Source organism: Dyella jiangningensis (genome assembly GCF_003264855.1).
GTDB classification, from domain to species: Bacteria; Pseudomonadota; Gammaproteobacteria; order Xanthomonadales; family Rhodanobacteraceae; genus Dyella; species Dyella jiangningensis_C.
This window is the reverse complement of the sequence record NZ_NFZS01000003.1, coordinates 1-188503: the sequence shown is the minus strand read 5'-3', so window position 1 is coordinate 188503 and position 188503 is coordinate 1. Positions and strand designations below refer to the sequence as shown.

The window sequence follows — 188503 nt, the reverse complement described above, 5'->3', positions numbered from 1 at the left end:
AGACAGCGCTCGGCCACCTCCGTAACGGGGTAGCCACGCTCGCTAACCTGCTTAACCGCTTCAGCCTTAAACTCGTCAGTGAAACGCTTGCTGGTCATAGATCCTCCGATCCTCAATAGACACTATCAGGTGTCTACGGAATCGGGGGCGTACCACCTTTCAGGATGCTGGAAGCATCCGGGAGAAGCCATGAGCACCGTGCGATTCCTGGGCCCGTACGACCACCGTGTCGCGGCCGAACTTCCCGAAGGTTACGTCGTGGGTACGTGCGCGGGTGACTGCGTATTCGCGCAGGGGGCGGTGCTTGAAGGTGTCGCGAGGTCTGTTGGCGAGCAGCAGTGGTCGGATGGTCGCAGCGTCATGACCGTGAAGGTCGAGGATTTTGATCTCGACAGCGAAGGCCTCAGAAACTGGTCCACCGGTGTGGAATAAGCGGAAAGGCGAGCTTCGGTAAACCCTGTAAGGAAAAGTCATCCGCACGCGTAGGGTGCGATGGATGAAGTGTTTCCGAAGGAGCGTAAGCGCTTGCATAAAGCGATATCGCAGCCTATGTTCGCCCCATCAACCCAAGGAGGGTGTCTGGTGATCAAGGTAGTCTTGATTGACGACCACGAGCTGGTGCGCACGGGATTCAGGATGATCCTGCAGCAACAGCCTGATGTTCAAATTTTGGGCGAGGCAGGGTCCGCGGAGGAAGGGCTGCGGCTCATTCGTGCGAAGACGCCCAATATCGCGCTGGTCGACGTACACATGCCTGGCATGAGCGGCATTGAATTGACCGAGCGCGTATCGCGCTCCAAGTTGCCGACGCACGTCATCATCGTGACGGTGGTGGACGACGCGCGTTTTCCGAAGCGCCTGCTCGATGCGGGTGCGCTGGGCTACCTCACCAAAGGATGCACGGCGGACGAATTGATGGAAGCGGTGCGGCAGGTGGCCTTCGGCCGACGTTATCTGGCGCCGGCCGTGGCGCAGCAGCTGGCGCTTGCCACGCTCGACGGCGAAGGCTCGCCGTTCGACGTGCTGTCGAGCCGTGAGCTCGAAGTGGCGATGATGCTGGTACGCGGCAAGGCGCTCACCACCATTGGCGAGCAGCTCAACCTGAGCCCGAAGACGGTTTCCACGTACAAGCAGCGTTTGATGGAAAAGCTTCAGGTCGATCACGTGATCAGCCTGGCGCATCTGATGACCATCCACGGCCTGCTCGATACGCACAACAACCAGGTCGGCAACTAACCGTCGACCGCCCAAGCAGGGACACAAAAAAAGCCGGACCTGGTCCGGCTTTTTCTGTGGGCAAGCCTCGACGTCAGCCGTGCGAGGCGTCCTTCTTGTGGCCTTCCGCATCCGCCGGTTCCTCGCTCGGGGACTCGTCGTGCGGGACGGGCGTGGCCACGCCTGCATGGGCTAGCAGATCGCCCTGGGCAGGCGTCGGCGGCGTCACAGCCGGTTCGGCAGCCAGCGGCGGCTCCGGCGTATTCACTGCCTCGGCCGTGGATGTCTGCACGTGCTCGGCATGCGGGGCGATATCAAGATGCGAGCGGAAGTCGATGGTCGAGGTGGCGACGATCGGCTCGACCGGCTCCGCCTCGGCAGTGATCACGGTCGGTTCCGGCGCGTGCGTGGCGGAAGCCGTGATGTCGGCCGTCAGCGACGCCGCGGTTTCTTCGGCTGCGACGATGACCTCATGGGTCGTCACCGATTCGAGATGCGCGATCGGTTCGACGGGGGCCTCCACCTTGATGTCTTCCGCCGTGATCGGCTCCACCGGCTTCTCCGGAATCGGCGGAAGCGCGGGCAGGTTGAACGATGCGGGCGCAACCGCGCTCAGTACCTGTTCCGGCGCGGCTTCGATCTGAGCGGGAACCGGCGACGGGGCCACGAATTCCGGCACATGGGCTTCAGCCGCGTGCTCGATCGTCACGGCTTGCACGGCGACGCTGGCAGTCGCTGCGATAACGCCTGCGGCCACCGGCGGAGCCACGGGCTCAAGCGATGCGGCTTCCTCGGCACGATCTTCATCGTCCAGGTCGAGGTGCTCGTCGCCACCGGCCGTGTCCTGGGCACCGGCCGGTGCTCCGTCCTCATGACGACGACGGCGACGGCCGCCACGGCGACCGCGGCGGCGACGCGACTGGCTGCCTTCCGCCTGCGTGCCTTCGGCCGTTCCTGCGGCTTCTGCACCGGACTGGATGACGGGAAGCATGACGGTTTCCGTCAGCGCTTCCTTGTCCTTGCCGGGTTCGGCAACTGCGGAAGGAGCAGCTGCGGGGCGCTCGGTGGGTTGGGTCGGGGCAACAGGCGCTGCCTGTGCGGGCGCCGGAGCGGGGCGCGGCTGGCGCTGCTGGTCCTGGCGCTGCTGTTGCTTGCGTTCGTTCTGGCCCTGGCCGGCTTCAGCCTTGGCCTGCTGCGGCTGCTTCTGCTCCTGGCGACCGCCCTGGGCCTGCGGCTGGCGCTGCTGGGCCTGCTGCTCGTTGCCACGCTGGCGGTTGCCCTTGCCCTGCTGCTGACCCTTCTGGCCCTGCTGCTGGGACGGTTCGCGGCGCTGCTGCTGTTGCTGGCGGCCCGCCTGCTGCTGCGTCTGGCGGCCGCGGTCATCGCGACGGTTGCCGCGGGCGTTGGTGGGGGCTGCTTCGGTCTTTGCCGCGGGCACTGGCGTGGCCGGGGCTGCGCTGCCGCGGAACCAGCCGAGCAGACGGGAGATCACGCCGCCGCTCGGGGCGGGCGTGGCGGCCGCAGGCTGGCGGGCGGGCTGCGCCTGCGGGGCAGGGGCGGCCGCTTCTTCGCGCACGGGAGCAGGCGTGGCCGGAACGATGCCGCTCACGGCGGGCTGCTCGCTGCTGCCCAGGGTCTGGCCCATCTTCGGCAACGGCGAGGCCTCGACCGCGGTGAGACGCTCGTAGCTGGGCTTGCTGTGCTCGCCCATGTCGGCTTCGCGGATGCGCTGGATCTCGATGTGCGGCGTCTCGAGCTTGTCGTCGGCCACAATCACCACGTGCACCTTGTTGCGCAGTTCGATCTCGACCACGCTGGCACGCTTCTCGTTGAGCATGAAGTTGGCCACGCTCGGCGGGGCCTGCACCAGCACCTGGCCGGTGTTGTCCTTCATGGCGTGTTCTTCGATCAGGCGCAGCGTCGACAGCGCCAGCGATTCCACGCCGCGGACATGGCCATGGCCTTCGCAGCGCGGGCAGACGATCTGGGTGGCTTCGCCCAGGCTCGGGCGCAGGCGCTGGCGCGACATCTCCAGCAGGCCGAAGCGGCTGATGCGGCCGATCTGCACGCGGGCGCGATCCAGCTTCAGGGCGTCCTTGAGACGCTCTTCCACCTCACGCTGGTGCTTGGGGCTGTCCATGTCGATGAAGTCGATCACGATCAGGCCGCCGGCATCGCGGATGCGCAGCTGGCGGGCGATCTCGACGGCGGCTTCGAGGTTGGTGTTGAACGCCGTCTCTTCGATGTCGCTGCCCTTGGTGGCCTTCGACGAGTTGATGTCGATGGCGGTGAGGGCTTCGGTCTGGTCGATCACGATCGAGCCGCCGGAGGGCAGGCGGACCTGGCGGTCGAACGCGCTCTCGATCTGCGTTTCGATCTGGTAGCGCGAGAACAGCGGGGTGTCGTCGCGGTACAGCTTGAGCTTGCGCAGGGCCGTGGGCATGACCTGCTGCATGAACTCGCGCGCGTCGTTGTAGAGCGATTCCTCGTCGATGAGGATCTCGCCGATGTCGCTGCGCAGGTAGTCGCGCAGGGCGCGGATGAACAGCTTCGATTCCTGGTAGATCAGGAACGGCGCCTTCTGCGCCTGGGCGGCGCCGGAGATCGCCTTCCACAGCTGCAGCAGGTAGTCGAGGTCCCACTGGAGCTCTTCGGCGTCCCGGCCGAGGCCGGCGGTGCGCACGATGAGGCCGACGTCGTCAGGCACGGTGAGATGGTCGAGCGCTTCCTTCAGCGCCTGGCGGTCTTCGCCCTCGATGCGACGCGACACGCCACCCGCCTTCGGGTTGTTCGGCATCAGCACCATGTAGCGGCCGGCGAGACTGATGAAGGAGGTTAGCGCGGCGCCCTTGTTGCCGCGTTCTTCCTTCTCGACCTGCACGACCACTTCGTGACCTTCCTTGATCAGGTCACGGATGTTCGCCTTGTTGGGATCGAGGCCGGGGGTGAAATATTCCCGGGCGATTTCCTTCAGCGGAAGGAAGCCATGGCGTTCGGCGCCGTAGTCGACGAAACAGGCTTCGAGGGAGGGTTCGACACGAGTGATGCGGCCTTTGTAGATATTGGCCTTTTTCTGTTCGCGGGAAGGGATTTCGATGTCGAGATCGTAAAGGGTCTGGCCATCGACAATGGCCACACGCAACTCTTCACGCTGAGTTGCGTTGATCAACATACGTTTCATTGTAATTTTTCCTCGGCTTGCCGCGCGTCGCGTGCCGCGGTGGCGCCGTGTTTCGGCGGCCTGCCGGGGATCGCGCCGCTGCGGTTAAGCGGCAACATGACGGCATCGTTTCCGGTGCCGGGATGATTCGTGGCAATGCGCCTTTCGCCCCGGAACCCCTGGGGAACCGGACAACGAGCACCCGAACCGTTACGATGAAAGGGAGCAGCGACCGGCTGCCGAAGAAGGCGACCGGCGCTATCCTCGCCGACGTCACGGGGCGGGCGTCCCGACTCCACTCCGAACATCGGCAGGGCGGGACGTAGCGCCGGCCGAGTATCCTATTTCGCCAGGTTTTTTTCAATGCAGACGGCAACTTCCCCAGACGCACCTCACGGTGTGCGTCAAGTCGAGATCGGCCCCGAGCGGGACGGTCAGCGCATCGACAATGCGCTCATGACCCTGCTCAAGGGTGTGCCCAAGAGCATGATCTACCGCATTCTGCGGACGGGGCAGGTACGTGTGAACGGCAAGCGCGCGAAGCCGGATACGCGTCTCGCGGCCGGCGATATGCTGCGAATCCCGCCGGTCCGGGTGGCCGAAAAGGAGGTCACCAGGGGTCCGTCCGCGACCATGGTCTCAGCCATTACTGAGTCGATCATTTTCGAGGACAAGCATTTCTTGGCGATCGACAAGCCGGCCGGCATCGCCGCGCACGGCGGCTCCGGTGTCAGCCACGGTGCGATCGAACTGCTGCGGGCCGCCAGGCCGAACGAGCACATCGAGCTGGTTCATCGCCTCGATCGGGATACCAGCGGCGTGCTGGTGTTCGCCAAGACCCGGGCGGGGCTGACCGGCCTGCAGGCGGCGATCCGCGAGGGCACGGTGACCAAGCAGTACCTCTGCCTGATGGTCGGCCACCCCTCGAAAGCCAAGTTCAGCGTCAACGCGCCACTCCTGAAGTCGGTGCTGCAGGGCGGTGAGCGCATGGTAAGAGTGTCCGATAACGGCAAGCCATCGCTCACTTTTTTCCAGGAAATGGAGCAATACCCGGCTGCCCGCCTGATGCAGGCGACGCTCGGTACCGGTCGTACCCATCAGATCCGTGTCCATGCCGCCCACATCGATCACCCGCTAGCGGGCGATCCGAAGTACGGCGACAAGGAAATGAACAAGAAATTCAAGGACCTGGGGCTGCAGCGGATGTTCCTGCATGCCTCCCATATGAGCTTCGAGCTGGACGGAAGGGCTTACAGCTTTTCTGCCCCTCTGCCCGATGACTTGAAGGAATTCCTGGATGTGCTTGCGGTGAAAGGAAAAAGGATTCGTCGCCTGCAGGAACACCTACAGGAAAAATCGCGCACTGACCTCAAGTGACCGGAGAAGGTGGCCGGTGAGGCCGCTTTCGACGAGCAGGGCGGACGTCGCATGCGCGATGGCGATCGGTATCAGGCGTGGTGAGCGCACGAAGCACCAGGCCCACCACAGCTCGGCCAGCATGCACAGCTGCATCAGCGAGCCATTGGGCGTATGGAGCAGGCCGAACAGGCCCGCGGTGACGAGGATGACGACCGGCGTCGGCAGGGCGGTGAGCCGCAGGCGCCCCATCACGATCGCCAGCATCGCCCATTGCTGGAGCAGGGCCCAGCCGAAATAAGCGGCGATGTGCTTGGGGTCGAGATGGATCAGCCCATGTCCATCCGCAAGCATGAGGACGAACGCGACCGGCAGTGGCAGCAAGGGCCACAGCCAGTCCTGCCAGCTTCGGCCCAGCCAGGACCAGGAGACGGGACGGCGGCGCCATTCGCTTACACCGGCGAACACAATGGCGGCGAGAAAGGCGGCCACGCCGGGAATGGAAACATGCGGACCCCAGCGCAGGCCGGCAATCAGCCAGAGCGGGCCCGCGGCGATCGCGATGGCCTCGATCCATGGTCGCGCGACGCCTGGTGTTTGCCGCCAGGTCAGCGCGGTCAGCCATAGCAGATAGAGGCCACATGCGGCCCAGTCCCACCATGCGGGAGCGGGCCCGTAACGGCCAGCCGCGAGCGCTACGCCCGCGGGCAACACCAAGGCGGCAGGGCGCTGCGCGCGAATGGATTCGCGCAGGGCCACCATGGACTCGGCCGATGCTCCCGCTGGCAGTCGGACCAGCGGGGCGGCCAGGTCGGGAAGGGCAAGGCCACCCTGCGGCTGGGGAAGTTGGACATCGGCGGTATCGGCGGCGATGGTGGCGGGGAGCATCGGCAGCTTCGACGAAGCGAGCGCAACGTCGCCTATTCGCAGTTGGGTATCGGCCGGAACCTGCATCCGCACGCGCAGCATATACGCTACTACGCCGGGCGCGCTGCAGACTTGCCCCGCGCTGGTGCGCCAGATGGCAGCCTTCAGGTCGACCGACAACCGCGCCTGGCCACTCCTGATCGGCGCAACCTCATTGGCCGTACAGGCAGCGGTGGATTCGCTGGCCTGATAGACCAGACTGAGCATGCCCGCGGCGGTGCTGTGAAGCTGGAGTTCGAGAAGCGGCCAGTGCGCGGCATCGATCGGGGTTTCCAGCGGCAAGCCCAGTTCGAACGGTGTGCCGTCATGGCTGCTGATGCGCAGCGCATCGGCGCCGTGGGTCACGGTCGCGCTGCCGAAAACGCGGCTGGCTACGAGGTCGGTCGGGCCGCGCAGGCGCCATTTCCATAGTGGCTGGCCATCGCGCAAGGCAGTGAGTTCCTGCCGGGCGTCCTGCACCAGCCGGGCGCGCGTGATCCAGGCGGACAGCAGGGACATCAGCCAAAGGAGCGCCAGCATCGCCAGCGCGAGGCCGGCGATGCTGGCGAGGCGCCGAATGGCGGCCGTATCGCTCAATGTTCGAGCAGGGCTTCGACGCGTGCGGCGCAGATGACATCGTTGAGCGACAGGCCGCCGACGTCATGTGTCGACCACAGCACCTGGCAATGGCCGTAGCCGGCTTCGAGGTCGGGGTGGTGGTCTTCCTGGTTGGCCATGAAGCCGACCGCGTTGATGAAGCCGAGCGTGTGGTGGAAATCGCGGAACTTGAAGTCCTTCACGATGGCCTTACCGTCCTTGGTGACCTGCCAGCCGGGCAGCGTGGCGAGCAGTTCGGTGACCTTGGCTGCGTCCAGCGCGTGCTCCTTGCCCTTGCGCGGCGTGCAGTGCTGGCTGGCGAGTGGGCTGAGGCTCATGGCGATAGGTCCGTTGCAGAGGAAGGATGCGAAGCGTCGAAGCTCGCCGGGCAAAAGTCAAAAGTCGGCAGCGATATCGAAATAGGACTAAAATGGTGCTGTATTTTCCGGCAGCGCCGGAGTTTCAGCTGGAGTGGACATGATCGAGATTTCCGAACGCGCGCAGAAGCACTTCCTGCGGCTGCTTTCCCAGCAGGGCATCGACGGGTTGAGCATCCGCCTGCGCGTGACGTCGCCGGGCACGCCGGCGGCCAATTGCGAGCTGGAGTTTGCCGAACCCGAGGATCTCAACGGGCAGGAGTGGACCATCGTCTGCGATGGCTTCGATTTCAACGTGGAAGGGGACAGCGCGGCCTGGCTGGAAGGCGCGAGCATCGACTTCGAACCGAACGCGACCGGCGGCCAGTTGAATATCCGTGCGCCGCGTATCAAGGGCGAGATACCGGGTGAGAACGCCGGGCTGATCGAGCGCGTGCGCTTCGTGCTGGAGGCCGAGATCAATCCCAGGATCGCCTCGCACGGTGGTCGCGTGACCCTGCTGGAAGTGGATGCCGATGGCGTGGTGGTGCTGCAGTTTGGCGGTGGCTGCCACGGTTGCGCCTCGGTGGACGTCACGCTCAAGCATGGCGTGGAGAAGACGCTGCGCGAACGCGTGCCTGAAATCACCGCGGTGCGCGACGCCACCGACCATAGTGGCGGCAGCAACCCGTATTACCGCAAGACGGAAGGCCAGTCGGCGATGGGTTGAGCTCGACTGCGGTCCATAAAAAAGGCCCGCATCAAGCGGGCCTTTTCTCGCGTGTCGCGTGGCGCTTACTTGTCGCCCTGGATGTGGCCCTTCACCGTGTCCAGCTTGGTCGGCAGGCTGGAGAAGTACGCGGCGACATCCTCGATGTCCTGGTCGGACAGCGTGGCGACAAAGCCCTTCATGATGGCGTTGCCGCGCTGGCCGCTCTTGTACTCGTGCAGTGCCTGCTGGATGTACATGTTGTACTGGCCGGCCAGGCGCGGATACTGCGGGTCGACCGCATTGCCGTCGGCGCCGTGGCAGGCAAAGCACGTGGCGGCCTTCTGCTTGCCGTTCTCGATGTTGCCGGCAGCGAAGATCTGGGTGGAGGCGAACGCCAGGACGGCGCCGAATGAAAGCAGGGTCAGTGCACGTTTCATGCGGATCAGTGTCCTTGGCTTACTTGGCGAGGCTGGAAAGATAGGCGGCGATGTCTTCGATGTCCTTGTCGGACAGGCTCTGCGCCTGAGCCATCATCGTCGGGTGCTTGCGGTCGCCACTCTTGTACTCGTGCAGCGCGTTGACGATGTACTGCTCGTTCTGGCCCGCGATGCGCGGCACGGGATAATTCGGGTAGGCGTTGGCGTAGCCAGGCACGCCATGGCAGCCGTTGCAGGTGTAGATCAACTTGCGTCCGGCAGCCTTGTCACCCTCGGCATGCACGCTGGCAGTGGCGAAGATAGCTGCGGCCACGGTCAGGCCAAGCAGTTGCAGTCGAGTCATCAGAAACGTCCCCACGATTCCGGCTGGTACATGGTGAAAAGTCCCGGAAGTATAGTCGTTGCCTTCACGATGGGACAACATGTCGCAAGCCACTGATTCTTATCAGTGCGCGGCGGCACGATACGAGGACGAGGGCTTTGACCCTCCCTTCGACGCCAATCAACCAGGGAATTCCAGCATGACGAACAGGCCGGCTGTGCGCGCAGGCAGGCGCGGGTGGAAGATCGTGGTGATGCGATGCCTCGCGATGGCGCTTGCGTGGTCCGCCATGTCCGCCATGGCGGCGACGCCCGCGGCCGGCTACCGCATCGTGGGTTACGTCGTGGATGCATCGCCCCTGCCGCCGGTGAATGCACAGAAGCTCGATGTCATCAACTACGCCTTCGCCAAGCTCGATCCCGAGAGCAACGTGGTGTTCCCGAGCCCGGTGGCGGACAAGACGCTGGCTGCGTTCGTCGCGCTGCGCAAGGTCAATCCCAACCTCAAGGTGATCGTTTCCATCGGTGGCTGGGGCGCGGATTATTTTTCCGAAGCCGCGCTCACCGATGCCTCGCGCCAGCACATGGCCGACAGCGTGGTGGCGCTGGTGGAGAGGCACGATGTCGATGGCGTCGATCTCGATTGGGAATACCCCACGTTGCCAGGCCCGGGCATCAGCCATCGCCCGGAGGACAGGCGCCATTTCAGCCTGCTGCTGGAAACGCTGCGCGCGCGTCTCGACCAGTTCGGTGCGAAACACGGCGGCCGCCACTACCTGTTGACCATCGCCGCGGCGGACAGCGAGTTTGTCGCGGGCATCGAGCTGGAACGCGCCTCGCGTTCGCTCGACTGGTTCAACCTGATGACCTACGACTTCCATCAAAGCCTGACGCCGACGACGGGCCATCATGCCGGTCTGCATCTTTCCGCCTTGGCGCCGGCCGACGATCGCGCGGGCGACAAGGCCGTGGCGCAGTTCCTTGCGGCGGGCGTGCCGGCGAAGAAGCTCAATCTCGGCGTGGCGTTCTACGGCCGCGCCTTTACCGGCGTCGATCCGGCACACGACGGCCTGCAGCAGAAGTACGCCAAGTACGTGGGTGCCCCGTCATGGCGCGAACTGGTGGCCAGTTACATCGACAAGAACGGCTACGTGCGTCACTGGGATGCGCAGGCGCAGGCGCCCTATCTGTGGAACGCGGCCACGCGGACCTTCGTGAGCTACGAAGACCCGGAGTCGCTTCGCGCCAAGGCGGCCTTCGTCAAGGCGAAGGGATTGGGCGGCGTCATGTATTGGGAGCAGAGCCTCGATCGCAACGAAGCGTTGCTCGACGTGTTGGACCAGTCGTTGCGGATGCACTGATCTTTTGCCGTCATTCCGGCGCAGGCCGGAAGCGGTTTACAACAGCCAAAGGCTGGTCATGCAGTTGCCACAGTGCCTGGCTGACGCGAGAGCGCCGGGGAGCTGTTCGCGAAAACCGATGCATACTGAAACTGGATTCCGGCCTGCGCCGGAATGACGAATGGACGTTTTGGTCGGCGGCAGGTGCTGCGCCTTTGCGAAGCGCTAGAACAAGCTCTTGAAGATATGAATCCCGGCGGTGTACTCGCCGATGATCGTGCCCAGACTCACCAGGAAGAAGTTGAGCAGGGTGCGCGCGACGCGATTGCGCCACCAGCCGCGCCACTGGCCGATGTCGTCACGCAGCGTGTCGAAGTCGGCCACACGCGGGCGCCGTATCCAGGCTTCCGTCATGGCGCTAATGCCGCCGGAAGGAATGCCGGGACGGAACGGCTTGATCGGGCCGGCCACGAAGGCCGCCAGCGCGCTGAGTGGATGCGCGCCCGCAATGATGGCGCCCAACAGCGAAAAGCCGCCGGTGTAGACGACCCAGTCGCGCAGGGCCGCTGCACCCAGCGACGTGTTGCGATGGAAGGCGAAGGCGATCGCCGCGAACACCGCGAGCACCAGTCCGATCGCCACCCATTTCGGCCAGCGTGCCTTGGGCGGCGCGGCGGCGAGCGTGGATGCCTCGACGGACGGATCGCCCTGCTGCGTGCGTAGTTGTTCGCACAGGCCCTTGAGGTGCCCTGCACCAATCACCACCAGCACGCGCCGGCCTTCGCAGTAGCCCGATTGCGCGGCCTGCTCGCGCAGGCGGGCGGCCATGTAGATGTCGCGCTCGGCGATCAGGCTGCGGTACAACGGTGCCGATTGCGTGGCGAATTCGCTGAAGGCGCTCTCCAGCATGTCGCCTTGCTTGAGCTTTTCGATTTCGGTTTCCGCGATGTCCTGGCGCTCGAACACGCTGGCGATCAGGCCGCCCATCAGTCCGAAGCGCTGCCAGAAACCGACGCTGTGCCAGGCACGGCGCAACGTGATGCCCACTTCGCGATCGACCAGCCACACGGGCAGGCCACGCTGGTCGGCGCCGTCCATGCCGGCCTTCATTTCGGCGCCGGGCTGGATGCCGTATTGCTCCGCGAGGCGCTTCTGGAACGAAGACAGCACGAGGCTGGCGGCCACCATGCCGGCCTTGCCCTGGCGGATCACCTGGAACAGATCCATCTGCTTGAACGCATCGGGGTCGCGCATGCCCTGGGCACGGCTGTCGCACAGCTCCACCGCCACCGCGTCGAAATGCTCATGTGCGAGCAGGGCTTCCACCGCTTCCACGCTGGTGCGCGACACGTGGGCCGTGCCGAGCACGACGTATTCCACGCCGTCGCGGACAACGCGCTCGATGGGCTGATCACGCAGCACGGGCGGCAGGGAGTCGGCGATGTCGGTCTGGCTCATGCTTGGCGTCGCTGTGGCAGGGTCATACCCTGCATGGGGATGCTGCGGACGCGGCACAACCGGCGTCCGGATGCGGGTTCATCAATCGCGGAAGCGCTTGAGCAGGTCGCCATAGGCGTCGATGCGGCGATCACGCAGGAACGGCCAGATACGGCGCACATGCTCGCTGCGCGCCATGTCGACATCGACCACGAGCAATTCGCGCTGGTCGGTGCCTGCCTGCGCCAGGAATTCACCCTGCGGACCGGCCACGAAGCTGGTGCCCCAGAACTGGATGCCATTGCCCACGCCGGCCTTGTCGGCCTCGTAGCCCGTGCGGTTGCACGAAAGCAGAGGCAGGCCGTTGGCCACGGCGTGACCGCGTTGCACGGTGACCCAGGCTTCGCGCTGGCGATCTTTCTCGGCCTGTTCGTCCTTCGGATCCCAGCCGATGGCGGTGGGATAAAGCAGCAGCTCGGCGCCGGCCAGCGCCATCAGGCGCGCGGCTTCCGGATACCACTGGTCCCAGCACACCAGCACGCCCAGGCGGCCCACGGAAGTGTCGATCGGGTCGAAGCCCAGGTCGCCCGGCGTGAAGTAGAACTTCTCATAGAACGCCGGATCGTCGGGGATGTGCATCTTGCGGTACTTGCCGGCGATGACGGCCGAACGATCGAACACCACCGCGGTGTTGTGGTACAGGCCGGTGGCGCGCTTCTCGAAGATCGAGGCGACCACCACCAGCTTCAGGTCATGCGCGAGCCGACCGATGCGCTCGGTGCTGGGACCCGGGATGGTCTCGGCCAGGTCGAACTCGTCCACCGACTCGTGCTGGCAGAAGTACGGGCCGTTGTGCAGTTCCTGCAGCAGCACGAGCTCCGCGCCCTTGGCCGCGGCTTCGCGCAGGCCGGCTTCGATGGCGTCGAGGTTGGCGTCGCGGCTGCCGCGGTCGGTTTCCTGCAGCAGGGCGACTTTGAGGGTCTTGCGGGTCATCGGCGTCTTCTCGGTGGGGCTGCCGGTGAAGGCTGGCCGCCAAGTCTAATGGATACGGCGCGCCGGCCCGTGCAGGGACGGGCGGCCGAAACAGCTATATAGGGTGTCGCGTGCCTGTTTCCAGCGCGTTGCCGCTTCAGACGATCCCGGCGGGCAGTTGCATGGTGATGCAGTGCAGGCTGCCGTTCTGCCAGATCAGCGGCCGGCAGGGCACCTGCACGACCTCGCGGCCGGGATGGGCCTCGGCGATGATGCGCGCGGCTTCGTCGTCGGCGGTATCGCCATAGGCGGGCACGAGCACGGCGCCGTTCACGATCAGGTAATTCGCGTAGGACGCGGCGAGACGGCGGCCTTCGTCGAGGATCGGCTTGGCCCACGGCAGCGGATAAAGCTGGTATGGACGGCCATCCGGCGTGCGCAGCGCAGCCAGTTCCTCGCCCATGCGGCGCAGCTCGTCGTAGTGCGGGTCGTCCTTGTCGTCACAGGCCTGGTAGACGATGCGATCACCCGGCGCGAAGCGGGCCAGCGTATCGATATGCGCGTCGGTATCGTCGCCTTCGAGATAGCCGTAATCCAGCCACAGCACGCGCTGGGCGTGCAGGCTGTCGCTGAGGATGGCGCTCATGGCCTCGCGCGACTGTTCCGGGTGGCGCTGCGTAAGGCAACGCCAGGTGGTCAGCACGGTGCCTACGCCATCGCTTTCGATGCCGCCGCCTTCCAACGCCCAGTCGACGCGCTTGTGCGCGGCCTTGCCGAACACGCCTTCGCCCACCAGGCCGGCGACCAGCGCATCGTCCTGCTCGGCGCCGAACTTGCCGCCCCAGCCGGTGAAGCGGAAATCGGTGAGCTGGAAGTGGCCGTCGTCGGTCTTGAGGGTGATCGGGCCCGAGTCGCGCAGCCAGGTGTCGTCGTAGGGCAGCTCGACGAAGCGGATCTTGGACAGGTCCACGCCTTCGCCAGTCAGCAGGGCCTGCGCGCGCAGGCGCAGCTCGTTGCTCGCCACCACGATGATCAGTGGCTGGAAACGGGTAACTGCCGCGGCCAGGGCCACGTAGGTGGTCTCCACGTCGGCTAGGCGGTCGGCCCAATCGGTATCGGCGTGCGGCCAGGCGATCAGTACGGCCGATTGCGGCTCCCATTCCGCCGGCAGGCGCAGGTTATGGTCGGTCATCGTGAGCGAGTCTCTTGCAAGGGGAGGGCAGCGCTTGCGGGGCGGCAGGCTGCGAGAGGCGCGCATTGTAAACGATGCCGTGTGGAAGGCACGGAAACGAAAACGCGGCCCGTGTCGCCACGGGCCGCGCTGCAGGAGATGTGTTTCGATTCGTTAGTTGACCGAGGCGGGATTGGTGTTGTTGCCCGCTGGCGTGTTGAGCACGGCGTGGATCACGTGGCTCTTTTCGAAGTACACGATGAAATTGGAGTAGTCCCAGCGGTTGATCGTCGGGTGCTTGGCACTGTCGCCGCCGCGCGGGCTGAGCTTGCGCTGCGGGGCGCCGTATTTCTTTTCGACCTGGTCCATGCTCATGCCGCGCGTGGGCAGGTCCATGCCCTGTTCCTGCTGCACGCGGTTGACGAGCAGGTTGTCGGCGCGCACCGGCGTGCTCACGGCGGCCGCGGCCAGCAGCACGACCATGGACAGACTGATGCCGAACTTGTTGATGCCGTACATGTTCACGGGTCCCCTCTCCGCGCGTGGCGTTGCCGCGCTGTTGTAGCAGAACTGCCGGGGGCAATCCATGTGAATCTGCCGCGAATGCGATGGGGTGGGCATTCGCCGGGCGGGGCTCGCTATCATGGGCGGCTGCGGGCGGCCTGACGCCCGGTCCGGATAAGCTCTTTCTATGATCGCCTTTCGTCATTTCGCCCTGCGCCGCGGCAGCCGCCTCCTGCTCTCCGACATCGACCTGGTGATCCAGAGCGGTTGGAGGCTGGGCGTGATCGGCCGCAACGGTTGCGGCAAGTCCAGCCTGTTTGCCGCGTTGCAGGGCAAGGTCGAGGCCGATGCCGGCGACCTGGACCTTCCGGCCAAGCTGCGCATGGCCTCGGTGGCCCAGGAAACGCCGGCCCTGCCGGACCCGGCCATCGAATACGTGATGGGCGGCGATGAAGAACTCGCCGCCGCGCTGCGCGACGAAATGGACGCACAGGCGCGCGGCGATACCGAGGCCATGGCGCGCGCACATCACCGCATCGAGGAACTGCACGGTTACGACGCGCGTGCGCGCGCCGGCCGCCTGCTGCATGGCCTCGGTTTTGCGGCAGATACCCACGACACGCCGGTAAAGGAGTTTTCCGGTGGCTGGCGCGTTCGACTGAACCTGGCGCGCGCGCTGATGGCGCCGTCCGACCTGCTGCTGCTCGACGAGCCCACCAACCATCTCGACCTCGATGCCGTGCTGTGGCTGGAAGAGTGGCTGCGCCGCTACCAGGGCACGCTGCTGGTGATTTCGCACGACCGCGAATTCCTCGACGGCGTGATCAGCCACACGCTGCACTTGAGCGACGGCAAGGCCAAGCTCTACACCGGTAACTACAGCGCCTTCGAACGCCAGCGCGCCGAGCAGTTGCGCCAGCAGCAGATCGCGCACGAGCGCGAGCAGGCCGAGCGTGCGCATCTGCAGTCGTTCGTCGATCGCTTCAAGGCGAAGGCGAGCAAGGCCAAGCAGGCGCAGTCGCGCGTGAAGCGACTGGAAAAGCTCGCGGGCACTGAAGCCGTGCGTGCGGATCGTCCATTCCGCTTCCAGTTCGCCGTGCCCGATCGCCTGCCTGATTCGATGCTGCAGCTCGAAGAAGTCGATGCGGGCTACAGCGCGGCGTCGCCCACCGACGAGTTCCGCGAAGTGGCCCCGTCATTGGAGGCATCGGTGCAGGAAGGCGAGGGCGTCACCACGATTCTGCACCAGGTGCGCTTCCGGCTCGAGGCGGGTGAGCGCATCGGCCTGCTCGGCCCCAATGGCGCGGGTAAATCCACGCTGGTGAAGACCCTGGTCGGCGAGCTTGCGCCGCTGGCAGGTGAGCGCAAGGCACACAAGGACCTGAAGATCGGCTATTTCGCCCAGCACACCGTCGAGAGCCTGCGCGAAGGCGCATCGCCGTTCGATCACCTGCAGGACAAGGCGCCGGGTGTCGGCGCGCAGGCGATTCGCGATTTCCTCGGCACCTGGAATTTCGCGGGCGATCGCGCGTTCGAGTCGGTCGACGGTTTCTCCGGTGGCGAACGCGCGCGTCTCGCGCTCGCGCTGATCGCGTGGGACAAGCCGAACCTGCTGCTGCTCGACGAACCGACCAACCACCTGGACCTGGACATGCGCGAAGCGCTGGCCGACGCGCTGGCGGAGTTCGACGGTGCGTTGGTGCTCGTCTCGCATGATCGCCATCTGCTTGGGCTGGTATGCGACAGCTTCTGGCGCGTGGCCGATGGCGTGGCGGAGCCGTTCGATGGCGATCTTGACGATTATGCGCGCTGGCTGCGCAATCGCAGTTCAGCAGCCAAGAAGAACAAGAACAAGGAAGAGGCGGACGCAAAACCGGTGGTCCGCGAGGAGTCGCCGGAGGAACGCCGCCGCCGCGCCGCCGCGCAACGCGAGAACGAGAAGACCGCACGCCAGCGCGTGAAGAAGATCGAGACGCGCGTTGCCAGCATCGAAGGCGAACTCGCCGCGCTCGATGCCAAATTGGCCGATCCTGAAACCTACAACGGCCCCACGGCGGAAATGATGCGCCTGGGCCAGCGCCAGACGGAGCTGCGCAAGGAGAAGGAAACCCTGGAAGGCGAGTGGCTGGAACTGTACGAACAACTCGAGGCATGAGTCGGACCATGGATGCATCGCCTGCTGCGCCGCTGGAGATCTGGCTGCCGGACCTCGCGCGTTTCGACCCCGCGCATCCGTTGCGAACCCTGCTGCGCAAGGCGGATGCGCTTGCGCCGGGCGCCAAGGGATATCTCGCGGGGCTGGCCGCGTATTTCAGTGTGCCGGGCGGCCTGCCTGCCGGCGCCCTCACGCGCGAGCTGATCGCCGGCGATACCGACGGCGCGAGCTGGTTGTGCGCCGACCCAGCCTGGGTGCAGCCCGACCTCAACGGTGCGCGATTGCTTGCCTGCGGCCAGATGCAACTGGACATGGACGAAGCGCAGGCGTTCGCCAAGCCGCTGAAGCCGGTGTTCGGCGATGCCGGGATGATCCTTGAAGTGTCCTCACCCGATCATTGGCACGTGCGTTTACCCCCCGGCGCACCGACGCCGACGCTCGCCGCACCGGAGCAGGCGCTGGGCGAAGACCTCTACGAGCATCTGCCAGATGGTGCGGACGGTCGCCGCTGGCGCGTATTGCTCAACGAGGTGCAGGTGGTATTGCACCAGCATCCCCGCAACGCGGAGCGTCGCGCACTCGGTCTGCCGCCGATCAACAGCCTGTGGCTCTGGGGCGGCGGCACGCTGCCGAACCGGGTACGCACCACGCTGAAGGGCGTGATCGGCGACGACGTGCTGCTCGGCGCGCTGGCCAGGCGTGCCGGCGTCGCCGTCATCGAACGGACACCGAAAGCCGTCGAATCATCTTCGGCTGGCTGGCTGGTGGATCTGCAGGACTTGCCGGTCGACGAGATCGCCACGCAGTGGTGGCCGCTCATCCAGGCACTGGCGTTGAAACAACCCCTGCAGTTGAGTTTCGCCAGTGGCGAACGATGGCTGCATCGGCCGTGGCACCGCTGGCGTTTCTGGCGCGGGAGCCAGCGATGAAGGTGCTCAGCCTGCGTCGCCGCGTGCCGCAGGGCATGCCAGGTGGCTGGAGCAATGCCGTCCATCCAGTGGTGCAGCAGGTGTATGCGGCACGTGGCGTGTTGTCTCCCGAGCAGGCCGAGTATCGGCTCGCGCGTCTGCTGTCGCCGCAGCAGCTCGGCGGCATGCATGAAGCCGTGGCCTTGCTGATTGAGGCCATCCGCGGCGACTGGCACATCATGATCGCGGGCGATTACGACTGCGACGGCGCGACGGGAACGGCGGTCGCCGTGCGTGGATTGCGCATGCTGGGTGCAAAGCACGTCGATTACGCGGTGCCGAATCGCTTTATCCATGGTTATGGCCTGAGCCCCGCGCTGGTCGAGTCGCTGGAGCCCAGGCCGCAACTGATCGTCACCGTGGACAACGGTGTCGCGAGTGTCGCGGGTGTCGCGGCGGCGAAGGCGCAGGGCATCCGCGTGATCGTCACAGATCACCACCTGCCCGGCGAGCAGTTGCCGGAAGCCGACGCCATGGTCAATCCGAACCTGGCCGACGATGCCTTTCCCAGCAAGGCCCTGGCGGGCGTCGGCGTGATGTTCTACCTGCTGCTCGCCTTGCGCGGTGCGCTGCGCGAGCAAGGTGCGTTTGCGGATGGCGGCGAGCCGGACCTGTCCACGCTGCTCGATCTGGTCGCGGTAGGCACGGTGGCCGACCTCGTGCCGCTCGATTTCAACAATCGCGTGCTGGTCGAAGCCGGCTTGCGCCGCCTGCGCAGCGGACACGGTTGTGCAGGTGTCACGGCACTGGTGGAAGCCAGCTCGCGCAGTCTTGCCACACTGTGCGCGAGCGATCTGGGCTATGCCGTCGGCCCCCGCCTCAACGCGGCAGGCCGGTTGGAAGACATGCGCATCGGCGTGGAATGCCTGCTCACCGACGATATCGCGCAAGCGCGCCGATATGCCGAACTGCTGAGTTCGATCAACCAGGAACGCCGCGAACTGCAGGCCGCCATGGTGGCCGAGGCGGAGGTGATGCTGTCGCACACGATCGAGACCGATGCGATCGGCGTGGCGCTGTACGAACCCACATGGCACGCCGGCGTGGTGGGGCTGGTGGCGTCCAAGTTGAAGGAACGCCTGCATCGTCCCGTGATCGCCTTCGCTCCGGCCAGCGAAGAGATGACCGAGGAGTTGCGAGGCTCGGCGCGTTCCATCGCGGGCTTTCATATCCGCGATGCGCTGGCAATGATCGATGCCCGGCATCCCGGCCTCATTGCGCGCTTCGGCGGACACGCGATGGCGGCGGGGCTCAGCCTGAAGACGGAAGACTATGCGCGCTTCGCCGAAGCCTTCGATGCGATCGCGCGCGAATGGCTCGACGAGGATCACCTGCAGGCGGTGCAGCTCACCGATGGCGAACTTCCGGCGGGTGCTGCCACGCTGGATCTGGCGCGCCAATTGCGTGCGGCAGGGCCGTGGGGGCAGGCGTTCCCTGAGCCGCTGTTCGACAACCTGTTCGAGTGTGCGAGCTGGCGCGTGATGGGTGACAAGCACCTGCGCCTCCATCTGCGCGATCCGCGCGATGGCTCGGTCCATGACGCGGTGATGTTCAACGCGTACGAAGGCACGCCGCCACCGTCGGTGCTGCGCGCCGTCTACGAGCTGGTGATCAACGACTGGCAGGGGCGCGAGAGCGCTCGCCTGCTGCTGCGTTACATCGAACCCGCCTGAGCGGTCCAGGCAGGGCCTGCCTGCCAGGCCCGCTCAGGGTGGATGACGTGGTCCGTGCCCTTCAGAAGTTCCAGTTGACGCTGAACGTCGGGCCGCTCAGCGTCAGGTCCTTGATGAACTTGTCGTTGCCGCTGTGGCTGTAATTGATGTCGCGGTAGCTGAAGCCGATGTCGCCCCAATCGAAACCGTAGGCGACGCCGAAACTGAACTTGTACGTCGTGTCCGAGCTGCCCGCGCCGAAGTCCAGGTAATAGGGGAAGAACCAGCGCTTGTCCTCGAACGGTGACCAATTGCCGCGTATGCCGATGATGCCATCGGTGACATGCATCTGGTTGTTGAGATGGCCGCTGCGGGCGATGTTGACGTTGCCGGCGTTGCCGTTGAGCGAGAAGTTCCAGTCGAGGTTGCCCTTGACCCAGAGGTAGCGTACGCCGAACAACAGATCGATGAAGCCCTGTCCCGTATGGGCGATGGTGTAAAGGCCGGCCAGGTTCACCATGCCGCCCTTCAAGCCCCATCGCGTATCGAGGTTCGCGCCGGCGCCGATCCGGTCGCCGCCGATATCGGTGAAACGTCCCTTTTCACCGCTGAATTTCACCCAGTCGATGTCGCCGTACATGCCCCAGTCGCCCTTGCGCACGGTGCCGTCGAGCATGAAAGCGCCACTGAGGTAGGAGAAGATGTTGTTGTCCGTCTTCTGCTGCACCTCGCCACCGTTGTTGGGCAACTGGTAGCGCGTCTCTGCGCTGATGCCAGGCAGCCAGACATAGGGCTGGATGTTGCCGTGCCAGTTGCCGTCCCAGAAATCCGATGTGTCGGCCTTGGCGGCGGGCGCAGCAAGCGACGCTGCGATTGCCAGGCCGAGGGAGAGCACGAAATACCTGTGATGCAGGGTGATGAAACGGCGCATGACGAATGCTCCCCACGGAAATGGTGCGTTTATGGTGGAACGTTTCCCCGCCTGCACACAGCGAACTATTACGTATCCGCCCATGCGTATTTCTACGGAGGTCTGGAACACGGACACCTCGGGCGCCACGCCTAGGTAGTTTTACTTAGCGCAGCTACCGCATAAATGCAGTGGCAGACCGGGCGTCGGTGGAGTCAAGCTGATGCGGGCGCCAAAGGCGGCATGGGAGCGGCACCATGAAGACGACGATGCGTTGTGGGTTCCTGCGGACGTGCCTCTGGCGTTTTGCGTTGTTGCCGATCGTGCTTTCGGGCGCGGTCCATGCGCAGGCGAGCCAGCCGCAACCCCAGAACCAGGCCCAGAGCCAGAACCAGGCCCAGAGCCAGAAGATCTACAACAACCAGCAGCTTGATCAGATGCTGGCGCCGGTGGCGCTCTATCCGGATGCACTGCTCTCGCAGATATTCATGGCCACGACGTATCCGAGCGACGTCGCCGAAGCAGCAGCCTGGTCGGCGGCCAACCCGAAGGCGAAGGGCGACGACGCGGTCAAGCAGGTGAACACCAAGCCCTGGGATCCCAGCGTGCAATCGCTGGTGGCGTTTCCGCAGGTGCTCGCACAGATGAAGGAGCATCCCGACTGGGTGCAGAACGTGGGTGATGCGTTCCTGGCGCAGCCCGACGACGTGATGGCGTCGGTGCAGCGATTGCGTGCGCAGGCGAAGGCATCGGGCAATCTCAAGTCGAACGAGCAGCAGAAGGTGACCGAGCAGGCGGCGCCACCGGGATCGACCGAAGGCACCACCATCATCCAGATCGAACCCTCGAATCCGCAGGTGGTGTACGTGCCGCAATACAACCCGACGGTGGTTTACGGCGCATGGCCGTATCCCTCCTATCCGCCGACGTATTGGCCGCCGCCGTATGGCTACTACCCGGGCCAGGCCCTGGCCGCGGGCATGGCCTTCGGCGTGGGCATCGCGATCACCGGTGCGTTGTGGGGCGGTTTCAACTGGGGCCACGGCGACGTGAACGTCAACGTCAATCGCTACAACAGCGTCAACAACGTCAACAACCGCATCTCCGGCAACGGCAACCAGCGATGGAACCACAATCCCGACAATCGACGAGGCACGCCTTATCGCGACTCCGCCAGCCGCCAGCGCTTTGACCAGGGCCGAGGTGGTTCGCAACAGCGCGAAGCGTTCCGCGGTCGTGATTCGGCCCGCGATGCCAGTCGACAGAATTCGCTGCAGAGCTTCGACCGCGCCACGAACAATGGTTCCTCCATGGCTGCACGGCGTGGTGCAGGAGAGACCGGTGCGGCGCTCAACCGTCCGTCCGGCGGCAATCGCGGAGGGCAGGGCGCAGGGGATCGCGGCAACGTCAACGGGGGAAATCGCGGTGGTGGCCAGGTGGCCGACCGTGGCAATTTCAGTGGAGCAGATCGCGGTGGCTCACGCCAGGATTTCGGTGGCAACCGGCAGTCGGGTGGCGCTCGCAACAATGCATTCAGCGGCTCGCAATCGCCCGGATCGTCGCGCTCGCAGATGAATCGTGGACAGGCGAGCCAGCGTTCGATGTCCCAGTCACGTGGTGCCGGCGGCGGTGGTGGCCGGCAGATGTCACGCCCAGCGCCCAGTCGTGGCGGTGGTGGCGGACGCCGTCGCCTAGGAGTCTGACCATGAACCGCAATCCATGGACACTTCGCTTCGTGCTGGCCCTGACGCTGTGGTCGGGCTTCACCGCCGCTTCCTTCGTCATGGCGCAGGAAGCCAGCTACCCAACGGCGGATGCCGCAGTCACGGCCTTCGTCAAAGCCTTGCGCGATAGCGACAAGGTCGCTTTCGCCAAGGTGCTGGGTGCCGACTGGAAGGACTACATACCGACGGAAGGTATCGATCGCGATGACGTCGATCTGTTCCTCAAGCGTTATGACGAAAGCCATCGCATCGAGACCGCCGACGGCGTGGCGCATCTCAATGTCGGTTCCGAGAACTGGGTGCTGCCCTTGCCCATGGTGCAGGGCAAGGACGGTTGGCACTTCGATCTGAAGAAAGGTGCCGAAGAAATTCGTGTTCGCCGCATCGGCGCGAACGAACTGGCAGCCGAACAGGCGATGCTCGCGTACTACGACGCCCAGCGCGAGTATGCGGCGGAGGATCGCGATGGCGATCACGTGCTGCAATACGCACAGAAGCTCAGGAGCAGTCCCGGCAAGCACGATGGACTGTACTGGCCAGCGACGGGCGACGGACCCCAGAGTCCACTGGGCGAACGGTTCGTGGGCGAAGAGCCCACGGGGCCGGATTTCCACGGCTACCGCTACCGCATCCTCACCTCGCAAGGGCCGTCGGCACCGGGCGGCGCCTACAACTACGTCGTGGGCGGGCGTATGACCAGTGGCTTCGCGCTCATTGCATGGCCCTCGCAGTACGGCGAGACCGGCGTGATGAGTTTCATGGTGAGCCATGATGGCGAGGTCTTCGAGAAGGACCTGGGCAAGAACGGGGCGAGCATCGCCGAGGCGATGAAATCCTTCGATCCCGACAGCAGCTGGCAAGAGGTCAAGCCCGAGCAGTGAGCCGACGCTCCGTGCGACGGCGACGGACGACCGGGTAGATTTACCTAGCCGACTACCGAGTATTTGCGCTGTGCCGCCTGCGTGCCGTGCGGCAAGCTGACCTTGCGCGTCGTTGACGCGCACGCTTCCGCCCTCACGGGCAGGCCGCGCGCCGACGGCGCCTGCGGATGAGCGGACCCGACATCGAACTGCTTGCGAGGGCCGGGATGGCACGCAAACACAGCCTTGCTTGGTCGCTGATGGTATGGGCCGCTGCCGTGCAGCAGGTTCATGCCATGCCGGGAGAGGACACCAGGGAAGTCCCGGTGAACGAGGTCGCTTCGCATGCCGCGGTCGATCCAGGCTTGCCGTCTGCCATTGCGGCTGACACAGGCGATGCGCCGAAAGGCTCATGGTGGGACGCCTTCAAGGATCCCAAGGACGGCGATGTCGACATGTCGCGATGGCTGCTGCAGCACAAGGGTGCGCTGCTGGTGCCGATCATCATCACCGAACCGGCCGTGGGCACCGGCGGTGGATTGGCGGCCGTGTTTTTCCAGCGCCCGCCGCAGTCGGAAGCATCGAAGGAACGGGGCGACCGCATTCCGCCGAACATCTACGGTGTGGGCGCCTTCAAGACCGAGAATGGCACGTGGGGGTTCGGCGGCGGCGGCAGCTTCCACTTCAAGGACGACAGCTGGCGTTACGCGGCTCTCGCCGGCAAGGCCTCGGTGAACCTGGACTTCTATACGCAGGGACTGCTGCAGGAATCGCACAAGATCGGCTACAACCTCGATGGCATCTTCGCTTACCAGCAAGTGTCACGGCGCCTGGGGCGCAGCGACTGGTTCCTGTCGGGGCGATGGATCTACATGGATCTGGATAGCCGTCTCAACCTGCAAAGCGATCGCCCGTACTTCCAGCCCAAGGATTTTGCCAGCCGCGCGTCGGGGCTTGGCTTGGGGCTCAGCTACGATTCGCGCGACAACACGCTCACGCCATCGAGGGGTTGGCTGTGGCGCCTGGAAGGGACGGCGTATGCGCCGGCGTTCGGCAGCGACAACACCTTCCAGACCTATCGCACGCACGTCTACGGCTATCTACCCGTCGCGCAAAGCTGGGTGCTCGGCTTGCGCGCCGATGTCCGGGCCGCCCGGGGCGAGACGCCGTTCTACCAATTGCCATCGATCGACCTGCGCGGCATTTCCTACGGTCGTTACCAGGACGAGAACGTCGGCATGATCGAGGCGGAGCTGCGCTGGAATCTCACGCCGCGCTGGGCCCTGATCGGCTTCGGTGGTGCAGGCAAGGCATGGGGACGGCGCGTTGGTTTCGGGGATGCCAGCACGCACGCGACGGAGGGCGTCGGTTTTCGTTACCTGATCGCACGCGCGCTGGGCTTGTACGCAGGCCTCGACTGGGCACGCAGCCAGGACGACCACGCGTATTACATCCAGGTGGGTAGCGCGTGGCGCTGACACCGCGCCACGCCATCCCACAGAGGTTCGTCAGTTGACGGTATAACCCTTGCCCTGCATGCAGGCGCTGTACGCCTGGCCGACATTCGTGGCGTTGTTGCTTTGCACCTGGGCCGCTGCCGCGTTCTGCTCGCGCCGCTGTTGTCGCGCACGCATCCCGCCGGCCACCACGCCGGCGGTGGCGCCCACCTTGGCGCCGTGGCCGGCATCGTCATTGGCAACGCCGCCGATCACGGCGCCGGCCGCCGCGCCTCGTGCCGCGCCGGCGACACGCTGTCCTCCGCCAACGGCGGGGCCGGTCTGCTGCGCGGGCACCGGTTGCGTCGGCGCATTGGTCTGTGCCCACGACATGCAGGCGCTCTTGTCCGCCTGCTGCTGGGCCGCGTTCTGGCCTTGGGCCGGATAGGCCACCGGCATCGGCGGTGGTTGCTGGGCAAGGGCAGCGGTGGCGATGGCGCAACAGCCCAGGGTGATGAGACGGACGGCGAGGTTATTCATGTTGGCGCTCCGTGGGAAAGGAAAAGCGCAATGGCGGCGAAGACCACGCCGCCCTCGTTCCAGCTCAGCGAATCACACCGTCGCTCTTGAGCTTGGGGATAAGCGTGGACGCGAGCTGGCGCACGGCCTGCGGTATGTTGGTAGAACTGACGTTTTCGGTGGTGGTGGACCAGATGACCTTCTCGGTTTTCAGATCCCACACGCTGGTTTCCAAAGTGACCACATCGTATTGCGTGAGTTCGGGGGACATCGACCAGGCGTTGCCGTACCACGAATAGAAACGGCCATAGGCCGGCCCCGAGGTCATTTCGTTGGTCTTCTGCTCGACGCGCTGGACACGCGTCGCCAGCAAGGCCTGCGCCCCGCTGTTCTTCACCAGTTCGACGAGTTTTTCCTGGGACCCGCCACCCAACGGGATCACGGCGTAGCTCTCCTCGGCCGTGACGCCCGCGGCATGCAGCTGTTCGGCGAGCGTGTCTTCGAACAGGCGGCGATTGGTGTCGCTCTTGGCGATGCCGAGCACGAGCACGTTGGAAACCGGTGGGCCGGCCCAGGTCGGGTCCTTCCATTGGTTAGTGACGGTGACGGCGGAGCACGCCACGAGCAGCGAGGATGCAAGCAGTACGACGTAGCGGAGTGGCCTCATGACGTGGATCCTCCTCTTTCGATGCGGATAGCGTGGATGACAGGCGCAACGCGCATGCAGGGCGGGAACGAGCCGATCACGATCATGGTTCTTCTCCACCGTTGGCATGGGCGTCGTAGGGCGTGAGCGGGATCAACCCCAGGCGCTCGGCTTCGCGGATCAAAGCCACGCCGCTGTGCACGCCGAGCAGATCGAGCAACGCCTGCCGGTGGCTTTCCACCGTGCGAACCGAAATGCCGAGCGTGGCGGCGATCTCGCTGGTGCGCAGGCCCCTTGCCATGCAGCGGATCACGTCGTGTTGTCGTCTCGTGAGCCGGTGCGCCGCCTCGGGAGCCTGCAACAGCGACGCCATCAGCTCCGGGGAGACGTACTGGTTGCCGGCGGCGACTGCTTCGATGGCGCTGTAGAGCTCATCGCTGGTCGATTGCTTGAGGATGTAGCCATTGGCACCGGCCTGCATGGCTTCGCGCACGATCAGTGGTTCGCCATGCGTGGAAAGCACGATCACGGGCACCTCGCAGCCTTGCTTGCGCAATCGCCTCAATGCATGCAGGGCGCTGAAGGGTGCGAGCGCGATATCGGTGATCACCAGATCGGCCTCGCCGTTGAGTGCGGCCAGCAACAGCGCCTCGCCGTCATGCACGATGCGCACGGAGTCGGTGCGTTTGGCGAGCAGGCCCGCCAGCCCTTCGGCAACGCAGCGATGCTCGTCCGCGAGCAGGACGCGAAGCCGGCGAACCTTGCCTTGCTTGCCGCCGCGGCTGGCCATGGCTCAGCGCAGCCGTCGCCCGCCGCGGCGCGTGCTTGGCGGGCCGGCGTGGACGACGATGAGCGGTGGCGCGCAGTCAAGCCGCATCTGCCGGTTCCTCGATGTGTGGCCCCATGGCTTTGCATCAGCTTGGGCCGTCCGAAGTCCGGAGGTAAGCGAACTTTCACTCAAACCGGCTCAGTAAAAATACTGGGCCGGTGCTGCGGAAATGCCGATGACCGGCCAGCGCCGAGAATCGTCCGCCCCATTTCGACGGCGTGGGCCGGCACTTTCTTCCGCCACGGCCCCGTAGATCTACGCAAGTCATCACGAGGACGTGACGCGATCCATGGAGAAATTACGAACGCGACGGGTACCAGCGCGAGATGCGTCGTACCCGCTTCGGATGGGCGTCCATGCTTGGACGTCGCGGGGGACCCGGATGGGGGATGCATGGGCGAAAAGGCATGGACTGACGGTCTGTCTCATCTGGCGCGCGGCGTCGGCTTGTTCGTCGCCGCGGCAGCCTTGCAGTGGCTGTCGATTGCCATGTGGAATCACGAGAGCGACACGCAGGTGATCTGGTTGCCCGGCCCGTTGCTGCTGTCCGCGCTGCTCTGCGAGCCCTTTCGGTTTTGGATCGCCTACGACCTGGGCTGGCTGGTCGGCATGGGAAGCTTCGCCGTGGTGCTGGGGTTGCCGCTGCAGGGCATGTGGCTGGCCCACGTGGTCGTGCTGCTGCTGATCAATGCCGCCGCCTGGGTCATCAGCCGGTTTCGTGCCGACCAGTCCATCGACGACTTCACTCGGCTGCTGGGATTCCTGGTGGTCGCCGTCGCGCTGCTGCCGCTGGCGACGGCGGCGTTCATCGCCTGGCTGGCTTCCGTGATCTCCCTGGCGCCCTGGTTGTCGGGCCCGTGGTGGCACGTCGGCCTGGCCGATGCGCTTGGTTACGCCGTGTTGCCGCCGGCCATCGTCAGCCTGGCCAATCCTGCATCGTCGCTGCGCCGGGATGCATTGCCGCGCTGGAACATGCTGGTGATCACCATGGTCGCCCTGGTCATTCTCTGGCTGGGGTGGCGCGAGCTGGGAGACATCGCGGCGGTGCGTCCGCTGCTGTTGCTCGCGCCGGTTCCGCTGGCGATCTACGTCGCATTGCGCTCGCAGATTCCCGGAACCAGCGTGGTGAACCTCGTGATCGGCATCATCGCGATCCAGTTGAGCCTCTCGCAGGAAGGCCCCTTCGTGCAGGGCGGCGTGGACCATACCAACCTCGGCGTGCAGCTGTGGATGCTGGGCATGACGATCGCGTCGCTGTTCCTCGCAGCCATGGTCGAGCAGCGCCGGACGACGCAGCGCGCGCTGTCCGCCAGCAGCAGCGAAGTCCGCGAACTGGCCGGTCGCCTGATCGTGGCGCAGGAGCAGGAAAGGGCACGCATTGCGCGCGACCTCCATGACGACATCAACCAGCGTCTTGCCGTCGCGTCCATCCGGCTGAGTGCTCTCCGCAGGAAGGTGGACGAGAGCAATCGCAGCGACGTGAGCCAGCTGCAGAGCGAGCTGATCGCCTTGTCGGAGGACGTGCGCCATCTTTCACACGACCTTCATCCGAGCATGCTTACTCAGACAGGACTGACGGCAGCCTTGGCGACGCTCTGCCAGGCGCAGCGGCACCGCAGTGGTCCACACATCGAATTGAAGGTATCGCCACATGCGAAGGATCTGCCCGAGGATGTGGCGCTGTGTCTTTACCGGGTGACGCAGGAAGGCCTGGGCAATGCGGTACGACATGCCGAGGCGCAGCGAATCGAAGTAGCACTGCAGATCGGTGACGAGCGAGTGAATCTCACCATAAAGGACGACGGCAAGGGATTTGCCGCGGAGACCGAGGGGCAACGGGGACTTGGTTTGATGAGCATCGACGAGCGCACCAAGCTGCTTGGTGGCAGCTATGGCTTGCAATCGACTCTGGGGAAAGGGACCGAACTATGCATATGCATTCCGTTAGGACCGTACAAGCCGCTGCACGGCCAAGCCTGATCATCGCGGACGACCATCGCATGGTCGCCGAGGGCGTGCAGCACATCCTCGACGAAGATTTCGAACTGCTGGAGATCGTTTCGGATGGCGAGGCACTCGTCGATGCCGTGCGTCGCCTGCAGCCGGATCTGGTGGTGGCCGACATCAACATGCCGCGCTGCAACGGCATGGACGCGCTCAAGCGCATGCGCCAGGTAGGCATGGGAACCCGGCTCATCTTCCTCACCATGCACATGGAGCCGGCGCTGGCCGTGGCGGCGCTGCGTGCCGGGGCCAGCGGCTACATCCTGAAGTGTTCGGCCGGCGAGGACCTGCGCAATGCGGCACAGCAGGTGATGCTGGGCGGCACCTACGTGACGCCGGCGCTGGGCGCCCGCTACATCAGCGGGCAGCTGACCGACATGCGCAATCTCACCACCAAGCAATTGCAGGTGCTGCGGCTGGTAGGGGAGGGGCTGCGTTCCAAGCAGATCGCCCTGCAGCTCGGTCTTTCGGTGCGCACGGTGGAAGCACACAAGTACACGATGATGCAGGTGCTGGGCGTGCACTCCACGCTCGAGCTGGTGCGTCGCGCGGAGGATCTCGGCCTGTTGTTCTAGCCAACCGGTGAAAAGTTCACGGTTTCGCGAAATCGCGCGCCAGCCAAGGTAATTTTACGTAGCGGAAACTCGGTTCTCTTTCGGTGGCGGAAGTTTCCGCGATGGATAATGCTGCGTCGGTAGCCTTATCCGTTCTGGGGGCGAGCGTGACTCGACCGACGGTCGTTCTGGCCGAAGACCATCCTCCCGTCGCCGAACAGATCCGCGAAGTGCTTGGCGGAGATTTCGATGTGCTCGCGGTAGTCGGGCACGGCGAGGCGCTGGTGAAGGCGGTTCGCCGTCTTCGACCGGATGCGGTGGTCACCGACATCAGCATGCCCGGCATGGATGGCATGCAGGCAGCCCGCGAGCTGTTGACGGAGCTGCCCGGGCTGCCGGTGGTGTTCATCACCGTGCATGACGATCCGACACTGGCGCGCGCCGCGCTGACCATCGGCAAGGGGTATGTGCTGAAGGCCTCAGCGGGTGAGGATCTGGCCGATGCCGTGCGCTGCGTGCTCGACAACCGCTATTTCGTTTCGGCAGCGCTGGGGCGCATCGAGGCGCTGGTCGGAACGCTTCACTAGTCCGCTTCGGCGTAGGCGTGCAACGCCTGCTTCAGGTCCTGCCGCAGCGTGGTGAAGCCTTCCCACGGATCGCCGCGCAGCCTTGCCAGTCGTCGCGGTACCGTGTCTATCGTGAAATCACCTGGTCCCTTGCACTTGGCCAGATCCTGCCACCGCAGCGGCGTCGCCACCGTGGCGCCGGCACGCGCACGCAGCGAATAGGACGCCACGCTGGTGGCTCCGCGGCTGTTGCGCAGGTAGTCGATGAAGATCTTGCCGCCACGCTCGTCCATCGCGGCTTTCGCGATGAAACGATCCGGTTGTTCGTTGGCCAGCGTGCGGGCGAAACCTTGCACGAAATGCTTGGCGTCGTCCCAGGTGCACGCGGCATGCAATGGCAGCACGACGTGCAAACCTTTGCCGCCGGTGGTGCGCACGAAGCTATCCAGGCCGACCTTGCCAAGACGCCGCTTCATCTGGCGCGCCGCGTCGACGATGTCGCGCCAGCTCACGCCTTGGCCCGGGTCCAGGTCGAAGACGAGATAGTCCGGCTCCTCGAGCGAATTCGCGCGAGCGCCCCATGGGTGAAATTCGATCGTGCCGAACTGCACCAGGCCGATCACCGAAGAGGCATCGTTCGGGCACAGATACTCGGCCCACTTGCCGCTTTCCTCGCGCAGCCGCACGTGGCCCGCATGGCTCAGTCCGCGCATCGGGTGCTTCTGGAAAAAACCTTGCTCACCGATGCCGTCGGGAAAACGCAGCACCGATGTCGGGCGATCGACGACGCCGGGCAGGAACCACTCCATGACGGCGCGGTAATACTCGGCGACATCCCCCTTGGTGATGCCAAGCTCGGGATAGAGCACCCGCTCGGGATGTGTGACAACGATGTCCTCAGTGGCTTGCCTGCCCATCGGAGTGCCTCCGGAAAATGCACGGCATGGGACGCCGCTTGCCATGTGCCTGTGGCTACAAGACAACACCCTGCCGGACGACGGGACAAGCCGGCGTGTATCAGGTGTGAAACAGTTGCCTTGGCGGGAAAACAGGCCCACTGTATCCGTCCTACGAATGTAGTCGTATTCCTACGCAATACTCAGTGAGGAGCCGATAGGTTCCTCCGTAGATCGAGTGCACTCTTGGTCGGTCCAGAACGGACATGTTGGTGAGCTTCGCGCTCACGCGATCGAAGTGACGGGGCTCTCCCTCTTGCTACTGGGTTCGGAACACATGGTCACCTATTCGCTCAAGCAGTCCGCCGAAGGCCAATGGAACGTATGCCGCTCCGGTGCCTCGCTGTTCAGTCACCTGCAATTGCCTGCGGCCATCCGGCTCGCACGTGAAGTCGCGCGTGACGAGCACCTGCGTTCGGGGCGCTCCGTATGCGTCGAAATGCCAGGCACCGAGTCGACCATCCGCCTCGCGCAGTTCGCATCTTCCGCCCCTTTTCTCGGACGGGCGGCCTGACGGGCAACGAAGCGGACGGGCCCCGCATGCTGCAGGGCCGCTTGTCTGAATGACGCCGGCTGGGCAAAGTCGCAGGGTCTCATGGCCAGGACCCCATCATGCGTCTGTCGCTCCGCTGTTCGTCCATCGCCTTGCTCGCGCTGGCTGCCCTGCCATTGCAGGCCACCACGCTGCTGGTCAACGCCCACATCCACACCATGGACCCCTCGCGCCCGGAAGCCACGGCACTGGCATGGAAAGAAGATGGTCGCCTGCTCGACGTAGGTGACACGGCCGACCTGCAGAAGCGCTATCCGGATGCCACCAAGGTGGACGCCCAAGGGGCCACGGTCATTCCCGGCCTGATCGATGCGCACGGCCATATGCTCGGCCTGGGCATGACCCATATCCAGGTCGATCTGGTGGGCGCCTCGTCCAAGCAGGAAATCGTCGAGCGGTTGAAGGCGGGCGTCGCCAAGCTGCCGAAGGGTGCCTGGCTCATCGGTCGCGGCTGGGACCAGAATCGCTGGGCGGGCAAGCAGTTCCCGACCGCTGCGGACCTGGATGCGGCCTTTCCCGATCGGCCGGTCTATCTCGAGCGCATCGACGGCCACGCGGTGTGGGTCAACACCGCGGCGATGAATCACGCCACCAAGGCGCTGGACGGCGACTGGCAACCGCAGGGCGGCCGCATCGTGCGCGAGGGCAAGAAGGCCACCGGTGTGCTGGTGGACGGCGCGGTCGGCCTGGTTGCCGATGCCATCCCGCCGTTGAGCCACGAGCAGACGCGAGACGCCTACAAGGCCGCTTTCGCCGACGCCGTTGCCGTGGGACTCACCGGCGTCCACGACCCCGGCGTGAGCCTCGATGACTTCAAGGTGCTGCAGGAAATGGCGGCGGCGGGCGAGATCCCGCTGCGTCTCTACGAGATGGCCGACGGCAACCACGCCGCATTGGATTGGCTGTGCACGCAGGGCGGACACTGGGCCGACGCCAGCGGCCGCCTGCAGATGCGCACGGTAAAGCTCTATATGGACGGTGCGCTGGGCAGCCGCGGCGCGGCGTTGCTCACCGATTACAATGACGACCACGGCAATCGCGGCATCCTCGTGACGTCGCCGGACGCGTATCGCAGCGCCGTGGAAAAGGCCTATCGCTGCCACGTGCAGGTCGCCACGCACGCCATCGGCGACCGCGGCAACCGCATGGTGCTCGACACCTACCAGTCGGTGCTGGGCGATCACGCCGACAGCGATCACCGCTGGCGCGTGGAGCATGCGCAGATCCTCGCGCTCGATGACATCCCGCGTTTCGCCAAGCTGCGATTGATCGCCTCGATGCAGCCCACCCACGCGACCTCGGACATGCCGTGGGCCGAGCAGCGTCTGGGCGCGGAGCGGCTAAAGGGCGCCTACGCGTGGCAGCGCTTCATCCATGAAAAGGTGCCGCTCGCCTTCGGCTCGGATTTCCCGGTCGAGCACGTCAACCCGATGCTCGGCCTCTACGCCGCCGTCACCCGCCAGGATCTCAACGGCCAGCCGCCGGGCGGCTGGCTCCCCGACCAGCGCGTGAGCCGCATCCAGGCACTCGCCGGCTTCACCCGCGGCGCGGCCTACGCCGCCTTCATGGAAAACGAGGTCGGTACGCTGAAGACGGGCATGCGGGCGGACTTCGTGATCCTCGACGGCGACCTGATGACCGTCCCGCCGCGACAGATTGCCGATCTCAAGCCGTTGAGCACGTGGGTGGACGGGAAGGCGGTGTATCGCGCCGATAAGGCGAATGCCGCGCACTAGCGCGGCATTGGGTGTATCTGCCAGGGCAGGTCGAGGGGTGATGACGCCCCTTGACCACTGCGAAACACCTGTAGGAGCGCACCCAGTGCGCGACAGCCTTTCGCCCGGTCTGCATGGTCTCGCTCTGTGAGAACGGTTATTGCCTCCGGTAGCTTCGCTGCGAGGGCACAAGCTGGCGATATCGCAACAGCCGGTGTCTGGCGCTGCTGGGCCCAGCCTGCGCTGGGGCAACGGAACCGAAGACCGAGGCGAAAGGCTATCGCGCACTGGGTGCGCTCCTACAAAGAAGCCGTGCGCAACGGGTCAATATGCAAAAAGGGCGCTGCCAACGGCAGCGCCCTCCATCAACATCCTTCCCTCCGTCAGAGGTCAAGGGATGCTCATGCAGCCTTGCGCGTGACCACGCCAATCGACGCATGCGCCGTCTTCAGCGATTCCACCTTGTTGTCCTCGCCGAGATTCACACCCTCGGCGCGGATGAACTCGAGATCGGTGACGCCAAGGAAGCCGAACACCGCACGCAGGTAGGTCTCCTGGAAGTCCATCGGAGCCGCGGCACTGCCTTCGCTGTACACGCCACCGCGGGAGGAGGCGATGATGATGCGCTTGCCACCGGCGAGGCCCTCGGGGCCATTGGCGGTGTAGCGGAAGGTCTTGCCGGCGACGGCCACCCGATCGATCCATGCCTTCAGCTGGCTGGGGATCGAGAAGTTGTACATCGGGGCACCGATGACCACCACGTCCGCCGCCAGGAACTCTTCCAGCATCTGGCTGCTCAGTACGGCGGCCGGGTCGCTGGCGTCGGACACCGGGGTCCAGTGCGGCAGCGGGTTGGCCACCAGATCGTGGTAGATCACTTCCGCGGCGGGGGTGTTTCTGGTCAGTTCGGCTACGATGGCGGCGGTCAACGTACGCGAGACGGAGTGGCTACCCAGCGCGCTGGCGTCAAGATGCAGCAGTTTCATGGCAATTCCTCAGTATCGGGCCGGACCATCCGGCGACGGAATAAAGATACTCAGGATACAATCTGTCGATAAGACGGGTAAAATCGAACGTATTGTTCCATCAAGGAAACGACGATGACAGTCTTGGACGGCGCCCTGCAGGATCTGAACGACCTGTACTTCTTTGCGGCGGTGGTGGAGCACGGTGGCTTTTCATCCGCGGGACGGGCGCTGGGCATCCCCAAGTCGCGGCTCAGCAAGCGCATCGCTCAGTTGGAGGAACGCCTGGGCGTTCGCCTCCTGCAGCGGACCACCCGCCGCTTCGTGGTCACCGAAGTCGGCGAGCGGTTCTACGGCCATTGCCGCGCCGTACTGGAAGAAGCGCGCGCCGCACAGGAAGCGGTGGAAGAGGTGCGTTCCGAGCCGCGCGGCGTGGTGAGGGTGAGCTGCCCGGTCTCGCTCGTGCAAACGGTCGTGGGCCACATTCTTCCGGATTTCCTCGCCCAGCATCCGAAGATGCAGGTACGCCTCCACGCGACGGACCGCCGCGTCGATGTCATCGGCGAGGGTTTCGACGTCGCCATCCGTGTGCGCAGCAAGCTCGATACCGACGCCACTCTCGTCATGCGCACGTTCGGGCAATCGCGCGTGCTGCTGGTGGCCAGCCCGGAACTCCTCAAGCGCTATGGGCGTCCGCAGGAACCCGCCGACGTTTCGCAGCTGCCTGCACTTAGCAACTTCGAGCACGAGGGTGCGCAAAGCTGGGAGCTGCTGGATGCGCAGGGCGAGCGCGTGATCGTGGACATCCACCCGCGCCTGATCTGCGGCGATTTCGCTGCCTTGCTGCAGAGCTGCAAGCGTGGCATCGGCGTGGCGCTGCTGCCCGAATTCGTCTGCGGCCCGGGCATCGAGCGTGGCGAGCTCGAGGTCGTGCTGCCGGAGTGGAGCGTGCCGCAGGGCACCATGCATTTCGTCTATCCGAGCCGTCGCGGCCTCCTGCCCGGCGTGCGGGCCTTCGTGGATTTCCTCGCCGAACGTCTGCCCGACACGGTGCGTGAAAAGCATGCCCAGTGCAACAGATACGTCTGACCTCTGCACGACATGGAGCGCGTGCTAGCATCTTCGTTTAGCCTTCCAGACATCCGGACCATGTACATCGACACCAAGCTGCCGAAAGTCGGTACCACCATCTTCAGCGTCATGAGCCAGCTGGCGGTCGAGCACAAGGCCGTGAACCTGGGGCAGGGCTTTCCCGATTTCGAGCCGCCCGAAGCCTTGCGCGAAGCGGTGACGCGCGCGATGGCCGAAGGGCGCAACCAATACGCGCCCGGCATCGGCCTGCAGCCGCTGCGCGAGCAGATTGCGCTCAAGACGGAGCGCATGTACGGCCATAAGCTGAGCGCGGACACCGAGGTGACGGTGACCTCGGGCGCGACCGAGGCACTGTTCGCCGCCATCGCCGCCGTGGTGCGCGCAGGCGACGAAGTGATCGTGTTCGATCCGGCCTACGACAGCTACGAGCCGGCGATCGAGCTGCAAGGCGCGCGCGCCGTGCATATACCGCTGCAGGCGCCGACGTTCTCGGTCGACTGGCAGCGCGTGCGCGATGCGGTTACGCCGAAGACGCGCATGATCCTCATCAACAGCCCGCACAATCCCACCGGTGCCGTGCTGTCCTCCGCGGATCTCGACGAACTCGCCGCCATCGTGCGCGATACCGAGATCGTGGTGCTGTCGGATGAGGTGTACGAACACATCGTGTACGACGGCGCGCATCACCAGAGCGTGCTGCGCCATGCGGAACTCGCTGCGCGCAGCTTCGTGGTGTCCTCGTTCGGCAAGACCTATCACTGCACCGGCTGGAAGGTCGGTTACGCCGTGGCGCCGAAGGCGTTGTCGGCGGAATTCCGCAAGGTGCATCAGTACCTCACGTTCTGCACCTTTCATCCGGCGCAGGTGGCCTTCGCCGAATTCATGGCGAGCACGCCGGAGCATTACCTGGAACTGCCTGCGTTCTACCAGGCCAAGCGCGATCGCTTCCGCGAACTGATCAAGCCGTCGCGCTTCAAGCTGCTGGACGTGCCGGGCGGTTATTTCCAGCTGGTGGATTATTCCGCCATCAGCAACAAGGACGATGTGGCGTTCTGCGAATGGATGGTGAAGGAAGGTGGCGTCGCCGCGATTCCGCTCACGCCGTTCTACGAGACGGCGCCGGGCACGCACCTGCTGCGTCTCTGCTTCGCCAAGAGCGACGCCACCATGGAAGCCGCCGCGGAGCGCCTATGCAAGCTCTGAGAATTTCCCTCGTGCAGGGCGCCACGCGTTGGCACGACGCAGTGGCCAATCGCGAGTATTACGGTGAACTGGTGCGTCGCGTCAGCGGCCAGACCGATCTCGTCGTGCTGCCGGAGACCTTCCTTTCCGGCTTCAGCAACGACACGCGCGCCAGCGCCGATACGATGGACGGCGAGGGCGTGGCATGGATGCGCGCGCTCGCGCAGGAAGTGGGCGCGGTGTTGTGCGGCAGCCTCGCGATCCGCGAAGGCGACAAGGTGTTCAACCGCCTGATCTGGGCGCGCCCCGATGGCAGCTTTGCGCAATACGACAAGCGCCATCTGTTCCGCATGGCCGGCGAGCACACGCGCTACGGCGGCGGCAACGAACGCCTGATCGTCGAGCTCAAGGGTTGGCGCATTCTTCCGCAGGTCTGCTACGACCTGCGCTTCCCGGTATGGCTACGCAATGGTCGTCGCGAAGAAGCGGCCGGCGGCATGGATTACGACCTGGCGATCTTCGTGGCCAACTGGCCCGCGCCTCGTCGCCAGCCGTGGCGCACGCTGCTGCGAGCGCGTGCCATCGAAAACCTGAGCTATGTGATCGGGGTCAACCGCGTGGGCGTGGACGGCAACGACCTGCCGTACGCCGGTGATAGCGCCGTGCTCGATCCTGTCGGTGAACCGCTGGTCGAGCTGGGTCCGCAGGAACAGGTGGTGACGGTGACGGTCGATCCGGCACCGCTGCTCGCCCATCGCGAGCGCTTCCCTGCATGGATGGACGCCGATCGCTTCACGCTGGATCCGACCTGAGCCAACGCGACCCACGTGAAGCGTGGGTCGCGTCCGCGGTCAACGGGCAGGCGCTGCCTTGGCGGATGCCGCCTGCATCATCGGTGCACCGACATCGAGCTGCATGCGGCGGAAATCGATCGTCCATCCGTCGAACGCGCGAAGGATGTCGCCGCCGAGCACATTCGGTTCCTTGACGTTGCCGGCGTCGCTCAGCGACACGCTGATGCCGCTCATCAATGCTTGCTGATCGGCAATGTGGACGCGCACCTGCGGCCACGTCACCGAGGTCCTGTCGCGCGCACCACCGGCGCCTGCGACGTGGTCCTTCTGCGCCGCGAGGCCTTCGAGCAGGTCCGCGTGCTCGCGCGCGAATCGCGACGACAGCGCCGAATGCGAGCCGCCACTGTCGAGGTGCATCGCCACCGGAAGATCGTTCAAGCGCACATCGACATAGAGATCGCTGCCGGCCAGGCGGAGATTGCCGGCTTCGTGCTTGCCTGCCGTGCTGCGCGAAGGCACGAGATGTCCGTCCGAGGTGAACTGTATCCGTTCGAGTTCGCGCAGCACCGGAAAACCCACGATGGCGTCGATGCGATAACCACCCGGCACGGGCATGCTCAGCTGGTCGTCGTCGAGCACGAGGAAGGCGACGTGTTCGAGTTCGAGTCCGGCAAGAGCCAGGTGGTCCGCCACGCCGATGCGTGTCGCCACGGCCTGGCGGCTCGAACTGCCCACGCTCACGGCGCCATCCATGATGCGCAGCTTGAGTTTGCGGGCCGTGCTCAGGGAAACGACCGAGAGATTGGCGCCGGTGTCGAGCACCGACTCCTGGGATGCGCCGTTGATGGTTACGCGGGTTCGCGGCAGGCCGACCTTGTCGCGGGTGATCGTCACCGCGTGTGGCTCGTAGGCGGTGACCTGTTGCGACGGCGCACGGCTCAACTGATCCGAAAGCGTCGCCATCTGCAGTGCGTCGGCCTGCTGTTCGTCACTGATGTCGTCATCGGCCAATGCCTTCTGCCAGGCATGGGCCGCCTGCGCCGCGCGGGCGTAATCGCCTGCTGCAAAGCTGGCGTCCGCCGTGATGGGCCACGCCAGCGCGCATTCGGCAGGGCTGCGTTGCGCACTGGCGAGATAGCGGTCCACCAGACGACGGGCTTCTGGTGCATCCATGCGTCCAGCGGCGATCCGGGCGCGGGCGAGCAGGGCGAAGCCCGGGTCCCTGATCGCGGGCAGCTGGGCTTCCAGGCGAAACACCTCGCCCGCGGCGGCGTCCGCAAGGGCTGACGGCATGTCGCCGTCGGGCTTCAGCTCGACGGTGCGGCCATCGCCGGGATGGAGGGTGAGCATGAAGCCCAACAGCGAGAAGTATCCGAACCGGGCCAGGTGCCGATATTCCATGGTATGGTGTCCGTATGACGAATAAAAATTATCGTAATACAGAAAAAAATTATCATGCAACAGCCCGTCGACTGACGACTGCGGCGGCTGCGCTGCGCTGGGTGGCCTGGCTCGGCGCGGTGGCTTGGGTGCTGGTGACGGCCTGGGGTATCTGCGGCCCCGCCGAGGGTTCGGGTGGCATGGTCGCGGCCACGCTGTTCACCGATGGGTTGCCTCGCAGCTGGGCTGCCGGCATCGCTGGCGTGCTTGCCCTGGTGACAGGTGCCGCCTTGGTGGAACTGGCGCGCATGCTTGGCCATGTGCAGGCGGATGCGCTGTTCTCCACGGCGGTGACGCGCCACTTCCGTCGCTTCGCCTGCCTGCTGACGATCGCCGCCGTGTTGCGCCTGGTGCTGCCACCCGTGGCGACGCTGCTCAGCGCGTGGCGGCCAGGCGGCCATGTGTCCGTGCAATTGGTGTTCTCTGGCGACGATGTGTTCGCCGTGCTGCTGGCGGCAGTGTTCTTCTTCGTTGCGCGTCTGTTCGACGAGGCGGCACGCCTCGAAGACGACCAGCGCTCCATCGTGTGAGGCGCGCATGGCCATCGTGGTACGACTTGATGTGATGCTGGCCCTGCGCAAGGCGCGCTCGCGCGAACTCGCGCAATTCGTGGGCATTACCGAATCCAATCTCTCGCTGCTCAAGTCCGGCCGCGTGCGCGGCGTGCGTTTCGAAACGCTGAGCAAGATCTGCGAGTTCCTGCAGTGCCAGCCGGGCGACCTGTTGGCCTACGAGCCTGGCGACGAGGAAGAAGGCGCGTCAGGCGCCGAATGAAAAACGCCCTGTCGGTGACAGGGCGCTTCGATCACAGGATGGAGAGCACCGCTTCCGGCGGACGTCCGATCGCCGCCTTGCCATGGGCGACGACGATGGGACGTTCGATCAGGCGAGGGTGGCTCGCCATCGCAGCCACCAGCGTGGTGTCGTCGAGCGTGGGATCGTCCAATCCCAGCTCGGCGTATTCGGGTTCGTTCTTGCGCATCAGGTCGCGCGGCGTCATGCGGAGCATGTCCAGCAACTGCACCAGCTCGGTCGTGCTCGGCGGCGTCTCCAGATAGTTGACCACCTGGCAGACTTCACCGCGCGACTCGAGCAGTTCGAGCGTCGCGCGCGACTTCGAACAACGGCTGTTGTGGTAGATGCGGACCGTCATCAGTGGTTGCCGTGGCGATTGCCGCCGCGACCGCCACCACCGTGGGGACGTCCACCGCCCGTACCGCCACCGCCGTGGCCCTGCGGACGGTTGCCGCCGCGACCCTGCGGACGGCCGCCCTGGCCCTGGCCCGGACGACCGCCGGGCTTGCCGCCACGGCCGCCACCCGCACCGCCGCTGCGATTGCCGCCCGCACCGCCACCGAAACCACCGTAGGGGCTGCCGCCACGGCTTTCACCGGAACGACCGCCGCCGCCGAACGAGCGGCCACCTTCGGCCGAACGCGCACCGAACGGCTTGCCGCCGCCAGGGCCGCGACGATTGCCGCCACCGGTTGCGCCGCCACGGGCACCACCGCCTTCGCGGCTTTCACCGGCAAACCAGGTGCGCACCGACGGCAGCTCCTGGCCCGGCGCCACGCCGCGCTTGTTCTTGCGCTGCATGCCACCGGCCGGACGATCCGGACGGGCGACGTTGCCATTGACTTCGCGGCCGGGCTTGCGGCGCTGCTGCTTGCCGCGCGCCGGTTCCTCGCGGATGCGGTCATAGGCGCGCAGCTCGCGGGCCTCGTCCTGGTAAGCGGAGCTGTAGCCGCCGCTCGCGCCACGTTCGGGGCGGTACTCGGTGACGTTGCGCGGGGCGCGGCGCTGGTGCAGCACCGGGCTCAGCGTGAGCACCGGCTGCGGCGCGCCGAGGCCGGTGGTCTTGCGCAGATCCTTCACGGCTTCCTCGCCGAGCGCCTCGCAGTCGCCGCGGCGCAGGTTGCGCGGCAGTTCCACGCTGCCGTAGCGGATGCGCTTCAGGCGGCTGACCAGGAAGCCCTGCGAATCCCACAGGCGGCGGACTTCGCGGTTGCGGCCTTCGCGGATCACAACGCGGAACCAGCTGTGGCTGCCGCCGCGGCTGATCACGCCGATTTCGTCGAAGCGGGCAGGGCCGTCTTCCAGCTCCACGCCTGCCTTGAGCTTCTCGATGATCTCGTCGGGCACTTCACCGTGCACGCGGCACAGGTACTCGCGCTCGAGCCCGCTCTTGGGGTGCATCAGCGCGTTGGCGAGTTCACCGTCAGTGGTGAGCAGCAGCAGGCCGGTGGTATTGATGTCGAGGCGGCCCACGGCGACCCAGCGCGCGCCCTTCAGGCGCGGCAGCTGTTCGAACACGGTGGGACGGCCTTCGGGGTCTTCGCGCGTGGTCACCACGCCTTCGGGCTTGTGGTAGACCAGCACTTCGGTTTCGTCGCGGTTGTCGGTGGCGACGACGAACTGCTTGCCGTCGAGCACCACGCGATCGCCGGCATGCACGCTGGCGCCAATGGTGGCCGGCGTGCCGTTGAGTTCGACTTCACCCGCCTGGATGCGCTGCTCGAGCATGCGACGCGAGCCGAGGCCGGCGTTGGCCAGCACCTTGTGCAGGCGCTCCTCGATGGCGGGGGTGGTTTCGTCGCGCGGGGTGCGCTTGAGTGTCAAAACGGATTTCTGGGGCGCAGTCATGCGCGGTACTCCTCGGTGTCTTGCGTGGCGTCGCCTTCATCGGCGTCCGCGTGGGTCGCTGCCTCGTCGGCAGTGTCAGTCGGGGCATCGGCGTGCGGGGCAGCGCCGGGTTCGGAAGAGGCGACTTCCATCGCCTCGGGTTGTTCGTCGACGGGCGCGTCGGTGACGGCGGCGCCGGTGGTTTCGTCGTCGGCGGGCGCGGGCGCCTCGTCGTGGGTGTCTTCCACGGTGACGTCGGTTACTACGCCGGCCACCACCAGGGTTTCGTTCTCTTCGTCCGGATCGATCGGCAGGTCGCGCGCCACGGGAACCCGAAGCGGCTCGGGCGCGATGCTCATCTGCGGATCCTCCATGTCGCGGATTTCCGACAGCGGCGGCAGTTCATCCAGCGACTTGAGGTTGAAGTAATCGAGGAAGGCGCGGGTGGTGCCGAACAGCGCCGGCTTGCCGGGCACGTCGCGATAGCCCACCACGCGGATCCACTCGCGTTCTTCCATCGTCTTGATGATGTTGGATGAGACCACGACGCCGCGGATTTGTTCGATCTCCGGACGCGTGATCGGCTGGCGGTAAGCGATCAGCGCGAGGGTTTCCAGCAGGGCGCGCGAGTAGCGGCTAGGTTTTTCCGTCCACATCCGCGAAATCCACGGATGCACGTCCTGCTTCACCTGGTAGCGGAAGCCCGAAGCGACTTCGCGCAGCTCCACGCCGCGGTGGGCGCAGTCTTCGCCGAGCTGTTCCAGGGCCCTGGACACCTCCTCGCGACCGACTTCGTCCTCTTCGCCGAACAGTTCCAGCAATTGAGGGATCGTCATCGGCTGGCTGGACGCCAGCAATGCCGCCTCGATGATGGGTTTGAGTTGTTCGATCTGCATGGCCTCAGTTCAGGTGAGGATGAATGAATGGGCTTGTGCGGCGAACCGCGCTACTCGGCAGCCGCGGCCGGCTCGTCATCGGCGAACAGATCGCCGTGTTCCTCGGCCTGCGCCGTCTTCGAACGCACGTAGATCGCCGCCAGCGGTTCTTCCTGCACGATCTCCACCAGCATCTCCTTGGCCAGTTCCAGCATGGCCAGGAAGGTCACCACCACGCCCAGGCGTCCTTCGCTCACGTCGAACAGCGTCTCGAAGCGGTGGAAGCTGGTGTCGCTCAGGCGGCTGAGCAGTTCGCCCATGCGCTGGCGCACGCTGAGCGCCTCGCGCTTGATGGCGTGATGCCCGAACAGCTCGGCGCGGTGCAGCACGTCCTTGAGCGCCAGCAACAGCTCCTTCAGTTCCAGCGGCGGCGGCAGCTTGATCACCGTCCTCTCGCCCGTGTCCGCATGGGCCGGCGCGAAGTCGCGTTCCATGCGGGGCAGGGTGTCGATGTCTTCCGCCGCCTTCTTGAACCGCTCGTACTCCTGCAGGCGACGGACCAGCTCGGCGCGGGGGTCTTCTTCGAGACCTTCCTCGGCCGGCGGCCGCGGCAACAGCAGTCGCGACTTGATCTCGCCGAGGATCGCGGCCATCAGCAGGTACTCGGCCGCCAGCTCCAGGCGCATCACATCGCGCATCATCTCGATGTAATCCATGTACTGCCGGGTGATCTCGGCGACAGGGATGTCCAGGATGTCCAGGTTCTGCCGACGGATTAGGTACAGCAGCAGGTCGAGCGGGCCTTCGAATGCTTCGAGGATGACCTCGAGCGCATCCGGCGGGATGTACAGGTCCTGCGGCATCTGCAACATCGGTTCGCCGCGCACGATGGCCAGCGGCATTTCCTGCTGTTGCGGTACCGACGCAAACGCGTCCTGCGGTGCTGTGACCGGCTGAGGCTCGACTGGCTCAGTGCTCATCAATACATGTCGTTGGGCCGTCCACGACGGCTTGCGTTGCATTCAACACGTTAGGAAACGTTCGTTCCGCCGCATTCGCCTGGCGAATGCCCCCGCCCGGATCGCGGCCCTTGGCTGGCAATCCGTTGAACCTTTGTTGCGCGATGCCCAGCCAGTGCGTCTCGCGTCACCGTCGCGGGCATGCATGATGAAATCGCGCGTCTGGCGTTTCGATCAGGCTGGCCGTGAGCGACCCTTGAGCATCTCCGGATGGCCATGGGCCACAGCGAAGACGCAAGCCATAACGTGACGAAACCTGCGTCACTGGCTTCTCAATCGGTCGGCTGAGTGCATCGGGATGGGGTGCCGTAGCGGTCGATCCTGGCCGATCGTGCGCGCACCCTTATGACCCACGCGAGACCAAGATTAGCGGCTGCAAGCCGTCAAGTCCAGTACACCGGAGGCCCGGACTGACGGCAAAATAGCCGGGCATGCCGCCCGACGAACGCTCGATCATCCATGTCGACATGGACGCCTTCTACGCGTCCGTGGAGCAGCTCGACCATCCGGAGCTGCGCGGCCTGCCGGTGATCGTCGGCGGGCTGGGGCCGCGCGGCGTGGTATCCACCTGCAGCTACGAGGCACGCCCGTTCGGCGTGCGTTCGGCCATGCCGACGGCGCAGGCGCGGCGATTGTGTCCTGACGGCATTTACCTGTGGCCGCGCATGGCGCGTTATGAGGACGCGTCGGCCCAGGTATTCGAGGTGTTCCACGAAGTGACGCCGATGGTCGAGGGCCTGTCGCTGGACGAGGCCTTCCTGGATGTGACCGCCAGCCTGCGCCTGCTCGGCTCCATCGAGGCCATCGGCCGGCGCATCAAGGACGCGATCCTGGAACGCACGCAGCTGGTCGCTTCAGTCGGCATGGGGCCCAACAAGCTGCTGGCCAAGCTGGCCGGCGAACTGTCCAAGCCGGACGGGTTTCGCCGCATCACGGCGGCGCACGCGGCGCGGGAACTGGCGCCGCTGCCGGTGGGGCGGCTGTGGACGGTGGGCAAGGTGACCGAGGAGGCGCTGCATCGGATCGGCGTACGCACCATCGGCGAATTGGCAGCATGTGACACGGTGCGTCTGACCCGTGCGCTGGGGCGTCAGGCCAGCGTCATCCAGGCGCTGGCGCGCGGCGAGGACAACCGCGAGGTCGAGCCGGACCAGGCCGAGCAGTCCATCGGCGCGGAGCACACGTTCGATACCGACCTGGCCGAGCTCGCCATGGCCGAATCGTGGCTGCTGCGGCATTGCGAGCGCATTGCCGCACGCGCTCGCCAACGCGGCCTGACCGGCAGGACCGTTACGGTGAAACTGCGCGAGCCGCCCTTTGTCACCTATACACGCCAGGCCCGATTGCAGGTCCCCAGCGCGTCGGCCAGCGACATCTATGATGTGGCACGACGCTTGCTTCAGGGCTGGTGGAGGAGCCAGCGAAAGCCGCGACTGCGCCTGCTCGGTGCCAGCCTGTCGGGTTTCGAAGGACGCAGGCAGCAGGATTTGTTCGAGGCGACATCCTCGACGCCTGCATCAGACGACGTGCAGGACAGGATCAATTCGCGGTTCGGTTCGGGGAGTCTCGTGCGTGCGGGCGTGTTGCGCACTCGCGAGCGGGATTGACGTATCACCGGAGTACGCCATCATCGTTGCGATGGGGCGGCACTTTCAGGAAGAGCAGTCGGCGCGGTGCGCCTGGTTCGGGGAGAATCGGCAGGATGAGCAAGGCGGAAGACAATGCCCGGCACGGCTCCGACCAGGAGCAATTGCGTCCGGCGCGCATGCGGATCGAGACCACGGTGTTGATGAGCCGTGGCGATGAATCGCATCCCACCGAACTGGTGGATATTTCCGCGACGGGCGTGTTGCTGCGCCGTCCGCTGGGCTGGGAGGGCGAGCAGGGGCAGAGCTGGATCCTCGACATGATCTTCGGCCACGACCTGCATATCCATCTGGAGGCGCAGGTCATGCGCATCTCCGATCGCCATCTGGGCTTTGCCTATACGCGTATTCCGGAAGACAAGCAGGTCCCGCTGTGGAACCTGCTCGGCGGCTATGCCGACATCCTGGAGCTGTGGCACGACTGACCGCCGGTCACCGCAACGCAGAAAAAACGCCCGCCTTTCGGCGGGCGTTTTCGTTGGTGCGCCGTATGCCGCGTTCAGCCGTGCGCGGCGGCGGGCTTCTTCTCGTCGCGCAGTTCGCGGCGAAGGATCTTGCCCACGTTGCTCTTGGGCAGGCTGTCGCGGAACTCGATCAGCTTCGGGCGTTTGTAGCCGGTGAGATTGTCGTGGCAGAACTTCTTGAGTTCTTCCACGGTGAGATTCGGATCCTTGCGCACCACGAACAGCTTCACCACTTCGCCGGAATGCTCGTCGGGCACACCGACCGCGGCCACTTCGGCCACGCCCGGATGCTGCATGACGACGTCCTCGACCTCGTTCGGATACACGTTGAAGCCCGAGACGAGGATCATGTCCTTCTTGCGGTCGACGATGTAGACGTAGCCGTTTTCGTCCATGCGGGCAATGTCGCCCGTATGCAGCCAACCATCGGAGCCGAGCACCTTGGCGGTTTCCTCCGGACGCTGCCAATAGCCCTTCATCACCTGCGGGCCGCGCACCATCAGCTCGCCCACTTCGCCGATCGGCAGCGGCTGGTTTTCTTCGGACCAGATGGCGATGTCGGTGGAAGGGATCGGCAGGCCGATCGAGCTGTTGTAGTCCTTGAGATCCAGCGGATTGATGCAGGCGGCCGGCGAGGTCTCGGTCAGGCCGTAGGCTTCGACCAGGGTGCAACCGGTCACTTTCTTCCAGCGCTCGGCCACCGCGCGCTGCACGGCCATGCCGCCGCCCAGGCTCAGGTGCAGGCGCGAGAAATCGAGCTCGGCGAAACCTGGCGTGTTGAGCAGGCCGTTGAACAGCGTGTTGACGCCGGTGAGCGCGGTGAAGTTGGACTTCTTCAGTTCCTTGACGAAGCCGGGCATGTCGCGCGGATTGGTGATCAGCCAGTTGAGGCCACCCAGGCGCATGAACACCAGGCCGTTCGCGGTGAGCGAAAAGATGTGATACAGCGGCAGGGCGGTGATGATCACTTCCTCGCCGGGCTTGGCATTGGCACCGATCCAGGCACCGGCCTGCATCATGTTCGCGACCATGTTGCCGTGCGTGAGCATGGCGCCCTTGGCCACGCCGGTGGTGCCGCCGGTGTACTGCAGGAAGGCGATGTCGTCGTGGCCCAGCTGCACCTTCGGAAGCGGGTGTGAGGCGCCTTGCGACAGCGCATCGCGGAAGCGCACCGCATGCGGAATGCTGTACGGCGGCACCATCTTCTTGACGTTCTTGAGCACGAAGTTGATGGCGACGCCCTTGAGGCCGAGCAGGTCGCCGATGCCCGTGGTGATGACGTGCTTCACTTCGGTCTCGGCCACTACCTGCTGAAGCGTGGCGGCGAAGTTGTCCAGCACCACGATGGCCTTGGCGCCGGCGTCCTCGAGCTGGTGCTTGAGTTCGCGCGCGGTGTACATCGGGTTGGTGTTGACCACCACCATGCCTGCGCGCAAGGCGCCGAACAGGGCGATGGGGTACTGCAATACGTTGGGCATCATGATCGCGATGCGATCGCCCTTGCTGAGCTTGAGCACCCCGGTGAGGTAGCCGGCGAACTGGCGGCTCAACTCATCGATCTGACCGTAGCTGAGCTGCTTGCCGAAGCTGGCGAAGGCGGGGCGCTGGCGGAAGCGCTCGAAGGCTTCTTCCACGACGGCGGCCACGGAGGCGTACTGGTTGGTGTCGATCTGCGCGGGGACGCCTTCCGGATAGTGGGCCAGCCACGGACGCTCATTGCTCATGTGGAATCCAAAGCTCCTTCGTTGTTCGGCCCGTTGGTGATGGTGGCACGGCTGGGGCAAGATGGCGACGCGGCATTGGAGCATACGCTCGCGTATAGCGGCAAGCCGCGCCGCAGCGAGCTTCAAGGGGGACGATCGTGCGAAAACTGCTTATGAATCCACTGCTTTGCGCAGTGCTGGCGTTGGGTCTCGCAGCCTGTCATCGCACGCCCGACGAAAGTCGGGTGCGCCAGGGCATCGAAACCGCCCAGCACGCGGCCGAACAGGTGGACGCGTCGGCGCTCGGCGATGTCATCACCGACGATTTCTCCGGCAACAACGGCGAGCTGGAGCGACGCCAATTGCTCGGCATGCTGCGTGCGGCGGCATTCCGTGGTGAAACGATCCACGCGTTGACAGGACCGGTGAGCGTCGAGGCGCGAGGCGACCGCTACGTCGCGCGCTTCACCGTCACGCTGACCAGCGGCGGCAAACTGCTTCCCGCGCAGATCGGTGTCTACGAGGTGGAAACAGCGTGGCGAAAGGAAGGGCGCGCGTGGCGCTGCTATTCGGCCACCTGGAAGTCCGCCTAGACCGCGATCAAGCCCGGCCTTTTTTTTTTGGAAGCAGCCGAACTGTGCGCAGCAGCCCTCCTGTAGGAGCGCACCCAGTGCGCGAAAAACCTACGGAGCAGTGATGCCGTGAGGCTGCGGTCGCGCACAGGGTGCGCTCCTACATTTGGGAGGAGCGTCGAAACCGTGTGCACCAGCCCTCCTGTAGGAGCGCACCCAGTGCGCGAAAAGCCTATGGAGCGGTGACGCTGTGAGGCTGTGGTCGCGCACTGGGTGCGCTCCTACATTTGAGAAGAGAGTGGAACTGCGTGCACCAGCCCTCCTGTAGGAGCGCACCCAGTGCGCAAAAAGCCTACGGAGCGGTGATGCTGTGAGGCTGCGGTCGCGCACAGGGTGCGCTCCCACATTTGAGAGGAGCGTCGAAACCGTGTGCGCCAGCCCTCCTGTAGGAGCGCACCCAGTGCGCGAAAAACCTACGGAGCGGTGACGCTGTGAGGCTGTGGTCGCGCACTGGGTGCGCTCCTACAAAATAGAGAAAGGAAATGCGCGGTATCCCATCCAAAGAAAATGCCGCCCGTAGGCGGCATTTTCTTCTTACCCAAAACAGGCGGTGACTCAGGCCGCGGTCTTCTTCCCCGCCAGCTGGCGCAGCACATACTGCAGGATGCCGCCGTGGCGGAAGAACTCGCGTTCCTTCGGCGTGAGCAGCAGCACCTTCACCTTGAAGGTCTTCTGGCTGCCGCCGGGGCTGGTCGCGGTGACCTTCGCGGTCTTCGATTCGCCGCCTTCCAGGCCGACGATGTCGAACGTTTCCTTGCCGGTCAGGCCCAGCGACTGCGCGTTCTGTCCGTCTTCGAACTGCAGTGGCAGCACGCCCATGCCGACGAGGTTGGAGCGGTGGATGCGCTCGAAGCTCTCGGCAATCACCGCCTTCACACCCAGCAGCAAGGTGCCCTTGGCCGCCCAGTCGCGCGAGGAGCCGGTGCCGTATTCCTTGCCGGCGATGACCACCAGCGGCGTCTTGTCGGCCTTGTACTTCATGGCCGCGTCGTAGATGGCCATCTGCTCGCCCGACGGCACGTACTGCGTGTAGCCGCCTTCGACGCCATCCAGCATCAGGTTCTTGATGCGGATGTTGGCGAAGGTGCCGCGCACCATCACGTCGTCATTGCCGCGACGCGAGCCATAGGAGTTGAAGTCCTTCGGGTCCACGCCCTTGCTGATCAGGAAGCGGCCCGCCGGGCTGTCCTTCTTGATCGAACCGGCCGGGGAGATGTGGTCGGTGGTGATGGAGTCGCCGAACAGGCCCAGCACGCGCGCGCCGTGGATGTCTTCCACCGTGCCCGGTTCCTTGCTCATGCCTTCGAAGTAGGGCGGGTTCTTGATGTAGGTGGAATCGTCCCACTGGTAGACGTCGCCGTCCGGCGAGGCGATGTGGTTCCAGCGCGTGTCGCCCTTGAATACATCCGAGTAGCTCTTCTCGAACATTTCCGGATTGAGCGCACTGCCCACGATGTCCGAGATCTCCTGGTTGGACGGCCAGATGTCCTTGAGGTACACCGGCTGTCCATCGTTGCCCTTGCCCAGAGGCTCCTTCGTGAGGTCGATGTCCAGCGTACCCGCGAGCGCATAGGCAACCACCAGCGGCGGCGACGCGAGGTAGTTCATCTTCACTTCGGGATGCACGCGTCCTTCGAAGTTGCGGTTGCCCGACAGCACCGATGCCACCGCGAGGTCGCCTTCGGCGATGCCCCTGCTGATTTCAGCCGGCAGCGGGCCGGAGTTGCCGATGCAGGTGGTGCAACCGTAGCCGACGATGTAGAAGCCGACCTTTTCCAGCTCCTTCAGCAGGCCGGTCTTCTCCAGGTAATCGGTGACCACCTTTGAACCCGGGCCGATCGACGTCTTCACCCACGGCTGCGCCTTGAGGCCCTTGGCAGCCGCCTTCTTCGCCACGAGGCCGGCGCCGAGCATCACGCTGGGATTGGACGTGTTGGTGCACGAGGTGATGGCGGCAATGACCACGGCGCCATCGCCGAGCTTGAAGGATTCGCCATCCTTCTCCACGCGCACGCCGCTGTCGGTGATGTCGTTGGCCGGATTGCCGATCGCGGCCGAGCCGCCTTCAGCGATGAAATTCGCTGTTTCCGTATTGCGCGGGCGACGGTTGGCGGTAAGCGGGCCGACGGCATCCTGGAAGCTCTTCTGCACACCTTCCAGCAGTACGCGATCCTGCGGCCGCTTCGGGCCGGCCAGCGACGGCTTCACGTCGGCGAGGTCAAGTTCCAGCGTGGTCGTGAAGCGCGGTTCCACGGCGTTTTCGTCATGCCACATGCCCTGGGCCTTGGCATAGGCTTCGACCAGCTTGATCTGTTCCTCGTTGCGGCCGGACAGGCGCAGGTAGTTCAGCGCTTCCTGGTCGATCGGGAAGATGCCGCAGGTGGCGCCGTATTCCGGGGCCATGTTGCCGATGGTGGCGCGATCGGCCAGCGCCAGGTGCTTCAGGCCACTGCCGAAGAACTCCACGAACTTGCCCACCACACCGAGCTTGCGCAGCATCTGCGTGACGGTGAGCACGAGGTCGGTGGCGGTGACGCCTTCGGACAACTTGCCGGTGAGCTTGAAGCCCACCACCTGCGGAATCAGCATGGACGACGGCTGCCCCAGCATGGCCGCCTCGGCCTCGATGCCGCCCACGCCCCAGCCCAGCACGCCAATGCCGTTGATCATGGTGGTGTGCGAGTCGGTGCCGAACACCGTGTCCGGATAGGCCCACTGCTGGCCGTCCTTGTTCGCGGTGAACACCACGCGGGCCAGATGCTCCAGGTTCACCTGATGCACGATGCCGGTGCGCGGCGGCACCACCTTGAAATTGTCGAACGCCTTCTGTCCCCAGCGGAGGAACGAGTAGCGCTCCTGGTTGCGATGGAATTCGATCTCGACGTTTTTCTCCAGCGCCGATTCCGAACCGTACGCGTCGACCTGCACGGAGTGATCGATCACCAGTTCGGCCGGCGCCAGCGGATTGATCTGCTTGGCATCGCCGCCCAGTTTCACCACGGCGTCGCGCATCGCGGCAAGGTCCACCACGCAAGGCACGCCGGTGAAATCCTGCAGCACCACGCGCGCAGGCATGAAAGCGATTTCGGTGTCGGGTTCGGCCTTGGCGTCCCAGTTGGCCACGGCCTCGATTTCCTTGGCGGTGACGTTGAGGCCGTCCTCGTGACGCAACAGGTTTTCCAGCAGGATCTTCAGCGAGAAGGGGAGGGTCTTGAGATCGAATCGCTGGCCGAGCTTGGCGAGGCTGGCGATCTGGTAAGGGCTGCCGTTGACGGTGAGGGTGTCGCGGGTGGCGAATGAATCCAGCATGGGCTAACTCCTGTTGCTTGAATCTGGAGAACGCGCGTGGCGCAGCTAGTTGATCCTACGGCACGGAACGTGAGGGGAATGCAAGGTTGGCCTCGTTCTTCATGGCCGTCATTCCGGCGAAGGCCGGAGGCGCTCTACAACAGCCGCAGGCTGGTCATCCAGCAACGACCGTGGATGGCGTTGCGAAAGCCGGCCTGCGATGCCACCGGGTTACGGCCTTCGCCGGAATGACGCCTGTCGGATGGAAAGGCACGAATTCTCCCGAACCGAGTACACCAACCAGTTTGGGCCAAAACCGGGGTGGTGCAAGAGACCCGATCGGGGATTGCGCCCCGTTCGCATTGCAAGATTTCGAACGCTGGCGGAAGCGTTGTCTTGCGTTGCGGCGCTCGTGCCGCGGCTGGCAAAATAAGCGGCTGTCATGCCGCCAAAAACGGCTTGGCGACAAGGTTTGCGCCTTGTCGAGCGCCGGTAGCGGCCACGCGGAGCTTCCCTTGGGCGATCTCCGCCGCAGTGGCGCAAGCCGCTGCTCGCTGCCCCTTACGTTGTTCACCGGACGAGACCACATGCTTACCGCCTACCGCCAACACGTTGCCGAGCGCGCCGCGCTGGGTATCCCGCCGCTGCCGCTATCGGCCCAGCAGACCGCCGACCTGATCGAGCTGCTGAAGAACCCGCCCGCGGGCGAGGAAGCCTTCCTGGTCGACCTGATCACCAACCGCGTGCCGGCGGGCGTGGACGACGCGGCCAAGGTCAAGGCTTCGTACCTGGCGGCCGTGGCGTTCGGCACCGAGAAGAGCGCGCTGATCTCGCGCGAGAAGGCCACCGAACTGCTTGGCACCATGCTGGGTGGCTACAACATCCATCCGCTGATCGAGCTGCTCGACGACGCACAGGTCGGCACCGTCGCCGCCAATGCGCTCAAGCACACGCTGCTGATGTTCGACGCGTTCCATGACGTCAAGGAACTGGCCGACAAGGGCAACGCCAACGCCAAGGCCGTGCTGCAGAGCTGGGCCGACGCCGAATGGTTCACGAGCCGTCCGGAAGTGCCGGAAAGCCTGACCATCACCGTGTTCAAGGTGCCGGGCGAAACCAACACCGACGATCTGTCGCCGGCGCCGGATGCCACCACGCGCCCGGACATCCCGCTGCACGCGCTCGCCATGCTGAAGAACAAGCGCGACGGCGCGCCGTTCCAGCCGGAAGAAGACGGCAAGCGCGGCCCGGTCAAGTTCATCGAGGATCGCGCCAAGCAGGGCCATCTCGTGGCCTACGTGGGCGACGTGGTCGGTACCGGTTCCAGCCGCAAGTCCGCCACCAACTCCGTGCTGTGGTTCACCGGCGAAGACATCCCCTTCATCCCGAACAAGCGCTTCGGCGGCGTGTGCCTCGGCGGCAAGATCGCCCCGATCTTCTACAACACGATGGAAGACGCCGGCGCGCTGCCGATCGAACTCGACGTGTCCAGGATGGAAATGGGCGACGTGGTCGAACTGCGTCCGTACGAAGGCAAGGCGCTGAAGAACGGCGAAGTGATCGCCGAATTCCAGGTCAAGTCCGACGTGCTGTTCGACGAAGTGCGCGCCGGCGGCCGCATTCCGCTGATCATCGGCCGCGGCCTCACCGCCAAGGCGCGCGAAGCGCTGGGCCTGCCGCCGTCGACGCTGTTCCGTCTGCCGCAGCAGCCGGCCGACAGCGGCAAGGGCTTCACGCTCGCGCAGAAGATGGTCGGCCGCGCATGCGGTCTGCCGGAAGGCCAGGGCGTGCGCCCGGGCACGTACTGCGAACCGAAGATGACCTCGGTCGGCTCGCAGGACACCACCGGCCCGATGACCCGCGACGAACTGAAGGACCTGGCGTGCCTCGGCTTCTCGGCCGACCTCGTGATGCAGTCGTTCTGCCACACGGCCGCGTATCCGAAGCCGGTGGACGTGAAGACGCACCAGACGCTGCCGAACTTCATCAGCACCCGCGGCGGCATCTCGCTGCGCCCGGGCGACGGCGTGATCCACTCGTGGCTGAACCGCATGCTGCTGCCCGACACCGTCGGCACCGGCGGCGACTCGCACACGCGCTTCCCGATCGGCATCAGCTTCCCGGCCGGCTCGGGCCTGGTGGCCTTCGCGGCCGCCACCGGCGTGATGCCGCTGGACATGCCGGAATCGGTGCTGGTGCGCTTCAAGGGCAAGATGCAGCCGGGCGTGACGCTGCGCGACCTGGTCAACGCGATTCCGCTGTACGCGATCAAGCAGGGCATGCTGACGGTCGCCAAGCAGGGCAAGAAGAACATCTTCTCGGGCCGCATCCTCGAGATCGAAGGCCTGCCGGACCTGAAGGTGGAGCAGGCGTTCGAGCTCTCCGACGCCTCGGCGGAGCGCTCGGCCGCCGGTTGCACGGTGCACCTGAACAAGGAACCGATCATCGAGTACCTGAACAGCAACATCACGCTGCTGAAGTGGATGATCGCGCAGGGCTACCAGGATCCGCGCAGCCTGCAGCGCCGCATCAAGGCGATGGAAGCCTGGCTCGCCAACCCGCAGCTGCTGGAGCGCGATGCCGACGCCGAATACGCCGCCGTCATCGAAATCGACCTGGCCGACGTGCACGAGCCGATCGTGGCCTGCCCGAACGATCCGGACGACGTGAAGACGCTGTCCGACGTCGCCGGCGCGAAGATCGACGAAGTGTTCATCGGCTCGTGCATGACCAACATCGGTCACTTCCGTGCGGCGTCGAAGCTGCTCGAAGGCAAGCGCGACATTCCCGTCAAGCTGTGGGTCGCCCCGCCGACCAAGATGGACCAGAAGCAGCTGACCGAGGAAGGCCACTACGGCGTGTTCGGCACGGCCGGCGCGCGTACCGAAATGCCGGGCTGCTCGCTGTGCATGGGTAACCAGGCGCAGGTGCGCGAAGGCGCGACGGTCATGTCGACCTCCACCCGCAACTTCCCGAACCGCCTGGGCAAGAACTCCAACGTGTACCTGGGTTCGGCCGAGCTGGCCGCGATCTGCTCGCGCCTGGGCCGCATCCCGACCAAGCAGGAATACATGGCGGACATCGGCGTGATCAACGCGAACGGCGACAAGATCTACAAGTACATGAACTTCAACCAGATCGCCGACTATCAGGTCGTGGCCGATACGGTCACGGCGTAAGCTGGTTGGACTGTTGAAAGAAGCAGGGAAGGGCGGCGCAAGCCGCCCTTCTTTTTTGCTGCAGGGATCGCTTCTGCAGCGGACGATCGGGAGATTGTGTAATTGCGACCTGTAGGAGCCCACCCAGTGGGCGACCGCGGCGCGTCGGCGTCACCGCTCCGTAGGTTTTTCGCGCACTGGGCGCGCTCCTACAGGGAGACATCGTTCGAATGAGCGTTGCCTGCTTTTTTGTAGGAGCCCACCCAGTGGGCGACCGCGGCGCGTCGGCTTCACTGCTCCGTAGGCTTTTCGCGCACTGGGTGCGCTCCTACAGGGAGACTTCGTTCGAATGAGCGTTGCCTGCTTTTTTGTAGGAGCCCACCCAGTGGGCGACCGCGGCGCGTCGGCTTCACTGCTCCGTAGGCTTTTCGCGCACTGGGTGCGCTCCTACAGGGGAGACTTCGTTCGAATGAGCGTTGCCTGCTTTTTTGTAGGAGCCCACCCAGTGGGCGACCGCGGCGCGTCGGTTTCACCGCTCCGTAGGCTTTTCGCGCACTGGGTGCGCTCCTACAGGTAAACCAACCCGCGCTGCGCTCGGTCGTTTATGCTTTCGCCCGTCCCACGACTTGCAGGCGGCGCATGATCTCCAGTCATCTCTCGGTAGTTTCGTTGCGCGACCTCATGCTGGTGCAGGCTGTCCATCGCCACGGCAGTTTCAACAGCGCGGCGCGGGCGATGCATATCAGTCCCTCCGGTCTCTCGCACCAGGTACAGAAGGTGGAGCAGGCATTGGGCGCGCCGTTGTTCGAGCGTGGCGGTCGCCGCGTGGTTCCCACGGCTGGCGGTCAACGGCTGTTGGAGCAGATCGATGCGGTACTCGCCGCTGCCGAACATCTGCAGCAGGTGGCGCGTGCGGGCGAAGTGGCCTTTGGCGGCGAACTGCGGCTCGGCGTGCCCGCATCGCTCGGCCCGTATCTTCTGCCACATCTGATTGCTCCATTTCCCCAGCATTTTCCGGGCACGCGCCTCAGCCTTTCCGAAGGCAAGCCGCGTGGACTGCTGCGTCGCCTCAACGAAGGCGAACTCGATGCCGTGCTGGCGCCTCGCGTGACGCCGGTCAGCGGCGTGGCGATGCGGCCGTTGTTCTTCGAGCCGTGGGAAGTGATGTTCCGCGCCGACCATGCACTTGCCGGCAAGCGCAGCGTGTCGCTCGATCAGTTGGAAGCAGGCGACGCCACGCTGATGACCGAGAGCCACTGCGAGGACATCCTCGGCGGTGGCCACGTGCAGGACGTCAGCCTGGAAAGCCTCGCCGCACTGGTCGAGCTGCGCGGTGGCTACGCGCTGGTGCCGGCCCTCGCACATGACCGCCTGGCGTCAATGCCCAATGTGGTGCTTGCCAAGCTGAAGGGACAACAGCCGGGGCGTGAGATCGCCCTGTATTGGCGAGAGGCGTCACCTTGGCATGCAGACCTGCAGAACTTCGCGTTGCTGCTGCGCAAATTGGCCAAGCAGCGCCCTGGCCTGAAGCTGGCCGACGAGGCTGCGTCTTAGTCCGGCTCGTCTCTTAGCCCCTCTCCCCTCGGGAGAGGGGTTGGGGAGAGGGTGGGGGGCTTGCGCAAGCTTTCATCATTCGCTTCGGCCGAACCCTCATCCGGCTGACGCAGCCTTCTCTTCCACGGGGACTGCCTTCGGGTCGCCGAAGGGAGAAGGATTCACTTGGATCTGGCGCGGAGACCAATCCCTCTGTGCGTGGCTCGTCTCTTAGCCCCTCTCCCATCGAGAGAGGGGTTGGGGAGAGGGTGCGGGGCTTGCGCAAGCTTTCATCATTCGCTTCGGCCGAACCCTCATCCGGCTGACGCAGCCTTCTCTTCCACGGGGACTGCCTTCGGGTCGCCGAAGGGAGAAGGATTCACTTGGATCTGGCGCGGAGACCAATCCCTCTGTGCGTGGCTCGTCTCTTAGCCCCTCTCCCATCGAGAGAGGGGTTGGGGAGAGGGTGCGGGGCTTGCGCAAGCTTTCATGATTCGCTCCGGCCGAACCCTCATCCGGCTGCCGCCACCTTCTCCCAGAGGGAGAAGGATTCACGCATGCAGCTGTCGGCACGTCCGCCTTAAAAATCCAGCTCCTGCGACGCACACAGGTAATCAATCATCGGCGCCACGCGCTTGTAGGTCTCCACCAGCCACGGCAACAGTTCCGACGAGCACGCCAGCTTCTCGTCGAAGCCTTCACCGCACGCAAAATCCTTGCGCTTGATGTCGTCGATCAGCTCGTGGTTCAGATCGAATCCTCGCGGCGGTCGGCTCAGCGACTCGCCCCAGAACTCGAAGTGATCACGGAACGTCTTGCTCCGCGTGGCACGCTTCCAGGCTTCCGGATTGTCGGCGAGGAATTCGCGGATGCGCTTGAGTGCATCGGACTCCGGATGCCACATGCCGCCACCCGCGAAGCTGTCGCCGGGTTGCAGATGCATGTAGAACGACGGTGCATGCACCTCGTTGCGCCGCTCGTGAAAGAAACGCGCGCCTTGCCACGGCTTGTACGGCTGCTTGTCGTTGGAGAATCGCGTATCGCGATAGATGCGGAACAACGAACCGCCGTTCTTGCGTGGATCGGCCCGATAGTGCGCACTGATCTTCTTCAGCGGCGCCTGCAGGTCGGTAATGAGCGCAAGGAACGGCTCGCGCACGTCGCGCTCGTAGTTGTCCTTATGGGCCTGGAACCATTCGCGGTTGTTGTTGCGCTCCAGCGAGCGCAGGAAGCGGAACGTGGCGGGCGTGAAGTAGGCGGTCGGCATGGTGGATGATCAAGTGGTGAGGATGGCGACGTCGTCGGCAAGCTGCTCGCCCCACAGCTGCAGCTGGTCGAGCAGCTGCAGCTTGCCGTGATGGGCCGGGTCGGTGCGCAAGGCGTCGATGCGAGCGAAGTATTCGTCCAGGGTGAGGTTGGTCAGCGGCGTGGATTTCAGCAGGCGATCGCGGCGAAACGCCAGCCAGCGCGCCTGTTCTTCATCGCTCAAGGTATCGGGCCAGTTGCGTGCGCGATAGCGGAACAGCAGTTCCGCGTAACGAGGGTCGCGGAAGGGAAAAGCGCGCTGTCCGAGTGCTGCGGGCGGCGTGCCGCGCACCTCGGTCAGCAGGCGCTTGTCCGCATCGGGCAGGAAGCCGCCATACAGTGCGAGCTCGGGATCCTCGGGCGGCGGCAGGTCCGCCGCGCGCTGGAAGACGCGACGCAACTTGGCCGCCAGGCCCTCGGCGCTGGCCAGCATGTCGCGATGGGCTTGCGCCTGCTCCAGGTCGATCTGCAGGCGTTCCAGGTCCACTCCCTTGAGCACGGACAACGGCGCCAGCGCCGGCGTGCGATTGGCGCGCACCGTGCGCAGCGGAATGCGCGTCACGCCTTCGGGCAGGTCCGTGCGGGCGGTGAACACGCGATCGGCGATTTCTTCTTCGTCCAGCGCCAACAGCTCGGAAGGATCGTGGGCCAGGTCATACACGATGACCTCCGCCGGCCGGCTCGGATGCGCGGCGAGCGGGGCGACAAGGGCAAGGCAGTGCCGGCTGGATGGGTAGCGCGAAGACACATGCACCACCGGCGTCATGGCGGTCACGTCGAGCAGTTCGAACACGCGCTGCTTGCGGCGCAATCCGAAGTACCAGTCCCACAGGCGCGGCTGGCGCACGCGGATCAGGCGGGCAAGATCGATCAGTGCGTGCACGTCGGACAGGGCGTCGTGCGCGCGTTCCTGTTGCAGGTGATTGGCGGCGGCGAGATGTTCGAGCTTGAAGCTCGGCGTGCCGTCTTCGCGCGTCGGCCACACGATGCCTTCGGGACGCAGCGCCTGGCACATGCGTACCAGATCGATCAGGTCCCAGCGCGAGTTGCCGTTTTCCCACTCGCGTCCATAGGGCTCGTACATGTTGCGGTACAGCAGCTGGCGGGTGACTTCGTCGTCGAAGCGCAGCGAGTTGTAGCCCACGCCGCAGGTGCCGGGCAGGGCCAGTTGCTCGTGCACGCGGGCCGCGAATTCCGCCTCGATCACGCCTTCACGCTCGGCCTGCTGGGGCGTGATGCCCGTGATCAGGCAGGCGTCCGGATGCGGGGGCATCTCCCGGGGCGGCTTGCCGAAGAACATCACCGGCTCGTCGACGATCTCCAGGTCCAGGTTGGTGCGAATGCCGGCGAACTGCACCGGACGGTCGCGCCAGGGATCGGCGCCGAAAGTCTCGTAGTCGTGCCAGAAGAAGGTCTGCATGACGTGATCATCGCATACGGTCCCCATAGGCGATCGCCCAAAAAGCGGCCGGATCCCGGGCCTGCTGCTAGACTTCGCGGTCAGGAGGGCGCATGAGCCAAGCGAACGACGACAATCTGATCTGGATCGATCTGGAGATGACCGGCCTCGATACGGACAATGACTCCATCCTGGAGATCGCCACCATCGTCACCGACAAGGACCTTCGCATACTCGCCGAGGGTCCGGTGTTTGCGATCCATCATCCGCTTGACCGCCTCGAAGGCATGGATGCGTGGAATCGCAACCAGCATCGCCGGTCGGGGTTGTGGGAGCAGGTGATCGCTTCCGCCGACGATCACGCGGCCGCGGAGCAGGCGACCCTCGACTTCCTCAAGGAATGGGTGCCGCCGGGCAAGTCGCCGATGTGCGGCAACTCCATCTGCCAGGATCGCCGCTTCCTGCATCGCCAGATGCCGCGGCTGGAGCGCTACTTCCATTACCGCAACCTCGACGTGTCCACGCTGAAGGAACTCGCGCGCCGCTGGGCGCCCTCCATCGGCAAGGGCTTCGCCAAGGAATCGGCGCATACCGCGCTGTCGGACATCCGCGATTCGATCGACGAGCTGCGCTATTACCGCCAGTTCATGGGGCCGCTGGGCGGCGAATCCTGATCCGCTGCATCCACGGGAGTCATCATGTCCCTTGATCTGTTTGCTCCCGTGCTCGACTGCGCCGGGCGGCCGCTCAAGCTCGATCGGCCACGCGTGGTCGGCATTCTCAACGTCACTCCCGATTCCTTCTCCGACGGCGGCAGCCATGGCAGCGTCGACGAGGCCGTCGCGCATGGCTTGCGCATGGTGGAAGAGGGCGCGGACATGCTGGACATCGGCGGTGAGTCCACCCGCCCCGGTGCCGACGACGTGTCGGTGGAAGACGAGCTGAGCCGTGTCGTGCCCGTGCTGGAACGGCTGGCGGCGAAGACCAGCGTGCCGCTGGCCATCGACACCTCCAAGCCGGAAGTGATGCGCGCCGCGGTGGCGGCTGGCGCTGGCATGATCAATGACGTCTACGCGCTGCGCCGCGATGGCGCCCTGGATGCGGTGGCCGAGCTGGGCGTGCCGGTGTGCCTGATGCACATGCTCGGCGAGCCGCGCAGCATGCAGGACGATCCGCATTACGACGACGTCGTCGGCGACGTACACCGTTTCTTGACGGACCGCCTGTTCGCCTGCGAGCTGGCCGGCATCGATCGCCGGAAAGTGATGGTCGATCCGGGCTTCGGCTTCGGCAAGACGCTGGACCACAACCTGGCGCTGCTGCGCGCGTTGGAACGATTCGCCAACCTTGGCAGCGGCGTGTACGTGGGCCTGTCGCGCAAGTCGATGATCGGTGCGATCACCGGACGCCAAGTGCCCGCTGAACGGGCAGCCGGTTCGGTGGCCGCGGCGCTTGTTGCGGTTCAGCGTGGTGCGCGCATGGTTCGCGTTCATGACGTGGCGGCCACCGTCGACGCGCTGGCCGTGTGGCATGCAGTACAGGCTGGGGATACCCCGGTCCGCCGGGATACCAAGCCGTCCGCGCCACGTTGGCCGGACGACGAATAACACGACTGGATAAAGGCAAGGAACGCGCGGCGACTGCGCGAGCCTTTGGAGTGCAGCCATGACGCAACGCAAGTATTTTGGAACCGACGGTATTCGCGGCCTGGTCGGTGAATGGCCCATCAGCGCGGACTTCATGCTGAGGCTTGGGCGCGCCGTGGGCGTGGTGCTGTCGCGCCAGGGCCATCCGCGGCCGAAGGTGCTGATCGGCAAGGACACCCGCGTGTCGGGCTACATGTTCGAAGCGGCGCTCGAAGCCGGGCTGGTCGCCGCAGGAACGGACGTGGGCCTGCTCGGCCCGATGCCCACGCCCGCCGTTGCCTTCCTGACGCGTTCGCTGCGCGCGGATGCCGGCATCGTCATCAGCGCTTCGCACAATCCTCACCACGACAACGGCATCAAGTTCTTTTCGGCCGACGGCGAGAAGCTCTCCGACGAGATCGAGCTGGCCATCGAGCAGGAACTGGAACTCGAGTTCACCACGGTGCCGTCCGAGCGGCTGGGCAAGGCCATTCGCGTGGCCGATGCGGTGACGCGCTATGCCGAATTCTGCAAATCCACCGTCGACGAGAATTTCAGCCTGCGTGGCATGAAGATCGCGCTCGATTGCGCCAACGGCGCGACCTACCAGGTGGCGCCGAAGGTGTTCACCGAACTGGGCGCACAAGTGGCCACGATCGGCGACAAGCCGGACGGCTTCAACATCAATCGTGACGTCGGCTCCACCCATCCGCAGGCCCTGCAGCTCGCGGTGCTGGAGCAGGGCGCGGACATCGGCATCGCCTTCGATGGCGATGGCGATCGCGTGCAATTGGTCGACCGCAACGGCGAGCTGGCGGACGGCGACGACATCCTCTACGTGCTGGCCAACGCCTGGCATGCCAACGGCCAGCTCGAAGGCCCGGTGGTCGGCACCCTGATGAGCAACTACGGCCTGCAGCTGGCGCTGTCGAAGCTGGATGTGCCGCTGATCCGCGCGAACGTCGGCGACCGCTACGTGCTGCAGCAGCTCAAGCAGCACAACGGCAACCTCGGCGGCGAGACCTCCGGCCACATCCTTTGCCTGGATCGCGCCACCACGGGCGACGGCATCGTGGCCGCGCTGGCCGTGCTGGAGGCGTTGAAGCAGACCGGCCAGAGCCTGACCGAGGCGCGCCAGGGCATGCAGAAGATGCCGCAGACCATGATCAACGTCCGCGCCGACGGCGCCCGCGAGGCGTTGGACGGCAACGCGGTGCGCGAGGCGCTGGCCGAGATCGAGCTGGCCCTGGCCGGTCGGGGCCGCGTCGTGCTGCGCGCCTCGGGCACCGAGCCGGTGGTCCGTGTCACGGTCGAAGCCGCGGACGAGGGCGAAGTCCGACAGTTGGCCGAAAGGCTGGCCGATGTCGTAAAATCCGCGGCTGAACGCTCGTGAGCCTGTAAGAGCTGAGCTCTACACCCAGGTCGCCAAGGATTGGCCCGACGTGCCCCGCCCCTGCGGTGGCGGATTAAAGAGTCTGTTCGACATCTCCATGCAGCCCGCGCCGGCTTGCGGGTTGGGCTTCTGGCCCAGCGCAGGCTACACGGAGATGTTGAGCAGCCTCCAAATGGACCGCACGCACTCCCTGTGGACTAGCCATGAAGAAAGTTCCAACCCTCGACATCCGTCGATACGACACCGACCGCGCCGCTTTCGTCTCCGAACTGGGCAACGCCTATCGCGAGTTCGGCTTCTGCTGCATCAGCGGCCACGGCATTCCGCGCGAACTGATCGACGGCGCCTACGACGCCTTCCAGCGTTTCTTCGCGCTGCCGACCGAAACCAAGATGAAGTACCACATCGCCGGCTCCGGTGGCGCGCGCGGCTACACGCCGTACAAGGTGGAAACGGCGAAGGACAGCAAGCACGCCGACCTCAAGGAGTTCTGGCATATCGGTCGCGAGATTTCCCGCGACTCGAAGTTCGCGGATGTCATGCCGCCGAACATCTGGCCGGAAGAAATCTCGAACTTCAAGCAGAATGGCTACGGCCTGTTCGAGGCATTGGACCAGCTCGGCTCGCGCGTGCTGCGCGCGCTGGCCCTGCACATCGACCTGCCCGAGCACTTCTTCGACGACAAGATCGACCAGGGCAACTCCATCCTGCGCCCGATCCACTACCCGCCGATCACCGAAGACAACATCCCCAACGTCCGCGCCGGCGCGCATGAAGACATCAACTTCATCACGCTGCTGGTCGGCGCCAGCGCGGAAGGCCTGGAAGTGCTCACGCGCGAAGGCGAGTGGCTGCCCATCACCACCGAGGGCGACGCCATCGTGGTGAACATCGGCGACATGCTGCAGCGCCTGACCAACCACGTGTACCCGTCCACCTCGCACCGCGTGGTGAACCCGCAGAACGACAACGCCCGCAAGCCGCGTTACTCGGTGCCGTACTTCCTGCATCCGAACCCGGACGTAGTGCTTGATCCGCTGCCGCAGACGATCACGGCCGACAACCCGAGCCGTTACGACACCAGCATCACGTCGCACGAGTACCTGCTGCAGCGCCTGCGCGAAATCAAGCTGATCTGATCCGATCGCTCGCTTGCCTCTCTGTGTTTCCTTGCCCTCTCTGTGCTTCACGGAGAGGGCAAGTTGCTTTTGCGCTTCGCATATTCCCTAGCCGCTTCGCTTTCCTGCCCTTTTGTAGGAGCGCACCCAGTGCGCGATTGGCCCCGCCTCAGTTCAACGCCCCCACCGCTCTACCTGTAGGAGCGCACCCAGTGCGCGATTGACCCCGCCTCAGTTCAACGCCCCACCGCTCTGTCTGTAGGAGTGCACCCTGTGCGCGACAGCCTTTCGCCCCGGTCTGGATGGTTGTTGTTGTGTTGAGAGCAGGTGTCGCCTTCGGTTGCCGTGCTTTCGCTAGATTGCCGCTTACGCAGCGGGCGTTTCGACGGCCTGCCGGCCGCCGAGTCACTTTTCTTTTGCTGGCCCACGCACGCGCTTTTTGCGTGCGAACGGCGAAGCCGGCCCGAAGGGCGGAGGGCGGAACGCCCGGAGTCAAAGAAAAGTAACCCAAAGAAAACGGCCTTCAGAGCCAAGGCTCGTAGCAGTACGTGGGATAGAAGCGTCGGAAGACTGAGGCCAGTCTTGGTGCGCTCGTTACTACCTCGAGCGGAGCGGCTACACCGCAAAACGCGTCCTAGCGAAGAGGACTTAAGGCAACTTCGTCGTGTAATGAGGGAGCCTTTGGGATACCGCCGCCTTCTCCCTTTCCCCTTCCGGGGGAGAGGGTCAGGGTGAGGGGCCAATCTAGCCTCAACGCTTCGCTGTACCTCGACCACGCATGACTTGTGGTCGATCCGCAGCGCTGAACTCGCCATTACCCTCAACTCTCCGCCAAGGAGAGCTCCCCCATGCGTCTCGCGCCTTTCGCGTGTCTAGTCGGCCTACTCAGCGGCAGCGCCATGGCCTCGCCCATCGACGCCGCCTTCCGCGACTTCGCCGACCTGCAGGGAACGTGGACATGCCACGGCGTATTCCCCGCCAGCGGCAAGACGATCGATTCCAACGTGCGCTTCGCACTCGACCTCGATGGCAAGGCCCTCGTCAAACACCACGACGACACGTCGGCGCCCGCGCTCTATCACGCACTCGAAGCCTGGGGTTTCGACGCCAAGAACCAGCGCTACAACGCAACCATCCTCGACAGCTTCGGCGGTGCGCGCCTGTTCTCCTCGGCAGGCTGGAAGGACGAACGACTGGTCTGGAGCTCAGCGGCGGACGTCAAGCCGGCCCAGCGCTTCACCTATGTACGCGAAGGCCATGACGGCCTCCGCATTGATTGGGAAGTGGAGAAGCAAGGAGCCTTCGTCATCGGCGATACGTTGCATTGCTCGCGCCACGGCGCGGCCAATTAATTCGCTTCCAGCGCGCGGTATCGCTTCGACTCGCGTGCTGACAGCCAGAGCGCCAGTCGATCGGGCAGCAACTTGGTCAGCGCCTTGATGAAGCGATTGACGCCGCCCGTCACGTGCACGATCTCGCCGCGCTCGACGGCATCGTAGCCTTCGCGCACCACGGCCTCGGCGGTCTGCCACATGAACCTCGGCAGTTTGTTCATCAGTTCGCGCGTACCGGTCACGTCGTGGAATTCCGACCATGTGAAGCCCGGGCACAGCGCACTGACATGCACACCCACGTGCCGGTTCTCCAACGCGAGCGATTGCGAGAACTTGATCAGGTAGGCCTTGCTTGCCGCGTAAAGCGTGTGTCCGGCGGATCCCGGTACATGGCCAGCCAGCGAGGCCACGTTGATGATGCGGCCATAACCGCGTTGCCGCATGCCGGGCAACAGGCGCCAGGCCAATTCGGCCGGCGCCGTCATCAGCACGCGGATGAAGGCCTCGTGGGTGGCCCAGTCGTTCGCCTCGAAGGTCCCCGGCACGCCGTAGCCGGCGTTGTTGATCAGCCAGTCCACCGCCAGACCACGTTGCGCGATCGCTTCGCATAGCGCCTTGACCGCCTGCGGGTCCGCCAGGTCGGCGGGAAGCACGGTCACCGTCGAGCCGTGCCGGGTCCGCAGCTCATCGGCCAGCGATTCCAGGCGGTCCGCACGCCGGGCCGTCAGTATGAGATCGTGGCCACGCGCCGCCAGGTCGCGGGCAAAGGCGGCGCCGATGCCGGCGGAAGCGCCAGTGACTAGCGTGAGTGGGCGGGCTGGCGGCATCAACTGGTCTCCTTGTGGTTTGGTGGATTTTTGCCCTGCAGGCAATGGGTTGTCGATGCTGGCATTGCCGATGGCAAGGTCGATCGCTATGCTTTCGGGTTTACACGCAACGGAATAGCGATATGCGCAAGAAGCTCGTGGCGGGCAACTGGAAGATGCATGGTAGCCGCAGCATGGCCACCGCCCTGGTCGGCGATATCGTTGCTGCGCTGCCGTCCGCCATCGACGTGGCCGTGTTTCCGCCATTCCCGTACCTGGGCGAACTGGCCATCCAGCATGCCGGTTCCGGCCTGGGCTTCGGCGCGCAGGATGTGAGCGAACACGACGGGCAGGGCGCCTATACCGGCGAAGTGTCGGCCGCGATGCTGGCCGACGTGGGCGCGCAATGGGCCATCGTGGGCCATTCCGAGCGCCGCCAATACCATCACGAGACCGACAAGAAGGTCGCGCACAAGTTTGCCGCGGCACGCGCCGGCGGGCTCACCCCGATCCTCTGCGTGGGCGAGACGTTGGCGGAGCGCGACGCCAATCTCACCGAAGCGGTCGTGGCCCGCCAGCTCAAGGCCGTGATCGAGCACAACGGCATCGCCAGCTTCGATACCGCCGTCATTGCCTATGAGCCGATCTGGGCCATTGGCACCGGCCGCACCGCCACGCCGGAGCAGGCACAGCATGTGCATGCATTCATCCGTAGCCAACTCGAAAAAGAAGATGCTATGATTGCCCGTCTGACCCGGCTGCTTTATGGCGGCAGTGTCAAAGCGGCGAATGCTGCGGACTTGTTCGCGCAGTCGGACGTGGATGGAGGATTGATCGGGGGCGCCTCGCTGGCGGCTGCCGATTTCCTGGGAATCTGCGCTGCGGCGCACTAAGCGCTACGGACTCTTTAGAGAACCATGTTCGTCATCTTCAGCGTCTTCTACATCTTGATCGCCGCGGCGATGATCGTGCTGATCCTCATGCAGCGCGGCGCCGGCGCGGACGCGGGCTCCGGTTTCGGCGGCGGTGCTTCCGCCACCGTGTTCGGTGCGCGCGGCTCGTCGAGCTTCCTCACCCGCACCACGGGTGTGCTCGCCGCACTGTTCTTTGCGCTCAGCCTTGGCATGGGTATCTACCTCGGCCATCACGGTGCACCGCAGAGTTCCAACGGTAGCGATCTCGGCGTGATGTCCGGTCTTGCCAACAAGCCGGCCGCAACGCAGAATGCGCAGCCCGCCGCTCCGGCCAACGCGGAAATCCCGCAGGCCACGGAGCCGGCAGGCCAGGGTGACGTCCCGGCAGCCACCGCTCCGGCCAAGGCCGCCAGCGATGTGCCGCCCGCGACGGAACCGAAGAAGAACTAAGCAAGACACCTGCCCAGGTGGCGGAATTGGTAGACGCACTACCTTGAGGTGGTAGCGCCGAGAGGCGTGGGGGTTCGAGTCCCCCCTTGGGCACCATATGTAGATTTCGGGACGTTGCTACTGTCCGGAAACAATAAAAAAGCCCGCCAATAGGCGGGCTTTTTTATGCCTGATTGTCCAGAATCGTCCCATGCCGTCCCTTGAAAGCGCGTGGATTCTTGGGGGGGGCGACGTCCCCCCGATTTTGAGTAGCACGGCAATTTGGAGTCCAATCCCTCAACCGATGGAGATTGGACGTGAAGAAGCGCTTTTCCGAAGAACAGATCATTGGCTTTCTGCGTGAGGCGGATGCCGGCCTGCCGATCAAGGAGCTGTGTCGTCAGCACGGTTTCAGCGAAGCCTCCTATTAGCTGTGGCGCAGCAAGTTCGGCGGCATGAGCGTGCCGGACGCCAAGCGCCTGAAGGAGCTGGAGACGGAGAACACGCGGCTGAAGAAGCTGCTGGCCGAGCAGATGCTTGAGAACGAGGTGATTAAGGACGTCCTGCGAAAAAACCGTAGGCGCACCGGCCCGACGCTCGTTGGTGCGCCAGATGATCGATCATGGACTGAGCGAGCGGCGCTCGTTACGTATCGTGGGCATGAGCGCCAGCGCCTATCGCTACGCGCCGCGTCCGGACCACAACGTGGACCTTCGGCAATGCATCGTGGCGCTAGCGCAGCGGCATAAGCGCTACGGCGTGGGCTTGATCCATCTGAAGCTTCGGCAGGAAGGCGCACCCGTGAATTACAAGCGCGTGGAGCGGCTGTATCAGGAAGAGCGGCTGCAGGTGCGTCGACGCAAGCGCAAGAAGGTGCCGGTATCGGATCGGCAACCGTTGTTGCGTCCGTCGACTGCCAACGAGGTGTGGTCGATGGATTTCGTGTTCGACCGAACCGCCGAAGCTCGCGTACTCAAGTGCCTGACGGTAGTCGATGACGCCACGCATGAATCGGTGGGCATCGAAGTCGAGCGAGCGATCTCCGGCACGGGCGTGACGCGCGTGCTGGACCGCCTGGCGCACAGTCGCGGCCTGCCCAAGACGATCCGCACCGACAACGGCAAGGAGTTTTGCGGCAAGGCAATGGTCGCCTGGGCGCACGAACGCGGCGTGCAATTACGTCTGATCGAGCCGGGCAAGCCGAACCAGAACGCGTACATCGAATCGTTCAACGGCCGTCTCCGCGACGAATGCCTTAACGAGCACTGGTTCACGAGCCTGCTGCACGCCCGCACCGAGATCGAACGCTGGCGACGCGAATACAACGAGGAGCGGCCGAAGAAGGCGTTGGTCGGACTGACACCCGCCGCCTACGCCAAGCAGTTAAAGTAACTCCGGACTCCAAACGGACCCGCTACTCAAAGCGGGGGCGTCGCACGTAGCTTCCGTGTCACAGAGAAGCTACGGGTTTTCCACCGAAGATAATCGCTTAATCGTCAAAAAGCTCGGTTACCACAGGACCTGAGTTCGGGTTCTGTATGTTGTACATGCCCGCATTCGTCAGCGTTGGGTTGTCACCGCCGAAACCTGATATCCCGTACACGTAGAAGGGCTGTCCTCGATATTGGTGGCGAATATTGGCCGGAACAACAATTTTGAAGTTGAAGGCGCTACTGCCTACTTGGCATGAGGTTGAGACGGATGGGTCGCTTGCCAGATTTGCCGGGTAGCGTCCAACTGCAACGCCACCTCCACCTGCAAGGCCTCCTACATATAGGTCTACGCTGATGGATGTCGAAATTCCGCTGTTGCATGCCCAGCCTGTAATTAATGCCCCCCTAGGCTTATCAATGGCTCCAATGACGGGATTCGTAGACTCTTTAAAGGCCAGTCCGATCTCTTCGTACTTACTTCTTATAGACGGAATGTCCCTAACGCCAAAGCAGCCAGTCCTTGACCACCAATGGAAAGGCATGAGTAGCGCAACTTCGCTCGACTGACTTTTCGTGAAAAACAAGTCTGGATCTTGGGGCGACGAGCCATCACAACTATCTGCAAGCGGCACGAGGATTGTTCTTTGATTGACGGATAACTTACTGCGCAAATTGTTGTACGTACCGTCCCAGGCAGATTGGGATAGCGAATAGTTATCAAAGCCTACCCAGTCAAATAACTTGATGCCTGCCTGTATGTCGTTGAACGATTGTCTTGCCGTATCAGCCATGATTGAAGCAAGTGGAATCGATGTAGTACGCACATCGCCTCTGATCGCCGAAATGGCGTTGGCAAGAGCTGGATTGGGCTGATTGTTCTGATCTGCCAAGCCAGACCCACTTGGCTCATCAACAACATAGATTGCAGCAACGGTGCTTAGTGGGGGATTTCCTGGAACCAAGTAGCCATTGCTCACAAGTTGATCTACTAGCGCTGACCATTTTTTCGCCGCGTTCGGGTCATTGACCCATACACCCGTGTGCTGAAGATCGCCGGTGTAAAGAAACACAAAAGGCGCCGCTGTAATCATGGCTTTGACGCCAAGCGATTTTGCCTCAGCTAGGCCCTTAAACAATTTTCTATTGGATTCAGACAAGCCAGTTGCATCGGTGGCACCACCCCAGTCATCGATATGATTGAGCGTGATATGACCGTAGTTTTCGCTGAGAGCGGTCTGCGGACTATCTTGATTATTGACAGTCGCCGCTGAAACGTCGTTGTAGAAATAGCCGAAGTACTTTTGCGTCGCTTGCGCTGAAACCGCGTAGGGCAATACCAGCAGGAATCCTGCCAGAATTGATCGGAATCGCATGTCGTCTCCTCAATCGTTCGAACGCGAGGCGGGGCTGCCCAAATTGCAGCATTCACGCATTGCTCGGATCACGCCGACCTAGCGTCACGCTCACATGCAGACGCTTAGGTTTCGGGCGTCTGGACTAGGCGCTTATGTTCAGGCCGATGAGTTTCGGCCGATTATTTGAGCAGCTGACATTGTCTACAACGATGGTCACGCTCTGCCCGTTTGAAAGAGCGGTGAGGGCTGCGGCGAGGTAGGTTCGATATCCTGATTCGACACTGCTCGATGAGTAGGTGTCTGCTGTCGGGCAATTCGCGGGATTGGCTGCCGTGGTGCCTGTAGAAACACCGAAAAAGTCCCCCCCCCACCCCGTCGTAATTCCTTTGATGGTGACAGGCCCGACCACCGTCTGCGCCGAAGCGATCTGTGTTGTGAAGGCGAAGGAAGCCGCCAGAAATCCGAGAGACATGGTCTTGACACGACTGTTCATGGAATCCCCTTGGTGAGTGCTCGTCGATGGAGTGAGCATTGTCACCGTGCAGGACGCTTGAAGGTCGAGCAATCTAGAAAGAAGTGATAGCTCGCATGGCTAGGTGTGAGTGCTCAAAAACGTGAGTTTCGTCACTTCGCGAGGTCGTCGCATATAGTGATCAGAGCTTTTGCGAAACTCCCGACCTAGGCCTGTCGCTAGCCGGTGTTTTCTCCGCGCCAAGTCTAGCGACTTGTGCGCCCGCGTGGATCTTCGACGCCTCAATCGGGAATCGTCCGCTTCCAGCGTGAGGCAACCCATCGTTCAAGATGATGATTCATGCCTTTCTTCCATTGGATGTAGCTGGCGGCCGGCCGAACCTTCATATCTTCGAGCATGATCTCCAAGTGCGAGATTCCATTGCGGCGGACGATCCACGCAAGATCGGTGATTCTCGTTGGCTTCGTAAGTCGCGCTTCCTAGCACTCCAGCGGAGTGCCTCTATTCGGCTACCAGCACGGCGTTGTCGTCGCGATCTAGAGTGATCACCTCGGCGCCGATGGGGTGACCTGAAAAGCGGAGTTTGACCCTGGCCATGTTTTCCCGGATGGCGGCCTTCGCGGGCCGGGTCTCGCTTTCGCTCACTTGCTGGACAGCGTGTCCGGCTGAGCCTGCGTAGTTGATGACGCGGCCTGGACGAACAACCCGGTCTGATCGAACGTGAGGGACTCGGTCACGGTGTTTGCGTCGGCGTGGCCGCGGAAGGCGCCGACGAAGGGGATCCAGCTGCCGCTGCCTTGCTTGTGCGTGTAGGCGTAGACGATCTGGATGCTGCCGTCGGGGAGGCGGGTCGATGCGTTCGGCTTGCCGAGCTGGGCTTCTACCTGGGCGATGGTCGTTATGCCGGGCTGGAACGTGCTGACGACGCGGGGATCCACTTTCGTGCCCGAGCTGGCGCAGCCGGCGAGCAGGGCGGAGGCGAGGATGGCGAACTTCTTGGTCGTCACAGGGGTTTCCTTACGAGTCTTGGCTAGGTATCGGGGCATGCCATCGGCTGGCGCCTTGAGCGGCTAGTCGATGAGGGAATGAAAGTTTTCCTGATAACACATTTTGCCTTTATTGCTAGCGCCGCACTGTTGCCGGGCGCTCACATCCAGCCACTGAGCGTGGCGTCGCGTTGCGCCTCGCGGGCCAGGTCGTGGCGCGCCTGCAGCACCAGCCAATAGAGCGGGGATGTGTCCAGCACAAGGGCGAGGCGTATCGCGTGGCGGGGAGTCATGGGTCGTGCGTCGGTGAGGATTTCCCTGAGATGCAAGGCCCGGATGCCGGTGCGGCGGGCAAGTTGCGAGGGGTTGATGGTAGCCGGGAGCATGTAGTCGAGCAGCAGCACTTCGCCGGGGGAGCGCAGGTGCACTGAAGGGTCCACGTCCATGCGTGGGGTGAGCTGGATCAGGTCCATGGCTTCGTTTCCTTGTCAGGCACGACTGTAGAGCGGGCGGGCGCTTGCAGCCGCTCGTGTCGGTGAATGCCTGGTGGCTATGTCAGTGATCGCCAGATGCGGCGCATCGCCGTGTCGGCCGATGCGCCGCGATGGCGATCATCGGACGCGTGGCGTGTTCACTCGGAGCTCGTGGCCGAGCAGGCGAGCGTACTGCTGGAGGCAGCGGATGGCCGTGCCCAGGCTGGCCGTGGCAGCCTTGGAAAGCGGCCATTCCAGCGGCCTGCCGGGGAATCCCCGCGCCTGCGCCTTGCAGCATTGCTCGCTGTCATGACGCAATCGCGCGAGGGCGAGCACCGCCAGGGCGATGTCACCGCGCGTGCAGGAACGAAGCGTTTCGGGCCACGCCGCACATGGGTGTGGTACGTCGCCAATGGGAGGAGTGAGGGTGCCGTCAGGGAGAACGGACGAGCGAATGCGTCCCGTATGATCGTGGGTAGCCATGATCAACTTCCGTGTAGTTGGTGATGGTTAGCGGGTCGTGGGTGTTGGCGCACTCACGGCCCGCGCCTCATGACTGTGGTCATGGTCATTCGCGAGGCCCTGCGAAAAGACAGCGCGAATGACGGCCTGACCCTAACAAGCAGGGTGGGCATCGTCTGTCAGGGTTGGGCGAGATGAGTGTCCGTCTGGGCGAGGGTGGGCATGACGGCGGCTGCTGGTGGGATGTCAGGGCGATTCCCGGGTTTGGTCATCAAGACGGGCGCGTTGATCGTGGTTTCCTTCTGTTGCTCATCCGCAGCGTTTTCGTGGCGAGAAGTAGGTATTCGCGACAGTGGATACCGGGGTGATGTTGACGGGGTGCGGTCGCCCACTGGGTGGGCTCCTACATAAGAGTGGCCGGCATAAGAGGGGCGGGTGGCTGTGCGTTTCGTGGAGGCGTTGCATGGATGGGGTGTGTGTCTTCGCGATGCGTGCCTGTGTGGTCGCGTTGATCGATGTGCTCGCGCATCATCCATCACCTGTCGCATGCACCTTGGTGACCTTACGTTCATCTGTCGGTGAAGAGAATCCGTCGAGCCGCGATTCACAAGACGCAGGGTGATGACCTGTACGAAGGAACGTCGATTTGAATGGATGGATGCGTTGCGCGGGGCCGCGGCGATCCTTGTTCTCATCCGGCACTACTTCAGGATTGCAGACCTCGGGCCTTTCGCGGCGCACATCGATCCCGGGACGATGGGTGTCGTTGCGTTCTTCTGCATCAGCGGATACATCATTCCGTGGTCGGTGCTGCATTCGCGCACGAGCGTGTTTCAGTTCGCGATCACTCGTGCGTTCCGGCTCTATCCGGCCTATTGGCTGTCACTGATCCTCGCGGTCTTCGCGGTTCCCGTCGCTCTTGGCGACCTGTTGGCGAACATCACGATGGCGCAGCGGTTCATGGGCGTGCATGACGTGGTCGGGGTCTACTGGACGCTGCAGATCGAGATCCTTTTCTATGTGCTCATCGCCGTCCTGATGGTGACGGGGCGGATCGCTGATCCGCGTGCGAGCCTGTGGTGCCTGTTCGGCTTGTGTGCGCTGTCTATCCTGATGGCCGTTCCGCGTGCCGTGCTTTCATTGAAAACGCCGGTCGCGCCGGCTTTCAGCCTGGTCGTGATGTTCGCGAGCTTCGTGTTCTATCACCACCGGCATGCCGGGTTCCTGTCGGGCAGGCAGCTGAGGTACATCCTGTCGAGTGTCTGCGCGATCATGCTGGGATGCTTTTATCTCGCCTATCGCAAGGACTGGGGGTTCGGCGAAACGCCTTTGCGATTCATGCTGGGCTATGCGGTGGGCGTCGGGCTCTTCATCGTCTTCATGCGCCTGGACATCAAGCAGCCGGTGCTGTGCGCGCTCGGCCGCATCAGTTATCCGCTTTACCTGATCCACGTGCCGGTACGTGAAATCATCACGGCGCTGATGCCCTCGCTCGGTGACATCGCATCGGCGCTGCTGGGCATTCCCGCCACCGTCGTGCTTGCGGCCATCATGCATCGCGGCGTGGAGCTTCCGTTCAACCGGATGGGGCGTTGGTTGGTGGCCCGATATCGGGCGCCCAGGCTGAAGGCCGAGCCAGAGGCCATTCCTCTCGATTGACCAGCATGGGGCAGGCCGAGGCGGCGGCGTGATGCGCGGCGGTTACCGGCCGACCGATGCCTGCCACCGCCTCGCATAGGCTTCCTGCCTGGAAACGGAAACGTGCGAGGACTCGCTGGCGTCCTCGAAGATCTGTACGGCTTCGGTGGCGAACTTGCCCGGCCTGCAGACGTAGGCCACCAGGCCGGCATCCGTTCGTCGCGACCCGGGTGAAGGCCACACGTCTTCCCTCGAACCGTTGCAGAGCACCTGGATGTCGCGTGCCTCGAGGATGAGGCGGATGGCCTTGAGTGCGTCGAAGAAATCCTTCGCCGCGCATATGTAGCAGCGGCCGCTTTCGGTGACGGCGAGACTGCAGATGCCGGTCGGCGATCGGTCACCCTCGATATGGACGAACGTGCCCGGGTGCCCCGAGCGCAGCACCGGGAGGTTCATGGAGAAGGGAGGGGACATGAACACTTTCCTTCCCGTTTCGTCAGGAGATACGGCCGCTCCGGCAGGTTGCACCAGCGCGATGGCTGGTGGTTGCTTCCGGCTTGGGCCTTGCCCCTTGAGCGGTTTAGGCAGGAAGTGCTGTTGAAAGAGGCGTGTCTTGGGGGAGTGGCGAAGTGCAATGCCTTGCATGCCACATGGCCGGTCGCCCTCCCGGCGACCGGCGGTCGTATGGATCAGCCCTGCTTGACGGTGTTGGCAGGCACGAAGGTATAGCCCATGGATTGCAGTCCCTGCACGATCTGCTTCAGGTAATTGATATCGAGGTAGGGATGGAAGAAGAAGCTCATCACGCTGTCCTTGATCACCGTATTGTTCTGGGCGCTCAACAGGATATCGGCCGGGAAACGCGGCGGGTTGTTGTTGAACGTCGTCAGTTCGACATTGCCGAGTTGCTCCGGAATGACCACGGTGCCGTAGATGTCGCGCACCAGGTAAGGGAAGAACTGGCCGTAGATCTGCGTGTAGTTCGGCGTTCCCGTGCCGCAGACACCGTTGGGGCACCATCCGGTGGCATAAAGGCCGCGGTCGTAGCGTGCGGTAAACGAGGCGTTGAACACCTGGTAGTCGATGGCCGATGCGGCGTAATGCGGCGGTTCGAAGATGGTCGGCGCCTGGAAGCCCGCGTTGGAGAATTCGAGCAAGCCCTTCTGGATGCGGCCCTGCGTCCATGACATGGAATCTTCGGCGACGGGCGTGTCATAGACCACATAGTTGGTCGAGCTGATGTGTGCGCGATAGAACTCGAAGTCGTCGGCGCTGACGCCGCTGTAGGGGTTGGCGATGTTGGAATACTGGTGCGTGTAGCCGTGCATGATCAGCGTTCCACCCCTGGATTGCATGTACTTCAGGGCGTTGACCACGCCGGTCACCTGGCGCAGATGCAATGCCACGGGCACGCCGTTGTTGTAATAGCCGTTCGGATCGACGTAGAACGGAATCACCGCGACGGTGAAGGGCACGTTCTTGCTGTAGAGATAGTCGGCAATGGCACGCAGCTGCGTGGGACTATCGTCCGCGCTCACGTCTTCGATGCGTACCAGTGCCCGCTTGCGTGCCAGCATGGTGGGGTTGGATACCGTGCCAAGCAGATCGATCGCAGCGAGATAGCGATCGTTGGGGCCGGTATAGCTGAAGGGAACCTCGCCGATGTAGGTGAGGTTGGCGCCCTTCGTCGCCCAGTTCACCGTACCGCCGGTATCGTTGGTGGCGACGGCAATCGCCTGCGCCCTGGTGGTGTCGTTGATGACGGTCTGCAGGAGGCCCGACGGTACGGCCGCCGCATTGCGCTGCAGTGCCACGCCCTTGTAAGTCACCGTCAGTGTGTTGGTGAAATCGAAGAACATCGGCGTGAAGCCGTACTGCGTGGCGAAGTTCGTCGCGCGCGCGGAAAGCTGCCAGATGTTGTCGCCCATCCACAGCACGGGCTTGGTGGTGGCCAGCACGTCATCGAGCAACGCCGTGGGAAGCGGTTCGTCATAGGTCGAGCCGACATAGACGAGGCCGGTATAGCTGTTGATCTCGCCGGCAACGTAGTTGACCGCCGCGTGTACGGTGTACTTGCTGCCGTGGCTCACCAGGTTGGCGGCCATGATGCCGTAATCCTCGCCAAGCCAACCCCATTGGCCGGTGCTGTCATAGAGAACCAGCGTGTTCTGGTTCGCGTTGGAGCCCGGCGCGCCGGCAAACGAATTGGTCGCGGTAGTCGCTGCGGCGAGTAGCTGCACGTTGGACGAAACCGTCCTGGTGCCTGCTGTCGTGGAGGGTCGGGTTGCCAAGGAAGCGGTTGTCGCTTTCTTTGTCGGAAGCGCCGCGCTCGGTGGCGGTGGTGGTGCAGGAAGTTGCCTGGCATCGAGCATTTGCTCCGGAGCAGGCGATGGGCTTGCGTTGGCTGTGGATGTCGGGTCTGAAATCGCGGCAAACGTCAGCATGGCGCTGACCACGAGGGACCCGAGTGCGCGCGGCGCAAAAGGCGCGAACCTGGTCATGGCAAATCCTCGCTGTGGGACGGAATCGATGCGCGGTCGTTGGACACACGCGCATGGCCGAGAACGCGATTCACATCCCGATTGCCCAGGCCCCTGATCCCGCAGTGGGGAAGCCTCGCTTTCCGTCGAGGAGCTTACGCTGGCCGATCGTTGCGAAGATATTCCGCTTGTCGAAATATGCCTTCTAGTCAAGTGCTAATTGGCACGATATGTGTCATAAATTTCTCGAAAATTAACATCGATGTCTCAAAACAGGACATTGGATGGAGATTTGCCACTGATGCTTGATTGACCGCGGTCGACGCCAGGGAGCGCCCGCGACCAGGGCCCTGTCTGCCCTGGGTTAGGGAAGGGATGCCCGGGTAGCAGAACCGTCGAGACCACGCGGGGAAGCTCATGTTGGACATCCTGATCGTCTGCGGCACGCGCCCGGAAATCATCAAGCTGGCGCCCCTCTATCACTCCCTCAACGCCTGCGGCTGGGCGCACCCAAGCTGGCTACATACCGGTCAGCACGGGGAGATGGCGCGCCAGATGCTCGATTGTTTCGACATCTCTCCCGACATCGTGCTCGATCGCGGTGGCGATGGCCTGGCGGAGTTCAGCGTGCGCTGCCGCTCGCTGCTCGACGGCGTGATGACGAACGCATCCTGGTCGCTGGTGGTGGTGCAGGGCGATACGGAAAGCACGTTCCTGGGCGCGCTTACCGGCTTCTACCATCGCGTGCCCGTCGCGCACGTGGAAGCCGGCCTGCGCACGTACGACCTGGATCGGCCGTTTCCGGAGGAAGGGTTGCGCCAGATGGTGAGCCGCATCACGCGCTTCCACCTGGCGCCGACCGATCGTGCGGCGTCCGCGCTCAGCGTCGAGGCCATTCCGGAAGACCGGATCGTCGTCACCGGCAACACCGTGATCGACGCACAGCATTGGACCACGCAGCGCCATCGCCTCAGCCGCCGCGCGCAAGGCAAGGGCCATCTGCTGGTGACCTCGCACCGGCGTGAAAACTGGGGCGCCGATCTGCGCGAGATCTGCTACGCCGTCGCCGACATTGCCACGCACCATCCGGAACTGGAGGTGCTGTTTCCGGTGCACCTCAATCCGGTGGTGAGCAAGCCGGTGCACGCCATCCTCGGCGGCTTGGGCAACGTGCGCCTGACGCCGCCGTTCGACTACCTGGAAATGCAGCAGGCGTTGATGGATGCGTGGCTGGTGCTGACCGATTCCGGCGGCCTGCAGGAAGAGGCGCCCACCTTCGGCGTGCCCTTGCTGGTGCTGCGCACGGAAACCGAGCGGCCCGAAGCGATCGAAGCCGGTTGTGCACGCCTGGCGGGCACGCGGCGCGCATCGATCGTCAGCCAGGTGGAGCGGTTATGGGACGATCCGGTGGCGTACGAGGCGATGGCACATGCCGGCAACCCATTCGGCGACGGGCATGCGTGCGATCGCATCGTCGACTTTCTCCACGACGCGCTGATTGGCGACGAACGCCAGCGCAAAGCAGTCTGATCGATGGAGAGTCGCCATGTGGCTGCTGGATGCATTCTCGGTTTACCTCTACGGCCTGAGCATCGTCGTCAGCGTGATCGCGGTGCTGATGCTCGTCAGCGGCCTGGATGACTTCTTCATCGACACCGTCTTCTGGGTGCGCCGGTTGTGGAAGTCGCTTTTCATCTACAGCAAGCAGCGGCGCGCCTGCTACTACGATCTGTATCGGCCGGCCGAGCGGCCCCTGGCGATCATGGTGCCGGCCTGGCACGAGACGGGCGTCATCGGCCACATGGCCGAGCTGGCGGCCACCACGCTGGATTACGAGAACTACCACATCTTCGTCGGGACCTATCCGAACGATCCGGACACGCAGCGCGATGTGGACGAGGTGTGCGCGCGCTTTCCCAACGTGCACAAGGTCGTCTGCGCGCGCCCGGGACCCACCAGCAAGGCGGACTGCCTCAACAACGTGCTCGATGCGATCCTGCAGTTCGAGCGCCGTGCACGCGTGACGTTCGAGGGTTTCATCCTGCATGACGCCGAGGACGTGGTATGCGAACTCGAGCTTCGCCTGTTCAACTTCCTGGTCGAGCGCAAGGATCTCATCCAGATACCGGTCTATCCGTTCGAGCGGCAGTGGAACAACTTCACGAGCCTGCACTATCTGGATGAGTTCGCCGAGCTGCACGGCAAGGACATACCCGTGCGCGAGGCGCTGGCGGGGCAGGTGCCCAGCGCGGGCGTGGGCACGTGCTTCAGTCGTCGTGCCATCCTGGCGCTGATCGAAGCCGGCAACGGCGTTGCCTTCGACGTGCAGAGCCTCACTGAGGACTACGACATCGGCCTGCGCCTGAAGCAATGGGGCATGGCCGAGATCTTCGTGCGCTTCCCGGTGCTGCGCTACCAGCGCCATCATCCGCAGACCAACCACCTGGGCCAGAACGCGCGCGATTGCAACGTGATCTGCGTGCGCGAATATTTCCCCGATCGCCTCGAAACCGCGGTGCGGCAGAAGTCGCGCTGGATCATCGGCATCGTGTACCAGGGATATCGCACCCACGGCTGGACGCGCGGACCGGTGCTCAATTACTTCCTGTGGCGCGATCGCAAGGGCGCGATCAACAACTTCGTCAGCTTCGCCGCCATGCTCATCCTGCTGCAGCTGATGGCCACCTGGCTCATCCAGCAGGCGTGGCCGCAGGCGCCGCGCTTCGTGTCGATCTTCGAAGGCCGTCCGTGGTTCAACTTCATCCTGATGGCGAACATCGTGCTGATGTGCAACCGCGTGCTGCAGCGCATCGTGTTCGTGTCGGGGTATTACGGCGTGAAGCAGGGCCTGCTCTCGGTGCCGCGCCTGTTGTGGGGCAATCTGGTCAACTTCCTGGCCAACTGGCGCGCGATACGACAGATCATCAAGACCGGCGATCCACGCCGGGTGGCCTGGGACAAGACCACGCACGACTTCCCCAGCATCGGTGGCGAGAACCGCGTGAAGCGTTCGCTGGACGAAATACTGGTGGCGAACGGCGTGGTATCGGCGGCCCAGATGAGCGAAGCGAGGGAGCATCGCATCGATGGCCTGCAGATCGGCAGCTCGCTGATCCATGGCGGCCTGATCACCGCCGAGCAGCTCGCTCACCCGATGGCGGAACAGATCGGCGTGCCGTGCGAGTCGGTGAATCTCGCGGAAATTCCGCAGGAACTGATCGACGCGATGCCCGCCAACATCGCGCTGCATTACGCCGTGCTGCCCTTGCGCACCGAAGGCGGCACGCTGGTGCTCGCCAGCGAGTCCTATATCGACCCGGTGTCGCTGGCGGCCATCGCACGGCAGTTGCAGCGGCGGGTGCGCTATGTGCTCGCGCATAAGGGGCAGGTCATCGTGGGGCTGCGCTGCTGCTATGCGCATCTGCGCGACAAGGAAGCCTATCGACGCCTGCTGCTGGAAGTGGCGTCGCAGTGCGGACGCGCGGGCAGCCACCGCTGGTCCAGGCTCTGGGACCACTATGTATCGGGCCAGGTGATGCTGGGTGAGATCCTGGTGGCTCAAGGCTACCTCGACGAAGTCGCCTTCCGGGCCTTGCTGTTGAGTCATTCGCGTAGCGGACAACCCCTGGGAGAATTTCTCGTCGGGCAGGGCGTGATCACGCAGGAGACGCTGGAGCGTGCGCTTTCGCTGCAGGCCTCGTTGCAGCCGAACATGCTGAATCTGCTGGCCAAGGACGCACGGGCGTCACGATCGGAAACGCCCGCGGAGAGGGCCGCATGAAAAGGCCATGGCCCGCCGGCTGTGCGGTGGCGCTGTTCGTGATGGCGCCGACCTGGCCGCTCCATGCGCTGGCCCAGACCTCCACGGCCGAAGTCAGCCGTTACCAGAAGTTCGTGGTGTATCCGCATCAGCAGGCGGGTTACGCCGCGCTCGATGCGGCCAGGGACGCCGGCAAGGCGGGCGACAAGACCAAGGCGGCAACCGAACTGGCCAAGGCGGTGGCGGAGTTCGAGCGCGCCCGTGAACTGGCGCCGCAGGACGTGCAAACCGCACTCGATCTTGCCGAGGCATACCGGCGCTCCGGATCGGAAGCGCGAGCCCGGCAAGTCATGGATACGCAACGTCGTTACACGCCGGATGATGCGCGGGTGCGTGCGTGGGAGGCGAGCGTGGCAGCGGCGCCGGCCGTGGATTGCCGGTATGACCAGGGCGCGGTCTGTCGATCGCAGCGCGGTTTCGATGCGCTCAAGCAGGGCGACCTTGCCAAGGCCGAGGCCGAGCTCGGGTCTGCCGACTTTGCGCGCAGCCCGGAAGGGCGTGCGCTGCGCCATGCCTTGGTGCAACGCGCGATCTATCTGGGCGATGACCGCCGCGCCGTCGCGCAGCTGGGCATATTGGATCGCGACGACAAGCTCAGCGCGGAAGAGCGCGGGCAATGGTTCCAGTTGCTGCTGAAACTCGGCCAATGGGACGACGCCCGCCAGTTGCAGTCACGTGGCGGACTCGATGGACCCGCGCAGGACCTCGCCTTCGCGCAGGCCATCGCCCATAACGGCGATCGGCAGCAACTCGCCAGCTACCTCGCTTCGCGTCGCCCCGCATTCGACAAGGAGGCGGACGAGCGGCAGTGGATTTACCTGATGTCGCAGACCGGGCGCGAGCAACCGGCGCTGCTGGCCGGCTATGTTCCGCGCTATCCCGCCAACGTGATGTTCCAGGCCCGGCTGGTGGTGCCGCAATCGATGGCGCGCGGCGATCAGGCCGCGGCGCAACGCATGCTCGCGAAGGTCCCTGCCGACAGCTTCCGCGAAGACCGCTTTACGCTCGCACTCGAGCAGGGGCGACACGCGGATGCGCGGCAACAGGCCGAAGCGCTGATCGCGCAGCCGGACGGCTATCGCCTGCTCGATCCCCTCAGCTATCGCCTGATGGAGGCCGGATCCCCGGCTGACGCGAAAGACTTGTTGATGGCCGCCTATCCGTTCGCCGGCAACCCGGGTTCGGCATCGATGTTCGCCCGGCTGGCGGTATTGGCGGGCGAACAGCCGGCGCTGTTTGCTTCGGAAGATCGCGACCGGCTTCGCCGGCCGCTGGACAGCGTGCCGTTGAGGATGGCCCAGGTGCACGTCCTGGGCGCGCTGCACGATTGCGATGGCATCCGCGCGGTGATGTCCGACTTCTCTTCCGATTATCCGGCCGACATGTGGCGGCAACTGGGCGATTGCTACAGCGGCGATCGCCCCGGGCTGGCCGAGTACGCGTACGCGGAGGCCAATCGACGCCAACCGGACAGCGACGTCACCCGCGCGCTGGCGTACCAGGCATACAGCGCGAAGGACTACGCCGCTGCGTTGCAGGCATGGCAGCAGGTGCCGGCGGCACACATGAAACCGGTGGACCTGATGGCCGCCGCGAATACGGCGATGGCTGCCGATGAGCCGGCGATCGCGCGATCCTGGCTGGCGACCTATGCCGCGCAGGGCGGTGCGAAGGATCACAACTACTGGTGGCTGCTTGCGCAGGCCGATGAGCCCCGCGATCCGGCGTTGGCGCGGGCCGACCTCGAAAACGCCATCGCGTTGCATCCCGATCCGCGGTATTACCAGCGGTTGGCGGCGCTGCAGACGCAGGATGGGGAACCCCAGGCCGCCTTGCTTTCACTGCAGCGCGCCAGCGTGCTGTCGCCCGATGATGGGGCGCTCGCGGCATCGCTCGGCTACGCCTACCTGCAGGCCGGCGAGCCGGACAAGGCGCGCACGCAGTTCGAGAGCGCCAGTCGCGCCAACCCGGACGACCCCGCACTGACCCGGCAATTGCTGTACGTGCACCAGCAGCTCGGCGACAACGAGCAGGCGCAGGCCTATGCCGCACGGGCGATCGATCAGCTGGGTCCTTCGACCGACGGCATGCCCGTGGGCGGCAATCCGCAGGAAGACGAAGACGAACAGCTCTACAACCTGCGCCGCCTGCACGAGGACCTGGGTCGCAAATGGCGCTTCAATGCGGACATGTCGTTGGGCGACTCGGTGTCGTCGGCCGCCAACGCGGCCGCGCCCGGCGTGTCGTACCGCAGCTACCTGCAGCTGGAAGGGCAATACCGCTTCGACCCCAGCCTGACAGGCGGCGACATCAACACGTTGGCGGCCTATGCGCGCGTCTTCGCGGGCAGCGGCGCCAGTGGCGGCTTCTGGCCGGTCAACGCGCCGATGCTCGGCGTTGGCCTGCACTGGAAGCCGCTGCGCTCGCAGAACATCGTGTTGACGGCGGAACAGCAGACGCCGCTCAGCAACAACCGCGACACGCACAACGACACCATGCTTCGCGCCAGCGGGTCGTGGGCGTTCGGCACGCAGTTCAGCGATGACTGGCATGCCCCGGGTCGCAGCTGGATCACGCAGAACTTCTATGTCGACCTGGCCTATTACCTTCGTGCGGAAGAGACCGTTGCCACGCTGGATTACACGCTGGGCTGGGAGCACAAGCTCGTCGAAGGCCAGGCGATCGAGCCCTATCTCCACCTGCAATACACCGGCATCGATCGTGCGCACGGCCTGGGCTATGAAAAGGACGGCCGCATGGGCATCGGCGTGCAGTGGAATATCTGGTTCGGTGAAACCCATTACGACGCCTATCCGCATCGGCTGAGCCTGGCGCTCGAAGGGCAGCATGCCTTTACCAGCTACCTGCGCGAGACCAACGTGGTTTTCCTGATCGTGAGGACGCAATGGTGAGATCGGCGCTGCGCTGGTTCGCTCTATGGCTGCTCGTGGCGCCGTTGTGGGCGGCGGCGACGACGGCGATCATCTACCAGCCGCAGCGACGCGACCGGGACGTCGCGCAGGAGCAATGGCCGAAGCTGTTCGCCGAGGTGCGCGAGCAGGGTTTCGATACGCTGGTGGTGCAATGGACGCAATACGGCGATGCGTTCGCGACGCCGGAGGAGCACGCCTGGTTGTTGCAGCGCGTGCGCGACGCACGGGCCGCTGGCCTGCATATCGTGCTGGGACTGGGCAGTGATCCCGCCTTCTTCACCCTGCAGGACCAGAAGAAAGGGCAGGACATGGCCGACTACCTGCGTGCGCTGTCACGACGGAATGTCGAAGTGGCACGGCGTTGGGCTGGCGACCTCGGCGATGGGGCGATCGCCGGCTGGTATTTGCCGATGGAGATCGACGACGTTCGCTGGAATGATCCCAAGGCCCGCACGCAACTGCGCGACTATCTTGTCGAAGAACAGCGACAGCTCGATGGCGTCGCGTCGAGGCCTGTCTACGTGACGTCCTTCTTCGCGGGGCACATGACGCCTGATCGCTATGCCGACCTCGTGCAGGATGTGCAGCGCAGCGGCGTGCGCACCTGGGTGCAGGATGGCGCGGGAACGCAGCGACTGGAGCAGGGCGCCAGGCAGCTCTACATGGCAGCTGCCGGCCGCTGTGCACAAGCGCATGCGCAGGGCTTCGTCTACGAACTGTTCCGCCAGACCGGCACCGACAAGGCCTTTGCCGCGACTGCACTGTCGCCAGTGGACGCGAGCGCCGTGCTCGCGCAGCGCGCGCCTTGCGACGGCGACACCGTGTTCTTCGAACTGCGCTACCTTCCCGCCGCTGGCGGGATCCTGCAGCGCTAGTCGACTCGACGGGGAAAAAGAGAAACGCCCCTTGCGGGGCGTTTCGATGGCTTTGCGATAACTCGACGCAGGATTACTGCGGGACCTTCAGCGGGGCGATGGTGTTCTTCAGCGTGGTGAAGTACGACTTGGTGTACGGCACCATCTGCTCGGCGTAGTTCCACCAGAAGAAGCCACCGATGAACTTCGGATCCTTGAACGAGTTGACCATCGGGTAGTACGTGGTGATCAGGTTGTTCTGCACCGACACCGGTGCGTTGATGCTCGAGGTGCCGATCTCGCCGAAGCCGACCTTGGCATTTGGGAACATGGCTTCAAGCGCGGCGAAGTCCGACGTCCAGTTCGGCGACAGGCCCGGGCAATCCTGGTAGGGGTAGTAGCTGAACAACGCGTAGTCGGTGTTCTGCAGCACGGTGCTGGACAGGAAGGTCGTCGGCCAGGTGCGCCAGTTGTCCGCGCTCTTCTCCCAGCAGTTGTTGCCCTTGTTGTCGTTGTTGTAATACAGCGTGACGGCGGTCTTGCCACCCGCGGCCTTCACGATATTGTGCGCAGCCGCCACCATCTGGCCGATGGCCTGCTCCTGGGAATTGACCTGCGCAGCCGTGCCGTTCGGGTTGGCACGCAGCCATTCGCCGTTGATCTCGTTGGCGACTTCCCACACGTCGACCGTACCCTTCAAGCCGTTGACCAGTTCCTTGGTGCGTGCGGTGTAGGTGTTGATGTCGGTCGGGAAGTAGTACGAATCCATGATCTCGCCCATCACGTAGGCGACGGTGTGCAGCTTGACCAGGGCGGGGTAGTACTGGGCAGCCGTCGTGCCCGGATCGAAAACGACACGGACGGTGGGCTTGTACGGCAGCTTGGTGAGCGAGGTGACGATCGCGTTGATGTTGGACACGTCGTCGAGCGTGACACCGTAGATCGGTGCCTTGATCGTGGCCGCCGCCTGCGCATTGGCATTCAGCGAGAGGGGTGCCGAAGCGGCATAAAGCGCGGTCGAAACAGCGACAGGAACAAGGAACTTCTTTGCAGCAATGGAGAACTTCTTCATTGATAAGTTTTTTTCGCGTACGTGGGCGATCCCTACCCGGAATTGGAATGAGTGGCGCGCATCAGGTGTTGGCGCCACGACATGACGGCGATGGCACCTTGAAAGTCGGTGGCATCGGGTTGTGTCGTGCTCCTCCGAGCACTGGTGAAGATCGTCCGTAGCACGGCCTCCCCTTCCCCTGTGCGCGAGGCAAGAGGTGGAGAGCGGAGAGCCGTTTGGGTAACCAGCGACGATGACGTACCACGCGGATGGTCGATGCGGGTTCGGCGAAAACAGGGACCGGACCGATCGGTACTGCCTTCCAGGGCAGGGGTGGATCTCGCGCACCCGGGAATGACGCACCGGGCTATCGCTGGCGGGGAGTGAGTCTAGCGAATCGATCTAAACGATGATCAAAATTTGGTTATATCTGTCGATTTTTTGTGATTGGAGTGTGTTTGATGCCGCGACAGCCTGTTTACCGAAGGCTTGACGCAAGCCAGCAGCCCGCGGCGTCATACGCTTGCGCATGTTCGGCGCTTCGCTCCATTGGGCGAAAATCGACGGTGAACACTTTGAAATACCCGGCCGTATGTCGTATTGAGACAGGCACGCGCCGGGCAGACCGGCGTGAAACCGCCCTTCATCAGTGTGAAAGGGCGTGCGATGAGACGAGCGCTCGCGTGCGCTTTTGCCACACGAAGTGACGCAAGGCGTCTCGCGCCTGTTGCGATAGGAGACTGCGAAGCGATGCCTACCGAAAAACAGCGGCAACTGACCGGCCAGTGCCTATGCGGCGCAGTTCGCTATGCCGTGCTCGATGCGTTCGTTTATGCGGCGAACTGCCATTGCTCCCAGTGCCGGCGCACGACGGGTTCGGCATTCAAGCCGTTCGCAGGCATCGAGCGCAGCAGGCTGTCGCTGGTGCACGGCGAAGGCGACGTGCTGCGCTTTGGCGATGAGCAGGGCCATGACGTGCATTGCGGGCAGTGTGGCTCACTGCTTTATTCGGTGGTTCGCGACGGCGAGTACGTCCACGTTGCCATGGGAACGCTGGTCGATGAGCCGTCCATACGACCGGACAAGCACATCTTCGTCGGATCGAAGGCCCCGTGGTTCACCATTGCCGACGGGCTGCCGCAATTCCAGGAACACGCGAGCTAGCTGGCCGCGCAAAGAAAACCCCGCGCTCGGCGGGGTTGTCTGGAATCAGGAGGGCGTGGCCTGCGACGATTGCAGGCGATGGCGATAAGCTGCTTCGGTTTCGCGGTACAGGCCGGACCACGGGTCCAGTACATAACCTTCGACAGGCTCGGCGGATGTGCGCAGGGTCTGCGCAAACTGCTCCTCGCTGGCAAACGGCGTATCCACGGTAGTGGGATCCATAGGCGCTCCTCGATTTTTGTCGCGGGGATTTCAGCGTATCGAGCCGCTTGTTCGGGGGCGGTTAAGTTCCTCGCGCGATCCGGGCAACGCAAAACTTATGCGCAGCACGGACGGACTGCGCATGTCCCTGGTCTTTCGTGCACGAGGCTGCATGCCATCGACCATCGATGCGGCATGGCCGAGTCTGCGCGCTATCGGTTTCCGTCATGCGACAATGCGCGTCCCACATCGCCATCACGCGCTGCGATGACTATCAGCAAAGACGCCTATCGTCAGTTTCAGGAAGAGCTGGCCGCACTCGACAAGGAACAGGCGCAGCGTCGCCAGCTAGCCAGGGAAACGCCGATGGAAAGTGCCCGGCGCGAATTTCTGGCGTTGCGAGATCGCTACGCGCTCAACGTGGCCGATGTCGTGGCGTTCTTTCCCGAGGAAGAAGGTGTCGCCTACCTGCAGGGCTTGATTGCGGCGGCCGAGGCGGCGCCTGCCGGTGTGCGCAAGCGTCGTACGAAACGCAAGGTCGAAGAGAACGACGACTGAGCGCGACGTGTGGGCCTGCGCAAAGCGCACCATGTGTGGCGATCCGTGACGCCTCGATAACGATCGTTTTGAGATACAGGTTGCAAACGCAATCAGGAGGCCGGACATGATCGAGCAGATCAGTGGATTGCCGCCGGGTGCGCTGGGTTTTCGCGCGAGCGGGCAGGTGACTGCGCAGGACTACGAGCGGGTGCTGGTTCCCGACGTCGAGGCCGCATTCGCGCTCAACCGCAAGCTTCGCCTGCTGTACCACGTGGGGCCCGACTTCACGGGCTTCGATCCCGGTGCGATGTGGGAAGATGCCATGCTGGGCTTCCGGCATTTCAGCGGCTGGGATAGGGTGGCGCTCGTAACCGACGTGCCATGGCTACGCGTCGCCGCGCTGGCCATGGGGTTCGCCGTGCCGGCGCAGTTCAAGCTTTTCAACAATATCGAGCTCGACGAAGCGACAACCTGGATCGGCGAGGCGCATTCCACGGATGAGGAAGGGAACAAATGAAACCTTTTCTCCCCCTTGCCACCGCGCCCGGCCTATGGTGAAGTCCTTGCCATGACCTCCATTCATGCCCGCACGATCGCCATGATCGCCGCCTCCGCGGTGGCGAACGAGCACCTGCGCGCGCTGAACAACAATAACGCCAACAACAATACCCGCATCGACGGGTGGGCCGGCGTGTAAGCAGCAAAGCTCGACATACACACGCAAAAAGGCCCGCTCACCGCGGGCCTTTTTGTTTTTCTGCTCCGCGAAAGACAACAAGGAAACCTACTCCCATGTGTTCGATCTTCGGCATGTTCGATCTCCAGCCTGGTGATGACCTCGCCGCCTTGCGCCAGCAGGCGCTGGAGCTTTCCCAACGCCAGCGCCATCGCGGGCCCGACTGGAGCGGCGTGTTCGTCGACGCCGGCGTGATCCTGGTGCATGAGCGCCTCGCCATCGTCGACCCGGCCAGCGGCGCGCAGCCGTTGCGTTCGCGCGATGGCGAACTGGCGCTGGCGGTGAACGGCGAGATCTACAACCATCGGGAATTGCGTGCGACCAGCGCTTACGACTTCACCACCGGCTCGGATTGCGAGGTGATCAACGCGCTGTATCGCGAGCAGTCGTCGCCCGCGGAATGGGTCGGGCGACTGAACGGCATTTTCGCCTTCGCCCTATGGGACAGTGAGAAGGGGCGCTACGTCATCGCGCGTGATCCGATCGGCGTCTGCCCGCTGTATTGGGGACACGACAGCGTGGGCCGCTTGTGCGTCGCTTCGGAAATGAAGGCACTTGTCGGCGTATGCCCCGACGTCGCGCCATTCCCCCCTGGACATGTCTACGACAGTGCCGATGGCGAACTGCGTCGGTATTACCGGAAGGATTGGCGGGATTACGCGCAGACCCAGGGGCACGACGTGGCGCCAGGCGAGTTGCGCGAGGCGTTCGAACAAGCCGTGCACCGGCAGCTGATGACCGATGTGCCGTATGGCGTGTTGTTGTCGGGTGGCCTGGACTCCTCGCTGGTCGCCGCGTGCGCTGCGCGATTCGCGCGTCGACGCGTGGAAGACAACGACCAGGCGGAGGCCTGGTGGCCACGCCTGCATTCCTTCGCCATCGGCCTCGAAGGCTCGCCCGATCTCGCCGCTGCCCAGGTGGCCGCCGATGCGCTGGGCACGGTGCACCACAGCTTCGTTTACACCTTCTGGGAAGGACTGGATGCGCTGCCGGAGGTCATCCGGCATATCGAGACCTACGACGTCACCACCATCCGCGCCTCCACGCCGATGTATCTGCTCGCGCGCCGCATCAAGGCCATGGGCGTGAAGATGGTGCTGTCGGGTGAAGGTTCGGACGAGATCTTCGGCGGCTATCTCTATTTCCACAAGGCGCCTTCGGCCGAGGCCTTCCATGAGGAAACCGTGCGCAAGCTCGATGCGCTGCACAGCTACGACTGCCTGCGCGCGAACAAGTCGATGATGGCCTGGGGTGTGGAGGCGCGGGTGCCGTTCCTCGACCTCGAATTTCTCGATGTAGCCATGGGCATGGATGCGCGGCACAAGATGGCCGGGCAGGGGCGTATCGAAAAGGCTGTGTTGCGCGAGGCGTTCCAGGGCGCGCTGCCCGACGAGATCCTGTGGCGGCAGAAGGAGCAGTTCAGCGATGGCGTCGGCTACGGATGGATCGACGGGCTGAAAGCGCACGCCGAACAGGCGGTGAGCGATCGCGAATTCGCGGCGGCAGCCACGCGCTACCCGCACAACACGCCGGCCACCAAGGAGGCGTATCTGTATCGCCGTATCTTCGAGAAGTTCTATCCGGGCCAGGCCTGCGCGGAAACGGTGCCAGGCGGCAAATCCATCGCGTGTTCGTCACCCGCCGCGCTGGCGTGGGACCCCACGTTCGCGGCGGCCGCCGATCCGTCGGGGCGCGCCGTGCGAGGGGTGCATCAGCAGGCTTTGGCCTGAACGCGATACCCGTCGGCTAACTGTAGGAGCGCACTCTGTGCGCGAAAAGCCTACGGAGCGGTGAAGCCTCAACTCTGCGTTGAGGCACAACCGCAAAGCTCGCAAGCTCTTCTGTAGGAGCGCACCCAGTGCGCGAGAAGCCTACGGAGCGGTGATGACACAGTCTGCGGTCGCGCACTGGGTGCGCTCCTACAGGAGGAAATAAGGGGTCGACGTCAGTGCAGGTTGTCGTGCACCAGCACACAGGCGTGGCGCTGGTCGAAGTCGAAGAAGAAATCCATGTCGCCGAGGGAGCCGCTGCCGAGGATGTAGTTCCAGGGCAGGTCTGCATCGCGGAACACGCCGAACGTCATCTGGATCGGTTGGCTCGAGACGATCACTTCCGCGGTCGCCTGGCTGACGCGGGCGGCGTGGGTGGCGCCCAGGTCGCGGATACGCATCCGGCGGTTGTAGATCGCCTTCACCTCATCCATCGCCGCCTGGTTGCCGTTGAGGTAGAAGGCGCTGCCGCTGTCCAGCAGGGTGATGCGCGGCGTGCCGTTGATGGAGAGGTTGGTGACCACGCGCACACTGCTGCCCCAGGCATTGGCGGACACCAGCAGCGGATCGTTGCAGGCGGGGCGCTGGCCGTCCTTGCCGTAGACGAACAACTCGCGCTCGGTCAGACGGAAAGCGCCAAGCCATCGAAGTACGTCCATGCCGATCAGGTGCCGCGAGGCGGGCACGATGTCGACCGGCACGTTTTCCAGCGTGATGTCGCCGATGCGCGCCTTTTCGAGAAAGCCATGCTCGGTCGGTATGTTCTTGGAGAACAGGCCACGTGCCCGCCCATCGATACCGACGGCGCGCACGCCCAATCGCTCGGCCGTGTCCTGATCCATGATCATCGCGCCGGCGCCCGTATCGAGCGTCATGCGCGCCGATTCGCCGTTGGCCGCTTCCAGTTTCACGGCGCCGCGTTGGTCGTACGACGCCTTCAGCAACGGCATGGAGAAATTGCCGTCGGGCTTGGTCAGGCGAAACGATGGGATGTCACGGCGCCCGTTCACGTAAGCGGTCATGCTGTCCAGCACTTTCGCGGGCGCGTGGCCTGTAAAGCGCCTGACGATGTCGAGCTCTTCGGCTTCCGCCGCCTTGTCGCCTTGGGCCAGGCGCAGGGCACCGTTGGCGAGGCGGGCGCAGTACATGGCAATGCCGGGCCGCTGTTTGATCAGCTCCTTTTCGCAGAGCCGCGCGTCCTCGATGGCCTTGTCCAGGTTGAACTGCACGCGCTCCAGCGCCGTGGCGGCTACGACGTGCGCGACGGGGTCGGGGTTGTGCTGGTAGATCTCCAGCAGCAGCGGCAGGTCGACCTTGACCAGCGCCTTGTTGATCGCGTCGGCGGCCTGGATGGCGTTCATCTGGGCCGGAGGCACATCGATGGCAATCGTGGAGGGCGCAGTCTGTTCATCCGCCGTCACGCCGGCGGCCGCCACCAGCATCATCAGCCCGAGTCCTGCCATCCACCGCGCCATCCCACCGCTTCCTTGCGTTTGAAGAGCGCGGAGTATAGGCAGGCCGCCATGTCGTTTTCTTGCGAGGCGCCTCGCGGCCCCTTGCGCCGGCGGGCCGCGCGGGCCTCCTGCCCGGGCCTTGCTCTGCTACCATGGAGGGCCGTTTTCCCATGATTTCCCATCCATGATCGAAACCAATCCGATCCTTGCGCAGATCGCGGACCTGAAGGGCCGCGTCGAGTCGCTTAGGGGGTATCTTTGACTACGCCACCAAGCGTGAGCGTCTCGAAGAAGTAAGCCGCGAACTGGAAAGCCCCACCGTGTGGGACGATCCGCCGCGCGCGCAGGAGCTGGGCCGCGAACGCGCCCGCCTGGACACCATCGTCAGCGGCATCGATTCGCTGACGGCCGGCCTCAATGACGCCGGCGAACTGCTGGACATGGCCGCCGCCGATGGCGACGAGGACACCGTCAACTCCGTGGTCGCCGATCTGGCCGGCCTTGAGGCCAAGGTGGCCAAGCTGGAATTCCAGCGCATGTTCTCCGGCAAGATGGACGCCAACAACGCGTTCGTGGACATCCAGGCCGGCGCCGGTGGCACCGAGGCGCAGGACTGGGCGGAAATCCTGCTGCGCATGTACCTGCGCTGGGCCGAGTCGCGTGGCTGGAAGACCGAGCTGCTGGAAGTCTCCGGCGGCGAAGTGGCCGGCATCAAGTCCGCCACCTTCCGCGTGGAAGGCGACTACGCCTATGGCTGGCTGAAGACCGAGATCGGCGTGCACCGCCTGGTGCGCAAGAGCCCGTTCGATTCGGACAACCGCCGCCACACCAGCTTCACCTCGGTGTTCGTGTCGCCGGAAGTCGATGACGACATCGACATCGACATCAACCCGGCCGACCTCAAGACCGACGTGTACCGCTCGTCCGGCGCCGGTGGTCAGCACGTCAACAAGACCGAATCGGCCGTGCGTATCACGCACATCCCGAGCGGCGTGGTGGTGGCCTGCCAGACCGAGCGCAGCCAGCATGCCAACCGCGATCGCGCGATGAAGATGCTGGCCGCCAAGCTGTACGAACTGGAGATCCAGAAGCGCAACGCCGAGAAGGATGCGCTGGAAGCTTCCAAGTCCGACATCGGCTGGGGCAGCCAGATCCGCAACTACGTACTGGACCAGAGCCGCATCAAGGACCTGCGCACCGGCATCGAGCGTTCGGACACGCAGAAGGTGCTCGACGGCGACCTGGACGAATTCGTCGAGGCCAGCCTGAAGTCGGGCCTGGACGCGGGCGCCAAGCGCGTGGACGCCTGATCGCCAACCATCGCATCTGCCAACGACGAGGCGGTACCGCATGAACAGCAGGAAGACTTTCCCGATTCTGGTTGCGTGTGCCGCCCTGTTCGCGTGGCAGGGCCTGGCCTGCGCGCAGGACAACGGCTCTGCCAGCCAGGGCATCAAGCAGGATGCAAAAACGGCGGGCAAGAAAGTGGGCGACGCCGGCCGCGATGTCGGGCACGCCACCAAGGATGCGGCTGTCACCGTGGGGCACGGTGCCCGGGATGCGGGCATAGCGGTCGGACACGGTGCCAGGGATGCTGGCGTAGCGGTCGGGCACGGCGCGCGTGATGGCTGGGACGCCACCAAGCACGCGGTGAAACGCGCCTTCGGCAAAGACGATTGACCGTTGGCGCTGCGGGCAACCGCCACTCCAATGACCCAATGACAAACATAGAGATGCGTCCGCCAGAAGGTGCGGGCGCCGGCAGCGACGGAAACCTCATGACTGAACCGACCGATATCCAGCCCATCGACGAGAACAAGCTGATCGCCGAGCGCCGCGAGAAACTCAAGGCGTTGCGCGGGCAGGGCGTGGCGTTTCCGAACGACTTCAAGATAGACGCGTTTGCAGGCGACCTGCAGGCCGAATTCGCCGATGCGGAAAAGTGGACGGCCGAAGCCATCGAGGCCCTTGGTCGCCGCGTGAAGGTGGCCGGACGCATCATCCTCAAGCGCGACCAGGGCAAGGTCGCCTTCGTGCAGATGCAGGATTTCAACGGCCGCATCCAGCTGTTCATCCACCAGGGCACGGTCGGCGAGGAGACCTACAAGGCGTTCAAGGGCTGGGACATGGGCGACATCGTCGGCGCCGAAGGCCTGCTGATGCGCACGCGCACCGGCGAACTGTCGGTGAAGGTGGAATCGCTGCGCCTGCTGACCAAGAGCCTGCGCCCGCTGCCGGACAAGCACCACGGCATGGCCGACGTGGAGCAGCGCTATCGCCAGCGCTACGTCGACCTGATCGTCACCGAGGAAGCGCGCCGCACCTTCGCGCTGCGCTCGAAGATCATCGGCCATATCCGCAAGTGGCTTGAAGCCGAGCCGCGCCGCTTCATGGAAGTGGAAACGCCGATGATGCACGTGATCCCGGGCGGCGCCACCGCGCGTCCGTTCATCACGCACCACAACGCGCTGGACATGGACCTCTACCTGCGCGTGGCGCCGGAGCTGTACCTCAAGCGCCTGGTGGTCGGCGGCTTCGATCGCGTGTACGAGATCAACCGCAATTTCCGCAACGAGGGCGTGTCCACGCGACACAACCCCGAATTCACCATGCTCGAGCTGTACCAGGCGTATGCCACGTACACCGAGATCATGGATCTCACCGAGGAAGTGATCCGCGACACCGCGAAGCACGTCATCGGTACCACCAAGCTCCAATGGGAAGGCAACGAGATCGACGTCGGCCCGGCGTTCCGCCGCTGGAGCATGGAAGACGCCGTGCTCGAGTTGAACCCTGAGATTCGTCGCGAAGAACTGCGCGATCGCGAGGCGATGGCCGCGCACGCCAGGCGCCTGGGTTGCCAGGTGAAGAACGAATTCGGCTGGGGCCGCCTGCTGCTGGAAATCTTCGAGAAGACCGTGGAGCACACGCTGATCCAGCCGACCTTCATCACCGACCATCCGGTGGAAGTGTCGCCGCTGGCGCGTGAGAGCGACACCAATCCCGGCATCACCGACCGCTTCGAGCTGTTCATCAACGCCAAGGAACTCGCCAACGGTTTCTCCGAGTTGAACGACCCGGAAGACCAGGCCGCGCGCTTCATGGCGCAGGTGGAAGCCAAGGCCTCCGGCGACGACGAGGCCATGCACTTCGATGCCGACTACATCCGCGCGCTGGAAGTGGGCCTGCCGCCGACGGGCGGCTTAGGGATAGGCATCGACCGTCTGGTGATGCTGCTGACCGGCTCGGTCTCGATTCGCGACGTACTGCTGTTCCCCTATATGCGCCCGGAGGCCTGATCATGTGGTTCGCCATCATTGGTACGGACGTGCCCGATTCGCTCGAAGCCCGTAAGGGCGCTCGCCCCGCGCATATCGCGCGGCTGCAGAAGCTGCTGGACGAAGGCCGCCTGATGCTGGCCGGTCCGTTCCCGGCGATCGAGGCGGAAGATCCGGGCCCGGCCGGTTTCACCGGCAGCCTGATCGTCGCCGAATTCCCGACGCAGGCCGACGCGGAAGCCTGGGCTCACGCCGACCCCTATGTCGCCGCCGGCGTCTACGCCAGCGTCGCCATCCAGCCGTTCCGCAAGGCGCTGCCGTAAGCCATGGGTGCACCCATCGCCGAACAGATCCGCGAGCGCCTGCAGCAGGCGCTCGATCCCGTGGCCCTGGACGTGCAGGACGAGGGCTACAAGCACGTCGGGCATGCCAACGAGGGAAAGGGGCATTTCCACGTGCGCATCGTCAGCGCGGCGTTTGCCGGCCAGCTGCCGATCAAGCGGCACCGGCTGGTGTACGCGGCCCTGCAGGGCCTGATGGACCAGGGCATCCACGCGCTGTCCATCGACGCCAAGGCGCCGGGCGAATAAGCCCGCGTCTTCGGCGCGCGACCGGGCCTTGCGACCGGTGGCGCTGGTGAATTTTCCGCCACAGGGGCCGCTCGCGCTCCCCGGGTTCCGTCGGTCCGGGAACCAGTGAGACGGGCGCCACGCATAAATTCTTTTGCAACATCGACTTACGGTTCGGTGTTAAAGTGAAACATCGAGCCAAAACGCATTGCGGCTGGGGCCTGCGTTTGGCACAGTGACCCATCGCCCGACCGCGTCGGGCTTCACCTATTTGGCTGCCGACGCCCGCATGCGCCTGACCACGATCAAACTCGCCGGTTTCAAGTCCTTCGTGGACCCGACCACCCTGCACCTGCCGACCAACATGACCGGCGTGGTGGGGCCCAATGGCTGCGGCAAATCCAACATCATCGATGCGATCCGCTGGGTGATGGGCGAGAGCGCGGCCAGTCGCCTGCGCGGTGATTCGCTCACCGACGTGATCTTCTCCGGCTCCAACGCGCGCAAGCCGGTGGGCCAGGCCACGGTCGAGCTGATCTTCGACAACTCCGACGGCACCATCCAGGGCGAGTACGGCCAGTACGCCGAGATCTCGGTGAAGCGCCAGGTGACGCGTGACGGGCAGTCGGCGTATTTCCTCAACGGCGCGCGCTGCCGCCGTCGCGACATCACCGACCTGTTCCTGGGCACGGGCCTTGGCCCGCGCAGCTACTCGATCATCGAGCAGGGCATGATCAGCCAGATCGTCGAGGCCGCGCCCGACGAACTGCGTACGCATCTGGAAGAGGCGGCCGGCATCTCCAAGTACAAGGAGCGCCGCAAGGAAACCGAGAGCCGCATCAAGTCCACCCGCGAGAACCTCGACCGCGTGCGCGACGTGCGCGACGAGGTGGACAAGCAGCTGGAACACCTGAATCGCCAGGCCCGCGCCGCCGAGCGCTGGAAGGCGCTGAAGGAAGAGCAGGTGCGCAAGGAAGCCGAGCTGCGCGCGCTCGAATACCGCGGTTTGAAGAGCCAGCACGACAACGAAGGCTCGGGCCTCAACGCGGCCGAGGTCGAGATCGAAAAGTTCGTCGCCATGCAGCGCCACCAGGAGGCGCAGATGGAGACGGTGCGCGAGCGCCACACCGAGGCCACCGAGCACCTGAACACGGTGCAGGCCGAGGTGTACAAGGTCGGCGCGGAGATCGCCCGCGTCGAGCAGCAGGTGCGCTTCAACCGCGAAACGGCCGACCGCCTGCAGCGCGCGCAAGGCGAAGCCGAGCGTGAACACGCCGAGCTGGCCGAACACATCGCCAACGACCGCACGCAAGTGGAAACGCTGCGCATGGCGCTGGCCGAAGGCGAGCCGAAGCTGGAGTCGCTGCAGCAGATGCAGGACGACACCGCCGAATCGCTGCGCGAAACCGAAACCAAGCTGGCCGACTGGCAGCAGCGCTGGGATGCGCACACGCGCACGGCGGGCGAATCCAGCCGCGCGGCCGAGGTGGAACGCACCAAGCTCAACTACCTCGATCGCCAGGCCATCGACCTGTCGCGTCGCCGCGAAGTGCTGGAAGCCGAGCAGAAGGCCACCGACATCGCCTCGCTCGATGCCGCCGCCGAGCAGTTGAACGAAGAGCACGACACGCAGCGCGAGCGCGTGGAATCGTTGGGCCAACTGCTCGACCAGCACAAGCTGGCCTATGAGAAGGTGATCGACGAGGAGCGCCAGGTACAGTCCTCGCTCAATGAAGCGCGCCAGCAATTGCAGACGGCACGCGGCCGCCAGGCTTCGCTGGAAGCGCTGCAGCATGCCGCGCTGGGTCAGGAAGAGAGCGCCGCCAGTGGCTGGCTGGCACGTCTTGGGCTGGACAAGTCGCGTCGCCTCGGCGAATCGCTGCAGGTGGAAGCGGGTTGGGAAACTGCCGTGGAAACCGTGCTCGCCGGTTATCTCGACGCCGTGCTGGTGGATGACGCCCACGGTCTTGCCGCCGAATTCGCTTCGCTGGAAAACGCCGACGTGGCGCTGGTCGACGGCGCCGAAGGCGGCGCCAACACGGCCGGCACGCTGGCCGCGCACGTGCGCGGCCCGGCCGCGGCGATCTCGATCCTCAGCCACGTGCTGACGGCCGAATCGATCGAGCACGCACACCAGATCGTGGCCGGCCTGTCGGCGCTGGCGCCGTATCAGTCGGTGATGACGCGCGCCGGCGAATGGATTGGCCCGGGCTGGGCCCGCGTGCGTCGCGCGCAGGGCAACCAGGTGGGCGTGTTGGCGCGCGAGCGCGAGATGCGCACGCTGGGCGAGCAGATCCTCGCGCTGGAAGAGCGCATCGAGGAAGCCACCAACACGCTGGACGACCTGCGCACGCGCAAGTTCGAAGCCGAGCGCGCGCGCGACGACGCGCAGCGCGAGCTTTACAACGCGCATCGCCGCCAGTCCGAACTGGCCGGCCAACTGCAGAGCCATCGCGGCAAGATGGAAACCGCACGTGCCCGCTCGGAAAAGGTCGCCGGCGAAATCAGCGACCTGATCACCCAGCTGGACGAACTGCAGACGCAGACGCGCGATGCGCGTGCGCGCCTGGACGAATCCGTCGGCCACATGGGCGACCTGGAAGACGAGCGCCGCGAGCTGGAAAACGAGCGCCGCGCGCTGCTGGAAGCGCGCGAAGAAGCGCGCATGAATGCCCGCGAGGCGGCGGACCAGGCGCATGCGCTGGCCTTGTCGATGGAGTCGAAGCGTTCCTCGCTTTCGTCGCTGGAGCAGGCGCTGGCACGCATGGAAACGCAGCTGCGCCAGATCGAGGCGCGCCGCAGCGAAATCGCCGAGCAGCTCGCCGCCGGCTCCGATCCCATTGCGGAGCTGGAAGCCGAGCGCCAGACCTATCTCGACCAGCGCCTGCTGGTGGACAAGCAGCTCGTCGACGCGCGTCGCGGACTGGAGGATTGCGACAGTGAATTCCGTCGCCTGGAGCAGGAGCGCCAGCGCATCGAGCAGGTGCTCAACGGCCTGCGCGAAAACCTCTCGCAGAAGCGTCTCGCGGCGCAGGCATTGCAGTTGCGTGCCGAGCAGCTTGCCGAAGCCATCACGGCTTCGGGCCTTGAACTCGAACCGCTGCTCGCGGAACTCGCCGAAGACGCCGATGCCAGCCAGTGGCGCACGCAGCTCACCGACATCGGCCAGAAGATCACGCGCCTGGAGCCAGTCAATCTCGCCGCGATCCAGGAGCACGCCGAGCAGAGCGAGCGCAAGACCTATCTCGACAACCAGCTGACCGACCTGACCAGCGCGATGGAAACGCTGGAGGCAGCGATCAAGAAGATCGACCGCGAGACGCGCCAGCGTTTCAAGGAAACCTTCGACCGCGTGAATGCCGGCGTGCAGGAGTTGTTCCCGCGTCTGTTCGGCGGTGGCCACGCCTACCTCGAACTTACCGGCGACGACCTGCTCGACACCGGCGTGGCGATCATGGCGCGCCCACCGGGCAAGCGTGTTTCCAACATCACGCTGCTTTCGGGCGGCGAGAAGGCGTTGACCGCCGTATCGCTGGTGTTCGCGATTTTCGGTCTCAACCCCGCGCCGTTCTGTTTGCTGGACGAGGTGGACGCGCCGCTCGACGAAGCGAACGTCGGCCGCTTCTCCAACATGGTGAAGGAGATGAGCGAGAAGGTGCAGTTCATTTTCGTCAGCCACAACAAGGCAACGATGGAAGCCGCATCGCAGCTGTGCGGCGTGACCATGCGCGAGGCCGGCGTGTCGCGACTGGTGCAGGTGGATCTGGCAGAAGCCGCTAAACTTGCGGGCGCAGCCTGAGGAATTCGATATGACTGTACAACCCGTGCTCGCCTTCGCGTGGAATCCCGCCGTGGGCATTCCGATGCTGATCGTCGGCCTGATCGTGCTCGCCCTGATCTGGTTGTTCGGCCAGCCGAAGAAGGAGCAGGGCAGGCGGCGCTTCGTGCCCGGCGCGTCGGGCGAGCGCCGTGAACCGACGTTCGGCGAGGAAGGCGAGGTTGCGGACGAACCCTCGTTCAGCGCTCGCGATGATTTCCCGCTGGATTCGCGTGATCACTCGCCGATGCAGGGTGAGCTGGACATGGGCTTGCGCGAAGAGCTCGAACGTCTTGGCGCCACGCTGGCTGGCGGCAAGGACAAGCTGGAACCGGCGCCGATCGCCAAGCCGCAGGGCATGGCAGCCTCCATCATCGATGCGCTGCGTGCTCCGCCCGAGCAGTTCGAGCAGAACCTCGTCCACGGACATCCCGAGGCTGCACCGCTGCCGCATGCGGCAGCCCCGGAACCTGCACCCGTGACCGCTGCCGCGGCGGCTCCTGCAGCCGAGCCCGTGGCGCCGCGCGTGCCCCCGCGTTCCGACGTGGGCCGTCGTCCGGAACGCTTGCCGGTCGAGCGCATCGTCACCCTCTTCGTGGTGGCGCGCGAAGGCAGCGTGTTCCACGGCGCCGACCTGATCGTGGCAGCGGAGAAGGCCGGGCTGGAATTCGGCGACATGGGCATCTACCACCGCCTGGTCGACGGCAAGCGCGAACAGGGCCCGATCTTCAGCGTGGCCAACATGCTCAAGCCGGGCAATTTCGACCTGACCCGACTGGACGCGCTGCGCACGCCGGGCCTCAGCTTCTTCATGACCTTGCCGGCGCCGATTCCGGCGCTGGACGCCTGGGACACCATGCTGCCCACCGCGCAGCGACTGGCCGAGTTGCTGGATGGCCAGGTGCTCGACGAGGAGCGCAATGCGCTGGGTCGCCAGCGCATCGCGCATATCCGCGATGAGCTGCGCGGCTGGGACCGTGATCACGAAGGGAAGGAAATCACCTTCGGGCGGTAAAGCGCTTCTTGTAGAGCACTGGTGGCCTGCGACAGGCTCCGGGCGATTCGGTAGTTTGATCGCGCACTGGGTGCGCTCCTACAAAGAGCGGAGCGCCCTGTAGGAGCGCACCCAGTGCGCGATCCAATCCCGACGCAACGCCGAGATGAGTCGTCAGCCAAAGACGCCTCTTCAGCCGGCGAGGATTTGTGCCTTCCTGTGGGAGCGCACCCTGTGCGCGACCGTCCGTCGAGGTCAGACCTCAGGGCTCGATGTAACGGGCCGTCGCGCACAGGGTGCGCTCCCAGAGAAGGGAGAGGCTGCCCAAGGCATGCCCCACGGCGCCCAAATACGCCCCTTCGCAGGTTAGAGTGACACCCCAAGGAGGGGAGCATGGCCTGGACATCGCTGCGTCACCTTGCCTGGCTGGGACTCGTGGCGCTGGCCGCCTGTACCCATTCGGACCTGCGTCCCGATTATCCACGCACGCCCAGCACCGTGCTGCCGGTGCAGGCCGATGCACCGCTGGTCGCGTATGCGGCCCGCATGACTGCGGAGCACGGCACGGATTCCGGCGTCCGGCTGATCAGCGATTCCGGCGATGCGTTGCTCGCTCGCATCGCGCTGGCCGATAGGGCCAAGCATTCGCTCGACATCCAGTACTACATGTTCCACAGCGATGCGACCGGCGAACTGCTGGCGCAACGCCTGCTCGCCGCGGCCGATCGCGGCGTGCGTGTGCGCCTGCTGCTCGACGACCTGCATGTGGCCGGCAACGACGATGTGCTGCGGGCGCTGGATGGCCATCGCAACATCGAGATCCGGCTGTTCAATCCGTTTCTCGAACGCAACGCCTCGTTGTGGGGCATGGGCAAGCAGTTCGCCGGGGATTTCTCGCGGCTCAATCGGCGCATGCACAACAAGGCGTATATCGCCGACGGCGCCATGGCGATCGTGGGCGGCCGCAATATCGGGGACGAGTACTTCGACGCCAATGACAACGTGAACTTCCGCGACCTCGACGTGCTTGTCGTCGGGCCGGTGGTGGCCGAGGTCGGGCAGGCGTTCGATCGTTATTGGAACAGTCCGCAGTCGTTCCCCATCGGCGCCTTTCATCGACACCAGCCCGCGCCGGAAGAACTGCAGGAATTGCGCAAGTCCATGGCTGCGCACGCCCGTACCTTCAGCCAGGGCAGTTATGCGCAGAACCTCGTGGCGCGCGTCGGCGATCTCGCCCGCGAGACGCCGGCCAAGGAATGGGCATGGGGGCAGGCCAGCTATCTGGCGGACGATCCGGAGAAGGGCGATCCCGTCGCCAACAACCAGGATCTGCACATGGCGCCGGCCATTCGTGCGTGGCTGGATGGAGCGACGCAGCGGCTCACCCTGATCTCGCCATACTTCGTGCCTGGAAAGCGGGGCGTGGACTATCTGCAGGGCATGCGCGAGCGCGGCGTGGCGGTGGAGGTGCTCACCAACTCGCTGGCATCCACCGATGCGGGCAACGTCTACGTCGCTTATGCCGCGTATCGCCCGCCCTTGCTGAAGGCCGGTGTGAAGCTTTACGAACTGAAACCGGACGCCCGCCGGGGACGCGGCGGAAGCCACTTCTTCGGCTCGTCCAGCGGGAGCAACAGCCTGCACGCCAAGGCTTTCGTGGTGGACGAGCAGCATGCTTTCGTGGGTTCGATGAATCTCGATCCGCGTTCGTTCGACATCAATACCGAAGACGGCGTGATCGTCCACTCGGCGGCACTGGCCAAGGCGCTGTTGTCGATCTTCGCCGATGCCACCAAGCCGGAGCACAGCTATCACGTGCTGCTCGATGCGAACGGCGGCGTGTACTGGGAAGGCAAGCAGGCGAACGGCGAAATGATCCGCTACGACCATTCGCCGGAGACCAGCTGGTGGCGGCGCTTCAAGGTGAATGTCGGCGGTTTGCTGCCGATCGAGGGACTGCTTTAGCCGTCCAGGCGCAACTGACGGCGACGGAGGATATCCCGTCGCCGACTGTTTACCGTGCTTCGCCTGCGTGACCGTCCAGGAATTGGCCTACCAGCCGCGCCACTTCGTCCGGCTGGTCGAGCGTGGCGAAATGAGTCGAATCGAGGATATGTACCTCCGCCTGGGGCGCGTCGCGTCGATAGGCCACCGCGCCGGGCGTGGTGAAGAACTGATCCCGCTTGCCCCACAACACCAGCACCGGCACGTGGAGACCGCGCAGTAGCGCCTGCCAATGCGGATAGCGCTCCACGTTGGAGCCGTAGTCGAACCATAGGTCGTTGCGCGCGTCGATCACGCCAGGGCGTTGTTCCGCGGCGATCATCTGCAGCATGGCGTCGGGGCCCATGTGGTCCTCGTCCTCCCAGCGGCCGGCCTGCGGGTAGCCGAGCGAGCGCGCATACGCCGCACGACGCGCGTCCACGGTTTCATTGCGTGAATCCCAATGACGTCGCAGTTCGCCCTGCGGATCCTGTGCAGAAGGAAAGCCGTCCAGATGGATGACGCCGTTCTGCACGATGATGGAGGTGATCGCCGAGGGCTGGCGATCGATCAGGCGGAACCCGATGGGCACGCCGTAGTCCTGCATATACAGGCCGTAGCGATGGATGCCGCGGGCGGCGAGGAATGCGGAGACGGTATCGGCGAGATGATCGAAGGTGTAGCGATAGACCTCGCGGCCAGGCGTATCGGAGTAACCGAACGAAGGATAGTCGACCGCGATCACGTGAACACGCCGCGTTGCGACAAGGTCTTCCATGACCTTCGCGTACATCAAGGATGACAACGGATTGCCATGCAGGAAGACCAGGGTGGGGTCCGAGGGGTTGCCTCCCTCGCGGTAGAAGAGATGCAAGCCGTCCACCACTTGCCAGCCCTCATGCAGTCCATCGGCGCGTGCCGGGGACGTGACCATGGCGAGCAGCAGCGAGGTGAGCAGGATCAACACGGATTTCATGGATGCTCCGGTGGCAAGGCTGGTTATGGGCGTGAAGCCGCGCCCCTTTTCCGGCGCGACGGAATGGATGAAGATCGCCCGGGCGGCGTGGCGAGTCGTTTCCGATCCGGAGTATTCGCACACGCTCCCGGCGAGTGAAGCGATCGTTTCTCACGTCCGCATGAATTTCCTTCATCCAGGTCCGAATCGATGCGCTACGTACTGCCGCCCATGCATACCTTGAGGACGTTCGAGGCGGTGAGCAGGCTGCGAGGGTTTGCGCTGGCGGCGGACGAGCTGCATCTCACCGCCAGCGCCGTAAGCCACCAGATACGCGCCCTCGAATCGTTCTACGGGCTGAAATTGCTGCAGCGGAACCGCCTCGATGTCTCGCTCACGCCGGCCGGTGAGCAAGTGCTCGGCGTGGTGCAGGAGCTACTGCTGAAGTTGTCGTCCGTCGGTGAGTCGTTGCGCCACAAGGACACGCGACGCCTTTCGGTTACGGCGCCGCCATCGTTCGTCAGTCGATGGCTGATGTCGCGTCTGGGCGCTTTCCTGAGCCAGCATTCCGATATCGACTTTCGTCTTCACGCCACCACCCAGGTTCTCGATCTGGGCGCCGAGCAGGCCGACTTCGCCATCCGCTATGGCCAGGGAAGTTGGCCCGGCATGCGGAGCGAACGGTTCGTGGACGAGCTGGTGTTCCCGGTCGCGTCACCGCGGTACGTCTCGCGTTCCCGGCAACGCGGCAAGGTCGGCCTGGCAGGACACACGCTGCTGCGCGACGACTTCTTCGGTTGGGAGCAATGGTGCGAGCAAACGGGCCAGTCTTTGGACGGGACGCGGTCCGGTGCGACGTTCAGCGATTCGGCGCTTTTGCTGCAGGCGGCGGAACAGGGTCAGGGTGTTGCGCTGGGACGCAGCGTGCTGGTGGCGGATGCTTTGGCTTCCGGCACCCTGGTGCGCATAGGAACGAAAAAGGCAGCCTCGTCCGGCGCGTACTATTTGGTCGCACGGTCCGGCCGGACGGACTCTCCTCCCGCCGCTGCATTCCGCCAATGGCTGATGGCCTTGGCGGACCAGTAATCAGCCGTCCCGACGCAAGTTATCCGCGCTGGCTGCGTGGAAGTGGCGCTTGAAAGGCACTTCGCCGGCCGAAGGTTCCTCCAGTTCGCGCGCATAGCGATGGCCGGCGTAGACCGCGTGGGCGATCAAGCCGGGTGCTTCGGCATCGCCGATGCAGCGCAGCGAACGAATGCCGGCAAGGCTCCACTCGGCCTCGCGGAGCAATAGCGCCTGGTACAGCGCGTCATCAGGGAGGCGGGAGGTGACCATGACGATGGCGTCGCAGGCTCGCTCGGACATCGTGCCGTCCCACGCGTTTTCCAGCGTCAGGGTCGCGCCGTCGAAGGCGACGATGCCATGCGACACGTGGACCTCGATGCCCTGTTTGGCCATCCGCTTGCGGATGTGGCGATAGTCCAGCGTGTTCACGCTCCAGGGCGCCACGCTGTCCTCGGGCGTCACATAGGTGACCTTGCATCCGTGTTGATGCAGCAGGTCGGCAGCGATGCTCGCGTAGTAGAAGCCGTCGTCATCGAAGACCGCCACGCGACCGGAAGGAAGGCGGCCGTCCATCAGGTCATCGAGTGTGAAGACGCGAGGATGGTCGGCAAGGCCGGCGATGCCAAGCCCGTTGCTTCGCCCGAATCCATCGCGACGCCAATGGCAACCTGTCGCAAGCACGACATGCTCCGCACCGAAGTCCAGCACATCCTGTGCGGACAACGCCGAGTCGAGATAGACCGACACGTTCGGCAACTTGCCGATCTGGCCCACGCGCCAGTCGCGCACGCGGGCCCATTCGGCGAGGCCGGGCAGGCGCGCCTCGCGGGTGACGCGACCGCCAAGCTCGCGACGCGCTTCGGCGACACTCACTTCGTAGCCGCGTTGTCCCAGCGCGCGGGCCGCTTCCAGCCCCGCGGGGCCTCCGCCCACGACCAGTACGCGGCTTGCCTGGCGCTTCGGCGACAGACGTTCCGGGTGCCAGCCCTTGCGCCACTCTTCGCCCATGGTCGGGTTCTGCGTGCAGCGGATCGGCGAGATGGTCATGTCGCCGGACACGCAGATATTGCAGCCGATGCATTCGCGGATATCGTCGACGCGGCCTTCCTCGATCTTGCGTGGAAGGAACGGATCGGCGATGGAAGGACGCGCGGCGCCGATCAGGTCGATCACGCCACGGCGGATCTGCGACACCATGGTGTCGGGCGAGGTGAAACGGCCCACGCCCACCACCGGCTTGGTGGTGACTTTCTTGACGAAGGAAACGAAGGGTTCCTGCGCGCCTTCGGCGGCGAACCGCGAAGGCACCGAATCGTTGTACCAGGCCGCGACATTCACATCCCACAAGTCGGGCAGTTCGGCGATCAGTCCCACGATGTCCTGCGCTTCGGACAGCTCGACGCCTTCGGGGCCAAGCAGCTCCTCGGTGGCGAAGCGCAGGGCCACCGCGCAGCGGTCACCGACGGCATCGCGGGTGTCCTGCAGCACTTCGCGAAGCAGGCGCACGCGGTTTTCCAGCGAGCCGCCGTACTCGTCGCCGCGATGATTGCGTCGACGCTGCAGGAAGTGCATGGGCAGCGACAAGTCGTGCGCGGCATAGACGTAGATGATGTCCATGCCGGCACGCTTGGCGCGCAAGGCGGCCTCGCGGTGCCAGCGCCGGTACTCGCGGATGTCCTTGAGCGTCATCGCACGCGCCTGCGACGGGTAGCCGTACTTGGACGGCTGATGCGACGGACCGATCAGTACTTCGCGCGAATACAGGTTCGACGCCGTTGGGCCGTTGTGCGAAAGCTCCACCGCCGCCAGCGCGCCATGCGCATGCACCTTGTCGCACATCAGCGCGAGCGCGGGAATGTCCCGGTCGTCCCACAGGCGTGCTTCCACGTAGGGCGTGAGATCGCTGGTGGGGTGGATCTCGCATTCTTCGGTGGACACCACGGCCCAGCCGCCTTCGGCCTTCATCTCGCGCATCGCGGCGTGGGCGAGCGGCATCGCGTGGCCCATGCCGTTGCAGTGGGGCACCTGGAAGAAGCGGTTCTTGGTGGTGACGGGCCCGATCTGTACCGGAGTGAACAGGATGTCGTAGCGTGGATCGCGCATGGTCGTCACACCTTGAGCGGAGCTGCCGCGGGGCGTCGCAGGCGCATCAGGGCATACAGCGGCAGGCCCACCGCGATCAGCCCCAGAGCAAGAAGGAACGGCTCGTGTCCGCTGCCGATGAAGGCGAAGACCACGTAGCAGACGCCGATGCATCCGAAGAATGCTGCCTCGCGGCCAGCCTCCGGCGCGTCGCCGCGTCGCCACAGCACCAGCAGTGCCAGCGAGCAGCACAGATAGAGCGGCAGGTTGGCCGCGGTCACCACGCGCGTGATGAAGGTGAAGGCTGCGACCAGCGACTTGCTGTAGCTCATCCACACCATCGCCGATGCCAGTGCGCCGGTGACCAGCAAGGCGACTGCGGGTGCACCCCGGCGATTCTCGCGACCGAGCACGGCTGGCAACACGCCGTTGTTGGCCATGGTCCTCGTGATTTCGCCCATCAGCAGCGTCCAGCCGTTGAGGCAGCCCAGTCCGCTCACCACCACGAACAGCGCCAGCCAGCGACCGACGCCGGCGCCGAGGTGGCGTTCCATCAGCAGCGCGAACGGCGCGTTCGCATTGGCCAGTTCCGACTGCGGAATGAGCAGCATCGGCACGGTCGAGACGATGATGTAGACCACCGCAGCCAGCAGTGTTCCCGTCATGGTCGCGCGCGGGATCGTGCGGCCGGGATTGATCACGCGTGAGGCGGGAATGCTGGCCGATTCGAGGCCGAGCATGGCGAACAAGGCGATAGTGGACGCCGCGGTCACGTTGCCCAGCGTCAGCGGCGTAGTCGGCGGGTGAGCCGCATAGGCGGCCGGCGTGGTCAACAGGATCCACGCGCCCAACAGCGCGATACCGGCCATGGGAATCAGCTTGAGCGCGCTGGTCACGACCTGCACGCGTCCACCCATGCGCACGCCCAACAGGTTGACGGCGATGAACGACCACAGCAGCACGAGCGCGAACAGCGCCGGCTGGATGCGCCCCAGTTCGGGCACGATCACCGTGAGGTAACCCACGGCGCCGGTGGCGAGCGCCGCGTTGGTCAGCCATATCGAAACCCAGTAGGCCCAGAGCGCCATGTAGGCCGGCAGGTCGCCCAGCGTGTTGCGGACATAACCGTAGGGACCATCGGCATTGGGCAGTGCGTGCGAGAGATGGGCAAACACGCGCGCCAGCGCCAGGCAGCCACCGAGCGTGACCAGCCATCCGATCATCGCGTTGAAGCCATAGGGCGCCAGCGACGCGGGCAGGATGAAGATGCCCAGTCCGATCACGTTGCCCACGACCAGGGCGGTACAGGTCCAGAAACCGATCTTGTTGCCATCGCTCATGCTTGGGCCGTCCCGTGTCAGTCGAGGGAAATCGTTTCGCCGGCTTTCATGACGCCCCGCACCTGGCGCAGGCAGTCCACGTCCTTCAGCGGATCGCATGCCACGGCAACCATGTCGGCCGCCTTGGCTGGCACGATCGACCCGAGTTCCTTCTCCTTGCCAAGCAGGCGCGCCGCATCGATGGTGGCGGCGCGGATGGCCTGCAGCGGCGTCATGCCGTAGCGCACCATGTAGGCGAACTGCCGTGCATTGTCGCCGTGCGGATAGACGCCGGCATCGGTGCCGAACGCGATGTGCACGCCCGCCTTCACCGCCTTGCGGAAGCCTTCGCGCTGCGCCTCGGTGGTCTCGACGTTCTTGCGGATTTTCTCCGCGGACCAGCCTTCGCTGCGACCGACGCTGTCGATGTAGTCGCCATCGTAGATGTCCGCCACCAGCCACGTGCCGTGTTGCTTCATGAGTGCGATGCCTTCGTCGTCGATCAGCGAGCCATGTTCGATCGAGCGTACGCCCGCGCGCACCGCGCGTTTGATGCCCTCGGCGCCGTGCGCGTGCGCCGCGACGAACTTGCCACGCTTGGCGGCCTCGGTCACGGCAGCGTGGATTTCCTCCTCGGTGTATTCGGACTGGCCTGGCTCGGTGCCATCGGTGAGCACGGCGCCGGTGGCGATCACCTTGATCAGGTCGGCGCCGTGATCAAGGATGAAATCCACATGTTTGCGCACGTCGTCAGGGCCCTTGGACACGCCGCGGCGAAATTCGTCCGGCACCACGGTTCCCGCGGGAAGGCCGGTGATTTCGCCGCCGCCGCCGGGGATGGTGATGTAGGCGCCGGCAACGAACATGCGCGGACCCGGCACGTAGCCGGCCTGGATCGCATCGCGCAAGGCGATGTCCGCGAAGCCGCGGTAGACACCCACGTCGCGCACGGTGGTGAAGCCGGCGCGCAACGTGTTGCGGGCATTCTTGGCGCCGATGAAGGCGTCGCGCGCCGGCGTGCTCTTCAGTGCGGCGCCTGGATCGGCGCTCTCGGGTTCGTCGGCGATATGCGTGTGCATGTCCATCAGGCCGGGCACCACCGTGTAGGCGGTCCAGTCGATCACCTTCGAGCCGGCGGTGTATGAGTCCGGCCACGGTTTCACGCTGGCCACCTGCCCGTGCTCGACGGTGACGGCCTGGTCGGCGAGCATCGCGCCGCTGTCGACATCCAGCAGGTGGCCCGCATGCACAACGATGCGTTGCGCCTGCGCGGCGGCCGTGGGAAGCGACGCCGTCGCGGCGATGGCACAGAACAGGCTGCAGAGCATGAGCCTCATGCGGATGCTCCCGCGTCGCCGGCATAGGCGGTGCGCAACAGATTGTGGAAATGCCAGACGCCGCTTTCGCGCCGGGGACAGAGACGACCGGGTTCGTAGTGACCGGAGGCGAGTCCCTTCTGCACCGCCACGCAGATCTCGATGTCCTCGTGCTGCACTTCGTCGCTGAAGGACTGGTCGGCGAGGATGCGCGCCTGCGCGGCTTCGTCCTGCGCGTAGTAGTAGTCGAACTCCACGCGGCATCGACCGGGGCCGAGCGGGAGGATGCGATTCGTCTGCATGCGACCGGGCATGATGTTGAGCATCACGTTCGGATAGACGAAGTAATAGAAGGCCTCGCCATCGCCATAGATGTCCGAACTGTTGCGCAGCGGCGACGATTGCAGCGAGTACCACGGAAAGAGCTGCGTGTCGTACGAGCGATAGTCGAGCACCTTGGACAGCCCCGGATGCACGTGGGGCAGGTGATAGCCTTCCAGGAAGTTGTCGATGTAGACCTTCCAGTTGCAGTCGATGTCGTAGCTGTCGCGGCGAAGGTAACGCATGGCGGAGAGGTCGATGGGCGCGATGCGCTCCACGATGCCGCCGTAGACCTCCTCGAACGGCGGCACGTTCCTGTCCAGAGCCACGAACACGAGGCCTTGCCACTCGTGCACGCGCAGTGGCGGCAGGCGGATGTCCTCGACGCGGAAATCGGCGGCGCTCTGCATTTCGGGCGCGCTGCGCAGTTGTCCTTCCAGCGTGTACGTCCAGCCGTGGTACTTGCAGTGCAGCGAGCGGATGCCCTTGCCGTTGCATAGCGCGAGCGGGCCCGCACGGTGGCGGCACACGTTCGGAAATGCACGCAGCACATGATCCTGCCCTCGTACCAGCAGCACCGGCACGCCACCGACCTGTTCGACGACATGATCGCCGGGTTCGGCGAGTTGCCCCTGGTGCGCGACGAGTTGCCAGCTTCGCGCGAATACCGCACGCCGTTCCATCGCCAGCATGTCTTCGCCGAAGTAGTAGCGCGGAGATAGCGCTCGCGCCCGTTCGAGCTCCAGGATCGTCGTATCGGCTTGCATGCGTGGCTCCGGTTCCGGGATAGTCTGGCGCGACGAAGGGTTGCCTGACGGAGTGCCATGCCCCGCTTTCGCTTCTCGCTTGCGTCGTGCCTGCCGTGCAGTATTGCCTTGGCCACCGAGCCGCGCGCAAGGGGGCGGTATCGGTCCTCCGTCGGCGGGTGCGTCCGGCGACGTGGCGATGACCATGGCTCCGTTGGCGTCGATGTGCAAGCTTCCAGAAAGCTTGCGCGTCTCCGGCTGGGCGGAATCCCGCGACGCATGCGCGGCGTGCACGCGATGACGTCGACGTTTGCGCTACGACGCAACTATCCGTGCCTCGCTTTGGTTAGTCTTCCCGCAGGCGTTGGTCGGGGGCATGCCCTGGCCATGGAGCGACCATGAACACTGCGATGCCTTCAACCGACGGTGCCGGCACGCTGGAACAGGCATTGGCTCATGCCGAACGCCTGCTCGAGCGCGACCCGTCGCTCGCCGCCGAACAGGCAACGGAGATACTCAAGGTCGTTCCAGCTCATCCGGCGGCATTGCGGATACTCGCGGTGTCGCGAGCCATGCAGGGTGAGGCGGATGCGGCGCTGGACATCCTCATCCCGCTCGCGCGTACGCAGCCCTCCTGGGCGCAGGTGCATTTCGACCTTGGCGCCGTGCTCGGCCTGCGCGGGCGCGGGCACGAAGCGATGGCTGCGTTGCGCAAGGCGGTCGCCTTGAAGCCCGGGCTGCCGCAGGCGTGGCGACTGCTGGGCGACCATCTGCTGGCAGCGGGCGAGCATGACGCGGCAGACGACGCGTATGCGCAGCATGTCCGCCATTCCACCCGCGATCCGCGCCTGCTCGCGGCCGCCACGGCGCTGGCGGAAAACCACGTGCCGCAGGCCGAGGCGCTGCTGCGCGAACACTTGCGCGAAGCACCCACGGACGTCGCCGCGATCCGCATGTTCGCCGAAGTGGCCTTGCGGCTTGGACGCAACGAGGATGCCCTGAACCTGCTGGCGCGTTGCCTGGAGCTGGCGCCCGGTTTCCATGCCGCACGACAGAACTACGCGCTGGCGTTGCATCGCAGCAACCAGCCGGAGCAGGCGTTGGTCGAGATCGAGCGTCTGCTCGCGGTCGCGCCGGAGCATCCGGGTTACCGGAATCTCAAGGCGGTGGTGCTATGCCGCATCGGCGATGTCGAACCCGCCATCGCGCTTTACAAGGATTTGCTCGATACCTACCCGGGCAATCCCAAGGTGTGGATGAGCTATGGCCACGCACTCAAAACGGCGGGCCAGCAGGAGCAGGCCATTGCCGCCTATCGGCGCAGCCTGGCGATCGAACCGTCGTTTGGCGAAGTGTGGTGGAGCCTGGCCAATCTGAAGACCTTCCGCTTCAGTGCCGACGAGCTGACGACCATGCGCGAGCAGCTCGCACGTGGCGATCTCGCCGAGGACGATCGCCTGCATCTGGAGTTCGCCGTGGGCAAGGCGCTGGAAGACGCGGGCAACTATGCGTCCTCGTTCGCCCATTACGCCCAGGGCAATGCGATCCGCCGCGGCCAGCTTCGTTACAGCGCCGACGAAACGTCAGCGCGTGTGCGCCATATCCGCGAGCGCTACACGCGCGAATTCTTTGCCTCGCGCGATGGCTCGGGTTGCCAGGCCGGCGACCCGATCTTCATCGTGGGCTTGCCGCGCGCGGGTTCCACCCTCATCGAGCAGATCCTTTCCAGCCACAGCCAGGTGGAAGGAACAATGGAGCTGCCGGAGGTCACCTCCATCACGCGCCTGCTGCGGGAGCAGGGCGATGCCGACAGCGCCATGCCGTACCACGACGTGCTCGCCACGCTCGACGGCGATGCGCTGCGCGAGCTGGGCGAGCGCTATCTCGCGCATACGCGCATCCATCGCAAGACATCGGCACCACTGTTCATCGACAAGATGCCGAACAATTTCATGCACATCGGCCTCATCCAGCTGATGCTGCCGAACGCGAAGATCATCGACGCGCGCCGCCATCCGCTGGCGTGCTGCTTTTCCGGTTTCAAGCAGCATTTTGCGCGCGGACAGAGCTTCAGCTACAGCCTCGACGATCTCGGGCGTTACTACCGCGATTACGTGGCCTTGATGGCGCATTTCGACGCCGTACTGCCGGGGCGCATCCATCGCGTGATCTACGAGCGCATGGTGGAAGACACCGAAGGCGAAGTGCGCCGGCTGCTCGACTATTGCGGACTGCCATTCGAATCGTCGTGCCTGCGCTTCTTCGAGAACGCGCGGCCGGTGCGCACGGCAAGTTCCGAACAGGTGCGCCGGCCGATCTACCGGGAGGGGGTGGATCACTGGCAGCACTACGCGCCGTGGCTGGCGCCATTGGAAAACGCTTTGGGGACGGTACTCGGGAGTTATCCCGACGTGCCTATCGGGGAGGCGGGCTAGCGAAAGACGCCTTGTTGGGTCGTCACACCGGGGAGGGGTAGTCGATGCAGAAGGGCAGGCCAACATGGCCAACACGTAGGGAGCGATTGAAGCTCGTCAGGGTGCCATTGGCCGCGGGGATTTGCCTGGCCATGGCGCAGCCATTGTTTGCGCAGGATACCGATCAGGGGCAAGCCACCAGCCCGCCATCCACCAAGAAGGCCACGACGCTGAGTGCGGTCACCGTCACCGCGCAAAAGCGTGAGGAAAACCTGCAGAAGGTGCCGGTCAGCATCAACGTGCTGGGCCAGGACAGGCTGGAAGAACTCCACGTCAAGAATTTCGACGACTACGTGAAGTATCTGCCCAGCGTGTCCTACCAGACGTTCGGGCCGGGCTTCGCGTCGATCTTCATGCGTGGCGTCGCCAGCGGCGCCAACGTCAACCACTCCGGTTCGCAGCCCAGCGTGGGCGTGTATCTGGACGAAGAGCCGGTCACCACGATCCAGGGCCCGCTCGATATCCACATGTACGATATCGCCCGCGTCGAAGCGCTGGCCGGTCCGCAAGGCACGCTGTATGGCGCCAGCGCGGAGTCGGGCGCGTTGCGCATCATCACCAACAAGCCCGATCCCGGCGGCTTCGCCGCCAACTACAGCCTGGGCGTCAACTCGGTCGATCATGGCGGCGTCGGCTACACGGCCGAGGGCATGATCAACATTCCCATGTCCAGCAACGCGGCCATTCGACTGGTCGGCTGGCATGAACATGATGCCGGCTACATCGACAACGTGGTGGGCTCGCGAACCTATCCGACGTCAGGCATCACGGTCAGCAACGCGAAGGGGTGCCCTTCCACGCCGAACCTCGTCTGCACCGGCGCGGCCAAGAACAACTACAACGACGTCGATACCAGTGGTGCGCGTGCGGCGCTGAAGGTCAACCTCAACGACGACTGGTCGATCAGCCCCACGCTGATGGGGCAGCAGACCATCGCGCATGGCACGCCGTTCTCCGATCCGCAGGTGGGCTCGCTGTCGCTCACGCACTTCTATCCGGAGTACACCAACGACCGCTGGATCCAGGCGGCGCTGACGGTGCAGGGCAAGATCGGCAACTTCGACCTGACCTATGCGTACAGCCACCTCAAGCGCAACCAGGAAGAAGACAGCGACTACAGCGATTACTCGTTCTGGTACGACACGCTGGCGGGCTATGGCGCGTACATCTATGACAACAGCGGCCACCTGATCAATCCGTCGCAGTACATCCAGGGCAAGGATCGCTACACGATGAACAGCCACGAGCTGCGCATCGCCTCGCCGAAGGAGGATCGCCTGCGCGTGGTCGGCGGCCTGTTCTGGGAGAAGCAGCTGCACGACATCGAACAGCGCTACATGATCAACGGTCTGGCCGACCAGCTGTCGGTGACCGGCTGGCCCAATACGCTGTGGCTGACCGAGCAGCGGCGCATCGACATGGATAAGGCGGTGTTCGGCGAGCTGTCGTACGACTTCATCCCCGAGACACTCACCGGCACGATCGGCGGACGCTATTTCCGCAGCGACAACAGCCTCGGTGGCTTCTACGGCTTCAGCAAGGGCTTTTCGCCCAGCTCCAGCTACGGCGAGGCCGGCTGTATCAACGCGGAGCCGTACTACGGTGCGCCTTGCATGGACTTCGCCAAGGACACCAAGGAATCGGGTTCGCTGGGCAAGGCCAACCTGACCTGGCAAATCACGCCCACGAAGATGATCTACGGTACCTGGTCGGAAGGTTATCGTCCGGGCGGCATCAATCGGCGCGGCAGCCTGCCGCCATACAAGTCGGACTACCTCACCAACTACGAGTTGGGCTGGAAAACGACCTGGTTCGGCAACCGCCTGTCGTTCAACGGCGCGGTGTTCCACGAGAAATGGAAGGACTTCCAGTTCAGCATCCTCGGTGCGAACGGCCTCACCGAGATCAAGAATGCCGGCCAGGCGCAGATCGATGGCCTGGAGAGTGATCTCAATTGGGCGGCCACCTACAACCTGCAGATCGGTGCCGGCTTTGCCTGGTATCACTCGAAGCTGACGGAAAACTATTGCGGCTTCACCGATACCAGCGGCACGCCGATCACCAACTGCCCTGCAGGCACGGTGAATCCGCTCACCGGCGATGTCGTCAGCGGACCGCAGGCGCCCAAGGGCACGCAGCTGCCGCTGACACCACGCTTCAAGGGCAACCTCAGCGCGCGTTATTCGTGGGACATCAGCGACATGGAAGCCTTCGTGCAGGGTGCGTTGGTTTACGTCGGTGACCGCAAGTCCGATCTGCGACTGGTGGAGCGGAGCCTGCTGGGCGACATGCCCTCGTACACGACCGTGGACTTCTCGGCGGGCGTCAAGCGACATGGCCTCGCGCTGGATTTCTACGTCAACAACGTGTTCGACAAGCGCGGCCAGCTTTATCGCTTTGCCGAATGCGCCGAGCAGGTGTGTGCCGCGCACAACGTGGTGCCGGCGTATCCGAACGGACAGGTGTACACGGTGATGACGCCGCCGCGGACCGTTGGCATTCGTTTCACGCAGGACTTCTAGCATCCGTTGTCGATCCATCGTCACGCCGGCACGACCGGCGTGGCGATGCCTTATCCGAGGCGCCTGCCTCTTCGAGCCCCGGCCAGGACCGGGGCTTTTTTATGCCTTTCGCGCCAGTGCAACGGCTTCGCAAAAGGCGTAATTTGCATGGGCTGTTTCATCGGTCGCGGGGAGGTTCCCGTACCGCGGCGAGTTCGAGACGAACGAGGGCGCATGCGTCGCGTATCTTGCGTGATCCGGGCGTGCCGGCTGCTTGGGCTGGCCTGGGCTCTTTCCCTGGCCGTTGCGTGTACGCCGGCGATGCGCCCGTCGGCCCCGGCGGCCGGTGCAGCAAAGATCACGTCCGCCAGTGCGCTCGCCAGCGCCAGGCGCCACGCGCAGGATGCCGAGCATGAGCCGCGCGCGGAGCGGGCGGCCCGCAGCTGGCTGGCATGCGCGGTATCCGCCGGGCAGGCGGCGGCATCCGAAGACGCTGGCGCATGGGCCGCCGCGGAGGCGTTGGCCAACCGCTGCACCGGCAAGCTGCTGGATTTCCTGCTGGCTTATGAGCCCCCGCGATGGACGCCCGGGGTGTTCGACATTGCCGGGACATCGCTGCAGGTCGTCTTCTCCGGCATGCCTACCAGCCTGGAGGGTGCGTTCGCGCTGGAACGTGCAGGCTCGATCACCATCCCGTCGGTGATGGGGCAGCGTTATGCGACCGAAGGGTTCGGCATCGCGCTGGTGGCCATGCAGCCACGCTGCACCGATCGTCCCATCTGCACGTTGTTTCCGCCCGAAGGCGTGGCCCGTTCGGTGACGGCCTGGATCGACAGCGATGCCGATGGCAGTCCACGGCTTGTCCTGACTGATCCGCTGGCGCACCCGCAGGTGATGTTGGGTGCGCGTAGCGTGCCGCTTTCGAACGACATCACCGCGTCCTACGCGGCACTGTTCGAGAAATCCCGTCTCAATCGGCTGGCGATATGGAACTTGGTCGGCGGCAAGCAGATCGGACACCGGCAGGGGCTTTACCTGCTGGAAGACTACGATCCGGAAAAGACGCCGATCATCATGCTGCACGGCCTGGGCGGAAGTCCGCTGGTGTGGGCGAGGCTCACCAACCGCGTGTTCGGCTCGCCCGAACTGCGTGCGCGCTACCAGGTATGGCACGTGGTGTACCAGACCAATTCGCCGGTGCTGCTCAACCGATTGCGCGTGCAGCATTTCCTCGATCGGGGATGGAGCGTGCTCGACCCGCAGGGAACATCGCTCGCTCGCCGGGACGTGGTGCTGATCGGTCACAGCATGGGCGGCGTGGTTTCGCGCCTGCTCGCGTCCGACAGCCGCGAGGTGGTGTGGAAGGCCGCCTTCGACGAGCCGCCCAGCGCGCTGGTGGCGGCTCCCGACGACATCGCGCTGGTCGACAGCATCTTCCATTTCAAGCCGTATCCGGGCGTGTCGCGCGCGATCTTCCTGGCGTCGCCGCACATGGGCAGTCCGCTGGCTGATCACTTCTGGGGACGGCTGGCGCGACGGCTCGTCGACGCGCATTCGAGCGAGCTCGATGCACTGGTTCGCGTCGTCGACGCCAATCGTGCGCACGTTTCGCCGATCCTGCTCGACAGCTACCGGACCGATGGCCTCAGCAGCGTCAATACGCTGGGGTTGAGGCAGCCGGTGAGCCTGGCGTCCCACGCCTTGATGCCCGTGCCCGGCGTCCGCTACGACACCATTGCCGGCTCGCTGCCCGGCGAGGACCCGCCGGGGGACGGCGTGGTCCCCCTCAGCAGCGCGGTCCTCGCGGGCGCGGCTTCCACCACCATCATTCCCGCGGGGCACCGCCTGTATCGCAACGATGAAGCGTTGACGCGGGTGCTGGAGATCCTTCGCGAGCCGCAGGCTCCCGTCTCGACGCGATGAGCGCTCGGAGATCGATGGCGCCTGACGCCACCGATCCCGTGGCCCTCACGCCGGTTGCGCGCGAAAGGCGATCGCAAACCGGTTCCAGCCGTTGATCGCCACGATCAGCAAGGTGAGATCGGTCAACTCTTCCGGCGAGAAGTGCGGCTGCACGGCTTCCCACGCATTGTCCGGCACGTGGTCGTTCACGATCAGGGTGAGCGCCTCGGTCCAGGCCAGTGCAGCCCGCTCGCGATCCGTGAAGAAGGGCGTTTCGCGCCATGCGCCGAGCGTGGCCAGGCGGCGTTCGTTCTCGCCGGCCTTGCGCGCGTCGGCCGAATGCATGTCCATGCAGTAGGCGCAGCCGTTGATCTGCGAGGCGCGCAGGCGCACCAGTTCGATCAGCGATTTTTCCAGGGTGCTTTTGCTGACGCGGTGTTCCAGGCCCATCATCGCCTTGATGGCTTCGGGGCTGGATTTGTAGAAGTCGAGTCGCTGGCTCATGACGTGATCTCCGAGGGAATGTCTGGAAGGCGGGATCAGGCTAGACTCCCTATTGGCCTGCTTAAATGTCCATTTTCGATAGATTTGAGGTAGCCACTGGATGGACATCCAACTGACCATTACCGGCCGCCGCGATCTTTCCGGACAGGTGTACCAGCAACTGCGCGCAGCCATCGTGGAGGGCCGGTTGCCTGCCGGGTCGCGATTGCCGTCAACGCGGGACCTGGCCCGGCAACTGGGCGTATCGCGCAAGACAACGCTGGAGGTCTACGAACGCCTGGTGGCCGAGGGCTTTCTCGAGGGCCGGACGGGCGATGGCACCTTCGTCGCGGAAGGCCTGGCCGCCGCGCCATCGCCCAAGCCCGCGCGCGGCACGAGCGCGTTGCGTCCCGCGCGGATCTGGCGGCGTGTGCCCGAGACCTTGTCGATGCCCAGGCCGGCCGAACGGTTGCCATATGACTACCTCGGCGGCGTAACCGACAAAACCCTGTTCCAGCCTGCGCCCTGGCGCCGGTGCGTCGCGCACGCGCTGCGCGTGCAGGCGCGCGGCCGGGGCATCTACCGCGACCCGGCGGGCGAGCAGGAGCTTCGCCTGGCGATTGCGCGCTACGTCGGCTTCAGCCGCGGCGTGGCCTGCCAATGGCAGGAGGTGATCGCCACGCAGGGTACGCAGCAGGCGATCGATCTGGCGGCGCGGGTGATGGTCAATGCCGGCGATACGGTCGCAGTCGAGGAGCCGGGCTATCCGCCGGTGCGTTCGAGCCTGCTGGCCCTTGGCGCGCGCGTGGTACCCGTGCCGGTGGATGCGGAAGGCCTGCGCGTGGACCTGTTGCCCGAACAGGCGCGGCTGGTCTATGTCACTCCGTCACACCAGTTTCCGCTGGGCATGCCGATGAGCCTCGAGCGACGGCTGGCGCTGCTGGCCTGGGCACGCCGCCGTGGCGCGCCGGTCGTGGAGGACGATTACGACGGCGAATTCCGTTTCGAGGGCCGGCCGGTGGAATCGCTCAAGAGCCTGGATCGGGCCGGCGTCGTGGCCTACGTCGGCACGTTTTCCAAGACGCTGTTTCCCGAGCTGCGCGCGGGCTACGTGGTGCCGCCGGCGTCGCTGGCGGCGGATTTCCTCAAGGCCAAGCAGATCAACGACTGGCATGGCTGCAGTCTCACGCAGGCTGCGTTGGGGCGTTACATGCTGGATGGCGAATTCGGCCGCCACCTGCGGCGCGTGCAGAAGCACTACGCGCAGCGTCGCGAGGCCCTGCTCGAGCATCTGCGCGGGCCCTTGTCGCCCTGGCTGGAACCGATCGCGCCGGTGGCAGGTATCCACATGGCCGCGTTCCTGCGTGCGGGACTCACCGAAGCGAGCGTCATCGCGCGGGCGCGTCGCGCTTCCATCGGCCTCTACGGAATTGCAGCGTTCTACGCGGGGCGCCGGGCAAGGCAAGGGCTGCTGTTCGGTTATGGCGACATGACGGTGGACGCCATCGACGCATCCCTATCCGCGCTGCGTTCGTTGCTTGCGAAATAAGGCGGACGGGCGGTGTTTTCTTTCCCTTCGGCGTCCTCCGAATGGCCTAGCCGAGGGCCCTGCGGAATTCACGCGAATTCGCCATTTGCTTGCGCATGATCGGGCCGAAGGATTCGCTGTTGCTGCACGGCGGTTCCGGCCTGGCCACTGATCGACAGTCCCTGGAAAGGGCGCATGCAGACTTCGCCTGCCTCGGGTCGGATCGAGGCGGCGACAGACGACGTGAGCTGACGGCGTGGGGGAAAAGGGAGCGAACGTATGCGCAAGATGACCATCAGGTTTCAGGACGTCGGCACCGAGCTTGCCCAGATCAACGCCTTGCGGGACGACGTCATGGAGCGGGCCTTCGTCTCGCTGGAACAGCGTCACGGCACGCTGGCCGCGATGCTGGTGCAGAGCCTGGGCGATCGCCAGCGCGCGGTGCGCTGGATGTGCCGTCACCAGAATGCGTTTGGCGGCCGTACCGCCTACGAACTGATTTCCGGCGGCGAGGAAGACGCCGTGTGGGATGAGATCGCCCTGATGGGAGACGTGCCCGTCGCGGCGAGGCTCAACTCGGTTCGGATGGCTTATTGATCCCCAGCCTGCGGCGCACGCTCAACCCCCGCAGCCTGAAACGACCACACGCTGTTGGCGTCGCCGTGCCGCGCGCGCCGCGCGGACGCACGCGCGAAGGCGGCAAACACCAGGCCGAGCACGATGCCGGTGAGATCCACGCCCAGCACGCTCCAGGCCAGTGGCGTCCACGCGCGAGCCATCTCGGCGGCGTTGACGGCCAGGTCGACCACGGCGACCGCGAGAGTGAGCGCCGCGGTGGCCCATAGCAGTTCCACGGTCGCGCGCGCGACCGGCCGCAGGCACGCGTAGGCGCAGGCGGCAAGGAACAAGCCGTAGCACGCGACACGCTGCGGCAGCCCGGCTTCCACGCCCCATCGCACTGCAATCCACGTGGCAGCGAACGCGCCGGAGATGGCCAGGCAACTGCCGACGCATACACCGATCGTCGCGCGCGCCATCACCTGCGTGCGTCGCGGCTGGTCGAGGTGTCGACGCTTGCGGCGCGACTCGATCCACAGCAGGTTGCCGGAGTAGAACAGGAAGGCGCCGGCCAACCCCAGGATGAAGTACAGCCATTGCACGGTGCGCCCGCCGAAGCTGCCGAAGTGCAGGCCGAACAGCGCGGCATAGCTGATGCCGTTGAGGCTGTAGCGCGTGCCCACGAACGTGGTCTTGACGCTGCCGTCATGGGCCGACAGCGCCACCGTGCCGTAGGTGCCCAAGGTGTGCTGGGAGAGGCCGCGCACCTCGGCGATCGCTTCGCGGTCGCCGTAGTGCACGAAATGCAGGTAGTCGGGCTCGAAGGTGGTGACGCCGCTGGTCAGCGCGTGCGCGCGTGCGCGCTCGATCAGCATCTCGGTCGACAGCATGCTCGCAGGCGTGCCGCTGGCGACCACCACGGGCGTGGTCTGCGTCGCCTTGGCGAACGCGTCGAACAGCTTGCCGTCGAAGGCGATGGTGTTGAGCGCGGCGAGCGTGATGGTGAACAGGCAGAACAGCGCGCCGGTGACCGCGAAGATCACGTGGAACGGCAGGCTGAGCACGCCGATCGCATTGTGTGCGTCTTGCCAGAGCCGCTTTAGGTTGCGGCCCACGCGCATGGCGAAGAGGTCACTGACCAGTTGCGGCAGGTGGATCAGGACGCCCGACACCAGCGCGAGCCCGTAGAGCACGCTGACGATGCCCATCAGGTACAGGCCGACCACGGGCAGGCCGAGCGAGTCGTGCAGGGCATAGACGAAATCGGCCAGTTCATCCCAGGCGGCTTCGTCGGTAGGCGCGTCCATCTGGCTGGCGGTGGCGAAGCGCGTCTCGCCCTTGTCCACCCAGTAGGCATAGGCGGCGTGCGAGCTGTCCGTCGGCAGCACGATGCCGAAATCCTCGCGGGCAGAGGGATGCTTCTGCAGCAGCTTGTCGATCAGCGCATCGACCGGCACGCCTGCGTCGGTCGCGCTCCGCCACGGCGGGTTCTGCCAGGTCGCGATGTCATCGTGGAACACGGTGAGCGCGCCCGCATAGAACGCGATGAACAGAGCGAAGCCGGCCAGGAGCCCGGTCCATGTGTGGACCGTCTGGTACGTGCGGATGGTGGAAGCTTTCATGTCGACGTCCGGGTCAGGAGCCCGCGAGGCGCACGCCCCACAGGGCGAGGAACGCCAGCGCGTTGGCGACGCCGAGCACCAGCCAGGCGCGCGGTCCGCTGCGGAACAGGTAGGCCCCTGCCATGACACCGGTCCACAGCGGGAAGAACAGAATCAGCGCAGGGATGAGAAACGCGGCGCCGCCGTCCGGCAGCAGTCGCAGCGCGAGCGCCAGCAACGCGGCGGCGAGCGGAAAACCCAGCAGGGTGCCGGCGAGGCAGCGGGCGATCATGGTTTATCCGCGCCGTCGCCTGCGGTTCGCCACCAGGCGAGATACGGCAACAGCACCCAGGTCAGCATGATCGCCGTCAGCGCGCTGGCGATGCCGGCGCCCACGCCCGAGGCCAACAGCCAGGCCACGAGGCCACCCAGCATCAGCAGCCAGCCGATGGCGCGGATCGGCTGGGGCAGGGACGTGGCGCGCAGGCGTTGGCGAGTGCTTGCGAGGTAGACCAGCGCCGACCCTGCCAGCGTCAGCAGCAGCGCACAGAGAACAGTCACGCGAGGAGCATCCTTGTCGGGCGCGGTCGCCCGGGAATTGTTGAGAACAATTCTTATTTCCACCGTCGCGCCTGTCAACTGGTCTGCGGCAACCCGGCACGGGAGGGCGTCAGAACTGGTACTGCAGGCGTCCCACCAGTGCCGTGGGGTGCTTGCCGTCGTAGTCGCTGCCCGGTTTGTCCAGGCCAAGCGCGTGCACCACGTTGGCGGACAGGCGAACGGATTTGTCCAGGTACCAGTTGATGCCCACGGTGAGGTTGGTTTCCTTGCCGCCGAATACGTCGTGGTCGTTCAGGTCGGTCTGGCTGAGGCGGACGGCCACTTCCAGGGCGCCGCCGCCGTGTCCGTTCCAGGCGACGCGGGGCGTGACCTGGCCGAAGGTGGCGTTGCTCTCGCGGTACTCGCGGGTTTCGCCGGTGAGCATCCAACTGGCATAGGCGTACCAGCCGGTGAAATTCAACGACGGCAGCCCGCTGTTGCGCTGCAGACGCGCGGCCATGAATTCCGCCTGCCATGAAAACGGCCCGGCGACGTGGGCGGCCTCCAGGCCGTAGCGCCGCACGCGGTCGGAGCCTTCGATGCCGTGGGTATCCAGGAAATAGGAGCCCGAGGACAGCGCGACCTCCGGCGCCGAGTCGAAGCGTTGCTCATTGCTGGGACCGAATTTTCGGTCCGAGTAGTCGATGGCCAGGTGATAGAAACCGTTCGCGGCGCGCAGCGCATACGCAAGCCGGCCGGTCAGCGCCAGGCCGCGTTGCTGGCGCCCTTCGTCCTTGGTGCCGGCAGTGAAAAAGCCGTAGCTCCAGATCCAAGGTCCATGGAAATCACTCGATGTCACGCCCACGCTGCGGCTGGGCGCGATGGCGCTGCTGGTGGAGCGTTCGAGGAAGGTCGTGTTCCTGAAGCTGCCGTATTGCTCCAGGCCAAACGGTTCCTGCTGGTTGCCGATGGTCACGACGCCGAAGCGCCGCGTCTGCTTGCGCAGGTAGACGTCCTTGAATTCCAGATGCCAGTCGACCAGCTGCGCGTCGGCATAGAACAGCCAGTCGCGCCACAGCTGCTTCTGGAAATTGACGTCGGCGCGACGCACGCTCAGATCGGTGTGGCCCAGCCCGTTGGTGGAATAGGCCGCGGCGTCGAGCATCAGGTAACCGTGGATCTGCGTATGGATGAGCGGCGTATCGATGCCGCCCTCGAGTGGGCGAAACAGCGAAAGGCGACGCAGTGCTTCGGCGGCCGGGCGATCTTCGCCGGAGGCCGGTGCTTCCGTTGCGGGGGCGACGGAAGGTTTGCCGGGCTGGCTGGCGCAGGCCGAGAGCGCGCAGCCGATCGTCACCGCAAGCAAGGCCGGCAAGCGCTTCGCCGATATACAGAGCTGCCGATCACCCATGATTCCCGGTCATCTCCCATCCTTGTCGGCCACGACCTGACGCAGTCGCCCGTGCTTGGGCCCGCCATTCATAGTGCCGGGGTCGTGAAGTCGCGGTCTGCACCCATGATGCCTCGCCACGGCAGCGCGGCCCACCGTATCCCTACGGAGGCGCATGGGCGACGGTGCGGGTTAAGATGGCGGTTTGCACTGTCTTGCCAGGAGCGCTCGCGTGATCATCAACCCCAAGGTGCGTGGTTTTATCTGTGTGACGGCCCATCCGGTCGGCTGCGAGCGCAACGTGCTCGAGCAGATCGAGATCACCAAGGCGCAGGGCGACCTGGGTGAAGGTCCCAAGCGCGTGCTGGTGATCGGCGCGTCCACCGGCTACGGCCTGGCCTCGCGCATCACCGCGGCCTTCGGTTACGGCGCGGCCACGCTCGGCGTGTTCTTCGAAAAGCCCAGCAGCGATACCAAGACCGGCACGGCCGGCTGGTACAACTCCGCCGCCTTCGACAAGTTCGCCAAGCAGGCGGGCCTGTACAGCCGTTCGATCAATGGCGATGCGTTCGCCAACGAGACGCGCGAGCGCGCCATCGAGATCATCAAGAACGAGATGGGCGGCAAGATCGACCTGGTCGTCTATTCGCTGGCCTCGCCGGTGCGCAAACTGCCCGATACCGGCGAAGTGGTGCGTTCCTCGCTCAAGACCATCGGCGAGACCTTCACCGCCAACTCGATCGACACCAACCGCGACACCGTGGTGCAGGCCTCGGTGGAACCGGCGACCGAGCAGGAGATCAAGGACACCGTCACCGTGATGGGCGGCGAAGACTGGAAGCTCTGGATCGACGCGCTGAGCAAGGCCGGCGTGCTGGCCGACCATGCCAAGACCATCGCCTACAGCTACATCGGCACGGAAATCACCTGGCCGATGTACTGGCACGGCACGCTTGGCCAGGCCAAGCAGCACCTGGACAACACCGCCAGGCAGCTGGTCGCCGAGCACAAGGCCGAGCATCTGGATGCCTACGTCGGCGTGATGAAGTCGGTGGTGACGCAGGCGAGCGCGGCGATTCCCGTGCTGCCGCTGTACATCGCCATCTCCTTCCGCGTGATGAAGGAAAAGGGCATCCACGAAGGCACCATCGAGCAGATCAACCGCCTGTTCCGCGATCGCATGTATCGCAAAGACCACCAGCCGATCGCGCTCGACGACGAAGGCCGCGTGCGCCTGGACGACTGGGAGCTGCGCGAGGACGTGCAGAGCGAGTGCAAGGCGCTGTGGCCCACCATCACCACGGAAAACCTCAACCAGCTCACCGACTATGCCGGCTACAAGCACGACTTCCTGCGTCTGTTCGGCTTCGGCCGTGAAGACGTCAACTACGAGGAAGACGTCGAGTCCGATCGCCGCTTTGACGTGGTCGAGCTCTGATCGATCGCATGGCACTCCGCGGCGCCGCCGCGGAGTGCGCGCCGGAGGAGCGGGCACGGCCGCCCGTTGCTGGCTAAGCTGGCGGCATGAGTACCGCCATCGTCTGGTTCCGCCGTGACCTTCGCCTCGCCGACCAGCCCGCGCTGAGCGCCGCCTGCGCTGCACACGAGCGCGTATTGCCTGTCTACATCCACGCTCCGCACGAAGAGGGCGCATGGGCGCCCGGCGCGGCGAGCCGCTGCTGGTTGCATCATTCCCTGGTCGACCTGCAATCGCAGCTTCGCGAGCAGGGCGCGTCCTTGCATGTACGCCGTGGCGACAGCCTTGCCGTGCTGCGCGAACTGGTCCATGCGACGGGTGCCACGGCCGTCTATTGGAACCGCCTCTACGAACCCACAGCGATCGCGCGCGACAGCACCGTCAAGGCTGCGTTGCGCGAGCAGGGCGTGGAAGCACGCAGCTTCAACGCATCGCTGTGGTGCGAGCCCTGGCAACGGGAAACCAGGCAGCAGGCACCGTACCGCGTGTTCACGCCGTTCTGGCGGAGCCTTCGTACGCAGTTGTCGGTGACAGCGCCATCGACCAGGCCGTCGATACACGGCCTCGAGGTTGCTGACGGGCTGCCTATCGACGCGCTCGAACTTCTGCCCGCGATCCCCTGGGACAGCGGCTTGCGCGAAGCCTGGCGTCCCGGCGAACGCGGTGCCCGGGAGGCGCTGGAGGTTTTCGAAGACGACGCCGTAACCGACTACGCCACGGCACGCGACCTGCCTGCACGCCATGGCACTTCGCGGCTGTCGCCACACCTGCACTTCGGCGAGATCTCGCCGCGTCAGATTCATCACGCGCTCGCTGCGCGTGTTTCGGCCATCGACGCACGGAGACGTCCGGATATCGAGCCGTTCCTGCGCGAACTGGGTTGGCGCGAGTTCGCGCATCACCTGCTTTATCACTTTCCCGCCACGCCCACGGCGAACTTCGACCGTCGCTTCGACCGCTTCGCCTGGGAAGCCGACGACAACGCATCGCTTGAGCGCTGGCAGCAGGGACGCACGGGCATCCCGCTGGTAGATGCCGGCATGCGCGAGCTATGGCACACCGGCTGGATGCACAACCGCGTGCGCATGGTGGTGGCGAGTTTCCTGTGCAAGAACCTCCGGCAACACTGGCATCACGGTGCACGCTGGTTCTGGGACACCCTGGTCGATGCCGATCTCGCCAACAACACCCTGGGCTGGCAATGGGTCTCCGGCAGCGGTGCGGATGCCGCGCCGTATTTCCGCGTGTTCAATCCGGTTTCGCAGGCGCAGAAATTCGATGCGCAAGGCGAGTACCTGAGGCGATGGTTGCCCGAATTGCGTGACGCATCGCCGCCATTGCTGCATGAGCCGTGGAAGGATGCGGCGCTGCTGAAGCGTTCGGGTTATCCCGCGCCGATGGTTGATCTGGGCGACAGTCGAGCGGCGGCGCTCAGTGCCTATCAATCCATGCGCGGCGCATAGCCTTGCTCCCCTTGTAGGAGCGCACCCAGTGCGCGATCGGACCGCACGAACAGCGAACGAGGCGTGGTGCAAGTCTGCGGTCGCGCACTGGGTGCGCTCCTACAGGAAAGACGGGGCCCATGACATCAACGCAACTCCGGCGCTTCCACTTTCTCGCCGTTCGCACGGGTACGCCGCAACGTCCACGCCAGCACGGGCGGCGTAACCATGGCGGTAAGCAATGACATGGCGACGATGATCGCGTAGATCTGCGGCGTGAACACGCCGGCCGAAAGGCCGAGGCTGGCGATCACCACGCCGACTTCGCCACGCGGCACCATGCCGAAGCCCACCACCGTCGCGCTGCGTGTCCCCAGCGACAGCGAGCCGAGGAAGCCGCCGATCAGCTTGGACACGATGGCGATCAAGGTGACCACCAGCAACATGATGTCCGCCTCCAGGCTCGCCAGCTGGGACAGGTCGATCTTGCTGCCGGTCACCACGAAGAAGAATGGCGTGAGCAAGGCCAGCAGCGGCTGCGTCTGTTTTTCCAGCGCGTGCTGCTGGCGTGTTTCCGAAGCGATCATGCCGGCGAGGAACGCGCCGATGATCGCCGCCAGGCCAAACAGGGTGGAGACATAGGCCAGCCCAAGGCATAGCGCCAGCACGATGGCCAATGCCGAATGCGGGCTGCGTGGCGTGTCCAGCCAGCTGGAATTCCAACGCATCACGCGCGCGCCGCCCACGCCGATCACCGCGATGAAGCCGACCGCGCCCAGCAGTACGGCGAGCAGGTGCATCAGGTCGATGCCTTCGCCGCCCTGGATCGATACCACCACGCCGAGCAGCAGCATGGCGAGGATGTCGTCGATCACCGCCGCACCGAGGATCACCTTGCTTTCGGTACGCTGCAGCGCGCCCAGTTCCTGCAGCACGCGCGCGGTGATGCCTGCCGAAGTGGCGACGAAGGCCGCGGCGATGAACAGCGAACGGCTCCAGTCGAAACCGTTGCCGTGCGCCCACACGCCACCCATGCCGAACGGCACCAGCACGCCGAGCACGCCAACGAGGAAGGCGACCTTGCCGACCTTCTTGAGATCTTCGAGACGCGTCTCCAGGCCTACCGCAAACAACAGCAGCACCACGCCGATCTCCGCCAGCACGTCCAGCGGCGTTCCCGATGCGATCTGCTCCGGCGTGATCCAGCCGAGCACCGACGGTCCCACCACGCAGCCGGCGGCGATTTCGCCGACCACGCCGGGCAATTTCAGGCGTTGTGCGATCTCGCCGCCGATCTGGGCGGCGATGAAGACGATGAAGAGCGTGAGCAGGATGTCACTGGCGTGATGCATGCGATGTCGCGCGGCCCAAGGACGATGCCGTGCATGCTACCTGTTTGCGTCCAGGCGCGCCGCTCAATCGGCCGCACGTGAAGATCGCATGCCGCTGTCGGGCGTCAGTCGACTGAACACCCAGCTGGCCGTGGCCGTCACCACGCCGAGCAGCAACACCGTCCAGCGGAACGCGGGGACGTAATCGTCGTGCGCGTGCCCTTGCAGCAGCGCTTCCATCAGCAGCGAGGCCAGCGCGATGCCGAAGCTCATCGACAGGTACTGCGCGGTCGAGGCCATGGACGACGCCTGCGAAGCGTACTTCACGTCCAGGTCGTTGTAGATCAGCGTGTTCATGGCGGTGTACTGCATGCCCATGAAGCCACCATAGACGAACACCATGAGGGCGATCAGCCACATCGGCGAGCCTTTGCCCAGCAGCGAGAACGACGCCAGCAGCACCGCGACGACCAGCGTGTTGGTGAACAGCAGCCGGCGATAGCCGAACAGGTTGAGCAAGCGGTTGATGCCCCACTTCGCGGTGATCGAGCCCAGCGCCTGCGGCACCATCATCAGGCCCGCCATCAACGGCGACCAGCCGCAACCGACCTGCAGGAACAGCACCAGCAGCAGGAACATGCCCGAGACGCCCAGGCGCGTGAACAGGTTGCCCGCCAGCGATACCCACACGCTGCGCACGCGCAACAGGCTGAGGTCGGCCACCGGATGATCGGTACGCCGGCTGTGCCATACGTAGATGCAGCCGAACACGATCGCGAGCACGCCATAGGCACCGATGCGCGGCCACTGCACGCTTCCGCCGCTCGCCACTTCCGAGGCCGTCAACAGCATGGCCGACGCGGCCGCGAAGAGCAGGAAGCCCATGATGTCGAACTTGTGCGGCTCGTCCAGGCGATAGTCGGGCATGTCTCGCCGGTTCATCCACATGCCGACGATGCCGACCGGCACGTTGATGAGGAAGATCAGTCGCCACGAGGTGTACTGCGCCAACGCACCGCCGAGCAGGGGGCCAAGCACCGAGCCGAGCAGGCCTACGGTGGCTACCGTGCTCATCGACTTCACGAAGTCCCGCTTGTCGATGCTGCGCACGAGCACGTAACGGCCCACCGGCATCAGCGCGGCGCCACCAAGGCCCTGCAGCACGCGGGCGGCGACGAGCTGGGGCAGCGTCTGGGCGATGCCGCACAGCAGCGAGCCCACGGTGAACGTGCCGATGGCGGCCGCAAAGATGAGCCGCGTGCCGAAGCGGTCGCAAAGCCAGGGGCTTGCGGGAATGAAGATCGCCAATGTCAGCACGTAGCTGGTCAGCGCGGTGCGCATGCCCAGTGGCGTTACGTTGAGCGCGTCGGCCATCGCCGGCACGGCCGTGTTGACGATGGTCGAGTCCAGCGCCTGCATGAAGAACGCGGCGGCGACCAGCCAGATCAAGCCACGGTAGCGGTCTGGCGGCGACACGGGCGGCGTGACGGGTAGCGACGCCTCTTCGCCAGGGGGCGGAACGGGGAGGTTGGCCTCCGTGGCAGGAATGTGCTCGGGCATGGACCTTAATGATACCTGCTGTGACAGCTTGCTTTCGGCAGCCGTCGCGTCCAAAGTCAGTGCTGTTTCATCTTAGGGCCCGCGTGTGCGCGTGACGTCAAACGCGGCGCGAATGCGGCGGGCTCTGGCAGGCTTCGACCGCGACAGGTTGAACATCGCCCAGACGCGCCGGGACGGTTTCGTCCCGGCGCGTCGTTTTTTTTCAGGTCATCACGAGCGGACGCCACGGTGTCCGCCGACAGGAGTCATCATGAACAGCAAGCCACCCATCGTCGTTTCACGTCTCGATCTGGAGCGCATCGAAGCATTGCTCGAGCGCATGCCTCACACGCAGCTGGCGCAGTACGACGCGCTGCGCGCGGAGCTGGATCGCGCCGAGGTGGTGGAGCCGTCCCAGGTGCCGGGCGACGTGGTGACCATGAACTCCGTCGTCACCTTCGAAGACGAGAACAGCAGCGACGAGTTGACGGTAAGCCTGGTCTATCCCTCGGGTGCAGGCGCGCCCGGCACGGTTTCCATCCTTGCACCGGTCGGCAGCGCATTGCTCGGCATGGCCGTGGGCCAGCACATCGAATGGCCCATGCCGGACGGTCGCACGCGCCGCCTGCGCGTGCTCGAGATCGAATACCAGCCGGAGTCTGCCGGCGATCTGCACCGCTGATGCGGCGCGCACCCCGGGCACCTCATGCCCGGGGCCGTTTGTCTCAATCGAAATGCCGCGAGTAGCCGAGCTGAAACCCGTTCGGCAGCAGGCTCAACGTCCACGGCGATTCGCGGTGCATCGCCCACAGGCCCATGCCGGTGCCAATGGCCGCTCCCACGAGCACATCGCTTTGCCAATGCCCGTGCGTCTTCACGCGAGCCACGGCGGCATACGTGGGCAGCAACGCAAGGAGATAGGCCGACGGATGCTCGTCGCCATAGGTGGCAATGAACGGCGTCACCGCTGCCGTGATGGCACCCACTTCATTGCTGGGAAAACTGTGCGCTCCCCAGCCCTGGAAGAATTTGTCGGGATCGTTGGTCTGCGAGGGACGCTCGCGCTGGAAGATCCACTTCATGGTCTGCGTGGCGATGGCCGTCGTGACCATCGCATCGGCGGATCGCCAGAACGTATCGCCCAGCTTGTCCTGGTCGCCCAGCCAGAGTGCGCCACCACCGACGGTGAGCACCGTGCCGTAGAAAAGCATGTTCTGGTTGCTTCGCTTCCAGATGCCGCTGTTGTCGTAATGAACAGTGTGATCGATGCCGAAGGGACCACCTCCGGCCTGGGCCGCGCCACTCGCGACGGCCATGGCCAGAGCGGCCAGTCTGAAGATACGCACTCGCTGATTTCCCCTGTCCACGGCGGTCGCCATGGTCGCAAGAAATTGTAGCGAGGGCGTCTTTCCGCGGCCTTAGAGTCGAGTCAGTCGAGGCCGGCGCGGGCCTGGGGAAAGGCCTCAATCGAAGTGACGGCTATAGCCAAGCTGGAAACCGCCGGGCAACAGGGAAATGATCCAGGGGGAATCGCGATGGGTCGCCCAGTAGCCGACGCCGGCGCCGATCGCCGCACCGACGATCACGTCGCTTTGCCAGTGTCCATGGGTCTTCACGCGTGCTACGGCATCGTAGGCGGGAATCAGGGCCAGCAGGTAGACCGAGGGATGGTCGTGTCCGTAAGTGATCATGAGGGGCGTCACCGCCGCCGTAACGGAAGCCACTTCGCCACTGGGGAAACTCTGCGCGTGCCAGCCCTGGAACCACTGGTTCGGGGAATCGGTCTGCGAAGGGCGTTCGCGCTGGAATGTCCACTTCAGCACCTGGGTGCTGGCCGCCGTGACGACCATGGAATCCACCGAGCGCCAGAAGGTATCGCCGAGCTTGTCCTGGTCGCCCAGCCAGATCGCGCCACCAGCGATCGTGATGATGGTGCCGTAGGCGAGGATCTGCTGGTTGCTGCGCTTCCAGATGCCGCTGTCGTCGTAGGGCAACTTGTGGTCGAGGCCGAGAATGCCGCTTCCGGCCCAGGCGGGGCTCCAGGCGAGCGTGAGCAGGCACATCATCCATCGCAGGGCGCGCATGGTTCGCCTCCCGTTGGAACAACGGCTTCGAAATGCCGGTTGGGACACTACTCCGCGCGACTTTCGCTGCGCTTAGCAAATCCGAAACCGGCGCCAGTCCCGGTAAACTCGGGCCCATGAGGACATCCGCATGAGCAAAAGCCCCGCACACGACTGGCGCGATCGCGCCGCCGAACTGCGCGAGAAGATCGAGCGCGCGAATCACCAGTACCACGTGCTGGACGATCCGGAGATCACCGACGCGGAATACGACCAGGCCATCCGCGAGCTGGAAGCGCTGGAAGAAGCGCACCCCGAGCTCGCCACGCCCGACTCTCCCACGCGCCGCGTAGGTGCCCGTGCGCACGGCGGCTTCGCCGAAGTGCGGCACGTGATCCCCATGCTCTCGCTCAGCAATGCGTTCGAGCAGGAGGGCGACAACGATCGCGAGCGCTTTCGCGAAGTGGCCGAGTTCGAGCGCCGCATCGAACAGTCGCTGGATAGGCGCAGTCCGGTGTTCTCCGTCGAGCCCAAGCTCGATGGCCTGGCCATCAGCCTGCGTTACGAGGACGGCGTATTCGTGCAGGGCGCGACGCGCGGCGACGGCGAAACCGGCGAGGACGTGACCGCGAACCTGCGCACCGTACGCGCGATTCCGTTGCGATTGCGCGGCACCGACTGGCCGAGCGTGCTGGAAGTGCGCGGCGAGGTGATCATGCTTCGCAAGGATTTCGAAGCCTTCAACGAACGCGCCCGCACGCACGGTGACAAGCCCCTGGCCAATCCGCGCAATGGCGCCGCCGGTTCGCTGCGCCAGTTGGACCCCGCCATTACCGCCCGGCGCAAGCTCAGCTTCTACGCCTATGCGGTAGGCGACGTGCAGGGTGGCGAACTGCCGCAAACGCATTCCAGGACGCTCGCCAAGCTGCGCGAGTGGGGCTTCCCGGTGTCGCCCGAGGTGGATACGGCCAAGGGCTTTGACGGCTTGATCGCCTACTACCGCCGCATTGGCGAAAAGCGCGATCGCCTGCCGTACGACATCGACGGCGTGGTCTACAAGCTGGACGACTATGAAGGCCAGCGCGCGATGGGGTTCGTGTCGCGCGCACCGCGCTGGGCCATCGCGCACAAGTTCCCCGCGCAGGAACAGACCACCACGGTCGAAGCGATCGAGATCAACATCGGGCGGACCGGGGCCGCCACGCCGCTGGCGCGATTGAAACCGGTGCAGGTGGCTGGTGTCACGGTCAGCAACGCCACCTTGCACAACGCCGACCAGGTGGCGCGCCTGGACGTGCGCGTGGGCGACACGGTGATCGTGCGCCGTGCGGGTGACGTGATTCCTGAAGTCGTGCGCGTGATGCCGGAACTGCGTCCGCCGCACACCAAGCCCTGGCACATGCCGTCGCATTGCCCGGTCTGCGGCTCCGCGTTGCTGCGCGAGGAAGGCGAGGCGGCATGGCGTTGCTCGGGCGGCCTGATCTGCGCCGCGCAGCGCAAGGAGGCCTTGATCCATTTCGCCGCCCGTCGCGCCATGGACATCGAAGGCATCGGCGAGCGCTTCGTCGATGCGCTGGTCGACTTCGGTTACGTGCACACGCCGGCCGATCTCTACAAGCTCACGCTCGACGATTTCCTGGAGATGAAACGCAGGGCGGACGATCGCGACGGCACCACGCCTGAGACGGTGAAGCAGGGCAAGGTCGCCACCAAATGGGCGGAAAACCTGATCGACGCGATCGAGGCCAGCAAGCACGCCACGTTGCCGCGCTTCCTGTTCGGGCTCGGCATCATGCACATCGGCGAAAGCACCGCGAAGACGCTGGTGGCCTGGTTGGGCAGCCTGGCCGTCATCCGCCGCATGCCGGCCGCCGTGCTGCGCGTGTTGCCTGACATCGGCAACGAAGTGGCGATGTCCATCGCCGGTTTCTTCGCGCAGGAAGGCAACCAGAAGGTGGTCGACGATCTGCTGGCGTCGGGCATCCGCTTCTCGGACGAAGGGCATCCGTCGCCGAAGTTGCGCCAGCGGTTGAACCTCGCGGTCTTGCTCGACACCGCTGGCGTCAACAAGCTGGGGCCGAAAAGCACGAAGCTGCTCGCCGAGCATTTCCCCACGATCGACAAGCTGATCGCCGCCGGCCCCGCGCACTGGGTGACCGCCGGCTTGCCGTCCGCCGCGGCGACCAACCTGGAGGCTTTCCTCTCGCACGACAAGAACGTGGCGCCGCTACGCGCCGCCGACATCGCCATGCATGAGCTGCTCGACGCCATTCCGAAGTCGTCCAGTGCCAGCGCCGCACCACTCGAAGGACAGACCGTGGTGCTTACCGGCACGCTGTCGTCGCTCAGTCGCGATGAGGCGAAGGAGCGGCTGGAAGCGCTGGGCGCGAAGGTTGCCGGTTCCGTGTCGAAGAAGACCCAGTTCGTGGTGGCCGGCGAAGCGGCGGGCTCCAAGCTCGACAAGGCGCAGGAACTCGGCGTGGACGTGTGGGACGAGGCGCAGCTGCTGGCCTTGCTGGCGAAGCACGAGGGCGGGGCATGACCTTGCATCTGGCCGGCCGCCTGCATCTGCGCGCGCGCCTGTATGCGCTGGTCCGTGGGTTCTTCGCGGAGCGCAACGTGCTGGAGGTGGAGACGCCGATTCTCTCCGCCGCGGGGAACACCGACCCGAACATCCAGAGTTTCAGCACGTGCTTCACGGGCCATGTCGACGCCGGATCGCGCGAGCGCTGGCTGCGCACCTCGCCGGAATACCCACTCAAGCGCCTGCTGGCCAGCGGCGTCGGCGATTGCTACGAACTGGGCCGGGTGTTTCGCGATGGCGAGGCCGGCGGACGGCACAACCCCGAGTTCACCATGCTGGAGTGGTATCGCGTGGGTTGGGACCACCATCGCCTGATGGAGGAGACCATCGCGCTGGTGGAGGCCGCGCTGGCGATGGTGGGCCGTCGCGCCGAAGTCTGGGTGGAAGGCTATCGCCAGCTTTTCATCGACGAGCTGGGCATCGACCCCGCCCATGCGTCCATCGAGACGCTGCGCGAACCGCTGGCCGAATACGGCATCGATCCCGCAGGCCTGACGCGCGACGACTGGCTGGATCTGCTCATCACGCATCGCCTGCAGCCGACGTTCCCGAGCCACCGCATCACGGTCATCCACGATTATCCGGCGTCGCAATGCGCGCTGGCCAAGGTGCGGCCGGGCGATCCGCCGCTGGCGGAGCGTTTCGAGCTGTACCTGGGACGTTACGAGCTTGCCAACGGGTATCACGAACTCAACGACGCCATGGAGCAGCGGCTTCGTTTCGAGCGCGACAATGCGGTGCGCCGGGAGCGCGGACAGCACGAGATTCCGGTCGATGAACGACTGCTCGGCGTGCTCGACGCGATGCCCGATTGCGCCGGCGTGGCGATGGGCATCGAGCGCCTGCTGATGTGCCTGGTCGGCACCGACGCGATCGCCGACGTGCTTACGTTTCCCTTTGCTGAGGCCTGATCCGATGTCGTTGTTGCCCGCCATCCACCATGTGGCGCTGATTTGTTTCGATTACGCGCGCTCCAAGGCGTTCTACAGCGAGACACTGGGTTTTCGCATCGTCCGCGAGGTGTACCGCGCCGAACGCGATTCCTGGAAGCTCGATCTGGAGGTGAGCCCCGGCGTCAGCCTGGAGCTGTTCTCCTTTCCTTCGCCGCCGTCGCGCCCATCGCGACCGGAAGCGCAGGGACTGCGCCACCTGGCGTTTGCCGTGCCGGACATCGATGCGGTGATCGCGACGCTGACCGCGCGTGGCGTGGCTTGCGAGCCCGTGCGCGTCGACGAATACACGGGCAGGCGCTTCACCTTCTTCGCCGACCCGGACGATCTGCCGATCGAGTTGTACGAGCAGTAAGGACTTGATCGTGTCAGTCGCCGCGAGGGCGTGCGAGCCCGATGAGGATCCCGGCAAGACGCCGGGATCCCGCACCTGTCCGGACTGACCCCTTAGTCACTGGGCGCCGGCTTTGGCCGCAATGACGTCCGGCGAAGGCGACGACCCGGACGAGGCGATCGTTTCCGGACCCAGCAGGTAGCGATAGATCAACCCGCCCACGACGCCGCCGATCAACGGGACCACCCAGAACATCCACAGCTGTCCCATGGCCCAGCTTCCCTGGAACACGGCGACCGCCGTACTGCGCGCCGGGTTGACCGAGGTGTTGGTGATGGGGATCGAAATCAGGTGGATGAGCGTGAGGGTGAGGCCGATCGCCAGCGGTGCGAAGCCCGTCGGCGCCAGCTTGTGCGTGGTGCCGTTGATCACGATCAGGAAGAACGCAGTCAACACGAACTCGGCGACGACGCAGGCCTGCAACGAGTAGTGCCCCGGCGAGTGCTCGCCATAGCCATTGGAGGCGAAGCCGCCCGCGACCGGGTCGAACTCGGGCCTGCCGCTGGCGATCAGGTAGATGGTGCCGCCGGCCACGATGCCGCCGATGACCTGCGCGATCCAATAAGGCACTACGTCCTTGGCCGGGAAACGGCCGCCGGCCCACAGGCCCGCCGTCACCGCCGGGTTGAAATGGGCGCCGGAAATATGCCCCACGGCGTACGCCATGGTGACCACGGTGAGACCGAAGGCGAGCGCCACACCGGCGAAACCGATGCCCAACTCGGGAAAGGCTGCGGCGAACACCGCACTGCCGCAACCGCCAAAGACCAGCCAGAACGTACCGAAGAACTCAGCTCCCAAACGCTTGCCCATGTTCATGGGGACTCTCCTTGCTGTGGGATGCCCTGGTCGATGGCGCGGACGCTGGCCGCGACACGGAGCAGGGCACCCCTTGGTTTCAGGGGAAAGCTCTCGCGCATCCTTGCATGGTTTCCATGCTGCTCCTGACCCGATGTCGCTCCCGGGGGATGCCCGGGCGGCCATAGGCTAACAAAACCCGAGATCGCGATTGGATGAAGGCTGACCGGGTTTCCGGACCTTGCCTTTGTGTATGCTGCCGCGTCGCCTACACATAGAGCCTGGGACTGCCGATGGCGCAAGTCGTTTCGTCCACTTCTTCGATGGCGCCTGCCAGCCGCGCGCTGTCCGGTCGCGATATCCAGACCCTGCTGCTCGCCTCGCTGGGCGGTGCGCTGGAGTTCTACGACTTCGTGGTGTTCGTGTTCTTCGCGCTGCCGCTCAGCCACCTGTTCTTTCCACCCAACACCGCACCCTGGCTGGCCCAGTTGCAGGTGTACGGCATCTTTGCCGCCGGTTACCTCGCGCGCCCGCTGGGCGGCATCGTGATGGCGCACTTCGGCGACCGGCAGGGCCGCAAACGCATGTTCACGCTAAGCGTGTTCCTGATGGCGCTGCCCACCCTGGCGATTGGCCTGCTGCCGGTCTATGCGCAGGTGGGCGTGCTGGCGCCGGTATTGCTGCTGGTGATGCGGGTGGTGCAGGGCGTGGCGATCGGCGGCGAAGTGCCTGGCGCCTGGGTGTTCGTGGCCGAGCACGCGCCGCCCGGCCGCGTGGGTTTTGCCTGCGCCTGCCTCACTTCCGGCCTCACCGCCGGCATCCTGATCGGCTCGCTGACGGCGGCTTGGATCAACCATCATCTCGCGCCGGAACAGGTGCTCGGCTGGGGTTGGCGCCTGCCGTTCCTGTTGGGCGGCGTGTTCGGTTTCATCGCCGTGTGGCTGCGCCGCTGGCTCAGCGAAACACCGGTGTTCGCCGAGCTTCAGGAGCGCAAGGCGCTGAGCCGCGAGCTGCCCCTGCGCACCGTGCTGGCCGGCCACGGCGGCAGCGTGCTGCTGTCGATGGCGGTGACGTGGACGCTCACCGCGGCCATTCTCGTGCTGATCCTGATGCTGCCGAACCTCGCGCAGAAGCCGTTCGGCATCGCGCCGGACGTGGCCTTCCTCGGCAACAGCGTGGCGGCCTTCTGCCTGGGCCTGGGTTGCCTGGCCTACGGCTGGCTCACCGACCGGATCGGCGCCGCCCGCGCGCTGCTGGTGGGCTCGCTGGCCTTGATCGCGGTCACCTATGCGTTGTTCGCCGACCTCGAAGCCGGCGGCGCGCATTTCCTGCCGCTGTATGCGTTGACCGGCTTCCTGGTGGGAAGCGTGGGCGTGGTGCCGACGGTGATGGTGATGGCGTTTCCCGCACCCATCCGCTATTCGGGCATCTCGTTCGCCTACAACGTGGCCTATGCGGCGTTCGGCGCGGTGACGGCGACGCTGATCAGCTATCTCGGCGAACGCGTCGGCCGCATGGCGCCCGCGCACTACGTGGCGATGACGGCGGTGGTCAGCGTACTGGCAGCCCTATGGCTGATGCTGTCCAGGCGCAACGGCGACCAACAGCTCTTGTAGGAGCGCACCCAGTGCGCGAAAAGCGAGCGGAGCGCAGAGGCCCGGAGCTCACGGCCTCGCGTTTGTAGCCGATCGATCGTGGCTGCTCTCTTTCTGTGGGAGCGCACCCTGTGCGGTACAAGCCTACGGAGCGGAAATGCCGAGCTCCGCGGTCGCGCACACCGTGTGCTCCTGCACGGAGCATGAGGCGACGCCCGCTCTTTCGCAGGAGCAACCGTGCGCGATCAGCGCACACGGCGTTGGATCAGGAATTGCTGATCGTCGACCCCGTCAGCAACCCGCGCGCCAGCATGCCGCACTGCTTGCGATACAGCAGCATCTGCCACTGGCGCCCACCCAGCTGCCGCCACAGCACCGCCGAGCGCACCGCCGCCAGCAGGCTGGCGCGCACCTTTTCCACCACGGCCGGCTGCTGCAACTGCTGCGGATTGCCGGTGACCATCACGCGCGGCTTGAGCGTGGACAGCGTAGTGGCGTAAAGCTCGGCGAGCCGCTTCACCACCTGCGGGGAATCCTGGCCGAAGTGCTCGACCTGGCGCTGCGCCGACACGATGCCCTGCTGCAGCTGATCCAGCAGGTCGCTGCGGCGCGCCAGGCTGCGCTCCAGGCGCATCACGGTGAAGGCCATGCGGGTGATCGCTACATCACGGTTGCTCTCGTCCAGCAAGGTGATCAGCTGGCGCAGGCCCAGGCGCACCGCCGAAACATCCCCATACACGCCCACCACGGAGGGTGCGTCGATGCGGAACACGCTGGCGATGCTGCCCGCCATCGCGGTTTCGTCGCAGCGGCCGTCGTTGGCCAGTTGCTGGGCGAGCGTGGCGGCCTGGAACAAACCGGCCAGGGCGAGCACGCGCTCTTCGTTCATGGCGAAAGCTTCAAACACCGGAAAGGGACTCGATGGTGGCGGGGGAGGGCGGCGCATCATTCCAGCCGCCGTAGGGAGCGTCGGTGCGATCGATCACGGCGCCGCCGAGGCAGGACTCGCCGTCATAGAACACCACCGACTGCCCCGGCGTGACGGCGCGCTGCGGTTCGTCGAAGGCCACTTCTAGGCCATCTGCGAGCACGGTGACTTCACAAGCCTGGTCCGGCTGACGGTAGCGCGTCTTCGCCGTGCAGCGGAAACGCAGGGCCGGCGGTTGGCCGGCGACCCAGTTGGCGGGCTCCGCATGGAGGCGACGCGAATACAGCCAATGGTTCTCGCCGCCCTGGGCCACGTAGAGCACGTTGCCGGGCACGTCCTTGCCGACCACGTACCACGCCTCGCCGCTGGCGCCGTGGCGGCCACCGATGCCAAGACCGTTGCGCTGGCCCAACGTGTAATACATGACACCCTGGTGTTCGCCGACCGTTTCGCCGTCGGGCGTACGCATCGGACCGGGCTGTGCAGGGATGTATTGCGCGAGGAAGCTGCGGAAATCGCGCTCCCCGATGAAGCAGATGCCGGTGGAATCCTTCTTGGCGTGGGTCGGCAACGCCGCATCCTGCGCCATGCGCCGGACCAGCGGCTTCTCGATCTCGCCCACCGGAAACAGCGTAGCCGCCAATTGCTGCTGGCCCAGTGCATGCAGGAAGTAGGTCTGGTCCTTGGAGGCGTCGACGGCGCGCAGCAGGCGGTACTTGTCCTGGTGGAAATCCACGCGGGCGTAGTGGCCGGTGGCGATCTTGTCGGCACCGAGCGCATGCGCTTCATCGAGGAAGGTCTTGAACTTGATCTCGCGGTTGCACAGCACGTCCGGGTTAGGCGTGCGGCCGGCGCGGTATTCGGCGAGAAAATGCTCGAACACGCCGTCCCAGTACTCCGCCGCGAAATTGCGCGCGTGGAAGGGAATGCCCAGGCGCCCGCACACTGCCACGGCATCCTTGCGGTCGGCATCGGTGGTGCAGGGGCCGTCGCGGTCGTCCTCTTCCCAGTTCTGCATGAACAGGCCTTCGACCTCATAGCCGGCCTGCTGCAACAGCAGCGCCGCCACGGACGAGTCCACGCCGCCGGAAATGCCGAGCATGACCCTCACGGGAACCGGTCCTCGTCCAGCAAGCTGTGCAGCAGATCCAGCGGATAGCGCTGTCCAGCCAGCCAGGCATCGATGCTCATCAGCACCAGCGGACTGCGCAGTCGCTCACCGAGCGCTGCGATTTCGCTGCGAGTCAGCCACAGGGCACGCCGGATGCCGTCATCAAGCGGGCGCGTCGGGTCGTGGCTGAGCGCGCGGGCAGCGAAGGTGAAGCGAACCACGCCATCACCGTGTTCGGTGCTGCGCCACTGGTTGACGGAAACCAGATGTTCCAGAGCCACTGTCCAGCCGGTCTCCTCCAGCGTCTCGCGCACGGCGGCGGTGACCAGGCTCTCCTTGTCGTCCAGATGGCCCGCCGGCTGGTTATAGGCAACGCGGCCGCCCACTTCCTCCTCGACCATCAGGAAGCGGTCGCCATCGGCCACCACGCACGCGACTGTCACATGCGGACACCAGACGGAATGACGGGAGAGGGAGGGAGAATCAGCCATGGAAGCCATATGGCGGCGATGACGGCACTGGAAAAGCACTCATTGTGCCATTACCTGGAGACAACCATGTCTTCACGAGGCACCGCATCCGCCGGCACAGGCCGATGCCGGATGGCGGCGCTATACTTTTTCCCAAGGAATCTCACGTAGAACCCATGGCTCACGAACCCGAACACGAACAAGGCAGCGGTCACGGCGTGGCGCTCGAAACCTCGCGACCGGAGGTGGCTCGCCCCCCTCTCTTCCAGGTAGTGCTGCTGAATGATGATTTCACCCCGATGGATTTCGTGGTCGAGGTGCTGCGCAGCTTCTTCAACCTCGACCAGGAGCGCGCCGTGCAGGTGATGCTCCACGTCCATACGCGCGGGAAGGGCGTATGCGGGGTCTTCACGCGGGAGGTGGCCGAAACCAAGGTCACCCAGGTAAACGAATATTCACGTGCCCATCAGCATCCTTTGTTGTGCACTATGGAAAAGCTTTAGCGCCTGTCAAAACGGGGTTGTTCGGAGATATTGAACAAGTAGCCGCCACCCCCATTTTGTAGCCATCGCGGCGTTGCCGCCCTGCCACACAGCGGAGAAGGTCCGGATGTTCAGCAAGGATCTCGAAGTCACCATCGGCCAGTGCTACAAACAGGCCCGTGAGCAGCGTCATGAATTCATGACGGTGGAACACCTGCTGCTCGCGCTTACCGAAAACCAGTCGGCCCTGGGCGCGCTGCGCGCCTGTGGCGTCGACCTGCCGCGCCTCACGCGCGAGCTGGAAAAAATCATCGCCGAGACCGTTCCCGTGCTGCCGCATGGCGACGAGCGCGACACGCAGCCGACGCTGGGCTTCCAGCGCGTATTGCAGCGTGCCGTATATCACGTGCAGTCCTCGGGCCGTAAGGAAGTCACCGGCGCCAACGTGCTGGTGGCCATCTTCGGCGAGAAGGATTCGCACGCGGTGTATTTCCTGCACCAGCAGGAGATCACCCGCCTCGACGTGGTCAACTACATCTCGCATGGCATCGCCAAGATCGGCGACGAGCCGTCGAGCAGCATGCCCGGCAGCGAGCGTGAGAGCGAAGACGGCGAGCCCAAGGGCAACCCGCTCAGCGAATACGCAAGCAACCTCAACGAGTTGGCGCTGGAAGGCAAGATCGATCCGCTGATCGGTCGCCAGGACGAAATCGAGCGCACCATCCAGGTGCTGTGCCGCCGCCGCAAGAACAACCCGCTCTACGTGGGCGAGGCCGGCGTGGGCAAGACCGCGCTCGCCGAAGGCCTGGCCAAGCGCATCGTCGATGGTGACGTGCCGGAGGTGCTGGAAAACGCCACCATCTGGTCGCTGGATCTCGGCGCCCTCGTCGCGGGCACCAAGTACCGCGGCGATTTCGAGAAGCGCCTGAAGGCGGTGATCGGCCAGCTGAAGAAGCAGCCGGGCGCCATCCTGTTCATCGATGAGATCCACACCATCATCGGTGCAGGTTCCGCCTCGGGCGGCACCATGGACGCAAGCAACCTGATCAAGCCCATGCTGGCTTCGGGCGAGCTGCGCTGCATCGGTTCCACCACCTTCCAGGAATTCCGCGGCATCTTCGAGAAGGACCGCGCGCTGGCCCGTCGCTTCCAGAAGATCGACGTGGTCGAGCCGACCGTGGCCGACAGCTTCGAGATCCTCAAGGGCCTGCGTTCCCGCTTCGAGGAGCACCACAACGTCGCCTACACCAACGAGGCGCTGAAGGCCGCGGTAGACCTGTCGGTGAAGCACATTCCCGACCGGCTGCTGCCGGACAAGGCCATCGACGTGATCGACGAGGCCGGCGCCCGCCAGCGGCTGCTGCCGCTCGACCAGCGTTCGGGCAAGGTCGACGTGCCCGAGGTCGAGTACATCGTCGCCAAGATGGCGCGCATCCCGGCCAAGCAGGTGTCCGCCTCGGACCGTGATGTGCTGAAGAACCTCGAGCGCAACCTGAAGATGGTGGTGTTCGGCCAGGATCCCGCCATCGAGGCGCTGGCTGCGTCGATCAAGATGGCGCGTTCGGGTCTCGCCGACCCTTCCAAGCCGATCGGTTGCTTCCTGCTCGCCGGTCCCACCGGCGTGGGCAAGACCGAGGTGACCAAGCAGCTGGCGATGCAGCTGGGCATCGAGATGATCCGCTTCGACATGTCCGAGTACATGGAAGCGCATTCGGTCTCGCGCCTGGTCGGCGCACCTCCGGGCTACGTCGGTTTCGACCAGGGCGGCCTGCTCACCGAGGCGGTGACCAAGCATCCGCATGCGGTGCTGTTGCTGGACGAGATCGAGAAGGCGCACCCGGATGTGTACAACATCCTGCTGCAGGTGATGGATCGCGGCGTGCTGACCGATACCAACGGTCGTGAAGCCAACTTCAAGAACGTCATCGTGGTGATGACCACGAACGCCGGCGCCCAGCAGGCCTCGCGCCGTGGCATCGGCTTCGTGAAGCAGAACCATTCGATGGACGCGATGGAAGTGATCCGCCGCACCTTTACACCGGAGTTCCGCAACCGCCTGGACGCGGTGATCCAGTTCAACCCGCTGGACTTCGACCACATCCTGCGTGTCGTGGACAAGTTCGTGATCGAGCTGGAGGCCCAGCTGACCGAGAAGCATGTGTCGCTGGACGTGGACTCCGACGCCCGCCGCTGGTTGGCCGAGCATGGCTTCGACCCGCAGATGGGTGCCCGTCCGATGGCCCGCGTGATCCAGGAGAAGGTGAAGCGCCCGCTGGCCGACGAACTGCTGTTCGGCAAGCTGGCCGACGGCGGCAAGGTCAGCCTGAGCGTCAAGGACGGCGAACTGGTGGTCAGCACCGAGGCGGCGGAGAAGCTGCCGGCGCCGGTGGTCTGAACCAGTTCGGAGCAGGAAACGAAAAAGGCCGCGCATTGCGCGGCCTTTTTCTTGTGACCTTTCCTGTAGGAGTGCACCCAGTGCGCGAAAAGCCTACGGAGTGGTGACGCCAAACCCTGCGGTCGCGCACTGGGTGCGCTCCTACAGAGTGAAAGCGGTACTTACTTCATGCGGTAGGTGATACGACCCTTGGTCAGGTCGTACGGGGTCATCTCGACCTTCACCTTGTCGCCGGTGAGGATGCGGATGTAATGCTTGCGCATGCGGCCGGAGATATGGGCCGTGATGACGTGGCCGTTTTCCAGCTGCACGCGGAACATGGTGTTGGGCAGGGTCTCCTGGACCGTACCTTCCATTTCGATGACGTCGTCTTTGGCCATGCGTTCCGGTGGGGGCAAGAGCAGCCGTCATGGCCGCGTAAGCCGTCGATTATGCCACGGAAGTTCTTATGGTTAAAGAAATATCAGCCAAAGTGCTCATCCAGCTTGCGACGGATCTCCTGTTCCACCATGCCCTTGAGGGGCGCCAGCATCATGCCAAGCTCGGCCGTGACCTGGATGGCGTCGCTGCCCACGGCAATGCTGCCGGTCACGCCGGGACGGGAAAAACGGAGGGTGTCGCCCTCCCACTGGCCGTCCATGCCGAACTTTTCGCGCATGCGCGCGGCGACCTGATCGACCACGGCGCGGGCCTCGGCGATGGACAGCTGATGGGGGCGGCGAATGTCGATCTTCGGCATGACCTACTCCTTCAAAACGTAAACCCACATCCTATGCCAGATGTGCTCGGAGAGTGCGTACGCATCTGCTAGAGTCGCCGGCGACTAGTCAGCGGTTCACCGATGCGTATCGAGTTTCCCAATTCGGCCCGAGAGGATTTCCACTGGGACGCCCCCGCCTTGCGGATCGGCAGCGCACCGGACAACGACCTGATCCTTGCCGCCCACCAGGCCGGCACCCATCACCTCAAGATCCTGCTCGACCGCCGCGGCTGGGTGCTGCAGGTGCTGCCGCAGGGCAACCGCGTGTACGTCAATGCACGGCCCGTCCGCGAGAAGGCCTTGCTTCGGGCTGGCGACATCCTCAGCGTGGGCGACTGCCGCATGCTGCTGCGTTCCGACGAAGAACCCGCCCACAGCGCACCCGTCACGGTGCCCGCCGAAGGCCGCTGCACGGTGGCGTTGCGCGCAGTGGCCGGCCCCCTGTCCGGTCGCGTGCTGTCGCTGCAGGACAAGTTGGAACTGGGTCCCCTGGGCCGCATTCCGCTCGAGTTGCCGCAGGGTGAGGCGGCTTCGATGTCGGTGCTCTGGCGCGACGGCCAGCTCTGGCTGGAAGCGGGCCAGCAATCCGCACGCTATCCGCTGCGCGTGAACGGCACGCCGGTCGAGCGGGCCACCCTGCGCCCCGGCGACCAGATCGGCCTGGGCATGCACCGTTTCGTCGTCGATGCGCCGGGACTGGAGCCTGAGCCCGAGATCGTCCTGCCACCTCCCGAGCCCGAACACCTGCCCGAGGAAGATGCCGGTCCGCGCGGCGAGGTGTGGTGGCTGATCGCCACTGCCGCCGTGCTGGCCCTGGGCATCGCCGTGGCGCTGCTGGTGCGTTTCTGAGGCCTGACGCTGGCGATTTGCCCATGCGGACGCGGCCGTTGACGATGGGTTGCTGCGACGCGGCATAATGCGGCGACCCGTACCGTCAAGGCGTCTTTCGTGAGCAGACTCTGGAATTTCAGCGCAGGCCCCGCCGCGCTGCCGCAGGCCGTACTCGAACGTGCACAACGCGAACTGCTGGACTGGCAGGGTTGCGGCGCCTCGGTCATGGAGCTTTCTCACCGCGGCAAGTTGTTCATGGGCCTGGCGCAGCAGGCGGAAGCCGACCTGCGCGAACTGCTCGCCATTCCCGAGAACTACGCCGTGCTGTTCCTGCAGGGCGGCGCGACCCAGCATTTTGCCCAGATCCCGATGAACCTGGCCGCCGAGGGCGCCAGCGCCGACTACGTGGTCACCGGCCATTGGGGCGAGAAGGCGGCCAGCGAGGCGGCGCCCTACGTGAAGGTGAACCTCGCCGGCAGCAGCAAGGCCGAGCACTACCTGCGGCTGCCGCCACGCGAGACATGGCAGCTCGATCCGCGCGCCGCCTACGTGCATTACACGCCGAACGAGACGATCCACGGCGTGGAGTTCCACGATATTCCGGATGTCGGCGACGTGCCGCTCGTCGCCGACATGTCCTCGGACATCCTCTCCGGACCGATCGACGTCACGAAGTTCGGCCTGATCTATGCCGGTGCGCAAAAGAACATCGGCCCGTCGGGCCTCGTCGTGCTGATCATCCGCCGCGACCTGCTCGAGCGCAGTTCGCGCCCGATGGCGCGCATATTCCGCTACGCCGATCACGCGGCGAACGATTCCATGCTCAACACGCCCAATACCTGGGGCTGGTATCTCGCCGGCCTCACGTTCCAGTGGCTGAAGGAGCAGGGCGGCCTCACGGCCATGGGTGAACGCAACACGGCCAAGGCGACCTTGCTCTATGACGCGATCGATCATTCCGACGGCTACTATCGCAGCCCCGTCGAACCCTCGGCGCGCTCGCGCATGAATGTGCCCTTCACCCTGCACGACAGCGCGCTCGACGCGGACTTCCTCAAGGCATCGGAACAGGCAGGCCTGCTTGCGTTGAAGGGGCACAAGGCCGTGGGCGGCATGCGCGCCTCGCTCTACAACGCCGTGCCGATGGAAGCGGTGCAGGCGCTGGTGGCTTTCATGAAGGACTTCGCCAAACGTCACGGATGAAACCGTTGCGCGCAAGTCGTTAGATCGGGGACTATCCCCGGTTCCCCATTTGGACTGCTTTACCTCCAGATCACGACATGACCGACAAGAAATCCTCGCTCTCCGACGTGCGCCAGCGCATCGACAGCATCGATCAGCAGATCCAGCAGCTGATCTCCGAACGCGCCGGCTGGGCGCAGGAAGTGGCGCGCGTGAAGGGCGAGGGGCTTTCGGCGATCGACTATTACCGCCCCGAGCGCGAGGCACATGTGCTGCGCATGGTGGTGGACCGCAACAACGGTCCCTTGACCGACACCGAAATGGTGCGGCTGTTCCGCGAGATCATGTCGTCCTGCCTGGCGCAGGAAGATCCCCTCAAGGTGGGCTTTCTCGGTCCGGAAGGCACCTTCAGCGAACAGGCCGTGCGCAAGCATTTCGGCCATGCCGCCTACGGACTGCCGCTGGGCAGCATCGAGGAAGTGTTCCAGGAAGTGGCCGCCGGCCATGCCGATTTCGGCGTGGTGCCGGTGGAGAATTCCGGGCAAGGCATGATCCAGGTGACGCTGGACATGTTCCTCACTTCCGAAGCCACCATCTGCGGCGAAGTCGAGCTGCGCGTGCATCAGTGCCTGCACTCGCTCAATGGTCGCCTCGAAGACATCAAGCGCGTTTACGCACATGCGCAGTCGCTGCAGCAGTGCAAGACGTGGCTGCGCATCAACTTGCCCAACGTGGAATGCATCGCCGTCGGCAGCAACGCCGAGGCTGCTCGCCTTGCGCGTCACGCGGATGACGCGGGCGCCATCGCGGGCGAAACGGCGGGTCGCGTGTACGGTCTCAAGACCGTTGCGCAGGCCATCGAGGATCGCGCGGACAACACCACGCGCTTCCTGGTGATCGGTCGTTCGCTGTTCCCGCCGTCGGGCAACGATCGCACGTCGCTGCTGATCACGGTGAACGACAAGCCCGGTGCGCTCTACCACGTGCTCAAGCCGTTCGCCGAGCATGACATCAGCCTCAATCGCATCGAGTCGCGCCCGGCGCATTCGGGCAAGTGGCAGTACGCGTTCTTCATCGACGTATCCGGCCATATCAACGACGAACCGATGCAGGCCGCCATGAAGGAAATGGGCGACGCCGCCGCGCAGGTGCGCGTGCTCGGCTCGTACCCGGTGGCCTTGCCTTGATCAAGTGTGCGGTTGCCTGGGCAGCCGCCGGAGATTTCATCGTGACCCGACTCGACTGGACCAGCCAACCCGGCGGCGCGCTGCACGGCAGCGTGCGCGTGCCTGGCGACAAATCCGTCTCGCATCGCTCGCTGATGCTCGGTGCCTTGGCGGATGGCACGTCGCGCATCCGCGGATTCCTCGAAGGTGAGGACACGCGCGCGACGGCCGCTGTCCTGCAGCAGCTCGGCGTTCGTATCGACACGCCGGCCGATGGCGAACGCGTGGTGCATGGCGTGGGCCTGCACGGCCTGCGTGGCACCACGCAGCAGCTCGATTGCGGCAACGCAGGTACCGGCATGCGCCTGCTGGCCGGTTTGTTGGCAGGCCAAGCCTTCGACAGCATGCTGGTGGGTGACGAGTCACTGTCCAAGCGTCCCATGCGCCGAGTCACCGATCCGCTGGCGCTGATGGGCGCCCGCATCGACACGCAGGACGGCCTTCCGCCGCTGGTGGTGCGTGGCGGCCAAGTGCTGCACGGCATTTCGTACACGTTACCGGTCGCCAGCGCGCAGGTGAAATCCGCGCTGCTGCTGGCGGGCCTGTATGCGGATGGCGAAACCGAGGTGATCGAGCCGCACCCCACGCGCGACTACACTGAGCGCATGCTGGCTGCCTTCGGCTGGCCCATTGATTTTGCTCCTGGGCGCGCGAAGCTCACGGGCAGGCATGCACTGCATGCGACAGACGTGGATGTCCCAGCCGATTTCTCGTCGGCAGCATTCTTCCTGGTCGCCGCGAGCATCGTGCCGGGCTCGGAGCTGCGCCTGCCAGCCGTGGGACTCAACCCGCGACGCACTGGCTTGCTGCACGCCTTGCGCCTGATGGGCGCCGACATCCGCATCGAAAACGAGCGCGAGAGCGGCGGCGAACCGGTGGGCGATCTGCTGGTTCGTCATGCGCCCCTGCACGGGATCGAGCTGCCGGAAGCCCTGGTGCCCGACATGATCGATGAGTTCCCGGTGCTCTTCGTCGCGGCTGCGGCTGCCAAGGGCCGTACCGTCGTTCGTGGTGCGGCGGAATTGCGCGTGAAGGAATCCGATCGCATCGCCACCATGGCTCGTGGACTGCGCGCGCTGGGCGTCGCCATCGAAGAAGCTCCTGATGGGGCCACCATCGATGGCGGTGCCATCGGTGGCGGCAGCATCGATAGCCATGGCGATCACCGCATCGCGATGAGCTTTGCCGTTGCAGGCCTGGTGGCGAGCGGAATGGTGCATATCGGCGATTGTGCGAATGTCGCCACATCGTTCCCAAGGTTCCTTGAACTCGCCAACGGTTGCGGCTTTCGTTTGGCGTAACGCACGTTCTTCCTGTAGGAGCGCACTCAGTGCGCGACCGCGGGATATCGGCGTTACTGCCCCGTAGGCTTTTCGCGCACTGGGTGCGCTCCTACAAAACAATGGCGGTTTGCGGTTAGGCTTGGCGCCTCACGTCGAGGTCGCCATGTCCGCCATTCCTCCCTTCATCGTCGCCATTCCCGCCCGCTACGGTTCCACGCGCCTGCCGGCCAAGCCGCTGCGCGCGATTGGCGGTGTGCCGATGGTGGTGCGGGTCGCCCAGCGTGCACTGCAGGCGGGCGCGATGCAGGTGGTGGTGGCGGTGGACGATCCGCGCATCGCGGATGCGCTGGCCGGGCAGGGCGTCGAGGTGTGCATGACGCGCGGTGATCACGCGTCAGGCAGCGACCGCCTTGCCGAATGTGCGTTGCATTATGGCTGGGCGGACGATGCCATCGTGGTGAACCTGCAGGGCGACGAGCCGTTTGCGCCCGCCGCAGGCATCCGTGAGGTGGCTCGCGCGCTGGCCGAGGATGATGCGCCCGTGGCCACGCTCGCGACGCCCATCGTCGAGGCGCATGAGCTGTTCGATCCCAATGTGGTGAAGCTCGTGCGCACGGTGGCGGGTCGGGCGCTCTATTTCAGCCGCGCACCGTTGCCCTGGGCTCGCGATGCGTTCGCCTTGCATCGCAACGTGCTGCCGACGGATGTGCCGTTCCTGCGCCATATCGGCATCTATGCGTATCGTGCGGGCTTCCTCAAGCGCTACACCACGCTGTCGCGCACGCCGCTGGAGCAGGCGGAATCGCTGGAGCAACTGCGCGTGATGGAGCACGGCCACCCCATCGCCGTGCGCCTCACGCCCGAGCCGTTCCCGCCGGGCATCGACACCGAGGCCGACCTCGAACGTGCGGAGCGTTGGCTGGCCGAGGGCTGAAAACTAGCGGCGTCGCCGGACCAGCACCACGAACATCCCACCGAGCACCAAACCCACCGCGAGGCCGATGCCGGCGCCCCAGAGGGCGCCGTCGGTGCCGCCCACGGCGCGACCGATCAGCAGGCCGAGCAGAAACAGTATCGGTAGCGGCAGGCAGCCCATGCCGGTTTCATGCCTTCGACGACATGCATCGCGCCGTCGATGGCCGCTCATGGCAGGGAAGCTTGAGCCGGTTCACGTCAACGGCACGCCGGGTGCAGCCAACGCAAAGGGCCTCACTGCCCGTCGCCATCGATGCGCACGTTCCTGATGCGCTCAGGACTTGTTCGGCCGCGCGCTGGCGGGTGCCGGCACCGTCGACGCGGATGCTGGCGCCGCGGAGCTTGCATTGGACGGCACGTAGCCATGCCCCTGGCAGTTGGCGGGAGCGAGCGAGGCATCCCCGAGCACGACCTGGCAGGTCCAGGTGATGTCGGCGCCGCCCGAGCCGGCTCCTTCGGTCGGAATGAACATGATCACCGGGTCGGGGCTCGCACCCGTGTCGCGGGTCGACAAGGTGATCAGCCCGCCATCGGCGACCTCGACGTTGCCCACGTGCTCGCCGCTGGATGCCTTGGCGTTGTACTGCAGGTCGCTGGCCCGCACCTGGGCCAGGCCGCCATGCACCGTGGCCGCTTCCATCACCACCAGCTTCACGGCATCCGCGCCTTTCATCGCGTCGGCAATGTGCTGCTTGATGCCGTGGCTGCGCCACGCGGGAATGATCAGCGCGAGAAGTACCGCGATCACGGCCGCAACCACCAGGATGTTGACCACCGGCAAGTGGCGCAGTCGCCTTCTTATGCTCATGGATCTATTCCCCTTTCGGTTCCCTGGATTGTCTCGCGAGGCAGCGTGTGCGGATGGCTTCCCATGAGACGCTGGCCGCCGCTCGATCTTGCCCACTGGCGGTGTACGTACCGTTAATGAGCCATCGGGCGTTGGTGATGCCGGCGAGCCAGGCGCATGGTCGCTGGCGCGGCGGCGTCGACGTGGAAAGGGGCTTCGGGAAGTTCGCGCCTTTTCGCTCACGAAGCCTTGACGGTGATGGTCTTCGTAGCCATATCTTCGAGGCTGTCGGCCGAGGACGGCCGGGTGGTCCGGCCTGGCCCTTGCCCGGTCAAATAACCACATGATTAAAAAAGACAATCCCTCCGTTTTGTTCGTCTGCCTGGGCAACATATGCCGTTCGCCGCTGGTTGAGGCCGTGGCACGCCGGCGCTGTGCCGAGGCCGGGTTGCAGGTCACGCTCGCCTCATGCGGCACGGGCAACTGGCATGTGGGGAAGGGCGCCGATCCGCGCATGCTGCGTGCTGCGGCGGCCGCCGGGTACGACCTGGCCTCGCATCGCGCCAGGCAGGTGCGGCCCGACGATTTTTCCAGCCATGACTGGCTGCTCGCGATGGACAGCGACAACCTCGACGCGTTGCTGTCGCTGCGTGGCCATCGAGGGAGCGAGCCCGAGCTGTTCCTGCCATGGGCAGGCGTGGCGTCGCCGTTGGAGTTCCCCGATCCGTACTTTGGCGATGACGACGGTTTTCGGCAGTCCGTCGAACTCGCCGAGCGCGGCGTGGATGGCCTCATCGCCCGGCTTCGCGCGAAAGGCTAGAATCCCACGATGCAGCCCAGTTCGCCGCAGGCCTTCGACGGCAAGGCCTTCGTCAAGACCCTCTCCACGTCGCCCGGTGTCTATCGTTATTTCGACGAGGACGGCGAACTGCTGTATGTCGGCAAGGCCGGCAACCTGAAGAAGCGCGTCGGCAGTTATTTCCTCAAGCCGCGGATGGAGCCGCGCATCGCCGCGATGGTGTCGCAGATCGCGCGGGCCGACATCACGGTGACGCGTACCGAAGGCGAGGCGCTGCTGCTGGAATCGCAGCTGATCAAATCGCTCAAGCCGCGCTACAACATCCTGCTGCGCGACGACAAAAGCTACCCGTACATCTATCTGTCCGGCGGCGAAGATTATCCGCGGCTCGCGTTCCATCGCGGCGCGCGCAACATGCCGGGGCGCTATTTCGGACCATTCCCGAGTACGTTCGCGGTGCGCGAAAGCCTCAACCTGATGCAGAAGCTGTTCAAGGTGAGGCAGTGCGAGGACAGCTATTTCAAGAACCGTTCGCGGCCGTGCCTGCAGCACCAGATCGGTCGGTGCACGGCGCCATGCGTCAAGCTGATCACGGTGGACGACTACCGCAACGACGTGCGACATGCCGAGATGTTTCTCGAAGGCCGCAGCAGCGCGGTCATCGATGAGCTGGCCGGGCAGATGGAGCACGCCAGCAAGAGCCTGGAGTTCGAGCGCGCCGCTGCGCTGCGCGACCAGGTGGCGGCGCTGCGCAAGTTGCAGGCAGAGCATCACGTGCAGGGCGCCAGCGCCGACATGGACGTGCTGGCTTGCCGTATCGAGTCGGGCATGGCCTGCGTGAGCGTGCTGTTCTTCCGCAACGGCATCAGCCTCGGCACGCGCGATTTCTTCCCGCGCCTGCCGCTGGATGCGGAGCCCGCCGACGTGCTGGAGCAGTTCATCGCGCAGTACTACCTGGATCGTCCGGTGCCGCGCGAGCTGATCCTTGGTGAAACGTTGCCCAGCCAGCAGATCCTCGGCGAAATGCTGGCGCAGCAGTCCGGCCACGCGGTGGAGCTCAAATCCAGCGTGCGCGGCGAACGTGCGCGCTTCCTGCAGATGGCCGAGCGCAACGCGCAGGCATCGCTCACGGCCAAGCTGGCGAGCCGGCAGACACTGGGAGCGCGTTTCGACGATCTGCAAAAACTGCTGGAGCTGGGCGAATCGCCGCGCCGCATCGAATGCTTCGACATCAGCCACACGCAGGGCGAGCTCACCGTTGCTTCGTGCGTGGTGTTCGGTCCGGAAGGGCCGGAGAAATCGCATTACCGCCGCTTCAACATCAGCGGCATCACGCCGGGGGACGATTACGCCGCGATGCATCAGGCGCTGGTGCGCCGCTTCCGCAAAGTCGCCGAGGGCGAGGGCGCGTGTCCCGACGTGCTGCTGATCGACGGCGGCAGCGGGCAGGTGGCGCAGGCGCTGGACGTGCTGAAGGAACTGGGCGTCACCGGGATCAACGTGGTGGGCGTGGCCAAGGGGCCCGGCCGTCGCGCGGGCGAGGAAACGCTGATCCTTGCCGATTCCGGCCGCAACCTGCACCCCGGCCCGGCTTCGCCTGCGCTGCACCTCGTCGCGGCAGTGCGCGACGAAGCGCACCGGTTCGCCATCAGCGGCCATCGCAAGCGTCGCGAGAAAGCGCGGGAGCGCAGCGTGCTCGAGGACGTTCCGGGCATCGGTGCACGCCGCCGCACGGCCTTGCTGAAGGCCTTCGGTGGCCTGGCTGGCGTCGAGGCCGCTGGCGTGGAGGAACTCACGCAGGTGAAGGGCATTGATCGCGGGCTGGCGGAACGCATTTATGCTGTGCTGCATGGATAGGCGTGCGCTGGTCCGCTGCCCGTACGCGTGCCTCGCGAGTACGCTTGCCCCGTATTGCTGAAGAACCATCCCGGAAAGGATCTATGCATATCAACCTGCCCACCTGGCTCACCTTGTTCCGCGTGCTCTTGCTGCCGGTCATGGTGCTGGTGTTCTACTGGCAGTTTCCGGGGCACAACATCACCGCCGCCACCGTCTTCCTGCTCGCCGCGATCACCGACTGGCTGGACGGCTATCTCGCGCGGCGCATGAACCTGACATCGGCATTCGGCGCCTTTCTCGATCCCGTCGCCGACAAGCTGATGGTCGCGGTGACGCTGTTCCTGCTGGTCGAATCGCATCGCGGCGGCTGGTCGGGCGTGGTGATGGCGATCACGGCGGCGATCATCGTGGGCCGCGAGATCAGCGTGTCCGCATTGCGCGAATGGATGGCCGAGATCGGCATGCGCGCCACCGTGAAAGTGGCTTTCATCGGCAAGCTCAAGACCGTCATGCAGATGGTGGCGTTGGTGGTGTTGATCGTGCAGCACGAGAAGAGCGCCGAAGCGCTGCGCCTGTACCACATCGGCGAGGTGCTGCTGGTGATCGCCGGCATCCTGACCATCTGGTCGGGCCTTTACTACCTGCGCGCGGCCTGGCCCAGCCTCAAGGGCGACGCCACCGGCCACGTCCGGAGCGACGACTGAACCCAATTCATGACAGGTGCTTGACGGGCGGCGATTAGCCATTACAATGCGCGACTCCGATGCGGGAATAGCTCAGTTGGTAGAGCACGACCTTGCCAAGGTCGGGGTCGCGAGTTCGAGTCTCGTTTCCCGCTCCAGATTCCGTTGATCGAGCATCGCGATCGACAAAAAAAGCGACCCTTGGGTCGCTTTTTTATTGCCTGCGTGAAGCCCGTGCCGCATGGACCGGCGACGCCCGTCGCCGGTCCTCATGCATCAATGCGTGTGCTTGCGATGCTCGATCGCCTGCTTGCGATAGAACGGGTAGCAGATGGCCAGCGCCATGAACCATATCGGCGTATAGATCAGACCCTGCAGGGTGTCGTCCTTCTGTGCGAACACCCACAGCACGAAGGCGAAGAACGCGAGCACCAGCCAGCACATCGCGACGCCACCGGGCATCTTGAAGATCGACGTGGCATGGCGCTCGGGGTGCAGCTTCCGGTAGCGCATGTACGCGATCATGATCAGCGACCACACGAAGATGAAGCAGATGCTGGAGATCGTGGTCACGATGGTAAACACCTTCATGACGTCGCCTTCCTGGTAAAGCAGGAACACGCCAATGAACAGCAGCGCGCAGGAATAGGCGAGACCATTGGCCGGCACGTTGTTGTTGCTCAGGCGGGCGAACGGCTTGGGACCGAGCCTGCCGGCGGAAAGGCCATACAGCATGCGGCCCGTCGAATAGATGCCGCTGTTCGCCGACGAGGTGGCCGAGGTCAGCACGACGAAATTGATCAGGCTGGCCGCGATCGGAATGCCGATCAGCATGAAGAGGTTGACGAACGGGCTGCGATCCGGCGCGACCTGGTTCCACGGCGTCACCGTCATGATCACCAGCAGGGCGAGCACGTAGAACACGATCACGCGGATCGGAATGGAATTGATCGCCTTGGGCAGCGTCTTCTCCGGATCGCGTGCTTCGGCCGACGCGGTACCGACCAGCTCGATGCCGACGAAAGCGAACACCGCGATCTGGAACGCCGCGAGGAAACCCGCGCCGCCATGCGGGAACCAGCCACCATTGCTCCACAGGTTCGACACCGCGGCCTTCGCGCCCGAGGGCGAGGTGAAGCCGATGGCGATCAGCACGATGCCGATGGCGATCAACGCCACGATGGCGATGATCTTGACCAGCGCGAACCAGAACTCGAGTTCGCCGAACAGCTTCACCGTCAGCAGGTTGAGGCCGAGCAGCAGCGAAATGCACACCGTGCCGGGCAGCCACAGCGGCACGCCGGGTGCCCAGAACTGGATGTAGCCGGTGATCGCGGCGATATCCGCGATGCCGGTGACCACCCAGCAGAACCAGTACGTCCAGCCGGTGAAGAAACCGGCGCAGGGACCGAGCAGGTCGTAGTTGAAGTCGACGAACGACTTGTAGTGCAGGTTGGACAGCAGCAGCTCGCCCATCGCACGCATCATGAAGAACAGCACGCTGCCGATGATCGCGTACGCGAAGATCACCGAGGGGCCGGCGAGGCTGATCGTCTTGCCCGAGCCCATGAACAGGCCGGTGCCGATGGCGCCGCCGATCGCGATCAACTGCAGGTGTCGGTTGCGCAGGTTGCGTTGCAGGTGGTGTTCCTGCGTGGCAGGCCCTACGGTGGTTTCGTGGGTCTTCATCGTCGGCACGATCCTCTTGGCGGCAGGGCGAAGCGGCCATCCTAAAGGATTCCCGCCGCACCTTGCCGGTGCGACAGGTCACAGGGCGTCATGGAAGATGATGCCCAGCGTATATCGCTGGCCGTTACGCAGGCGGCTGACCCCGTGGCGCATGGCCACGCGATAGGCGCCCCGCGCACCCTGCATCGGCCGATGGTTGACGGCGAAGACCACGGCATCGCCCTGGCGCAGCGGGACGACCTCCACCCGCGACTGCATGCGCGGTCGCTGTTCGGTGAGCACGAACTCGCCGCCTTCGAAGTCCCGTCCGGGCTCGGAGAGCAGGATGGCAACCTGCAGCGGGAACACGTGTTCGCCGTACAGGTCCTGGTGCAGGCAGTTGTAATCGTCCGGGCCGTAGCGCAGCAGCAAGGGCGTGGGCCGTGCCTGGCCGGCGTCGTGGCAGCGGGCGAGGAAATCGTCGAGGTTGCCCGGAAAGCGCGCCTCGATGCCCAGCCGTTCGTGCCACGCATTCGCCACCGATGCGAGCTTCGGATACAGGCGGCTCCGCAGCTGGGTCACCAGGGCGGGCAGCGGATAGTCGAAGTATTTGTATTCGCCGCGGCCAAACCCGTGTCGCGCCATCACCACGCGGCTGCGAAAACCGCGGTCCTGCGCGTAGCACGCCGCGAGGGAATGACACTGCTCCGGCGTGAGCAGGCCGGGCAGAAGGGCGCAGCCCGTCGTGTCCAGCCCGCGTGTGATCGCTGGCCAGTCGGCGTCGTGCAGGTATCGGTCGAGGGATGCTGGCATGTTCGTCATGGTCGTCGCTGTCGTCGCTGCAGCGGACCATGGTGGGCCTGTCTGTTGCCCGAAACACTCCGCTTCTTGCGATGGCGCCACGGCTTCTGGCGTCGGGCGATGGCGACGGGAAACCTGATGTCCTGCAGTCTGCCGGGGCGATGGTCGCAAGGGCTCGTCGCCATCCGCTTCGAGCACGTCACGCCGGCGGCTTGCGGTGTCGCGGGGACTTCAGCCGGCGATCGTGGTCCGCCAGCGCGCGGGCGTGGCGCCTTCCCACTGGCGGAACGCACGGTTGAAGGAGTTCAGCTCTTCGAAGCCGAGCAGGAACGCGATTTCGCCGACGTCCAGGTCGGTGGCATCCAGCAGGCGGCGGGCGAGCTGGTGGCGTACCTGGTCCAGCACCTGCTGGTAGCTGGTGCCGACCTCGCCGAGACGGCGCTGCAGGGTGCGCGGGCTCAGGTGTAATGCTTCGGCCACCTGTGCCATGCGCAGGTGGCCACCGCGCATGCCACGCGACAGCACGTTCCACACCTTGTCACGCAGCGGCGTGGCGGCCGTCTGCTCGCGCAATGAACCTTCCAGCACGGGAAGCAGGTCGGCCAGGTGGCCGTCATCCTGCGTGACGAAGGGAAGATCGAGATCGCTGCGCGCATAGACGATGCGATCCTGCGGCGCGTTGAAGCGAAGCTCGCAGCGGAAATGCGCATGCAGCAGGGTGCCATCGGCAGGACGCCGCGTCAGTTCGATGCGTCGCAGATGCAACGCGCGCCCCGTGCCGCGTTCCGCCAGCGCAAAATTGGAGGCGAACATGGCATCGACCAGCAGCCGCGGCGTGTGTCCCTCCGCGAGCATCCAGCGCATCGACACGGCCGCCTCGTCCCGGCCGAGTTCAACCACCACATCCTCCGGACAGGTGAGCCGCTTGTAGCGCGCCAGTTTGTCCAACGCACCACCGAGCGTGCCCGAATGCAGCGCGGCGGCCGTCACCATGTCGTACACCTCGGAGCGCGTGCCGTCGCCAAGCCGCAGGCCCAGCGACGGGTCCCGGCAGACGGCTTCCACCGCATGCCAGAACGCAAAGAACTGGGCGGTGGTGAGCATGGGCCGCGCTTCGGACATCAGGGCCCGCGGAAGGCCTGCATGGTCGAGCACCGCGGGCACATCCAGGTCGAGCGTGGCCATGCGCGCAAAGGCGCCACGACTGAGCGGAATCTGGTCGGCCCTCACGGTCGTGTGCTCCCTTGCGCGACTGGACAGGCGCTCAGATTACCGCCCGCAGCATGCGGTCGCGCTGCTCGGCGGCTTGTGGCGAACGGTCGAAGTCGGTCGAAAGACTGAGCTCGCGCCATTGCGCGTCTTCGGCAGCGACCTTGGCGGCCTGCTGGGCGGCCAGGTACACCGCATCCGAACCCAACAGCAGACGCAGCGGCGGCTGCTCGATGCCGGCGATGCTGAGGATGGCCGTGGCGGCCTTGGCGGGGTCGCCTGCTTCGTTGCCCGTGTGTTCCTTGCGCAGCGCCATCATCGGCGCGAGCACGGTGGCGTATTCCGATGTCTCGGCGGGCGCGAAGACCGTCATGGACGGGCCGCCCCAGTCCGTACGGAAACCACCGGGCTCGACCAGGGTGACCTTGATGCCGAACGCCGCGACCTCCTTCGCCAGCACTTCGGAAAAGCCTTCCACCGCCCACTTGGCGGACTGGTAGGCGCCCATGCCGGGCACGCCGATGCGCCCGCCGATCGAGGAGAACTGGATGATGTGCCCCGAGCGCTGGCGACGCAGTAGCGGAAGGGCGGCGCGGGTGACGTTCACGGTGCCGAAGAAGTTGGTTTCCATCTGGGCGCGGAAGTCCTCGTCGCTGCCTTCCTCGATGGTCGTCAGGTTGCCGTAGCCGGCATTGTTGACCAATACGTCCAGACGTCCAAACGCATCGATGGCGGCCTGCACGGCGTCCTGCGCGGCGCGGGCGTCGGTGACATCCAGCGCGACGGTGCGGACCCTGTCTCCGTAACGCACGACGAGGGCGTCCAGCTGCGCTGGCTGGCGGGCCGTGGCGATCAATCGATGGCCGGCGGCCAGAACGGCTTCCGCGAGCGCCTTGCCGAAGCCGCGCGAACTGCCGGTGATGAGCCATACCTGTGACATGGGAACCTCCAAGGGGTCTGTGGGTATGCAGACCTTAGGAGGCGGTCGGGGGCGGCCGGTAATCCGATTGCGCCAAAGTGATGGGGGCTGTCGAGACCCGGACGAGCCCCGAGAGGCGTGCGTCGCGTCACCAGGTCAGGTCGTCGGGCACCTTGAACTGGCTGTAATAGGCGTCGTCTTCGCTCTGCGTCGTCGTGTCGGACGGCTGGCCGTGGTCCAGTACGATGGCGGATGCATCACGTTCACGCACTTTCTCCGCGGCAAGGCGCGGCAGCAGTTCGTAGCCATCGCCCGAGCGGACGACCACCAGCGAACCCTTCGCCAGCTGCGTGCGCAGCGACTCGTTGACCAGCACACTGCGGCCATCGGTGAAGCGGTAGCTGATCTCGCCCTCGCGCTTCACCTTGCTGGCGTCGACGATCTGGCGGACCTGCGCCGCGAGCTCGCGCGCCCGGCTCTGCGCATTGCGTTCCGCGGCCAACGCGCGGTCGCGCTCGGCGCGCTCTGCCTGCAGGCGCTGCGCGTCGATCTTCTCTTCGGGCGCAGCCACCTGCGCCTTGCCCTGACGCTGCTTGGCCTGCTCGCGCGCGATCTGGTCCACCTTGCCCTTCTTGGCCAGGCCGGCTTTCAGCAGCTGTTCTTGGAGAGGATTGCGCATGTGGATCGGTCCGGTCGAACGTGACCTTCGATTGTAGCGCGCTTCGGACATGCGGCCCGGGACGAACACGGTGCGCTGACGATGCGCGTGGAAGATGAGCCTCCGGCGTAGGCAGCGCGGAGACCCGATTCACCGTGATACCCCATTTCAGCGACCATGCGGCCAATGAACGGACCTATCTCGCATGGGTGCGCACGGCCATCTCCGTGATGGCGTTCGGCTTCCTGCTGGAGCGGTTCGACATTTTTCTGCTGTTTACCTCGCGGGCCGCGACCCGGGTGACGGAGAACCTGCATACGCGGGCATCCCAATGGCTTGGGCTCGGCTTGCTGCTGGTCGGTGCGCTGATGATCGCAGGCGCAACGCTGCGCTATTACCGCAACCACAAGGCGATCGAAGCCGAAGCGTCATCCACCTACGGTGACACCTGGACCGCACGGGCAATGGCGGCGCTGCTGGTGATTCTGGCGATCTTCCTGACGCTCTATGTGGCCAGGCAGGTCGCAGCGCTGAGCTGAACCTGCGCACACAAACAAAAGCGGCGCCGTATCGCTACGGCGCCGTTTCGTGTTGCGGAGCAGGGTGGATCAGAGCGCTTCGAACACGCCCGCCGCACCCATGCCGGTGCCGATGCACATGGTCACCATGCCGTACTTCTGCTTGCGGCGGCGCATGCCGTGCAGCAGGGTGGCGGCGCGGATCGCACCGGTGGCGCCCAGCGGGTGTCCGAGCGCGATGGCGCCGCCCAGCGGGTTCACCTTGGAGGGATCCAGGCCGAGGTCGCCGATCACCGCGAGCGCCTGCGCGGCGAAGGCTTCGTTGAGCTCGATCCAGTCCAGCTGGTCCTTGGTCAGGCCGACCTGCTTGAGCGCCTTGGGAATCGCTTCCTTCGGGCCGATGCCCATCACTTCCGGCTTCACGCCCGCCACCGAGTAGCCGACGAAGCGGCCGATCGGGGTGAGGTTGAACTCCTTGATCGCCTTCTCGCTGGCCAGCAGCAGCGCGCCGGCGCCGTCGGACATCTGCGAGGAATTGCCGGCCGTCACGGAGCCGCCGAACTTGTCGTTGCGGAACACCGTGCGCAGCTTGCTCAGTACGTCTAGCGTGGTGCCGGCGCGTGGGCCTTCGTCGGTGTCGATCACGCGGCTGTCGGTGGTGATGCCGCGCGTGGCGAGGTCGGGGTAGTGATCATCGAGCTGGAACGGGGTGATCTCGTCCTTGAACTCGCCGGCAGCGATGGCGGCCAGCGCGCGGCGATGGCTTTCCACCGCGAAGGCGTCCTGCTGCTCGCGGGTGACCTTCCACTGCTCGGCCACCTTCTCGGCCGTGATGCCCATGCCGTAGGCGATGGCCACGTCTTCCTTATTGGCGAAGATCGCGGGGTTCATCGCGATCTTGTGGCCCATCATGGGCACCATGCTCATGCTCTCGGTGCCGGCAGCGATCATCAGGTCGGCGACGCCGAGCTGGATGCGATCGGCGGCCATCGCAATGGCCTGCACGCCGGAGGAGCAGAAGCGGTTGATGGTGACGCCTGGCACCGTGTACGGCAGGCCGGCCAGCAGCGAGCCGATGCGCGCGACGTTCATGCCTTGCTCGGCTTCCGGCATGGCGCAGCCGACGATCACGTCTTCGATGCGATGCGGATCGATGCCCGGGGCCTGCGCCATCACGGCGCGGATCACGTGGGCGAGCATGTCGTCCGGACGGGTGTTGCGGAACACGCCACGCGGCGCCTTGCCGACCGGCGTGCGGGTGGCGGCGACGATGTAGGCGTCTTGCACTTGCTTGGTCATGGTTTTTGCTCCGTGGCGTCGCGCGTGATTCGCTGCGACGCACTTTGGTTTTTGATCGTCATCCCGGCGTAGGCCGGGATCCAGGAATGCGGCGACTGGATTCCGGCCTGCGCCGGAATGACGAGCCTTTAGTTACGCAGCGGCTTGCCGGTGGTCATGGTGTGCGCGATGCGGGCCTGGGTCTTCTCGGTCTTGGCCAGTTCCACGAAGTGCTTGCGCTCCAGCGCGAGCAACCACTCCTCGTCGACCTGCGAACCGCGCTCGATCTTGCCGCCGCACAGCGTGTCCGCGATGCGCGTGGCGATCGCCACGTCATGCGGCGAGGCGAAGTAGCCCTCGGCGAGGTTGGCGAGCGACGCCTGGAACGTGGCGGTACCCACGTCGCCGGCGACCGGGATGTTGCGGGCCATCATCGGCGGACGCCAGCCGCTTTCGGCCAGCGAAAGCGCGACCTTCTTGGCGACGTACAGCAACTCGTAGGCGTTGAACACGACCACGTCGCTGTCGCGCAGCAGGCCCAGCTGCCTGGCTTCCAGGGCGCTGCCGGACACCTTGGCCATGGCGACCGTCTCGAACACCTTCTTCAGCGATTCGAACGGATCTTCCGGGTTCGCCTTGGCGGCGCGCACGGCCAGTTCATGCAGGCCGCCACCGGCCGGCAGCAGGCCGACGCCGGCCTCGACCAGGCCGATGTAGCTTTCCAGCGCAGCCACGGTGCGAGCCGAGTGCATCTGGAATTCGCAGCCGCCACCGAGGGCGAGGCCGCGCACCGCCGACACCACCGGCACCAGTGAGTGCTTGATGCGCATGCTGGTGGCCTGGAAGTTGGCGACCATCTTTTCGAAGTCGTCGAACTTGCCGGCCTGCAGCAGGCCCAGCGCGCCCTTGAGGTCGGCACCGGCCGAGAACGGCTCGCCGGTCTGCCAGATCACCACGGCCTTGAGCTGCTGCTCGGCGACGTCGATCGCCTGCTGCACGCCGTCGAGCACGGCATCGTTGACCGTGTTCATCTTGGTCTTGAACGAGATGATGCCCACGCCGTCGTCGCCCAGCGTCCACAGGCGCACGCCCTCGTTCTCCCACACCGTGGTGCCCTGGTCGAACTTCTCGCCCAGGATCGGATCGGGGAACAGCTGACGCTGGTAGACCGGGTGCTGTGAGCGCGGCTTGTTCTTGCCTTCGGCGGCGGACCAGGAACCGTCCTTGCCGTGCACGCCACTGCGGCCGTCGGTAACCCACGCCGGCAGCGGTGCCTTGCTCATGGCCTTGCCGGCGGCGATGTCCTCGGCGATCCAGCCGGCCACCTGCTGCCAGCCAGCGGCCTGCCAGGTCTCGAACGGACCGAGCTTCCAGCCGTATCCCCAGCGGATGGCGAAGTCGACGTCGCGCGCGGTGTCGGCGATGTCGGCCAGGTGATAGGCGCTGTAGTGGAACAGGTCGCGGAAGGTCGCCCACAGGAACTGCGCCTGCGGATCGCTGGAAGCGCGCAGCTTGCCGAACTTCTCGGCCGGGTCCTTGATGGCGAGGATCGCGGACACCTCGTCCGACGCCTTCTGCTCGGACGCACGGTAGTCCTGCTTGGCCACGTCGAGCACGACGATGTCCTTGCCGGCCTTGCGGTAGAAACCTGCGCCGGTCTTCTGGCCCAGCGCGCCCTTCTCGATCAGGGCGGTGAGCCACACCGGCGCCTTGAAGTATTCGTGCCACGGATCGTCGGCCAGCGTATCGGCCATGGTCTTGATCACGTGCGCCATGGTGTCCAGGCCCACCACGTCCGCCGTGCGGTAGGTAGCACTCTTGGGACGGCCCACGGCCGGGCCGGTCAGCGCGTCGACCACGTCGAAGCCCAGGCCGAACTGCTGCGTGTGATGCATGGTGGCCAGCATCGAGAACACGCCGATGCGGTTGCCGATGAAGTTCGGCGTGTCCTTGGCGTACACCACGCCCTTGCCGAGCGCGGTGGTAAGGAACGCCTCGAGGCCTTCCAGCACGTTCTTGTCAGTGAGCTTCGTGGGGATCAGCTCGACCAGGTGCATGTAGCGCGGCGGGTTGAAGAAATGCACGCCGCTGAAGCGGTGGCGCATGTCTTCCGGCAGCGCCTCGGCCAGGCCGTTGATCGACAGGCCCGAGGTGTTGGACGCGATCACCGCGGTCGGCGAAAGATGCGAAGCGATCTTCTTGTAGAGATCCAGCTTCCAGTCCATCCGTTCGGCGATCGCTTCGATCACCAAGTCCACGTCCTTCAGATGCTCCAGATCCTCGTCATAGTTGGCGGGGATGATCGCGCCGGCGATGGTCTTGTCGGCCAGCGGGGCAGGCGAGAGCTTCTGCAGGTTGGCGATGGCCTTCAGGGCGATGCCACTCTTGGGACCTTCCTTGGCGGCCAGGTCGAACAGCACGGTTTCGACGCCGGCATTGGTCAGGTGCGCGGCGATCTGCGCGCCCATGACGCCGGCGCCGAGCACCGCAGCCTTGCGGATGCGCAGCGCTGCCTTGGGTGTGGATGGAGCGGTCATTGGTTTCTCCGTAGTGCAGGACACAGGAAGGTGAAGCGGGTGGCCGTGATCGGCCGAGGGTGTTCGGACACCGGGATCAAGGGGACTTGAGACCGGCGGCGGCGAAGCGGATCAGGTGCTGGGCGGTCTGCTCACGATGCACGTGCTCGGTGACATCGCTTTTTCGCTGGATCATGCCGAAGCCGGACATGGCATGGGTCAGGGCGCCGGTCACCAGGTCGACGCGCCAGTACAGCTCCTCCTTGCTCAGGTGGGGCAGCAGGCGGGCGAACTCCGCGGTGAACTGGCGCATGACATGGCCGTAGTTGTCCGACAGGAACTTGCGCAGGGTGTCATCGTGCTCGGCGAACGCTCGCGCCAGCACACGCATGAAAAGGGAACCGTTGCCATCGTGGGAAAGCTCCAGTGCAGGCACGATGAAGGCAGCCAGTACCTGCTCGATGGTGGTGTCGGGTTCGCCGGCGACCTTCTGCAGGGCGGCCATGCGGCGGCTGTTCAACTGATCCAGACGGCGCCGGAAGACCTCTTCGATCAGGCGATCCTTCGAGCCGAAGTGGTAGTTCACTGCGGCGAGATTGACCCCGGCGGCCGCCGTGAGCTGGCGTAGGGAGGCGCCCTCGAAGCCATGCCTGGCGAACAGTTCCTCGGCGGCGCCGAGGATGCGTTCCTTGGTCGGCAGGGCGGCGTGCGATGCTGACATGGTCGGTGACCCTGGAATCAAACGATCGTTTGAGGATACGCGGGTCGATTTGCGCCCGTCAAACGATCGTTGGACTGGTGCGCGGGCGGGCCTGCGCGCGACTTGCGTATCAGTTAGAATCTGTCAAACTTTCGTGAGCTAAATCCGCATATTGACGCCGGATTTGGCGTAATTTGCCGGCAAAGACCGGCCCGCCCACTCAGATACCAGTTTTCCCGGAGCAGACTCATGGCGCTGGAGCGCACCCTTTCCATCATCAAGCCCGACGCCGTTGCCAAGAACGTGATCGGTGAAATCTACGCTCGCTTCGAAAAGGCCGGCCTCAAGGTCGTTGCCGCCAAGATGAAGCACCTGTCGCGCCAGGAAGCCGAAGGCTTCTACGCCGTGCACAAGGAGCGTCCGTTCTTCAAGGCGCTGGTCGAGTTCATGATCTCCGGTCCGGTGATGATCCAGGCGCTGGAAGGCGAGAACGCCATCCTCAAGAACCGCGAGCTGATGGGCGCCACCAACCCGAAGGACGCTGCGCCGGGCACGATCCGCGCCGACTTCGCCGACTCCATCGACGCGAACGCGGTGCATGGTTCCGACGCTGCCGACACGGCTGCCGTCGAGATCGCGTACTTCTTCGCGACGACGGAAATCTTTTCAAGGTAAGTGCGTTCATCCATGAACGCGGGAATCAAGAAGCGGCCATCCATGGCCGCACTCTCCACGAAAACCGCGTTCCATCGGATGGCGAAAGGAAATAGAGGGCGGCCTCGCGCCGCAAAATGAAGATGACTGACCAGGCCGTATCCACCACCACCGACAAGGTCAACCTGCTCGACTTCGATCGCCAGGGCCTGCGTGATTTCTTCGCGCAGCTGGGCGAGAAGCCGTATCGCGCCGAGCAGGTGATGAAGTGGATCTACCACCGCCTGGAAGACAACTTCGAAAACATGACTGACGTCGGCAAGGCGCTTCGGGCAAAGCTCGAAGCGTCGTGCTATGTCGGCCCGCCGAAGACCCTGTTCGACAAGGGCGCTGCCGACGGCACGCACAAGTGGCTGCTCGGCATGGATGGCGGCAACGCCATCGAGGCGGTGTACATCCCCGAGCCCACCCGCGGCACGCTGTGCGTGTCCTCGCAGGTCGGCTGCGGCCTCAACTGCCAGTTCTGCTCCACCGCGACGCAGGGCTTCAACCGCAACCTCTCCACCGCCGAAGTCATCGGCCAGATGTGGGTGGCGGCCAAATACCTCGGCAACGTCACGCACCAGAACCGTCGCATCACCAACGTGGTGATGATGGGCATGGGCGAGCCGCTGCTGAACTTCGACAACGTGACCCGCGCCATGAGCCTTATGCGCGACGATCTGGGCTTCGGCCTGGCGTCCAAGCGCGTCACCCTGTCGACCGCCGGCCTGGTGCCGATGATCGACAAGCTGTCGGAAACCATCGACGTGTCGCTGGCCGTGTCGCTGCACGCCGCCAACGACGAGCTGCGCACCGAACTGGTGCCGCTCAACAAGCGCTACCCGATCGCCGAGTTGATGGCTGCCTGTCAGCGCTGGCTGGATCGCAAGCCGCGCACGTCGATCACCTTCGAGTACACCCTGATGAAGGGTGTCAATGACCAGCCGGAGCACGCCCGCCAGCTCATCAAGCTGATGCGCCGCCTGCCCACCTGCAAGGTCAACCTGATTCCGTTCAATCCTTTTCCTGGCACGCGTTTCGAGCGCTCGGACGCCGAAACGATCCGCGCCTTCCAGACCCAGTTGCTCAATGCCAACGTGCTGACCATGCTGCGCCGCACCCGCGGTGACGACATCGATGCGGCATGTGGCCAGCTCAAGGGGCAGGTATTGGATCGCACCCGTCGCCAGGCCGAATTTCGCAAGCGTCTGGACGAGGGGGCGAGTCATGCGGCTTGATCGAATCCTGTGGGGCGTCGGCCTGGCCGGCGCGCTGACAGGCTGCGTTACCACCACGACCACCGATGCCGGTGGCGTGTCGACGAAGATTCCGCGCACGACCAAGGCGGAGCAGCGCGAGGACGGGGCGCGCATCCATACCCAGCTTGGCCAGCAGTACATGGAAAACGGCGACCTGCAGGACGCCATGGTCAAGCTCAACAAGGCGCTGGAATTCGATCCCAACTACGTGCCAGCGCACACGGTCCTCGCCGTGGTGTACGAGCGCATCAATGACATGCCCAACGCGGAGCTGCACTACCGCAAGGCACAGGCGCTGGCGCCCACCAAGGGTGACACCAACAACAACCTCGGCTGGTTCCTGTGCAACCGGGAAGGCAAGTCGGCCGAGGCCATGCCGTACTTCCAGAAGGCCGTGGCGGACCCGTTCTACCAGACGCCTTCGCTGGCCTGGACCAACGCCGGCACCTGCCTGGCGCGCGGCCGGGATTTCGCCGGCGCGGAGGTGGACTTCCGCAAGGCCATCGAGATCGATCCGCAGAACGCCCAGGCGTTGTACCAGCTCGCCAACGTGCTTTATCTTCAGAACGATGCGTTCCGTGCACGTGCCTTTATCCAGCGCTTCGACGCGCTGGGTCAGCCGAGTGCGGCGGCGCTGAAGCTTGGTCACGACATCGAATCACGGTTGGGCAACAAGGATGCTGCTCTCAACTACAGCAGGCGACTGCAAAGCCAGTTCCCGGATTCGGAACAGGCGCGCGCCCTCGACGCAACCGCACGCCAATGACATCCCAGCAGTCAAACACGGCCAACAGCGGCAACCGAGCATTCCCTTTTACCGACGTACCCGACGCCACCATGGATACGGAACATTCTTCGCTGGAAACGACCCACGCCAGGCTGGGTAGCCGCTTGCGCGCCGCGCGCGAGGCACGCGGCCTGGATGTGGAAACCTGCGCGCATGCGCTGCGTCTCCCGGCGAAGGTGTTGCGCCAGATCGAGGGCAACGAGTACGAAGGCATCGATTACCAGGTCTACCTGGGCGGCTACCTCACCAAGTACGCGCGCTATCTCGGCGTGGACGAATCGGAGGTGAAGGGCGAGCTGGAGCGCATCAAGCCAAGCCAGCCGACCCTGGTGGCCACCGGCGGCATGTCGCACTCGCGCTACCTGCTTGAGCACTATGCTCGCGCCGCTACCTACGTGGTGCTGACCGCAGCCATCGTGGTGCCCACGATCTGGCTCGGCGTGCGCGGCACGCTCGATCGCGACGTGAGCCACCTGGCACCGCTCGATGCGGCCCCGGTTGCACAGGTCGACGCGCCCGTCAGCGCGTCGTCGACGGCCCCGGCAGCAACGCCCGCCGCCGAAGCCAAGCTTGCGGACGCGACCGGCAGTGCCGGTTCCGCCACCCCGGCCTCACAGCCGCCGGCCACCACGCCGGTGGCGCAGCCGCAGGAGCAGCAGCCGCTCATGGCCTCCATGGCGCCGTTCCCCAGTCTAGGAGGCGACACGGCCCGCAGCGCGCCGCAGCCGACGTCCGCCGACGCGGCGGTCGGCAACGGTGCCCATAGCCTGGTGCTGAGCCTGCAGGGCGCCAGCTGGGTGGAAGTTACCGCCAAGGATGGATCCCGTCTCGAGTATGGTCTGCTGCCCGCTGGCAGTTCCAAGACCTACCACAGCGATCAGCCGCTGGAAGTGCGTATCGGCAACGCCAATGGCGCGCAGGTCATGCTGGATGGCCAGCCCATGGCGCTGGACAGCTATCGTCGCTCCAACGTCGCCCACTTCCGCGTCGAAGTGCGTGACGGCAAGGCCTCGCCGGCTGGCGCCTGATGCTCACGCCGGACCTGTGCGGTCCGGCGCAATCGGTTATGCTTGCCCATTGTCCGCCCGTCAGCGTGCGGACCATGGGCTGATTTCTTTTTTCCGTACGTCAGGCGCTTCGAAAGTGCTTTCGGCGCGCGGTTTCCAAAGGTGATTGCATGGCTTTTGAAGAATACGACGAATTCGAACAGAGCGAACGCGTACAGCAGTGGTTGCGCCAGAACGGCCTGTCCATCGTCGTCGGCATTGCCATCGGTCTCGTCGGCATCTTCGGCTGGCAGCAGTGGAACAAGCACAAGGCCGACCATCAGTCGGAAGCCGCCAATCTCTATCAGCAGGTGCAGGATGCCGCGGCTGCCGGCAAGTCCGATAGCGCCGACTCGCTGACCGAGCAGTTGCTCAAGGACTACACCGATACGTCCTATGCCACGTTCGCCGCGGGCGACCGCGCGCAGCGCCAGGTTCAGGCCAAGCAGCTCGACAAGGCACTCGAATCGCTCAGCTGGGCCGAGAGCCATGCCGGTGACGCCAACCTGAAGGCCCTCATGCAGTTGCGCACCGCCCGGGTGCTGCTGGCACAGGGCAAGGGCGCCGATGCGCTGGCGGCCCTCGATCGCATGCCCGCCAAGAGCTATGAAGGCGTCGGGCAGGAACTACGCGGCGATGTGCTGGTCAAGCTTGGGCGTCCGGACGATGCCCGCAAGGCATACGAAGCCGCCAAGGCGGCGCTGGGCGAGAACGCGCCTCAGAGCGTGCAGATGAAAATCGATGATCTGGCCGTGGCCGGGAAGCAGGGTGCATGAAACCTGAAGTGAAGAAGCACGGTGCGATGAAGCGCGTGTGGATGGTGGCGTTGACCTCGCTGGTCGTGCTCGCCGGCTGCCACTCCTTCAAGAAGGAAAACGTCCAGCCGCCGACGCCGCTGGCCAAGGATTTCAAGCCGACGGTGCAGGTCACCAAGCTGTGGACCAGCAGCGTGGGCGATGGCGCCGGCGACAGCGGCGTGCGCCTGCGTCCCGCATTCGCCGATGGCGTGCTGTACGCCTGCAGTACCGACGGCAAGATCGCCGCGTTCGACGCCGCCAGCGGCAAGACGCTGTGGAGCAAGAGTTCGCGCACCCAGGGCTGGTTCGGCTGGGGCGACAAGAAGCGCGCCGACGCGCTGTACGCCGGCGGCCCGGCCGCGGCCGGCGACCTCGTCGTGGTGGGCACGCTCGATGGCCACATCTACGGCATCAATGCAAAGGACGGCAGTCCGCGTTGGGAGTCGGTGGTCAATTCCGAGGTGATTTCCGCGCCGGTGATCTCCGGCAATCTGGTGGTCGCCCGCACCCAGGATGGCCGTCTGTACGGCTTCGACAGCAGCAACGGCGAGCGTCGCTGGGTCTATGACCAGGACACCGTGCCGCTGCTGAGCCTGCGCGGCAACGGTCCGCTGATGGTCGCCAACGGCGTGGTGTTCTATGGCAGCGATGCCGGCAAGCTGGTGGCGTTGCGCCTGGACAACGGCGAGAAGCTGTGGGAACAGTCGCTTGCCAGCGGTGAAGGCCGCACCGAGATCGAGCGCCTGAGCGATGCCGATGGCTCCATCCTGCTCCAGGGCAACACGCTGTACAGCGCCGCCTACCACGGCAACCTCGCCGCGGTGGATGGCCCCAGCGGTCGCCCGCTGTGGAGTCGCCCGTTCTCCACGTTCACCTCGCTGGACGTCAACAACAACGCGATCTACGGCGTCAACGACGACTCGCAGGTGTGGGCGTTCGACAAGAACGGCGGCGCCGACATGTGGAAGAACGATTCGCTCAAGTATCGCTGGCTGACCGGCCCGGCGGTGCAGGGCGACTATGTCGTCGTGGGCGACCTGGAAGGCTACGTGCATTGGCTGCAGACCGGCGACGGTGCATTGGCCGGCCGTGAACGCCTGTCCAAGAAAGCCATCCGTGCCCAGCCGCTGGTGGTGGGCGACACCGTGTACGTCGAAGACGTGAAGGGCCGCATCGGCGCTTACCGTCTCGGCGCGCGCTGATCGCGTCATAAGGTTGTCTCATGCTGCCCGTCGTTGCCCTGGTCGGTCGTCCCAATGTCGGTAAATCGACCCTCTTCAACGCACTGACGCGCAGCCGTGACGCCCTGGTGGCTGACATGCCGGGCGTCACCCGTGATCGCCATTACGGCGTGTGCCGCACCGGTGCACGCCCGTTCGTGGTGGTCGATACCGGCGGCCTGTCCGGTGAAGAAGAAGGTATCGAGGGCCTGACCGCACAGCAGGTGCGCCTGGCCATCGAGGAAGCCAGCGTGCTCGTGTTCGTGGTGGATGCACGTGACGGCCTGCTGCCGCAGGACCGCACGATCCTCGACGAGCTGCGTCGCAGCGGCAAGCCGATCATCGCCGGCGTCAACAAGACCGACGGCCTGGATCTGCAGAACGCCATGGCGGAATTCGCCGTGTTCGGCATCGCCAACACGCTGCCGCTGTCCGCTGCACACAACCGGGGCACGGAAGACCTCGTCGCGTCGGCGCTCACGCTGTTGCCGGAAGACGCCCACGAAGAAATCGAGGCGACCGATCCGGACAGCATCCGCGTCGCCATCGTAGGTCGTCCGAATGCGGGCAAGTCCACCCTGATCAATCGCCTGCTGGGCGAAGATCGCCTAATCGTTTCCAATGTGGCCGGTACCACGCGCGACCCGATCAAGGTGTCGCTGGAGCGCGATGGCCGCAAATACACCCTGATCGACACCGCCGGCGTGCGTCGCAAGGCGCGCGTGGAAGAGGCGGTGGAGAAGTTCAGCGTCATCAAGACGCTGCAGTCGATGGCCGCCGCACAGGTGGTGGTGGTCATGGTCGATGCACGCGAGAACCTGGCTGACCAGGATCTCACCCTGATCGGCCACGCTGTCGACGAGGGCAGGGCACTGGTGATTGCCGTCAACAAGTGGGACGGCATGGACAGCTACCAGCGCGAGCAGTGCCAGAACGCGCTCGCGCGTCGACTGCAGTTCGTCGACTGGGCAAAGACCGTTTTCATTTCGGCGCTGCACGGCTCTGGCCTGCGCGAACTGATGAAGGCCGTCGTGCGCGCGCATCACGCGGCGACCAAGGAGCTGGGCTCTTCCGAGCTCACCAAGACCCTGGAACGGGCCTACGAGGGCTACCAGCCGCCGCTGGTGCGCGGCCATGCGCCTAAGCTGCGCTTCGCGCATCCAGGCGGCACCAATCCGCCGACCGTCGTCATCCACGGCAGCCGCACCAAGCACATCGCGCCGGCCTATCGCCGCTATCTCGAAAACTTTTTCCGCAAGCGTTATCGCCTGGAAGGCACGCCGATCCGCATCGAATTCCGCGATGGCGAGAATCCCTTCGCCGGCAAGAAGAACGTGTTGACGGACAGCCAGAAGCGCAAGCGCCAGCGCATGATCCGCGAGATGAAGAAGCGCGGTCGCTGAGCGACCGCACGGGCCTCGGTCCACTCCTTGTACGAGCGCACCCAGTGCGCGACCGCAGGGCAGCCGTATATCGCTGAGATTGGTCTTCGCCGCTCAGACGCAAGGGCTCGTCAACGGTGTGGCCTCCTTGAATGCCGATCGCGCACGGGGTGCGCTCCTACAGGGTCGCGTGCGCTCCGCGGGGATTTGGAGTGCCTGCCCGGTCCGCCGTAAGCTAGGTCGATGACGAGCCTCAATCGCGACAGCTGGCTGGACGCGCTCCGCGCCAGCATTCCAGAGATTTCTCCCTCCGATGCGCTGGCACGGCAGGCGCAGGGCGGCTTGCTGATCGACGTGCGCGAAGACGGCGAACGTGCCAGCGGTACGCCGGTCGGCGCGGTCGGGCTGTCACGTGGTTTCCTCGAGCTGCGCATCGAGCAGATCGAAGCCGACCGGCAGCGGCCCATCGCCGTGCTGTGCGGCAGCGGACAGCGTTCGCTGCTGGCTTCGGAAGCATTGCAACGCATGGGTTACCGCCAGGTGGCTTCGGTGGCGGGCGGTTTCCAGCGCTGGAAGGCGGAGGGCCTCCCGGTGGCGGCCGGTGCGCTGGATGGTGATGCGGCCGAACGTTACGCGCGGCAGCTCCAGTTGCCCCAGGTAGGCGAGACGGGGCAGGCGAAGCTTTCGACGGCGCGCATCGCCTTGCTGGGTGCGGGTGGCCTTGGCGCGCCGGCGGCGCTGTATCTGGCGGCGGCGGGCGTGGGTCAATTGACCTTGATCGATGATGACCGCGTCGAGCGCTCCAACCTCCATCGCCAGGTGATCCATGCCGACGCACGCGTCGGCATGCACAAGACCGAATCCGCCCGCATCACGCTGGCGGCGCTCAACCCGCGCGTGCGGGTCGAAATCCGCAATGAGCGCCTGCAGGCTGACAACGTCGAGCGCCTGCTGGCGGACCATGATCTGGTGATCGATGGCGCGGACAACTTCCCGGCGCGTTACCTGGTGGCCGCAGCATCGCAACGACTGCGGTTGCCGATGATCTACGGCGCGGTCGAGCGCTTCACGGGACAGGTCAGCGTGTTCGACCCGCGGCGTGCGGATTCGCCGTGCTATCGCTGCCTGTTCCCGGAGCCGCCGTCGGCCGCCGAGGCGCCCAACTGCAGCGAAGCCGGCGTACTGGGCGTGTTGCCGGGCATCGTGGGCCTGTTGCAGGCGACCGAAGCGTTGAAGCTGATCCTCGGCATCGGCGAGCCGCTGGTAGGCCGCCTGCTCGGATTCGATGCATTGGCGATGCGTTTTCGCGAAACGCGCCTGCCACGTGATCCGCTCTGTCCGGGGTGTGGCTCGCACGTCGCATTCGGTGGCTATCAGGACATCGCCGAACTCTGCGCTTCCGCCGGCTGATCCAGGTCGGTCGGCAGCAGGCCGTAGACCGCTGCATCCACGGGCTCGCCATCGATCATCAGTCGGTGGCGCGCGATGCCTTCGAATCGAGCGCCGGCTTTTTCCGCGCAACGCCGGCTCGCCAGGTTCTCCACGGCCGCGACGATTTCGATGCGGCAAAGTCCCAGCGTATCGAAGCCAAATGCCGCCAGGCGCCGCGTCGCCCGTGCCGCCATGCCTCGGCCTTGGGCCTGCGTGCGTACCCAGTAGCCCAGGTTGGCGCTGCGATGCTGGTGGTCGAACCGGTTGAGGCCGACGCCCCCCAGCAGCATGCCGTGGTCGTCGAAGACTCCGAACGCCCAAGGCTCGCCGCCTTCGGAGCCCGATCGGCAGCGTTCGATCCAGCTGACCGCATCCTCCCGCTGGTAGCCCGCATGGCACCACGGAAGCCAGCGCCCGACTGTCGCGATCGACTCGTGGGCGGCCTCGTACAACGCGTCGGCGTGCGACGGCTGCCACAGGCAAAGCTGCAGGCCGGGGGCCGTCAGTTGCAGGGAGGCGGGTAGCTTCGTCGGGTCGTTCATGCGTTTGGTTTGTACGCGCCGGGGGGAGCCGGGATAATACGGCTCTTTACAGCCAGGCCCGACCATGACCGCACGCATCCTCGACGGCAAACGCATTGCGCAGGAATTGATGGAGCGGATCGAGCGCCGCGTCGCGGAGCGCAAAGGGAAGGGCCTCGCGGCGCCGGGTCTGGCCGTGGTCCTGGTGGGCGATGACGCCGCCTCTTCGGTCTATGTGCGCAACAAGCGCAAGGCCTGCCACCAGGTCGGCTTCCGCTCCTTCGATTTCGACTTGCCTTCAAGCACCACGCAGGAAGAATTGATCGCGCTGATCGACCGACTCAACGCCGATCCGGCCGTCCACGGCATCCTGGTGCAGTCGCCGTTGCCGCATCACATCGACGAAGACGCGCTGGTCGATCGCATCGATCCAGGCAAGGACGTCGATGGTTTCCAGGCGGTGAACGTGGGACGACTCGCCCTGCGTCGCTTCGGCCTGCGCCCCTGTACGCCGCGTGGTGTGATGACCTTGCTCGGTCACACCGATCGTCCCGTGCGCGGCCAGCACGCTGTGGTGGTGGGCGTCTCCAACCACGTCGGTCGTCCGCTCGCACTGGAACTGCTGATCGCCGGTTGCACCACCACGTGCTGCCACAAGTTCACCCGCGACCTGGAGAGCTTCATCCGCCAGGCCGACATCGTCATCGTTGCGGTCGGCAGGCCCGGCCTGGTCAAGGGCGAATGGATTAAGCCGGGGGCGGTGGTGATCGACGTGGGCATCAATCGCCTGGAAGACGGCCGGCTGGTGGGCGACGTGGATTTTGCCGCGGCCGCCGAACGCGCCAGCTGGATCACGCCGGTGCCGGGTGGCGTCGGTCCGATGACCGTGGCGACGCTGCTGGAGAACACGCTGGAAGCGGCCGAAGCAAGGGATGTGGAGCATCGCGGCTGACGTGGCGTTTACGTCCCCCTGTAGGAGCGCACCCAGTGCGCGATCATGTCCGCGCATATTTCGTCGGTGGCGGGTTTGAGACGTCACGCCGGAAAGCTAGTACGGCACGCCGATAGGCTGCGATCGCGCACTGGGTGCGCTCCTACAGGGGGCTTCGTAGCGTTCCATTCATGCGATCAGTAGCGGGCTCATCGGCTTCCGCGTATAATCTCCTCTTTGCAGCGGGACAAATCGCATGCGCATCCTCGCCGAGGCTCTCACCTACGACGACGTTTATCTCGTTCCGGCTCATTCGGCCGTCCTGCCACGTGACGTAGATACCTCCACGCGGCTCACCCGAAACCTGCGCCTGAACATTCCGATCGTGTCCGCCGCGATGGACACCGTGACCGAAGCACGCCTCGCCATCACCATGGCCCAGCAGGGTGGCATCGGCATCATCCACAAGAACATGACCGCCGAGCAGCAGGCCGCTGAAGTGCGCCTGGTAAAGAAGTTCGAGGCCGGCGTCATCCGCAGCCCGATCACCGTCGGTCCGAACACTTCGATCCGCGAAGTGCTGCAGCTCACCCGCGCCGCCAACATCTCCGGCGTGCCGGTGGTGGAGGGCGAGAAGCTGGTCGGCATCGTCACCAGCCGCGACCTGCGCTTCGAGCGCAAGCATGACGATCCGGTGCGCAACATCATGACGCGCCAGGACAAGCTCGTGACCGTGCGCGAAGGCGCCGACCAGGACGAAGTGCTGCAGCTGCTGCACAAGCACCGTATCGAGAAGGTGCTGGTCGTCAACGACGATTACCAGCTGCGCGGCCTGATCACCGTCAAGGACATCCAGAAAGCCCGCGACAACCCGAACGCCGCCAAGGATCGCCTTGAGCGCCTGGTCGTCGGCGCCGCGGTCGGTGTGGGCGGTGACACCGAGCAGCGCGTGGAAGCGCTGGTCGATGCCGGCGTCGACGTGATCGTGGTCGATACCGCGCACGGTCACTCGCAGGGCGTCATCGAGCGCGCTGGCTGGGTGAAGAAGAAGTATCCGCACGTAGAAGTCATCGCAGGCAACATCGTCACCGGCGAAGCGGCGCGTGCGCTGCTCCATGCGGGCGTCGATGCGGTGAAGGTGGGCGTGGGCCCGGGCTCGATCTGCACCACGCGCGTCGTCGCTGGCGTGGGCGTGCCGCAGATCACCGCGATCGACCTGGTTGCCACCGCGCTGAAGGACGAAATCCCGCTGATCGCCGATGGCGGCATCCGCTATTCGGGCGACATCCCCAAGGCGCTCGCCGCCGGTGCGTCCACCGTGATGCTGGGTTCGATGTTCGCCGGCACCGAAGAGTCGCCGGGCGAGGTCGAGCTGTTCCAGGGCCGCTCCTACAAGAGCTACCGCGGCATGGGTTCGCTGGGCGCGATGGCGCTGGGTTCCAAGGACCGCTACTTCCAGGACGAGGCCGACGCCGACAAGCTGGTGCCGGAAGGCATCGAAGGTCGCGTACCGTACCGTGGTCCGCTGCGCAACATCATCCACCAGCTGATCGGCGGCCTGCGCGCCTCGATGGGCTACCTGGGTGCGGCCACCGTCGAGGACGTGCGCCAGAAGGCGCAGTTCGTGAAGGTGACCAGCGCCGGCGTCACGGAAGCACATCCGCACGACATCCAGATCACGAAGGAAGCGCCGAACTATCGGCTGAATTCGTGAGGCAAGGGATGGCGCAGCGACTTCATCGCAGGCGCCGTCTCACGTTACACACTGGGATGACCTTACAGAGTCGTCATTCCAGCGGAAGCTGGAATTCAGCGTCTTTGATTTCGTGCATAAAGGCACTGGATGACTCGCGAAGCTCGCCCCTCCGGGGCCGCCCTTTAGGCGTTCTGCGCGCTTCGCGCTTGTCCGGCTTTCGCCGGGATGACGTCAGTGAAGTCATTCGCAGGTCGGGTCGCAGAAGCGTCCCGACCTTTGTCTTTTCCGACTCTTGAAACGCGCTGCCATGACCGATATCCATAGCGACAAAATCCTCATCCTCGATTTCGGCGCGCAGTACACCCAGCTGATCGCCCGCCGCGTGCGCGAGATCGGCGTGTACTGCGAGATCTGGGCGTGGGATCACGACCCGGCCGAGATCGCCGCGTACGGCGCCAAGGGCATCATCCTGTCCGGCGGCCCGGAGTCGACCACGCTGCCCGGCGCACCCGCGGCGCCGCAGGAAGTGTTCGATGCAGGCCTGCCGATCCTCGGCATCTGCTACGGCATGCAGACCCTGGCCGCGCAGCTGGGCGGCGCCACCGAGGCGGCCGACGCGCGTGAGTTCGGCCACGCGGAAGTGGACATCGTGGCCAAGAGCCGCCTGTTCGCGGACCTCAGCGATCACGACAGCATGCACCGCCTGGACGTCTGGATGAGCCATGGCGACCACGTGTCCAAGGCACCGCCGGGCTTCGTGATCACCGGTTCCACCGACCGCATCCCGGTCGCGGTGATGGAGAACGAGGACAAGCGCTGGTACGGCGTGCAGTTCCATCCGGAAGTCACCCATACCAAGCAGGGCACCAACCTGCTCAAGCGTTTCGTCACCGAGATCTGCGGCTGCCAGACGCTGTGGACCGCCGCACACATCATCGAGGACCAGATTTCCCGCGTGCGCGAGCAGGTGGGCAGCGACCACGTGCTGCTGGGCCTCTCCGGCGGCGTGGATTCCTCCGTGGTGGCCGCGCTGCTGCATCGGGCCATCGGTGACCAGCTGACCTGCGTGTTCGTCGACACGGGCCTCCTGCGCTGGCAGGAGGGCGACCAAGTGATGGCCACCATGGCCGAGCACATGGGCGTGAAGGTGATTCGCGTGAACGCCGCCGAGCGCTACTTCAGCGCGCTGGAAGGCGTGGCGGACCCGGAAGCCAAGCGCAAGATCATCGGCCGCCTGTTCGTGGAGATCTTCGACGAGGAATCGGCCAAGGTCACCAACGCCGGCCATGGCCAGGTGAAGTGGCTGGCGCAGGGCACCATCTATCCCGACGTGATCGAGTCGGCCGGCAGCAAGACCGGCAAGGCCCACGTCATCAAGAGCCATCACAACGTGGGCGGCCTGCCGGAGCGCATGAAGCTGAAGCTGCTCGAGCCGCTGCGCGACCTGTTCAAGGACGAGGTGCGCCGCATCGGCGTGGAGCTCGGCCTGCCGCGCGCCATGGTCTACCGCCATCCGTTCCCCGGCCCCGGCCTGGGCGTGCGCATCCTGGGCGAGGTGAAGCCGGAGTACGCCGAGCTGCTGGCCCGCGCCGACGCCATCTTCATCGAAGAGCTGCGCGCCTGGGACCTTTACGACAAGACCAGCCAGGCCTTTGCGGTGTTCCTGCCGGTGAAGTCGGTGGGTGTGGTGGGCGACGCGCGTGCCTATGAGTGGGTGATCGCGCTGCGTGCGGTGGAAACCATCGACTTCATGACCGCGCATTGGGCGCACCTGCCGTACGACTTCCTAGGCAAGGTTTCCAATCGGATTATCAATGAATTGCGCGGTGTTTCTCGTGTCGTTTATGACATAAGCGGCAAGCCGCCCGCGACCATCGAGTGGGAGTGAAATCAGGTCCTTCGAGGACTATCGCCAGCTATCGAAAAATTGACGTAACGTGTTGATATATAAGTAAATACGTCGCGTCAGCTATCGGTGACTATCGCCGGCCAGCAGAAAAAGTTGGCGGTAGAGCTGACGGTAAAAATCGAGGCTGGATTAAGACATTCTCGCTCACTATTCAGACTTTTACCGTCTTTGACGGTAAAAGCCTTCTCGGGAAAGCTTGTTTTATGCGGCTTTCCGGGCATCAACAGGTCTCCAGGTCCTTGACGGTAAAACCTGACGGTAAAGCCGTCACAAGCCGGAGGAAACCTCGATGCTTACTGACGCCGCACTACGAAATCTGAAGCCTAAGTCCAAGATTTATAAGGCTTCTGACCGGGACGGGATGTACGTGACGGTATCGCCCAGCGGTACTGTCACCTTCCGCTACGACTACCGCCTCAACGGACGCCGTGAGACGCTGACCCTCGGGCGCTACGGCCCTGGGGGCATCTCACTTGCGATGGCGCGCGAACTGCTCCTGGATGCGCGCAAAGCCGTGCTCAAGGGCACCTCGCCTGCGCTCGAAAAGCAGCGCGAGAAACGCCGGGTGGTCGCCATCAAGACCTTCGGCACGGCGATGGACACCTGGCTGGCCAATGCACGGTTGGCCGACAGCACCCGCGCCATGCGCAAGCACATCATCGACCGGGACATCCTGCCGGTCTTCCAGAACCGCCTGCTCACCGAAATCCAGGCCGAAGACCTGCGGGCCTTGTGCAACAAGGTCAAGGAGCGGGGGGCGCCGGCCACGGCTGTCCAGATTCGGGACATCGTGAAGCAGGTTTACGTCTATGCCATCGCCCACGGCGAGAAGGTGGACAACCCAGCCGATAGCGTGGGCGCGGCCTCGATCGCTACCTTCGTGCCGAAGGACCGCGCCTTGTCGCCGCTGGAGATCCGGCTGTTCGTGCAGCAGATGGAATCGGTGGCGACCTATCCGACCATCAAGCTCGCGCTGCGCTTGATCTTGCTGACACTGGTACGCAAGAGCGAACTCATCCAGGCCACTTGGGATGAGGTCGATTTCGAGAGCAAAACCTGGACGATCCCGAAGCAGCGAATGAAGGGGCGCAACCCGCACGTGGTCTATCTGTCGCGCCAAGCGCTCGACATCTTCGTGACGCTGCACGCCTGCGCAGCAGGCTCAAGGTTCGTTTTCCCTTCTCGTTACGACGCCGAGCGGTTCATGTCCAATGCGACCTTGAATCGGGTCACGCAGCTCATCGCGGAGGCGGCAAAGACCAAGGGCCTGCCGCTGCAACCGTTCACCGTCCACGACCTACGCCGTACCGGCTCGACGCTGTTGAACGAAATCGGCTTCAACCGCGACTGGATCGAGAAGTGCCTAGCGCACGAGGACGGCCGTTCCTCGCGCTCGGTCTACAACAAGGCTGAGTACGCCGAGCAGCGGCGTCACATGCTGCAAGAGTGGGCCAACCTAGTCGATGCCTGGGGCGGCGGGCAGAGCTACGTGCCAACGTTGTTGCCGAAGAACGTCGTCGTGCCGGCGTTGAGCGCGATGGCCTGATCGGATGAGAGCCGTTGTGCGGCTTCATTCCTCACTCGAACCCGCCCGAACAGGGCGGGTTTTTCGTTGGTGGACATCGGGCTTCGAGACGTGGCCGCGAGGTGCTTGCTTGCGCTGCTCGATCCAGCCTTCCACTTCGGCCAAATCCCACACGACGCAGCGCGGCGTGAGGTTGAAGCGGCGCGGGAACTCCCCGCGGCGCTCCATTTCGTAGATCGTAGTTTCAGCCAGCGGAACAATCAGCCGCAGTTCCTGGCGGCGGATGGTGCGCCGGAAGGGAAGGGGGCTGCGTTTCGGGAATTGCGGCAGCTCCTCGTAGGCTTCCGTCCCTGGCAAGGGGAGCGCGTTAGATGTTTGCGATAGCTGTTCCACGTCGGACTCCATGAGTACGCTGCATGGAGACATGGTGAATTTCAACACCTATCGGGACAACTCGTTGCGGCGTAGTGCAGCGCACTCAACGACCGTTGCTCAGGCGACGAAGAAGGGTGCGGCCAGTGATAAGTCCAAGGTGCAGCCGGAACGTGCTGTGATCTTCATCCGAGAGGCCGGGATGCGACCCGTCGGTGTGGAGCATCTTGAACAGTCCATTCAAATAATTCTTCCCGTCGCTGGTCCACTCGTTCCTGTTGACCGACAGAAATCCGCGCTCCGCCAGCCAAGCGCGCCGGTTTTCGCTGGAAGCTAGCGCGGCGGCCTTCTGCGGATCAATGCGCAAGGCGATGTCGCTTAGCAAGCCTTCAAGGAACGTGCGAATCTGGCTGTTCGCCGCTGCCCAGTCGCCGCGCGCGTGCGCGTCGATGGCCTGGTCGAGATGCCCCAATGGCACAGTGAACCCGAACTGCTTCAACAGTTGGTGAACCTCATCATCGGCCGTAGGAAGATCCACTTCCCCTGGCAGCGCCGCGCGCAGCAATGGCGTTCGTGCATCCTCATCCCAGGAGACAACGTAGCCGTCGAGCGCCAGCCCTCGCAGAAGACGTTCCTGCTCGGCCTTCGCATACTGCGGCACGGCCACTCTAACGGCTTCGCGTACCGAAGCTTCAGCCAGTGTCACAGGTCCGTCCAAGGTGCTGACGATCTGCGTTGCGCGCTGGTTGACGAGGCGCGCCAGTACGGCGCTTTTCGCAGTCACGCTCTTTGCCGGCCCCTGCGGAATTTCGTCGTCCAGCCCTAACCGCACGACGAGCTGATCGAACTTCGCCTGCGTCAACATTTCCGCGAGGAACTCCACCGCGGCGATGACGGTCGGGCGAGTAAATGGATGAGCTTTCATTGCTGCCTACGTCCTTTCGTTGTTGTAGAGCCGGCAACGGCGTGCATCACCGCTGCCGGCTCCTTGTTATGCAGCCGCGCTCTACACCTGCACCGCTTTGCGTGAGGCTAGGTAGTCGTCTACGTTGTGGCGACGCAGGGCCTTCTTGGCTTGTGCAGGTGTCACTGTGCGGGTGGCCAACAATGCGTCCAACTGCTCCTGCCACCGCACGGTGCGATGTGCCTCCATGTGTTCCGCCAGCCTGTCGGTGTCGTCACCCGTGGGGGCTGGTGACGCCCCGCCGACAAAGGCGTCGCAGATCGTCACAGTCCCTGATTTGGCAGGCACGTCGGCGGCGCACAGGACAGCCGTGACGACATCAAGTGCATTGGGCTTGTCGATCTGAGAAGGCAGGCTGCTCATCCAGGCACCGGCAACTTCGGTCGAGAAGGAACGAATCAAGAAGCACACCTCATGCGCATGCCGAGCGATTGCGTCACCGGCGCCGTGATGGGAGGACTCGATCACCATGCGACGGTAGCCATGCGCATAGGCGCTTTCGATGGAAGGGAAGACCGGAAGCCCCTCGAAATGCGGTGACAACGGAGGATCGTCTTTTCCGTAGCCAGGGCGAAACGTCGGTTGGATGCGAACGGCTGGCCCAGCGTGCTCGGTCAGGGGCAGCACAGCCTCCAGCAACGCTTTGCGCTGCGTGTCGCCTGGCGTGATGCCCAGCACAATGATCCCGTAGGGACGCTTTGCCACCGCCAGCCTCAGTGCATCTTCGAGTGCCTGCGGCAGACGCTGGTTGGTCGTGAAGTGCTGCGCGGCCGACGGCGCTGCTCGACGCTGCACAAACGGCTGTACCACTTGCAGATCGCCGGACTCAGTAACGATCCCGAGCACGTCAACGGGATCGCTGTCGAGACCTTCATCGTCGGGCCGCAGTAGCAGGTCGATGTCGCTGTGCAGATTCTCGGGCAGCGGCGTCTCCGCCAACACTACGACGCGCAGCGAGGACGAATAGGCGAGATTGGCGGCCGTATTCAGCCGGTCCTTGTTGTCGCTCCACGATTCCTGCGTCAACGGCACGGGGCCGACCACGACCAGCGTACCGCTGGGCAGTCGGTCCATGCCGCGGGAGAACAGGCCGTGTTCGCCCAAGTCGATGGCCGCGTCCGAAGAACGGCCGGCGTCCTCCGCGTAGAGCAGTGCGCCGTCGGTGGCGGCCTCGTATCTGGCGATGGCCGCGTCGATGGCTTTTTGCGAGGTCGTCACGTACACGCCCGGCACGGGGCCGTCGGGCCAGACCTTCAGAACGCTGATGGCCGATGGCTCCAGTGTTTGGAGCATTTCGTCAACCGGCAGAATCAGGCCATGCTGTTTCGCAATGCGCTTGGCAAGCCGATCGGCCGAGATGCTGTCCCACTGTGCAGCAGATACGCGAGCGGGGAACGCACCGACTTCTGGCCAGTTACGCAAGCCTGGAATGGCTGCGATCAGGTCGAGTGCCTGGCCGTGCTTGAGGGTGAGTTTGTGGCGTTCGAGGTACGCGCGCAAGCGCTCCGCGAACACCTTGAGCTGCTGGGTGTCCATATTGATCTCCGTCGGGCGTCGAGCCGGTGCACGCTTTGCGGGCCGCCCAAGGGATCAAACATGGATTGGGTAGGGCACTGGAATGCTCCGTCTTCGTCGTACCCCAAGGGGCGCGTGCGGCAGGTGACGGCAACCATTGGGTAGGATAGCACGCTATTCCGGCTTGTGAGATACTGTCGGCAAGGCTTCGGGCAGGAGCCTGCCACCCGTCATAGCAAAGCTGTTGACAGCACTGCCGGCAAACTCCCTCTCTTCCTGTGCATGCCATGTTCAGGTTCGAGAAGCGGCAGACGGGTGACGTTTCGCCATGAACCGGGAGAACTTGTCATGTCGAGTGAAGCCATTCGTCCGTCCACGATGGACGGCATCAAACGCCTCGCCAAATCGCTCAAGGTCGAGCGGGGTATCCAGCATACGCAAGCCTTGGATGCCGCCGCGCAGGCCGCGGGATTTCAGAACTTCCGTCATGCGGGCAATGTGCTGCGCGCCGCCCCTAAGACGGAGCGTTCTTGCCCCGGTCACCGCGTCTTCCTGACTTCCTACTGGAAGGACCGCGATGGCGGCGGGACCGGACGCGAAACACTGAGCATCTGGCTGTCCGTCCCGTGGGGTGATCTCATCACGGCGCTCCAGTTGCGGAACCATCGCGCACTGGCGGACTTCCGTGCCGAGGGGCCTGACCATCTGGCGCGCGAGCACCTGCAAAGTTCACAGTCGGCAGCTAGGCGTGCGGTCTGTGCAGCCGCACGCGCACTGCATTTCATGGATGCGACGAAGCTGCGTCCGTCCAAGAGCCACAGCCGCGCCTTCCCTAGTGGGCGGTCGAGCAATGCGGTTCCTGGCCGCGACCACTACAGCATCTGGTATGACCGTCAGACGAAGCGCTATCTCTTTGCGGACGAGCCCTATGAGAAGGCCGTTGAAGGCAAGGGGCAGGAGCGTGGGACCTGGGCGAAGGAACATGGCTTCGTCATCGTCAAGCCTGAATGGGCGGGCATGTATGCGCCCGATGCCGGTTCTCGTCTCTACCTGATCGCGGACGAGACGAAGGGCATCCCGCTGGAATCTCTCGCGGCGGCGCTGGACAAGCTGCCTTCACCCATTGTCGAAGCTGCATGGGACGGAGAATCCGCACCAATGACACCGTTCTTCGTGAGCCCGGGTGCCATCGCCAAGGCTGCTGCTGCGGGGGACAAGCCGAAGACGCTGCGTAAGCAAAATGGCCAGCGCAATTCGGTTGGCTATGTCCAGACCTTCGTTGGTCCGCAGCGCCGCCCGAAGGGCAGGATGCCGATTGAGGCGCACGCGCATGTCGGCCGCCTGCTGAAGTCGGTGCTCAAGGACACCTACCATCGCAAGGGTGTCTACAACCGCGTCAATGCGGTTCGCAGTGAACTCGACGAGTGGACGCAGCGCGAGTACAACCAGGCCGAACTGCCGAATGAGCAGTTCTTCGATTTGTATTACCACGAGTCAGGCTCGACGTTTTCGCGCGCGCTTGCCGAAGCCGACCGTGTGCGCCATGTGCGGAGTTTGGCGCATGCGAAGAAGCTCCTAGGTGAGCACTATCCCGACTGCCCGCCGCTGCGGTCACTGCTGAAGAAGCTGGATGCCGCAGTCAAGTCGTTGCATGGCTGGAATTGAGGACTCGTCGCAATGTCTCGCACAAAACAAGACCAACAGCCGCAGACGCCCGCGTCTCCCGTTCGTCCCGAGGCCGAGTTGGAAAGCCGGTTGGCAGCGGCACTGTCCGCTGCCTTCCCCAATATTCCCCGCGAACAACTGGTCGAACAACGCCGTTTCACCGTGCGCCTCGGTCACGAGACGCATGAGTTCGACAGCGCTGCCCAGTGGAAGAAAAGCGGACGAGCAGATGTAATCATCTTTCATGGTGAACGGCCGCTCGCCGTAGTGGAACTTAAGCGCGAGGATCTAGAGCTTACTCATGCCGACTATGAGCAAGCGCAAAGCTACGCGAACCAGTTGACGCCACGACCTCCTCTTGTTCTTGTCACGAACGGGCGCGATACCCGCATCTACGACGCCGACACAGGACAACTTTGGTCCGACGAACAAGATGCCGCGAAGGCGGTAGCCCGTCTGCTTGCCAATGCCGCCAAGCTGGCGGCGGCGGATATGCGGTGGGCGACCGAAGCGTTGATGGGGAGGGAAACCGGAGTCTGGGTTCCCATCGTGCGATCTGCAACGGCAAGGCTCCTGGCGGAGATGACTGACCCACCCGGCCAGTCTGATCGCGCCTTCGCGGAGCCTCTGCTGTTTCCTCGTCTCAGTACCTTGGCCGCCATTAAATCAGCGCAAGCTGGGACGACGTACACGATCGTGGAAGGCGCGGCACAGAGCGGCAAGAGCAGTTGTCTGCGCGAACTTGCTTTGCGCACTCAGGACAGTGAAGACTTGGCCGTCCTAATGTTGCGAGGCTCAGGGGCGGGACTTTTTCAATCGATGGCCAACTTGTTCGCCATCGAGCTTGAATGGAATCTTACCGCGAACGACGCCCGCCAATGGCTGCGGCGGATGTCTACCGGGCTAGCGGGGCCGGCACTTTTGCTCGCCATCGACGACATAGAACCGGGCACGCCAATGGCCGCCGACTTAGAGGAACTGGCGAGCCTGCGACCTGGCAATAAGCTCAATGTCATCTTGACCACCGATCGCGCAGAACGGTTGGTCAAAGGTTCAAACGGTCGCACGCAGACAGCAGTGGGAGCCAGGGCACAGATTATCGAGATCGGTCCCCTGGGGCTGGAGGAGTTTAGGAAAGCACAGCAGACTCTCGCCAATAACAAGGTTCACTTTCAGCAGGGCGCGGAGTACGCAGAGGACTACCGTGCGCCATGGGTGCTTCGCACGATTTACGACGCCGCCGCCCGTAACTCACGGCACCAGGACCCAAACAGCGTGTTGCTTCTTCCGCCGGCACTTGGCTTGGAACTTGTGGATGCGGCGCGCCAGAACTACGCCAATCAGGCGGACCTGCTTCGCGGCTATCGGGTGCTTGCGCGTTGCACCCTTGACGATGAAGGCGCTCGTTCTGCCGAACTAGCCTTGGCAGCAGCGAATGGGTTCGTTGTGCGGCAAGACGCGCTTTCCGACGAAGCCCGCCTTGCGGTAGCCGAACTTAAATCGACGGGTGCCGTGCGCACCTACCGTCACGCAGGCGGCGAAGACATTGTCGTGCCGACTATTCCTGCTGCATTCATTTCGGAGCTTGCCGATGCCGCAGGTGACGAACTCGCGCGCCGTGCCGCAGTAGACCCGCAGGAAGCCGGCACTTGGCTTGGCCATCGCTTGGCCGCTATCTATCTCGGGGATGTGATCGGTGCGCAGGCGATTCGCAGCATGGCGGAGAGAGTAGGCGGATTCAGTTCTGGAATCATCGATGGCCTTCTCGCCATCGAGCCCACAGAGGAGCCAATCGGAAACGCGCTGGTTGCGATGGCTGCACCAGACGGTCGGTTGATTCATCTGAAGATCGAAGGCGAAAAGGCTTGGCTGTCCAATCGCCACGGGGATGTCACTGGCGAAGGCGTGGATCTTGGAGCGGAGCGTCCGCAAACGTATGGCAACACGAGCGCTTGGATGATCCTTGGACAACTTGCCAGGCTTCCCACAGCGAAGGTTGGCGACGACAACCAGCGCATGGACGCCTGGATATTGTTGAACATTGGTCAGTGTCCTTTCCCTTTGCTGCGTGCAAATGAAGTGTAAAAGCTATGACTTGATCTGACACTATCCTAACGCTGAGAGCAGAGGAAATGTCAGATGACCCAAGAACAGAAGATCATTCGCAACAAGCTTGGCTTGTTGAAGTTGGCGCAGACGCTAGGCAGCGTATCGGAAGCGTGCAAGGTACTAGGCTTCAGCCGCGATAGCTTTTATCGATTCAAGGAACTGTACGAGACCGGTGGCGAGACGGCGCTGGCGGAGATATCACGCAAGAAGCCGAATCTGAAGAACCGGGCCGATCCGCAGATCGAGGAAGCGGTAGTGTCGTTTGCGGTGGAGCAACCGGCCTATGGCCAAGTGCGCGTAGCCAATGAGTTGCGCAAGCGTGGCCTATCGGTTTCGCCGGCCGGGGTGCGCACGATCTGGTTGCGCCACGATCTGCAAACCTTTCAGCAGCGGCTGAAGGCGTTGTCGGCGAAGGTGGCGCAAGAAGGCTTGATCCTCACGGAAGATCAGCTGCGTGCACTGGAAAAGGCCAAGGAGGAGAAGGCCGCGCACGGTGAGATCGAAACCGAACATCCTGGCTACCTGGGCGCGCAGGACACCTACTACGTGGGCAACATAAAGGGCGTGGGCCGCATCTATCAGCAGACCTTCATCGATACCTACAGCAAGGTGGCGCTGGTCAAGCTATACGATCGCAAGCATGCCATTACCGCGGCGGACATGCTCAATGATCGCGTGCTGCCGTTCTTCGAGGAGCACGAGGTTCCATTGCTGCGGATTCTGACCGACCGAGGCAGCGAGTACTGCGGCAATCGCGAAACCCACGAGTACCAGCTGTATCTGGACATTGAGGCGATCGACCACACCCGCACCAAGACCAAGAGCCCGCAGACCAACGGCATATGCGAACGTTTCCATCAAACCATCCAGAACGAGTTCTATGCGAGCGCGTTTCGGCGCAAGCTCTACCATTCCCTGGACGAACTGCAGGCGGATGTGGACGTATGGATTGCTAGCTACAACACCGAGCGAACGCACTCGGGAAAGTATTGTTATGGCAAGACGCCGATGCAAACGTTGGTGGAAAGCGCGTCGCTGGCGCGTGACAAACAACTGGATCGGATCATGCCGATATCCGACTCCGTCGTACCGAATGCATAATCGGCCTGTCCGTCAGATCAAGTCTTGGTTAGGACAAATGAAGAGGGGCTGGGCCATCTTGAACACGACCTCGGCGATCGCGGTCGCGTCCTTTGCCACGATCAAGGCCCCATCGAGGCAGCGACGCAAGCGATGGCCGATCTATTTTCGCGTCCGTGGATACATGCAGACGAGTGGGTGGATGCCGCGATCGAAACTGGGTCTCTGCCACTTCTTCATCGTTTGACTATTGCGCTGCGCACGGTACAACTGCGCAACATCCCCGATCTTTCCGATTGGGCTGACTTGGCGCTCAAGGAGCGCGTGCTCCCCACGCTTACCGCTGCCCTTCGAGCATCAGCCGGTAGTGAGGACATCGGCTCGCATTGACTGCATGCATGCCGATGCCGCTGCACGTCCCGGCGTCCCGCTGTCGGGCTCGCGGGCTGTGCCTCGTGCCTCGTGTCGAGTCGCGGCCATTCGGCTTTGATCCCTGACGCCTTCGGCCCTCGCAGGCCGGCGCGCTCCGTTGGCCAAGAGGCAGGGCAGTGGGGTGGTCTTGCTGTTCCCTTCACCGTACCACGGCGTTCTCGCCGTCAAGGACTGCGGCTGGCGTCCTGGCGGCCGGCTTCGCCCCTGACGGCTGCGCTGCGCCGTGATGGCGACGGTTCCGGGCAATTCCGCCCGTGCAACCGGAGAACGCCATGAGCGCACTCATTACCGACGAACAACGCTTCCTGCTGCTGGCCAGCGGCCGCGAATCCCTCCAGAACCCGGACTTTGATCCGACACCCGTGGTCAAGCTGTTCACGCCGGATGCCGGCGCGACCTGGCTGCTGACCGAAATCGACCCGGACGATCACGACCACGCTTTCGGCTTGTGCGACCTGGGCTTGGGAATGCCCGAGCTCGGCTGGGTCAGCTTGCGGGAGCTGGCGACCGTGCGAGGTCGGCTCTGTCTGCCAGTCGAGCGCGATTTGCACTTTCGCGCGGAGAAACGCCTGAGTGTCTATGCGCGTGATGCTCGGCGGGCTGGGCAGATCGTCGTGTAGCAAAAGCAAGCGCGCCGTCCTTACAGACGGCGCGCTTGCTTGCTGCATTTTTACCGAAGCGAGTGCTAAGCAAACTTATGAGAAAGATCAGTCTCTCTCGTGATTAAAACAATATCTCCGTCTTCGATAACCACCGCCCCTCGCTTGACTAGCCTGTTGTAGAAACTCGGCACAAGGTCAACGATGAGCAGGTGGTATCCATGAGATTCTGCAATATCAAGAATCATTGCGATGATCTGCTTCCCAAGGCCGAACTGCCTCATAAATTCCGGCATAAATATGTTTGGAATGCAAATTTGTTTGTTGTCATGGTTAATCACGACTTTTAGGACGCGAGTTCTGGACGTTTCCTTATCATCTACTTGCCCCCTGACTTCAACCTCGCCGCGGGATACGTCAATACGGTGCGTGTGGAACTTCTCAAGGTAGGGAAGGAGCAAACCTTCAATGGATGCTGCTATCTCGTTTTCCAATCCATTTGCATTCATGTGGGCGTCTAAAGTAATCAGCGATTGACTGCGTTATGCAGGCCTATTAAGGGGGCGTGTGCTTCTATCGCACCTTGGTCAAGTAAGGATCAAGCTGCTGGATGCAAACGCTGAGATTTTAGCGTCTCCCAGTAAAACTGGGCCGCGCTGTCGTGCTTCGCATCGAACCTCGCCATGCGAGTTTCGCCTCCTGCGGGCTTCCATCGCTGACGCCTACGGCCCGGATTCCCTGATCCGGGCCTGCGCGCTTCGCTTGCGTGCTGTCTGCGCGTTGAAGTGGCCGTTGCCTGTCCAGCCGTCTCCCCTGACTTCATCACCTTGTCCGCGACTGTAGCCCGCGTCCGTGTGCCGTCAAGGCGCGCAGGGCCGTGTCCTCGGCTGCGCCTGCGGGCCGCACCAACCCTGCGCTTTCTCCTTGACGGCCCCCGTCCGCGCGCTCCTGACCGTCGCGGGCGATGAACTCAGGAAAGACGGTGGCAACGAGGCCAACCGGGTTCTTCGAGCCGACCGCACCGAACAGCCGAAAGGCTGGGCTCCGAATCTTGAAATCCGGTTGCGGTGAACAGCAAACCCTTTCTTTGTCAGGAGAAATGCCATGCAACTCGCTTCCCGTTTCGCTTCCCGTTCGCCGGTGCTGCGTTCGGACTATCCGTTGTCGGTTGACCAGATTCGCGCCATAGCGCCTTCCATCTTCGCGGACGCGCCGCACGAAAGCCGTTCCGAGCGGTACAGCTACATCCCCACCGCCACGGTGCTGCAAGAATTGCGCGGCGAAGGCTTCGAGCCTTTCATGGTGTGCCAGACCCGCGTGCGGCAGGACGACCGCCGCGACTACACCAAGCACATGATCCGGCTGCGCCACGCCAGCCAGATCAATGGACGGGAAGCCAACGAAATCATCCTGCTGAACTCCCATGACGGGACGAGCAGCTATCAAATGCTGGCCGGCATGTTCCGCTTCGTCTGCCAGAACGGCCTTGTTTGCGGCGACACCGTGGCGGACGTGCGCGTTCCCCACAAGGGCGACGTAGCCGCTCACGTCATCGAAGGCGCTTACGAAGTCCTGCACGGTTTCGACCGGGCGCAGGAATCCCGCGATGCCATGCAGGCCATCACGCTCGACAGTGGCGAGGCGGAAGTGTTCGCCCGCGCTGCGCTGGCGTTGAAGTACGACGAGGCCACGCCCGCGCCTATCACTGAATCGCAAGTCCTGATGCCGCGCCGTCACGAAGACAGCCGCCGCGACCTGTGGAGCGTGTTCAACCGCACGCAGGAAAACCTCATCAAAGGCGGCCTGTCCGCCCGCGCTGCGAATGGTCGCCGCCAGACCACGCGCCCGGTGCAGGGCATCGACAACGGCATCCGCCTGAATCGTGCCTTGTGGCTGCTGGCCGATGGCCTGCGCCAACTCAAAGCCTGAATCCCCACGCGGCAGGGGCAGGCAGCAGCTCTTGCCGCTTCTCTCGCTGCTGCATCCCTAACCGCAAGGAGTTGTCACCATGAACGCCGTTACCAAAACCGAAGCCATCGCCCTCGAAACTGTCGCGCCGCTGGAAGTGGCTGACCCGACCAAGAACCTGATTCTGGTTCCGTTGTCGCAGTTGTTGCCGCGCCGTTCCAAGCGCAACGTCCGCACGACCCCGCGCCAGTCCATCCCCGAACTGGCCGCGAGCATTGCCCGTGTCGGCCTGCTGCAAAACCTTATCGTCATTCTTGCCGACGATGCCGAGCAATACGAAGTCGTCGCAGGCGACCGCCGCCTGACCGCATTGAAGCTGTTGGCGAAGAAAAAGCGCATCGCCGCCGACGTTGAGGTGCCGTGCCTGCTGGTGGCCGATGCGTCGGCGCGTACCGTCAGCCTTGCCGAGAATGTGCAGCGCGAGGCCATGCACCCCGCCGACCAGTTCGCGGCCTTCGCCGCGCTGGTCAAGGAAGGCCGACCCATCGAAGACATTGCCGCCGATTTCGGCGTGTCCCCGCTGGTGGTGCAGCGCCGCTTGAAGCTGGCGAACGTCTCGCCGCGCCTGCTGACCGACTACCGCGCCGGAGTCGCCACGCTGGAACAGTTGATGGCCTTGACCATCACCGACGATCACGCCGCACAGGAAGCCGCGTACTATGGTGCGCCCGAATGGCAGCGCGGCGCATCCGCGTTGCGTGATCGCCTGACCGAGCGCGAAATCACCGCCACGCATCCGCTGGTGCGTTTCGTCGGTCTGGACGCCTACATGCAGGAAGGAGGCGGCATCCGCCGCGACCTGTTCGCGGAAGGCGATGCCGGAACCTATCTGACCGACACCGCATTGTTGGAAACGCTGGTATGCGACAAGCTGGACGCGCTGGCTGAGGACGTGCGCGCCGAGCGCTGGGCGTGGGTGGAAGCCGTGCCGCATATGAGCCACGCCGACCGCCAGACGTTCCAGAACGCGCCGCGCCAGCGCCGCGAACCGACGGCCCGCGAAGCCCGCCGTATCGCGTCCCTGCAAACCCGCCTCGAAAAGATCGACGCCGAACTGGAAGAAGCCCACGACGCGGAGAGCGAGGACAAGACCGAGGCGCTGGAATCGCGCCGCGAGCACGTGGCCGAAGAACTGCAAGCCATCGAAGATGGTTTGCGCGACTACACCCCGGACGTGCGCGCTGTGGCCGGTGCGATCGTCACGCTCGACCGCGAAGGCGAGGCCGTGATTCATCGCGGCCTGTTGCGCGAGGCCGAGGCGAAGGCGCTGCGGACGCTCGAAAAGCTGCGGCAGGGTTTCGGCGCAGGCGATGGCGCGAACGACGAGGAAGGCCACGACGACGAAGCGCCCAAGGCCGCAAGCCTGTCCGACCGGCTGGCGCAGCGGTTGAGCGCGCACCGCACGGCGGCGCTGCAAATCGAAGTGGCTCGGCATCCGCACGTCGCGCTGGCCGCGCTGGTGCATGGCATGGTGCGGACTGTCTTGCAGGACGGATACCACCGCGACGGCTTGCCGCTCGGCGTGAGCCTGAAAGTGCAAGACCGGCTGGAAGGCATCGCCCCGGAGATGCCGGAATCGCCCGCCGCCGTGGCGCTGCACACCTTGCAGGAAGTCGCGGGCGAAGCCTTGCCGCAAGACAGCGCCGACCTGTTCGCTGCGTTGCAGGCGAAGTCGCAAGACGAGCTGGTGCGTCTGCTGGCCGTGTGCATCGCGTCGACCGTGGACGTGGTGACGCCTCGCGCCACGCAGCAACAGCCCGGCGCGGAACTGGCGCAGGCCGTGGGGCTGGACATGGCCGCATGGTGGAAGCCAACCGCCGAGGGCTATTTCCGCCACATCGCCAAGCCCGCGATTCTGGACGCCGTGAACCAGTACGCTCCGGCGCACGTCACCCGCC

164 protein-coding genes, 2 tRNA genes and 1 pseudogene are annotated in these 188503 nt (G+C 64.7%); 97 read left to right on the top strand and 70 right to left on the bottom strand.

All coding sequences use genetic code 11. From position 1 onward, the window contains the following. On the bottom strand, window positions 1-98 hold a 98-nt coding region (locus CA260_RS12600), incomplete at its 3' end, for a transposase (protein ID WP_146745341.1). A gap of 91 nt (window positions 99-189) precedes the next feature. Between CA260_RS12600 and CA260_RS12595 the strand changes: the two genes are divergently transcribed. Both CA260_RS12595 and CA260_RS12590 read left to right on the top strand, forming a co-directional pair. Next, the gene (locus CA260_RS12595; protein ID WP_111983429.1) at window positions 190-432 is read left to right on the top strand and encodes a hypothetical protein; all 243 of its coding nucleotides are present in this window, start codon (window positions 190-192) and stop codon (window positions 430-432) included. Between the two features lie 150 nt (window positions 433-582). Next, entirely contained in the window at window positions 583-1236 is a 654-nt protein-coding gene (locus CA260_RS12590) for a response regulator (protein ID WP_111983428.1), read from the top strand. Between the two features lie 73 nt (window positions 1237-1309). Here CA260_RS12590 and rne read toward each other — a convergent pair whose 3' ends face one another. After that, a complete protein-coding gene (rne, locus tag CA260_RS12585; RefSeq protein WP_111983427.1) occupies window positions 1310-4396 on the bottom strand; it encodes a ribonuclease E in 3087 nt (1028 codons plus the stop codon). 342 nt (window positions 4397-4738) lie between these two features. On the opposite strand from rne, the gene CA260_RS12580 reads away from it, so the two are divergent. Then, window positions 4739-5752 (top strand): RluA family pseudouridine synthase, encoded by a 1014-nt coding sequence (locus CA260_RS12580; RefSeq protein ID WP_111983426.1) that lies wholly within the window; start codon window positions 4739-4741, stop codon window positions 5750-5752. Here the strand turns inward: CA260_RS12580 and CA260_RS12575 are convergent. Further along, a complete protein-coding gene (locus CA260_RS12575; protein WP_111983425.1) occupies window positions 5720-7234 on the bottom strand; it encodes a CPBP family glutamic-type intramembrane protease in 1515 nt (504 codons plus the stop codon). The two genes, CA260_RS12580 and CA260_RS12575, sit on opposite strands and share 33 nt — an antisense overlap. Further along, the gene (locus tag CA260_RS12570; protein ID WP_111983424.1) at window positions 7231-7572 is read right to left on the bottom strand and encodes a 4a-hydroxytetrahydrobiopterin dehydratase; all 342 of its coding nucleotides are present in this window, start codon (window positions 7570-7572) and stop codon (window positions 7231-7233) included. Before CA260_RS12570 ends, CA260_RS12575 begins: the two co-directional genes overlap by 4 nt. A 139-nt stretch (window positions 7573-7711) precedes the next feature. On the opposite strand from CA260_RS12570, the gene CA260_RS12565 reads away from it, so the two are divergent. Further along, window positions 7712-8320, top strand: coding sequence for an NfuA family Fe-S biogenesis protein (locus CA260_RS12565; RefSeq protein WP_111983423.1), 609 nt, complete (start codon window positions 7712-7714; stop codon window positions 8318-8320). A 65-nt stretch (window positions 8321-8385) separates the two neighbouring features. Here CA260_RS12565 and CA260_RS12560 read toward each other — a convergent pair whose 3' ends face one another. Then, window positions 8386-8739 (bottom strand): c-type cytochrome, encoded by a 354-nt coding sequence (locus CA260_RS12560; RefSeq protein ID WP_111983422.1) that lies wholly within the window; start codon window positions 8737-8739, stop codon window positions 8386-8388. 19 nt (window positions 8740-8758) lie between these two features. Further along, window positions 8759-9082 carry a c-type cytochrome gene (locus tag CA260_RS12555; protein ID WP_111983421.1) on the bottom strand — a complete coding sequence of 108 codons (324 nt, stop codon included), beginning with the start codon at window positions 9080-9082 and terminating at the stop codon, window positions 8759-8761. Between the two features lie 178 nt (window positions 9083-9260). On the opposite strand from CA260_RS12555, the gene CA260_RS12550 reads away from it, so the two are divergent. Then, the gene (locus CA260_RS12550) at window positions 9261-10421 is read left to right on the top strand and encodes a glycoside hydrolase family 18 protein (RefSeq protein ID WP_172461831.1); all 1161 of its coding nucleotides are present in this window, start codon (window positions 9261-9263) and stop codon (window positions 10419-10421) included. A 204-nt stretch (window positions 10422-10625) separates the two neighbouring features. On the opposite strand, the gene CA260_RS12545 is transcribed toward CA260_RS12550, so the two are convergent. The 4 genes from CA260_RS12545 to CA260_RS12530 all read right to left on the bottom strand — a co-directional run bounded on the left by CA260_RS12545 (window position 10626) and on the right by CA260_RS12530 (window position 14490). Further along, window positions 10626-11858 carry a TraB/GumN family protein gene (locus CA260_RS12545; RefSeq protein WP_111983419.1) on the bottom strand — a complete coding sequence of 411 codons (1233 nt, stop codon included), beginning with the start codon at window positions 11856-11858 and terminating at the stop codon, window positions 10626-10628. 81 nt (window positions 11859-11939) lie between these two features. Beyond that, a complete protein-coding gene (locus tag CA260_RS12540; RefSeq protein ID WP_111983418.1) occupies window positions 11940-12830 on the bottom strand; it encodes a carbon-nitrogen hydrolase in 891 nt (296 codons plus the stop codon). 136 nt (window positions 12831-12966) lie between these two features. Next, a complete protein-coding gene (locus CA260_RS12535; protein WP_111983417.1) occupies window positions 12967-14001 on the bottom strand; it encodes an agmatine deiminase family protein in 1035 nt (344 codons plus the stop codon). A gap of 153 nt (window positions 14002-14154) precedes the next feature. Beyond that, window positions 14155-14490, bottom strand: a complete 336-nt coding sequence (locus CA260_RS12530) for a hypothetical protein (RefSeq protein WP_111983448.1) — start codon at window positions 14488-14490, stop codon at window positions 14155-14157. Between the two features lie 181 nt (window positions 14491-14671). On the opposite strand from CA260_RS12530, the gene abc-f reads away from it, so the two are divergent. Genes abc-f through recJ form a run of 3 tightly spaced genes read left to right on the top strand, consistent with a single transcriptional unit; the run spans window position 14672 to window position 19280 of the window. Beyond that, the gene (gene abc-f, locus CA260_RS12525) at window positions 14672-16639 is read left to right on the top strand and encodes a ribosomal protection-like ABC-F family protein (RefSeq protein WP_111983416.1); all 1968 of its coding nucleotides are present in this window, start codon (window positions 14672-14674) and stop codon (window positions 16637-16639) included. 8 nt (window positions 16640-16647) lie between these two features. Then, the gene (locus tag CA260_RS12520; RefSeq protein ID WP_111983415.1) at window positions 16648-17568 is read left to right on the top strand and encodes a phosphoglycerate mutase; all 921 of its coding nucleotides are present in this window, start codon (window positions 16648-16650) and stop codon (window positions 17566-17568) included. Continuing rightward, a complete protein-coding gene (gene recJ / locus CA260_RS12515; RefSeq protein WP_111983447.1) occupies window positions 17565-19280 on the top strand; it encodes a single-stranded-DNA-specific exonuclease RecJ in 1716 nt (571 codons plus the stop codon). The genes CA260_RS12520 and recJ overlap by 4 nt, the downstream gene beginning before the upstream one ends. Window positions 19281-19341: 61 nt before the next feature. Here recJ and CA260_RS12510 read toward each other — a convergent pair whose 3' ends face one another. Then, entirely contained in the window at window positions 19342-20190 is an 849-nt protein-coding gene (locus CA260_RS12510) for a hypothetical protein (protein ID WP_111983414.1), read from the bottom strand. A 236-nt stretch (window positions 20191-20426) separates the two neighbouring features. Here CA260_RS12510 and CA260_RS12505 point away from each other — a divergent pair, with 236 nt between their 5' ends. The 3 genes from CA260_RS12505 (at window position 20427) to CA260_RS12495 (ending at window position 24231) form a co-directional block, all read left to right on the top strand. Then, a complete protein-coding gene (locus tag CA260_RS12505; RefSeq protein WP_238149749.1) occupies window positions 20427-21872 on the top strand; it encodes a DUF3300 domain-containing protein in 1446 nt (481 codons plus the stop codon). 2 nt (window positions 21873-21874) lie between these two features. Then, window positions 21875-22774, top strand: a complete 900-nt coding sequence (locus CA260_RS12500; RefSeq protein ID WP_111983413.1) for a DUF2950 domain-containing protein — start codon at window positions 21875-21877, stop codon at window positions 22772-22774. Between the two features lie 206 nt (window positions 22775-22980). After that, window positions 22981-24231 carry a BamA/TamA family outer membrane protein gene (locus CA260_RS12495; protein ID WP_238149748.1) on the top strand — a complete coding sequence of 417 codons (1251 nt, stop codon included), beginning with the start codon at window positions 22981-22983 and terminating at the stop codon, window positions 24229-24231. Window positions 24232-24261: 30 nt separating this feature from the next. Here the strand turns inward: CA260_RS12495 and CA260_RS12490 are convergent, their stop codons facing one another. From CA260_RS12490 to CA260_RS12480, 3 genes are all read right to left on the bottom strand, one after another. Then, window positions 24262-24729 (bottom strand): glycine zipper domain-containing protein, encoded by a 468-nt coding sequence (locus CA260_RS12490; protein ID WP_111983412.1) that lies wholly within the window; start codon window positions 24727-24729, stop codon window positions 24262-24264. Between the two features lie 64 nt (window positions 24730-24793). Continuing rightward, on the bottom strand, window positions 24794-25375 hold the full coding sequence (locus CA260_RS12485; RefSeq protein WP_111983411.1) for a hypothetical protein: 582 nt from the start codon (window positions 25373-25375) through the stop codon (window positions 24794-24796). An 82-nt stretch (window positions 25376-25457) separates the two neighbouring features. Continuing rightward, window positions 25458-26144, bottom strand: coding sequence for a response regulator (locus CA260_RS12480; RefSeq protein ID WP_111983410.1), 687 nt, complete (start codon window positions 26142-26144; stop codon window positions 25458-25460). 432 nt (window positions 26145-26576) lie between these two features. Between CA260_RS12480 and CA260_RS12475 the strand changes: the two genes are divergently transcribed. The 3 genes from CA260_RS12475 (at window position 26577) to CA260_RS12465 (ending at window position 29328) form a co-directional block, all read left to right on the top strand. Further along, window positions 26577-28163 carry a sensor histidine kinase gene (locus tag CA260_RS12475; protein ID WP_111983409.1) on the top strand — a complete coding sequence of 529 codons (1587 nt, stop codon included), beginning with the start codon at window positions 26577-26579 and terminating at the stop codon, window positions 28161-28163. Further along, window positions 28118-28762 carry a response regulator gene (locus CA260_RS12470; RefSeq protein WP_111983408.1) on the top strand — a complete coding sequence of 215 codons (645 nt, stop codon included), beginning with the start codon at window positions 28118-28120 and terminating at the stop codon, window positions 28760-28762. Before CA260_RS12475 ends, CA260_RS12470 begins: the two co-directional genes overlap by 46 nt. A gap of 146 nt (window positions 28763-28908) precedes the next feature. Beyond that, window positions 28909-29328 carry a response regulator gene (locus CA260_RS12465; RefSeq protein ID WP_172461830.1) on the top strand — a complete coding sequence of 140 codons (420 nt, stop codon included), beginning with the start codon at window positions 28909-28911 and terminating at the stop codon, window positions 29326-29328. Here CA260_RS12465 and ligD read toward each other — a convergent pair. Next, window positions 29325-30365 carry a non-homologous end-joining DNA ligase gene (gene ligD, locus CA260_RS12460; protein ID WP_238149747.1) on the bottom strand — a complete coding sequence of 347 codons (1041 nt, stop codon included), beginning with the start codon at window positions 30363-30365 and terminating at the stop codon, window positions 29325-29327. The genes CA260_RS12465 and ligD overlap by 4 nt on opposite strands. Before the next feature lie 136 nt (window positions 30366-30501). Here ligD and CA260_RS12455 point away from each other — a divergent pair, with 136 nt between their 5' ends. Continuing rightward, window positions 30502-30777 (top strand): hypothetical protein, encoded by a 276-nt coding sequence (locus CA260_RS12455; protein WP_238149746.1) that lies wholly within the window; start codon window positions 30502-30504, stop codon window positions 30775-30777. Window positions 30778-30875: 98 nt separating this feature from the next. Further along, on the top strand, window positions 30876-32552 hold the full coding sequence (locus CA260_RS12450) for an amidohydrolase (RefSeq protein WP_111983405.1): 1677 nt from the start codon (window positions 30876-30878) through the stop codon (window positions 32550-32552). Window positions 32553-32932: 380 nt separating this feature from the next. On the opposite strand, the gene CA260_RS12445 is transcribed toward CA260_RS12450, so the two are convergent. Next, entirely contained in the window at window positions 32933-33517 is a 585-nt protein-coding gene (locus CA260_RS12445) for an FMN-dependent NADH-azoreductase (protein ID WP_111983404.1), read from the bottom strand. Window positions 33518-33631: 114 nt separating this feature from the next. Here CA260_RS12445 and CA260_RS12440 point away from each other — a divergent pair, with 114 nt between their 5' ends. Genes CA260_RS12440 through CA260_RS12430 form a run of 3 tightly spaced genes read left to right on the top strand, consistent with a single transcriptional unit; the run spans window position 33632 to window position 36582 of the window. Next, complete coding sequence (locus tag CA260_RS12440) at window positions 33632-34585, top strand: LysR substrate-binding domain-containing protein (protein WP_111983403.1); 954 nt, start codon at window positions 33632-33634, stop codon at window positions 34583-34585. A gap of 60 nt (window positions 34586-34645) precedes the next feature. Continuing rightward, window positions 34646-35791, top strand: a complete 1146-nt coding sequence (locus tag CA260_RS12435; RefSeq protein WP_111983402.1) for a pyridoxal phosphate-dependent aminotransferase — start codon at window positions 34646-34648, stop codon at window positions 35789-35791. Continuing rightward, a complete protein-coding gene (locus tag CA260_RS12430) occupies window positions 35779-36582 on the top strand; it encodes an amidohydrolase (protein WP_111983401.1) in 804 nt (267 codons plus the stop codon). The genes CA260_RS12435 and CA260_RS12430 overlap by 13 nt, the downstream gene beginning before the upstream one ends. Window positions 36583-36621: 39 nt before the next feature. Here the strand turns inward: CA260_RS12430 and CA260_RS12425 are convergent, their stop codons facing one another. Beyond that, complete coding sequence (locus CA260_RS12425; protein WP_111983400.1) at window positions 36622-37965, bottom strand: pepsin/retropepsin-like aspartic protease family protein; 1344 nt, start codon at window positions 37963-37965, stop codon at window positions 36622-36624. Window positions 37966-38066: 101 nt separating this feature from the next. On the opposite strand from CA260_RS12425, the gene CA260_RS12420 reads away from it, so the two are divergent. Next, window positions 38067-38534, top strand: coding sequence for a DUF2975 domain-containing protein (locus tag CA260_RS12420; RefSeq protein WP_111983399.1), 468 nt, complete (start codon window positions 38067-38069; stop codon window positions 38532-38534). Between the two features lie 7 nt (window positions 38535-38541). Continuing rightward, window positions 38542-38778 carry a helix-turn-helix domain-containing protein gene (locus CA260_RS12415; protein ID WP_111983398.1) on the top strand — a complete coding sequence of 79 codons (237 nt, stop codon included), beginning with the start codon at window positions 38542-38544 and terminating at the stop codon, window positions 38776-38778. A gap of 31 nt (window positions 38779-38809) precedes the next feature. On the opposite strand, the gene arsC is transcribed toward CA260_RS12415, so the two are convergent. From arsC to CA260_RS12395, 4 genes are read right to left on the bottom strand one after another with little or no spacing between them, the layout of a single operon-like run. Then, window positions 38810-39157: an arsenate reductase (glutaredoxin) gene (gene arsC, locus CA260_RS12410; RefSeq protein ID WP_111983397.1), complete on the bottom strand. Its 348-nt coding sequence runs from the start codon at window positions 39155-39157 to the stop codon at window positions 38810-38812. Then, the gene (locus CA260_RS12405) at window positions 39157-40647 is read right to left on the bottom strand and encodes a pseudouridine synthase (RefSeq protein ID WP_111983396.1); all 1491 of its coding nucleotides are present in this window, start codon (window positions 40645-40647) and stop codon (window positions 39157-39159) included. The genes arsC and CA260_RS12405 overlap by 1 nt, the downstream gene beginning before the upstream one ends. Beyond that, the gene (gene scpB, locus CA260_RS12400) at window positions 40644-41522 is read right to left on the bottom strand and encodes an SMC-Scp complex subunit ScpB (protein WP_111983395.1); all 879 of its coding nucleotides are present in this window, start codon (window positions 41520-41522) and stop codon (window positions 40644-40646) included. The genes CA260_RS12405 and scpB overlap by 4 nt, the downstream gene beginning before the upstream one ends. A 50-nt stretch (window positions 41523-41572) precedes the next feature. Further along, on the bottom strand, window positions 41573-42481 hold the full coding sequence (locus tag CA260_RS12395; RefSeq protein WP_111983394.1) for a segregation and condensation protein A: 909 nt from the start codon (window positions 42479-42481) through the stop codon (window positions 41573-41575). 470 nt (window positions 42482-42951) lie between these two features. Here CA260_RS12395 and dinB point away from each other — a divergent pair, with 470 nt between their 5' ends. Beyond that, window positions 42952-44127, top strand: coding sequence for a DNA polymerase IV (gene dinB / locus CA260_RS12390; RefSeq protein WP_111983393.1), 1176 nt, complete (start codon window positions 42952-42954; stop codon window positions 44125-44127). 95 nt (window positions 44128-44222) lie between these two features. Then, complete coding sequence (locus CA260_RS12385; RefSeq protein ID WP_111983392.1) at window positions 44223-44591, top strand: PilZ domain-containing protein; 369 nt, start codon at window positions 44223-44225, stop codon at window positions 44589-44591. Window positions 44592-44665: 74 nt separating this feature from the next. Here CA260_RS12385 and CA260_RS12380 read toward each other — a convergent pair whose 3' ends face one another. Beyond that, a complete protein-coding gene (locus CA260_RS12380) occupies window positions 44666-46354 on the bottom strand; it encodes a long-chain-fatty-acid--CoA ligase (protein WP_111983391.1) in 1689 nt (562 codons plus the stop codon). A gap of 152 nt (window positions 46355-46506) precedes the next feature. On the opposite strand from CA260_RS12380, the gene CA260_RS12375 reads away from it, so the two are divergent. Beyond that, window positions 46507-46926 carry a nuclear transport factor 2 family protein gene (locus CA260_RS12375; protein ID WP_111983390.1) on the top strand — a complete coding sequence of 140 codons (420 nt, stop codon included), beginning with the start codon at window positions 46507-46509 and terminating at the stop codon, window positions 46924-46926. Between the two features lie 594 nt (window positions 46927-47520). Here the strand turns inward: CA260_RS12375 and acnA are convergent. Further along, on the bottom strand, window positions 47521-50274 hold the full coding sequence (gene acnA, locus CA260_RS12370) for an aconitate hydratase AcnA (RefSeq protein ID WP_111983389.1): 2754 nt from the start codon (window positions 50272-50274) through the stop codon (window positions 47521-47523). A gap of 566 nt (window positions 50275-50840) precedes the next feature. Between acnA and acnB the strand changes: the two genes are divergently transcribed. Then, window positions 50841-53432 carry a bifunctional aconitate hydratase 2/2-methylisocitrate dehydratase gene (gene acnB / locus CA260_RS12365; RefSeq protein WP_111983388.1) on the top strand — a complete coding sequence of 864 codons (2592 nt, stop codon included), beginning with the start codon at window positions 50841-50843 and terminating at the stop codon, window positions 53430-53432. 618 nt (window positions 53433-54050) lie between these two features. After that, the gene (locus tag CA260_RS12360; RefSeq protein WP_111983387.1) at window positions 54051-54965 is read left to right on the top strand and encodes a LysR family transcriptional regulator; all 915 of its coding nucleotides are present in this window, start codon (window positions 54051-54053) and stop codon (window positions 54963-54965) included. 559 nt (window positions 54966-55524) lie between these two features. Here the strand turns inward: CA260_RS12360 and CA260_RS12355 are convergent. Both CA260_RS12355 and sbcB read right to left on the bottom strand, forming a co-directional pair. Further along, on the bottom strand, window positions 55525-56211 hold the full coding sequence (locus CA260_RS12355; protein WP_111983386.1) for a DUF2461 domain-containing protein: 687 nt from the start codon (window positions 56209-56211) through the stop codon (window positions 55525-55527). A 9-nt stretch (window positions 56212-56220) separates the two neighbouring features. Beyond that, a complete protein-coding gene (gene sbcB, locus CA260_RS12350) occupies window positions 56221-57669 on the bottom strand; it encodes an exodeoxyribonuclease I (protein ID WP_111983385.1) in 1449 nt (482 codons plus the stop codon). Between the two features lie 92 nt (window positions 57670-57761). Between sbcB and orn the strand changes: the two genes are divergently transcribed. The 5 genes from orn to CA260_RS12325 all read left to right on the top strand — a co-directional run bounded on the left by orn (window position 57762) and on the right by CA260_RS12325 (window position 63136). Beyond that, window positions 57762-58322, top strand: coding sequence for an oligoribonuclease (gene orn / locus CA260_RS12345; protein ID WP_111983384.1), 561 nt, complete (start codon window positions 57762-57764; stop codon window positions 58320-58322). Between the two features lie 24 nt (window positions 58323-58346). After that, complete coding sequence (folP, locus tag CA260_RS12340) at window positions 58347-59255, top strand: dihydropteroate synthase (RefSeq protein ID WP_111983383.1); 909 nt, start codon at window positions 58347-58349, stop codon at window positions 59253-59255. 58 nt (window positions 59256-59313) lie between these two features. Beyond that, on the top strand, window positions 59314-60666 hold the full coding sequence (glmM, locus tag CA260_RS12335) for a phosphoglucosamine mutase (RefSeq protein ID WP_111983382.1): 1353 nt from the start codon (window positions 59314-59316) through the stop codon (window positions 60664-60666). Window positions 60667-60869: 203 nt separating this feature from the next. Further along, window positions 60870-61805 carry an isopenicillin N synthase family dioxygenase gene (locus CA260_RS12330; RefSeq protein WP_111983381.1) on the top strand — a complete coding sequence of 312 codons (936 nt, stop codon included), beginning with the start codon at window positions 60870-60872 and terminating at the stop codon, window positions 61803-61805. An 878-nt stretch (window positions 61806-62683) separates the two neighbouring features. After that, the gene (locus CA260_RS12325) at window positions 62684-63136 is read left to right on the top strand and encodes a hypothetical protein (protein ID WP_111983380.1); all 453 of its coding nucleotides are present in this window, start codon (window positions 62684-62686) and stop codon (window positions 63134-63136) included. On the opposite strand, the gene CA260_RS12320 is transcribed toward CA260_RS12325, so the two are convergent. Further along, complete coding sequence (locus CA260_RS12320) at window positions 63133-63945, bottom strand: SDR family NAD(P)-dependent oxidoreductase (protein WP_111983379.1); 813 nt, start codon at window positions 63943-63945, stop codon at window positions 63133-63135. The two genes, CA260_RS12325 and CA260_RS12320, sit on opposite strands and share 4 nt — an antisense overlap. Window positions 63946-64067: 122 nt before the next feature. Here CA260_RS12320 and tpiA point away from each other — a divergent pair, with 122 nt between their 5' ends. From tpiA to CA260_RS12300, 4 genes and pseudogenes are all read left to right on the top strand, one after another. Beyond that, window positions 64068-64817 carry a triose-phosphate isomerase gene (gene tpiA / locus CA260_RS12315; protein WP_111983378.1) on the top strand — a complete coding sequence of 250 codons (750 nt, stop codon included), beginning with the start codon at window positions 64068-64070 and terminating at the stop codon, window positions 64815-64817. 24 nt (window positions 64818-64841) lie between these two features. Further along, complete coding sequence (gene secG, locus CA260_RS12310) at window positions 64842-65288, top strand: preprotein translocase subunit SecG (protein ID WP_111983377.1); 447 nt, start codon at window positions 64842-64844, stop codon at window positions 65286-65288. An 11-nt stretch (window positions 65289-65299) separates the two neighbouring features. After that, window positions 65300-65384, top strand: a tRNA-Leu gene (locus tag CA260_RS12305). A 200-nt stretch (window positions 65385-65584) separates the two neighbouring features. Beyond that, window positions 65585-66659: pseudogene (locus CA260_RS12300) on the top strand (IS3 family transposase). A gap of 97 nt (window positions 66660-66756) precedes the next feature. Here CA260_RS12300 and CA260_RS20930 read toward each other — a convergent pair. The 4 genes from CA260_RS20930 to CA260_RS12290 all read right to left on the bottom strand — a co-directional run bounded on the left by CA260_RS20930 (window position 66757) and on the right by CA260_RS12290 (window position 69986). Continuing rightward, complete coding sequence (locus CA260_RS20930) at window positions 66757-68073, bottom strand: hypothetical protein (RefSeq protein ID WP_146745338.1); 1317 nt, start codon at window positions 68071-68073, stop codon at window positions 66757-66759. 124 nt (window positions 68074-68197) lie between these two features. Beyond that, the gene (locus CA260_RS20925; RefSeq protein WP_146745337.1) at window positions 68198-68548 is read right to left on the bottom strand and encodes a hypothetical protein; all 351 of its coding nucleotides are present in this window, start codon (window positions 68546-68548) and stop codon (window positions 68198-68200) included. A gap of 620 nt (window positions 68549-69168) precedes the next feature. Then, on the bottom strand, window positions 69169-69534 hold the full coding sequence (locus CA260_RS12295; protein WP_111983376.1) for a hypothetical protein: 366 nt from the start codon (window positions 69532-69534) through the stop codon (window positions 69169-69171). 140 nt (window positions 69535-69674) lie between these two features. Then, complete coding sequence (locus CA260_RS12290; protein ID WP_111983375.1) at window positions 69675-69986, bottom strand: HigA family addiction module antitoxin; 312 nt, start codon at window positions 69984-69986, stop codon at window positions 69675-69677. 1116 nt (window positions 69987-71102) lie between these two features. On the opposite strand from CA260_RS12290, the gene CA260_RS12285 reads away from it, so the two are divergent. Then, complete coding sequence (locus CA260_RS12285; protein WP_172461829.1) at window positions 71103-72107, top strand: acyltransferase family protein; 1005 nt, start codon at window positions 71103-71105, stop codon at window positions 72105-72107. Between the two features lie 42 nt (window positions 72108-72149). Here CA260_RS12285 and CA260_RS12280 read toward each other — a convergent pair whose 3' ends face one another. Continuing rightward, window positions 72150-72560, bottom strand: coding sequence for a hypothetical protein (locus tag CA260_RS12280; protein ID WP_146745336.1), 411 nt, complete (start codon window positions 72558-72560; stop codon window positions 72150-72152). Window positions 72561-72775: 215 nt separating this feature from the next. Beyond that, a complete protein-coding gene (locus tag CA260_RS12275; RefSeq protein WP_202864093.1) occupies window positions 72776-74326 on the bottom strand; it encodes a DUF2334 domain-containing protein in 1551 nt (516 codons plus the stop codon). Between the two features lie 657 nt (window positions 74327-74983). Here CA260_RS12275 and wecB point away from each other — a divergent pair. From wecB to CA260_RS12255, 4 genes are read left to right on the top strand one after another with little or no spacing between them, the layout of a single operon-like run. After that, complete coding sequence (gene wecB, locus CA260_RS12270) at window positions 74984-76096, top strand: non-hydrolyzing UDP-N-acetylglucosamine 2-epimerase (RefSeq protein ID WP_111983372.1); 1113 nt, start codon at window positions 74984-74986, stop codon at window positions 76094-76096. Window positions 76097-76112: 16 nt separating this feature from the next. Beyond that, window positions 76113-78347, top strand: coding sequence for a glycosyl transferase family protein (locus CA260_RS12265; protein ID WP_111983371.1), 2235 nt, complete (start codon window positions 76113-76115; stop codon window positions 78345-78347). Next, window positions 78344-81298 (top strand): NfrA family protein, encoded by a 2955-nt coding sequence (locus tag CA260_RS12260; RefSeq protein WP_111983370.1) that lies wholly within the window; start codon window positions 78344-78346, stop codon window positions 81296-81298. Before CA260_RS12265 ends, CA260_RS12260 begins: the two co-directional genes overlap by 4 nt. Then, window positions 81292-82194 (top strand): DUF4434 domain-containing protein, encoded by a 903-nt coding sequence (locus CA260_RS12255; protein WP_111983369.1) that lies wholly within the window; start codon window positions 81292-81294, stop codon window positions 82192-82194. Before CA260_RS12260 ends, CA260_RS12255 begins: the two co-directional genes overlap by 7 nt. A gap of 73 nt (window positions 82195-82267) precedes the next feature. On the opposite strand, the gene CA260_RS12250 is transcribed toward CA260_RS12255, so the two are convergent. Next, complete coding sequence (locus CA260_RS12250) at window positions 82268-83245, bottom strand: hypothetical protein (RefSeq protein ID WP_202864092.1); 978 nt, start codon at window positions 83243-83245, stop codon at window positions 82268-82270. A 729-nt stretch (window positions 83246-83974) separates the two neighbouring features. Between CA260_RS12250 and CA260_RS12245 the strand changes: the two genes are divergently transcribed. Then, a complete protein-coding gene (locus tag CA260_RS12245) occupies window positions 83975-84388 on the top strand; it encodes a GFA family protein (RefSeq protein WP_111983368.1) in 414 nt (137 codons plus the stop codon). Window positions 84389-84433: 45 nt separating this feature from the next. Here the strand turns inward: CA260_RS12245 and CA260_RS21175 are convergent, their stop codons facing one another. Then, a complete protein-coding gene (locus CA260_RS21175) occupies window positions 84434-84610 on the bottom strand; it encodes a hypothetical protein (protein ID WP_172461828.1) in 177 nt (58 codons plus the stop codon). Window positions 84611-84784: 174 nt separating this feature from the next. On the opposite strand from CA260_RS21175, the gene CA260_RS12240 reads away from it, so the two are divergent. From CA260_RS12240 to asnB, 4 genes are all read left to right on the top strand, one after another. Beyond that, window positions 84785-85147, top strand: coding sequence for a 2-hydroxyacyl-CoA dehydratase (locus CA260_RS12240; protein ID WP_238149745.1), 363 nt, complete (start codon window positions 84785-84787; stop codon window positions 85145-85147). A 106-nt stretch (window positions 85148-85253) separates the two neighbouring features. Then, window positions 85254-85646 carry an STAS/SEC14 domain-containing protein gene (locus tag CA260_RS12235; RefSeq protein ID WP_111983366.1) on the top strand — a complete coding sequence of 131 codons (393 nt, stop codon included), beginning with the start codon at window positions 85254-85256 and terminating at the stop codon, window positions 85644-85646. 51 nt (window positions 85647-85697) lie between these two features. Beyond that, complete coding sequence (locus CA260_RS21445) at window positions 85698-85826, top strand: hypothetical protein (RefSeq protein WP_272946569.1); 129 nt, start codon at window positions 85698-85700, stop codon at window positions 85824-85826. A gap of 95 nt (window positions 85827-85921) precedes the next feature. After that, window positions 85922-87595: an asparagine synthase B gene (gene asnB / locus CA260_RS12230; protein WP_111983365.1), complete on the top strand. Its 1674-nt coding sequence runs from the start codon at window positions 85922-85924 to the stop codon at window positions 87593-87595. A gap of 215 nt (window positions 87596-87810) precedes the next feature. Here the strand turns inward: asnB and CA260_RS12225 are convergent, their stop codons facing one another. After that, entirely contained in the window at window positions 87811-89097 is a 1287-nt protein-coding gene (locus CA260_RS12225) for a retropepsin-like aspartic protease (protein WP_238149744.1), read from the bottom strand. A gap of 175 nt (window positions 89098-89272) precedes the next feature. Between CA260_RS12225 and prfB the strand changes: the two genes are divergently transcribed. The 8 genes from prfB to CA260_RS12185 all read left to right on the top strand — a co-directional run bounded on the left by prfB (window position 89273) and on the right by CA260_RS12185 (window position 99711). Then, window positions 89273-90398 (top strand): peptide chain release factor 2 gene (prfB, locus tag CA260_RS12220; RefSeq protein ID WP_111983364.1). Its coding sequence is split into 2 segments (ribosomal slippage): window positions 89273-89347 and window positions 89349-90398, totalling 1125 coding nucleotides; the frame shifts between segments, so codons are not numbered across the junction. 40 nt (window positions 90399-90438) lie between these two features. Next, entirely contained in the window at window positions 90439-90768 is a 330-nt protein-coding gene (locus CA260_RS12215; protein ID WP_111983363.1) for a hypothetical protein, read from the top strand. A 98-nt stretch (window positions 90769-90866) separates the two neighbouring features. Then, window positions 90867-92387, top strand: a complete 1521-nt coding sequence (gene lysS, locus CA260_RS12210; protein WP_111983440.1) for a lysine--tRNA ligase — start codon at window positions 90867-90869, stop codon at window positions 92385-92387. Between the two features lie 2 nt (window positions 92388-92389). Continuing rightward, window positions 92390-92689: a YciI family protein gene (locus tag CA260_RS12205; RefSeq protein WP_111983362.1), complete on the top strand. Its 300-nt coding sequence runs from the start codon at window positions 92390-92392 to the stop codon at window positions 92687-92689. A 3-nt stretch (window positions 92690-92692) separates the two neighbouring features. After that, a complete protein-coding gene (locus CA260_RS12200) occupies window positions 92693-92956 on the top strand; it encodes a BolA family protein (RefSeq protein WP_111983361.1) in 264 nt (87 codons plus the stop codon). A gap of 268 nt (window positions 92957-93224) precedes the next feature. Next, the gene (gene smc, locus CA260_RS12195) at window positions 93225-96734 is read left to right on the top strand and encodes a chromosome segregation protein SMC (RefSeq protein ID WP_111983439.1); all 3510 of its coding nucleotides are present in this window, start codon (window positions 93225-93227) and stop codon (window positions 96732-96734) included. 10 nt (window positions 96735-96744) lie between these two features. After that, window positions 96745-97767, top strand: a complete 1023-nt coding sequence (zipA, locus tag CA260_RS12190; protein ID WP_111983360.1) for a cell division protein ZipA — start codon at window positions 96745-96747, stop codon at window positions 97765-97767. 372 nt (window positions 97768-98139) lie between these two features. Further along, on the top strand, window positions 98140-99711 hold the full coding sequence (locus tag CA260_RS12185; protein ID WP_111983359.1) for a phospholipase D family protein: 1572 nt from the start codon (window positions 98140-98142) through the stop codon (window positions 99709-99711). Window positions 99712-99760: 49 nt separating this feature from the next. On the opposite strand, the gene CA260_RS12180 is transcribed toward CA260_RS12185, so the two are convergent. After that, window positions 99761-100705: an alpha/beta fold hydrolase gene (locus CA260_RS12180; RefSeq protein WP_111983358.1), complete on the bottom strand. Its 945-nt coding sequence runs from the start codon at window positions 100703-100705 to the stop codon at window positions 99761-99763. Window positions 100706-100894: 189 nt separating this feature from the next. Here CA260_RS12180 and CA260_RS12175 point away from each other — a divergent pair, with 189 nt between their 5' ends. Beyond that, complete coding sequence (locus CA260_RS12175) at window positions 100895-101770, top strand: LysR substrate-binding domain-containing protein (RefSeq protein WP_111983357.1); 876 nt, start codon at window positions 100895-100897, stop codon at window positions 101768-101770. On the opposite strand, the gene CA260_RS12170 is transcribed toward CA260_RS12175, so the two are convergent. Genes CA260_RS12170 through CA260_RS12155 form a run of 4 tightly spaced genes read right to left on the bottom strand, consistent with a single transcriptional unit; the run spans window position 101771 to window position 107554 of the window. Next, window positions 101771-103852: an FAD-dependent oxidoreductase gene (locus CA260_RS12170; RefSeq protein ID WP_111983438.1), complete on the bottom strand. Its 2082-nt coding sequence runs from the start codon at window positions 103850-103852 to the stop codon at window positions 101771-101773. A gap of 5 nt (window positions 103853-103857) precedes the next feature. Then, window positions 103858-105171 (bottom strand): amino acid permease, encoded by a 1314-nt coding sequence (locus CA260_RS12165; RefSeq protein WP_111983356.1) that lies wholly within the window; start codon window positions 105169-105171, stop codon window positions 103858-103860. Window positions 105172-105188: 17 nt separating this feature from the next. Beyond that, window positions 105189-106487: a metal-dependent hydrolase family protein gene (locus CA260_RS12160; RefSeq protein WP_202864091.1), complete on the bottom strand. Its 1299-nt coding sequence runs from the start codon at window positions 106485-106487 to the stop codon at window positions 105189-105191. Next, the gene (locus CA260_RS12155) at window positions 106484-107554 is read right to left on the bottom strand and encodes an aromatic ring-hydroxylating oxygenase subunit alpha (protein ID WP_111983354.1); all 1071 of its coding nucleotides are present in this window, start codon (window positions 107552-107554) and stop codon (window positions 106484-106486) included. Before CA260_RS12155 ends, CA260_RS12160 begins: the two co-directional genes overlap by 4 nt. 377 nt (window positions 107555-107931) lie before the next feature. On the opposite strand from CA260_RS12155, the gene CA260_RS12150 reads away from it, so the two are divergent. The 3 genes from CA260_RS12150 to CA260_RS12140 all read left to right on the top strand — a co-directional run bounded on the left by CA260_RS12150 (window position 107932) and on the right by CA260_RS12140 (window position 114431). Further along, on the top strand, window positions 107932-109968 hold the full coding sequence (locus CA260_RS12150; RefSeq protein ID WP_172461827.1) for a tetratricopeptide repeat-containing sulfotransferase family protein: 2037 nt from the start codon (window positions 107932-107934) through the stop codon (window positions 109966-109968). A 131-nt stretch (window positions 109969-110099) separates the two neighbouring features. Beyond that, window positions 110100-112529 carry a TonB-dependent receptor gene (locus CA260_RS12145; RefSeq protein WP_111983353.1) on the top strand — a complete coding sequence of 810 codons (2430 nt, stop codon included), beginning with the start codon at window positions 110100-110102 and terminating at the stop codon, window positions 112527-112529. Between the two features lie 213 nt (window positions 112530-112742). Further along, window positions 112743-114431 carry an esterase/lipase family protein gene (locus CA260_RS12140; RefSeq protein ID WP_146745335.1) on the top strand — a complete coding sequence of 563 codons (1689 nt, stop codon included), beginning with the start codon at window positions 112743-112745 and terminating at the stop codon, window positions 114429-114431. Between the two features lie 45 nt (window positions 114432-114476). Here CA260_RS12140 and CA260_RS12135 read toward each other — a convergent pair whose 3' ends face one another. Then, entirely contained in the window at window positions 114477-114914 is a 438-nt protein-coding gene (locus CA260_RS12135; protein ID WP_111983351.1) for a carboxymuconolactone decarboxylase family protein, read from the bottom strand. A gap of 100 nt (window positions 114915-115014) precedes the next feature. Between CA260_RS12135 and CA260_RS12130 the strand changes: the two genes are divergently transcribed. Next, the gene (locus tag CA260_RS12130) at window positions 115015-116442 is read left to right on the top strand and encodes a PLP-dependent aminotransferase family protein (RefSeq protein ID WP_111983350.1); all 1428 of its coding nucleotides are present in this window, start codon (window positions 115015-115017) and stop codon (window positions 116440-116442) included. Between the two features lie 267 nt (window positions 116443-116709). Then, window positions 116710-117018, top strand: coding sequence for an antitoxin Xre/MbcA/ParS toxin-binding domain-containing protein (locus CA260_RS12125; protein ID WP_238149743.1), 309 nt, complete (start codon window positions 116710-116712; stop codon window positions 117016-117018). On the opposite strand, the gene CA260_RS12120 is transcribed toward CA260_RS12125, so the two are convergent. From CA260_RS12120 to CA260_RS12105, 4 genes are all read right to left on the bottom strand, one after another. Further along, entirely contained in the window at window positions 117012-118601 is a 1590-nt protein-coding gene (locus tag CA260_RS12120) for a PepSY-associated TM helix domain-containing protein (protein WP_111983349.1), read from the bottom strand. The genes CA260_RS12125 and CA260_RS12120 overlap by 7 nt on opposite strands. 13 nt (window positions 118602-118614) lie before the next feature. Then, window positions 118615-118872 carry a hypothetical protein gene (locus CA260_RS12115; protein ID WP_111983348.1) on the bottom strand — a complete coding sequence of 86 codons (258 nt, stop codon included), beginning with the start codon at window positions 118870-118872 and terminating at the stop codon, window positions 118615-118617. After that, a complete protein-coding gene (locus CA260_RS12110; RefSeq protein ID WP_111983347.1) occupies window positions 118869-119141 on the bottom strand; it encodes a hypothetical protein in 273 nt (90 codons plus the stop codon). Before CA260_RS12110 ends, CA260_RS12115 begins: the two co-directional genes overlap by 4 nt. 109 nt (window positions 119142-119250) lie before the next feature. Continuing rightward, window positions 119251-120495: an OprO/OprP family phosphate-selective porin gene (locus CA260_RS12105; protein ID WP_172461826.1), complete on the bottom strand. Its 1245-nt coding sequence runs from the start codon at window positions 120493-120495 to the stop codon at window positions 119251-119253. A 247-nt stretch (window positions 120496-120742) separates the two neighbouring features. Here CA260_RS12105 and fabV point away from each other — a divergent pair, with 247 nt between their 5' ends. Then, the gene (gene fabV, locus CA260_RS12100; protein ID WP_111983345.1) at window positions 120743-121948 is read left to right on the top strand and encodes an enoyl-ACP reductase FabV; all 1206 of its coding nucleotides are present in this window, start codon (window positions 120743-120745) and stop codon (window positions 121946-121948) included. 86 nt (window positions 121949-122034) lie between these two features. After that, window positions 122035-123450, top strand: a complete 1416-nt coding sequence (locus tag CA260_RS12095; protein ID WP_111983344.1) for a cryptochrome/photolyase family protein — start codon at window positions 122035-122037, stop codon at window positions 123448-123450. Window positions 123451-123575: 125 nt separating this feature from the next. Here the strand turns inward: CA260_RS12095 and CA260_RS12090 are convergent, their stop codons facing one another. Both CA260_RS12090 and CA260_RS12085 read right to left on the bottom strand, forming a co-directional pair. Then, window positions 123576-124781, bottom strand: a complete 1206-nt coding sequence (locus CA260_RS12090; RefSeq protein WP_111983343.1) for a cation:proton antiporter — start codon at window positions 124779-124781, stop codon at window positions 123576-123578. A 63-nt stretch (window positions 124782-124844) separates the two neighbouring features. Next, window positions 124845-126320 (bottom strand): MFS transporter, encoded by a 1476-nt coding sequence (locus tag CA260_RS12085; protein WP_111983342.1) that lies wholly within the window; start codon window positions 126318-126320, stop codon window positions 124845-124847. A 250-nt stretch (window positions 126321-126570) separates the two neighbouring features. Between CA260_RS12085 and rnk the strand changes: the two genes are divergently transcribed. Next, window positions 126571-126981: a nucleoside diphosphate kinase regulator gene (rnk, locus tag CA260_RS12080; RefSeq protein WP_111983341.1), complete on the top strand. Its 411-nt coding sequence runs from the start codon at window positions 126571-126573 to the stop codon at window positions 126979-126981. 43 nt (window positions 126982-127024) lie between these two features. Here the strand turns inward: rnk and CA260_RS12075 are convergent, their stop codons facing one another. Together CA260_RS12075 and CA260_RS12070 are read right to left on the bottom strand one after the other, a co-directional pair. Further along, a complete protein-coding gene (locus tag CA260_RS12075; RefSeq protein WP_425479745.1) occupies window positions 127025-127615 on the bottom strand; it encodes a phosphatase PAP2 family protein in 591 nt (196 codons plus the stop codon). 147 nt (window positions 127616-127762) lie between these two features. Next, entirely contained in the window at window positions 127763-128383 is a 621-nt protein-coding gene (locus tag CA260_RS12070; RefSeq protein WP_111983339.1) for a phosphatase PAP2 family protein, read from the bottom strand. Between the two features lie 130 nt (window positions 128384-128513). On the opposite strand from CA260_RS12070, the gene ligA reads away from it, so the two are divergent. Genes ligA through gloA2 form a run of 3 tightly spaced genes read left to right on the top strand, consistent with a single transcriptional unit; the run spans window position 128514 to window position 132251 of the window. After that, window positions 128514-130904, top strand: a complete 2391-nt coding sequence (gene ligA, locus CA260_RS12065) for an NAD-dependent DNA ligase LigA (RefSeq protein ID WP_111983338.1) — start codon at window positions 128514-128516, stop codon at window positions 130902-130904. Beyond that, complete coding sequence (gene epmA, locus CA260_RS12060) at window positions 130901-131857, top strand: EF-P lysine aminoacylase EpmA (RefSeq protein WP_111983337.1); 957 nt, start codon at window positions 130901-130903, stop codon at window positions 131855-131857. Before ligA ends, epmA begins: the two co-directional genes overlap by 4 nt. A 4-nt stretch (window positions 131858-131861) precedes the next feature. Next, window positions 131862-132251 (top strand): SMU1112c/YaeR family gloxylase I-like metalloprotein, encoded by a 390-nt coding sequence (gene gloA2, locus CA260_RS12055; protein ID WP_172461825.1) that lies wholly within the window; start codon window positions 131862-131864, stop codon window positions 132249-132251. Between the two features lie 96 nt (window positions 132252-132347). On the opposite strand, the gene aqpZ is transcribed toward gloA2, so the two are convergent. Beyond that, complete coding sequence (aqpZ, locus tag CA260_RS12050; protein WP_272946568.1) at window positions 132348-133109, bottom strand: aquaporin Z; 762 nt, start codon at window positions 133107-133109, stop codon at window positions 132348-132350. 272 nt (window positions 133110-133381) lie between these two features. Here aqpZ and CA260_RS12045 point away from each other — a divergent pair, with 272 nt between their 5' ends. Beyond that, window positions 133382-134704: an MFS transporter gene (locus CA260_RS12045; protein WP_111983336.1), complete on the top strand. Its 1323-nt coding sequence runs from the start codon at window positions 133382-133384 to the stop codon at window positions 134702-134704. Window positions 134705-134948: 244 nt separating this feature from the next. Here CA260_RS12045 and hflD read toward each other — a convergent pair whose 3' ends face one another. The 3 genes from hflD to CA260_RS12030 are packed head-to-tail and all read right to left on the bottom strand — an operon-like array spanning window position 134949 to window position 137213. Beyond that, window positions 134949-135572, bottom strand: a complete 624-nt coding sequence (hflD, locus tag CA260_RS12040) for a high frequency lysogenization protein HflD (RefSeq protein ID WP_111983335.1) — start codon at window positions 135570-135572, stop codon at window positions 134949-134951. A gap of 10 nt (window positions 135573-135582) precedes the next feature. Further along, on the bottom strand, window positions 135583-136722 hold the full coding sequence (mnmA, locus tag CA260_RS12035; RefSeq protein WP_111983334.1) for a tRNA 2-thiouridine(34) synthase MnmA: 1140 nt from the start codon (window positions 136720-136722) through the stop codon (window positions 135583-135585). Further along, window positions 136719-137213 (bottom strand): NUDIX hydrolase, encoded by a 495-nt coding sequence (locus CA260_RS12030; protein WP_111983434.1) that lies wholly within the window; start codon window positions 137211-137213, stop codon window positions 136719-136721. The genes mnmA and CA260_RS12030 overlap by 4 nt, the downstream gene beginning before the upstream one ends. A gap of 155 nt (window positions 137214-137368) precedes the next feature. On the opposite strand from CA260_RS12030, the gene clpS reads away from it, so the two are divergent. Together clpS and clpA are read left to right on the top strand one after the other, a co-directional pair. After that, window positions 137369-137695, top strand: a complete 327-nt coding sequence (gene clpS, locus CA260_RS12025; protein ID WP_111983333.1) for an ATP-dependent Clp protease adapter ClpS — start codon at window positions 137369-137371, stop codon at window positions 137693-137695. A 106-nt stretch (window positions 137696-137801) separates the two neighbouring features. Then, window positions 137802-140069: an ATP-dependent Clp protease ATP-binding subunit ClpA gene (gene clpA / locus CA260_RS12020; RefSeq protein WP_111983332.1), complete on the top strand. Its 2268-nt coding sequence runs from the start codon at window positions 137802-137804 to the stop codon at window positions 140067-140069. A gap of 161 nt (window positions 140070-140230) precedes the next feature. Here clpA and infA read toward each other — a convergent pair whose 3' ends face one another. Together infA and CA260_RS12010 are read right to left on the bottom strand one after the other, a co-directional pair. Beyond that, window positions 140231-140449 (bottom strand): translation initiation factor IF-1, encoded by a 219-nt coding sequence (gene infA, locus CA260_RS12015; RefSeq protein ID WP_019466733.1) that lies wholly within the window; start codon window positions 140447-140449, stop codon window positions 140231-140233. A gap of 83 nt (window positions 140450-140532) precedes the next feature. Beyond that, complete coding sequence (locus tag CA260_RS12010; RefSeq protein ID WP_111983331.1) at window positions 140533-140808, bottom strand: polyhydroxyalkanoic acid system family protein; 276 nt, start codon at window positions 140806-140808, stop codon at window positions 140533-140535. 102 nt (window positions 140809-140910) lie between these two features. Between CA260_RS12010 and CA260_RS12005 the strand changes: the two genes are divergently transcribed. The 5 genes from CA260_RS12005 (at window position 140911) to kdsB (ending at window position 146285) form a co-directional block, all read left to right on the top strand. Further along, window positions 140911-141678 carry an FHA domain-containing protein gene (locus tag CA260_RS12005; protein WP_111983330.1) on the top strand — a complete coding sequence of 256 codons (768 nt, stop codon included), beginning with the start codon at window positions 140911-140913 and terminating at the stop codon, window positions 141676-141678. A 99-nt stretch (window positions 141679-141777) separates the two neighbouring features. Continuing rightward, complete coding sequence (gene serC, locus CA260_RS12000) at window positions 141778-142863, top strand: 3-phosphoserine/phosphohydroxythreonine transaminase (protein ID WP_111983329.1); 1086 nt, start codon at window positions 141778-141780, stop codon at window positions 142861-142863. 77 nt (window positions 142864-142940) lie between these two features. Then, complete coding sequence (pheA, locus tag CA260_RS11995; protein ID WP_111983328.1) at window positions 142941-144029, top strand: prephenate dehydratase; 1089 nt, start codon at window positions 142941-142943, stop codon at window positions 144027-144029. A gap of 38 nt (window positions 144030-144067) precedes the next feature. Beyond that, window positions 144068-145369, top strand: a complete 1302-nt coding sequence (gene aroA, locus CA260_RS11990; protein WP_111983433.1) for a 3-phosphoshikimate 1-carboxyvinyltransferase — start codon at window positions 144068-144070, stop codon at window positions 145367-145369. Between the two features lie 145 nt (window positions 145370-145514). Continuing rightward, entirely contained in the window at window positions 145515-146285 is a 771-nt protein-coding gene (gene kdsB, locus CA260_RS11985; protein WP_111983327.1) for a 3-deoxy-manno-octulosonate cytidylyltransferase, read from the top strand. 3 nt (window positions 146286-146288) lie between these two features. Here kdsB and CA260_RS20920 read toward each other — a convergent pair whose 3' ends face one another. Together CA260_RS20920 and CA260_RS11980 are read right to left on the bottom strand one after the other, a co-directional pair. Next, a complete protein-coding gene (locus CA260_RS20920; RefSeq protein WP_146745334.1) occupies window positions 146289-146498 on the bottom strand; it encodes a hypothetical protein in 210 nt (69 codons plus the stop codon). Window positions 146499-146600: 102 nt separating this feature from the next. Next, window positions 146601-147134 carry a pilin gene (locus CA260_RS11980; RefSeq protein WP_146745333.1) on the bottom strand — a complete coding sequence of 178 codons (534 nt, stop codon included), beginning with the start codon at window positions 147132-147134 and terminating at the stop codon, window positions 146601-146603. A gap of 322 nt (window positions 147135-147456) precedes the next feature. Between CA260_RS11980 and CA260_RS11975 the strand changes: the two genes are divergently transcribed. From CA260_RS11975 to CA260_RS11960, 4 genes are all read left to right on the top strand, one after another. After that, window positions 147457-147933 (top strand): low molecular weight protein-tyrosine-phosphatase, encoded by a 477-nt coding sequence (locus CA260_RS11975; RefSeq protein WP_111983325.1) that lies wholly within the window; start codon window positions 147457-147459, stop codon window positions 147931-147933. A gap of 9 nt (window positions 147934-147942) precedes the next feature. Then, window positions 147943-149769: an excinuclease ABC subunit UvrC gene (gene uvrC / locus CA260_RS11970; RefSeq protein WP_111983324.1), complete on the top strand. Its 1827-nt coding sequence runs from the start codon at window positions 147943-147945 to the stop codon at window positions 149767-149769. A gap of 83 nt (window positions 149770-149852) precedes the next feature. Beyond that, window positions 149853-150455 carry a CDP-diacylglycerol--glycerol-3-phosphate 3-phosphatidyltransferase gene (gene pgsA / locus CA260_RS11965; protein ID WP_111983323.1) on the top strand — a complete coding sequence of 201 codons (603 nt, stop codon included), beginning with the start codon at window positions 149853-149855 and terminating at the stop codon, window positions 150453-150455. A gap of 61 nt (window positions 150456-150516) precedes the next feature. Then, window positions 150517-150592: transfer RNA gene (locus CA260_RS11960), tRNA-Gly, on the top strand. 118 nt (window positions 150593-150710) lie between these two features. Here the strand turns inward: CA260_RS11960 and cycA are convergent. From cycA to CA260_RS11935, 5 genes are all read right to left on the bottom strand, one after another. Further along, the gene (gene cycA, locus CA260_RS11955; protein WP_111983322.1) at window positions 150711-152123 is read right to left on the bottom strand and encodes a D-serine/D-alanine/glycine transporter; all 1413 of its coding nucleotides are present in this window, start codon (window positions 152121-152123) and stop codon (window positions 150711-150713) included. Window positions 152124-152201: 78 nt separating this feature from the next. Next, complete coding sequence (locus tag CA260_RS11950) at window positions 152202-152924, bottom strand: 2OG-Fe(II) oxygenase (protein ID WP_111983321.1); 723 nt, start codon at window positions 152922-152924, stop codon at window positions 152202-152204. 210 nt (window positions 152925-153134) lie between these two features. Then, on the bottom strand, window positions 153135-154133 hold the full coding sequence (locus tag CA260_RS11945) for an AraC family transcriptional regulator (protein ID WP_202864090.1): 999 nt from the start codon (window positions 154131-154133) through the stop codon (window positions 153135-153137). Window positions 154134-154167: 34 nt separating this feature from the next. Beyond that, window positions 154168-155052 carry an oxidoreductase gene (locus tag CA260_RS11940; RefSeq protein ID WP_111983320.1) on the bottom strand — a complete coding sequence of 295 codons (885 nt, stop codon included), beginning with the start codon at window positions 155050-155052 and terminating at the stop codon, window positions 154168-154170. A gap of 127 nt (window positions 155053-155179) precedes the next feature. Then, entirely contained in the window at window positions 155180-155710 is a 531-nt protein-coding gene (locus CA260_RS11935; RefSeq protein ID WP_111983319.1) for a DUF2058 domain-containing protein, read from the bottom strand. 134 nt (window positions 155711-155844) lie between these two features. Here CA260_RS11935 and CA260_RS11930 point away from each other — a divergent pair, with 134 nt between their 5' ends. Continuing rightward, window positions 155845-156228, top strand: a complete 384-nt coding sequence (locus tag CA260_RS11930; protein ID WP_111983318.1) for a YidH family protein — start codon at window positions 155845-155847, stop codon at window positions 156226-156228. 69 nt (window positions 156229-156297) lie between these two features. Here the strand turns inward: CA260_RS11930 and CA260_RS11925 are convergent, their stop codons facing one another. The 3 genes from CA260_RS11925 to CA260_RS11915 form a co-directional block, all read right to left on the bottom strand. Beyond that, window positions 156298-157506, bottom strand: coding sequence for an acetyl-CoA C-acyltransferase (locus CA260_RS11925; protein WP_111983317.1), 1209 nt, complete (start codon window positions 157504-157506; stop codon window positions 156298-156300). Window positions 157507-157634: 128 nt separating this feature from the next. Continuing rightward, window positions 157635-160022 (bottom strand): 3-hydroxyacyl-CoA dehydrogenase/enoyl-CoA hydratase family protein, encoded by a 2388-nt coding sequence (locus CA260_RS11920; protein WP_111983316.1) that lies wholly within the window; start codon window positions 160020-160022, stop codon window positions 157635-157637. Window positions 160023-160098: 76 nt separating this feature from the next. Then, window positions 160099-160722 (bottom strand): TetR/AcrR family transcriptional regulator, encoded by a 624-nt coding sequence (locus tag CA260_RS11915; RefSeq protein WP_111983315.1) that lies wholly within the window; start codon window positions 160720-160722, stop codon window positions 160099-160101. A gap of 228 nt (window positions 160723-160950) precedes the next feature. On the opposite strand from CA260_RS11915, the gene ndk reads away from it, so the two are divergent. The 8 genes from ndk (at window position 160951) to moeB (ending at window position 169298) form a co-directional block, all read left to right on the top strand. Then, complete coding sequence (gene ndk, locus CA260_RS11910) at window positions 160951-161376, top strand: nucleoside-diphosphate kinase (RefSeq protein WP_111983314.1); 426 nt, start codon at window positions 160951-160953, stop codon at window positions 161374-161376. 116 nt (window positions 161377-161492) lie between these two features. Next, entirely contained in the window at window positions 161493-162635 is a 1143-nt protein-coding gene (gene rlmN, locus CA260_RS11905) for a 23S rRNA (adenine(2503)-C(2))-methyltransferase RlmN (RefSeq protein ID WP_425479742.1), read from the top strand. Continuing rightward, a complete protein-coding gene (pilW, locus tag CA260_RS11900; RefSeq protein ID WP_111983313.1) occupies window positions 162625-163422 on the top strand; it encodes a type IV pilus biogenesis/stability protein PilW in 798 nt (265 codons plus the stop codon). The genes rlmN and pilW overlap by 11 nt, the downstream gene beginning before the upstream one ends. Further along, complete coding sequence (locus CA260_RS11895) at window positions 163419-164471, top strand: helix-turn-helix domain-containing protein (protein WP_111983312.1); 1053 nt, start codon at window positions 163419-163421, stop codon at window positions 164469-164471. The genes pilW and CA260_RS11895 overlap by 4 nt, the downstream gene beginning before the upstream one ends. Before the next feature lie 149 nt (window positions 164472-164620). Further along, the gene (locus CA260_RS11890; protein WP_111983311.1) at window positions 164621-165265 is read left to right on the top strand and encodes a YfgM family protein; all 645 of its coding nucleotides are present in this window, start codon (window positions 164621-164623) and stop codon (window positions 165263-165265) included. Beyond that, window positions 165262-166488 (top strand): outer membrane protein assembly factor BamB, encoded by a 1227-nt coding sequence (gene bamB, locus CA260_RS11885; RefSeq protein ID WP_172461824.1) that lies wholly within the window; start codon window positions 165262-165264, stop codon window positions 166486-166488. The genes CA260_RS11890 and bamB overlap by 4 nt, the downstream gene beginning before the upstream one ends. 20 nt (window positions 166489-166508) lie before the next feature. Then, on the top strand, window positions 166509-167909 hold the full coding sequence (gene der, locus CA260_RS11880) for a ribosome biogenesis GTPase Der (RefSeq protein ID WP_111983310.1): 1401 nt from the start codon (window positions 166509-166511) through the stop codon (window positions 167907-167909). A gap of 222 nt (window positions 167910-168131) precedes the next feature. Then, window positions 168132-169298, top strand: coding sequence for a molybdopterin-synthase adenylyltransferase MoeB (gene moeB / locus CA260_RS11875; protein WP_111983309.1), 1167 nt, complete (start codon window positions 168132-168134; stop codon window positions 169296-169298). Here moeB and CA260_RS11870 read toward each other — a convergent pair. Further along, window positions 169262-169927, bottom strand: a complete 666-nt coding sequence (locus CA260_RS11870; protein WP_238149739.1) for a GNAT family N-acetyltransferase — start codon at window positions 169925-169927, stop codon at window positions 169262-169264. The genes moeB and CA260_RS11870 overlap by 37 nt on opposite strands. Here CA260_RS11870 and folD point away from each other — a divergent pair. From folD to CA260_RS11850, 4 genes are all read left to right on the top strand, one after another. Next, window positions 169926-170792 (top strand): bifunctional methylenetetrahydrofolate dehydrogenase/methenyltetrahydrofolate cyclohydrolase FolD, encoded by an 867-nt coding sequence (folD, locus tag CA260_RS11865; RefSeq protein ID WP_111983307.1) that lies wholly within the window; start codon window positions 169926-169928, stop codon window positions 170790-170792. The genes CA260_RS11870 and folD overlap by 2 nt on opposite strands. Window positions 170793-171027: 235 nt before the next feature. Further along, window positions 171028-172485: an IMP dehydrogenase gene (gene guaB / locus CA260_RS11860; protein ID WP_111983306.1), complete on the top strand. Its 1458-nt coding sequence runs from the start codon at window positions 171028-171030 to the stop codon at window positions 172483-172485. A gap of 289 nt (window positions 172486-172774) precedes the next feature. After that, a complete protein-coding gene (gene guaA, locus CA260_RS11855; protein WP_111983305.1) occupies window positions 172775-174355 on the top strand; it encodes a glutamine-hydrolyzing GMP synthase in 1581 nt (526 codons plus the stop codon). A 310-nt stretch (window positions 174356-174665) separates the two neighbouring features. Then, window positions 174666-175922, top strand: coding sequence for a tyrosine-type recombinase/integrase (locus CA260_RS11850; protein WP_036039760.1), 1257 nt, complete (start codon window positions 174666-174668; stop codon window positions 175920-175922). Between the two features lie 24 nt (window positions 175923-175946). Here CA260_RS11850 and CA260_RS11845 read toward each other — a convergent pair whose 3' ends face one another. From CA260_RS11845 to CA260_RS11835, 3 genes are all read right to left on the bottom strand, one after another. Next, window positions 175947-176294, bottom strand: coding sequence for a helix-turn-helix transcriptional regulator (locus CA260_RS11845; RefSeq protein WP_425479741.1), 348 nt, complete (start codon window positions 176292-176294; stop codon window positions 175947-175949). Window positions 176295-176379: 85 nt separating this feature from the next. Then, window positions 176380-177198, bottom strand: a complete 819-nt coding sequence (locus tag CA260_RS11840; RefSeq protein ID WP_054470495.1) for a hypothetical protein — start codon at window positions 177196-177198, stop codon at window positions 176380-176382. Window positions 177199-177279: 81 nt separating this feature from the next. After that, window positions 177280-178773: a hypothetical protein gene (locus tag CA260_RS11835; protein ID WP_054470493.1), complete on the bottom strand. Its 1494-nt coding sequence runs from the start codon at window positions 178771-178773 to the stop codon at window positions 177280-177282. Between the two features lie 327 nt (window positions 178774-179100). Here CA260_RS11835 and CA260_RS11830 point away from each other — a divergent pair, with 327 nt between their 5' ends. The 5 genes from CA260_RS11830 to CA260_RS11810 all read left to right on the top strand — a co-directional run bounded on the left by CA260_RS11830 (window position 179101) and on the right by CA260_RS11810 (window position 184658). Beyond that, complete coding sequence (locus tag CA260_RS11830) at window positions 179101-180417, top strand: DUF5623 domain-containing protein (RefSeq protein ID WP_111983303.1); 1317 nt, start codon at window positions 179101-179103, stop codon at window positions 180415-180417. A gap of 12 nt (window positions 180418-180429) precedes the next feature. Then, window positions 180430-182502 (top strand): type I restriction enzyme HsdR N-terminal domain-containing protein, encoded by a 2073-nt coding sequence (locus CA260_RS11825; RefSeq protein ID WP_111983302.1) that lies wholly within the window; start codon window positions 180430-180432, stop codon window positions 182500-182502. Between the two features lie 54 nt (window positions 182503-182556). Continuing rightward, complete coding sequence (locus CA260_RS11820) at window positions 182557-183627, top strand: IS481 family transposase (protein WP_111983301.1); 1071 nt, start codon at window positions 182557-182559, stop codon at window positions 183625-183627. A 132-nt stretch (window positions 183628-183759) separates the two neighbouring features. Continuing rightward, window positions 183760-183996, top strand: coding sequence for a hypothetical protein (locus CA260_RS20915; RefSeq protein WP_146745332.1), 237 nt, complete (start codon window positions 183760-183762; stop codon window positions 183994-183996). Window positions 183997-184310: 314 nt separating this feature from the next. After that, the gene (locus CA260_RS11810; RefSeq protein ID WP_111983300.1) at window positions 184311-184658 is read left to right on the top strand and encodes a DUF2958 domain-containing protein; all 348 of its coding nucleotides are present in this window, start codon (window positions 184311-184313) and stop codon (window positions 184656-184658) included. 65 nt (window positions 184659-184723) lie between these two features. Here CA260_RS11810 and CA260_RS11805 read toward each other — a convergent pair whose 3' ends face one another. Next, window positions 184724-185146: a hypothetical protein gene (locus CA260_RS11805; protein WP_131727002.1), complete on the bottom strand. Its 423-nt coding sequence runs from the start codon at window positions 185144-185146 to the stop codon at window positions 184724-184726. Window positions 185147-185741: 595 nt separating this feature from the next. Here CA260_RS11805 and CA260_RS11800 point away from each other — a divergent pair. Both CA260_RS11800 and CA260_RS11795 read left to right on the top strand, forming a co-directional pair. Next, window positions 185742-186566 carry a DUF932 domain-containing protein gene (locus tag CA260_RS11800; protein ID WP_111983298.1) on the top strand — a complete coding sequence of 275 codons (825 nt, stop codon included), beginning with the start codon at window positions 185742-185744 and terminating at the stop codon, window positions 186564-186566. Window positions 186567-186645: 79 nt separating this feature from the next. After that, the coding region (locus tag CA260_RS11795; RefSeq protein WP_111983297.1) for a ParB/RepB/Spo0J family partition protein at window positions 186646-188503 on the top strand (1858 nt) is incomplete at its 3' end.

Bases quoted from the DNA above. Each gene is read 5' to 3' on its own strand.
- CA260_RS12445 (WP_111983404.1), bottom strand. From the start codon at position 33,517: ATGAAACTGCTGCATCTTGACGCCAGCGCGCTGGGTAGCCACTCCGTC.
- pilW (WP_111983313.1), top strand. From the start codon at position 162,625: ATGCGGCTTGATCGAATCCTGTGGGGCGTCGGCCTGGCCGGCGCGCTG.
- CA260_RS20930 (WP_146745338.1), bottom strand. From the start codon at position 68,073: ATGCGATTCCGATCAATTCTGGCAGGATTCCTGCTGGTATTGCCCTAC.
- CA260_RS12175 (WP_111983357.1), top strand. From the start codon at position 100,895: ATGCGCTACGTACTGCCGCCCATGCATACCTTGAGGACGTTCGAGGCG.
- CA260_RS12545 (WP_111983419.1), bottom strand. From the start codon at position 11,858: ATGAGCCAGACCGACATCGCCGACTCCCTGCCGCCCGTGCTGCGTGAT.
- CA260_RS12500 (WP_111983413.1), top strand. From the start codon at position 21,875: ATGAACCGCAATCCATGGACACTTCGCTTCGTGCTGGCCCTGACGCTG.
- CA260_RS12180 (WP_111983358.1), bottom strand. From the start codon at position 100,705: ATGAAATCCGTGTTGATCCTGCTCACCTCGCTGCTGCTCGCCATGGTC.
- tpiA (WP_111983378.1), top strand. From the start codon at position 64,068: ATGCGCAAGAAGCTCGTGGCGGGCAACTGGAAGATGCATGGTAGCCGC.
- CA260_RS12320 (WP_111983379.1), bottom strand. From the start codon at position 63,945: ATGCCGCCAGCCCGCCCACTCACGCTAGTCACTGGCGCTTCCGCCGGC.
- CA260_RS12115 (WP_111983348.1), bottom strand. From the start codon at position 118,872: ATGATCGCCCGCTGCCTCGCCGGCACCCTGCTGGGTTTTCCGCTCGCC.
- CA260_RS12430 (WP_111983401.1), top strand. From the start codon at position 35,779: ATGCAAGCTCTGAGAATTTCCCTCGTGCAGGGCGCCACGCGTTGGCAC.
- CA260_RS12470 (WP_111983408.1), top strand. From the start codon at position 28,118: ATGCATTCCGTTAGGACCGTACAAGCCGCTGCACGGCCAAGCCTGATC.
- CA260_RS12150 (WP_172461827.1), top strand. From the start codon at position 107,932: ATGAACACTGCGATGCCTTCAACCGACGGTGCCGGCACGCTGGAACAG.
- CA260_RS20915 (WP_146745332.1), top strand. From the start codon at position 183,760: ATGGCCGATCTATTTTCGCGTCCGTGGATACATGCAGACGAGTGGGTG.
- rnk (WP_111983341.1), top strand. From the start codon at position 126,571: ATGAACAGCAAGCCACCCATCGTCGTTTCACGTCTCGATCTGGAGCGC.
- CA260_RS11895 (WP_111983312.1), top strand. From the start codon at position 163,419: ATGACATCCCAGCAGTCAAACACGGCCAACAGCGGCAACCGAGCATTC.
- scpB (WP_111983395.1), bottom strand. From the start codon at position 41,522: ATGCAGATCGAACAACTCAAACCCATCATCGAGGCGGCATTGCTGGCG.
- CA260_RS11830 (WP_111983303.1), top strand. From the start codon at position 179,101: ATGTCGAGTGAAGCCATTCGTCCGTCCACGATGGACGGCATCAAACGC.
- CA260_RS12555 (WP_111983421.1), bottom strand. From the start codon at position 9,082: ATGACTCGACTGCAACTGCTTGGCCTGACCGTGGCCGCAGCTATCTTC.
- CA260_RS12385 (WP_111983392.1), top strand. From the start codon at position 44,223: ATGAGCAAGGCGGAAGACAATGCCCGGCACGGCTCCGACCAGGAGCAA.
- ndk (WP_111983314.1), top strand. From the start codon at position 160,951: ATGGCGCTGGAGCGCACCCTTTCCATCATCAAGCCCGACGCCGTTGCC.
- abc-f (WP_111983416.1), top strand. From the start codon at position 14,672: ATGATCGCCTTTCGTCATTTCGCCCTGCGCCGCGGCAGCCGCCTCCTG.
- CA260_RS12325 (WP_111983380.1), top strand. From the start codon at position 62,684: ATGGCCTCGCCCATCGACGCCGCCTTCCGCGACTTCGCCGACCTGCAG.
- glmM (WP_111983382.1), top strand. From the start codon at position 59,314: ATGACGCAACGCAAGTATTTTGGAACCGACGGTATTCGCGGCCTGGTC.
- pgsA (WP_111983323.1), top strand. From the start codon at position 149,853: ATGCATATCAACCTGCCCACCTGGCTCACCTTGTTCCGCGTGCTCTTG.
- CA260_RS12405 (WP_111983396.1), bottom strand. From the start codon at position 40,647: ATGACTGCGCCCCAGAAATCCGTTTTGACACTCAAGCGCACCCCGCGC.
- CA260_RS12160 (WP_202864091.1), bottom strand. From the start codon at position 106,487: ATGAGGCTCATGCTCTGCAGCCTGTTCTGTGCCATCGCCGCGACGGCG.
- CA260_RS12045 (WP_111983336.1), top strand. From the start codon at position 133,382: ATGGCGCAAGTCGTTTCGTCCACTTCTTCGATGGCGCCTGCCAGCCGC.
- CA260_RS12540 (WP_111983418.1), bottom strand. From the start codon at position 12,830: ATGACCCGCAAGACCCTCAAAGTCGCCCTGCTGCAGGAAACCGACCGC.
- CA260_RS11940 (WP_111983320.1), bottom strand. From the start codon at position 155,052: ATGTCACAGGTATGGCTCATCACCGGCAGTTCGCGCGGCTTCGGCAAG.
- arsC (WP_111983397.1), bottom strand. From the start codon at position 39,157: ATGACGGTCCGCATCTACCACAACAGCCGTTGTTCGAAGTCGCGCGCG.
- CA260_RS12375 (WP_111983390.1), top strand. From the start codon at position 46,507: ATGAATCCACTGCTTTGCGCAGTGCTGGCGTTGGGTCTCGCAGCCTGT.
- CA260_RS12145 (WP_111983353.1), top strand. From the start codon at position 110,100: ATGGCGCAGCCATTGTTTGCGCAGGATACCGATCAGGGGCAAGCCACC.
- CA260_RS12205 (WP_111983362.1), top strand. From the start codon at position 92,390: ATGTGGTTCGCCATCATTGGTACGGACGTGCCCGATTCGCTCGAAGCC.
- CA260_RS12440 (WP_111983403.1), top strand. From the start codon at position 33,632: ATGACAGTCTTGGACGGCGCCCTGCAGGATCTGAACGACCTGTACTTC.
- CA260_RS12380 (WP_111983391.1), bottom strand. From the start codon at position 46,354: ATGAGCAATGAGCGTCCGTGGCTGGCCCACTATCCGGAAGGCGTCCCC.
- CA260_RS12510 (WP_111983414.1), bottom strand. From the start codon at position 20,190: ATGCGCCGTTTCATCACCCTGCATCACAGGTATTTCGTGCTCTCCCTC.
- CA260_RS12170 (WP_111983438.1), bottom strand. From the start codon at position 103,852: ATGCGCGATCCACGCTACGACATCCTGTTCACTCCGGTACAGATCGGG.
- CA260_RS12550 (WP_172461831.1), top strand. From the start codon at position 9,261: ATGACGAACAGGCCGGCTGTGCGCGCAGGCAGGCGCGGGTGGAAGATC.
- CA260_RS11915 (WP_111983315.1), bottom strand. From the start codon at position 160,722: ATGTCAGCATCGCACGCCGCCCTGCCGACCAAGGAACGCATCCTCGGC.
- epmA (WP_111983337.1), top strand. From the start codon at position 130,901: ATGACCTTGCATCTGGCCGGCCGCCTGCATCTGCGCGCGCGCCTGTAT.
- acnB (WP_111983388.1), top strand. From the start codon at position 50,841: ATGCTTACCGCCTACCGCCAACACGTTGCCGAGCGCGCCGCGCTGGGT.
- CA260_RS21445 (WP_272946569.1), top strand. From the start codon at position 85,698: ATGACCTCCATTCATGCCCGCACGATCGCCATGATCGCCGCCTCCGCG.
- CA260_RS11835 (WP_054470493.1), bottom strand. From the start codon at position 178,773: ATGGACACCCAGCAGCTCAAGGTGTTCGCGGAGCGCTTGCGCGCGTAC.
- CA260_RS12435 (WP_111983402.1), top strand. From the start codon at position 34,646: ATGTACATCGACACCAAGCTGCCGAAAGTCGGTACCACCATCTTCAGC.
- gloA2 (WP_172461825.1), top strand. From the start codon at position 131,862: ATGTCGTTGTTGCCCGCCATCCACCATGTGGCGCTGATTTGTTTCGAT.
- lysS (WP_111983440.1), top strand. From the start codon at position 90,867: ATGACTGAACCGACCGATATCCAGCCCATCGACGAGAACAAGCTGATC.
- CA260_RS11935 (WP_111983319.1), bottom strand. From the start codon at position 155,710: ATGCGCAATCCTCTCCAAGAACAGCTGCTGAAAGCCGGCCTGGCCAAG.
- CA260_RS12355 (WP_111983386.1), bottom strand. From the start codon at position 56,211: ATGCCGACCGCCTACTTCACGCCCGCCACGTTCCGCTTCCTGCGCTCG.
- clpA (WP_111983332.1), top strand. From the start codon at position 137,802: ATGTTCAGCAAGGATCTCGAAGTCACCATCGGCCAGTGCTACAAACAG.
- CA260_RS12030 (WP_111983434.1), bottom strand. From the start codon at position 137,213: ATGGCTGATTCTCCCTCCCTCTCCCGTCATTCCGTCTGGTGTCCGCAT.
- pheA (WP_111983328.1), top strand. From the start codon at position 142,941: ATGACCGACAAGAAATCCTCGCTCTCCGACGTGCGCCAGCGCATCGAC.
- CA260_RS12215 (WP_111983363.1), top strand. From the start codon at position 90,439: ATGAACAGCAGGAAGACTTTCCCGATTCTGGTTGCGTGTGCCGCCCTG.
- CA260_RS12565 (WP_111983423.1), top strand. From the start codon at position 7,712: ATGATCGAGATTTCCGAACGCGCGCAGAAGCACTTCCTGCGGCTGCTT.
- CA260_RS11810 (WP_111983300.1), top strand. From the start codon at position 184,311: ATGAGCGCACTCATTACCGACGAACAACGCTTCCTGCTGCTGGCCAGC.
- CA260_RS11850 (WP_036039760.1), top strand. From the start codon at position 174,666: ATGCTTACTGACGCCGCACTACGAAATCTGAAGCCTAAGTCCAAGATT.
- CA260_RS11925 (WP_111983317.1), bottom strand. From the start codon at position 157,506: ATGACCAAGCAAGTGCAAGACGCCTACATCGTCGCCGCCACCCGCACG.
- CA260_RS12255 (WP_111983369.1), top strand. From the start codon at position 81,292: ATGGTGAGATCGGCGCTGCGCTGGTTCGCTCTATGGCTGCTCGTGGCG.
- CA260_RS12485 (WP_111983411.1), bottom strand. From the start codon at position 25,375: ATGAGGCCACTCCGCTACGTCGTACTGCTTGCATCCTCGCTGCTCGTG.
- CA260_RS12085 (WP_111983342.1), bottom strand. From the start codon at position 126,320: ATGCCCGAGCACATTCCTGCCACGGAGGCCAACCTCCCCGTTCCGCCC.
- CA260_RS12250 (WP_202864092.1), bottom strand. From the start codon at position 83,245: ATGAAGAAGTTCTCCATTGCTGCAAAGAAGTTCCTTGTTCCTGTCGCT.
- CA260_RS12535 (WP_111983417.1), bottom strand. From the start codon at position 14,001: ATGACCGACCATAACCTGCGCCTGCCGGCGGAATGGGAGCCGCAATCG.
- ligA (WP_111983338.1), top strand. From the start codon at position 128,514: ATGAGCAAAAGCCCCGCACACGACTGGCGCGATCGCGCCGCCGAACTG.
- CA260_RS11950 (WP_111983321.1), bottom strand. From the start codon at position 152,924: ATGACGAACATGCCAGCATCCCTCGACCGATACCTGCACGACGCCGAC.
- CA260_RS12125 (WP_238149743.1), top strand. From the start codon at position 116,710: ATGACCATCAGGTTTCAGGACGTCGGCACCGAGCTTGCCCAGATCAAC.
- CA260_RS11920 (WP_111983316.1), bottom strand. From the start codon at position 160,022: ATGACCGCTCCATCCACACCCAAGGCAGCGCTGCGCATCCGCAAGGCT.
- CA260_RS12140 (WP_146745335.1), top strand. From the start codon at position 112,743: ATGCGTCGCGTATCTTGCGTGATCCGGGCGTGCCGGCTGCTTGGGCTG.
- CA260_RS11820 (WP_111983301.1), top strand. From the start codon at position 182,557: ATGACCCAAGAACAGAAGATCATTCGCAACAAGCTTGGCTTGTTGAAG.
- rne (WP_111983427.1), bottom strand. From the start codon at position 4,396: ATGAAACGTATGTTGATCAACGCAACTCAGCGTGAAGAGTTGCGTGTG.
- CA260_RS12415 (WP_111983398.1), top strand. From the start codon at position 38,542: ATGGCCATCGTGGTACGACTTGATGTGATGCTGGCCCTGCGCAAGGCG.
- zipA (WP_111983360.1), top strand. From the start codon at position 96,745: ATGACTGTACAACCCGTGCTCGCCTTCGCGTGGAATCCCGCCGTGGGC.
- CA260_RS12330 (WP_111983381.1), top strand. From the start codon at position 60,870: ATGAAGAAAGTTCCAACCCTCGACATCCGTCGATACGACACCGACCGC.
- guaB (WP_111983306.1), top strand. From the start codon at position 171,028: ATGCGCATCCTCGCCGAGGCTCTCACCTACGACGACGTTTATCTCGTT.
- CA260_RS12265 (WP_111983371.1), top strand. From the start codon at position 76,113: ATGTGGCTGCTGGATGCATTCTCGGTTTACCTCTACGGCCTGAGCATC.
- CA260_RS12425 (WP_111983400.1), bottom strand. From the start codon at position 37,965: ATGGAATATCGGCACCTGGCCCGGTTCGGATACTTCTCGCTGTTGGGC.
- kdsB (WP_111983327.1), top strand. From the start codon at position 145,515: ATGTCCGCCATTCCTCCCTTCATCGTCGCCATTCCCGCCCGCTACGGT.
- CA260_RS12070 (WP_111983339.1), bottom strand. From the start codon at position 128,383: ATGCGCGCCCTGCGATGGATGATGTGCCTGCTCACGCTCGCCTGGAGC.
- rlmN (WP_425479742.1), top strand. From the start codon at position 161,493: ATGAAGATGACTGACCAGGCCGTATCCACCACCACCGACAAGGTCAAC.
- CA260_RS11800 (WP_111983298.1), top strand. From the start codon at position 185,742: ATGCAACTCGCTTCCCGTTTCGCTTCCCGTTCGCCGGTGCTGCGTTCG.
- CA260_RS12450 (WP_111983405.1), top strand. From the start codon at position 30,876: ATGCGTCTGTCGCTCCGCTGTTCGTCCATCGCCTTGCTCGCGCTGGCT.
- CA260_RS12285 (WP_172461829.1), top strand. From the start codon at position 71,103: ATGGATGCGTTGCGCGGGGCCGCGGCGATCCTTGTTCTCATCCGGCAC.
- CA260_RS12570 (WP_111983424.1), bottom strand. From the start codon at position 7,572: ATGAGCCTCAGCCCACTCGCCAGCCAGCACTGCACGCCGCGCAAGGGC.
- CA260_RS12135 (WP_111983351.1), bottom strand. From the start codon at position 114,914: ATGAGCCAGCGACTCGACTTCTACAAATCCAGCCCCGAAGCCATCAAG.
- CA260_RS11840 (WP_054470495.1), bottom strand. From the start codon at position 177,198: ATGAAAGCTCATCCATTTACTCGCCCGACCGTCATCGCCGCGGTGGAG.
- CA260_RS12480 (WP_111983410.1), bottom strand. From the start codon at position 26,144: ATGGCCAGCCGCGGCGGCAAGCAAGGCAAGGTTCGCCGGCTTCGCGTC.
- CA260_RS12505 (WP_238149749.1), top strand. From the start codon at position 20,427: ATGAAGACGACGATGCGTTGTGGGTTCCTGCGGACGTGCCTCTGGCGT.
- CA260_RS12595 (WP_111983429.1), top strand. From the start codon at position 190: ATGAGCACCGTGCGATTCCTGGGCCCGTACGACCACCGTGTCGCGGCC.
- clpS (WP_111983333.1), top strand. From the start codon at position 137,369: ATGGCTCACGAACCCGAACACGAACAAGGCAGCGGTCACGGCGTGGCG.
- hflD (WP_111983335.1), bottom strand. From the start codon at position 135,572: ATGAACGAAGAGCGCGTGCTCGCCCTGGCCGGTTTGTTCCAGGCCGCC.
- CA260_RS11805 (WP_131727002.1), bottom strand. From the start codon at position 185,146: ATGAATGCAAATGGATTGGAAAACGAGATAGCAGCATCCATTGAAGGT.
- orn (WP_111983384.1), top strand. From the start codon at position 57,762: ATGAGCCAAGCGAACGACGACAATCTGATCTGGATCGATCTGGAGATG.
- CA260_RS12200 (WP_111983361.1), top strand. From the start codon at position 92,693: ATGGGTGCACCCATCGCCGAACAGATCCGCGAGCGCCTGCAGCAGGCG.
- cycA (WP_111983322.1), bottom strand. From the start codon at position 152,123: ATGAAGACCCACGAAACCACCGTAGGGCCTGCCACGCAGGAACACCAC.
- dinB (WP_111983393.1), top strand. From the start codon at position 42,952: ATGCCGCCCGACGAACGCTCGATCATCCATGTCGACATGGACGCCTTC.
- CA260_RS12245 (WP_111983368.1), top strand. From the start codon at position 83,975: ATGCCTACCGAAAAACAGCGGCAACTGACCGGCCAGTGCCTATGCGGC.
- wecB (WP_111983372.1), top strand. From the start codon at position 74,984: ATGTTGGACATCCTGATCGTCTGCGGCACGCGCCCGGAAATCATCAAG.
- smc (WP_111983439.1), top strand. From the start codon at position 93,225: ATGCGCCTGACCACGATCAAACTCGCCGGTTTCAAGTCCTTCGTGGAC.
- CA260_RS12005 (WP_111983330.1), top strand. From the start codon at position 140,911: ATGCGTATCGAGTTTCCCAATTCGGCCCGAGAGGATTTCCACTGGGAC.
- CA260_RS12165 (WP_111983356.1), bottom strand. From the start codon at position 105,171: ATGAGCGATGGCAACAAGATCGGTTTCTGGACCTGTACCGCCCTGGTC.
- CA260_RS12010 (WP_111983331.1), bottom strand. From the start codon at position 140,808: ATGCCGAAGATCGACATTCGCCGCCCCCATCAGCTGTCCATCGCCGAG.
- guaA (WP_111983305.1), top strand. From the start codon at position 172,775: ATGACCGATATCCATAGCGACAAAATCCTCATCCTCGATTTCGGCGCG.
- CA260_RS12155 (WP_111983354.1), bottom strand. From the start codon at position 107,554: ATGCAAGCCGATACGACGATCCTGGAGCTCGAACGGGCGCGAGCGCTA.
- aqpZ (WP_272946568.1), bottom strand. From the start codon at position 133,109: ATGAACATGGGCAAGCGTTTGGGAGCTGAGTTCTTCGGTACGTTCTGG.
- CA260_RS12520 (WP_111983415.1), top strand. From the start codon at position 16,648: ATGGATGCATCGCCTGCTGCGCCGCTGGAGATCTGGCTGCCGGACCTC.
- CA260_RS12360 (WP_111983387.1), top strand. From the start codon at position 54,051: ATGATCTCCAGTCATCTCTCGGTAGTTTCGTTGCGCGACCTCATGCTG.
- CA260_RS12260 (WP_111983370.1), top strand. From the start codon at position 78,344: ATGAAAAGGCCATGGCCCGCCGGCTGTGCGGTGGCGCTGTTCGTGATG.
- CA260_RS12280 (WP_146745336.1), bottom strand. From the start codon at position 72,560: ATGTCCCCTCCCTTCTCCATGAACCTCCCGGTGCTGCGCTCGGGGCAC.
- sbcB (WP_111983385.1), bottom strand. From the start codon at position 57,669: ATGCAGACCTTCTTCTGGCACGACTACGAGACTTTCGGCGCCGATCCC.
- uvrC (WP_111983324.1), top strand. From the start codon at position 147,943: ATGCAGCCCAGTTCGCCGCAGGCCTTCGACGGCAAGGCCTTCGTCAAG.
- moeB (WP_111983309.1), top strand. From the start codon at position 168,132: ATGACGAGCCTCAATCGCGACAGCTGGCTGGACGCGCTCCGCGCCAGC.
- infA (WP_019466733.1), bottom strand. From the start codon at position 140,449: ATGGCCAAAGACGACGTCATCGAAATGGAAGGTACGGTCCAGGAGACC.
- CA260_RS20920 (WP_146745334.1), bottom strand. From the start codon at position 146,498: ATGAGCGGCCATCGACGGCGCGATGCATGTCGTCGAAGGCATGAAACC.
- CA260_RS12130 (WP_111983350.1), top strand. From the start codon at position 115,015: ATGGACATCCAACTGACCATTACCGGCCGCCGCGATCTTTCCGGACAG.
- CA260_RS12090 (WP_111983343.1), bottom strand. From the start codon at position 124,781: ATGCATCACGCCAGTGACATCCTGCTCACGCTCTTCATCGTCTTCATC.
- CA260_RS12235 (WP_111983366.1), top strand. From the start codon at position 85,254: ATGATCGAGCAGATCAGTGGATTGCCGCCGGGTGCGCTGGGTTTTCGC.
- CA260_RS12240 (WP_238149745.1), top strand. From the start codon at position 84,785: ATGGCCGAGTCTGCGCGCTATCGGTTTCCGTCATGCGACAATGCGCGT.
- recJ (WP_111983447.1), top strand. From the start codon at position 17,565: ATGAAGGTGCTCAGCCTGCGTCGCCGCGTGCCGCAGGGCATGCCAGGT.
- CA260_RS12290 (WP_111983375.1), bottom strand. From the start codon at position 69,986: ATGGACCTGATCCAGCTCACCCCACGCATGGACGTGGACCCTTCAGTG.
- bamB (WP_172461824.1), top strand. From the start codon at position 165,262: ATGAAACCTGAAGTGAAGAAGCACGGTGCGATGAAGCGCGTGTGGATG.
- CA260_RS11975 (WP_111983325.1), top strand. From the start codon at position 147,457: ATGATTAAAAAAGACAATCCCTCCGTTTTGTTCGTCTGCCTGGGCAAC.
- acnA (WP_111983389.1), bottom strand. From the start codon at position 50,274: ATGCTGGATTCATTCGCCACCCGCGACACCCTCACCGTCAACGGCAGC.
- CA260_RS11890 (WP_111983311.1), top strand. From the start codon at position 164,621: ATGGCTTTTGAAGAATACGACGAATTCGAACAGAGCGAACGCGTACAG.
- CA260_RS21175 (WP_172461828.1), bottom strand. From the start codon at position 84,610: ATGGATCCCACTACCGTGGATACGCCGTTTGCCAGCGAGGAGCAGTTT.
- CA260_RS12075 (WP_425479745.1), bottom strand. From the start codon at position 127,615: ATGGCCGTCGCGAGTGGCGCGGCCCAGGCCGGAGGTGGTCCCTTCGGC.
- CA260_RS12120 (WP_111983349.1), bottom strand. From the start codon at position 118,601: ATGAAAGCTTCCACCATCCGCACGTACCAGACGGTCCACACATGGACC.
- asnB (WP_111983365.1), top strand. From the start codon at position 85,922: ATGTGTTCGATCTTCGGCATGTTCGATCTCCAGCCTGGTGATGACCTC.
- CA260_RS11825 (WP_111983302.1), top strand. From the start codon at position 180,430: ATGTCTCGCACAAAACAAGACCAACAGCCGCAGACGCCCGCGTCTCCC.
- CA260_RS12185 (WP_111983359.1), top strand. From the start codon at position 98,140: ATGGCCTGGACATCGCTGCGTCACCTTGCCTGGCTGGGACTCGTGGCG.
- folD (WP_111983307.1), top strand. From the start codon at position 169,926: ATGACCGCACGCATCCTCGACGGCAAACGCATTGCGCAGGAATTGATG.
- CA260_RS12475 (WP_111983409.1), top strand. From the start codon at position 26,577: ATGGGCGAAAAGGCATGGACTGACGGTCTGTCTCATCTGGCGCGCGGC.
- CA260_RS12580 (WP_111983426.1), top strand. From the start codon at position 4,739: ATGCAGACGGCAACTTCCCCAGACGCACCTCACGGTGTGCGTCAAGTC.
- CA260_RS11980 (WP_146745333.1), bottom strand. From the start codon at position 147,134: ATGAGCATAAGAAGGCGACTGCGCCACTTGCCGGTGGTCAACATCCTG.
- CA260_RS12095 (WP_111983344.1), top strand. From the start codon at position 122,035: ATGAGTACCGCCATCGTCTGGTTCCGCCGTGACCTTCGCCTCGCCGAC.
- CA260_RS12395 (WP_111983394.1), bottom strand. From the start codon at position 42,481: ATGAGCACTGAGCCAGTCGAGCCTCAGCCGGTCACAGCACCGCAGGAC.
- CA260_RS11870 (WP_238149739.1), bottom strand. From the start codon at position 169,927: ATGGTCGGGCCTGGCTGTAAAGAGCCGTATTATCCCGGCTCCCCCCGG.
- CA260_RS12495 (WP_238149748.1), top strand. From the start codon at position 22,981: ATGGCACGCAAACACAGCCTTGCTTGGTCGCTGATGGTATGGGCCGCT.
- CA260_RS12560 (WP_111983422.1), bottom strand. From the start codon at position 8,739: ATGAAACGTGCACTGACCCTGCTTTCATTCGGCGCCGTCCTGGCGTTC.
- CA260_RS20925 (WP_146745337.1), bottom strand. From the start codon at position 68,548: ATGAACAGTCGTGTCAAGACCATGTCTCTCGGATTTCTGGCGGCTTCC.
- folP (WP_111983383.1), top strand. From the start codon at position 58,347: ATGTCCCTTGATCTGTTTGCTCCCGTGCTCGACTGCGCCGGGCGGCCG.
- CA260_RS12225 (WP_238149744.1), bottom strand. From the start codon at position 89,097: ATGGCAGGACTCGGGCTGATGATGCTGGTGGCGGCCGCCGGCGTGACG.
- secG (WP_111983377.1), top strand. From the start codon at position 64,842: ATGTTCGTCATCTTCAGCGTCTTCTACATCTTGATCGCCGCGGCGATG.
- CA260_RS12490 (WP_111983412.1), bottom strand. From the start codon at position 24,729: ATGAATAACCTCGCCGTCCGTCTCATCACCCTGGGCTGTTGCGCCATC.
- der (WP_111983310.1), top strand. From the start codon at position 166,509: ATGCTGCCCGTCGTTGCCCTGGTCGGTCGTCCCAATGTCGGTAAATCG.